Genomic DNA, 225,815 nt, shown 5'->3' with positions numbered 1-225,815 from the left:
TAGCGCGGCAGATCCAGCCGGATCAGATGCGTGTCGGCAGACCGGTTGTAGTCCGCCTCGATACGCCGCACCGCCTCGCGCAGCCAGGCGCGACGGTCTTCCACTATGGCGCCGCTCACGCCAGCAGGCCGCGCCGTTCGAGCAGGGCGGTCACATCCGCATCGCGCCCGCGGAAAGCGCGGAAGCTGTCAGCCGCCGGGCGCGTAGCGCCGCGCGCCAGCACTTCCTCACGGAAGGCATCGCCGGTCGCGCGGTCCACCACGCCGGCCTCCACGAACTTGCGGAAGCCATCCGCCGCCAGCACTTCGGCCCAGAGGTAGCTGTAATAGCCCGAGGCGTAGCCGCCCGCGAAAACGTGGGTGAACGAATGCGGGAAGCGGTGCCATTCGGGCGGAATGACCACGGCCACTTCCTCGCGGACGGCGCCGATCACTTCCATCGGATCGCTGCCCATCGTGCCCAGATGCAGCAACAGGTCGAACAGGCCGAACTCGATCTGGCGCAGCACGAAGAGGCCGGACTGGAAGCGGCGTGCGGCCCGCATCTTCTCGAACAGCTCCGCCGGCAGCGGCTCACCCGTGCGGTAGTGGCCGGACATGCCGGTCAGCACTTCGCGATCCCACGCGAAGTCCTCCATCAACTGACTGGGCAGTTCCACCGCGTCCCACTCGAAGCCACTGGTGCCGGCCACGCTCGGCCGGTTCACGCGGGTGAACAAGTGGTGGAGGCAGTGCCCCGTCTCATGCAGCAGAGTTTCCACTTCGGTGTGCGAGAGCAGCGAAGGCGTATCGCCGCCCTTAGGCGCGAAATTGCAGGTGAGGTAGGCCACGGGCACGCGGGCACTGCCACCATCCGCCAGACGCGGCCGCGCCTGCGCCATCCAGGCCCCGCCCTGCTTGCCCTGCCGGGCGTGCAGATCGAGGTAGAGCCCCGCGATCACCGCGCCGTCCTCATCCGCCACGTCGTAATAGCGGGCATCGGCGTGCCACAGCGAAACGTCCGTCCGCTCGACCAGCGTGATACCGAACAACCGGCCCAGCAGCACCTGCCAGCCGGCCAGCACGCGCTCGACCGGGAAATAGGCGCGCACTTCCTGCTCATCGACGGCAAAACGCGCCAGCTTCATGCGGTTGGCCGTGAAAGTCAGATCCCAGGGCTGGAGATCGGCGATGCCCAGTTCCTGTGCGGCGAATTCGCGCGCGTCGGCAAGGTCGCGCTCCGCACCCGGACGCGCGCGCTTGGCCAGATCGCGCAGGAAGTGCAGCACTTCGCCGGCATTGGGCGCCATCTTGGTAGCAAGCGACAGTTCCACCGGATCGGCAAAGCCCAGCAGCGCGGCGGATTCGCGGCGCAGTTCCAGAATGCGGGCGATGCGCTGCGTATTGTCGAACTCACCCGCGTTGGGCCCCTGGTCGGAGGCGCGGGTGCCGAAGGCGGTGTAGACGCGCTGGCGCAGCCCGCGATCCTCGGCAAAAGTCAGCACCGCGTTGACGCTGGGCCACTGCAGAGTGACCAGCCAGCCTTCCAGTTCCTTGGCCTTGGCATTGGCGGCGAACATGCCCATCGCCGATTCCGGAATGCCCGCCAGCACTGCCGCATCGGTCACATGCTCGCTCCACGCGTCGGTCGCGTCGAGCACGGCAGCAGAGAAAGTATTGGCCAGCCCGGCCTGCTCCACCGAGACTTCGGCAAAGCGCGCGCGCTGTTCGGGCGGCAGTGCCACGCCGGAAAGGCGGAAACTGCGCAGCATATGCTCGACGGCGGCACGGTCGGCGGCGGAACGCTGCGCGAAATCGGGGCTTGTCTCCAGCGCGGCGATCACTTCGTAAAGGTCGTGATTCTGGAACACCGCCGTCATCACTTCGACGATGCGCTGCTCGCCCGCCGCATGTGCCTCCCGCAGTTCGGGCGTGTTGGCGACGGACTTGAGGTGCGAAACGGCCGACCACAGCGCCTCCACGGCGGTATCGGCATGTTCCAGCGGCAGCCAGGCGGCATCGAAATCGCCGGGCTTTTCCGCGACGATCCGCGCCACCACGGCCTGCAACTCCGCCAGCGACTGGTCCAGCGCCGTGCCGATCGCTTCGGGCGTCAGCGCGGCATAATCGGGCAGCGACAGGGGATCGAGCAGGGAGGCGGTCATGGGCAGGCTTTCAATCTGGAAATCGTGACCCCAGACCTAGGGGCTGGCAGGCCGGGGTTAAACCCCTTCCCGCCGTTCAACCCACAAAAGCCGCCGAATTTGTCCATCACGGCGCCAAACAGGTATTTTCCCTCATGCCCTCGGAAGGCCGTGACAAGGAAACGCCGCCTAACCTGACGATGAAGACACGAGGTTAACCCGTTCGGAAGCGGAGCGCATGGACGAACCCGAAATCGCCCCCCCCATCACCATCATCGCCCCCGATCGCCGCGAACAGCGCGAACCGGTCGAGATGATGGCCAAGCTGCGCAGTGCCTTCACGACCTGCACCGTGGTCTTGAAAGACCTCACGCGGTTCGGTGCCCGTATCGAGGGCATCGACGTGCTGGAAATCGACGAAGCGGTGAGCCTGGGCCTGCCCGGATGCCGGCCGGCAATGGCCTTCGTCGCGTGGCACAATCCGCACGGCACGGGATTGGAATTTGCCGATCCGCTGAACGAATATCTCTATGTCGACCTCGTGGCCCAGCACGGCCTCGGACGTCAGAACGATCCGGCGCTGGCACCTAAAATCAATTGAGGATCAGCTGACCGCCGGCTCCAGCAGGCGCATCGTCCCGGCATCGGCGTCGATCTCCACCGGAAGGCCCACCGGCACGCTGGCCTGCGCGGCGATGTGGCCGATCTGCAGGCCCTGGAACGCCGGAACCTTCAGCCCGCCGAACTGCCGGTCCAGCACTTCGTAGATCGTGAAATTCGAATAGCCGCCATCGGGATTGGTGCAATGGGTGCACTGGCCGAAGACCACGCCCGCCACTTTGTCGAACACGCCTGCGAGCGCCAACTGGGTCAGCATCCGGTCGATCCGGTATTCGGATTCGTTGGTGTCCTCCAGAAACAGCACCGCGCCGGTAAAATCGGGCAGGTAGGGCGTACCGACCAGCGCCGACAGCACCGAAAGGTTGCCGCCCAGCAGCCGCCCGCGTGCCTTGCCGCCGTGGAACACGCGCAAGTCCTTGCCGCGCCCGGCCAGATTGACGTCGGCGCCTTCGGGCACCTGCCAGGTCGGCGTCGCCCCCTCGAACGCCAGCGCGTGGAAATTCGTCCATGCGGCGGGCGGCCAGGAGGCCCCGGCATTGGGGCCATGGATACTGGCAACCCCCGTGCGCGCCGCAAAGGCGAGGTGGAGCGCGGTATTGTCGCTGAAGCCCACGAACAGCTTCGGATTCCGGGCGATCTTCGCATAGTCCAGCAGGGGCAGGATCCGCGCGCAGCCCCAACCGCCGCGCACCGACATCACCCCGCGCACTTCGGGATCGGCGAACATGGCGGTCAGATCGTCTGCCCGCGTGCGATCGGAACCGGCGAGGTAGCCTTCGCGCTCCAGCATGTGCGGTGCCGGTTTCGGCACAAGGCCCATCGCGCGCACCGTGGCCATGACTTCGTCCAGCCCGAAGCGGTCGCCAATGAACCCGGCGGGCGCGACCAGCCCCAGCACATCCCCTTCGCGCAGGCGCGGCGGCTTCACCAGCCGGGGCGCGGCAGGGGCTGAAAACGCGGGAAGCGCTGGCATCGCCGCCGAGGCCGCCACAATGCCCATACCGGCCAGCGCCGCGCGGCGCGTGAGGATCGAATTCGTCATGGAATCGAAACTAGGCGAGCCCATCTCTTGCATGCAACCGCAAGCGCCCTAGATATTTGTGCTTTCTCACGCCGCGTCCTGCGGCCATGGTACCCCGATGAGCGATACTGAAGACACCAAAGTCACCAAACGCCGGTTCTACAAGGCCGAGCAGGAAGCCTCTTTCGCCGATGCGCAGGAAGGCACGCTGCAGACGCAGAACCCCTCCTACCGCCTGGCCTTCCAGGACACCGAATTCCTGCTGCGCGACGAATTGCGCCCCGTCCGCTTCCAGCTTGAGCTGCTGAAGCCGGAAATGCTGCTGGAAGAGGCGAACATCGGCTCCACGCTGGTAATGTACGGCTCCGCCCGCATCCCCTCGCCCGAACAGTGCGACGCGGTGCTGGCCCGCGCCACCACCGAAGAGGAAAAGGTGGTTGCCGGGCGTCTCGTTGCCAAGGCCAAGTATTACGAAGTCGCCCGCGAACTCGCCCAGATCGCCAGTAAGTGCGCGGTGGTGGAAAAGGGCATGCGCCAGTTCGTGGTCTGCTCCGGCGGCGGCCCCTCGATCATGGAAGCGGCCAATCGCGGTGCCCGCGAAGTCGGCGCCGAGACGCTGGCGCTGAACATCGTGCTGCCGCATGAGCAGGCGCCCAACCCTTATGTGACGCCGCGCCTCTCGTTCCAGTTCCACTACTTCGCGCTGCGCAAGATGCACTTCCTGCTGCGCGCCCGCGCGGTGGCGGTGTTCCCGGGCGGCTTCGGCACCTTCGACGAGTTCTTCGAACTGCTGACCCTGATCCAGACCGGCAAGATGAAGCCGATGCCGATCTTGCTCTACGGCCGCGAATTCTGGGAACGCGTCGTCAATTTCGAGGCGCTGGCCGAGGAAGGCGTGATCAACAAGGCCGATCTCAAGCTGTTCCACTGGTGCGAAACCGCCGAGGAAGGCTGGAAGGTCGTCCGCGACTTCTACGACCTCGACTGCGGTTGATGGAATGACCGGGGCGCAGCTTCGCACCGAAAGGCAGCTGCTGCGCCCTGCCCTTCCCGGTGACGCCGAAGCGCTTCATGCGATCTTCGTGCAGCCGGACGCCATGGCCTACTGGTCGCGGCCACCCCACAGCGACATTGCCGAAACGCGCGACTGGCTGGCCGGGATGATTGCCATTCCGCCCGATCAGGGGGAGGACTTCATCGTCACGCTGGACGGCCGGGTAATCGGCAAAGCCGGACTCTGGCGCTTTCCCGAGATCGGCTTCATCCTCGATCCTGCCTTCTGGGGCCGGGGTTACGCCCGCGAGGCGCTGGAGGCGGTGATTGACCGTGCCTTTGCGGTTCACCGGCTGACTCATGTCACGGCCGACGTGGACCCACGTAACGAGCGCTCGCTGACGCTGCTCGCCCGCCTGGGTTTTCAGGAAACCGGCCGGGCCAAGCGGACATGGCAAGTGGGCGAAGTCTGGTGCGACAGCGTCTACCTCAGGCTCGACGCGCCGCGATAGGCCTTCAGTGGATCGCGTGATGCCCTAGCGGACCATGCCCGGCGCCGAAGCCCGGCGCGGCCAGCAAGGCGGCGCGCACGAAATCCCGCGCCTGCTCGATGGCCGACACCAGATCGTCACCGCGCCCCATGCAGGTGGCGATGGCGCTGGAAAAAGTGCAACCGGTGCCGTGGCTGTGCCGCGTTTCGATGCGCGGCGCGGTCCATACCATCGGAGCCTCGCCGGGACGCACGAGACGATCCTCGACCACTGGCCCATCGGCATCGCCGCCCTTGGCGATATAAGTCACACCGCGCGCCGCCATGCCCTCGTCACCGCCGAGCACCGCCAGTTCGGGCACATTGGGCGTCGTCAGCGTAGCCAGCGCCATCAGCCGTTCGAAAGCCGCGATCGTGGCCTTGTCCGCGAGGATCGATCCACTGGTGGCGATCATCACCGGATCGAACACGACCGGCACATTCAGCGCTTCCAGCCGCTCGGCAACAACATGCGCGATCTCGGGGCTGCCGAGCATACCGATCTTCACCGCATCGACGCCGACGTCGCTGACGCAGGCATCGATCTGTGCCGCCACCATCTCCGGCGAGAGCGCCACCACGTCGGTCACGCCGCAGGTATTCTGCGCGGTGATCGCGGTGATCGCCGTCATGGCATAACCGCCCAGTACGGTGATCGTCTTGATATCGGCCTGAATGCCCGCACCGCCCGAGGAATCGGAACCGGCGATGGAGAGGATGCGGGCCGGAGCTGTCTTGGGCGGTGTGATCATGGCCGAGGCTGATGGCAGCACCGGCGGCGTTCGACAAGCGGGGGCGCTGTTAGGGTTTCGCGCGGAGGCGCGGAGGCGCGGAGGCGCGGAGAAGCATGCGGCACCGCAGGCCCTCTATTCCGGTGTTGGCGTTCAGCGCAGTCGGTGGAATGGAGAGCCTGCTGCGCGGCCAAATCCCTCCGCGCCTCCGCGCGAACCAATCAGCCCTTGAAGCGCCGCTCCTTGGAGGGAGGCGCGGAATCGAAATGCCGCTTCGCGCGCGTCGGCCGGTCAACCAGTTCGCCGCTGCAATTGGGGCAAAGGTCGTCGAGAGCCTCGGCGCATTCGACGCAAAACGTGCATTCGAAGCTGCAGATGAAGGCACCGGGCGCCTCAGCAGGCAGATCCGTGCCGCAGCGTTCGCAATCGGGGCGCATTTCAAGCATTCAAAATCTCCCGCTCATCCTGAGCCTGTCGAAGGGTGCATCCTGAGCCTGTCGAAGGATTACGCAGCAGCCTCTTCCACGGCGGCGCAGATGGAGGCGACCGCCGCCTCGACCTCACCGGCATTGTCCCCTTCCGCCATGACGCGGATCACCGGCTCCGTGCCCGAAGCGCGGATCACCAGGCGGCCCTTGCCGTTCAGCGCTGCCTCTGCCTCGGCAATCACCGCCTTCACCCGGTCGGCCTCAAGCGGCTTCCCACCGGCGAAGCGCACATTGCGCAGAAGCTGCGGCACCGGATCGAACAGGTGGAGCACCTCGCTCGCCGGCTTGCCGGACTGGACCAGCGCGGCCAGCACCTGCAGCGCCGCCACGGTGCCGTCGCCGGTGGTCGCATGGTCGAGCAGGATCATGTGGCCGGACTGTTCGCCGCCGACATTGAAGCCGCCCGCGCGCATCCGCTCCAGCACGTGACGGTCACCCACTTTGGTGCGCTCCAGCGTCAGGCCCTGTGCGTTTAGGTACCGTTCGAGGCCGAGGTTCGACATGACCGTCGCCACCACGCCGCCGCCGCGCAGCGCGCCGCGCGCGGCCAGTTGGGTGCCGATCAGCGCCATGATCTGGTCGCCGTCGACGGTCTTGCCCTTCTCGTCCACCACGATCAGGCGGTCCGCGTCACCATCGAGAGCGATGCCGATGTCCGCGCCAGAGGAAACCACGGTTTCCTGCAGCGCTTCGACATGGGTGGAGCCGCACTTGGCATTGATGTTCTTGCCATTCGGCGTCACGCCGATCGACACCACTTCGGCGCCCAGTTCCCAGAAGGCCGAAGGAGCCACCTGATAGGCCGCGCCATTGGCGCAATCGACTGCGATCTTCAGGCCGTCGAGGCGCACCGCCTCCGGCAGCGAGCGCTTCACCGCGTGGATATAACGGCCCCGCGCGTCATCGATGCGGCGGGCCCGGCCGATTTCCTCGGACGCGGCGAGCGGAATGTCCTGCGCCAGCATCGCCTCGATCGCCAGCTCATCCTCGTCGGAAAGCTTGAAGCCATCGGGGCCAAACAGCTTGATGCCATTGTCCTCATACGGGTTGTGGCTGGCGGAGATCATCACGCCCACGTCGGCGCGCAGTTCGCGGGTCAGCAGCGCGACGGCCGGGGTCGGCATCGGGCCCAGCAGCACCACGTCCATGCCGACGCTGGTGAACCCGGCGACCATGGCGTTTTCCAGCATGTAGCCCGAAAGCCGCGTATCCTTGCCGATTACCACGCGGTGGCGGTGCGTGCCGCGCAGAAAGCGCGTGCCGGCCGCCTGGCCGACCTTCATGGCGATGGCCGCGGTCATAGCGCCTTGGTTGGTGCGGCCGCGAATGCCGTCGGTGCCGAAATATTGTCTGCTCATGACCTGCCCCTTGGCGACCATTTCGTGAATGGCGAATGACGCGTGCTCTTACCCAAGCCCAGGGTAAATTGCCATGCGCCGCGCAGGACATTATGGAGAACAACGACGAAGGTCGCATTTCCCCAGGAGCCCGATGAATACCCCTAGCCCCATGGCCGCCGAAACGAGTGCCTCCCGCATTCCCGAGATTCGCGTTCCCGGCACGCTGACGCTGATCGGCCTTGTCGGCGGACTGGTCCTCGGCCTCGTCCTTGCGGGCAAGCCGGAAGCCGTGCCCGTGCTCGAAGCAGTGGGCCCCATAGGCTCGCTGTGGCTGCAGGGCCTGCAGATGACGATCCTGCCGCTGGTCGCCGGGCTGCTGTTTTCGGGCATTGTCGAGACCATCGCCGTCGCGCAGGCCGGCGCCATGGCGCGGCGCACGCTGGGCACCATCGTCGGCTTCCTCGCCTTCAGCGCCACGCTTGGCGCGGTGGCGATGCCGCTGCTGCTCAAGTTCTTCCCGATCCCCCCCGGCGTGCAGTTCGCGCATCCGGAGGATCCGGGCAAAGTTCCGGGGATCGCCGACTTCCTCTCCTCGCTGATGCCGGAGAACGTGATCTCCGCCGCTGCGGCGGATGCGATGCTGCCGGTGATCGTCTTCGTCGCCCTTTTCGCCATCGCCTCCACCAAGCTGGCGGACGAGCCGCGCCGCTTGCTGGCGGTGCTGTTCGAAGGGCTGGCGGGCGCGATGATGGTGGTGATCGGCTGGGTGCTGATGCTGGCGCCGATCGGCGTTTTCGCGCTGGGCTTCGGCCTGGGCGTACGCAGTGGCGGCGCCGCGCTGGGCGCTTTGGCGCACTACATCGTGCTGGTGACCGCCGTGGGCACCGTGGTGATGGTCGCCGGCTACCTGATCGCCGTATTCTCCGGCCGCCGCTCGCTGCCGGCCTTTGCCGCCGCGATGCTGCCCGCGCAGATCGTCGCCATCTCCACCCAGTCCTCGATCGCGACGGTCCCCGCCATGCTCGCTTCCAGCCGCAAGCTGGGCGTTTCGGCGACGACTTCGGAATTCGTGCTGCCGCTGGCCGTCACCCTGTTCCGCGCCACGGGCCCGGCGATGAACATGGCGGTTGCCGTCTATGCCGCCAAGCTGGCCGGGCTCGAACTCACCACCGGCGCCCTTGCCGCCGGCGCGCTGGTGGCCTTTGCGACCACGTTCGGCGCCGTCTCCCTACCCGGCACGATCAGCTTCGTTTCCTCGATCGGGCCGATCGCCGCTGCCATGGGCGTGCCGCTCTGGCCGCTGGGCGTGCTGGTCGCGGTGGAAGTGCTGCCGGACCTGATGCGCACGGTCGGCAATGTGACGATGGACGTGGCACTCACCACCGCCGTGGACCAAGGAGTGGACGCCGCTTCGCCGGAAGCCGAAACCCTTCACTGAGGGAACCCGCTCCCGCCTGACGCGCTCCTTGACCGGCCCCGGCAAAGGAGCACGGCATGGCGCAGTGGCACGACCTTCCCCCCTCTCACGCACGGCACTTCCTGGAACCCGGCCCAGTCGTCCTGCTCGCCACCCATGATGGCGGGCGGGATAACGTGATGACGATGGGCTGGCATCAGGTGCTGGAATTCACGCCTGCGTTGATCTCCTGCCTCGTCTCACGCGGCAACCACAGCCACGCCATGCTGCGCCGGAGCGGGAATTGCACGATCAACGTGCCAACCAGTGCCCTGCTCGATACCGTGGTGCGGATCGGCAATTGCAGCGGCGCGAAGGTCGACAAGTTCGCGGAGTTCGGCATCGAGCGCGAGCCTGCCCGCCATGTCACCGCCCCGCTGCTGCCGCAATGCCACGCCCAGCTTGAATGCCGCATCCACGACGACGCCATGGTGGCGCAGTATGACCTGTTCATCCTCGAAGTCCTGCGCATCCGCGCCGCCGTCAGCCCCAAGGAACCGGAGTTCGTGCACTACCTCGGTGACGGCCAGTTCATGCTTTCCGGCAAGCGAGTATCGCGTAAGCGGCTGTTCCGCCCCGAAATGCTGGGAATTTGATCGACCGGTCTACCGATTCGCCTGAGGGCCAATTGCCTTCGATGGCGGCAACGGAACCGGGTCCGCTATGCCTTCGACGCAGACGTGGTCTTTCTTCCTGCACTCGTAAATCCGGTCGATCTTGTCGCGCAACCTATCGAGGGCCCTGCACGGTGTTCCCATCTCGGTCTGAAGCACGATTGCCGGCATCGGCTGATATGTCCGCGCTTTTTCGAGAAGCGCCGTCACTTCCCCGCTCGAAACCGATACGCCGTTCCAATAGGCCGCCCCATGCCGGTCCAGCGCGATCCGGTTTTGAACGCCTTCGGCCGAGATCGATCGGGAATCCTTCCAATGGGCCCGGGGGGCCGTGCAGGCGATCCGCTCAGGCTGCGAACACCCTGCGACGCTGATTGTCGCCAGCAAGATCAAGGAGAAAGCAGCGCGTCGCATGCCAAGACCATAACCGGCCGATGCGAATGCACAAGGAAGCCCGGTCGGCGCCTGCCCGAAGGCGGGGCGCACTCAGGCCTCCAGCTCGATGTCCCAATAGAGCCAGTCGCGCCAGGTTTCGTGGAGATAGTTCGGCGGGAAGGCGCGGCCGCGTTCCTGCAATTGCCAGCTGGTAGGCCGGATCGGCGCGACCAGCGGCGGCATGTTCGCCTGCTTCGGCGTGCGTCCGCCCTTCTTCAGGTTGCAGGGCGCACAGGCGGTGAGGATGTTTTCCCAGCTCGTCCGCCCGCCAAGCCGGCGCGGCACCACATGGTCGAAGGTAAGCTGGTGGGGAGAGCCGCAGTACTGGCAGCTGAAGCGATCGCGCAGGAACAGGTTGAAACGCGTGAACGCGGGGAATTCGGAAGGCTTCACATATTGGCGAAGCGCGATGACCGAGGGGATCTGCATCGACCAGCTGGGGCTGTGGACCACCCGGTCGTAGCTGGAGATGATGTCCACTCTTTCGAGACAGATCGCCTTGATCGCGGTCTGCCAGGGCCAGAGGCTGAGGGGGTAGTAGGAAAGCGGCGTGTAATCCGCATTAAGCACTAGCGCAGGGCAGTCCGAAAGACTTCGGGAGGGGTCATCCTCCGCGCTGCGGAACCGGGCCGCGCGCTCGATCAGCTCCGATCTGAGCATGGCCTCCTGTCGCAGGCTGTCATTGCGGTTTCATGGCAACGCATGGGTTTCTTTGCAGCATCTACACGAGTCGGCGTCAAGCCGAGGCGGGGTCGGCTCCATACAACAATCCACAGCTTCGCCACAATGATTCCACAACCTGCCCACAACTCGCCCACAGACAGCACACAAACTATCCCAGACTTACCCACAGGGTTACAGGCCCTTGCGACAAGCCCTGCAACGGCTAGGGATGCCGGAAGATGATCCGAACCCGCTTCGCACCCAGCCCCAACGGCCCGCTCCACCTTGGCCATGCCTATGCCGCCGTGGTGGCACATGACCTTGCCCGGCAACGACATGGCTCCGGCGGCGGCGAATTTCTTTTGCGGATCGAGGATATCGACGGCGAACGCAGCCGCGCCGAATTCGTCGAGGAATTCTTTCTGGACCTCGAATGGCTAGGCCTTGCGTGGGATGGCGAAGCGGGATTCCAGTCCCGCCGCCTCGCCAGCTATGCCGAAGCGGGCGAGCGCCTGATGGCCATGGGCCTGCTCTATCCCTGCCGCTGCACCCGCGCCGAGATTGCCGCCGCCGCCACGCAGATGGGGCCGGACGGCCCGGTCTACCCCGGCACCTGCCGCCATGAACAGGTCGATCCGGAAGGCGCGGCATGGCGGCTTGACATCGCCCGCGGGCTGAAGCTGACCGGACCACTTGAATGGACCGACGAACTGGCCGGCCCGCAACGTGCCACCCCTGAGATTTTCGGCGATGTCGTGCTGCTGCGCAAGGATCTGCCCGCCAGCTACCACCTTGCCGCCACGCTGGACGATGCGGCGGACGGCATCACCTTGGTCACGCGCGGGATGGACCTGTTTCCGGCCAGCCATGTCCACCGGTTGCTGCAGGCGCTACTCGGCCTGCCGGCGCCGATATGGCACCATCACCCGCTGCTGATCGAGCCCGATGGGCGCAAGCTGGCCAAACGACGCGGATCGCCTTCGCTGGGCGACCGGCGGCGCGCGGGAGAGGACGGCAAAGCCATCGTGGAGGCGCTTCGGCGGGGCCGCTTCCCCGCTGGCATTTCGCTTTCGGCGGGCGTAGACCAACAGGCATGAGCACCATTCTCATCCCCATCATCATCCTGCTGATGATCATGGTCGTCGTCAGCCTCGTGCGCGGCATCGTCGCTTTCATGCAGAGCACGAAGGAAGACCTGCACCGCGATCCGAACGCTACCGGGCCTACCGCGAACCAGCTTCTGCAGAACAAGATGATGTTCAACCGCATCAAGTATCAGGCCGCCGCCGTGGTGGTCTGCGCGATCCTGCTGGCGATGGCGCGCTGATACATTGGTAAAGCTCAACAAGATCTACACCCGCACGGGTGACGACGGCACCACGGGCCTCGTCGACGGTTCGCGCCTGCCCAAGTACGCCGCGCGCATGGAAGCGATCGGCGCGGTGGATGAGACGAACTGCGCCATCGGCCTTGCCGTCTGTGCGCTCGCGCAAAGGCCGCACGCCGCCGTGCTCACGCGCATCCAGAACGACCTGTTCGATCTGGGCGCGGATCTTGCGACGCCGGGCGACGACTTCACCCCCGGTGAAATGACCTTGCGGATCGTCTTCCCGCAAGTCACCTGGCTGGAAGGCGAGATCGACGCGATCAACGCCCATCTCCAGCCGCTCAAGAGCTTCATCCTGCCTGGCGGCAGCGAAGCCGCCGCGCGTGTTCACGTGGCCCGCGCCTCTGCCCGCAAAGCGGAGCGTGCCGCCGTCGCCATGGCGGCCGAAGTGCCCGCCAATCCGGCCGCGCTATCCTATCTCAATCGCCTCAGCGACTACCTCTTCGTCCTCGCCCGGGCGGTGAATTCGGGCGGCGCGGACGACGTGCTTTGGGTGCCCGGTCAAAACCGCTAGGTTCCCTTCCCGATCGCCGGTGATAATCCAGCCGGAACAACGGGATCATCAGAGGAGTTGGGCAGTGCGGAAAGTCGGAATCATCGGCGCGGGCATCATGGGTTCGGGCATCGCCCAGACCGTGGCGAGCAAGGGTATGGACGTCGTCCTGTCCGATATTGCGATCGATATCGCCGAAAAGGGCAAGGCCGGCATCGCCAAGGGCCTCGCCCGGCTGGTGGCCAAGGAAAAGATCACCCAGGCCGACGTCGACGCGCTGCTGCCCCGCATCACCACGGCGGGCGACTATTCCGGCATGGGCGACTGCGACCTGATCATCGAGGCCGCGACCGAGCGTGAGGATATCAAGCTGAAGATCTTCGCCGCCGTGGGCGAAGTTCTGGGCGCGAATGCCATTCTTGCCTCCAACACCAGTTCGATCCCGATCACCCGCATGGCCGCCAGCTCGCCCGACGCCGCGCGGTTCTGCGGGCTGCACTTCTTCAACCCGGTGCCGGTGATGGGCCTGGTGGAAGTGATCCCCGGCCTTGCGACCTCGGCTGAAACCACCGCGCGGATGAAGGCTTTCGGCGAAGCGCTGGGCAAGACCGTGGTGCTGGCCGGCGATGCGCCGGGCTTCGTGGTCAACCGCATCCTCTGCCCGCTGCTCAATGAGGCGATCTTCGTGCTGGGCGAAGGGCTCGCCTCGGTCGAGGATATCGACGCCGGCATGCGACTGGGCGCCAATCACCCGATGGGCCCGCTGACGCTGGCCGATTTCGTGGGCCTCGATACGCTTTACGAGATCATGAAGGTGTTCCTCTCCACTACCGGCGATCCGAAGTACCGCCCCGCCCCGCTGCTGCAGAAGTATGTCGAGGCCGGCTGGTACGGCCGCAAGTCCGGCCGGGGCTTCTACGATTACTCCGGCGAAGTGCCGGTTCCGACGCGCTGAGCGACAGGCGCGACGGGAAGATCGCTTTCCGTCGCGTTCGTCCAATACCGGAACCCGGACGATCCCTTAGCCGTTAACCCGGCAAAGGAGACTCGCCATGATCGACCGTCCAGACGATTCCACGCCCGAGACCTTCAATCCCGAACAGGACGACGAGGACGCGCAGGCCCAGTCCGTTGCCGAAGAGGCACAGGATCGCGCCACCGACCCGTTCGGCCTGGAAGACAGCGAGAAAGTGAAAGGCGGCATCGACGACGAGGATGACGTCGAAGATCTGGTCGACCACATGAACCAGATGGATTCCAGCGGCGTCATCGACATGTCCGCTTATCGCGGTGAAGAGACGATGGACGATCTTGAAAACCGCTACGGCGCGCAGAACGCGGCCGACGAGGATTTCGAGGACGACGATAGCTGAGATAGAGTTTCGTCGGGCTATCCGCCGGACAAACAACTGAGAGCCACCTCTACAACAACACTTCGTCGCCCCCGCGAAGGCGGGGGCCCCGCTTCCTTCTCGCCACGCCCGCAAGAGAAAAGCGGGGTCCCCGCCTGCGCGGGGACGACGGGAATTGTTGGTCGATGTGCGACGTTGACCGAACAATTCAGTTCGGCGCCGGGTCCTTCGCCCACGGGTTCTTGTGCTCGGGCTTCTGCTGGCCGACACGTGCCGCGACGTTTTCCGCGAACTTCGTCACCGAATCGTCGTCGCCATCGGTCGAGGGTACCGAGCAATAAGCGGTCAGCAGCACGCTCGCAGACCAGAACAGCGCCTGCCAACGGCTCTTGAAGACGTTCCTGATCTTGGGTCCGAACATGCCCGCAGCCTAGCGCAGACTGGTTAAGACTCCGTGCCCGCCTCTCGCTTCAGGTCGTAGAGGATTTCCAGCGCATCGCGCGGGCTCAGCGCGTCGATGTCCATCTCGCGCAGCTTGTCGCGCAGGGCATCGCACTGTTCCTCATGCGCTTCGTGCGCCGCCGCGAACAGCGGCAGGTCACCAAGGCCAGCCGCAAGGCCGCCGGTTTCCGCGCGGCCCTTCTCCAGCTTTTCCAGCACCGACTTGGCACGGCTGATGACTTTGGGCGGCACGCCGGCAAGGCGCGCGACGGCAAGGCCGTAGCTGCGGTCCGCCGGCCCCTCGGCCAGTTCGTGGAGCAGCACCAGATCGCCCTTCCACTCGCGCGCGCGGACATGGTGGAGCGAAAGCGCCTCGCAGGTTTCGCCCAGCCGCGCCATCTCGTGATAGTGCGTGGCGAAGAGGCAGCGGCAGCGATTGGTTTCGTGGACGGCTTCGGCCACCGCCCATGCCAGGGCAAGGCCGTCATAAGTCGAGGTACCGCGGCCCACTTCGTCGAGGATGACGAAGCTGCGATCGGTCGCCTGCGCCAGAATGGCGGCGGTTTCCACCATTTCCACCATGAAGGTCGAACGACCGCGCGCAAGATTGTCCGACGCGCCGACGCGGCTGAACAGGCGGTCCACCATGCCGATCCGCGCCGACTTGGCCGGCACGAAACCGCCGGCCTGCGCCAGCAGCACGATCAGCGCGTTCTGGCGCAGGAAGGTCGACTTACCGCCCATGTTGGGGCCGCCGATCAGCCAGAGTCGGTCATGGCTGGCAAGACGGCAGTCGTTGGCGACGAAGCGTTCGCCCTGAACCTTCAGCGCGGCCTCGACCACCGGGTGGCGGCCGCCCTCGATATCGAGCGAGAGGCCGTCGACCACTTCGGGCCGGGTCCAGCCGCCTTCGGCCGCGCGCTCGGCCTGCCCGGCGGCAACGTCGAAACGGGCGAGCGCGGCGGCGGTGCGGGCGATGGCGTGGCGGGCGGCCACGGCTTCGGCCACCAGTTCCTCGAAATGCGCTTCCTCGGCGGCGAGCGCATGGGCGCCAGCCTCGGTGATACGGCTCGCCTCCTCATGCAGCGCCAGCGCGTTGAAGCGCATCGCGCCGGCCATGGTCTGGCGGTGCGAGAAGCCGCTGTCCGGCTCCAGCAACTTGTCGGCATGGCGCTGCGGCACTTCGATGAAGTAGCCAAGCACGTTGTTGTGCTTGATCTTCAGCGCGGCAACGCCGGTTTCCTCGCGGTACTTCGCTTCCAGCGCGGCGATCGCACGGCGCGCATTGCCCGACGTGACGCGCAGCTCGTCCAGCCCGGCGTCATAGCCGCTGGCGATATAGCCGCCCTGCCCGCGCTCGGTCGGCGGCGTTTCCACCAGCGCCTGCGCGAAGTGATCGACCAGCCCCGCATGTCCGCCCAGTTCGGGCATCAGCCGGTCGAGCAAAATCGGCAGGCTGTCCATCTGCGCCAGCCGGTCGCCGATGCGCCGCGCGCCGGAAAGGCCGTCGCGAAGCTGTCCAAGGTCACGCGGGCTGCCGCGCCCTGCCACCACGCGGCCCAGCGCGCGGCCGATATCCGGCAGCGCCCGCAGCGCCGCGCGCATATCCTCACGCAGCAGGTGATCGTCATGCAGCCATTCGACCAGTTCCAGCCGCTCGGCAATCGCGTGGCGATCGGTCAGCGGCGCGGAGAGGTCTTCGGCCAGCTGGCGGGCACCGGCACCGGTGACGCAGCGATCGATTGCCTCGACCAGACTGCCCTTGCGGCCGCCTTGCGAAGACTCAAGGATTTCCAGGCTGGCGCGCGTCGCCTCGTCCATTGCCAGCGCCGCGTCGCCGGCACGCGCTTCGGGCGGCAGCAGCAGCGGCAGCTTGCCGCGTCCGACATGGTCGAGATAGGCGATCAGCCCGCCCGCCGCCGCCAGCATGGCCCGCGTGAACGTGCCGAAGCCGTCCAGAGTGGCGACGCCGTGCACCAGCTTCAGCCGCTCGTCGCCACCATCGGAGGAGAATTCGTGAGGCGAACGGGCAATCGCGCCGTCGGGCGCCAGTTCCCAGCCCTCCGGCACCACCAGTTCGCGCGCGCCCAGCCGCGCCAGCGCCGCGCCCAGCCGGTCGGGCGGGCACTCTTCCAGTTCCATGCGCCCGGTGGAGATGTCGCAAGCGGCGATGCCGACCACGCCGCGCAGATCGCAGGCCGCCGCCAGCACGTTGGCGCGGCGCGGTTCCAGCAGCGCTTCCTCGGTCAGCGTGCCGGCGGTGACGAAGCGGACGATATCGCGCCGGACCAAAGCCTTGGAACCGCCGCGCTTCTTGGCTTCGGCTGGCGTTTCGGTCTGTTCGGCAATCGCCACGCGGCAGCCTGCCTTGATCAGCCGGGCAAGATAACCCTCCGCCGCATGGACGGGCACGCCGCACATCGGAATCGGCTTGCCGCCGTGCTCCCCACGCGTGGTGAGTGCAATGTCGAGAACCTGGCTTGCGGTTTTCGCATCGTCGAAGAACAATTCGAAGAAATCGCCCATTCGATAGAACAGCAGGCAGTCGCCCGCCACCTCGCGCAAGGCAAGGTACTGCGCCATCATCGGGGTAACGCCGGCGGTTTCGGAAGTGCTGCTCATGGGGGAGAGCGTTAGCGCCCGGGCCCGGCTCTTGTGAAGCGGCGCGCACGCGCCTTTCCCCTATCGCGTCGTGCAAACATTCGATAGGGCCCCTGCCATATCCGGGAGAAAACGCTTGTCCGAGAAGCCCAAGATCCAGTTCACCGAGCGCGAGGCGCTGTTCTATCACAGCACCATGCGCCCCGGTAAGATCGAGATTGTTGCGTCAAAGCCGATGGCCACGCAACGCGACCTCTCGCTTGCCTACTCCCCGGGTGTGGCCGTTCCGGTCCAGGCGATCGCCGACGATCCCGCCACCGCCTATGATTATACCGCCAAGGGCAATCTGGTCGCCGTGATCTCCAACGGCACCGCGATCCTGGGCATGGGCAACCTTGGCGCACTGGCATCCAAGCCGGTGATGGAGGGCAAGGCCGTGCTCTTCAAGCGCTTTGCCGACGTCGATTCCATCGACATCGAACTCGCCAGCGAGGATACCGACGCGCTGATCGAGGCCATCGCCATGATGGAACCCAGCTTCGGCGGCATCAACCTTGAGGATATCAAGGCGCCCGAATGCTTCATCATCGAGCAGGCCCTGCGTGAACGGATGAACATCCCGGTCATGCATGACGACCAGCACGGCACCGCGATCATCGCCGCCGCTGGCCTGATCAACGCCTGCCTCATCACCGGCCGCAAGCTGGATGAGATCAAGGTGGTGGTGAACGGCGCCGGCGCATCGGCGCTGGCCTGCACCGCGCTGATCAAGTCGATCGGCGTCAAGCATGAGAACGTGCTGGTCTGCGACACGCGCGGCGTGATCTATCCGGGCCGCGAGAAGGTGGACCAGTTCAAGTCCGCCCACGCGGTAAAGACCGACAAGCGCACGCTGACCGAAGCGCTCGTCGGCGCGGACGTGTTCCTGGGCCTTTCGGCCAAGGGTGCACTGACGCCGGACATGGTGAAGGACATGGCGCCGGAACCGATCATCTTCGCGATGGCCAACCCCGATCCGGAAATCACCCCGCCCGAAGCCAAGGCGGTACGGCCCGACGCGATCGTCGCCACCGGCCGTTCGGACTATCCGAACCAGGTCAACAACGTGCTGGGCTTCCCCTTCATCTTCCGCGGCGCGCTGGACGTTTCGGCCACCGCGATCAACGAAGAGATGAAGATCGCCGCTGCCAAGGCCATCGCCGAACTGGCGCGCGAGCAGGTGCACGAAGACGTTGCGGCTGCTTACGGTGAAGCGCAGCAGTTCGGCCGCGACTACATCATCCCGGCGCCGTTCGATCCGCGCCTGATGGAAGTGGTGTCGATGGCGGTTGCCAAGGCGGCGATGGATTCCGGCGTTGCCGGCCGCCCGATCGAGGACTTCGAAGCCTATCGCGATCAGCTGAAGGCGCGCCTGAATCCGACCACTTCGGTGCTCACCCGCGTCTACGAGCAGGTCCGTGCCAATCCCAAGCGCATGATCTTTGCAGAGGCCGACAACGAAGTCGTGCTGCGCGCGGCGATCCAGTACCGCGACTTCGGCTATGGCGAACCGATCCTGGTGGGCCGCACGCAGGTCATCCTCGACAAGATGGCCGAACTGGGCGTGCCCGATCCGGAAAGCTTCCATATCGAGAACTCGATGGTGTCCGACCATGTCGGCCCGATGGTGGAGATGGTCTACGAACGCCTGAAGCGCCGCGGCTTCCTGCAGCGCGACGTGCAGCGCATGGTCAATACCGATCGCAACATCTTCGCCTCCGGCCTGCTCAAGCTGGGCGTGGGCGATGCCATGATCACCGGCATGACCCGGCCCTTCGCGCAGACCATCAAGGAAGTGCGCCGCGTGCTGGACCCGGCCGAGGGCAAGCTGGCTTTCGGCATCCACATGCTGGTTGGCAAGAACCACACCGTGTTCATGGCCGACACAACGATCAACGAGCGTCCGACTGCCGAGCAGCTTGCCGTGATTGCCAAGGAAACCGCCGCCGTCGCGCGCCGCCTGGGCCATGAGCCGCGCGTGGCCTTCCTCAGCTACTCCACTTTCGGCAACCCGTCGGGCAAGTGGCTGGAGCAGACGCGCGAGGCGATCCGCATCCTTGACGAGGAAAAGCCGGACTTCGAGTACGAGGGCGAAATGGCCCCCGACGCCGCGCTGAACCCGAAGATCATGAAGCTCTATCCGTTCAGCCGCCTTTCGGCGCCTGCCAACGTGCTGATCATGCCGGGTCTGCAATCGGCCAATATCTCGGCCAAGTTGCTCAAGGAAATCGGCGGGACGACCTCGATCGGGCCGATGTTGATCGGTGCCGAAAAGCCGGTGCAGATCGTGCCGATGACCGCGATCGCCCCGGACGTGCTGACGCTGGCGGTGCTGGCGGCGGCGGGGATCACCGGCTGATCCCGATCGGAGCGCTGACATAGAAACGGGGGCTTCCGGACATCCGGAAGCCCCCGTTTTTCGTTTGGAGTCTAGAGCCAAACTTGGTTGGACCAAACCGCCCCGCACCAAAACACTCCGTCGCCCCCCCCCCAAAGGCGGGGGCCCCGCTTCCTTCGCGCTACCTCGCAAGAACAAGCGGGATCCCCGCCTTCGCGGGGATGACGAGAATTGGTGTGAGTGTTTAAGCCTCAGCCGTTCCGCGCGACCTGGAAGCCGGCGAAAGACTGGCTAACCGGCATCAGCTCCAGCGTGTTGATGTTGAGGTGCGGCGGCAGCGTGGCCACCCACAGCACGGTTCCGGCGATATCCTCAGCCGTCATCGGGTTCGCACCGCCATAGAGCGTATCCGAAGCCTGCTGGTTGCCGCCGGTGCGGACCAACGTGAATTCGGTTTCCACCATGCCCGGCTCGATCGAGGTGACGCGCACACCCGTCCCGGCAAGGTCCGAACGCAAGCCCAGCGAGAACTGGTGCACGAAAGCCTTGGTACCGCCGTAGACGTTGCCGCCGGTGTAGGGATAAGTCGCCGCCACCGAGGACAGGTTCACGATCGCGGCCTTGCGCTCCACCAGCGCAGGCAACAGCTTGTGGGTCAGCGAAACCAGCGCGGTAACGTTGGTGTCGATCATCGTCTTCCACGCATCGAGCGAGGCGCTCTGCGCCGGCTCGGTGCCGAGCGCGAGGCCGGCATTGTTGACGAGACAGTCGATGCCGGCGAACTCGGCCGGGAGCGCCGCCAGCGCGGCATCGCGCGCGGCTTCATCCCGCACGTCGAACACGGCGCTGTGGAACTTGTCCGCGCCCAGTTCGGCCTTCAGGGCATCCAGACGTTCGGCCCGGCGGCCGGTGCCGATCACGCGCCAGCCTGCCGCCACGAACGCGCGGGCACAGGCTTCGCCGATACCGGAGGTGGCGCCGGTTACGAGTGCGGTTTTCATGGGGTTCTCCTTCAATCAGCAGTCAGGACGGTCACGTCCATGCGGAAGCGGCGGCTGGCACCGGGGGCCAGCGAGAGCATGCCCGGCTTGGCGCGGAAGTCGCCGGAATAGCCCAGCGGGTCGGCATGGCCCTGCCAGGGTTCGATGCAGAGGTAATTGGCGCCCGGCTTCTGCCAGATGCCCAGCATCGGCATGTCGGGGAAGGCCACGGCAAGCTGGCCGCCGCCGGGCGCGCCGAAAGTCAGCGCGCGGCTGGAAAGGTGGTCCCAGATCACCGCGTCCTCGACGAAGTCCGCGGCATCGGGGCGATAGAGATGGCCTTCCACCAGCGTCGGCACCGGCTCCGGCAGGACAAGGCCGGTGGCCGGGTCGATCCGACGGATCGGCTGGGGTTCGGCCTGTTCGAATGCGATGGTGTGTTCCGCCTTGGGTGCGCCGCCGGGCAGCGGCCAGGCGAAGGCGGGGTGATAGCCCAGGCTGAACGGCATCGGTGCATCGCCGGGGTTGGAGACTTCCGCCGCCACATGCAGCGTCGCGCCCTCGATGCGAAACACCAGATCGAGCACGAAGGCGAAGGGATAGACTTTCCGCGTGCCCTCGCTGTCGCGCAGGCGCAGGCGAACCGCACCCTCTTCCTGCTCGACCACTTCGAAGGCCGAATGGCGGGCGAAGCCGTGGCGGGGCAGTTCGTAGTCCTGCCCGTCCAGCCGGTAGCGATCGCCATTGAGCCCGCCGACGATCGGGAACAGGATCGGCGCATGGCCGGTCCAGAACGCCGGATCGGCATCGGTCATGTATTCGCGGCCGGTGCGGTCGGTCAGCGACCACAGCTCGGCCCCGTGCGTGGCGATGCGCGCGGTAAGATCGCCGGCGGTGATGGTCACGAATTTCCTATCAGTCACCGGCGATCTTCCCTTTTCCTCAGCAGCTTCTTCAGCCGCCCGATCAACCGCGCAGCACGGCCCCAAGCTTGGCGGCGGCGGCGGTCACCTTGTCGCTGATCGCCTTGAGATCCTCCTCCTTGTAGCTCTTTTCGAGCGGCTGGAGAGTGACTTCAAGCGCGAGCGACTTCTGCCCTTCCGGCACGCCGGCCCCACGGAAATCGTCGAAGAGGCGGGCCGAGACGATGTTCGCCTTGTCCGCACCCGCAACCATGCGGACGAGATCGCCCGCGGGCAGTTCCGCAGGCACCAGGAACGCATAGTCGCGCGTCACCGCCTGCAGCGCCGGGGGCGCGTAGCGGGTACGGGCGAAAGTGGCGGCACCCTTCTTGCCGGGGATGGCATCGAGATAGATCTCGGCAATCGCCACCGGGCCTTCGAGGTCGAACTGCTTGGCGACCGCCGGGTGCAGCATGCCGAAGCGCGCCAGCACGTTCTTGGGCCCAAGGCGCAGCGTGGCCGACTGGCCGGGGTGGAACTGCGAACCAGCCTCACCCATGACCTGCAGCTTTTCGACCGGGGCACCGGCTTCGGCCAGCAGCGCGGTCACTTCGGCCTTGGCGTCATAAGCGTCGAACGCAGTCGCCTTGCCGGTCGCCCAGCCGCGCGAGACCTTCTCACCGGCCAGCACGAAGCCCAGCGCCAGACGCTCGTCGCTCGCACCGCCCTCGCCGCGCAGATAGCGACGGCCCAGTTCGAACAGGCGCAGCGACGAGGCGCCGCGATCGAGGTTGCGCTTGGCCGCCATCAACAGGCCCGGCAGCAGCGAGGGCCGCATGACCTTCATGTCCTCGCTGATCGGGTTGGCCAGCGTCCAGAGAGCCCCGTTACCTTCGGCGAAGGCATCGGCTTCGGCCGAGGGCAGGAACGACCATGTGACCGCCTCGTGCAGCCCGCGCGCGGCAGCGGCGCGGCGAACGCGGCGTTCCAGTGCCTGCGTCGGCGTGGCGGTCGGACGAGCGACGCCGTCAGCACGCGGCAGGGCGACGCTGGTGACCTTGTCGAGACCGTGGATGCGGACGACTTCCTCAACGATGTCGGGCGCGCCGTCCACATCGGGACGCCAACCGGGAACGGTGACGGCCCAAGCCTTATCGAAACCGGCTTCCTGCGCGACGACCGCGAAGCCAAGGCTCTCAAGGATGCGCTGCTGCTCGCCCGGGTCGATCGCCACGCCGCCCAGCTTCTCGGTCAGCGCCGGATCGAAGTGGACGATCTTTGGCGTGGCCGGGGCCGCACCGCTGCGCACCGCCTGCGAAGCCTCACCGCCGCACAGCGTCTGGATCAACTTGGTCAGGTGGTCGAGGCCGGTATCGAGGAAGTTCGGATCGATCCCGCGCTCGAAACGGCTGCGCGCGTCCGAGGTGAGATTGAGCTTGCGGCCCGTCTTGGCGATGCGCTCGGGATCGAAGTAGGCGATTTCGAGCAGGACGTCGGTGGTCTCGTCGCCGCAGCCCGAATGCTCGCCGCCCATGATGCCGGCAATATCGTGCACGCCCGAATCGTCGGCGATCACCGTCATCTCGGCGTCGAGCGTGTAGGTCTTTTCGTTCAGCGCGACGACCGTCTCGCCGTCCTTGGCGCGGCGTGCGACGACGGCGCCGTTCAGCTTGGCAAGGTCATAGGCGTGGGCCGGGCGACCATAGGCCAGCATCAGGTAGTTGGTGGCATCGACCAGCGCCGAGATCGGACGCTGACCGGCCGCCTTCAGGCGATCCTGCAGCCACTGCGGCGAGGGGCCGTTCTTCACGCCCTTGATCACGCGGCCATAGAATGCAGGGCAACCCTCGGCATCGTCGGTGCGCACGTCCACCGGGCAGGGGAAGCTGCCGGCGATATCCAGCGCCTCGATCGGCTTCAGCGTGCCGATGCCGACGGCGGCGAGATCGCGCGCGATGCCGTAGACGCCCATGCAGTCCGGGCGGTTGGGGGTGATGGCCACCTCGATCACCGGATCGGCGCCGTGATAATCCGCGAAAGGCGTGCCGACCGGTGCGTCTTCAGGCAGTTCAATGATGCCGTCGTGATCTTCGCCCAGCTCCAGCTCGCGCGTGGAGCACATCATGCCGTTCGATTCGACGCCGCGCACGGCCGCGACCTTCAGCACCATGCCGTTGGCGGGCACGGTCGCGCCGGGAAGGCCGAGCACGCCGACAAGACCCGCGCGCGCATTCGGCGCGCCGCAGACGACCTGGAGCACGCCTTCACCCGTATCCACGGTGAGGACCTGCAATTTGTCCGCCTGCGGATGCTTGTCCGCGGTCAGCACCTTGGCCACGCGAAAACCGGCCAGCTTGGCGGCGGGATCCTCGATGCCTTCGACCTCAAGACCGATGGCGTTGAGCTTCAGGGCAATATCCTCAAGCGAGGAGTCGGTCTCAAGGTACTGCTTGAGCCAGGAAAGCGAGAACTTCATTTTCTAAATCCTTCCCGCGCTCAAGCCGGAGTGCCAACGCCGCCCGAAAGGGTCGGCACATCGAGGGCGGAGAAACCGTAGTGGGAGAGCCAGCGGACATCGCCGTCGAAGAAGGCGCGCAAGTCGTCCATGCCGTACTTCAGCATGGCAAGGCGATCGATGCCGATGCCGAAGGCGAAACCCTGCCATTCATCGGGATCGAGCCCGGCGAATTCGATGACGCGGCGGTTGACCATGCCCGAGCCGAGCACTTCCATCCAGCCGCCCTCGCCCTTCGACGGATCGCCGCCGATCACGCGCTTGCCGTCGATCAGGGTGAAGCCGATGTCCGCTTCCACCGAAGGCTCGGTGAAGGGGAAGTAGCTGGGACGCAGACGCAGGACGATGTCCTCACGCTCGAAGAACGCCTTCAGGAAGGTCTCCAGCGTCCACTTCAGGTGGCCGAGGTGGACGTTCTTGTCGATCACCAGACCTTCGACCTGGTGGAACATCGGCGTGTGGGTGGCGTCGCTGTCAGAGCGATAGACGCGGCCCGGCGCGATGATGCGCAGCGGCGCACCCTGCGCCAGCATCGTGCGCATCTGCACCGGCGAGGTGTGCGTGCGCAGCAGCATCTCGCGGTTCTTCGCGTCACGGTCCGGGAAATAGAACGTGTCGTGCATCGCGCGCGCGGGGTGGCTTTCCGGCATGTTGAGCGCGGTGAAGTTGTGCCAGTCGTCCTCGATCTCCGGCCCGGTGGCGACCGAGAAGCCAAGGTCGGCGAAGATCTCGGCAATCTCGTCCATCACTTGCGAGATCGGGTGGACGGTGCCGCGCGGCGCTTCGGGCGCGGGCAGCGAGAGGTCGATCGTCTCGGCGGCGAGGCGGGCGTTCAGTGCCGCCGTCTCCAGCGCGTCCTTGCGGGCGGTGAGCGCCTCGCTCACACTTTCGCGCAAGGTGTGGATCTTGGGGCCTTCGACCTTGCGCTCTTCGGGATCGAGCTTGCCCAGCGTCTTCAGCAGGCCGGAGATCGATCCCTGCTTGCCCAGAAACTCGACACGCAGGGCCTCCAGCGTTTCGAGATCGGATGCTTCCGCAATCCGCGAGAGCGCCTCCTGGCCGGTTGCTGCGTAGTCCACTGGTGTCTGCCTGACTGTTGCTGATATCTGGAAGCGCGGTCCTTAAGGGGACCGGGCAAGAATCGCAACGGCGCGCGTCTGTTTGGAAAATGCCCGAATGGGCATTTTCGTGCGGCAGCAGCCCTATCCCGTCGCAAGACGTGCCGAGGCGGCATGGCGGGCAAGGCGGGCCCGTTCGCGCAGCAGCGTTTCGGTCAGGGGCTTTTCCAGTGCGGCATATTCACGCGGCGTCATGCCCATGAACGCGCGGAAGTCGCGCACGAACTGGGCCTGGTCGTGATAGGCCTCATCCATCGCCGCCACCCATTTGAGGCTGGGCGAAAGCGTGAATTGCTCGACGCTGCGCAGGAAGCGCTGGCGGCGTAACAGAAGCTTGGGCGAAAAACCGAAGGCGGCGCGGCATACCCGCTCCACCATGCGCGGATGCGCGCCGACGGCGGCGGCCAGATCGGCAGCGGTGCGCAGTTCAGGATCGACCAGCGCGCGGCCGATCGCCCCGATCAGCACTTCGTGCGGAACCGGGCGCGGGTGAATACCGCCCAGGAAGGTTACCAGCCGATCGAGGTGAACGCCGGGCGATACCTGCTCATCGGCGAGAAGTTCGTACAGCGGGCGAAAGCGGGCGAAGGCATCGTCCTGCTCTCCGTCGACAAGCCTGTCTGCATAGCGGTCCGCCGGCACGTCCGTCAGCGCCGCCCAGCCCAGTGGCGAGAGGCGCAAACCCCATTGCCGGGCCTGCCCCATCGAAAACGACACTTCCTGCGAACGCGGTCCGCCTACCGAAAAGCGGCAACCGTCGATCCGGCTGCCCGAACGCATGCTGGCAACGATCGGCGCGCCGTAGTGAAAACGCAAAGTCGCCCAATCGGGGCACAGGACATCGTGCAGACGTTCGTCGTCTCCGATCTCCACTTCGCAGTAAAACAAGGTCGAGACATAGCGTTCTAGGCCCGGAGGAACCGGGCAGTACTGGATGATTACCCGCCTGGCTGTCATTCCCTGTTTTCTCTTGGCGCCGCCACGCCCCCTTCGCTTGAAGCGTACCGGGACTTGCACGGGCGCGCAAAACAATTCGGCCGAAACGATTGGGTCAAAACGGATGGACCGAAACGATCACGCCGAAGCCATCAGCCTGAAACAATTAGGGGCGCGAGTGCCGTAACACCCGCGCCCCGTAACTGTTGTCGCTGATCGCGATTGCTGGCTTACGCCGGCAGCGCGGCCTTCGCCTGCGCGATCACGGTCGAGAACACCGAACCCTCGTTCATGGCGAGGTCGGCCATCGCCTTGCGATCGAGTTCGATGCCGGCAAGCTTGATGCCGTGCATGAACTGCGAATAGGTCAGGCCTTCAGCGCGGACGGCAGCGTTGATACGCTGGATCCACAGGGCGCGGAAGGTCCGCTTCTTGATCTTGCGGTCGCGGTACGCGTACTGGCCGGCCTTTTCGACGGCCTGGCGGGCAACGCGGATCGTGTTCTTACGACGGCCGCGGTAACCCTTGGCCTGGTCCAGAATACGCTTGTGCTTGGCGCGGGTGGTTACGCCCCTCTTGATACGGCTCATAGGTCAGTACTCCTCAGTTGAGCCCGTAGGGCGCCCACTTCTTGATCGTCTTGGCATCGGCGTCGGAAATGACTTCGGTGCCGCGATTCTGGCGGATGTACTTACCGTTGTGGCTCATCAGGCGGTGACGCTTGCCGGCAACGCCGTGCTTCACCTTGCCGGTGGCGGTGAGCTTGAAGCGCTTCTTCACACCGCTCTTGGTCTTCAGCTTGGGCATTTCGTTTCCTTTCACAGGGACACGTCCGGTCAGCCATGGCAGCCCTTTTCGCCAGGCCGACCCGCGAATCTCCTGACGGAGACTCAACCGTGTCGATTGAAGGGGGCGCCTTTAGTGGGAGAATGGCAGGAACGCAAGCGAGTCATTTGCCGAGTGCGCCTTCGCCATCCGTCGAAGGCTTGCGGCACCGGCCCACGCCCCCACCCGAGCTCCCATCAAGGGTACACTGTGGGAGGTCGGGTGGGGGCGTGGGCCGGTGCCGCATTCGGGCGGCAGCCCGCAATCAGGCGTAGATCATCTTGCGGGTCATGCCGCCATCAACGACGATCTGCTGACCGGTGACGAAGCCGCCTCCCTCGCCCGCCAGCCATTCGACGGTGGCGGCAATGTCCTCCACCACGCCGACGCGGCCGACCGGATGCTGGGCAAGATCCGCATCCGAATATTCCGGCTCGCGGCGCTTGGCGGCTTTCTGCCAGGGTCCGGTCTCGATCCAGCCCGGCAATACGGCATTGACGCGGATCTCCGGCCCCAGCCCGATGGCCATGGCATGAGTCAGTGCGCAGAGCCCGCCCTTCGAGGCAGCATAGGCATAAGAGTCCGGCTCCGACTGCAAGGCGCGGGTCGATGCGATGTGGACCACGCTGGCCGGCGCGGCCGCGCGCAGGAGGCTCAGCGCCTCGCGCGTGCAGAGGAAAGCCGCGGTAAGACTGGAATCGATCCAGCGCTGCCAGCTTTCCAGCGTCAGGTCTTCCAGCGGGCCGCCGTTCGGATTGGCGATCCCGGCATTGTTGACCAGCAGGTGCACGGCATCGGTCCATTCCCCGATCCGGGTGAAGGCCGCGCGCACCGCCGGTTCGCTGCCGGCGTCGCAGGTGATCGGCAGGAAGCGGTTCCCCGGCAACAGTACCGCCAGTTCGTCCAGCGCCTCTCCGTCGAGATCGATCGCGGCGACACGCCAGCCCAGCGCCGCGAAGTGCATGACCAGCCCACGCCCGATACCCGCGCCGCCGCCCGTCACGATTGCCGTCTTGATCGCCATGTCCGCCTCCTCACGCGCCGTTGCGCAGAGTGGTAAAAGCCTGCCGCCCGGTCCGTTCCAGCCAGCCGAGATAGTTGCCGTCGCGGATCACCGGCGCCGCATCGGGCAGGGCCACGCGCCAGCAATAGACCTGCGCCCGCGCGCTGCCGCCCGTGGCGGTACGCACCGGCAGGCTGACGCGCCGATATTCGCGCCCCTCGTAACGGTCCAGCCGGGCTAGATCGCCCGGTTTCAAGGCCAGCCGGCAGAGCGTTCCCTGCACCCGCGCACCGGATCGTGCGGGGACCAGCGCCGGGAACCAGCCGTTGCCGCCCTTCACCGCGCGGATACGCCCCGGCACGCGCGCGGGCTGCGCGCTTTCCAGCCGTGCCGCTATCCATTCCCCCATGCGCGTTCCCGCATGGGGCTGCAGTGTGCCATAAACGAAGAGGCTGACCCTGCGCACCGGCGACTCCGTCAATGCTAGTGGGCGCTCAGTGATCGCAGGCCATCGCCTCGACCACGTCTTCCAGACGCGCTGGATCGCCGATCGCAAGGACATGGCCTTCGGACTGCGCGTGAAGCGGTTCGCCATTCCAGTCGCACATCGTGCCGCCGGCGCCTTCGACGATGGGCACCAGCGCCGCCCAGTCGTGCAGCTTCAGCCCCGCCTCGCACACGAGGTCGATCTGGCCGGAGGCGAGCAAGCCATAGTTATAGCAGTCGCCGCCCATCATCATGCGCTTGTGGTCGGTCTTGGCCGCCAGCGACATGAAGTGTTCGCCTTCATGATCGTCGAAGTATTGCGGGCCGGTGGTCGCCAGCATCGCATCGGCCAGTTCGCGGCAGGGGCGCGTGCGCACTTCCTTGCCATTGAAGGTCGTCGCCATGCCGCTGGCCCCCACCCAGCGCTCGCCCAGGATCGGCTGGTCGATCACCCCCAACACCGGCCAGCCATCGACCAGCAGCGCGATCAGCGTGCCGAAGATCGGCCGCCCGGCGATGAAGGAGACGGTGCCGTCGATCGGATCGAGCACCCAGGTCCGCCCGGAAGTGCCCTCCTCCGTTCCGAACTCCTCGCCAATGATGCCATCGCGCGGGACTTCGGCCTTGAGGATACGCCGCATGGCCTCCTCCGCCGCCTGATCGGCAATGGTGACGGGCGACGCGTCCGGCTTGCGCACGGCCGTGAGGCCGGACCGGAAGTGCGGCCTGATCGCCTCTCCCGCCGCATCGGCGAGTCGCAGGGCGAAGGCGATATCCTGATCGAGTTTCATGGGCGATCTCCTGCCTGCATCGATGGCGACAGGTCAAGCACCGCCCAAAAAATCCCAAGGCTGGCAGAAAATTGACCCTGAGCGGAACCCTTATGTGTTTTTCTCACATTGCGACAGAATGCGCGCCATCCTATCCCCGTGTCGGGGGGCATATCTTCTCTTCTGCAAGAGTAGGGGCATGCTGCGAAGAAAACTCCCGGCTATCGATCCGGCGATCGCGCCGGAACAGGGATATACAAGGGACGGCCAGCCGCTTTCGTACAATCGCGCGCCGGCGGCCGATCTCGCGCCGTGGATCGCGCGGCTTTACGTGACGCGGGTAAGCGCGCCGGCGGACTACACGCTGTCGTGCGGGCTGTTCAACGATACCGCGATGCTGCGCATCCAGACCGAGGGAAGCTGGTCGGCGGAAACGGCGGACGGCCATCGGCGGCTATGCCATTCGGCGCTGTTCTTCGGCCCGCAGTCGCGCCGGATGCCGGTGTCGGTAACGGGCAGCTTCACCAGCGTCGGCCTGGCGCTGCGCCCCGGCGCGTGTACCGCGATGCAGGGCCCGCGCGTGGGCGATTTCGTGGACCGGCTGGTCAGCACCAGCGCGGTGGCGATGCCATCCGAACGGTTCCTGGCCATGCTGGAACCCGGCGCGCCAGTAGAAGAGTGGCTGCAACATCTGGAACAGGCGTTTCGCAACCGGATCGAACAGATGGGTTGCCCGCCACCCGATCCGGTCACCGTCCGGTTTGAGGCGATCAGCTACCGCGACCCGTCGATGACGGTCAGCGATGCCGCGCGCGAATGCGGGGTGGACCGCCGCACGCTGGAGCGTGTGGTGAACCGCGATTTCGGCATGCCGCCCAAGCAAGTGCTGCGCCGCGCCCGCGCGCTGGACATGGCCAGCTATCTGCGCGGCGTGGCCGACAGCGACGAGGCGGACGAGATCGCCCTGCGCTATTACGACGAGAGCCACCTGATCCATGAGTTCACCGAACTGTTCGGCATGTCGCCCAGCCAGTTCGTGAAGCGGCCACTGCCGATCCTGACGCTGGCGCTGGAATCGCGACAGGCCCGCCGGCTGGAAGCGCTGAACCGCCTGCAGCCGGGGCAGATCAGGCCCTGGGAATAGAGCGCGAATAAACGAAAAGGGCCGGCACCTCGCGGCACCGGCCCTTTCGAAACTCGCGGACTAGAGCATTTTCTAATCAGGTGGAATCACCTGATGACTCGGAAAATGCGCCAAACCAAAAACTTAGAGCAGTCGATCCGACGCAGTCGGGTCGCAAACTGTTCTAAGACGTCCGACCCGCTCAGTCGAACAGGCTGGAGACCGAGCTTTCGTCCGCGATGCGGCGGATCGCCTCGCCGATCAGCGGCGCGATCGTCAGGATGCGGATCTTGTCCGAAGCCTTGGCATCGTCGGTCGCCTGAATCGAATCGGTGATCACCAGTTCCTTCAGCGCCGAGTTGGTGACGCGCGAAACCGCCGCGCCCGAAAGCACACCGTGGGTGATGTAGGCGGTAACGCTGGTGGCGCCTTCGTCCATCAGCGCCTGCGCGGCGTTGCACAGGGTGCCGCCGGAATCGATGATGTCGTCGATCAGGATGCAGGCGCGGCCCTTCACGTCACCGATGATGTTCATCACTTCCGACTGGCCGGGCTTGTCACGGCGCTTGTCGACGATGGCGAGCGGCGCGTTGTCGAGGCGCTTGGCCAGCGCACGGGCACGCACCACGCCGCCGACGTCGGGCGAAACCACCATCAGCGACTGGTCGCCGTAACGCGCCTGGATGTCGGCAGCCATGACCGGCGCTGCAAACAGGTTGTCGGTGGGGATATCGAAGAAGCCCTGGATCTGGCCGGCGTGCAGGTCGACCGAGAGAACGCGGTCGGCGCCGGCCTCGGTCAGCAGGTTGGCCACCAGCTTGGCCGAGATCGGCGTGCGCGGGCCAGGCTTGCGGTCCTGGCGGGCGTAACCGAAGTAGGGGATCACGGCGGTGATGCGCTTGGCCGAAGCACGACGCAGCGCGTCGATGCAGATCAGCAGCTCCATCAGGTTGTCGTTGACCGGATAGCTGGTCGGCTGGACGACGAAGACGTCCTCACCGCGCACGTTCTCGTGGATTTCGACGAAGATTTCCTCGTCGGCGAAGCGGCGTACCGCGGCATCGGTCAGCGGCAGCTCCAGATAGCCCGCGATGGCCCGCGCGAGCGGAAGGTTGCTGTTGCCGGACATGATCTTCATGGCGAATCCCCGAGACGGCTGTGTGGTTGATGGGTGGCGGAACGCGCCCGCCTCTACTCATGAGTCATCGGATTGCAACAGAAAGCATGGCCCCGTCACCGTGACTCGCCCCAGAATGGGAAGGCACAAGAACGGCAAAAGGCCGGCCCGAAGCATCCTCCGGACCGGCCTTTTAGCAGGTAAGCACCTGAAATTCAGCCGCGAACGCGATGTTCGCCCTTGATCCAGCGCACCGTGCCGGAACTGGCGCGCATCACCACGCTCTCGGTCGTCATCTTGCCGCCCTTCAGGCGCTTCACGCCCTGAAGCAGCGAACCGTCGGTCACGCCGGTGGCCGCGAAGATGCAATCGCCCTTGGCCAGGTCGCGCAGCTTGTAGATCTTGTCGAGATCCTCGATCCCCCACTTGCGGGCGCGGGCGCGCTCGTCATCGTTGCGGAACAGCAGGCGGCCCTGGATCTGGCCGCCGACGCAGCGCAGTGCCGCCGCCGCCAACACGCCTTCCGGCGCGCCGCCCGAACCCATGTACATGTCGATCGTGGTATTCTCGTCGGTCACCGCGATCACGCCGGCCACGTCGCCGTCACCGATCAGCACGACGCCGCAACCGATGGCGCGCAGTTCGGCGATCAGTTCGGCATGGCGCGGACGATCGAGCACGCAGACGATGATTTCCTCGGGCTTCACGCCCTTGGCCGCGGCCACCGCCTTGACGTTTTCGGTCGGGCTCTTGGTCAGGTCGATAATGTCTTCGGGATAGCCGGGGCCGACGGCCAGCTTTTCCATGTAGACGTCGGGCGCATTGAGCAGGCCGCCCTCTTCCGCCGCCGCCAGCACCGCCAGTGCGTTGGGGCCGGCCTTCGCGGTGATCGTGGTGCCCTCCAGCGGATCGAGCGCGATATCGATCTTCGGGCCGCGATCGGGGGCGCCGCCCACCTTCTCGCCGATGAACAGCATCGGCGCCTCGTCGCGCTCGCCCTCGCCGATCACTACGGTGCCGTCCATATAAAGCGTGTCGAACGCTTTGCGCATCGCTTCGACCGCGGCATGATCGGCCGCTTTCTCGTCCCCGCGCCCAACCAGTTCGGAGGCTGCGATGGCTGCCGCCTCGGTTACGCGGACCATCTCCAGAACAAGAACGCGATCGAGGACTTTACTTGCTTCGGGCATGATCACTCCGCATTAAGGCGTGGAGGGAATAAGGTTCGGGCTGGGGGCTTAGACAGAGGAATACCAATTGTCGAGAACGTGGCGTGCGCTGTTCGCAATCGCGATCTTCCATTCCGTAGCCGCGCCTTTGCTGGCGCCCGAAGTTGCATTTGCGCAGGATGCTTCCGCCGCGTCCGCCTCTGGGCAGACCACCGCGCAGAGCGGCGGATCGGTGTCCGATGCGGATCGGGCCATGGCGGAAAGAATGATGTCCGCCGGACGCATCGTACCCGATACCTCCCACCGCACTTGCGTAAGGCAGGGGCGCCCGGGCGAAATCGTCGTCTGCGCGCCGGATGAGGATCAGTTTCGCGTCGATTCCTCGGCCGACAGCGACCCCACGGGCAAGGCCGGCACCGACGACGGCCGCCTCCGCCCGCCCAATTTCGAAAAGAACATCGGCGGCGTGTCGGTGGCGAAGGGCTGCTTCATCCCGCCCTGCCCGCCCGCACAGCCGCTTATCATCGACCTGTCACAGATCCCCGAGGCCCCGGCCGGTTCGGACGCAGACCGTGTGGCGAAAGGCGAGTTGCGCGCGCATTGATTGATGTTTGTTGGGTGCGCTCGTCACATCCGTGACGAGCTTGCGGCACCAGCCCGCTCCCCCACCCGACCTCCCAGATCCTACCCCGTAGGGGAGGTCGGGTGGGGGAGCGGGCTGGTGCCGCCGAAACAGGCGGATGCCTGTTTCGCCCGGGCGCGAGCCCGGACAAAACTCTTACCGTTCGATGATCTGCATCACCAACGGCGCGGCGGTCAGACTGTCGGAGCCTTCCAGAACGCGCACCGCCTCGCGAACGGCCGATTCGGGCCCTTCATGGGTGACGATGGCCAGGATCACCTCGCCCTCCTGCCCGGCGTCGCCCTTCTGGATCATGCTGGCGATCGAAACCCCGGCATCGCGCATGGCGGCTGTGATATCGGCCAGCACACCCGGGCGGTCCGGCACCGTGAAGCGGATATAGCTGCGGCTGCGGCGGTGGCCGGTCGCCGCCGGCTCCATCGCTTCCAGTTCCCCCGCCGGCATCGAGAAGGCAGCCCCCTTCTCGCCGCGCGCGATATCGATGATATCGGCCACCACCGCGCTCGCGGTCGGGCCATCACCGGCGCCGGCGCCCTGGAACAGCAGGCGGCCCATGAAGTTGCCTTCGGCCACGACCGCATTGGTGGCGCCGTCTACATGGGCCAGCGGATGGTCGAACGGCACCAGATGCGGATGCACGCGCTGGAACAGCCGCGCGGTGCCATCGGCGCGGTCGATCTCGCTCATGCCGATCAGGCGGATCACATAACCCAGCGAACGGGCCTGCTCGATATCGGCCGCCTTCACGCGCGAGATGCCGGTGGTCTCCACCGTATCGAAGCGCAGCCGCGAACCGAAGGCGATGGCCGCCAGGATCGAGAGCTTGTGCCCGGCGTCGATCCCCTCGATGTCGAAAGTGGGATCGGCCTCGGCATAGCCCATGCGCTGCGCCTCGGCGAGCACGTCGCCGAAATCGCGGCCGGTGTCCTCCATGGTGGAGAGTATGTAATTGCAGGTGCCGTTCAGGATGCCGTAGACGCGCTCTATCGCATTGGCGGCGGCGCCTTCGCTCAGCCCCTTGATCACCGGGATGCCGCCGGCGACGGCCGCCTCGAACTTCAGCGCTACGCCGGCCGCTTCGGCGGCGGAGGCCAGTTCCAGCCCGTGGTGCGCGATCATCGCCTTGTTGGCGGTGACCAGCCCCTTGCCCTGCGCGATGGCATTGCGCGCCAGCGCCAGCGCCGGACCGTCCGATCCGCCGACCATCTCCACCACCACGTCGACATCGGGCCGCGCGGCCAGAGCCGCGGTATCGTCCACCCAGTCGTAACGGGAAAGGTCGACCCCGCGGTCCTTGGTGCGATCGCGCGCGCTGACGGCGGCGATCCGGATGGGGCGGCGCGCGCGCCGGGCAATCAGTTCGGCATTGGTCTCGATCAGACGGACAACGCCCGCCCCGACCGTGCCGAGACCGGCTAGCGCAATATTCAGCGGTTCAACCATGGAGTTCCCTTTCGCGAGCGCGCCCTAAGCGAGCCCACCGGGAAATTCCAGTACCTTCGCATGTAATCGAGGCAATGGCGGCGCGAAAATTACCTGCCCTCAGCGCTTGTCCAGATTGCGCGTGCAGGGTCCAAGCTGGTTCAGCACCATGCGATAGTCCGCCGCGGCCTGGCGCATCGCCTCCATTCCCTCGGACACATTGGCCCGGGCCGGTGGATTCGCCGGCAGGAAGCAAGCCAGACGATACCACTCCAGCGTCTCTGGCTGGGGCGGGTGGCCGGTGTTGGCGACCAGTTCAGAGAACGACACTCCCCACGCCGGCGCCGCGCCCGGCTGATGGACCACGGTGATCGAGGCGGCAGAGCCGTTGTGGGTATTCAGGAAAATCTGCGTTTCGCCCTGTCCGGCCAGGTTGCCCGGCACGAACAGCATCTCGCGCACGCCGGTGATTCGCGCCGGTGCATCGGGCGAGACCAGCGCCTTCAGGATGCCGCGCAGGCGGGCCTCAGCCGGTTCGCTCCACAGCTGCTGCGCCGTCGGCGTCACCAACTGCAGTTCCCCGGGCCGCCCAGGAACGGCACGCGCGAACAGCAGCACGTCCACCTTCTTCAATGCCGGCGGCTTGCCGCGGGCATCAAGCGGAAGGTCCACCAGATAGGCGAAGGATTCGCCGATCGGTGCCGAGCCGGTCAGCAGCGCGCGTGTCTCGGCATTGACGTAGAAACGGCCCATCCCGGGCGTCAACCCCGGCGCGCGCTCGTCCTCAACCCGGGCCATCTTGCGCACGGTGGCGCGCACGACGATTCCCGCCGATTCGGACAGTGTTGCAAGGTCGGCAAAACTGGCCTCGCGCAGCATGGGCGTGTCGGCCTGCGGCGCCTGTGCCTGCGCCGATGCCGGAAGGACTTGCACGGCCAAAGAGGCGCATGCCAGGTTCAGGACGAGACGGGGCAGATTCGCAGGCATTGTCTAAACTCTCCGGGAAACGCGGGGTCTGGCCTTAGCGGCTTGTGCCTGGCAGCACAAACACCCCCACCGCGCTTGGAACTTAACACCCCTGAATCAAGTGTTAACGGTGCGATTGCCGATAAGGCGTTGCACAGGGGCAACGGTGTCGCTAATGAAATCGGCAAAACGGGGCAAAAACACAAAAATGCCCCACGGTTCGCCAACCCGTTTCGTTGTTTACGGATAGGCAAACTGACAGCCGTCAGGGTGGGTAATTTAGAGTTTCGTCATGGACCTTTCCCCTTGGGAGAGGGCCATGGGCGCCTTTGGGCTTGTCCGCACCCGGGTTGGGTCCAGGGCTTGGTAATGGAGTGATGCGTTTGAATGGCTTACGCTGACCAGCAAATGAGCGGTAACAAGATTACCGCGCTTGTCATTGTCGCGCTGATTCACGTCTTTGTAGGCTATGCACTCGTCACGGGTCTGGCCTACGAAGCCGCGAAAAAAGTCATCAACAAGGTGACCACAGTCGACATCAAGGAAGAGAAACCGAAGGAGGAAGAGCCACCGCCGCCGCCTCCCAAGCAGGATACGCCGCCGCCGCCGATCGTGGCGCCGCCGCCGCCTATCAATATCGCACCGGCCCCGCCGCCGGTGACCACCGTCACCACGCCGCCGCCGGTTCCGATTCCTGCGGTTCCGATTCCGGCTCCGGCCGCCGCTCCGCCGGCACCTCCGGCCCCGCCGGCCCCCTCGAAGGCGCGTGGCGCGTCGGTCAAGGGCGGTTGGACCAGCCGTTTCAACCAGGAATATCCGGCCAAGGCCCTGCGCGAAGAGCGTGAAGGCCGCGTCGGCGTCCGGGTTTCGGTGGGTCCCGATGGTCGTGTTGCCAGCTGCTCCGTTACCAGCTCCAGCGGCAGCCCGGATCTCGACTCGGCAGCTTGTGAAGGCATGAACCGTTTCGGTCGTTTCAACCCCGCTCTCGACGATGCGGGCAACCCGACCAGCGGCTCGTTCGCCACGACGATCGTCTACAAGCTCAGTTAATTTGACGGCCTGGCCGGAACCCGATCGATGGATCTGGCCAAATCCTGCATTCTTCTTGAGAGGTAAATCGCATGCTTATCGTTGACATCCTTGCCGCCGCTGGCGAAGCCGCGCCGCAGAACAAGTTCGGTTTCGTGGAAGCTCTCCAGGCCGGTGGTTTCATTTCGTACGCCACCGTGATCATCATGGGCATCATGTCGTTCGGCTCGTTCTACATCCTGTTCACCAAGTGGTTCGAACAGGCCAAGATCATGCGCCAGTTCGGTGCCGTCCGCTCTTCGTTTTGGAAGGCCCCGACCCTTCGTGAAGGTTCGGCCAAGCTCGAAAAGAACAGCGCATGGCGCCAGCTCGTCGACGACGGCATCGCCGCCGAAGACCAGCACGCCAAGATGACCGACACCCTTGAAGCCCACGACTGGATGCACGCTTCGCTCGCGCGTTCGGAAGCTTCGATCAACGCTCGCCTGGCTTCGGGCCTGCCGTTCCTCGCCACCGTCGGCGCAACCGCACCGTTCATCGGTCTGTTCGGTACCGTCGTCGGCATCTATCGCGCCCTGATCGCCATCGGCATCGCCGGTTCGGCTTCGATCGACAAGGTTGCCGGCCCCGTCGGTGAATCGCTGATCATGACCGCGCTCGGTCTGATCGTCGCCGTTCCCGCCGTTCTCGCCTACAACTACCTGCAGAGCCGCAACAAGCGCATCGCCGAACTGCTGACCGGCTTCTCGGCCGACCTGCTGGCGAACATCAACTCGAAGGGCGCCATCAAGCCCACCGTCGCTGCTGCTCCGGTGAAGCCTGCCGCTGCTCCCGCCAAGCCGGCTGCTGCTCCGGCCAAGCCGTAAGCTGCACGGAAATGCGTCGCCGGATGACGGCGGCGCTTTCCACAGGGGATCAAAGGCGGCGCTTTGCAAGCAGGACCGTCGCCTCCCCAGGGCAACGCAAGGATTAGGATAAGACTATGGCGATATCCTCGGGCGGAGGCGGTGCCGAAACACCGATGTCCGACATCAACACGACGCCGCTCGTTGACGTCATGCTGGTGCTTCTGATCATCTTCCTGATCGCGGTCCCGGTCGCGATCCAGACGGTCGAAAAGCTGAAGATCCCGGTCATCAAGTCGGAAGAATCGAAGGACAAGGTCGAAAACCTCCTCCTCTCGGTTACGACCACCGACGATTCGGGTCGCAGTGCGGGTGAACCCGGCTACCAGGGCGCTTCGCGCAACGGTGAATGCCGCGTCTACTTCAACAACATCACGCCGGTGACCTCGAAGGAACTGTACGACCAGGCCTTCAAGCGTCTCGATGCAATCGTGAAGCGTGCAGGCGGTCCGGAAGCCCTTCGGGACAACCCGGATCTGGTTCCGCAGGTTCACATCCGCGGTGACGTGAACGCCCCGTGGCGTTGCGTGGCCGGCGCGATCTACAACGTCCAGATTGCGGGTTACCCGACGGTTGGATTCATCTCCAACCCGGTTGACCCGAACGCTTGACGTTCGAGAAGGAGTAACATTCCATGGCAATGTCAGGCGGCAAGGACGATGGCGCGCCGATGATGGAAATGAACACGACGCCGTTGATCGACGTCATGCTCGTTCTCCTCATCATGTTCATCATCACCATCCCGGTTGCGACCAACTCGATCGACATCGACCTCCCGGTTGCAACCCCTCCGACGAACACGCCGCCGCCGGTGGACCCGATCAAGAACAAGATCGTGCTCACCTCGGATGCGAAGATCCTCTGGAACGGCAACCAGGTCGACCAGAACACCCTGCAGAACCTGCTGGCGCAGTCGCTGACCTACAAGGTCGAGCCCGAACTGCAGTACCAGCCGGAAGCGCAGGCCAGCTACGAGCTGTCGGCTCAGGTTCTCCAGCTCATCAAGGCTGCGAACGTGACCAAGTTCGGCTTCGTCGGCAACGAGCAGTTCCGCGACTTCGGCAAGTAAGCCGGACAACGGAACGATCCTACCGGATCAAGGAAGGGGCGGAGAAATCCGCCCCTTTTTCTTTGTCCAGGCCAGAAGCCACCTATCCCGCTTCGCGATGCCCTATTGGAACACTGCGAAATTCGGGTTACATTTCATGCCAGTGCGGAAAAAGATCCCTGAAGAGAGGACTTGCCCATGACCACTGGAGAGGCCGTTTCCCGCGAATCCCCGATCGCCGCGATCAACACCACGCCGCTGATCGACGTCATGCTGGTGCTGCTGATCATGTTCGTGATCACCATCCCCGTCGCCACGCAGTCGATCCAGGTCGATCTGCCCACGGGCACGACCGAACATACCGTGCAACCGCTGCAGAATACGATCACGATCGGTGCCGATGGCACGATCCGCTGGAACGGCGATAGGGTGGAGAAGGGCGAACTTGCCACGCTGCTCTACAGCACGACGCGGATGCCGGCCGAACCCGAACTGCGCTTCCGCCCCGATGCGAATGCTGCCTATGCCCGCACCGCCGAAGTGCTGCAGACGATCAAGGCTTCCGGCGTGACCAACTTCGGCTTCGTGGACAACGACCGCTTCGGCGCCTTCGACCGATAGGGCAGGCCGACCTCGGATTGCGTTTGAAAATTCGCGGAACGCGAATTTTTGCGGCACCAGCCCTCTCCCCCACCCTTCCACCCAACGGTAGTATCCTGCGGGTGGAAGGGTGGGGGAGAGGGCTGGTGCCGCCTCAAAATGCCCTAGCGGCATTTTTCAAACGGGCTCTCAGTCCTCGCTGGGCAGATCGACCCGCATCGCCAGCGAGGCGAGGCTCTCCGCCTCCACCAGCAGATCTTCGTCCGCCGCGCCGGAAGGCAGCGATTCGCGGCCGATCATCGACAGTGCGGGCACCGAAAGCGGGCTGATCCGGTCCAGCCTGACATGATCGATCTCGCTGGCCGCGCGGTCCAGCACATCGGCCACGCGCGCCACATCGGTCATCCGCGCGCGGGCGTCGGCCCAGGCCGCCTCGATCAGGAGGTGATCAGGCTCGTACTTGCGCAGGACGTCATAAATGAGGTCGGTGGAAAAGGTCACTTGCCGGCCGGACTTTCGCGTTCCCGGCTGCTGCCGCTCCACCAGCCCCGAAATCACGGCCACTTCGCGGAAGGCCCGGCGCAGCAAGTACGATTGCTGCACCCAATCGACGAATTCGTGAGTCAGGATATCGGGGGAGAGCAAGGCGGCGGGATCCTCCACCGGCTTCAGTCCCCAGACCACCAGCGCGTAGTCGGTGGCGACGAAGCCCAGCGGCCCCAGCCCCCGGTCTTCCATCCGCCGGGTGATCAGCATCCCCAGCGACTGATTCGCGGGCCAACCCTCGAACGTGTAGTAGGTCGTGTAAGCGGCGCCGTGGTGCGGGAAGCTTTCGACCAGCAGCCGGCCCGGCGCGGGCAAGTGCGATCGCCAGTCCTGCACCTCCAGCCATTCGCGCACATCGTCGGGAAAGCGCGCCCAGCCGGCCTGATCGCACAGCATGGCACGCACCCGCTCCGCCAGATGGGTAGAGATCGGCATCCGCTGGCCCATGTAGCTGGGGATCGTCGCCGACCGCTTCGCGGCGCGCACGATCAGCTCCAGTTCGCGCAGCGCTTCCACTTCCAGATCCATGCCGGCAAAGCGGAAAGTATCGCCCGGCTTCAGGCTGGCACCGAAGCCTTCCTCCACCTTGCCCAGCGAGCGGCCGTTGCGGAAGCGCACTTCCAGCATCTCGGCATCGACGATGATCCCGGCGTTCAACCGATGCCGCGCCGCGTGTTCGGGATGGGTCAGCCGCCACTGCCAGCCGCCCTGCCCGTCCTTCTCGCGCACGATGCGGCGGAAGCGGTCGTAGGAGCGAAGCGCGTAACCGCCCGTGGCCACGAAATCGAGCACGCGGGCGAAGATCGCCGCATCCACCCAGGCATAGGCGGCGGACGAGCGCACTTCGGCCAGCACCGCCTCTTCGCGGAAAGGTCCGGCACAGGCCGTGCCCATCACGTGCTGGGCCAGCACGTCCAGCCCGCCGGGCCGGAACGGCTCGCCATCGCGCTGCCCCTCGCGCACGGCTTCCTGGGCCGCGAAGGCTTCCAGAAATTCGAAACGGTTGCCCGGCACCAGCATGGCCTTGCTCGGCTGGTCGAGCCGGTGATTGGCGCGCCCGATGCGCTGGAGCAGGCGCGAGGAGCCCTTGGGTGCGCCCATCTGCACCACCAGATCGATATCACCCCAGTCGACACCTAGATCGAGGCTGGCGGTACATACGAGGGCCCTGAGCCGCCCTTCCGCCATTGCCCCTTCCACCTTGCGCCGCGCCTCCTTGGAGAGCGAGCCGTGGTGGATGCCGATCGGCAGATTGTCCTCGTTCGCGTCCCAAAGCTCCTGAAAAATATATTCGGCCAGAAAGCGCGTGTTGGTGAAGATCAGCGTGGTGCGGTGCGCCTTGATCTGGTCGATCAGTTGCGGGATCGCCCATGTCGCCGCATGGCCGCTCCACGGGATGCGTTCCTCTTGCGGCAGCAGGATCGAGACTTCGGGCTCGGCGCCGGGTTCGCCCTCCACCAGTTCCACCGCGTCGATCTCTCCCCACGGTGCCAGCCAGCCGCGAAAGGCATCGGGGTCGGCCAGCGTCGCCGAGAGCCCCGCACGCTGTAGTCCGGGGCTGAGTGCCTGCAGCCGCGCCAGTGACAGCGCCAGCAGATCGCCGCGCTTGCCGGTGGCGAAGGCGTGGATTTCATCGATCACCACGCGCTTCAGGCCGGCGAACAGCGTCGGCGCCTCGGGATAGGTCAGCAGCAGTGAGAGCGATTCGGGCGTCGTCAGCAGCACATGCGGCGGCCGGGCCCGCTGGCGTGCCTTGCGATCGGAGGGCGTATCGCCGCTGCGTGTCTCGATCCGGATCGGCAGGCCCATTTCCTCGACCGGGGTCAGCAGGTTGCGCTGCACGTCGTGCGCCAGGGCCTTGAGCGGCGAGACGTAGAGCGTGTGCAGCCCCTCCGGCGCTTCGCCGCCCGCCTGCCGCGAGGGACAGAAATCCGCCAGCGTCGGCAAAAAGCCCGCCAGCGTCTTGCCCGCGCCGGTATCGGCCACCAGCAGGGCGTGCTTGCCCCGGTCCGATGCCGCCAGCATGTCCCGCTGGTGACGGCGAACCCGCCAGCCCCGCCCGGCGAACCAGTCGGCAATTTCGGGAGGAAGCTTCGGGTCCGTATCTCGGGGTTTGCGCGCCGCCATGGCTGATAGGTGGAGAGAAAAGCCTTCTGCTGCAAGAACGTCCGGCTTGCGCTTCGCCGCATGGCCGGTCACGATGCAGGCCCAGCCACCGGCGCGAGGGCCCATGCCGATCGATCTCGAGCTGTCAGACCTCGCCAAAGTGGCCGTCAGCCTTGCGCTGGGCTTGCTCGTCGGCATCCAGCGCGGCTGGGCCCAGCGCGACCGCGCTTCCGGCACGCGCTTCGCCGGGGTCCGCACATTCGCCCTGATCGGACTGGGCGGCGGCATTGCCGGCGTGCTGTTTCACATCGCCCCCGGCCCCGCCACCGTTCTGGTGGGCGCGGTCGGCGTGCTGGTGCTGATCGGCTACGTGCGCGATAGCCGCCTGAACGAGACGGCCAGCGGCACCAGCGGACTGGTCGCCCTGCTGACCGTCGCCAGCGGCTTTCTGGTCGGACTGGGAGAGCGGGTTACCGGAACCGCCATCGCCGTGACCATGGTGCTGCTGCTGGCGCTGCGCGAGCAGCTCCACGGCTGGATCGACCGGCTCAGCCAGCGCGAGGTGCTGTCGATCGCCCGCTATGCGCTGATTGCGCTGGTGATCCTGCCGCTGCTGCCCGATCAGCCCTTCGGCCCTTACGGCGCGTGGAACCCCCGCCAGCTCTGGCTGGTGGTGGTGCTGATCTCCGGCTTTTCGTTCGCCGCCTATTTCGCCACGCGCATGCTGGGCACCCGGCGCGGGATCATCGCCACCGCCGCCGCCGGATCGCTGGTATCCTCCACCGCCGTCATCGCTTCGCTGGCCAGCCGGATGAAGCAGGGCGAAGAGCCGCGCGCGGTGTTTCGCGCCGCCATCGCCTTCGCCTCGGTCATCATGTTCCTGCGCGTCTTCGTGCTGACCGCGCTGCTGGCGCCCGTGGCGCTGCCCACGCTGACGCGGCTGATCGCGCCCGGTCTGGTGGTCGGCATCGCGGCCGCCGGCTGGTATCTGCGCCGCAGCCGCGCGGCGGCCACGCCCAATCCCGGCCACGAACTGGCGATGCGCAACCCGTTCGACATCGGGCCGGCGCTGATGCTGGCCGGGCTGGTCATGGTGCTGACGGTCGCTTCGATTTGGGTGCTGGCCAATTTCGGGGAGCGCGGGCTGGCCCTGGTGCTGGCAGTGTCCGGCACGGTGGACGTCGATTCCGCGATCATCACCATGGGCGGACTGGCCGGACAGTCGCTGGACGGGCGCACCGCCGGGCTGGTGCTGGCGGTGCCGGTGGCGCTGAACACGCTGGTCAAGGCCGGCGTGACGATACGGCTGGCGGGTTGGCAGAACGGCAAGGCCGCGGCGCTGCCGCTGGTCTCCAGCGCAGCAGCCGTTGGCCTCGCGATCGTGATTCTGCCCTAGCGGGTCAGTCCCGATGCCGCGAGTTGCGCATCGATTTCCCGCAGCAGCCGCTCCAGCCCTTCTGCCGTCTCGCTCTCCGCTCGCGCGGTCAGCATCGCTTGCGTGTTGGACGCCCGCAGCAGCCACCAGCCGTCAGGCGTAGTGACACGCACCCCGTCCACCGCGACGACATCGGCGCCCGCCGCCGCCAGCCGTCCGTGCACTTCCTCCACGGCGGCGAACTTGCGCTCTTCGGCCACCTTGAACCGCAGTTCGGGCGTGGAGATCGCGCGCGGCATGGCATCGTGCAGATCGGCCACGCTGCGATCGAGCCGCAAGGTCGCGGCGATCAGGCGCAGCGCCGCGTAGAAGGCATCGTCGAAGCCGTAGTAGTCATCGGCAAAGAACATGTGCCCGGTCATCTCGCCCGCCAGCAGCGCGCCGGTTTCCTTCATTCTGGCCTTGATCAGCGCATGGCCGGTCTTCCACATGTCCGGCACGCCGCCCAGCCGGGCCACCGTATCGAACAGCACGCGCGATGCCTTCACATCGGCAATGACTTGCGCCCCTGGATGGCGGCGCAGCAGATCCTCGGCATAGATCGCCAGCAGCTGATCGCCCGCCAGTGCCCGCCCGGCCCCGTCGACCACGCCGATCCGGTCCGCATCGCCATCGAAGGCAACTCCGAAATCGAGGTTCTTCGCCGCGACGAGGGCGCGCAAGTCTGCCAGATTGGCGTCCTCGCTCGGGTCCGGATGATGGTTCGGAAACGTCCCATCCACTTCGGTGAAGAGCAGATGATGTTCGCCAGGCAGCTTGGAAGTGAGCCGTTCCAGCACGGGGCCGGCCGCGCCGTTCCCGGCATCCCAGCCGATGCGCAGCTGCGCCAGCCGGTCGGCGGGCAAGCCGTCGAGGGCGGGCAGCATCCCGGCGACATAGGCATCGACAACGCTGCGATCTTCGATCCACCCGCCATCGGCCGCTTCGGCGCCCCAATCCCCGGCTGCCGCGATTTCGCCAAGCCGCTGGATCGCCGCCCCGTAAAAGGGCCGAGCCTGCGCTACCATCTTGAAGCCATTCTGATCGGCGGGATTGTGGCTGCCAGTTATCTGAATGCCGCCCTGCACGTCTTCGGCTGAGGCTTCGGCGTAGTACAGCATCGGGCTGCTCGACAAGCCGATGCGCACCACGTCTGCGCCGCCGGCCAGCAGGCCCTCCACCAAGGCCGCTTCCAGCATCGGCGAGCTTGTTCTACCGTCTCGGCCAACGACGATCTTCGGACGCCCCTGCCCGGTGAGTTCACGGCGCAGGATAGCGGCGAAGCCCCGCCCGATGGCATGGGCATCACCCGCATTCAGGTTTCCCCCGACGACCCCGCGAATGTCGTATTCGCGCAGGATCGTCGGATCGAAATGGTGGTGGTTTTGGGGCATCGCGGCCCTCAGGCCCGCGCGCCGCTATCGATCTGGTCCAGCAGCAGATCGCGCGCGGCATTGGCCTCGTGGACTTTCTCGTTCGAGCCGCCACGATCAGGATGAATCGCGATCAGGCGCTTGCGATGCGCTTCCAGAATGGCCTCACGGCTGGCGCCTTCCGGCACGCCCAGCAGCGCACGGGCCTGTGCCTGCTCATGGATCTGCGCAAAGCCGGTCGCCTTGCTGCGCGACTTCGATGCCGGCCAGTCATAGCCCAGATGGTTCCACGGCCAGCGGCCGGTTGCCAGTTTCCAGGCGATGCAGCCCAGCACGATCAGCCAGATGAGCTTCATCGCGGGGGCTTCAGCCTTCGTCCGAGAGTTCGAGCTGCGGCTCGCGCCGTTCGGGCATCGGCAGGTTGAGCCCCGCCACCAGCCCGCGCAGTTCCTGCCGCGCGACCAGATGGCTGGTGCCCAGTTCGCCCAGATGCCCCTTGTCGAGCAGCGTCAGGCCGGAAGGGAACAGCTCACGGAAGATAACGCGTTCGGACAGGCCCGGCGAAATCCGGAAGCCCACGCGCTTCGACAGTTCCTTCAGCGCGCCTTCCAGACGGCGCATGTTCTTCGCCTCGACGTGCTGGACACGGTTGCGCACCACCACCCAGTCGAGTTCGCGGCGGCCTTCGTTGATGGTCTTCAACCCGCGCTTCTTGCGGGTTTCCCACATGAGTTCGGCATAGAAAGACAGCTTCTTCACGCGGAAGGTTTCGTTCTCCACCTGGCCGATCAGGTCGAAGTCCACGAAGCTGTCGTTCAGCGGCGTCACCAGCGTATCGGCGGTGGCGGCCACGTGGCGGGCGAACTGATCGTCGCGCCCCGGGGTGTCGAACACCAGGAAATCGTAGCCGTCGGCGATCTGCTCGGCCAGATCGTCCAGTTCCCCGATATCGTCGCCATCGTAGACCGCAAAGCGGGCGCCCGGCAGCGCGATTTCGCGCTGGCGCTCCGTCTCGATGCGGTTTTCCAGATAGCGGTAGAGCGTGCGCTGGCGCGGATCGAGGTCGATCGCGGCCACTTTGGCGCCTTGATAGGCAAGCGCGATGGCGACGTGGACGGCCGTGGTGGACTTGCCGGTGCCGCCCTTTTCATTGGCGAAAACGATGCGATGCGCTGTCACGGACCCTAGCTTTCCCTGTTACCGCCGGCCCTGCCCGGCAGGCGAATTCTCAACCGCTTCTTGCCGCCCGGGGCGCGCCGGCGCTAAGGGCTGGCGCGAGGACCGGTCAAGTCCATCCTAACGGAGCAGCCACCCCCAATGCAAACCGTCCACAGCCTTGATCCACTGCGCAGTGCCATCGTGACCCTTCGCCAGACCGGGACCGTGGCCCTGGTTCCCACCATGGGCGCGCTTCATGAAGGTCACCTGACACTCGTGCGCGAAGCGCGCAAGCGGGCGGATCACGTGGTGGTTTCGATCTTCGTGAACCCGCTGCAGTTCGGCGCGAACGAGGATCTGGACGCTTATCCGCGCCAGCTTGAACGCGATTGCAAGCTGCTGGAACCCGAAGGCGTGGCGCTGGTCTGGGCGCCAACCGTGGACGCGATGTATCCGCAGGGCTTTGCCACCAATATCTCGGTCACCGGCGTGTCCGACGGACTGTGCGGCGCCTCGCGCCCCGGCCATTTCGACGGCGTCGCCACCGTGGTCTGCAAGCTGTTCCATCAGGTGCTGCCCGATGTGGCGCTGTTCGGGGAGAAGGATTGGCAGCAACTGGCGGTAATCCGCCGCATGGCGCGCGACCTCGATCTCACCCGCCCCCATGTCGATGCGATCATCGGCGTGGAAACCGTGCGCGAGGCGGACGGCGTCGCCCGCTCCTCGCGCAATGCCTATCTGACGGCCGAGGAACGCGCCGCCGCCGTCACTCTGCCCACCGCGATGAAAGCGGCGATCGCCGCGATCGAAGCGGGCAAGCCGGTTGCCGCCGCCATCGGCGCGCTGGAACAGGCGGTGATCACCGGCGGATTCCTGTCGGTGGACTATGCCGAACTGCGCGATGCCGACAGCCTCGTCCCGCTGGACGCGCGTTCGGACCGCCCGATGCGGCTGCTCGTCGCCGCGCGGATCGGCAAGGCGCGTCTGATCGACAACATGGCGGTCGCGCCCTGACGATTTGCAATGGATTGCACCGAAGCGGCCGCATAAGGATAAATCTCAGTAAGATAGGCACTTGTGCCGTAATATTTCGTATTTATGGTCCCCGCGTTTGGGAAAGCCGTCACGCCCCCGCGTGCGGCGCAACAAAGGGACCAGCACGATGAAGAAGATCGCCAGCGCGCTCGCCGCGCTTGCCGTTCTGGCAAGTTCGTCTTCGGCCTTCGCGGAAGACAAATCCTCAGCCCGCAAGTTGCAGGACAAGGGCACCCAGCAGATCCCGGTCTGCCGCAAGAATCTCGGCACCGTCGCCATCATCGAACCGGACAACCAGTGGTGGCGCGAACTCAGCCTGGGCAGCCCGGAAGCGATCCTGCGCGTCTTCGTGCAGCAATCGCACTGCTTCACGCTCGTCAACCGGGGCCGTTCGCTGCAGAACAGCGCCATGGAGCGCGCGCTGGCCGAACAGGGTGAACTGCAGCGCGGATCGAACGTCGGCAAGGGGCAGATCAAGGCGGCGGACTACTTCCTGCAGCCGGATATCGTCTCCACCAACAACAATTCGGGCGGCGGTGGCCTGGGCGCGATGCTGGGCGGCGTCGGCGGCCTGCTGGGCCGCGGCGTCGGCTCGATTGCCGGCGGCCTGAACATCAAGAAGGGCGAGGCGAACGTCACGCTCTCGATCGTCAACTCCCGCACCACGGTGGAAGAGGCGCTGACGGAGGGCTATGCCCGCAAGTCGGACGTCAGCTTCGGCGGTTCGGGCGGCGGCTTCTTCGGCGGCACCTTCGGTTCGGCCGGCGGCGGCGGGTATCAGAACACGCAGATCGGCCAGATCATCGTGCTCGCCTATCTCGATGCCTATACCAAGCTGGTCAGCGAACTTGGCGGCCTGCCGCAGGACGCCTCGGCAGCGGCTCCCGTCGCCACTTCGGCGCAGCACTGACGGGCGCCCAGAAGACCCTAACAAGTACAGGCCCTAACAAGTATTGTCAGCGGATATCCTGTCCGCCAATGCCTATCTGGACGGGGGTTTTTCCGCCCCGTCCAGCATGGGGCCACTGCATGACCGAACGAGCACGAAGCGCCGCAGGGTGGAGCCGCACGCCGGCATGAGCGCGCTCCGCATTCTCTACATAGAGGACGATACGCGCGCCGCCGCGCAGGTGGCGGAAGTCGCCGAGAGCGCCGGCCTTGCGCTCACCTGGGCCGCGAACGGCCAGGACGGGCTGATGCGCGCCGGCGTCAATCGGTTCGACGTCATCATCCTCGATCGCATGCTGCCTGACCTGGACGGGTTGACCATCGTGGAACGGTTGCGGGAATCGGGCGTGGGGACACCCGTGCTCATGCTCTCCGCGCTGGGCCGCACTTCGGACCGTGCGGAAGGTCTGGACGGCGGCGCCGACGACTATCTGGCCAAGCCTTTCGAGGCAGAGGAACTGCTCGCCCGCCTGCGCGCGCTGCATCGCCGCGCTTCGGGGCGGGAGCACAGCGCGGTGATCCTCTACGGCGCCTTCGAGTGCCACGTGAAAGCCCGCACCGCCTTTCGCGACAACCGCCACCTGGCGCTCAGCCCCAAGGAATTCGAGCTTTTCCGCTATTTCATGGAAAACGCCGGCGAAGTCCTGACGCGCGAGATGCTGCTGCGCGACGTGTGGAAGATGAACTTCGATCCCCAGACCAACGTGGTGGACGTTAATATCGGGCGCCTGCGCCGCAAGCTGGAAGATGGGTTCGACAGCCCGGCCCTCGAAACCATCTGGGGTTCGGGATACCGCCTGCTCGACGGCGGGCGCTGACCGCCATGACGCGGCTGCTGGGCATTCGCCGTTCGATCTTCGCGCAGCTGGTGCTCTGGGCGATCGCCATCGCTGCCGTCATCACCGGCTGCCTTTGGCTGCTGACCGATACGACGATCCGCAACACCAGCCGCACGGCGCTGGAACGCGCCGTCGATGTCGATCTTGCCGGCATGATCGACATCTATTCGAGCGGCGGACGCGATGAACTGGCCCGGCGGATCGAAGACCGCCTGGCGATCCAGCCGCGCGATGACCATATCGCCCACTACATGCTGGCCGACGCAGCCAATCGCCGCATTGCCGGCGACTTTGACGTCTGGCCCGATCTTCACGGCGGCGCGATTACAGGCAGTGAAATCCCCGCGCCCGGTGGGGGGCTTGCACATGCGCGCGTGTCCGTGCTGGCCCCTGACCTGAAACTGGTGGTCGCACACGAGGACCGCGACATCGGCCCGCTGCGCCGTCAGGTCGCCATGGTCTACGTGGCCGGAGGGCTGCTGGCGACGATGGCAGTGGCGCTGGCGGGTTGGCTGGCCGTCTTCCGGCTGGGCACGCGGATCGGACGGATCAATGCCGCCTTCCGTCACCCGGACGACGATGCCCTGGTCGTGCTGGAAAAGGGATCGCACGACCGCGACGAGATCGACGAGCTGACCCGCCATTCCGCCGATGCGCTCGCCCGCCTGCGCCGGCTGGCCGGGGCCCAGCGCGAAACCACCGACCAGCTTGCGCACGAGATGCGCACGCCGCTGATGCATCTCGACAACCGGCTGATGAAAGCGCTTTCGGCCACGCCCGACGCCGAGACCGCCGCGCGGATCGCCGACGCGCGGCAAGAAATCCGCCGCATCGTGCGGATGCTGGAATCGCTGCTCGACATTGCCGCCAGCCAGGCGCGGCGCGGCGATCGGCACGGGCTCTGCCCCGTGGACCTCAGCGCGCTCGCCGATCGGCTGGGCGAACTCTATGCCGACAGCGCCGAGGAATCGGGCCATACCCTGAAGCTGGATATCACCCCCGGCGTGGTGGTCGAGGGGGAGGAAATGCAACTGACCCGGCTGATCACCAACTTGCTGGACAATGCGTTCAAGTTCGTGCCGGCCGGCGGCACCGTGGAACTGCGCCTGAAGCCCGGCCCCTGCCTTACCGTCTGCGACGACGGCCCGGGCGTTCCGGTAGCCGAGCGGGAACGGATTTTCGACAAGTTCGCGCGCGGCAGCGAGCCCGGATCGCAGGACGGCGCCGGACTAGGGCTGGCACTGTGCCGCGCCATCGCAGAGCGGCACCAACTTGAAATCGCCCTTCTGCCCTCTGCACGCGGCGCCTGCTTCATGGTCGCGCCGCAAGCCCGGCGACACGCCGCAACGGATCGCCTCCACGGTTGAACTTGGCCGATGACGGCGGCGGCTTTTCCGGCTAGGCACGCCGGCGTGGGCACACTTCGGCACTTCTTTCGGGCGCGTCCCGAACTGGCGGCTCTGCTGCTGGCGCTGGCGCTGTGCCTCAAGGCCGTGGTCCCCGCCGGCTACATGCCCACCACGCAAGGCAGCACGCTGACGGTCGAACTGTGCTCCGGCTCGACGCCCGGCAGCAAAGTGACGATCGCCCTGCCGACGCGCGACGGCCATGCCAGCGAAAACGCCGGCAAGACGATGGACCACCCTTGCGCCTTCTCGTCGCATTCGGCGGCGATGGTCGACGCCGAACTGCCGGTACTGCTGGCCGCCGCGCTGGCTTTCGTCTTCGTGGCCGTAATCCTGCGCGAACCACTGGCCCTGCGCGTCATCCGCGCGCAAATCCGGCCGCCCTTGCGCGGACCACCCGCCCAAGCCTGATCCCTGCCATCGCCGCGCCTTCGCGCGCGATCCTTCCGGCTTGAGTGCACGTAGACGCTTGCTCGCGCGCGTGCCGATCAGGTGATTTTCCGATGACCCGTATCCTGCTCGCGCTCAGCGCGGCACCGCTTGCCCTTATCTCTGCCCCCGCCTTTGCGGAGGAACCCGCCCCCCCAACCGACTCCATCCTCGTCGTCGGTCAGCGCGATGCGCCGATCAGCCTCGACGCGCGCGGCCTTTCGGTCAGCCTTGGCGACGAACAGTTCCAGGGCGTGAATGCCCAGAACGTCGAGGATCTGATGAAATACGCGCCCGATTTCTTCGTGCGCAAACGATTCGCCGGCGATTCCAACGGCGTGCCCGGCTTTCGCGGTACCCATTCGACCCAGAGCGCCCGGACGCTGGTGATGGTGGACGGCTTCACCGTGTCCAACTTCCTCGGCAACTCGTTCGCCTACGCCCCCAAGTGGGGCGTCGTCGGGCCGGGCGAGGTCGAACAGTTCGATGTCGTCTACGGCCCTTATTCGGCCCGCTATGCGGGCAATTCGATGGGCGGTGTGGTCAATATCACCACCCGATCGCCCAAACGGACCGAGGCTTTCGCCACCGTGCAGGGTCTTGCCCAGCCTTACGACCAGTACGGCACGCATGACACCTATTGGGGCTGGTCCGGCGAAGCGGGCATGGGCTTTCGCCAGAAGGACGGCCCCTGGTCGCTGCGCCTGTCCGGCCGCCATTTCCGCAACACCGGCCAGCCGATGATGTTCTACGGCCTCACCCCGTCGACCAGCACGGCCGCCGCCACCGCCGTGACCGGCGCGGTGGTCGACCCCAAACAGCACATGGCCGGGGCGCCCGGCACCGCCACCAATCCGATCTTCGCCGCACAGAGCCCGGCCGAGATCACCCAGGATCAGGCCAAGCTGCGCCTCGGCTACGACGGCGCCTCGGGCGTGACCGGGGAAGTGCTGCTGGCCTATTGGCACAATCTGGACAATGAGACCGCGCCGGACTGCTACTTGCGCGATGCCGCCGGCGGCCCGGTCTGCGAGGGTCCCGTCTCGATCGGCGGGCAGAAATACACCGCCAGCGGCGCCAACTGGTCGCGCACGATCCGCGACGAACTGTTGGCGGGCGCCAAAGTCTCAGCCCCGGTATCCGATGCGCTGACGCTCGACCTGAATGTCTCGACCTACCAGATCCTGCGCTCGGACGGCTTCACCTCGAAGGGTTACGTGGCCGGGCAGAGCAACGGTGCAGGCACGCTCGCCCGCCAAGGCCCGACCTACTGGTATACCGGCGACCTCGCGCTCACGGCCGATCTGGGTGGGGCAGCGCTGGCCGGGGGCCTCAGCGGCAATCTCTACAAGACCGACCAGATCAACTACACCCTGGCCAACTGGCGCAGCGACGCCGGCAAGGCCTTCTCGACCGAGACTTTCGGCAAGACCCGCAACCTTGCCGCGTGGGCCGAACTGCGCGTGCCGATCGAGGCAGTGACGCTGACGCTGGGCACGCGGTTCGAGGACTGGCGCGCCTTCGACGGCGGGCTGGGCCGGCTCGACACATCCGGCCAGCCAGTGTTCAACCGCTACGCCAGCCGCCATGCCACGGCGTTCCAGCCCAAGACCTCTGCCGAATGGGCGATCGACGGGGCGACGCGCCTGCAACTTAGCCTTGCCAAAGCCACCCGCTTCCCCACCGTGGGTGAGCTGTTCCAGGGCAGCCTCAACGGCAACGGCAGCTTCAATCCCGACAGTTTCGATCCGAACCTGAAGCCCGAACGGTCGACCGACGCCAACCTGTTGCTCGCGCATCAATTCGGCAAAGTGAAGCTGACCGGATCGGCGTTCTGGCAGCGCGTGAAGAACACGATCTTCAGCTTCACCGGCTTCAACCAGAACGGCGTGACCACCTCCAGCTTCAAGAACATCGACCTGACGCGCCAGTACGGCTTCGAACTGATCGCCGAAGCGCGCGCGGTGCTGCCCGGCCTCGACATCGACGCCAATGCCGCGTGGATCGATTCGGTGACCCTGCGCAACGACTCCGCCCCTGCGGCGGAAGGCGTGCAGTTCCCGCGCATCCCCCGCTGGCGGCTCAACGGCAACCTGCGATACCGCGTGATCCCGCCCGTGCTGCTCTCGCTGGGCGTGCGTTATGCCAGCCGCCCGAACACCGATCTGTTCGGCCTCCAGCGCGGCGACACTTACGGCTACACGTCCGAACTCTTCGCGCTCGACGCCAAGGTCAGCTGGGACGTGACCGAACAGCTCCGCCTCAGCGCCGGGGTCGACAACCTGACCAACGATCGGGCCTGGGTCTACCACCCCTACCCGCAGCGCAGCTTCCTTGTCGAAGCGGGATGGAGGATGTGATGGCGACCGAGATGCGTAAAGAGCGCTGGTATCGCGCGGTCTGGCGCTGGCACTTCTACGCCGGGCTGTTCTGCGTGCCCTTCGTGCTGTGGCTCTCGGTCACCGGCGGGCTCTACCTGTTCAAGCCGCAGATCGAACAGGCGCTCTACGCCCCCTACCGCAATGTTGCGGGCGGGCAGGCCCCGCGCCTCTCGCCGGACCGCATCGCCGCGCAGGCGGTGGCGGCGGTGCCGGGATCGATGCTGCACAAGTACGTCCTGCCCCGCTCCCGCGCCGATGCCGTCGAAGTGCTGGTTGGCAAGGGCGCGACGGACACGCGCGTCTGGGTCCATCCCGAGACCGGCGCGGTGCTCTACCAAGCGCCCGAGGAAGGCCGCTTCATGCGCGTGGTCTTCCGCCTCCACGGCGAATTGCTTTCGGGCAATTACGGCTCGGCGCTGGTCGAGACGGCGGCCTGCTGGACCGTGGTGATGCTGCTGACCGGCCTGTTCCTCTGGTGGCCGCGCAAGCTGAGCGGGCTGGCGGGTGTGCTCTATCCGCGCCTGTTCCGGGGGCGCTCGCTGTTCTGGCGCGATATCCATGCCGTCACCGGCCTGTGGATCTCGCTCGGCGCGCTGTTCCTGATCGCCACGGGCCTGCCCTGGGCCAATGCCTGGGGGAGCTACTTCGGGCAGGTCCGCACCCTGACCGGCACGGCCGCCGGGCGGCAGGACTGGTCCGCCGGTTCCTCGACCGACGCGCATCAGCGGATGATGGCCGATGCCGGAATGCGGGCGATGATGTCTGAACATGCCGAGCATCACGGCATGACCATGCGCCACCTGCCCACCAGCCCCGCTGCGTTTGACGCGGTGGTGGCGCGGGCGGGCGGCCTTGGCTTCGCGCATCCGGTCGAAGTCAGCCCGCCCACTTCGGCGGGGGCGCCGTGGCAGGTCCGCAGTCAGGCCGAAAACCGCCCCATGCGCGACAGTGCCGAGGTCGCGGGCGACGGCACCTTGGTAGGGATCGAGCGCTTCGGCCAGCGCCACTGGGTCGACCGCGCGGTCGGCTACGGCGTCGCCATTCATGAGGGGGCATGGTGGGGGCTTGCCAATCAGCTCATCAATCTGGCGGTGCTGCTCGGGCTGGTCACGCTCTGCCTGTCCAGCGTGGTGCTGTGGTGGCGACGGCGACCCGACGCCATGCTGGGCGCGCCGGCGACTTTCGCGCCGCTGCGACATAGCTGGGCGCTTGTCTTGCTGGTGCTGCTGCTGGCCGTGCTGATGCCGTTGTTCGGCATTTCACTCGGCCTTGCGGTGCTGGCGGAATGGAGTCTCAAGCGCATCGCCCCAAGGCTGGGCGCGTGGATGGGCTGGCGCGTCGCATAGGAAAACGGCGGCGCTCCGTGTGGGAGCGCCGCCGCCGTCATGACGTCAATCGAGGACCGTCTTCTCGTCGTTCGGATCGGTGTGGAACTCATGCCACACGCCGTTGATGATGCCGAAGCCGACAGCCAGGCCGACGCCGAGGATCCAGGAAAAGTACCACATAGTCGGCTCCTCAATAGAAGTCGGGGTTCATGCCCACTTCGCGCTCGGTCACGCGGCCGAACATCACCTTGTAGGCCCAGGCGGTGTAGAGCAGCACGATCGGCAGCAGAATCACCGTCACCAAGAGCATGATGAACAGCGTCGTGTGGCTGGACGATGCGTTCCACACCAGCAGGCTGGAGCGCGGATCGATCGAGCTGGGCAGGATGAAGGGGAACATCGACAGCCCGACCGAGGCGATGATGCCCAGGTTCGCCATCGACGATCCGGCAAAGACCATCACATCCTTGCGTCCGCGAATGCCGAACAAGGCAACCAGCGGACCGGCCAGACCCAGCAGCGGGGCCAGCACCATCCACGGATGCGCGCCGTAATTCGCCAGCCATGCACCGCCGACCTGCGCGGTTTCGGCAAGACGCGGGTTCGACGCGCCCAGCGGATCGACAGTGCCGGCCAATTGATAGCCGATATCGCCTTTTGCCAGCCACAGACCGCCCACGGCATAGAGCACGAAGGCCACCAGTGCCGCGATCTGACCATAGCTCTGCGCACGGTCGCGCGCCGGGCCATCTTCCAGCTTCAGCGTCAGCCAGCCCGCGCCGTGCAGCACGATCATCGCCACCGACACCACCCCGCAGAGCAATGCGAACGGTGTGAACAGGCCCAGCAAGGTGCCCTCGTAGAAGCTGCGCAGGTCGCTATCGAGCCGGAAGGGCACGCCCAGCAGCACGTTGCCGATCGCCACGCCGAACACCAGCGAAGGCACGAAGCCGCCGACGAACAGCGCCCAGTCCCAGCGCGAGCGCCAGGCGGCGTCGGGCCGCTTCGAACGGTACTTGAAGCCCACCGGCCGCAGGATGAAGGCGGACAGCACCAGAAACATCGCGATGTAGAAGCCGGAGAAGCTCACCGCGTAGACGAAGGGCCAGGCCGCGAAGATCGCGCCGCCGCCCAGGATGAACCACACCTGGTTGCCTTCCCAGGTGGGGCCGATGGCGTTGATGACCATGCGGCGCTCCGCATCGGTGCGCCCCACGAAGGGCAGCAGCGCGGCCGAGCCGAGGTCGAAACCGTCGGTCAGGGCGAAGCCGATCAGCAGCACGCCCATCAGCGTCCACCAGATCAGCCGCATCGTTTCATAGTCGAAGGGAATGGACATCGTTTCCTCCGTCTTATTCGGCCGGGATGGCGGTGAAAGTGGTGGCGGGCGCCCGCTCCGGCGTCGGCTCGCCGTCATAGCCCTCGTAGACCTCAGGGCCCTTGCGGATCGTCGCCAGCATCAGCTTGACCTCGATCACCGCCATGATGCCGTAGAGTGCCGTGAAGCCGAAGATGGTCGACCAGATCTGCGGCACCGTCAGGCTGGACGCGCCCAGGAAGGTCGGCAGCACGCCGTCCACCGCCCAGGGCTGACGGCCCAGCTCGGCAACCAGCCAGCCCACCTCGATCGCGATCCACGGCAGCGGCATCACCAGCACGGCGCTGCGCAGGAACCACTTGCGATCGAACCGTCGCCGGACCGAGAAGGCAAAGGCCGTCGCGAAGAAGGCGATGAAGAAGAAGCCCAACCCCGCCATCACGCGGAACATCCAGAACAGCGCGGGCACATTGGGAACCGTGGTCCAGGCCGCCTTCAGGATCGTTTCGTCATTCGCAGTGCGCGGATCGGCGACGAAGCGCTTCAGCAGCAGGGCATAGCCAAGGTCGTCCTTGTTACGCTCCCAAGCCTCACGCGCGGCAAGGTCGGTGGGATTGACCTTCAGCTTCTCCACCGCGTCATAGGCCAGCACGCCATTGCGGATGCGCTGGTCGGCGCGTTCCACCAGCGGGATGATGCCGGTGACTTCGCCCGAAAGGCTGCGCGTCGCGATCAGGCCCAGCACATAGGGGATCTTGATCTCGTGCGTAGTCTCATGCGCTTCGTTCGACGGCAGACCGAACAGGTCGAGACCGGCCGGCGCCTTCTCGGTTTCCCACATGGCCTCCATCGCGGCCATCTTCATCTTCTGGTTGTCCGAAACCGCGTAACCGCTCTCATCCCCCAGCACGACGACCGAGAGCGAGGAGGCAAGCCCGAAAGCCGCGGCCACGGTGAAGCTGCGCTTCGCCAGTTCCAGATGACGCCCGCGCAGCAGGTAGTAGCACGAGACGCCCAGCACGAAGAGGCTGGCGCAGACATAGCCTGCACTGACCGTATGCACGAACTTCGCCTGCGCGACCGGATTGAAGATCACGTCCTTGAAGTTGGAAACTTCCATGCGCATCGTTTCGGGATTGAACACCGCCCCAGTAGGATGCTGCATCCAGCCGTTGGCGACGAGAATCCACAGCGCCGAAAGGTTCGAACCGAGCGCGACCATGATCGTCGTCAGCAGGTGACCGCGCTTGGAAAGCCGGTCCCAGCCGAAGAACATCAGGCCCACGAAGGTCGCTTCCAGGAAGAAGGCCATCAGGCCCTCGATCGCCAGCGGCGCGCCGAAAATGTCGCCCACGTAGTGCGAGTAATAGGCCCAGTTCATGCCGAACTCGAACTCCATGGTGAGGCCGGTGGCCACGCCAAGGACGAAGTTGATGCCGAAAAGCTTGCCCCAGAACCGCGTCACGTCCCGCCAGATGGGACGATCGGTTATCACATAGACACTTTCCATAATTACGAGAATGAAGGAAAGGCCGAGTGTCAGGGGAACGAAGAGAAAATGGTACAGCGCCGTAAGGGCGAACTGCAACCGGGTGAGTTCAACCACTGCCATATCGATCATGTCGAATCCTGCCTTTTGAGCACTCTGGCGAGGCGGTAATCGGTTGCCTCGAACAGGTTGGTTTCGTAGGGTCGCGTTAGGCTTAGCCACTTGGGCTGTCAAACAATACTTACATGGTTTACGTAATTTGATCTATGTCAAAACAACCGTGCCGTGGCTGGCCGACATCGCCGGCGCAGCCGTCCTCTCCTGGGGATTGGCCAGTGGTGTTGGGCTGGTAGCCGGACACGCGACTGGGCCGATTGCCGCGCCCGCATCCGGACCCGGCCCCCTGTTGCTGCCCGCCGCACTGATGATTGGCGGGGCGACCCTGCGTGCCGGCGCGGCTTTCGCCGTCGATCGGCTGGCCGTCGGCACCGCGCAGGCCAAGGGCCGTGAACGACGCCGCCGATTGTGGTCGGCCCTCCTCGGCGAACCGCTTCCGGGTCCGCTAAGCACCGGGGAAAGCACCACACTTGCCATCGACCATAACACGGCGATCGAGAATCGCGATGTCAGGTTTTCCCCCATCCGCCTGAACGCCGTGATCGGCCCGCTGGTGGTCGCCGCCGTGGTCGCGCCGGCCAGCTGGGTGGCGGCCGCGATCATGCTGGCGACGCTGCTGCCCTTCGTGCTCGGCTCGATCCTGGCCGGCACCGCCGCCCGCCGCGCCTCCGAACGCCAACTGGCCGCGCTGTCCGCCTTGTCCGGCCTGTTTGTCGACCGCGTGACCCACCTGCCGCTGATCCGCCACTACGGTGCCGAAGCACGGATATCGCAGCAAGTGCGCGAGGCAACCCGGCAAGTCGCACAGCGCACCGTGGCCGTGCTGCGCGCAGCCTTCCTGTCCAATGCGGTGCTGGAGTTCTTCGCGGCCCTCTCGATCGCCCTTGTCGCAGTCTACTGCGGCTTCTCGCTGCTCGCCCTGCTGCCGTTCGCCGCACCGGAGAAACTGACACTGGTTCCCGCCTTCTTCGTGCTGGCCATGGCGCCCGAATTCTACCTGCCGATGCGCCGCCTTGCCGCCGCCTATCACGAGAAGCAGCTGGGCGAAGCCGCCGAAGCCGCTTTGGCGCCTTACGCCGAAGCGCCCGAGCGCCCCGCCACAGCGCCCGCCGGCGACTTCAACGGTCTGCGCGTCGACAATCTCAGCCTCGCCTTCCCCGGCATCGCCGTGGGGCCGCTGACTTTCGCGCTGGCCCGGCACGATCTCGTTGCGCTGACCGGCCCGACCGGCAGCGGCAAGACCAGCACCCTCGCCGCGATCGCGGGGCAACTGACGCCCGCCACCGGCCGCATCACCGGCACCGATGGCAACCTCCTTCCAAGCGAAGCGGTGGCATGGGCCGCCCAGCGCCCGCTGCTCGTCACCGGCACGCTGGGCCGCAACCTCGCGCTCGCCGCCCCTCAGGCGAGCCCCGCAGAGATCCTCGCCGTGGCCGAGCAAGTCGGCCTCGCCCCCCTGCTTGCCCGGCGCGGAGGACTGGACATGACCATCGACCACGCCGGATCCGACCTGTCGGGCGGCGAGCGTCGCCGCGTCGGGCTTGCCCGGGCCATTCTCTCCGGCCGTCCGCTGATGCTCTGCGATGAGCCAACGGCCGATCTCGATGCCGAATCCGCCGCCGCCGTGATCGCGTTGCTGCAACAACTCTCGCAATCGCGCTCCATTCTCGTCGCCACCCACGATCCCGCGCTGGCCGGCGCCGCAAGGCAGGAGATCGCCCTGTGAGCGTGCCCCACACCAATCCGCTCACCATTGCCGGGCTCGCGCGCGGGCGCCTGCTGTTCGCCAGCCTCTGCGCGATCTTCGCGGCCGTGGCGGCAATCGGCCTGCTGGGCGTGTCCGGCTGGTTCCTGACCGGCGCGGCGCTGGCCGGAGCGGCCGGAACCGTGGCCGTCGCCGCGTTCAACTACCTGATCCCCAGCGCGCTGATCCGCCTACTCGCGATCGTCCGCACGCTGGCGCGTTACGGCGAGCGACTGCTGTCGCACAAAGTCGCGCTGGAAAGCATGGCGGACTTGCGTGGATCGCTGTTCGACAAACTCGCCGCGCAGGACAGCCGCCGTGTACAGGACACGTCGCCGGGCGAGGCGAGCAACCGCCTGATCGACGATGTGGGCGCGCTGGAAGACCTCGTGATCCGCGAACCCGCCCGCCATGCAGCGCTGGCCTCGGCGGCCGTCAGCCTGCTCGCCGCCCTGCTGGCGGGCATTCCTGCGCTGCTGTTCCTCGCGGCGCTGCTCGCCGCGCTCCCCATGCTGTTCGGCCGCGTCTCGCTAGCGCTCACCCGCAAACCTGCCGAGGACGCCGCCGAAGCGCTGGGCGATTTGCGCCGCCACTACATCGAACTCGCCGCCTCGCGCGCCGAGATCGCCGCCTACGGGCTGGCCGACGTGGCACTGGAAGAATTGGAACCCATCGCCGAACGGCTCGACAGCGCGCGGTCCCGCCTGTTCCGCGCCGAGGCGCTGCAGGGCGGGTTGCTGACTCTTTACGGCGCCGCCGCCATGGCAGGCGTGCTGCTGCTGGCACAAGCGAGCGCCCCCATCGTCGCACTCGCCATGCTGGCGACCGCGTCGGCGGTGGAGGCCATGGGCGGCTTCGCCCGCAGCCTGCTGCGCCGCGCCGCGCTGAATGCCGGCCTGCGCCGGATCGCCGCGCTGGATGCGCTCGACCCCACGCTTGCCCCCTTCGAAACTGCGACCCGCGCGGCAACGGTGACGCTGGGCGCCCGCCAATTCGCACCCGGCGCCCGCGTGGCAATCACCGGACCGTCCGGCTCCGGCAAGACCCGCGTGCTGCTGGCACTTGCCGGCATGCAGGAACCCGTAACCCCGCTGGCAATCGACGGCACCCCGCCCGACCTATGCCCCGCCCGCCACCTGCAGGCGCAATTCGCCTTGTCCGCACAGGACGCCCCCATGCTGATCGGCACGGTAGCAGACAACCTCCGCCTTGCGCGCAAGGGCCTGACCGAAGCGGAGATGTGGGACGCGCTGGACGTGGCCCAACTCAGAGAGCGCATAGCCACCAGCGAACTGGGCCTGGATACGCCGCTGGGCGAAGCCGGCGGCACGTTCTCCGGCGGAGAGCGTAAGCGCCTTTCACTGGCCCGCGCCCTGCTGGCCGGGCGGCCGTGGCTATTGCTCGATGAGCCCAGCGAAGGGCTGGACGCGCGAACCGAAGCCGCCTTGGTGGAAAGCCTGGATGGATGGCTGAAGCGGACCGGCACCGGCCTGCTTCTGGTCTCCCACCGTCAGGCCCCGCTAGCCCTCTGCAACGAGCGGTTGGAGATTGCCGCGCTGGCCTGAGCCGTCAGCGCAGCACCCGCGCAAAACCGGCGGCGCCGCCCTTGGTCGTCCCCGTCGGCTCAACCGGCGCGGGGGCCGACGCTGCGCCGCCTTGCGCCATGCCGTCCAGAAACGCGCTCAATTCCCGCATCCGATCGGCATCGACGCGGTAGAACACCTGCTTGCCGGTCCGCTGCGATGCCACCAGCTCAGCCTTGCGCAGTACCGCAAGTTGCTGCGAGAGCCCGGGCTGCCCGATCCCGGTCACATCCTCGATCTCGCCCACCGAAAGCTCGGCAGCGCGCACCGCGTGGAGGATCTGCAGCCGCAACGGATGCGCCAGTGCGCGCAGCAGCTCGGCAGTCGCGTCGAGGTCGTCCTGCTCCATCTCAGCGGCCCCTGCCCACCGGCGCGTAGAACCACGCCGCAGGTTCGGATGTGGCAAGCGCCGCCGCCGCCGTATCCTCCGGCGCGCGGAGCAGGTCGTCACCCACCTGCCAGTCGGCCGGAGCAAGCCCCTCGCCGCCGCGCACCTGCTGGAGCGCCGTCAACAACCGCAGCATTTCCGGAATCGAACGGCCGACCGTCAACGGATAGCTGTTCAGGGCCTGCAACACGCCTTCGGGATCGATGAAATAGGTCATCCGTACCGTGGCACTATCGCGCGCGTCGGCTCCAACCATGCCAAACCCGCGCGCGATCTCCATCGTCGGGTCTTCGATAATGGGAAAGTCGATGGCGACACCGGTCGTGTCACGGATCAGGCGTATCCACGCGAGGTGCGAATAGAGGCTGTCGACAGAAAGCCCTACCAGGCGGCAATCCAGCGCACCAAACTCTGGAGCAGCCCGTGCGAAAGCAAGGACCTCGCTGGTGCAGACCGGCGTGAAATCGGCCGGATGCGAAAACAAGATCAGCCAGTGCCCGCGATAGTCCTCAAGATCGAACGCCCCCTGCGTGCTCCGCGCCACGAAGCGCGGCACCCGATCACCGATGCGCAACGGCTGCAGCGCGCTTTCCTGCGTTTCCACTCGATCCTCCACCCGTTCGCGAGGGGCCGACGCTTACATGATTATTCGCTATCGTAAAGCGTGCCGGGGGCTTTGCGAGGACGTGCCAGCACAACGCGCCACAGATTTCGAAATTCCGCCTTCTCACCATCGGAAACATTGTAATTGAATATGGGCACGATTCCGAAAGTGAGAAGCAGTCTCGCCACCGTCGCGCAGTCGGCACACTTGCCGACAAATTGATGCCGATGGGACAAAGTGCTGCGACACCGTTCGATCAAAAGGACAGCCTCGAAAGTTCTTGAAGGGGGTGTCCCATGATCCGCCTTGTGCCCGCCATCGCCGCAATCGCCGCCACATCCTCACTTGCTTATGGCGTCGCCCCGAACACATATACGCCGGCGCGCACAACGCAGCGGATAGAAGCTTCGGCCGTGATCGGAAAGGACAAGCCCGTATTCCTCGGCCGCATGGTCGTCACCGCCACACCACTGCCGGAAAATTAAATCGGAGAATGTCCGGGAAAGGCGGCTGGAGCGGGTAGCGGGAATATAACTTTTTAATCAAACACTTATAAATAGGCAAACAGTGTCAAAATTTACTGAAATCGGTCCATTTTTTATACCCCAGTCAAGGGAAATCTAATTTGGTTCGATTCTCGAGCGCATAATATCTCAAGGTGATTCGCTACGCAGTTGCCCGATTCGGCACCTTATCTTCTTTGCGCATCTCAAATTCGCCAAGAGGAGCGAAACGGCCGGGCCCGATAAAAACCGGGCCCGGCCTCTTTCATCAGAAAGCCAGACGGAGGCCCACTTGCGCGCCGGCACGCTGGTCGGCGTCACCGGCTTCGCCGCTCACCGCGCCGAACAGCGTCAGACTTGAGTTCACGGCAAAATCCGCACCCAAGGTTGCTGTGGCGAGGACGGGGGCACGCGAGACGCCTGTCGCGGCAAGGCCGAAGTCTCCGCCGCCGAGAGCGGCGAGCGCTAAGGGAGCGCGGCCGTCCACCTGATAGCGCATCCCGACCGTTAGGTAGGGACGCAAGGCCGCGCCGTCCTGCATGCCGCCCTTGAAGGTGAGGCCGCCGTCGACGAAGACAGCGTGGTCGCGTTCGCGTGCCACTTCGAGGACGTAGGGGCTATCGCCTGCCTCTGCCGTCTGATCGCGGGTCGTGCGGATTGCGGTCACACCCAGGGTTGGCTGCACCGTCCAGCCACGGTTGAGCGGAACCGCATACGTGAGGCTGAGGTCGCCGGTCCAGCCCGTCAGGTCATAGGAGCCCTTCGTCGAAGCGCCGAGCAAGTTGCGCCGGGTATCGGCATTGCCGCCATCGTAGGCCAGCGTCGCCTTGATGCCGAGCTTGCCGTTGCTCCAGCGGCCATGGACGCCAGCGACCACACCGTCGACCTCGGTCCTGGCGCCCAGCGAGGACAGCGTCTGGCGGCTGTTGAGATAGCCCACAAAGCCGCCGATCGACCAGTCGCTGCTGCCCCAGCCAATCCCGCCGAGGAAGCCGTAACCGTTGATCCGCGCGCGAGTTGCGCCTTGCGAGCCACCGTCAAGCCTACGCGTATTGCCGAGCGCGCTTGCGAACGTGAACGCTCCCGGTGTGTCGCGGCACGAGGCGAAGGCATCGCTGCGGCCGACGTCCGCCAGTTCCAGCCCGTGTTCCACGGCGATCTGGCCGGCGGAGGCATAGGCTTCCGGCGTCAGCTGCGCGAAGATGGTCTGGTTGGAGGTGCTAGAATTGGCCATCAGCCCCGGAACCGCTGCCATGAACGCATTCGAAGCCTTGCCGCTTGCCATGAGGCCGTTCACGTAGTCGATCGAGCCCTGGACCTGCGGCGTGAAGGACGGATCGTTCATGAATTCGCCGAACAGCGAAATCCTATCGCCGTTCTGGACAAGAACACCAAAAATCGAACCCGACCGGACGATGTTCGTGAAGCTGCCGGTGATGCTCTGCGCGTCGATCAGATCGAACGACTGGCCGGGATTCACGATCCCGGTGGCGTCGATCTGAAGTGTGGCGCCCTTGGCGATCGAGAGAGTGCCGTTGACGATAAGCTTGTCCGAAACCGTGGGCGTGATCTCGAAGACCGAGACCGAAGTACCGGCCAGCGCAACGTTACCGTTGACCGTCATCGTGCCGGGCGAGGCGCCGGGGCTCAGCGTACCGGCGACGGTGATGTTGCCGTTGACGGTGCCCGCGGAACCGAAGGTTGCCCCCTGTCCCACGGTGATCGTCGACGCCGTGATCGTCGAGCCTGCCAGCCCGATCAGGCGTCCGCCGGTGAGCGCCATGCTGTCGAACGAGGCGCTGCCGCTCACGGTGGCGAGGCCGGTGCTCATGCGCAGGGCTTCAAAGTCGGAAATCGTCGAGAACGCAGCCTGGCCGCCGGCGATTTCGATGCTGTCGCTACCTTCGCCACCATAGACCGCGCCTGCGAAAGTGCCACCCGAAAGCCGCAGAAGGTCGTCACCGGCGCCCAGGTCGATGGAGCCCATCGTGCCGCTGTTGTCGACGAGGTCGTTACCGCCGCCCAGCACCACGCCGCCCACGATCGTGCCCGAGTTGCGGAGCGTGGCGGGGAAGGCATCGGTCGCCAGAATGGCCAGCGCGCCCTCGCCGCTTGCCTCGATGCGGCCGTGGTTTTCGAGGTTGAACGTGGTGCCCTGCGACTGGATCGCAATGGCGTCTGTGCCCGAAGCCGTGATCGTCCCGCCTTCCACGTTGACGATCGAGGCGGTTACCGCGCCCTGCGGCGGAGTGGGGATGAAGCCGTAGTCGGGAACGGCAAGGCCGAGGCCGACCGCGACCGCGCCCTCTCCGTTCGCGCTGATGATGCCGCTGTTGGTGAGCGCCAGAGTGGCGGGCGCGCTGACATCGGTCGATCCCCCCATCATTTGCAGGGCCGCGCCGGCACCTTCATTGGCGATCGTGCCGCTGTTGGTTACGCTGATCGTGCCCGGCGTGCCTTCCTGCGAGGCAACCGCATAAGCCTGGAAGCCGCCTGCGATCGTGCCGCTATTGGCGATGTCGATGGCGTAACCGGCCAGCGACGAATAAGCGCCTTCGGTCTGGCTTGCGGTTACGGTGCCGCTGTTTTCGAAGGCAATATCGCCCCAGTTCCAGACCATGATGGGGGTATCAGCAAGCTCTGCCGATCCGATCATGCCGGTGTTGACCAGACGGGCCACGGAACCGCTCACCCCGCCCGCCACGGACCCGTCGTTGACGAGCGTGCCGAGCGTCTGGCCCAGGATATAGGCCTGTCCGGTATAGGCATCGCTGCCCAGGATCAATGCGCCGGAGAGGTTCATCGCGTTGACGACGGTGCCGTCGCCGGCAGCGTGGAGATCGGTGTAGGCGGCATCGAGGCCGGTGACGGTGGCCACAGTATCGGCGCCCAGCGCCGCGACCATCGCGTCTTCGAAGCCGGTTACGGGCGCGGCGCCGACGGCGACCGAGCCGCTGCTGGTCAGCGCGATACCGTAAGTGTCGCGGCCAAGGCCCGCGTCGATCGTGCCGCTTACGCCGGCTTCGGTTCCGCTCTGGAGGAACAGGTCATTGCCGCTGCCCAACGTCAGGTTGCCGGTCAGTGTCCCGCCATTGGCGTAGTAGGCACTGCCTTGGCCGCTCCAGTAGCCGAGATTGACATCGCCGATGATGGAGCCCGCATTGGTCACCGCTCCGGTGTCCATGGAGATCGCCACTCCGTCGCCGCCCGAGATCGTGCCGCCGGCCAGATTGGTGATTTGCGTGGCCGACGTGATCGCGGTGGATGCGGTGCTGGCGATCGTGCCGGAATTGACGACCGTGGTGCCATAGCCGCCCGATATCGCGCTGTTGGCGGACCGGATCGTACCGCTGTTGGTCACGTTGTAGGCGTTGTAAATGCCGTAGGAAGCGCCCGGGCCGGTCTGCTCGATCGTGCCCGTGTTCACCACGGTATTGACGTTGTAGGCGCCGTAGCTGCCGTCCAGCGTGATGCGTCCGTTGTTGACCAGTGTGCTGCCGTAAGTGACGGCGGCATTGTACGAGGTTCCGCCGTTGGTCGCGGTGAAGGCGGCGTTGATCGTGCCGTCGTTCTGCAGCGTGTCGTTCGTGCTGAGGCTCACGACCCCGAAACCGCCGCCCCAGTAATCGTTGATTGTTCCCGAAATCGTGCCGTGGTTGACGACCGTCAGCGCGTCCGGATTGACGATCGTCGAGCTTTCGGGCCTTGCCGCCCAAACCACGCTCAGGGCGGTTTGGTTGGTGGTCTGGATATCGGCGGTCAGGTCCACCGTGCCGGTGCCGGCAAGGATCAGCGGCAGGGTTTGCGGGGCGTCTGCGGTCAGCGTCAGCTTTGCGCCACCAACCAGTTCGTAGCCGGCCGTGGCGAAGGTGCCGACGGCGCCGATCACCGCGCTTGCCTCGCCTGAGACGCGGTAGCGTAGCAGACCGCCGGTGGTGGTCACCGTGCCGTTGATGCCGGCGAACTGGCCCGTGCCGGTGTTGACCAAGTCGGTCACCAGCGTATCGCCCTTGCCCAGTGTCAGGTTGCCGTTGAGGACACCGCCGGTGAGCGCGACGTAGATGTTGGTATTGCTGTAATAACCGCTGTCACGCGGGGAGACGAAGGTCACGTCCCCGTTGATCGTGCCCGCATTGAAGACTCTGGCATTGTACGTGCTGGTCGACCCGTAGGGATCCTTTCCGGTGATCGCCCAGGCGCCGCCTTCGATCACCCCGCCCGCCAGATTGTTCAGCACGCCGTAGTTGCTGAGGCCCACTGCGGTGCCGGTGGCGCTGGTGGAGATGGTGCCGCTGTTGTTCAGGACATAGCCGATCACCGCACCGTAAGTTGCGCCTTCGATCGTGCCGCTGTTGGTGGCGGTGTAGTATGTGTTGCCGTTCAACTCGACGCCGACACCGCTGGTCGAGCGGATCGTGCCGCTGTTGGTCAGTGCTTCGCCGGACATGTAAACCGCGGTTCCGGCGGCCACGATCATGCCCGAATTGATGACGTCGCCGAATGCATTCACACCGCCTCCGTCAGAGGTGATCGTCCCGCTGTTGTTCAGTATGCTGTCGAATCCCGTCGCTACGGCATAATAGTTTGCGGTGCCGGTCGCATGGATAGAGCCGGTGTTGGTCAGGCTTGAGGCGCCGCCCGTGGCGAAGGCCTGCCCCTGGGTCGTGATTGCAGCTTCGTTCACGACGGTGCTGCTTTCATCCATCACGATCATTCCGGGGGCGACGAACCCCTCGGCAAGCGTGAGGGTGGTGTCTGCTTTGGTAGCAAACTGCAAACGCTGGAACCCGGTGGGCAGCGCGATCGCGGTGGAGATGGTCAGATCCGCGGCGGTCTTGAGGACGAGGTAATTGGTGCCAAGACCCGCGTCCAGCGTGCCGGTGATCCCGGTCACCAGCGTCTCGGTGCCATCATAGAGGCCGTAGACGAGATCGTCGCCGCTGCCGAGCGAGACGTTGCCCGCGATCGTGCCCTGCGTGGAATCAATCTCGGTGTGGGTATAGTAGCCGTAGGCAGGTTGGGTCACGATATCACCGACGATCGTGCCGCTGTTGGTCAGCGTCAGCGATCCTGCCGAAATCGCCGTGCTGCCTGCAGTGGAGATGGTTCCCCCGGCGAGGTTGTCGATCTCCAGCGCGCCTGTGCTCTGAACGGCAGCGCCGGTTCCGGCGTTGGCGATGGTGCCGCTGTTAGTCAGCGGATTGAACGGCGTGGAAAGATTGGCGATCGTCGCTGCCGTGGAGGCGGAGCGGATCGTGCCGCTGTTGGTCCACCCGGTGGGATAGGGAGTGTTGTTGTAGATGGTGGTCTGATCGATGGCGCTGAGCGCGCCGCCGTCGATTACGCCGGCATTGTTCAGAGTGCCGATCGTGCCGACGATCGCGCCGATCGTGCCGCCCTGCTGGTTCTCGATGACATCGAAAGCGCCGCGTGCCGGATCGGTCGCTTGCAGAGCGACACCGCTCGTTCCCGAAATCGTGCCGGCATTGGTGATGCTGACGAGAGCGGGCGCATAGCTGTTCGTCGTCGAACGACCGGCGGTAATGCCAGTGGCGCCCGTCACCGTAGCGCCTGCCTCCACCGTCACCTCGGCTTTGGTGCCGTAGTAGTCGTAGCTGTTCGCCGGCACCGATCCGGACAGGACCGAAATACCGCTCTGGGTGCCACCATCCACGCTGCCGTCCACAGTAATCGCGGCCGTGCGCGCACGGTAGGTCGCGGGAAACGGAGCAATGTCGACGGTGATCGCCGCACCGCCCGCGCCGGAAATGCTGGCCGAGGGAGCAACCTGCACCATGCTGCCGTCCGTGGTGACGCGCAGGCCGTCGGTATCGGTGCCGGTGCAGTTGGTGATGCCATCCGCGACCGTCGGGTCGGGACTGCACTGCGCCCAGGCCGGCGTTGCCGATGCAGCGGCCATGGCAGCGATGCTCGAACCGAGCACAAAGGACCAGCGACGCACTCGCGCCGTCTGTTGGACGATCATTGCAACAATACCCCCGTATGTAGCAGCCGTGTAGCCGCCAAATTTCAGCCCCTGTCCAAACGAGGGCAGCCGTGTCCAGGAAAATCAGAGGGATTACAGAAATTTTATCGGCGTAAACGCAACCTAACAGATGGCGGAAAGCGCATCAGCCTTCTCTGTACACCACCCTCTCGTTCTGAGCGGCGTGTCGTACGCGAAGGTGTCCGTCAATCCGTCCTACCGCCCTCGGATTCTCCCTCTTTGAAATTGCGGCTAACGCATTCTAATGTCTGGGTATGGAGATAGATGCCTATTTGATTGACGGCGTGAGGCTGCTCACCCCCCGCCGCATCGGCGACGAACGCGGCTATTTCGCCGAGGTATTCCGCTCGGACATGTTCGCTGGCGTGTCGGCAGACCAGGTCTTTGTGCAGGATAATGAGTCGCTTAGCGTGCTCCCCGGCACCGTTCGTGGTTTGCACTTCCAATCCGAGCCTCGTGCCCAAGGCAAGTTGGTGAGATGCACCGCGGGGGCGCTGTTCGATGTGGCCGTGGACATTCGCCACGGCTCACCTACTTACGGGCAGTGGGTAGGCGAAACGCTCTCCTCGGAGAACGGTAAACAGCTGTGGGTGCCTCCGGGATTCGCCCACGGGTTTTGCTCACTCGAGCCCAATACAGTCATCTGCTACAAAGTCACCGACTACTACAATGCCGAGTGCGACAAGGGCATCGCTTGGGATGATCCGGTGATCGGGATCGATTGGCCGGACATTGCCCGACCCGCAACCCTTTCAAACAAGGATCGCAAGCAACCGCTCCTGGCTGACCTTCCTGCCTATTTCACCTGGCCAGGGATCAATGGAAGCGAATAATCCATGCGTGTAATCGTCACTGGCGGTGCCGGCTTTATAGGATCAGCCCTTGTCCGCTACCTCGTTCTGAAGAAGGGCTACGACGTCCTGACCATAGATGCTCTAACATACGCGGGTTGCGAGGCATCGCTACGCGAGGTTGAGGGTAGCAGCAACCACCACTTTCTTAAGGCTAACATCTGCAACCGTGCGGCCCTGGACTCCGCGATCGCCAGCTTCCGTCCAAATCGCGTGATGCATCTGGCGGCCGAAAGCCACGTTGATCGCTCGATCACCGGCGCGTCCGACTTCATCCATACCAATGTGGTCGGCACTTTCACCCTGCTCGAAGCCGCGCGCGGCTACTGGAACGGCCTTGCTGCAGAGGCAAAGGCGGCTTTCCGCTTCCTCCATGTCTCGACCGACGAAGTCTATGGCTCGCTGGGCGATGAAGGTTTCTTCGAGGAGACGACACCCTACGATCCCAGTTCGCCCTACTCAGCCTCCAAGGCAGCATCCGACCATCTCGCCAAGGCGTGGGAGCGGACTTACGGGCTGCCGGTGGTGGTCTCTAACTGCTCGAACAATTACGGGCCGTACCACTTCCCCGAAAAGCTGATCCCCCTGACCATCCTCAACGCGCTCGCCGGGCGCCCCTTGCCAGTCTACGGCAAGGGCGAGAACGTGCGCGACTGGCTTTTCGTCGACGATCATGCCCGCGCGCTCGACACCATCATCGAGAAGGGCCGGATCGGCGAGACCTACAATGTCGGCGGCCGCAACGAACGCCGCAACATCGACGTGGTACGCCGCATCTGCGCAGTTCTCGATGGGCTGGTACCGGGCGAAACTCCGCGCGAAAGCCTGATCGAGTTCGTCACCGACCGTCCGGGCCACGATGCGCGGTACGCCATCGACGCGACCAAGCTGGAGGACGAACTGGGCTGGCGCGCGCGCGAAACCTTCGACACCGGCATCGAGAAGACCGTTCGCTGGTATCTCGAGAACGACTGGTGGTGGGGCCCGCTGCGCGAGCGCTACGATGGCGAGCGGCTCGGCCTTTCCGTCAGGGCCCCCGCTTGAGACCCAGATGAAAATCGTCGTCACCGGCAAGTCCGGGCAGGTCGCTACCGCGCTGTACGAGCGCGGAACCGCGGCCGGGCACGAGGTGATCGCGCTGGGTCGGCCGGAACTAGACCTTGTCGATCCCACATCGGTCCTGCGGGCAATCGAAGCTGCCGCACCGGACGTGGTGGTTTCGGCCGCCGCCTATACCGCGGTCGACAAGGCGGAAAGCGAAAGCGCCCTCGCCCACGCTGTGAACGGCGCGGGGGCGGGTGCGGTGGCGCAGGCAGCGAAAGTGCTCGGCGTGCCACTTGTCCATCTCTCGACTGACTACGTCTTCGACGGTCGTTTGGATCGTCCATACGTGGAGGCGGACCCGACCGGGCCGACCGGCGTCTATGGCGCATCCAAGCTGGCGGGGGAGCAGTCCATATTGGCAGGCTGGCCCGAGAACAGTGTGGTCCTGCGCGTGGCTTGGGTCTACAGCCCTTTCGGCGGCAACTTCGTGAAGACCATGCTTCGCCTCGCAGGGGATCGGGACGAGATCTCCGTCGTTGCCGATCAATTGGGTAATCCTACCAGCGCGCTGGATATCGCAGATGGTATCCTTATGGTATCGGATAACCTTGTTGGTAGCTACGACGCAGGCCTCCGCGGCGTATTCCATATGACTGCACGCGGCGAGGCCAGCTGGGCCGATTTCGCGCAGGCCGTGTTCGCGACCTCGGCTGCCTATGGTGGAGCATGCGCGGCCGTCAGGCCTATCACCACGGCCGACTATCCCACGGCAGCCCTTCGCCCGGCAAACTCGCGGCTCGATTGCGGGGAGATCGCGCGCGCCCACGGCGTGATCCTGCCCGATTGGCACGGGGCGCTGGAAACCGTGGTTTCCCGCCTGCTAGCCGAAAAGCTGCAAAAGGGACGAGGCATGTGAAGGGCATCGTTCTGGCAGGCGGCAGCGGCTCCCGGTTCTTTCTGACGACACTAACGACCTCCAAGCAGCTGATGTCGATCTACGACGGCAGGTGAACTGTTATCCGCTCAGCACCTGATGCTGACGGACATCCGCGAGGTCCTGATCATTTCCACCCCGCGCGATCCGCTTGCCTTCCAGACCTTTCTGGCGGATCGATCGAAATGGGGCATGATGTTCGAATATTCCGAACAGCCCCCGCCTCGAGCGCTAGCGCATGCTTAGGTCATCGGCGCGGACTTCGTCGCCGGACAGCGAAATCAACCGCGCCTATGTCGAACGCTGAGATTTGGCGATCGAGACGATGGGGCGTGGCTATGCCTGGCTCGATACCGGCGCTCCGGACAGCATGCTCGATGCCACAGAATATGTGCGCATTCTCGAAAAACGGCAGGTGTTCAATATCACCGGCCCGAACGAGATCGCCTTTCGTCGGGGCTTCATCGATGGCGGGCAGAAGGGGTCATCGGCACGCTCGTCAAGTCGGATTATGGCCGCTTTCTGCGCGGAATCCTTCGGGAAATCTGAGGCGCCCGGTTTGCGCACCGTTCCGGAAAGGCTTCGATCCGCGCGCTTTGGCCTTGTTCTTACTCTCCAACGCTTTATCGTCCGAACCGCAATCGATTAGGCCGGAAGAGCTTTGAGTAAATTTTCAAACTTCTGGACGCTGCTGTTGATGCATTTGGAGGCGGTGCACAGCGCGCCCCGCCCCTACATGACCGCTTTGCGCTGGCGGTTGCTCGGCAAGAAGCTGCGGGCCCGCAGCCAGATGGCTCCGCTCCTCGGGAAATCGCCAAGAGCGTATCGCCTGTGGATCGAGCGGCAGGAAGCCCGCCCGTATGTCGACCATGGCGACTACGCCGCCCCCGGATCGCAGCCGATAATCGCCTTGGTGGATGCCGGTCGCGGGGAAACGAGGTTGGCGCAAACGTTGGAAAGCCTCGCTTCAGAAGGCCTGTCCTACCTCCTAATCGGAGGCCCTGGCGGCTTTTCCATTAAGCACGCTGCGGACCATATCGACTGGAGCGATAAGCCCTGGCTCATGCCCATGGCCGCAGGGGACGTACTCGCCCCGCGAGCGGCTGAGGTCTATCGGAGCGCAATTGCGAAAACGGGGGGGAAGATCGTCTATGCTGACGACGATCTGATCGACCAAGCCGACCAGCGCACCGCGCCCCATTTCAAACCCGACTGGAACGGCGAACTCTTCCGGCATTTCGATTTCCTGACAGGCGCCTGCGCGGTTCAGACCTCCCGGGAGTGTCTGGCAAGTGTTTCCGATGCCGATTGGGCGCAGGCGCTCGTCGCGCAGGGGCTTGGTCCCAAGGCACCCTTCCATATCCCTCGTGTTCTCCACCACCGGCGTTCGAGGCCGCTGCCCCGCGTGCCGGCAGCACCTGAGATGCCTGCAACTCGGCAACTGCCCAAAGTCAGCGTCATTATCCCCACGCGAAACGGGCTCGATCTGCTGCGGACATGTCTGAGCGGCCTGCAAGCGACCGAATATCCCGACATCGAGATCCTGATCGTCGACAACGGCAGCGACGACCGAGGCACTCTGGCGTTTCTTGCAGGGATCGAGAGCGAAACCTGCAGGGTCCTAAAATTCCCCGGCGCTTTCAACTTTTCGGCCATCAACAACCATGCGGCTGCGCAGGCGGACGGAGACATGCTCTGCCTTCTCAACAATGACGTGGAGATGCTTGAGCCCCACTGGCTGACGATCATGGTCGAGCAGGCGCTGCGCGAAAACGTCGGGGCGGTGGGGGCGCAGTTGCTCTATCCCGATGGCCGGATTCAGCATTCAGGGGTCGTACTGGGCGTCGGCGGAGGTGCCGCACACGCGCACCGGCTACTGCGCCCCGACGAAGAAGGCTACTTCCGCCGCCATGCCCTTCCGCAGTTCGTCTCTGCGGTGACAGCGGCCTGCCTCGTTGTGTCGCGAGAACGATTCATGGCAGTGGGCGGTTTCGATGAACGCAATTTTGCGGTGGCGTTCAACGACGTCGACTTGTGCATGCGCTTGAACCGCCAAGGATGGCATTCGCTCTATGAGCCGCGTGCGCGGTTGATCCACCATGAATCGGTTTCGCGCGGCCTTGACCGCGACCCGGTCGGCGCGGCGCGCCTTGCGGGAGAACTGGCCCATCTGAAATCCCTCTGGGGCACGGATCGTATCGTGGATCCATTCCATCACTCGCAACTTAGCCCCTTCAGCGAACAATTCGTGCCGCGACTATAGAGTTTTAGGAATGGCCGTTTATCAGGAAGTTATGCTGCCCCATCGAATTTCTCTGCCCCAGGTTACCTTATGTGCGGCGACGTCGATCAACGTCAAGGCCACTTTGCGGTCGCTGGAATGTTGCTTGGATCAGATCGCGTTTGCCGACTGTCTGCTGTTTACCGACGCGGAAATTCAACCTGAGCATCCGGAGATTCGTGTCGTACCGATCCATAAACTCACGTCAGTGGCGGCTTACTCCGACCTCCTTCTCTCCGGCTTGGTCGATAGGATCGAAACCAGTCACTGCCTGATCGCACAGTGGGATGGTCACGTGGTCAACGCGGGCCGCTGGCGCCCCGAGTTCCTTGAATACGACTACATTGGCGCGGTTTGGCCACATTTTCAGGACGGTTACAACGTGGGAAATGGCGGATTTTCGCTCCGCAGCCGCCGTTTGATGGAGGCATGCCGGGATCCAGAATTTGAGGCATCCCATCCCGAGGATATTGCTGTTGGTCGGATCAATCGTAAATGGCTTGAAGAAAAGGGAATGCGTTTCGCCTCGCCTGTTCTAGCGGACGCGTTCGCGGTAGAGCGGAGGGGAAACCCTCGGGAGAGCTTCGGCTATCACGGGGTGTTCAACATGCCCGCAGTACTGGGAGTCGAGGGTTTCTGGGATATCTACAGGGACCTTGATGACTGCACTACCGTGCGCCGCGATTTCATGAATATATTATCAAAAATTAGTCGTGGGCCTGGGGGGATTTCTCGAATCCGAACGATGTTAGCGGATCGCCTTTCCATTTTGATAAAAGACAAACAAACGCTTCGTAATAGAATCTCCTCGACAAAATAGACTCGGCCATAAAGGCGTTTGGCTGACGGGCGTCGCTTGGGTTGCGCAAGTCGCAGAGCTGTCACGGAAAATTTGGCGGGATTCTAAATGCCACAAGGCCGAGGGATGCTCGGAATGAGTGATCTTGCGCAGTTAGGAGTTCTGCCGGCAAATTTCCCATATTGTCACTTCTAAATCGAAGAGGCACAACTCACAACAGGATCAGGACGACTTGATCCCCAATGCTCCTCCATTGTCCTGCAGCACACGGCCTACGAATTGATCGGCGAGCGGTGAGGATCCCAATATTCTAGTGACTAGCATTGATGTGATTAGCCGGGGAAACAATCATGTACACAGCACAGAAGATTGAGCGATTTCAGCTGGATAAAACTTCCAGTGACAACGTCTTCACGATTGACTCCACCATTCTTTACGATCCCCGCGTGAATGGCCCAGCCGGAAAAAAGATTCGGTTCGAGTTCGACGGCGAACCTCCGCGCTCTACGGTCTGTTTTGGTCCATACATTCGTCTTCCCGCGGGCTTTTACGTGGTCGAGCTGCACGGGGAAATCACAGGATCTTTCGAGATCCACTTCACCCAGGATGCTGGAAAACATACCCTGGCTAGCCAAGTGGTCCAAGCAATCGACGATGCATTATGGTTCCATGTTTTGGACGGCGCCGATAATTTCGAAGTCGTCGTTTATACGACCAATGAATCTTCCTCTTTCCGACTCGATCGCGTCGACCTGTATCGCATGACCGAGGATGAGTTCGCCGCGACGAAGTTGTTATCACCCCATCTACATGAGCTCCATTTCCTACAGACTGAGCCTGCCATGACAAATCCGGGATTTGTTAAAGGCCGGAACATCCAAGCGGGCTACCGGCGCGGAACCTACATCGCGTCCGGAGCTGCGCAGGCGATCTTGCGGGATCCAGATTGGATTGCCGCGCAGGAGGCCGCCGAGAGCCGCAGCATATCGCATCCGAACCATCTGCTGAATCTGTTCCTGCTGCTGAAGTATTCGGAGATCAACGGTAACATCATCGAGTTTGGTGCGTACCGAGGAGGTACTTCTCTCATGATGGCCGCCCTGCTCAAGCGATTGGGATCAAGCCGAAAGGTCTATGCTCTCGATACATTTGAAGGCATGCCCGAGAGCTGTAACTCCGAACTGGACATGCATGTACCAGGCGGTTTCGCTGGGGCTAGCTATGACGAATTGGTTGAGGCCCGCGATCGGCAGGGGCTGGACAATCTCGTCATACTAAAGGGCCTATTTCAAGACACAGTGAGCCAAATTCCGCCTGACGAGAGGAGATTCTTCCTCTCTCACATAGATTGCGACATTTACGATTCGGTGAAGTTTTCGATCAACTACAGTGCGGAGCATTCTGTGATGGGAGCCTACCTAGTCTTCGATGATCCGCTCGTCTTCGATTGTTTGGGCGCCTTTCAAGCAGTCGAGGAGGAACTAATTCAGAACCGAGGCCTTTTCGCTGAGCAAGCATATCCGCATTTGGTCTATCGCTGCCCGGCCGTTAGCTGAGACGTCCTCTTAGACTCCGTCCGCCGTTAACCGACGCGCAGCGCAAGGTGCTGGTCGAATTGTCGAAAGGCCCTATCCCGGCACAAACTATGGGGCGATGCGCTTGCGCGCTGATAGATCAAGTTCAGCGACTCCATGACGAATTATCAGTCTCGCTCGAAATCTTATTTAGCGCGATTTAGACCGCTATGAATCGACACGGCCCCCTCGATGGCGTTTTTGTGATCTATAATCCCTACTGGTGGAGGAGGCTGGCACGGATGGAAATCCGCTTCCTATAGATTTGTGCTTCTCAGCAAGCTCGTCGACATCTTTCGACCCGCCGAATGCGCCGATCAGTTCGGCTCTTGCGGATTGATACAGATTGATCGCAATCTGCTCCAGTTAGACCTCAATTGCGAGACCGATGCTGCGATCGTCTTGATTGAGGCCGCGTGACTGAGGTGAAACAGTAACTGGCGTGATCAACGAAATTCTTACATCCGTAACGCTGGTTAACAAAGCAGAGCTCACGAATGCAGCTAGATATCCATCTCGCAGCTTGAGGGCAACATATGCCTCACCGACCCTTAACGAGCAATTGGCCGCAAAATCATCATCGATAGCCATTAGGCAGGGTATTTTTACAAACAATCCACCATTTGGTAAGTCAAATATACCGAATTCAATATGATGATAGCGAGTCCATCGATAAGTTTTTCCATTATGGTTTTCAAGGCCGTGCCATTCTCCACTAGCGGAGTGCTCACTGGCTGGTGCCTTAAGCTCGAGTGTTCGAATTTCGTCAGGCATGTCCGCCAAGATGCGCGCAGCTACCGGCGAAACGGCGCCTCGGTGCAGAACAAAATCTCCGCCCAAGCTACGATAGATCAGCCCTTCTCGTTTAGCGAAGTCGTGCATTGTCTGATGGCTATAGAATGTGACATGGCCATTGCGAGGCGCAACATACCACCAATCGACACCTATTTCTTCAATATTTTGAGGCTGCATGCTTTGCCCTACAAAGACAAAACCACCCTCATTAGTATAACTCAATAGTGAATTAAACGTATCCAACGGACTTGTACTATGCTCAATAACTTCAAACGCCGTCACTATGTCGTACTTCTTGGCCGGCTTTATGGGATTCGAATAAGGGTCGTAACTTGCGACCTCCGAAAAACCATATGATCGCATTTGTTCGGCAAAAACTCCTTCACCACTACCAAAGTCAAGTAACGACAGCATACCCTTCCCTTTTTCGAGAAGTTTGTCCATCATTCTGGCAGTCGCTTCGGCGCGCATCCCAGCATAGTCAGGATCGACTTTGATATAATCATCATTATATACTAGAGTCGAAAAATCACCTGAAGACCAATCATCGAAGAAATCGGTGAAAATTAGCTCACACGAGCTACATCTATAATAGTGTACAGCAATATTAGATCGCACGAGAGGATAGCCGTTGCACGATTTATTAAAGTCAACCGCGCCAAAATGAGAGGCAGTGCCATTACACAGCTTGCATTCCAAAGCTTGCCCCAATTCAGGGCCGCCGGTGCTCTCTTGTACGCCGCGGATCAAATCACGAATCGCTTCAGACATCACAAATCTCGCTTCATCGCATTGGGTCATAGCTTCTGGGGAACCGGCGCATGATCGACTGCACCCTACCATTCAATCGGTTCCTGGGAGTGCCGCACCAGAGCAAGATGCAAAGTCGGCGCTTCCCACGATCTGAGCTAATGAAGTATTTCCGTCACCCGCTTCACTAATGAGATATGAGTGTCCGACGCCGGCGGCAATAGCGGCGCCGATGTCACTTTCTTTATCGCCAATCAACACTGAGCGTGCGAGATCCAAATCATGCTCCATCGCGGCGCGTAAAATCATACCTGGCATGGGTTTGCGACATTCACACGATCCGTCTGGGTGATGTGGGCAATGATATATAGCGGTAAACGTGATACCCTCAGCCGCGAATATCTGCCGCATATGTTCTTCCATCAGCGCGTAATCCGCAGCACTGAAAAATCCACGCGCAATGCCCGACTGGTTGGTCACTACAATCAACGCGTAGCCGAGCGCTTGGACCTTTCGAAGCGCCTCAAATACCCCCGGGATGACATCGAACTGATCGGGACGGATCACATAGCCGTGATCAACATTGATTACGCCATCACGGTCCAGCAAAAGCGCGCGCCTCATTTCGCAGACCCCGACATACGTATACGCTCTACAAGTCGCGTAGATGAATACCCCGGCAAGAAATCAATCGCTGTTGCCTGCCCCCCCCATGTCTGGACCATAGCCGTTTCCGCGAGGCTCGCCACATCGTAGTCCCCCCCCTTCACGTAAATGTCAGGTCTAATAATATTCAATAATTTCAATGGATTCGGTTCATCGAACAAAACGACAAGTGAAACCGATTCAAGCGCCGCTAACATCAGTGCGCGATCATGCTCGGGGTTGATTGGGCGATCATCACCCTTGCCTAACAGCCGAGAGGAAACATCAGAATTCAGCCCGACAATCAACGCCGCACCAAGGGTTCTAGCGGTTGTTAGGTACTCGACATGCCCGGGATGAAGCAGATCGAAGACCCCGTTTGTGAAAACCAAGGGACGCGGGGCGTATGCGAGCCGCGCCACAAGATTCTGACGCTCAACAATCTTATCCCGGTATGACATTTTCATCAGCCCTTGGTCGAAACGAGCAGCGGTTCGACTTCGTCAAATGTAGCGACAGAAGTGCCGAGCTTGCTGACAACCACTCCGGCGGCTGCATTTGCGAATTCTACCGCCTCTCTCCAGTTTGCTCCGATCCCGATCATAATTGCGATCGCAGCAATGACGGTATCTCCGGCCCCCGACACATCAAAGACTTCCTGAGCCTGGGCTGGCCGATTGATCACCGCACCCGGTAAGAACATTTTCATTCCCTGTTCGCTCATCGTAAGCAGCAGAGCGTCCAGTCCCAAATCAGTGCGAAGTTTTTCGGCCTTTGCATCCATCGCTTCCGGCGAAGACCAAGGGCCCACCGCCTGAGCGAGTTCACCGCGGTTGGGCGTGATTACCGTCGCCCCGGAATAACGGGCATAATCGGCGCCCTTGGGATCGATAAAGATCATCTTACCGGCAGCGCGCACCAGTGCAATTAGATCCTCGATCTTGCCCAGCGCACCTTTTTGATAGTCTGAAAAGATGACGATGTCGGAATCTGGGAGTAACTTGGCGAAGGCAGCCCTTTTTGTATGCAGCACGTCTTCTGATGGCACATCTTCGAAATCAACGCGAAGCATCTGTTGCTGGTGCCCGATGATACGTAGCTTAGAAGTCGTCCTAATTTCTGGATCGACTTGCAGCTCATGCCGAATGCTGTTTGCGTCGAGGACCGCTCGCAATCGGGTTGCGGTCGCATCAGCGCCTACCACGGACAACAAGGTCGCCTGTGCTCCAAATGCTACGATGTTACGTGCGACGTTGGCCGCTCCACCGGGGCGTTCGTCCGAGCGCGCGATCTTGACGATCGGCACGGGTGCCTCGGGAGAGATACGATGGACATCACCGAACCAATATTCGTCAAGCATTACGTCGCCGACAATCAGCACGCGCAACTGGCTGATTTGTTCACGCATCGGAAGCGAAAACCTCATCGAGATAGGCACACAGCGTGTGATAAGTGAGTAGATGGGCAGTTTGGATCTGATCGGTCGCAGCAAGCGGCACCACTATGGCGATATCGCTCAGAGGCGCTAACTTGCCGCCGTCACGACCGAGCATTCCTAGCGTTTTCACGCCCATCAATTTTGCGCTTTCGAAGGCCCGCACCACATTTCCTGAGTTGCCCGAGGTCGAAATACCCCAGACGACATCGCTCGGTCCTGCCAAGGATTCAACCTGTCGGCTGAACACCGTTTCGTAGCTGTAATCGTTGCTCCATGCAGTAAGAATAGAGCTGTCGGTCGTCAGCGCGATAGCGGGAAGCCCACGACGCTCAATCTTATAGCGTCCGATCAGTTCTGCCGCGATGTGCTGAGCGTCGGCAGCAGAGCCGCCATTTCCCATAATCAGCAATTTGCCGCCGGACTTCAATGCGTCAGCGAGCAATGTTGCAGCTTCTTCGACGCTTCGCAGATAGTCATCTGTAAAGCACGTTTGCAAAGCGGTCAGCGTCGTTCGAATTTCTCGAGCGAAGGAAAAACTACCCGTAGATTCCGACATCTGGTATCCTAATCCTAAAATCTGATTCTATATTTCGCGGCGTCTATTTAGAATTCGAGATTTTGTCCGACGCAATCACAGAAACAAGTGAGTCGCCATCGTCTCTTCCAAAATTCCGCAGCTCCCTATTATCCGACGTTACCGTGACCATCTCGGGGATAACTTTGATCTCAAGCGATCGCAGCCGAGGCGGCTTATGGAGATCGGCCCATTTCTCAAGCACCCGGCACCGAGCTTCTGACGAAGTGAGCAGCATATCGAACTGAGCCGCCTCGACCATAAACTTGTGTGCAATCCCCGTGACATCAACATCAACATCTACGGCATCATGTTGGGGCAATTCATCTAGAATAGAGTCTGGGATCACAAATGCGACTTTTACACCGGTTTGCCGCCATGAGAGCAGTAGGCTCCACAGGGCACCATTGCGATGCGTATATGCGTCGATCCCGATATATATATCCCCGGCCATGGGCCGAACGACCTTATCGTTGCGGTCTGATCCAAAAATATCGGTCAGTGAGTCCAGATCAGCAGTATAAAATTCATGATCGTGTTGCCCACTGGCGATTCCTACGACGTCGTAGCGCGCTCCACTCTCCCGCTTCAATCGCTCGATTAAAGCCCGTGCTAACCTCACTTCGCGATCAGACTTTGCATTGAACGTGCGGTTGCCGGGAACGAAGCTGCTCAGATCGACGTAAAGAACACGTGTGTCGCGCGCGCGATCAGGAAAATTCACGGTGATCGAGGCCGCAAGGCTGACCTTATCTTCGGCTGCTAGATCGACGATCTCTCCCCTGAAGCGGCTTCGGTTAATATGGTCGATCAGAGGCTTAATCGCGGTTGCCGGATTGTAGTCACGAATTTTCGTGTATTGTTCTGAGGGCGCGTCACCGCGCAATTCAGCTTTCACCAAATTGAATACCGATTGAACCGAGATATTGTCGAGGCAAAATACGTCGAACTGGCAACTGGCACGATCCGGAAGATGGCAGGGCGAGCACGGTGCATCGACGGTGATCGCCTTGGCATTATTGAAAGCCGGCCCCCATTGCTGAGGCAGCTCATGCCCACTGTAAATACCGATCGTCCGGCACCCAACGAAGCTTGCGAGATGTACGCCGAACGAATTGTTACCGATGCATATCTCGTTGCTCGAGAGCGACGTGAACAGTTCAGGAAACGAGAGGCCACATTGAATATGCACCTTAGGATCGTCCTTGAACGCAAAATCGTTCAATTCGTCACGCCTTCCGGCATAGATGTTGATACTCGAAATCGTAGCGTCTTTGGCCAACTCCCTCACGAGCGCGGCGAAGCGCTCAGACGGCCATTGCCGGGCATCGTTGCCCACAACAGGGAAAATCGCAATCGATCCCGGACGTACGGGTTTCTTCTCTCCCATCGCCGGCAGACGGATGTAATCATTCGAGTCGAACGGAAGGGCATCCACAATGCGTAGCATTTGCTCGCACGTGTGTGTCTCGTCAAACAGGCTGCGAACACCCGAAAAGTCAGGATGAATAGCCAGCGGATTAGTCAGCAAACTATCGGCGTCATCCACGCCTGTTTTGTAACCAAAATACTGACTCGCGTTAAGTCCAAATAGAATAAAACGAGTATCAGACTGGCGCCTAAGGTCGATCGCATAATCGTAATACGGCATTTCAAGCCGCAAGGCCTCAATGGATTCTAGTGCGATGCTGGCGCGAACTGATGATTTGGACTTGAAATAATCCAATGTATAAATCGTGTTGAAAAGCCCGCTCGCTTCGGCGGCTTCGCGGTTCCAGCTTCCGACCAGGACATCCAGCCTCGCGTCCGGATAACGCGCCCGCAGCTTTGCAAGCGCTGGTAGTGCCAGCAAGAAATCGCCGTGATGATCAAGCTTTTGCGCGAGAATCTTCTTCTCGATCGGTCTGAAAATCCCAGTCTTTGTCACTGTGGACATACCTGCCGGATCGATCTTCGGTCGCGGCGCCAAAGCCCGTAGTGCAGTCAACGCTGCATCGGCGCACCGATCCCACGTTAATTCCGCAGCTCGGCGGAGACCGGATTGCCGAAGGCTTGCCTGCAAATCCGGATCTTCAAGGACTTGCGCGATCTTAGCGCCGATGGCTTCGGGGGAATTTGGGTCAAACAACGCTTCGCGATTGTCCACCACCTCGGGCAAGCTGGTTTGATTTGATGCAATGGTTGGTGCGCCACAGGCCATCGCCTCAAGCGCAGGCAACCCAAAGCCTTCGCGCAAAGACGGGAATACGAAAAGATCGCAGCAATTGTAGAGATCGATCAAGTCTTCTTGGGAAACGTAACCCATGATCGTGATCATTTTTCGAGTTGCCGGGTCCTTCGCAAAAGACATGATCCGATCAATTTCGCCCGGGTGCCGTTTCCCGACACAGACGAACTGGTAGCGATCCCGCATCTCTATCGGCAAAGTGGCAAGCGCTTCGACCAGCGACTTCAGATTCTTGTTGAAGTCAAGTCCCCCATTATAAAGGATAAATGACTTTTCAATACCAAGGCGCCTGCGGACTTCCGCACGCGCTATGGGGCTGTAATCCTTAAAAGAATACGCAGGGTCATGTGCGCCAAAGATGTTGACCGTCTGCTCCTTGGGGAAGTTCAGTTCATCGATAGCTTCGCCTTGGCTGCTTTCGGAAATGGCGAGCAACAAATCGCTGCGCTGTACATTGTCGAGGCGATCTCGATACCAATTGCGGTAGCGAGGAACGGTTTTAAAATGCTGATCTGGAAGGATGAGCGGGGTCAGGTCATAGAAGATGCAAGCGACCGGCGCTTCAGCTACAAACTTGTTGACAGTGACGACTGCATCGTCACCCAGACCTTCGAACAGGCTAGATACCAGTACCACATCGGGTTGTAATGATCGAATATAATGCTCGCGCATAATTTCCGCGATTGTTCGACGGTTGCGCAATGGCTGGTCGTAATATTCGATCGAAGCTGGCGCGTACCAAACGCGGATATTCGCCTGCGGCAAGATTCCATTGAACTGATGGCGAAGGGGCTCGATTGTGTCGCTGAGCATGCCATTGAGCAGGAGGATGAACTCGTCGTTCGGCGAACGACGGATCATCGCCTTAACTAACGACAAAGTATAATTTCCAATGCCACGAAACCGGCTACCCGTCTGGGCGCCTTGTAAATCCACCACGATGCGCATGAAAACTCCGGATCGCCTAAACGCTCAGTGCGCCCAAGACTCTACGCCCGATTACAGGCAAATCAAATTCCCGCACTTCTTCGACGTTGCGGGCGCGGAAGACACGTACTGGTTCATCCTGCTGGACATTAGAGCCCACATCGACAGACCGCGCTTCCATCAACGTGTAAACAAGCCCGCGCAAAACTTCTGCGTCGGCGCTAAGCTGGTTGCACGCGGCAAGCACATCTTGACGTCCTCTAGCGACAGCGTTCTCGAGCGCCCGTGCAGTACGCAACCGTGGCGCCATGCCGAACTCGGGATCGTAGCGGCGTAACCACAGGCCGCGCAGTGAACCGCGTCGAGCCCGATAGTCGTCTAACTTTTCTTGGAGGCCAGCTACTTTCGACCAGGCCGGGTTCGCTTCCGAGCCTTTGCTTAGTTGGTCTAAAAGGGATATTTTGGAATAGCCCTTACGAAGGCGCCCCACATAGTAAGCCATGCCCGACGGCTCGGCCTTTCGCTGAAGCATAATTTCATAAGCTTTATTCACAAAAACAGTGTCATGGAAATCAAGCAAGTCAAAAACTGAAATCACCGTCAGCATCCTCTAAATTACCGGATTTCGGCATGACGATATTATTACAAAACTTCTAATAAACCTTCCGGTGAGCACCGCACCTATGTTCTGCATCCAAGCTTGGCGCGCCATTTCCCTAGGAGCATAGATTTCTTTCGGTTAGCATGGCTTGGAACGCGAAATCAACGGCATTTTGGGCGTATTCCGCCATTCCCGACCCCTGCCTCTGGAAATGCATGACGTTTGGATATTTCGCCCATGGGATGGGCAAGCTTGTCCGAATTTGCCAACTGGGCAGACCGCCGGGATCGCGAAATTTGCAACGAACGCCAGCTAAGTACATCGGCACTCACGCGCTTGAAATACATCTATCGGACGGGCTAACCTGGGCCATGTTCGGGAGGTGACGGCGAAGTCGCATTTAGGCTCGCATGCCACCGCGTCCTGAGCGGTCTTGAGGCCCAGGGGATATTTTAATGCTGAGTTTAGAACGCAAGGTAGGGCTGGAGAGCCAGAAGTCCTACAAGGACAAGGTGGAAAGTGGTTTTTTTGACAAATATTTAGCTGGTGAACACATCCTCGATGTCGGCTTCGCCGGTCATGGCGGGGATGGCCAACCCATTGTCCCTCAAGCTATAGGCGTAGACCTCAACTATCCTGGATATGATGGCATTACGCTGCCTTTCGCCGACGAAAGCCAAGATGCCGTATACAGCAGTCACTGCTTCGAGCACATTCAGGACCATGTTGCAGCTCTGCAGGATTGGTTTCGGGTCTTGAAAGTGGGCGGGTTCGCCGTCGTAGTTGTTCCGCACAGAGATCTTTTCGAACGTCGTGAGATTATGCCGTCGAGGTTCAACCAGGACCATAAGCGGTTTTTTACTCCGGCAACGCTGCTGTCCGACATTGAATCGGCATTGCCGGTCAACGGCTACCGCATCCGCCATATGTGCGATAACGACCAAGGTTATGATTATACGCTTATGCCTCACATGGGGCAGCCAGGCTGCTTTGAAATAGAGCTTGTTCTAGAGAAGCTCGCGCCTATTTCATGGACCCCAGACATCGGAACTGCATGCGATTACGCGCCGAGCGAACTATCCTCGACATTTAATATTGGACGCCAATGGGCTCTGGAAACAGATTTTTCTCACGGCGCCGGATGTTGGGTTTTTGGTCCCTACGTGCCGTTGTCAAAAGGACAGTTTATCGCTGAGTTCTATTTGGATGCCGTAGGGCTCGGTTTGGGTGGTCTAGAAGGCCCCATAACCCTGGATATTGGCCGCGATATGGCTTCGACAGATTTCAGAAGGGAGTTGATCGGACAGGAAGGTGGTGATGCGTTGCGATCGGGTCCGATCGAGCTCAAGTTCGCTAACGACACCCACGGGGCGCTCCATGAATTCAGGATTTTTTTGGGAGAAAATCCGCCGTTCAAGGGCACGCTGAAATTAAACGGTGTTCGTATAAAAATGGAGAATTGGTGATAGTGTGACGCCTCTAAATGAGGCCGCCATTCGGCTGTGAACGGTCGATCTCGCATTGCAACCTTAGGGAATGCACCGATCGAGGCATTGAAGTGCGCGAATGAGAGAAGGGCGAAGATCGCATCAATCCTGCGACCTTCTCGGACCGACCGTTTTCGTCTCACGGCAATCGCCATTGAAAACTGATTTAACATGCGGCGCTGGATGTCTATTGTTTGGATCCGAGATGCCGTTCATCCAAATTGAGTTTTCGCGGCGGTCTATTGAAAGCCAATGGGCTCAGGACGAGCGGCTTAGACCATATTATAAACATGGACTGAACTGACACGGTGGACGTACCCGTCGCCCGTGTCAGTTCACCATGCACCCTAAGAGGCAGGTGTATGACAAGTTTTTCCGCAGTGGCCATCGTCGATCAACCCGCCTTGGCGCCACCGCCTTCTCTATTCCCGATGCCGGAATGAGCTCAGGCGGCTGATCCGCATCCGAATGCATTGCACAAAGATCATCAAGCCATGGTTAGGAAAGCCATCCATCGCCACTTACGAAACACGAAACGGCCGAAGGCAAAGAAACGCTGCTCGTTCCTGTCGTGCCATGCAGCCTTTCCACATCGCTCACGAGAACGAAATGGCTGAATTCAGTCGTAAAGAGACAGTTCCGTTGGGGTAATGTCGGGCCGGAGATATTGACCCGCTACATTGCGGTGAGCGTGAAAAACGGCGCGATGATTTTCAGGTACGTACTGAACATCCACGCGGGAAAAACCTAGCACCTCGAGATATTCCACCATGAACGCCGTGTTCGGGCCCCACCAGTTCGAGCCATCGTTGTTGACCTCGCCTCGCGGGTAGAAGATCATGCTTGGACGGTCTTCGTCCATGTTGTCGACCCACGTTTCTACGATCAGTGTTTCCCGCGCCAAATTGGCGACCTCGCGAGTCACCGCCAACGGGTCGAGCAAATGGTAGAAAACGCCGGAGAAGAGCACCACGTCAAATTGTCCAAGTGCAGCCATGTCGAGGCGTGGATGATTGAGATTGCAGGCATATAGCTCTACGGGCTTACCCCATTGCGCTATCACGTGACTGACGGTCGAAAGCGCCTTGAACTCATCCTCGATAATAGGGGTATGATAACGATCCAGCGCAACTACGCGTCCAGCCCCGCGCTTCATGGCCTCAATGGTAAAGCCGCCATTCCATGCGCCGATATCGATGAAGGACTTGCCGGCAAGGTCAAGGCTGTTGAACAAGATTCCAGCCTCTGCGCTCATCAACGCAGCATCCTTGGCGCCGTTCGTATAGGTACCATCGGGAAGTTCGACGCTATGCCACCAGCTAACCGAGTTCCGATCAAAATCAGCAGGAAGATCAATAGGTGCGATCGGAAACGGTTTCGCGGTGTCTTTCATTGCTTTTGCCCCCAAGCGTTGATGGTCGCTTCCGCTATTCGTATAGCCACTCGTGCCGCGAGTCTATTGATCCAGCGCTGCTGCCGCTCTTAAGACTTTGCTCGACCGCTTCGACTCTTTCAGCCGCAATAACATCATGCCAAGCATAGCCGCATTCGGTCAACGACCGTAACAAAACGAAATATATCAGAACAATCCGCGGGCATGCCTAACAGAGCGAGAGACAGATAATCCCGCTCCGCTTCAATCACAGAAGACGAGACAAGCCACGGCTCGCCTTTGAATCATAGAAGAACGCAGTTTCGGGGGATCGGTCAATGGCAGTTCAGTGCGCGAGTTGACTGCGCACTGAGCGAATGGCACCCTCGAAGGAACGAGCTTCATGAGTCAGATCTCCTGAATTTTCATCACTCTTCCCAGCGGTCGCTAATCAACCTTCACCAGGTTTCTCTTTGAAAAAATTTGGCATGAGGCAAGTCATTTTACCAGCCTGCGCAGGCTTTCCTCTAGATCTATTTGCGGCGCCCAATTGGTCATCCGGCGCAACTTACTCGCATCGCCAACGATGATTGAAGCATCGTCTCCTGAATTAACACTGTCAGTGAAAATTACATCGCCAATCGACTTATTGAGCACTTTGGCAACCGCGTGCACGATGTCAGCAATGCTAGTGGCTTTGCCGCTTGCGACGTTGAAAGTAGTGCCCGCTAGTGCATCCACTTCGAGCAGCGTAAAATAAGCTTCAACAATGTCGCTCACGTCGAGGAAATCGCGGACGCTGTCGAGTCCGGACATTACGATGGTGTCGCCATCCGCCGCTGCACGAATCCGACGCACGATCGACGGGATTGCCAAATCCTGCTGCATCCCCGCTCCGATGTGATTAAACGGCCTGGCGATCACCCCCTCTATACCCCTTAAGGAGGATGCCCGAGCAACGGCAGCTTCCGACAAGGCCTTCGCCAAACCATAACGACCGCGGGGATCGACCGGCGCCTCCTCATTTAACGGTCGGCTGCTTGCGGCGTAAACCAAACATGAGCTTACGTGCAAGAGACGCCCTGATCGAAGGTGGTTGCACAGGTTCAACGTCATCTCGACTGAATCCAGAAGGGGGTCGTACGTTGAGAACTTCGACGGAACTGTCTCGCTAGCCAAGTGCAACACATATGGCAGATCGCTCGGCAGCCTAGCTACCGAGGCGCGATCCAGCAGATTCACCCCGCACCAACCAACACCAGAGGGCAGCCACTCAGGTCGCTGACCACGCCCAGTGGCGACAATGTCGAACCTCGCCTGACCCAATTCGATTACGTGACGACCGACGAAACCCGAAGCACCGGTGACGAGAAGGCCTGGCTTATCGGGCAATCCGTGCCTCGAGCTCGTCGAAATTGCGATGATACTTCTCACGTTTGGCTAGCTGAAGGTCGCTTTCGACCATCATCCTAGCAAGCGATGCGACATCATGCGTAGGGCTCCACCCCAGCGCGGCTTGCGTCCTGCTGTAGTCTCCTAACAAGTAGTCAACCTCGGCGGGACGATAGAAGCGTTCGTCGATTTCGACGAACTCCTGCCAGTCAAGTTCCAGAGGTTCGAACGCCAATGCCAAGAACTCGCGGATTGAGATCGCGTGATTAGTCGCCACGACAAAGTCACCCGGACTATCGTGCTGGAGCATTCGCCACATTGCCTCGACGTAGTCGCCCGCAAAGCCCCAGTCGCGCTTGGCATCGAGATTACCGAGAAGCAGTCTGCTCTGAAGACCCAGCTTGATGCGGGCCGCAGCCAGAGTAATTTTGCGCGTGACGAAAGTCTCTCCGCGCCGTGGACTTTCGTGATTGAACAGGATGCCATTGCTGGCAAACATGCCATAACTCTCACGGTAATTCACCGTCTGGTAGTGAGCGTAGACCTTGGCGCAGGCATATGGGCTGCGCGGCTCAAACCGCGTTTCCTCGCTTTGCGGAGGCTTAGCCGAACCGAACATTTCACTCGATCCCGCTTGGTAGAAACGAACGGCACGAGGCGCGTATTGGGTCGAAGCCCGGATCGCCTCGAGCAAACGCAGGACGCCTGTTCCGGTAGCATCGCACGTATATTCGGGTTGGTCGAAACTAACGCGAACATGGCTCTGCGCAGCCAGATTATAAATTTCATCCGGCTGGGTAAGGTCAATCAGTCGACGAAGAGAATTTGCGTCCGACAAATCGCCATAATGTAGCGAAAAGCGGTCTTCGTATTCTTCGCCAAGCAAATGATCGATGCGCCACGTGTTTACTGTGCTCGATCGCCGGATCATGCCATGAACCTGGTACCCCTTTTCCAGAAGGAGCTCAGAAAGATAGCTACCGTCCTGTCCAGTTACACCGGTGATCAGTGCCGTCTTATTCATCAAAAACTCCATGCATTTAAGTACGCTCAATCTAACTATTACTAGCTATGTAAAAGTAAATTCTGACTGTGCGCGTGATAGGCCTGATCAAAATCATCATAGAAGATCAAATTTCCGTCATTTAGAACGGCAAACCTTTGGCAATGCTGCCGGACGTAATTGACGTCATGTGAAATGATTAGCATAGCGCGATCGCCGCGCTTTTGAAAAAGCTCCGTCTCGCATCTTTCGTGAAAACGGGCATCACCGACCGCCGTTATTTCATCGATCAGATAGCAATCGAATTCAATAATCATCGAAATGGCGAATGCGAGACGAGCTCTCATGCCTTGTGAATAAGAGCGTACTGGCTCCCGAAGGTAGATACCCAGTTCGGTGAAGTCCGCAACGAAATCTATATTCCGGCGATAGTCCTGTCGATAGATGCGGCTAATGAAGCGAATATTGTCGAGGCCCGTGAGAGTGCCTTGAAACGCCCCACCAAAAGCAAGTGGCCATGAGACCGACATCTCTTGCGTTATAATGCCGGACGTTGGACGCTCCGCTCCACTGACAAGCCGGATCAGCGTCGATTTGCCAGCGCCATTGCGACCGAGAATGCCCAACTTCTCGCCCCGCGCGAGCGAGAAGGAGATATCATTAAGCACCACTCGATCGCCTGACCGCGTGGGATATACTTTGTGAACATGTTCAACGTTGATCATTCAGGTGTGATCTCGCGATTGACGGCCGCCGCCTGGGTCAGCGCTAATAGGCTCAACGCGACGCAACAGCTCAGCATGTAAACGAAATCGTAGTGAACCTTGACCTGGTCTCCAAAAAACCCTTCGCGGACCATTTCGACGCCGTTCACCATCGGCACATAGAGAATGTAGCGCTGCGCCGATTGGGGCAACGCGTCAACCATGAAGGCCGCGCCGGAAAGGGGGAACGCTAGATATGATATCGGATGCCATAGGCGTTCGATGACCTCATGCTTCTCCGCTAGACAGCCGAGCAACATAGCAAGGCTGGCGCCGAACCAGGCAATCATCACCCAACCTTTGACCACAGTAAGTACGTCCACCGGTGGCTCAAGCCAGCCAATATAAATGTAGAATAGGCTAAGTGACACCAGGGAAATGGAAGCACCGCCGGCCTCAAGCAGGAGTCGAGCCAAGAAGACATCTATCACGCGCACATTTCGGTGATACATTAATGACAGATTTGGCTGGATTGCCCCGATGCACCGCGCTGGCATATTGCGCCACAAGAGGACACTTGAATATCCAGTAAGTGCAAACGCCACGATCGGGAGATTCGAGCCGTGAACCGACTTTGTCAGAGTCCACAGAAGTGTCACACCGGTCGTGAAGAGCATTGGCTCGACAAATAACCAAAGAAAACCAATATTATGACGGCCGTAGCGAGTCAGGATTTCACGCATAAGCAATGCATGTATGACTCGCCCCTGAATTTCAGCGCTTTGGCGCATCATGCTGAATGGTGAGGATTTCATCACTAATCCCGATGCTCAAGCATTCCCGCAAGCAACATGCTGATGATGCCCCACGCCGCAAGTCCCAAGATGAACGTCGAGAAGATGCCGCGGAGTCGGCGCGGCTCAAGCGCATCGTCAGGTTCGTTTGGCTGGACAATCCGTTCGACATAGGCTTGCTTCCGACGAGCCTCATTGCGAGCGTCCTCAAGGGAGGCCATTGAACTGGCGAGTTGCTTATCGGCGAACTGGCTCTCCAGCCATAGACGTTGGTAACGAGCTGCCCGGGTAGAAAGTGATTTGCTGCCTCCAGCAACAACTCCAAGTTGCTCATTTATCTCCGAGGCGATGCCATCGGCACGCGTCTGCAGGACATCGACTTGAGGGTTTTGGGGCGCGAATGCTCGGAGTTCACGCAACTGCGTACGAGTGGCAATCAATTCGTCTTGAAGTTTGGAGACCATCTGGATCTGAACCGTGGCCTGCTTCTCCGGGTCAAGGACCCCTGCCTCGTTACGGTAAGCCGAAAGCGCTAGCGCTGCAGTTTGCGACTTGCTCTTCGCATCGGCGACCTCACGTTCCGCAAAATGGATTAAGTCCTGCCGCCCGCGTTCATTGAGCTTATTGACTGTCGCTTCAGCCATTTCCAGCAATTGCTCGTTGAAGCGCTGCGCGTCCTGGGGTGTGTAGGCTCGAACAGTCAGCGTGACAATCGACGAAGTTGTGTCCTGCTGGACCTCTACTTTGTTCCCATAATACTTGTACAGATCCTCGAAGGTATTCCGTATCCCAGCGGGCGCAAAACGATCGAAGAACGAAACAGACGGGGCTGTGTACGCGCGCACGAAGGCGCCCTTCCGGTTCAGCGCCTGGAGCGCATCACGGGAAAGAACAAAATCGTGTGCTGCGTAAATTTCGTCCCCGGCGTTTGCGAAACCGGTACTCTTAAGCAGGACGCCTAAACCAGTGGTCGCCGGCTTATCCGGACTGCGGACGATAAATCTAGATTCGGAAATATAAACATCGGAAGCAAAAATTCCGAAATACAGCACAGCCAATAAAGTTGGAATGACAACCGTAACCAAAAGCAAGGGTCGAAATTTCTTTATGTCAGTCATAAACTATTTCTTTATTCCGCATTTTTGGCCAAGGATGCCAGGTACTATATGCACGATTCGCACTTTCTATTTAGGCAAGCGCATACACATGCATAATACCTCAACCCGCATCAGGATGCCGCGCCAACTGTGAGCAAGTGCAAGCGCAAGCCACCTAGCCTCCAGAATTATTCCCGTCCAGTGTGGACAGTTCCGCAAGCCTAGCGATATGCCCCCATGTCATCGGAAGCTGCCTTGATCCGCGCTTGCGCTTGCGGCATAGGTCCGAGCCCGCTCGCCGGCTTACTACAAAGTTTGCAAAAATTGGGCAGAAGTCATGATTAACGTATCCACCATTTCGGGCCGCCTCATGGCTACTGCAGGTTTTGCCCTGTCCCTTTCCGCCTGTGCGGTCGTGCCGGCTTCCGGACCATCAACGCGCAGCGTTAGCCGAGCAACCGACCAATCAATCGCTGGGTCTGACATCAAGGTGATCGACGTCACAGATGCCGTCGCACGCGATATTTTGGCCAGCAACCGGCAAGCACTGTTCTCTGAAAGCCTTGGCGAGGGCAGACCAACGGGCTCAGTAGTCGGTAAGGGAGATGTGCTTGACGTCGCGATTTGGGAAGCCCCGCCGGCCGCACTATTCGGCGTAGCGGGAGGAGGGGCGCAAATTGCCTCGCAACCGTCTTCGCAATCGTCTTCGCAATCGTCTTCCGGTACGATTTCCCGCGGAACCACGCTGCCGGAACAGATGGTGGATAGTGACGGCCAAATTGTGGTGCCGTTTGTGGGACGAATTCAGGCGGCAGGACGGACTCCGCAGCAAATCGCTAAGGACATTGCGGCTCGGCTGGTTGGAAAGGCCCACCAACCCCAAGCTATTGTTCGCTTGGTTCGGAACGCCGCAGCCAATGTAACCGTCGTAGGGGATGTCGCTGTCAGCGCACGAATCCCGCTCTCGGCGCGGGGGGAGCGGGTTCTCGATGTCCTTGCCGCCGCGGGCGGCGTGAAGCAACCTGTGGGTAAGATGACCATCCAAATCACCCGCGACACGAAAGTGGCATCATTACCACTGGAAACGGTGATCCGCGACCCCCGGCAGAACGTCCGCCTGGAACCTGACGATGTCATGACAGTGCTGTTCCAACCCTTCAGTTTCACAGCCCTTGGCGCTGTCGGCAGAAATGAAGAACTGCCGTTCGAGGCCACCGGGCTGACTCTTGCACAGGCTATGGGCCGGGTCGCAGGTCTCCAAGACTCTCGCGCTGACGTGAAGGGCGTGTTCATTTTCCGATTGGAGGATCCTGCAGCTCTTTCTCCTGCAGATCGCGCAACGGCAAAGCTCACCCCGGACGGCAAGGTGCCGGTGATCTATCGTATTGATATGAAGGCACCTTCAACCTTTTTTATCGCGCAGAGCTTTCCAATCCGCAATAAGGATGTGCTTTACGTTTCCAATGCGCCGTTGGCTGATTTCCAGAAATTCCTGAATGCAGTCTTCTCGACCGTCCTACCCGTAGCGACGACCGCTGCCGTAATCGCGCAGTAAGCGCGGAGTTCAACATGAGCGGTATCGCCTTGCGTCCATTTATCGATCTGTTGCCGTATCGGATCGATCAGGCGCTGTCAGGCCGCGGAATTCGCGCTTGGCGCGTCCAGCGGCAACGTGGTCGACCCATTCGTGCAAAGCTGAATGCCGGCGAGACACCAAAGGTGCCTCGCCGGCTTTACATAGACTTGGCTGTAATCAGCAAGGACGATGCAGGAACCGGTATCCAGCGCGTGGTGCGTGCACTGGCATTGGCATTAATCGAGCAGGCGTCGGACGAATGGGACGTGCAGTTCGTTTCAGCGTTCCGCCGAACCGCATACCATATCATATCTTGGCCGGAAGCTATTGCACAAAAGAGCGGAGAGATCACAGCTCGGCCCGGCGACGTCTTTCTGGGATTAGACTTCTCGCTTGACGCCGTGCGAAGGCACCGCCGGCAACTTGCTCGCTTCCGTCAGGACGGAGGCGCATTGTGGTTCTTAATCCACGATCTCTTGCCGGTACAACGACCAGAATGGTTTTCTGCGAACAACGTGATCCGCTTCAAGGCTTGGCTTGAGGTTATCGCCGGAATTGCCGATGGCTTCCTGTGCGTTTCACAACAGACGAAGCAAGAGCTTGAATGCACGCTAAAGGCAGGATTCAACTTGCCTGGAGTATATCGAACACTCGTTGTGCCGATGGGCCACAATATAAGGGAATCTATCGCTTATGGGGAAAGCGAAGATACTCCAGAGCCCGCGCGCTTCGACATGACGCATACCTACACCCTGATGGTTGGGACGCTCGAACCACGAAAAGGTCATTCTGATATTCTCGCGGCGTTCAGCGAATTGTGGCGACAGGGAAGTGAAGAGCGTCTGGTTCTGGTGGGGCGAATGGGCTGGCACGTGGCTGACCTGCGCACGCGCATCCTTGGCCATGCCGAATTTGGTGGTAAGCTTCTGTGGTTCGACGATGTCGGAGACAGCGAATTGGAGCGAATTTACCAGGCTTGCCAAGGGATGATCATCGCCTCGCACGCGGAAGGCTTTGGTTTGCCGCTAATCGAGGCACTTGGCCATCGGAAGCCCGTGCTGGCGCGCGACTTGCCGATCTTCCATCAACACAAGGACCTTGGCGTCCGCTATTTCCCCGCTGATGCCAAACCGGAACAACTTGCCGAATGCATAGGGACTTGGATCAGCGATGTCCAAACAGGACGGATCGTCGTGACGCCGCCGAGTACCGACTGGAAAGAATCAGCAAGAGCCATTTTATCGACGCTTGGGGAGGCAAATGCATCACCAGAATCAGCGAGTTGAGCGAAATTCTGCATTTAGTCATACACAGAGGCACCCGAATTGTTTATTATGGACGGCCTCAAGCTTTTTTCTAAGTGACTAGGGTTCTGCGCGATTTTGAGGGCCGGGGCCAATTCTAGCGATACGTTTTTCCAGGCAGAGGGAAACGCCATTGCCGGCGCATGCGCCTCGAAATCAAAGCTCCCACATTTCAGCGGCTTCGTCGAACTTTCGGATGGACCGCTTTGGCGACAGAACGATCGTTTGCGATCCTCGACTATCGAAGTCAGTGGAGGCTCATTCCGAAAGCTGCAGATCCCTGTTCTTAAGCGCTTCTGTCACAGAGCGGACTTTCTGAGATTCTCCTCGGCGCATAATCATAACCTCACCCTGCGAGACGACCACAATCAAATCGTCGATATCAACCAGCGTAACGCGCGGGCCGTCCGTATGTACGAGACAGTTGGACGCGCCAAGCGCGAGGGCCTTTCCGCGAACCGCATTGCCGTCGGCATCCTTGTCACTGACAGCATGCAGTGAATCCCAACTGCCGACGTCCGACCAGCCCATGTCTACAGGCACGCAAGCAACCCGGTCTTCATGCTCCATAATAGCATAGTCTACCGATTCCGAAGGGCAGTCCCCAAAGGCCCGGACATCAGGGGAGACGCGCTTACCGTTCCGCTCCGCTCCCGCCAACGAAGCGCGGACGGCGTTCAGCATTTCGGGCTGATGCCTGGCGAGCGCCCCCAGATAGGTGTCAGCACGGAACAGGAAGATGCCGGCGTTCCAGGCGTGGTTTCCCTCCGCGAGCATTTCAGCAGCGCGGGCAGCATCAGGCTTCTCGACGAAGCGGGCGACCTTATGCACCAGATCGGCGCAAGTCGCGCCCATCTTGATGTAGCCGTATCCTGTTTCGGCGCTGTCCGGCGTGATGCCGAACGTAACGAGCCAGCCTTCGGCCACCAGCGGCAGCGCGCGAGTGATCGCAGCGTGGAAGGCGGTGAGGTCGGCAATAATATGGTCGCTCGGCATAACCAGCAGCGCATCGCCGGGATCCGCTTCCAGCGCAGCTAAGGCGATGGCGGGCGCCGTATTGCGGCCAACGGGCTCCAACACTAAAAGATAGTCTTCGACGGCGGAGGCGCCGAGTTGCCCGTCTATGATGTCGGCATGCGCGGCATTAGCGACTAGTATCGGCCGCTTTACAGCTCCGCAGGTGTAACTGGCGGTGCGTCCTACGGTCAGTTGGAGCATGGTTTCCTTTGCCGTCAGCGGAAGCAACTGCTTAGGGCGTTCAGGCCTCGATACGGGCCAGAGTCGAGTACCGGATCCGCCGGACAGAACGACAGGAACGATCGTCGTGGAGCTGTTCATCATAACTCGCGTTTGAAGAGGTGCGAAGGCCTTAATTAAACCTGTTCGCCCATGCAAAATTTTCTAAGGGCTTTGTCCAATAGGTGGCATGATTATCCAGAGATTCCCACAAGCTCATTGATTCGATTTGTGCAAGCGCCATTTCGCGCGGCGGCGATCATAAAGTTGAATGGTTCCAGCCGAGCGCCGGTTCAACAAGGTGGCGGGGTATGCGGCGCGATGCGTGCTATGTTCGGATGGTTCCCCTTCAGCACATGATGGCAGGGACGTTGTAACGCTAATCGACGGTTTTCATGGTTATCCGAAGTCTGGCCTAAGGGTTTTTTGAGAACAGATTTGGAACGTCCCTGGCACCCTTTGCTTCCGTGAGGAATGGGGTAGTAGTTCGTAACCCGTCGCATCCAGTAACTCTGCCACGTCAGAAAATTGGCCGATTGAGCCAAATCGACTCAGCTTCAGTTATTGCGACGCGTGACGACGACGGCCCTGCAACGGACTGCGTTTTTTGCAATCCGCCTTTCCGTCAGCAGACTTTCCGGTTTCTGTGCTGGGGCCCTCAACCCACCCGATGGCTGCGTTCACCTTCTGCCACCTCTCAAGGTCGGCCACCTCTAAAAGCCGCTCACCGGCGGCCCATTTATCGCGCCCCAAGATCGCCGCCGCCCGATCTTCCGGCCAATGCCACCTCACGGGCCCCATCCAGGGAATGGTGTCCCGACCTACGCCTCCCAGGAAGAGCCCAACTACGAGCATTACACCAGCAACGACAGTGTCCCGCTTTTTCTGCTTCTGCCCTGCGCGCGCCTTAGTGGCGACGCTGTCGATAGACGTAACGGCGACGCAAAGATCGCGCCTTGCCCGCTCCCACGCCTGCTGATCGGCCAGACGCCCCTCCCTGCCTGCCTCCTTGATTTGCCCGGCGATCTTGTCGGGCGTCAGGGCCATGGCGGGATGATGGTTGAGCTTCTCGACTACGCCGCGCACGGCCTCGAAGCGCTCTTCGATCTTCGCCAGTTCGGGACTGTAATCGCGGGCATGCATCTCCTGAAATTTGATGGCGAGGCCGTCGATGGCGGCGGTAAGTCCTGCCAGGCGATGGCCCATGGCCTCGAACGCAGCGGCAGGATCAAGCTCGTGGGGGGTGTGGATTTCGCTCATCCGATCAGCTTATCCCAAGCCCACGGTCGCGCGAGCGGTCGAGCCATTCCCGGATCTGGTGCGACACCGTTTCTTTCCCGGATGGTTTCAACCCCAGTTCGCGAGCCCTGTTTCGGAGCCGCGACTCGAGTTCGGGGTCGCGGTGGAGGCTCTTGGCGAGCTGATCGATTCGCGCTTCCACCCGCTCCTCGCCGAGTTCGTCGCCGATCTTCCGCATGCGCATAAGTAGCCGTGTTTGGGTCTGGAACTCGTTGACGAACCGGTCGGCACGCAAGTCGCCGTCAATCCGAATTTCTCGCTCGGCCATCATCGCCTGGATCGCGCGCTTGGTCTGGCCCTTGCCCGCCTCATCGGCGAGATCGGGGTCCTTGCGGATCGCCGCATGGAGATCACGCGCGCCATGGTCGCGCACCTGGTCGAGATCGCTCGCCGCCCGCTCCATCGCCTGGTTCTGTATGCCGATGGGATTGAGCCCCATCGCCTGCATGCGCAGGATATCCTGCGCTGCGCGCCCATAGCGCTGCACCGCCACCTCGAGCGGCTTCGGCGGCGCGGCAATTGTCGGTGCCTTGAGCCTGAGCCCGGCAAAGGGATCGCGCTTGATGACGACCTCAGCTTGCGGCTCGCGCTTCAATTCGAAGGCAGGACCATAATCGGATGCCATATCCTTCGAACGATCCCGGCTCAGCGCCCGCACCAGCTTGGAGCGGTCGGCAAAGTCATCTTTCCCATAGTGGAGATCGACCTGGGCGCGGTGGCGTGACAGCGCCACATAGGCACCGTGCCGATCGAGCCCCGGCGTCGCGAGCACCTGCACCCGGTCCACCGTCATGCCCTGCGCCTTGTGGATCGTTGCGGCATAGCCGTGATCCACATCGGCATAGTCTTTGAGGTCGAAGGCCACAGAGCGGCCATCATCGAGCATGACCGCCATGCTGAAGGGCGAAACGCTGCGCAGGGTGCCGAGCGATCCGTTCTTAACCCCCATGCTGCGCTCGTTGCGGAAGAACATGACGCGGTCGCCCACGGCAAAGGCGCGCTCACCCCGCTCGACCTTGAGCGCCACATCCTCACCCAGTTCTCTCGCCTCGCGCATCTTTCCGCGCGCCGCCGTATTCAACTCGCCCACTTCGTCATTGGTGTGGGTGAGGATAATCCGGCTGACCTGAGGATCGAGCTGCCGATCGCGATCCCACTGCCCGACCAGCGCCTCCCGCGCGGCTTCACGGGTCGGCGCGACATGGACATGCCCGGCTTCCTCATAGGCTAGCACCGCCTCGCCGGTCCGCCCGGTGGCCAAATCGCGTGTGGCCTCCCGCTGCCACTCCTCGCTCTGCCGGCGCACCTGCATGATCTCGACGCTGCCATGGCGCTCGGCAATGCTGCGAAACGCGGCACCGGCCTCGATCGCCTGCAACTGCTCGGGATCGCCGACCAGCACGACCTTGGCGCCGCGCTTCTCGGCCTCGGAAAGCACCCGCTCCATCTGCCGGGTGCCGACCATCCCGGCCTCGTCGATGACGAGTACCGAGCGGTCGGTCAGCAGCTCGCGATCCTGCGCCCATTGCCGCTCCATGCTGGCGATCGTGCGGCTTGCAATCCCCGAGCCGCTTTCCAGGTTTTCGGCGGCGATCCCGGACAGCGCCGCACCGCGCACTTCGTAACCCGCCGAGTGCCAGGCATCATGGGCAACGCCGAGCATCGCGCTCTTGCCGGTGCCGGCATAGCCGATCACCGAAGAGAGGCCCCTGCTATTGGTCACATGCTCCAACGCGCCGCGCTGCTCCCCCGAGAGAAAAAGGCTCCTCGCCTCGGCCCGCGCCAATGCCTTTTCCTGCATGGCCCGACTGACGCCATGCCGCCGCTCCGCATCGAGCTTGGCGGTGGCTTTCTCAAGCCGCTTCTCGGTCTCGATCATCGAGCGCGAGGTGAAGCGGTCCTCGCTGCGCCCATCCTTGCCCAGTGCGATCAACTCGGGCGAGGATCTTACCGCCCCCAAGACCTGATCGAACTGCTCCTTGCCGTCGCTGTGCCGGTGCACGAACTTGGCGAGGTCGCGGGTGGTGAAGGTCGCCTGTTGGCGGGTGATGGCATCGAGCGCGATTCCTGGATTGGCGAGGATCTTCTCGCCGTTGGCGCGGGCAATCGCGTGATGCTCCTCGAGCCGCTCGCTCTCCAGCCCCTGTCCCGCCATCCGCGAGGCAGCGGGACCGATCTTGTGCTGCGGCTCCAGCTCGATGCCCTGGGCTTCCAGCGAGCGGTGATCGATCCGCGCATCGATATCGAGTTCGGCCAATCGCTGGTTGACGTGGGTCGCCCAGGCCTCGCGCCAATGGGTGAGCAGTTCAGTCCGGTTCCAGTCGCGCACCTTGGGACCGAAACCTTGCTCGGTCACTTCGCGCATGCCGAGCATCACATGGGCATGCGGCTTGGGCTGTCCGTCCTCGCCGATATCCCAATGTACATTGAGATCGGCGACCATGCCGCGTGCCACGAATTCACGGCTTACGAAATCGCGCGCCAAGCGAATGCCTTCGGCCTGATCGAGCTCGCGGGGAATGGCGAACTCGGCCTCACGGCAGAGCTGCGCGTCCTTGCGCTTCTCGGCCGCCTCGACATCGTTCCACAGGCGCTCTCGGTTGTGCCACTCCTCGGGCGCGTTCTCGGGGAGCAGGATCTCCGAGTGGACGACACCGGCCTTGTTCGAAAAGTCGTGATCGCGCCCCAGCCGCTCATCGTGCAGCCGCGAGGCGGAGCGATAGGCGGCGGCGGCCACCGCCGAGGAGCCGGTAGCGCGCGAAATGACTTTGGCCGAGAAGTGGTAGATCGCCATGACGGCCATCCATTTACACTTCAAGCAGCACGTCGGCACGACGTATAAGCGCGCCCTCGAACGATTTCATCGCACTCGGGAACGCGAACTCCCAGAACATTTCACGCTATTGTTCGGCGCTGAGACTCCCGATAGCTGAACCGTCCGCCTCGATCAAAGAAAGGACGGACGATGCGCAAACCGCGTGACTATGACGCCGAACTCAAAGTGCTTACCGACAAGGCGCGGCAACTTAAAACGCGCAAGACCAGCCAGCTCGGAGAACTGGTGAACGCGACAGGAGCCGATGCCCTTTCCGCCGAGATGCTGGCGGGTGCCCTGCTTGATGCTGCGACCACGACGGACGCGGCCAGAAGGGAGGCGTGGCAGGGGCGCGGCGCCGCGTTCTTTTCAGGGAACGGCAAAGGGGCTCGCGCAGGAACTGGCAGCGAGCCGCGCAGCGCTGCGGCGGAGCCAGGCAGCGCGCAATTGCCACTTGGCGAGCCGGGCGCGGCATGATGCCCGCGCGTGGCAAGTGAAGCGGCGCGAACGCACCCGCCAGCTCATTGAGCTCGGCGGGCTCGTCGTCAAAGCCGAACTGGTCGAGCTGACCGGGGATGACCGCGCGGTGATCCTCGGTCTGCTCGTCGAGGCGGCGGCCAGATTGCGCGGCGAAGATCGCGAGCAGGCGCTGACGCTGTGGCGGCGGCGCGGCGTGCGGGCCTTCGCCGACGATGCTGCCGCCGAAGACGAACGGCGAAACCGTTCGATTGAGGGCTGAGCGGGCGGCGCTCACCCTCGTTTTGCACGGCCTTGGCGTAAGGATTCCCGTCTGTTATCCTGCCAAGGCGCTGCGCAAAGGGCAGCGCCGGGACTGGTAATCCCGTCAGTAAATCCAGCTCGGAAAACTCGGTTTTCCGGGGTGCCGTCGCGTATGTCCAAGCCTTCGGGTTAAAGGCGGCGGCGCATGTTACTGACATGTTACCAGCTCCGGCGGCTCCCGCGCGTTAGCGTGCGGGAGTTCGGGACTGGTCCGCAAGTTGTCCCGAAGCCTTCCGCCAACCCGCCTTGATGCGGACCGGAGGTGCCAATGGACGTTCAAGTTCCTGCTGCTTCACCCGATGAAATCGCCGCTGACTCTGCGGCGCTCAACTCCTTGCCCGATGAGAATTCCGCGCTCGCCGCGCTCTGGAAAATCTACGATGCCGAACCGGTGCGGTTGCTGCGCACCAAGCAGGGCCGCAGCCTCAGCCGTGACCGTTACAAACGGGCCGAACAGTTCGCGGCCATGCTGTCTCCCGAAGCGCCGTTCGACTGGCCGGACTTTCTCTATTCGACCGGCATCGTCGCGCAACTCGCACTGTCCTCGCATCTGCTCGATGTGGGCTTTCCGGACAGTTGGTGCGCGCGGTACGTCAGCCTGCATGTCGACCGGTCGCTGGCCTACGCCAACGTCACCGCGTTCGGCTACGATTGCGCGGAGACGGCAAGACTGATGCAAGTGCTGGCGCCCTACTGGAAATGGAACCGTCGCAACCTGATGGACGGCCAGCATCCCGACGATGGCGGCTTCACTCCCGACGAGGTTCGGGCGCTGGTTGCCGCGCTGCTGGCGCATGTTTGCCAGGTGACCGGCCACACACGGTCGCGACAGCGGCAGCGGGCGGCGAAATCCTGATTACACCACTGTGGCGCTGAGATTCCGCTAAGCAAAGCGGCGTGATCGCCGCTGAGTTCTGGCGCGATTCGCGTGCCTGCGAGGACAGTGATTCGCTCCCAACCCGTGCTTTGAGACGGCTTGGGACGCGGCCACCGGTCGCGCGCCTCCGGCGGTGAGACTCTTTTTGGTGTCGATTGGGTGCACATAGCGCCCCTTAGAGTACACTTAGGGTACACTTCGTGCCCCCCTACATTTTCAGGTACTTGCGCCCCGCTCGCGTTGCCCCAATCTTGCTCATGGCCGGCCAGTCCACCTCATGAAATCGGAGGACACGCCACATGACCATAATGCCCCATGATCGTTTTCTGCGCCTGAATATCGTTCTCGAACGCACGGGCCTTTCCCGCGCGACCCTCTACCGCAAGATCCAGTCCGGGACGTTCCCAAGGCAGGTTCGCATCGCCGAGCGCTGCTGCGGTTGGCGCGAGAGCGCCGTGACCGAATGGATGAATAGTCCCATCTCGTACCTCGTCGACGATTTCCCGCCGCAAACCTGAACACTCCTCGCGCCCGCAAACAGGGCCGGGGCGCGTCCGCTGCAGCGGACGCGCCCCGGTTCCTTACCAGCCCTTGCGCTCTTGCCGATCCCGCGAGCGCACGATCATGCCCATTGCGCAGCCAAGCTCTTTCTCCACCCGGCGAACACTGATGCCCATCTGCTCGGCGATCTGCTCATAGCGAAGACCTTCGAACCGCCAGAGGCAGAAGGCCCGATTGGGCAGGTACGGAAGCGAGTAGATCGCGCGCGCCAATCGTCGCAGTTCGGGCTGCTCGTACTCGGGGAAAGCATTACGCAGGAACGCCTCGTGGATGCGCTGCTCCAGCCGATAGAGATACCACCTCATGCTGCTTCCTCCCCGAAGGCGAGGAGGTAATCGGCTGCCTTGCTGGCAGCGCTGGCCGCCCGGAAGATCGCCTTCTCGTCGGCGCGCAGCACTTCGAGCCATGAACCGATGTAATCGCTGTGCCGCACCGTGGGCTGGATGCCGAGCGATGCACAGGCAAAGGCCGACGTCATTTCGGCAATCAGCTCTTCCTTGGCGTACGATGCCGAACCGTACTTGCCGGTCTGATCGCGGTTCAAACGCGCCCTGCCGCCAGCCCAGTGACCAAGTTCATGAAGGGCCGTCCGGAACCAGTTCACCGGCTCATGGAAAACCGCCTGAGGGGGCACCTGCACATAGTCCTGCTTGGGTGAATAATACGCCTCGTCGCCGCCGATCCGGAAGTCAGCCCCGGTAGCGGCAATCAGCCGATCCACCTCGGCAATCGCCATGACCGGATCGGGCACCGCCGGTTCCTCCGCATACTGCTCCGGTAGCCCTTCGATCTGATCAAGGTTGAACACGACAAAGCGCTTCAGGAAAGCAACCGTCCGCGCCTCGCGATCCTCGCACCGCGCCTGCTCGGTCTCGGCCTTTGGGGTGAAGCGATCTGCATAACAGATGACCGTGCCCTTCTCGCCGCGCCGGACATGACCGCCTGCGGCCAGGGCCTGCTTGTAGGTCAGCCAGCGCTGTGACGCGAAGCGGCGTTCCACCGCCTCGCACCACAGGATCAGAATGTTGATCCCCGAGTACACTCTTCCGGAAACCGCATTGTGCGGCATCAAGCATGGACACCGCGCACTATCCCAAGGCTGCACCCAAGGCAGCCTGCCCTCTTCAAGCTCGGCAATGATGCGAGACGTGACCTCTCCATAGAGGCTCTGACGATTGGTCCTTTCCATTTCTCCTGTTCCTTTCCTCAACCGCCATTGACCGGCGCCGGGGTGGCGGGGGGCGGCAGGAGCGGACCAAAAGCCTCGCCTGAAATGGCGGGGTGCACCCGAAAGGCCGAAATGAAATGGAGGACCTGGGCATCGCCCAGGTTGCGGCTCGCCATGGCGGGGCTAAGGGGCCGTGACGCCCCCCGTCACCCTGGAGCCGAGGCACACGCCGACGCGCCAAAGGCGCGGAGACCGCTGACGGGACGCGGACAGCGTTCCGCCCGGCCCGCTCAAGGCGGGACGGAACGCGTCATGCGATCGTTACGGCTATGCCGACGAGACGCCGCAGGCGGCTCGGTTGAGCGTCAGCGAGATAGAGCGCGGTCAGGCAATCAGGCCTGAGACGCCCTTCCAACCCGGAAATGCAATTCCTACTCGAAAGCACGAATTATGAGCGTCGCCAGAAATTTTCGGGGCGCAGCCGCATTGTAGGTCGCCCGAAATTCCGCATTTCGACGCCTCGAGCGCTCCCTCAAAAACCGAATTTTTTCCTATCTGCGGAAATTCGTGCTTTCGAGTAGCAATTGCCTCGGCAGCGCCAATCAGTGAGCCCCCTCATCTCATTCCGGCAGCAACGCTTTGCCCTCGAAGCGGGCCACAGCGTGACGCACAACTTTGGCGATCGCTTCTTCCGAGAAGAAACCGCCGGGGATCAGGCAGCGTTCCACCAGCACGCGGCGGAAAGCTGCGAAGGTCTCGGCATCAGGCGCGACCGGGTTCTGCCAGAAGGCGTCGAGACCGTTCTGGTTGGTGATGTCCGGAATGTCGTAGACCGCGTGGCCCAGCGCCACCACCGGCACGCCCATGGCCAAGCCCAGCGTCCCGCTGGTGCTGTTCACCGTGACCATGCCGCGTGCCTGCCGGGCAACGGGGACGATATCGCCCCAGGGTAGGTAGTCGACCCGGTCGGCGACACCGAAGCGCGCGGCCATGTCGGCGGTTTCCTGTTGCCAGTCGCGTACGCCGTTATCGAGCGGATGTTCCTTGACCACTAGGCGCGTGTCCGCCGGCGCATGTTTGGCGAAAGACTTCACGATCTTCTGCAAGGCCGGGCCGATGCCGGTGAAGGGCGAGTGCAGGCGTATCTGCGCATCGGAATCGAGTTGCAGCGGGAACAGGAAGTACGGCGCGCCCGATGCTTCGAGTTCTGCCAGCAACTCCCCACTGTAAGCCTCGCGCTCCTGGCGCCGGCGCAGCTTGCGGAACCAGCCTACCGCCTCGACAGCCGGGTGCCAGGGGCGGTGGTTGCTCCAGTGCGGATAGTACCAGCGTGTCAGTACGTCGGCGGCATTGTAAAGCAGACCCTCGGCCGCGCGGCGACGGAACGACGCGGGGACTTGCGCATGCGGCGGCACCGGGGGCAGGGCGGCGGCCGTCTCGCGGTACCAGACGGGGTCGCGCGGCAACGAGGAGTGGCCGTTGACACCGCCAAGTTCCAGCGTGACCCAGTCCGGGCGGACATAGCCTTCCTCGAAGACATGGACCGGAATGCCGAGCCGGCGGCAAACCTCGATTGCAGGCCGATGATAATCCCGGCAATCGCCGAAGAGCGTCACATCGGTGATGCTGCGCTCGCAGACCAGCGCCTCGAACTCCAGCGGCCATTCCTCCAACGATCCGCGGTAGTCGATGCCGTTGGGCAGGCGCCAGAACAGCCGGTCGCCGCCGTTGAAGTTGACCTTGTGGACCGTATGCCCGGCATCCATCAGCCCCTGGCCAAGACGGCGGAACAGCGGGCCCATCAGGCCCTGAAGCATCAATACGGTACGTTTTCCGGTTCCGGCGGGAAGGTCAGGCATCCTCAGAAAAACGCTCCACTAAGTCACTTTCCGGAAAGACGCATAGCGCCCCGGCTTTGCACCGACACGATGTGACAGGCCTTGGATCCAAGCCGTTAGTCCGCCTCGCGAAACGCGGCAAGTCCACCCATGATCTGCAGCTTCACATCCGTCAGACGTAGACGCGGGATGACAGCCTTGGAGCCGCTCGCTATGAGCGCGGTCCCGCCCGCTGAAACAGGCTCGAACGGGGCAGGGTGCAAGGTCTGGATAGCGCGGCAGGACAGTGACGATCGACGGACTGACATTCGTGGCCTTATTGATCGGCGCGCTTCTGCTCGACGGGTTGGTGCGCCCGCGAAACGCCAATTTTCCAATGCCTTTGCCGCGCAGCACGGCAGGATCGTGGCTGCTGATGTGGATTATGACGGCCCTGTTCGGCCTGTTCCTGGCCGCTTGCGGCAATCTGGCAGTATCCGCAGGACTAGCCCTTGGCCTCCTGGCGCTACTGGCCGTGGCCTCGAATGCCAAGCATGCCATGCTCGGCGAACCGTTGCTTTTTTCGGACCTCGCGCTCATCGGGGCGATATTTCGCCATCCACAGTTTTATCTTTCCGCTGTCGCAATCTGGCAGCGGATAGTCGCCGGACTGGTAGCGCTTGTTCTTTTCGCGCTGCTGGCCTGGCTCTTCGTGCCGGCGTTGCAACTGCACCTGATCGGGCTCGGCATTCTGGCCTTGAGCCTTACTGCTCTAGCGCTTTCCGTGCGGTCCGCGCCGATCCGGTGCCTTGCTCGCGTGCCCGATGCTCATACCGATGTCCTTCGCCACGGGTTGCTGCCGGTGCTGCTGCTCTATTGGCTGCGCTGGCGCGAAAGCTGCGACCCTTCGCCCTGCGCTGGCGAGACGCGCTCGCCAGTTGCCGACGCGCCCGAGATAGTCGTGGTCATACAATGCGAAAGCTTCGCTGATCCTGTCGAACTTTTCGCCGATCCCGCGCTGGCCCTACCTGGCCTGACGGCAGCGCGGACAGGGGCCTTCCAATGGGGCCGGCTTAGGGTCAGCGGCTTCGGCGCTTATACAATGCGCACCGAATATGGCGTACTGTTCGGTCTGGACGAGGAGGCGCTGGGCTTCCGCCGCTATGATCCGTTTCTCACTGCGCTGGGCGAGGCTTCCTATGCCTTGCCGGCACGGCTGAAAGCTGAAGGCGCGAACTGGCGCAGCCTGTTCGTCCACCCGCATGACATGCGCTTCTATGGCCGCGACCGAATTATGCCTGCGGCCGGTTTCGACGACCTGGTTGGCGAGGACCGCTTTGCCCCTCCCGGCCCCGGAGAAGGCCGCTACGTGACCGACGCAGCGATGGCGGACGAGATCGTCTTGCTCGCTTCGAAAGCCGCGGAGCCGCGCCTGATCTATGCCGTCACGATCGAGAATCACGGCCCCTGGGCGCCGGACGGGCAACCCCATGGCGATCTGAAGCAGAGCTACATGCGCCTCGTACGCAACAGCGATGCGATGCTGACCACGCTTGTCGAACGGCTCGGGGCGCTCGGGCGACCGGCCTTGCTGGTGTTCTTCGGCGACCATCGCCCCAGCATTCCAAACGCCACCGCGGCGGGTGGGGACCGGCACACACCTTATGTGATGATGCGCCTTGATGGAGGTGGACAAGTCATGCCGGGCGAAAATCGACAAGCCGATCTCACCCCCGCGGGACTGCATCACGCGGTTTTGACATCCGTGCTAGGAGCCCACGGTCCAGCTTGAACGCGGCTCCTACCAAAAGCACGACCCCCGCATATGCATAGCTCTGTGACGATGCATCAATGCGCTCCCGCCCTCACTAAAAGCACGATTCACCGGAATTCTCTCAGCCGGAACTGGAATTGATGGCGCGACCTCGATGCAACACGCTTAGGCTGTCAACATCATGATGGTACTAATGGCTTGACAGTCCATGGCACCTACTGTTCGAGATTGGACGCAATGCCATCACTAGAACCTAGTCCGCAACGTATCCGCTTGTTCAAGAGCGAGAAGCTCGAACGGTTTACGTTGATCTCTCCGCGCACTTTCGCGGTGGTCTGGGCTATGCTCCTGCCTGCCATCGCATGGGCAGGGTGGGGCGCCGTTGGCCCCCTTGCAGGAGTGTCCCTTGTTCTGGCCGGTCTGCTGGTGTGGTCGCTATTCGAATATGCCATGCACCGCTACCTGTTCCATTGGGAAACCGAAGTGCCGATGCTACGGACGTTCGTGTTCCTGATGCACGGCAACCATCACGATGCCCCTAACGACCCTCTGCGCAGCCTCATGCCATTCTCCGCCAGCGTACCGATCGCGGCCATAGTCTGGGGCATCTTCGCGCTGCTGTTCGGCATGCCCGGGACCTGGCTGTTCCTGGGCTTCATGGTCGGTTATGTGATCTACGACGTGGTCCACTACGCCGCGCATCAATGGCCGATGCAGGGCAAGCTTGCCCAAGCGATCAAGCGTCATCACATGCGCCATCATTATGTCGATGAGGGCGGCAACTTCTCGATCTCGGCCATTTTCTGGGATCGTGTTTTCGGTAGCAAGATCCACTCTCTCAAACGCTAACGCTCGGAAAAGGCCTGAAATCGATCCTGAAGCGCAACCAAGCACTTTCGGGGCCTAACTTTGCGACTTAGCAGTGCATACGGACCATATTCTTGAACTGGCAGCAGACCTTCACCTCGCGCGGTTGGAAGGTTCCTTTTGCTGGCAAGTCCCTGCTCCAGATCGGTAAGGAACTTCGTCCCAAGCAAGACCGGGCATCGTGGGCAACTCGCGCATTCCCGATGCCGCCGTGCAGGACAAGGCGGATTTTCTTTGGATTGCCGAGCTTGAGAAGCTTCGGGAAATGATTCGCGACGAGCCGTGCACATCCGCATGGAGGACGTCCCTTCCATGGGCGGTATTTCCTTCGACCACGGCCGGAATGCGGCGGACCGCCGTTGACGCGCCTTCTTACTCAAGGGCTATGGCTACCGTCCGAAGCAGAATGCCGCCCGCGCGCCATTCACGGCCGCCGCGATCGAGAAGATCCTCGGACTGGTCAAGGCCAACTTCTCGGTACTGGAGGCCAAGACATCACCAAGGCCATCGAGCGCGCGATGGCAGAATCCGGCTATCAAAGGCGATTAGCTCAGATCTTCGTGCTTTCGAGTAGAAATATGCCTCGACGGTCGGAGGCGCGTGAATGCCCTGTCTCGCACCGGAGGAAATGCGCGCCGCAGCGACGCTTCACTGCGGCTATTCCTCGAAATCGCGCAAATGATCGAGAGACCGCGACCCTAAATTCAATTTCTACTCGAAAGCACGAAGTTCGCATCGCTCGGGCGCTCAAGCGGTCTTAATCACCATTCTGCGGTGATTCGATGCCGCCCGCAAAATTGGTGCGTTAGTCGGCGTTCGCGGGAATCGATCAACCGAGCCGAGCAGTCCTCCAACTCATAACCCTCAACCACCGCCACCATCGCCTCAAGCAAATTTCCCGCATCGCTACCTTCCTGGACTCCCCGCAACTGCTCGATCAGCCTCAACACTGATCCATGATCGCCTGCGTTTCTGATACTTTGTATGTTCATCATTTCCTGGCTCCGCCGGTTGGACTTGTCTCAAACGACAGTCAAAACCGGGCCTCGACGGCCGAAATCAGGGCGAATTATCTCCGCGCCGCCGCCGAGCATGTCCAGATAATCCGACCAATGCTGCATCATCCGGACGCGCTCATCCCAGTGCTGGCCGCGCGTGTATGCCCGCCGCACAGCGCTTGCTTCGACGTGCGCAAGCTGCCTCTCGATCGCGTCAGGATTCCAGATGCCCATCTCGTTCAAAAGCGTCGCGGCCATTGCCCTGAAACCGTGAGCGGACATGTCTTCGGGGCCATAGCCCAGACGCCGCAGGGCGCTGTTGATTGTCATGTCCGACATCGGCCGTTTCGTCGAGCGGACCGAAGGAAACAGGTAGCGACTGAAATTCGGACCATGTTCGATCTCGCTTATGATTCCGATGGCCTGACGGGATAGAGGTACCGAATGCGGCCGCCGCATCTTCATTTTGTGTTCGGGGATGGTCCAGACGCATCGATCCAGGTCGATTTCCGTCCATTCCGCATGGCGCAATTCACCCGGACGCGCGAAAAGATGTGCTGCAAGACGGAGCGCGATTGTAGTCAGTTGCGCGCCGTCGTATCCTTCGATCGCGCGCATCAGGGCCCCGACCTCCTTAGGCGTGGTGATGGCGGCCCGATGTGTGACCTTGGGCGTTACAAGAGCGCCGCGCAGATCGGCGCAGACGTCGCGTTCTGCCCTGGCCGTAACAATGGCAAACCGAAATATCTGACTGCACAGGGCCCGGGTGTTGACGGCGGTGTAGAATTTGCGCGTCCGTTCGATCTTCCTGAGCGCGAGAAGCACCTCCTGCGCAGTGATCTCCGAAATCGGACATCCGCCCAGATCGGGCATCACAAGGCTGAGTTGCCACTCGTATTTTTTGATCGATTTTGGCGACCTCTCCTCGAGCCGGACTTTCTCCAACCATTCCTCCGCGACTGCCTTGAACGTGTTGGCGGCCGCGACCGATTCCTCGATTTTTTTGAGTTTCGCCTGCCGGTTCGGATCGATGCCGTCCTTGAGCAAGCGTCGCGCTGCAAGAAGCCGCTCCCGAGCCTCTGCGAGACCGACTTCCGGATATCGTCCGAACGAGGCCGTCTTCTGCTTTTTGTGGAAATGATAGTTCATGCGCCAATAGCGCGCGCCGGTCGGCTTAATCAGCAGATACAGACCATCCCGGTCGGACAGCTTGTATGGTTTGCTCCGGGGTTGAGCGTGGGCGACAGCCTGCGCGGTCAGGCCAGGCCTGCGCGATTCTCCATACATATGGGTGGACCTCCAACAGCTTTGAACGACTGCAGGACCATCCTCTGTGCCAAATCTGACTGAGATTGCATGGAACATATCCGGAACTGCCCGGACATTATATCAGCAAAAAACGGCGGAAAACAGCCGTTTACGGGACCTTTTGAGAGGTCCTGAGAGGGCAGTTGGAGCGGGTAGCGGGAATCGAACCCGCATAGCCAGCTTGGAAGGCTGGAGCTTTACCACTAAGCTATACCCGCCCGCTCGGAACCTGCCGATGGGGCTTGCGCCGCCAGAGGCAGGCGCTTGCCATGAGAAGCGGCGGCTCGTCAACGGTTCTCTTGTTAAAATTCTTGTGGAGGCTGTCAGTGGCCTTCGAACGACAGCAGGCCATCCGCCGCGACGCCCGCAGTTCTTAGGCGTTCGGCCCCGCCCAGTTCGAACAGATCGATCGCGAACAGCGCATGGTCCACGCGTGCGCCGGCGCGGCGAAGGAGTTCTACGGCGGCCAACGCAGTGCCCCCGGTCGCCAGAAGGTCGTCCACCAACACTACGTGCTGCCCCTCGCTCACAGCGTCTGGGTCTACCTCCAAGGTGTCGGTGCCATATTCCAGCGCATAATCGATCGCGATTACCGGTACCGGCAGTTTGCCAGGCTTGCGCACTGCCACAAAGCCGAGGCCCAGGCGGGATGCGATCGCGGCACCGAAGATGAAGCCGCGCGCTTCGATCCCGGCGATCGCCTCAGCGCCGACGGCGGCGGCACGTTCGGCCATCAGGGCGACGGCGGCGTTGAAACCAGGGCCGTTGCCGATCAGCGTGGTCACGTCGCGGAACAGGATGCCCGGCTTGGGGAAGTCCGGAACGGTGCGGACGATCGCCTTGATCTCGTCGAGTGTCATGGACGTGGGACCTAGCCGCTGTGGGCGACAAACGAAAGACCCCGCCATCCGGAGGGATGGCGGGGTCTTCGAATTCGGCGCTATGGCCGGCCTTAGTGCTTCTTGCCGGCCCAGATGTTCCGGTAGGACATGTAGCCCAGCACCGTGGCGAAGAGCAGGAAGCCCAGCACGGCCCAGCCGGTCTGCTTACGCTTTTCCAGCTTCGGTTCGGCGGTCCAGACAAGGAAGGCGGCAACGTCGGTGGCCATCTGTTCCTTGGTCGCCTTGGTGCCATCTGAATACGTCACCTGCCCGTCAGCGGTCAGCGGCGGCGGCATCGCGATGTTGAGGTTCGCGAAGTACGGGTTGAAGTGCAGGCCATCGGGCACCTTCGCGTCCGGGAACTGGCGCAGCAGTTCCGCCGGCTGATCGCGATAGCCGGTCAGCAGCGACCGCACATACTGCGGGCCTTCGTGACGCGCCTTGGTGATCAGCGAGAGGTCCGGCGGCGTGCCCTGTCCGGCGTAGACCACCGGCGGGAAGTAGTCGGTCGCGGCGCCTTCGCGCGTTGCCACTTCGCCAGTGGCCGGGTTGAAGACCGGCACCTGGAAGCCCTTGGCGATCGCCTTCACTTCAGGCTGGCTGTAGCCCAGCGCAGCGAGGTCGCGGAAGGCGACGTGGCGGATCGCGTGGCAAACCGAGCAGACTTCCTTGTAGACCTGGAAGCCGCGCTGCAGCTGCTGGCGGTCGAACTTGCCGAACGGACCGTCACTGGCGAAGTGATATTCCTCCGGCCCGATGTGGAATTCATGCTCGGCGGTGGGCGCGGCCGGTTCGGTAGCCCAGGTGTAGAAGCCTACGCCGAAGGACCACGCCAAAGCGACCGTGAAGAACAGCCCGACGAGGATCGAGAGAATGCGTGCCATGTCTTTCGTCTTTCGTACCAGCTGTTGATCAAGCTTCCAGCGCGGCGGCGGGAGCGAGTTTGGCTTCTTCATCCGCGCCGAGGACAGCCTCGGTGATGGAGAAGGGCAGCGGATCCGGCTTCTCGATGGCCGAGACGATCGGAACGATGATCAGGAAGTGCGCGAAGTAGTAGAGCGCCGCGAGCTGGCTGATCATCACGTAGGGTTCTTCAGCCGGGGCGCCGCCGCAGTAGAACAGCACCAGCATGTCCAGCACGAGAACCCAGAAGAACTTGCGGTAGAGCGGGCGATAGGCGCCCGAACGCACCGGCGACTTGTCCAGCCAGGGCAGGAAGAACCACACCAGGATCGCGCCGAACATCGCCATCACGCCCATCAGCTTGGCCGGGATGAAGAAGAAGTTCTGCGTGAAGGCGCGCAGGATCGCGTAGAACGGCCAGAAGTACCATTCGGGCACGATGTGCGCGGGCGTGCTCATCGGGTTAGCCGGGATGTAGTTGTCCGGGTGGCCGAGGTTGTTCGGGAAGAAGAACACCACTGCGCAGAACAGGATGGCGAAGACGCCGATCGCCCAGCCGTCCTTGGCGACGTAGTAGGGGTAGAACGGAACGGTGTCGCTCTGGCTCTTCACTTCCACGCCGGTCGGGTTCGACGAACCGGGGATGTGCAGCGCCCAGATATGCAGGATCACCACGCCCAGGATCACGAAGGGCAGCAGGAAGTGCAGCGAGAAGAAGCGGTTGAGCGCGGCATTGTCCGGCGCGAAGCCGCCCAGCAGCCACTGCTGCAGCGGCTCGCCGACAAACGGGATCGCACTGAACAGGCCGGTGATGACCTTGGCGCCCCAGAAGCTCATCTGGCCCCAAGGCAGCACATAGCCCATGAAGGCGGTGGCCATCATCAGCAGGAAGATCACGACGCCCAGCAGCCACACCATCTCACGCGGGGCCTTGTACGAGCCGTAGAAGAAGCCGCGGAAAATGTGGATGTAGATGACGACGAAGAAGGCAGAGGCACCGTTGGCGTGCGCATAACGCATCAGCCAGCCCCAGTTCACGTCGCGCACGGTCTGTTCGATGGTGTCGAACGCCACGGCGGTGTTGGCCGCATAGTGCATGGCCATGACCACGCCGGTGACGATCTGGAGGATCAGGCAAAGCCCTGCGAGGAAGCCGAAATTCCAGAAATAGTTCAGATTGCGCGGCACCTCGTAACCGCCGCCGACGGCGTTGTAGACGAGGCGCGGGATGGGAAGCTTTTCATCCATCCACTGCATGAAAGGGTGGCTCGGCTTGTATTCCTTGGCCCAGGGAAAGCTCATTTTCTTTATCCTCTCGCTTCGCCTCAGCCGATCTTGACGACCGTGTCACTGGAGAATTCGTATTCCGGAACCTCTAGGTTCTTGGGCGCGGGGCCCTTACGGATACGGGCGGCGGTATCGTAGGCAGATCCGTGGCAAGGGCAGAAATATCCGCCGAACTCGCCGCGCGGCTCACCTTCGCCGGCGCCCAGCGGCACGCAGCCCAGATGGGTGCAGACACCCATGGTGATCAGCCAATTGGTCTTGCCTTCCTTGGTCCGTTCCTCAAGCGTCTGCGGATCGCGCAGGCTGGAAACGTCAACCTTGTTGGCTTCCTCGATCTCGTGCGGGGTCAGGTTGCGGACGAAGACCGGCTGCTTGCGGAAGATCGCCTTGATCGCCTGACCGGGCTGGATCGAGGATATGTCGACCTCCGTCGAGCTTGCGGCAAGCACGTCTGCCGAAGCGGACATCTGGCTGACGAGCGGAACGACCACCCCGACGCCTGCAACTCCCGCAGCGCTTACTGCGGCGATATTGATGAAATCGCGCCGGCGCACGCCGTCTGCCTCAGCCATGTTTGCCCTTGCCCTACAGTTATTGACTTGTTTTTATCGACAACCCGCCCCGGTGCAATCCGGAGGCGAGCCCAGATCCTGACCACTTGTTATTTTAGCCTGGTATACCCCGTTAAGGGTCGCCCGATCCGAACACACCACTGTGTCTGCCCCGGACCGAATACCGACCTATCGGGCTGATATACACGAAAATCCGGTGTGCCAACCGCCTTTTTGGCAGGACGATGGCGCGGGCGGTGCCAGCAAATTCAAGCAATAAGGCACTACCGCGCAAACCGGGGCAAGACTGGGACAAGACCGGACGATGGGGAACGCGGGGGCGATCCGCAAGACATGCCGCCGGGGTTAATCAATCCCCCCGGCGATCAGGAAACCCGTCAAGGATTGGCAATCAATGAGAACTGGCGGCCGTAATTCGCCTCTGCCCGATGGGTGGCGCGGCGGAACGAATAGAATCGTTCCGGCTGCGCGTAAGTATCGAGCCCGAGGCGTTCCACCCCGGCAATTCCGGCCGCTTCAAGCCGCGCGGCGACATAGGCTTCCAGATCGAACTGCCAGTGCTCCGGCCTGCCGGGCACGAAGAACCGCCCGTTGCCTGCCGACTGCGCCATGAAGCGGTCATGAAATCCTGCGTCCACCTCGTACGAAACGGCGGCGATGCAGGGGCCGACCGCCGCAACGATCCGCGATGGCTCGGCACCCAGCGATATCATCGCGGCGATGGTGCGATCAGTGACACCGGCCACCGCGCCCTTCCAGCCTGCGTGCGCCGCGCCGATCACGCCGGCCTCGCGGTCGGCCAGCAGCACCGGCGCGCAGTCCGCGGTCAGCACGCCCAGCACCACGCCGGGTCGATCGGTGACGAGCGCGTCGGCATGGGGCCGCTCGGCATCGCTCCACACGTCGTCTCCCACGGTCACGCAATCGGCCGAGTGGATCTGGTAGACGCTGGCCAGCCGCCCGCCGGGCAGCACAGCCTTGACCGCGCGGCGGCGATTCTCGGCAATCGCGGCCGGATCGTCGCCCGAACCGAGGCCGACGTTGAGGCCGGACACGGCCCCCGTGCTAACCCCGCCGATACGGCCGAGAAAACCGTGGGGGATATCGCCCAGCACCCCGGCGCGGTTGACCTCCACTGTGCTCACAGCCATCGAATCAGCCAAGGCTCTTGCTCACCTGTTCGCGCACGTCGCGCGAGAGTTCGCCCTGTGCCATGGTCTGCTCCAGTTCGGCGCGCATCATCTCGGCGCGCACCGGCTCGATCCGCCGCCAGCGACCAAGGTGCGGCACGAAGCGCGCGGTGGTCTGCGGGTTGATCGGATCGAGGCGGCGGATCAGGTCGCCGATCAGGCGATAGCCCTCACCGCTGGCATCGTGGAAACCCTTGGCGTTGAGCGCCAGCGACATGAACAGTGCGCGTACGCGGTTGGGATTGTGCAGGGTGAAATCGGGATGCTCGGCCAGCGCCCGGACATGATCGAGCACCTGCGGGTGGAAACTGCTGGCCTGCAGCTTGAACCACTTGTCGATCACCAGAGCATTGCCCTGATAGCGCTGGTGGAAGTCGGCCAGCGCTTCGGCCCGCTCGGGCCCTTCGAGATGGCACAGCACGGTGAGCGCGGATTCGCGATCGGTCATGTTGTCCGCCGCGCGGTACTGGGCGATGGCGCGCGCCGCGCCTTCGACGGCATCGCCCGAGGCGATCAGGCCCAGTGCCTGCGCCTTGGTCTTGCGGGCGCCGCGCGCAGCGGCATCGCGGCCGTAAGGCACGGCGGAAACGCGGTCGTGCAGAGCCTTCAGTTCATCGGCCAATTCGCCGCCCAGCCACTGCTTCAGCGCCTCACGCTCCTCATGGATCGCGTAAGGATCGGCGACGAGCACCTGCTCGGCCAGATAGGCGACGGTCGGCAAGCGCATGAGTTCGCCGCGCATCAGGTCGTCGAGCGCCTCGTCGGCGGCAATCGCGGCGAAAGCCTTGCCGATGGCGGCGCGGCCGGCGGCGCGATCGGCATCGGCAAGTCCGCCGCCCACCGCCGCGACTAGGTGCTGAACGACCAGGCTCTGCATCGCCTCGTAGCGGGCAAAGGGATCGTCGTCGCGCGCGGCGAGGAACACCAGATCCTCGGCATCGCGCTCGAACTCGATGGCGACGGGGGCCGAGAAGCCGCGATTGATCGACAGCACCGGCAGGCGCGCGAAGCCTTCGAACGTGAAGCTGTCCCGCGCCTTGTCGAGCACGATCAGCCGCTCGCCCGCGTGGGTGCCGGTATCGCGGTCATAGAGCGCGATGCGCAGCGGGATCGGCATCGGCTGCTTGTCCGGCTGGCCGGGCGTGGCCGGCACGGTCTGCGCCAGGGTCAGCGTCGCCACATCGCCTTCGTGGGTGAGCGAAACCGAGACTTGCGGCGTGCCCGCCTGCGAATACCAGAGGCGGAACTGCGTGAGGTCCAGCCCGGCGCCCTGCTCGATGGCCTTGACGAAGTCCTCGCAGGTCGCCGCCTCGCCGTCGTGGCGGTCGAAGTAGAGGTCCGTGCCCTGACGGAAGCGTTCGGTGCCCGCCATGGTCCGCATCATGCGGATCACCTCGGCGCCCTTGTTGTAGACGGTCGCCGTGTAGAAATTGCTGATTTCCTGATAGGAATCCGGGCGGATCGGATGGGCGAGCGGCCCCGAATCCTCGGGGAACTGGCCGCCGCGCAAGGTGCGCACATCCTCGATCCGCTTGACCGGCTCGCTGCCCATGTCGGCGCTGAACAGCTGGTCGCGCAGGACGGTAAAGCCTTCCTTCAGCGAAAGCTGGAACCAGTCGCGGCAGGTCACGCGGTTGCCCGACCAATTGTGGAAGTATTCGTGGCCGATCACGCTCTCGATCCCGTCATAATCGGCATCGGTCGCGGTTTCCGGGTCGGCAAGGACGTAGCGGGTGTTGAAGACGTTGAGGCCCTTGTTCTCCATCGCGCCCATGTTGAAGTCCGACACGGCGACGACGTTGAACAAGTCGAGATCGTACTCGCGCCCGAAGGCTTCTTCATCCCACTTCATCGAGTGAATCAGCGAATCCATCGCGTGCTGCGTGCGCTGTTCGTCGCCCGCGCGGACCCAGATGTTGAGATCGACCTTGCGGCCCGAGCGCGTGGTGAACTGGGCATGGTTGGCCACCAGATCGCCTGCCACCAGCGCGAAGAGGTAGCTCGGCTTGGGCCAGGGATCGTGCCATTCGGCCCAGTGCGTGCCGTCGGCATTCTCGCCCGTGGCGGTGCAGTTGCCGTTGGAGAGCAGGATCGGGAACTGCGCCTTGTCGCCCGCCATGTGCACCGAATACGTCGAAAGCACATCGGGGCGGTCGGGGAAGAACGTGATGCGGCGGAAGCCCTCGGCCTCGCACTGGGTGCAGAGCATGCCGTTCGAGGCGTAAAGGCCCATCAGCTGGCTGTTGCCGGCCGGGTTCATCGCCGTTTCGACTTCGACCTCATGCGCGTCGCCCGAAAGCTCCACCAGCAGGTCGGGCCCATCCAGCCGCCAGTTGTTCACCGCCTCGCCATCAACACGCACGGCGAGCGGGGCGATCTGGTCGCCGTTTAGGCGCAGCGTCGGGCTGCTCTCGCCGGCCGGATTGCGCGTTACCGAGAGTTTCGCGGTGACATGCGTGGCGTCGATGCCCAGACGGAAGTCCAGCGCGATCTGCGGCACCAGCCATTCGGGCGGCCGATAATCCTCGCGGTGGATCACGGGCGGGGCCGTGATTACGGGCGCGGCGTCGGGCTGGGCGGCGTTGCTGACGATGTCCATAGGCTTCGAGTTAAGCCCCCCGCCTTGCGATTGCCAGCCGTGCCGCTACGAATTCGCAGCGATTTTTGAGAGAAAGCGAAAGCGATGGCGCCGCGCCTGTTCATCTTCGGCCTTGGCTATACCGCTGGCGTGGTGGCCGAGCGGCTGTCCCGCATGGGCTGGGAAGTGATCTCCACCGGCCGCGACGGCACGCTTTCGTTCGAGGATGAGGGCAATGTGCGCCTCGCGCTGGCCGATGCCGATCATGTGCTGTCCTCAGTCCCGCCGGGCAATGAAGGGCGCGGCGAAGCGCTCGATCCGGTGCTGGACCGTTATGGCGACGCGCTGAGAGGCAACGCGCTGTCCTACCTTTCCTCCACTGGTGTCTATGGCGATACCGGCGGCGCGTGGGTGGACGAGAGCGCCCCCATCGGCACGGGCCGCCGCACCGCGCGGGCAGAGGCGGACCGCGAATGGCTCTCGCTGGGCGCGCGGGTCTATCGGCTGCCCGGCATCTACGGCCCCGGCCGCTCCATGCTCGACCGCGTGCGCGAAGGCCGCGCGCATCGCATCGACCTGCCGGGACAGGTGTTCAGCCGCGTGCATGTGGCGGACATCGCCTCGGGCGTGATTGCGGGACTTGCAGGCCCGGCGGGAGCCTACAACCTTGCCGACGACCTGCCCTGCGCGCAGAACTTGGTGGTGGAGGAAGCCTGCCGCCTCACCGGCGCGCCGCTGCCCCCGCTGCAGAGTCTGGAGGAAGCTGAGCTCTCGCCGATGCCGCGGGCGTTCTATGCGGAGAACCGCCGCGTCGCGAGCGGCAAGGCACGGCAGGTACTCGGCTGGAAACCGCGCTTCGCGACTTACCGCGAGGGGCTGCGCGACATCAGCGCCACCACCAGGCCTACCGTGGCCAGCCCCGCACCAGCAATCGCCAGCGGCGACCAGCGGTAGCCTTCGAACAGCGTCGAGATGAACATGGCGATCACGATCACCGCCACGCCGTTATAAGCCGCCTTGCCCGCCCCAAGCTGGCGGATCAGCGTGTAATAGAGCGGAAAAGTCACCACCGAACCGAGTATGGCAAGGTAGGCCGTGCCCATCCAGTAGCTCGCCTCATGCGGGATCACCGGCGGGCCGGCGAAGACCAGCGCCAGAAGCACATCGCAGATCGTGCCATAGAGCATCGCCCAGGCCAGCAGGCTCACCATCGGCAGCGCCTTGCCCGTATCATTGGCCTGAATCACGTTCGACACCGAGGCGCACATCATCGCGATCAGCGCAAAGACGGTGCCCAGCACCACTTTGCCGCCCAGCGGCGCCTCGTGCGCTTCGTGCAGCAACAGCAGCGCCAGACCGCCAATCGCGATCAGGCTGCCGATGGCAAAGCGCAAGGTGATCGGCTGCTTCAGCAGCACCCGCGCCAGGATCGCATTGGGCACCAACAGCAGCCCGATCATGACCGCGACGATGCCCGATGTCAGATGCATCTCCGCCCGATAGACGAAGTTGTAATTGCCGCAGAACTGGGTGACGCCGACCGCGAAAGCCAGCAATTGCCCGGCTTTGCCCAGCTTCAGGCTCTTGCGCATGGCAATCGCCACAAGGAACATCGCCGGCGTCGCCAGCGCAAAGCGCCACGCCACCGACCAGCTGGCCGGCACCACACTGATCTGCCCGGTGATGACGAACCAGGTCGATCCCCAGATCAGTGCCACCAGCAGGAACGGCAACGCGACCGCCGGCTTGAGGAAACTCGGCGCGGTATCGGCCGCGCTCACAGCGCGGCGATCGCGCGGGCGAGCGCGGAAACGTGCTCTTCGCGGGCATCCCATGCGGTGACGAGGCGCGCGGCATCGTCGCCCCAGTCATAGAACTCGAAGCCCTGCGCCCGCAGCGCCGCACGTTCGGCAGTGGTGGAAGTGAGGAAAATCTCGTTCGCTTCGACCGGGTGCAGCAAGCGATCCCCCGCAGAGCCCGCGATTTCGGCGGCGGCGGCATTGGCCGCGCGCGCATTGCCCAGCCAGAGGTCACCTTCCAGCATCGCCAGAATCTGCGCGGCCAGATAGCGGCCCTTCGATTGCAGATGCCCCGCGCGCTTGCGGCGGAAGCGGACCTTGTCCGCCATCGCCGGATCGAAGAAGACAATGGCCTCGGCGCTCATCGCCCCGTTCTTGACCATGCCGAAGCTCAGCGCATCGACGCCCAGCGCCGCATCCGTCGCGCTACCGCCAAGGAACGCCACGGCATTGCCGAAGCGCGCGCCGTCCATATGCAGACCCAGCCCCTTGCCTTTCACGAAGGCGCAGAGCGCGGCCAGTTCCTCGGGCCGATAGACGCAGCCATATTCGCTGGCCTGCGTGATCGAGACGGCGTGCGGCTGCACCTGATGCACGCCGTCCCGGATCGGGTCGATCACGCGGGCGATCGCATCGGGCGTGATCTTCGCGCTTTCGCCATCGGCCAGCAGCAGCTTGGCGCCGTGAAGATAGAAACCGGGGGCGCCGCCCTCGTCCATCTCGATATGCGCCTCACGGTGGCAGATCACCGCGCCGTGTGGCTCGACCATGGCCGAAAGCGCCAGACAGTTCGCCGCCGTGCCCGTCGCCACCCAGAGCGCCGCGCAGTCACGCCCGAACAGCGCGGAAAAGCGCGCGTCCAGCGCCTTGCTGAGACCGTCGCCATCGTAAGGCGAATCGGGCTCGTCGGCAGCCTTCATGGCATCCCAGACCCTCGGGTGGACCCGTGCGGCGTTGTCGGAAAGGAACTTCATGGCCATATGCCCTAAAGCGGACGCACTGGCCGTCAAGCATACCTTTTCGGGAGCCTCCACATATGGTCGGCGTGACTATCACTGCGCATGAAAACGGAAATTCCGGCGAGTACGTCGCCCACGTGGCCGACAGCGATGCCACCGGGCGCCTTGTATGGGCGGAACGCGGCGGTGTTCGCTATGCCGAGCATACTCTGGTGCCGCCCGTGATCGGCGGACGCGGCGTGGCCGCGCGGCTGGTGGAGGCGATGGTCGCCGATGCGCGGGAAAACCACTTCAGGATCGGCCCTTCGTGCAGCTACGTCGCCGCGGCGTTCAAGCGACATCCGGAATGGGCGGATGTGAAGGCCTGAACTGACACACTACTTTTCCGAACGAATTCCGTCGCCCCCGCGAAGGCGGGGGCCCCGCTTTCCTTGTGCGCGGCCTGAAAGAACAAGCGGGATCCCCGCCTTCGCGGGGATGACGAGATTGGATTGGTGAGGTGAGGCCCGGCGTTACTGCTCCCGCCCGAATCCCCCACCGCCCGGCGTCTCGATCACAAACACATCCCCCGGTTCCAACTGCGCCGTAGCCGTCGCGCCCAGTTCCTCGACCGAGCCATCCAACCGCTCGATTCGGTTCCGCCCCGGCTCTCCATCCGCGCCGCCCGAAAGGCCGAAAGGCGAAGTCTTGCGCCGCTGCGAGAGGATGCCTGCCTGCATCGGCTCCAAAAACCGCACGCGCCGGGTGGCGCCATCGCCGCCCTTGTGCGCGCCCGAACCGCCCGATCCGCGCCGGATCGAGAACTCCTCAAGCAGCACCGGATAGCCCGTTTCCAGCACTTCGGGATCGGTGAGGCGGCTGTTGGTCATGTGGGTCTGTACCACCGGCGTGCCGTCGAAATCCGGCCCCGCGCCCGAACCGCCCGAGATCGTCTCGTAATACTGATAGCGGGCATTGCCGAAAGTGAAGTTGTTCATCGTCCCCTGAGCAGCGGCCATGGCGCCCAGCGCGCCGAACAGCGCATCGGTGATCGCCTGACTCGTCTCGACATTGCCCGCGACGACGGCGGCCGGGGCCCTGGGATAGAGCATCGAGCCTTCCGGCACCCGCAAGGTGATCGGCCTGAGGCACCCCTCGTTCATCGGCACCGCATCGTCGATCAGCGTGCGCACGACATAGAGCACCGCCGCGCGCACCACTGGCAGCGGAGCATTGAAATTGTCGGGAAGCTGGGCGCTGGTGCCGGCGAAGTCGATCGTCGCCCCGCCCGCGGTGCGGTCTATGGTGACCGAGACGGCGATCTCGGCGCCGTTGTCCATCGGTACGCGGAAACTGCCCTCCTGAAGCCGCTCGATCAGCGCGCGGACGGCCTGTTCGGCATGGGCCTGAGCATGGGCCATATAGGCGTCCACCACCTCGCGCCCCTGCTCTCTCGCAACGCGCCGCAGTTCGGAGGCGCCGCGCTGGCAGGCGGCGAGCTGGGCGCGCAAGTCGGCAAGGTTCTGCTCGATCGCGCGCGAGGGGTGCGGGCCGGAGGCGAGCAGTTCGCGCAGCGGTGCTTCCTGAAGCGTACCCCGATCGACCAGCAACACGTTGTCGATCAGCACGCCTTCCTCACCCAGCGAACGCGAACCCGGCGGCATCGAGCCGGGGCTGATCCCGCCGATATCAGCATGGTGCCCGCGCGCGGCGACGAACCAAGCCGGAACCGTCTCGCCCTCGATAAAGACGGGCATGACCACGGTAATGTCGGGCAGATGGGTGCCGCCATCGTAAGGCGCGTTGAGGACATAGGCGTCGCCGGGCAGGATGCCCCGGCCGTCCTTCGCATCCCCGCGCCGCTGAAGGATCGTGCGCACGCTCTGCCCCATCGAGCCCAGATGCACCGGCATATGCGGCGCATTGGCGACGAGATTGCCCTCGCGGTCGAACAGCGCGCAGGAGAAGTCCAGCCGCTCGCGGATGTTCACCGAACTGGCGGAGTGCTGGAGCGCGGCGCCCATTTCCTCGGCAATCGCCATGAACAGCGCGCCCATGATTTCGAGGCGCACCGGATCGCATTCGGTGGAGAGATCGGCCTGCACCTGCTGCGGTGCATCGCGCGTCAGAATGAGGTTGCCGACATAATCGACGCGCACCCGCCAGCCCGGCTCGACGACGGTGGTGGAAACGTCATCCACCACCAGCAGTGGGCCATCGGCCGTAAAGCCCTCCGCCAGTCCCTCACGCAGATAGAGCGGCACGCGGTGGTGTGCGCCCTGCGTCCAGAGATCGACCTGTTCGGCCGCGGGCGACGACTCTGCGGGAAGAACCAGCGTCGCGCCGCCACCGGAATGACCGGCGTGGACCGCCTCCACCCGCAGCGTTTCGCCGATCAACTGCTCGCCCGCGCCGAAGCCGAAGCGCTGGTGCCAGCCGGCGCGGAATGCCTCCCGCATGGCATCGAGCGGGCCGACCGGCACTTCGATGGCATTGTCACTGCCCTTGGGGCGCACGGCCAGCGCCGCCTCGATGGCGATCTCCTCCGGGGCGATGCCCTGCGCAGCCAGCGCCGCCCGTGCCTCATCGCCGAGAGTCGCAACAGCGGCGTCGAGTGAGGTCATGGCGTCACCCTCCAGCGACAGCGCCAAAGTGCGCTGGCGCAGCATCCGCCGGTCCGCGAGGCCCATGCCATAGGCCGAAAGCACCGAGGCCAGCGGGTGGCACAGCACGCTCGTCACACCCAGCGCATCGGCCACCTTGCAGGCGTGCTGGCCGCCCGCGCCGCCGAACGTCACCAGCGCCGCGCGGGTCATGTCGTGGCCGCGCCGCAGCGAGACGGTCTTGATCGCATTGGCCATGTTGGCGACGGCGATTTCCAGAAAACCTTCCGCCGCCTGTTCGCGCGTCAGTTCGCGCCCCGTAGCGGCGCGGACTTCGGCCAAGACTTCGTCCATCCGTGCCTCGGCCGCGGCAAGATCGAGCGGTTCGTTGCCTTCGGGGCCGAAGACATGCGGGAAATGCTCGGGTCGCAGCTTGCCGAGCAGCAAGTTGCAGTCGGTCACTGCCAGCGGGCCGCCACGGCGGTAGCAGGCCGGGCCGGGCACCGCGCCGGCGCTCTCCGGCCCAACGAGGAAGCGCGCACCGTCGAAGCGGCAGATCGATCCGCCGCCCGCCGCTACCGTCTCGATCCGCATCATCGGCACGCGCACGCGGGCGCCCGCCACGCGCGTCTCGCTGTCGCGCTCATAGGCGCCGGCATAGTGCGACACGTCGGTGGAAGTGCCGCCCATGTCGAAGCCCAGCACGTGATCGAACCCGGCTTCCTTGGCGATGGCCGCCATGCCGACAATGCCGCCGGCCGGGCCGGACAGGATCGCGTCCTTGCCCGCGAAGGCATCGCCCGTGGTGAGCCCGCCGCTCGACTGCATGTAGAGCGCGGAAACCTTGGGCCCCAGCCCCGCCTCCAGCCCGGCGACATAGCGGGCCAGCACCGGCGAAAGGTTCGCATCCACCACGGTAGTATCGCCGCGCGCGATCAGCTTGATCAGCGGGGCGACCTCGTGGCTCACGGAGACTTGCGTGAAGCCGATCTCCCGCGCGAGATCGGCCAGCGCCGCCTCATGCGCCGTGTGACGATAGCCATGCATCAGCACCACGGCCACGGCGCGCAGGCCCGCATCGAAGTGCCGTTGCAGGCCCGCACGCGCCGCGCCCAGATCGAGCGGGCGGTGGACCGTGCCATCGGCGCCGACACGCTCGTCGATTTCCAGCACGGCGGAATTGAGCGGATCGGGCAGAACGATGTGGCGCGCGAAAATGTCGGGCCGTTCCTGCGTGCCGATCTTCAGCGCATCGCCGAAGCCACGCGTGATCGCCAGCAGCACCGGCTCGCCCTTGCCCTCGAGCAGGGCATTGGTGGCGACGGTGGTGCCCAGGCGCAGTTCGGCTTCGGGAAGGTCTCCCGCCGCCGTGCCGGTCAGCCGCCGCATCGCCTCCACAGCGGCGTCGTCATAGCGGCCGGGATCTTCGGAGAGCAGCTTCAGTCGCTCGAACCGCCCATCGGGCGCGCGCGCCACCACGTCGGTAAAGGTGCCACCACGATCGACCCAGAATTGCCATGTGCTCATGCGGAGCTTCATGGCCGGGGGAGCGGGGAGAGGGAAGGCGAAATGGGAGAAAATGTTCGGGTTGGGTTGGCGCCGCCCCACAATGGTCAACGTCGCCAACCAAACTCCGTCGCCCCCGCGAAGGCGGGGGTCCCGCTTCCCTTTGCCAAGCGCGCAAGAAAAAGCGGGATCCCCGCCTTCGCGGGGATGACGAAATGGTTTTGGTAGGGCTTGCGTGCCGATACGGGCAGGATGCCGCTGAAGGGCGCCCTGCCCGTACGATTTTACCAGTCGAAGGCCTTGGGCAGATAAGTCCGATCAAGGCTCTTGTAGCGCTGCTTCAGGCGGCTTTGATGGTTGTCGAGCGGCTGCTTGACGCCATCGATGAACACCTCGGTCGGGGCCGAAGACAGTTCGAGCGGATCGCCGTCCCAGATCACCACGTCGCCCACGGCGCCGGGAGCCAGCACGCCGGCTTTTCCGCCCATGCCGCTGATCTCGGCGGGGACCGAGGTGATCGCCGCAAAAGCCTCACCCCAGGTCAGCCCCGCTGCGCCGGGCAGCTTGGCGAGAGCGACAAGGTTGCCCGCTTCCTGCGGGGCATAGCGCGGCTGGTTGGAGGTGTTGAACATGCCGATGGCGACCTTCACGCCCGCCTTCTTCATGCGCCCGACATTGGACTGCGTGGCCGCCAGCGCCTCGAACGCCGAAGGCAGGTCGCGCAGCGGCATCGTGATTACCGGCACCTTGGCGGCAGCGATATCGGCAGCGACCAGCCAGCCCTCGGTCGCACCGACCAGCACGAGATCGAGCTTGGGGAACTCGGTCTTGAGCGCCAGCACGCTGCGGATGTCGGAGGCACGCTCGACGCCGACGTAGAGCGGCTGGCGACCGTCGATCACTTGCGCCAGCGCCACGGCATCCGCACGGGTCAGCAGCGCATCGGGGCTGCGTGCGGCGTTCGGCGAAGCGGCCACATCGCGCGCCTCACGCAGGGCGTTGCGCAAGGCCACATGCGCCGCCACGCGGCTGCCGCCGGCGAGCTTCGCGCCCGCCTCACCCAGTTCGACGAACTGGAAGGCGCGCGCCTTGGTTACCGCGTTGGGATCGGCGCCAAGGTCGATCACCGCGCCCTGCCCGGCAAAGATCGAATGACCGTTGTAGGGCGAGACGCTGGCGCGGGTGACACCGCCTTCGCGGCTGATGGCGATATGCTCGCTGTTCGGATTGACCGCCGGGCTGACATCCAGCGCGGCGTTGAACGGCGAATCCTCGGCTTCGGTATCGTTGCTGTTGGCAACGCCTTCGACATCGAGCAGGCCCAAATCGGTCACCGCCGCGAACAGGCCCGGCGTTACCCACTTGCCGGTGCCGTCGATGGGCTGGACGCCCGCGGGCACGGCCACGCCGGCCCCGGCCGCAACGACCTTGCCGCCGCGCACGACGACAGTGCCGTGCTCGATCGGCGCGGAGCCGTCACCGATGGCCACAGTGGCATTGGTGATGGCGAAATCCTGCGCGAATGCAGGTGGGGCGAAAGCAGCAGCCGCGAGTGCCGCGGCGATAATGGCGCGGCGGCTCATTTCACGTCTCCTTCACCGGCCTGCCCAAGCTCGAAATCGCTCACCGGGCGGCGCTTGGGGTCCATCGCATCGAACATCAGCGCGCCGTCGATCCACACCTTCTCCGGGCGCGAATAGACCGAGAGCGGATTGCCGTTCCACAGCACCACGTCGGCCATCTTGCCGGTTTCAAGGCTGCCGGTCTTCTCGCCGATGCCCATGGCCTTGGCAGCGTTGTAGGTGAACCAGCCGACCACCTTGGCATCGGGAATGTCGATGCCGATGCGGCGGCCGTCGGCCTGTGCCTTGGCAGCTTCCTGATTCAGGCGCTGGATGCCGTTCTCGTCATCCGAGTGGATCACCACGCAGGTGCCCGCATTGGCGAGCAGCGCTGCGTTCTCGGGAATGGCGTCATAGGCTTCCATCTTGAAGCCGTACCAGTCCGCCCAGACTGCCGCGCAGATGTCGTTTTCACGCAGGACATCGGCAATCTTGTAGGCTTCGACCGCGTGGTGGAAGGCGGTGACCTTGTAGCCCATCTCCTTGGCCATATCGATCACCTGCGCCATCTCGTCCGCGCGGTAGCAGTGGTTCTGGACGAGGATCTCGCCCTTCAGCACGCCTTCCAGCGTGTCCTTGCCCAGATCACGCTCCGAATGATCGCCGTCCATGTACTGGCGCGCATCGATCCAGGCCTGACGGTCCACGGAGAAGTTGCCCATGCGAGTGGAGGGCTTCTGCCCCTTGCTGCCGTAGACGCGCTTGGGATTTTCGCCGCAGGCCATCTTCAGCGAATAGGGCGCGCCGGGGAACTTCATGCCCTGCACGGTGATGCTGGGCACGTTCTTCAGCGTGACGGTGCGCCCGCCCATCAGGTTGCCGGATCCGGGCAGGATTTCCAGCGTGGTCACGCCGCCATTGGCCAGCGCGCGCGTGAAGCCGGGATCCTGCGGCCAGACCGAGTGTTCGGCCCAGACGTCGGGCGTGGTCGGGCTGGTCATCTCGTTGCCGTCCGACAGCGCATCGACCGAGGGCGAGGGATAGACGCCGAGGTGTGAGTGGATATCGATCACGCCCGGAGTGACGAACTTGCCGGTGCCGTCGATCCGTGTGTAGCCGTCCGGAATCGCCATGCCGGCAGCGCCGATAGCAACCAGCTTGCCGTCCTTGAACAGCACCACGCCGTTGTCGATCCGCCCCCCGCGCCCATCATAGACGGTTGCGCCGACCAGCGCGGTGGGCGTGCCCGGATAGGCCTTGTAGGTGGAGGGATAAGGATCGGCGACGATGGGCGCCGGCTTCTTGTCCTGCTTTTTGGCGTCGGCGCTGTTGGCGCTCAGCGCGAGTGCGGTGCCCAGCACGAGCAGCGACGTCCAGCGCCGCAATCCCGGCGTTTTGGTCATGTGGATTCCCCTGTTTTGAAGCGTATTCGTGAAACCGGCCCGGAAACCATGGTTTCCGGGCCGGTGAGAAGGTGTCAGTTCGGCTTGAGCGTTGGGTGGATGCCGGCTTCCTGCGCCTCCAGCCCGAACTCGGAGGATCCCTCCAGTTCGATGTCCTTCAGCGTATCGACGTGCATCCAGCGCTTCACCAGTCGGGCGACGAGGATGACGGCAACGCCGATGCCCACGACCCACCAGCCGATGGTGCCATAGATCGCCACGGTGCCCTCACGCGTCATCGCGCCGTGCTCGCCGCCGGTCGCCTGGCCGATCATGCCGGCCACGAAGTTGCCGCCGGCGGTGGCGAAGAACCACGCGCCCATGATGAAGCTGGCAAGGTGGCGGGGGGCAAGGCGGTTCATCGCGCTGAGGCCCACCGGCGAGAGGCAAAGCTCACCCAGCGTGTGGAACCAGTAGATCAGGAAGATGAAGAACACGCCGACCTTGGCGCCCTGACCCGCAACGGCATCACCCCAGACCAGCGACACGAAGCCGAGGCCGACGAGCACGAGGCCGAAACCGAACTTGGCCGGTGCCGAAGGCTCCACCTGCTTGCGGCCGAGCGAACGCCACAGCCACGCCAGGATCGGCGCGAACGTGACGATGAAGATCGGGTTGACCGCCTGGAACAGCGACGTCGGTACGCCGCCGCGCTCCACGAAGCGATCGGTGAACAGCGAGAGCGAACCGCCGGCCTGTTCGAACAGCCCCCAGAAGATCGGCTGGAAGGCCAGCAGGAAGATGATCGCGAAGATGCGCTCACGCGGTTCCTTGGGCATGCGGAACGCTTCGATCAGCAGGTAGCCGAGTAGCGCCACCGCCGAGAGCAGCAGCAGCGTGCCGACAACGGCCTGGAACTGGATCAGCGCCCAGAGCACCGCGACGGAGGCCGTGCCGATCACATAGAGCGTCCATTCGCGCTTCTTTGCCAGCGGCGCCGGCGGTTCGCCGCGGCCGTTCAGCGCGGGCTTGCCGACCATGAAGATGATCAGGCCCAGCACCATGCCGATGCCGGCCAGACCGAAGCCATAGCCCCAACCGATCGTCTCGCCCAGATAGCCGACCAGGATCGTGCCCAGCGCGGCGCCGGTGTTGATGCCCATGTAGAACAGCGAATAGGCACCGTCGCGGCGCTCATCGGTGAGCTTGTAGAGCTGGCCGACGATCACCGAGATGTTCGCCTTCAGGAAGCCGGAGCCGACGATGATGAAGGCCAGGGCGAGCCAGAACACGTTGATCGTGGGATCGCTTTGCCCGCCGGTGCCCTCGAACGCCATCAGCACGTGGCCGAAGGCCAGCAGCACGCCGCCGAACAGCACGGCCTTGCGCTGGCCGAGGTAGCGGTCCGCCAGATAGCCGCCGAGAACCGGCGTGATGTAGACGAGGCTGGTGTAGGCGCCGTAGATCAGGTTCGCCTTGCCGTCATCAAACAGCCAATGTTTGGTGAGATAGAGGATGAGCAGGGCGCGCATCCCGTAGTACGAGAAGCGTTCCCACATTTCCGTGTAGAACAGCACGAACAGACCGCGCGGGTGGCCAACCACTTCCTGGCTCTTGCGCGAGGCGATGACGCCGCCGATCGCCAATATGGCGAACAGCAGGATCGCGCCGATGGCGCCGACCCAGTCCCCCTCGTTCCAGGTTCCGATATCCTTCATGCGTCCTCTTGTGCTTTGTTCACGCCGACCCGTGGCGCCAAAAGAGGCGACGTTAACGGGCAAATTCGCGCTGTAAATGGGCGAAAGGTACGCGGAACCGCAGTTGCGGGCCTGCATACCCCCTCCCGGAAGGGCAAAACCCCCTCATCCGGTAGGAGCATTGCGCGAAAGCCCCGGCAATGGCATTTTCTGCACCAGAGGGATCCAAGTCACGCGAAATATTGTGATTCGCGCTTGGGCTGAGGATTTTTTCGCCTGAGGATGTTTTCGCCTGGGGACGTCCTGATTGCCTCTATGGAAAGGTGCGAGATGATCAGATCCGAACTGCTGCAAGCCCTGTCCAAGGAAAATCCCGAACTGCGCACGGAAGACGTGGAACGGGCCGTGGACACGTTCTTCGATGAGATCGCCCAGCGGCTTGCCGATGGTGGCCGAGTCGAACTGCGCGGCTTCGGTGCCTTCTCCACGCGCCATCGCGACAGCCGCAAGGGCCGCAATCCCCGCACCGGCGAAAGCGTGGAAGTGCCTGAAAAGCGCGTCCCCTATTTCAAGCCCGGCAAGGAGATGCGCGTTCGCCTGAACGTGCATTGAGCCGAGGCCGCTAAACCGCAAGCACAAGTCATCGCGCCGGAGGCCGCAGGTTTCCGGCGGACTTGTTGTTTCCGGCAAACTCGTTGCCGCCCCCTGCCCCGCCACTTGCGAAGGGTAATCACGCCAACGGTAATCAACGGCCCCGTGTCGATGGCCTGTTGCCGGACCCGCTGCGATCTGCCAGATCGCCCACGGCTTTTGAGACGTGCTTCCGGCATGTCGTGCGGGCGTGGCGGAATGGTAGACGCAGGGGACTTAAAATCCCTTGATCTGTGATCGTGCGGGTTCGAGTCCCGCCGCCCGCACCAGCCTCCCTTCGGGAATCCCCTTTACACTTCGGTAACCCGCGAATCGCTATCCTGATCGCGTGCCCGTTTAGCGCGTCTGAGATTTCCCTTCCGCCCGGCCTTGCGCCGGATGAGGGCCGCTGCCTGACGCAGAGCCTCTTTGCGGACCGAATCGAGCAGGATCGCCGGCCCCATTCCCGGCAATCGACCAGGGTGCCCCCAGGATATGACCAATCCCGATCGCCTTCCCCATGAAACATCGCCTGATTCGGGGCATGATTCCGGGCCCGCTTCACCGGACCCGCTTGACGCCGCCCGGACCGACCGACTGGCCGACCAGCGGGTGCAACCGCGCTTTGCGCTGTTGTTGCGGCAGGCCAAGCTGATCGGAACGGGCCGCGAATTCCTGTGCATCGTGCGCGACGTTTCCGAAACCGGCGTCCGGCTGAAACTGTTCCATGAACTGCCCCCCGGCGAAGGCTTCGCGCTGGAAATCACCACCGGCGAAAGCTTCCCGCTCGAACGTGTGTGGGAACGCGAAGGAGAGGCCGGATTCCGCTTCGCCGGCCCGGTGGACCTCATGCGGTTCATTACCGAGGCCGGCCCTTTCCCCAAGCGCGGGGTGCGGCTGAGGGTGGACCACCCCGCACGGATCGCCGTCAATGGCGAGGAGCATCCCGCCACGATCCGCGATCTTTCACGGCAGGGCGCAGGGATCGAGACTGCGCAGATGCTTGCGATCGGCCAGAAGCTGCGGCTTTCCGCCAGCGAACTACCCGCCTTCGACGCCACTGTCTGCTGGCGCCAGCATCCCGACTATGGGCTGGTCTTCGCCCAACTGCTGAGCCTTGAGCAATTGGCACTAAGAACTTCCCGCATGAAAGGCAGCGATTCGGTTCCGTCCGACGATTGACCGGCGCCTGACAGGGGCCCGTCCGGGAGACGGCCTTTCCGGGGCGCGTCAGCCCGATTTGAACGTCATCGCCGCGCCGTTCATGCAATAGCGCTTGCCGGTGGGCGGCGGCCCGTCGTCGAAGACATGGCCCAGATGCCCGCCGCAGCGCGCGCAGTGCACTTCCGTCCGCGACACGCCGATCAGATAGTCAGTAGAGGTTTCCACCGCGCCGGGCAGCGGCTTCGTGAAGCTGGGCCAGCCGGTGTGGCTGTCGAACTTGGCAGTGGAGGAAAACAGCGGATTCCCGTCCGCCGCGCAGACGAACGTGCCTTTGCGATGCTCGTCATTAAGCGGCGAGGAATAGGAGCGTTCGGTGCCGGCTTCCCGCAGGATGTGGAACTGCGCCGGCGTCAGCAGCTTGCGCCACTCTGCCGCGGTGTGGCTGACCGGATAAGTCTTCGCCTGGGCAGTGCCGCTGTCGCAGGCGGCCAGCACCGGCATGGCGGCGCCGGCGCCCAGCCAGCCCAGGATTTCACGGCGTGTCGATAGAAACGGCATCGAAGGTCCTCTCCTTCTCATGCCTTTCAATTCGCTGCGGCTTCACCCACGGTTACACGCCGCGACCACGCGCGCTTTGCCGAACGCCGCTTCGGCCCCTTGGCCGGGCCGGACTTCATTACCCGCGAACGGAACAGCCGCGCGCCGATGCGCACCAGCAGCAGCACCCATGCCGCCTGCCAGCCGATCGCGATCAGGTGGGGCATGATCGCCGGATCCTGCGCCGCGCGCGCCAGCATCGCGAAGGGCGAACTGAACGGGAAGATCATCGCGGCAGTCTCCACCATGCTGCCGGGCTGGGTCATCGCGAAGCTGGCGAAGAAGAACACCATCAGCTGCAGCATGGTCACCGGCATCGACAGGGTCTGCACCTCGCGCACGGTGGTCGCCATCGATCCGATGGAGAGGAACACCGAGCCGAGCAGCAGATAGGCCATCGCGAAGTAGACGACGCCCAGCGCGATCAGCAGCGGCCAGCCCACGGCGGGCTCGGCCAGATGCGGCAGCGCCGATCCGCCGAAGAAGAACACCACCGATCCCACCGTCGCCCAGGTGCCGATGCCCACCAGCGAGACCCCCAGCATCGCGAAAAGCTTGCCCAGAAACACCGAATCCATCGGAATCGCGGCCGCCAGCACTTCGATGATCTTGTTGCCCTTTTCCTCGACCAGGTTGGACAGCACCATGCCCGCCAGCATCATCGTCAGCAGGAACAGCATCATCTGCGCGCTCTGCGCGGTGGTCAGGCGTCCGCGGCGTTCGCCTGCCGAACTGCTGGCCACCGGCTTCAGCGCAATCTCGGGATAGGCGATCACATGGCTGGAACGAGCCTGTACCGCCAGCAGCGAAACCGGGCCGCGCCAGTTGCCGATCAGCCCTTCGGGGCCGGTCAGGACCGGCGCCGCCACGCTGCCGGTGAGGACGGCGGCGACATTGCCCTTCTTCGCCGCCAATGCCGCATCGGCATCGAACGTCTGGCCGGGGGCAAGCTTCTTCAGGACGATCAGGTTCGGCACCGCGTCCCCCAAGGCGGGAGTCAGCCGCGCCCGCGCCGTCGTCAGCGCATCGATATCGGCCGCCTGCATGGCCACGCCAAGCGCCGGCTGCTCCGCGCTCGCCTGGACTCGCGCACCGACGCTGCCGGCGAGTCCGCCGACGATCACCGGAAACAGCGGGCCCAGCAGGAAGAAGAAGAAGCTGCGGCTGAACAGGATCGCCGTGAAATCGCGCCGGGCCACCACCCAGGCGGCGGCGAGGACCGAAAGACGGCCGGGTCGGACATGTTCGCTCATCGACCCTGCTCCTGTTCCGGGCTTTCTTCCAGCGCCTTGGCGGCCGCCTCACCGGCGATGGCAACGAAGGCATCGTGCAGCCCCGCGCGCTCGATCGAGAGCGAGAGAATGCCCGCATCGCCCTCGATCAGTGCGCGCAGCAACGGCTCCACCCCGGTTTCGGGCAGCGAGAAATTCCAGAACGCCCCTTCCCGCCGCAAATCGGCGGGCAGCGCGGCGCGCCATGGGCCATCGGCGGCGCGGGTTTCCAGCCGGACTTGCGGGCGGATGCGGTCCCGGGCCACGTCGACGGGGCCCGCAAACGGCACTTTTCCGCCGGCGATGATCGCCACATCGTCGCAGAGGCGTTCGGCGTGGGCGATGACGTGGGTGGAGAAGATCACCGTCGTCCCCTCTTCCGCCAAGCCGCGCATCATGCGCTCCAGCTTGCCCTGGTTCAGCGCATCAAGCCCGGAAAACGGCTCGTCAAAGATCACCAGTCGCGGGCGGTGGACCAAGGTCCCCAGAATCTGCACCTGCTGCGCCATCCCCTTGGAAAGCTGGCGAATCTGCCGGTCCGCCGCATAGCCGAGGCCGTGCCGTTCAAGGAGTTCGTGCGCGCGTTTGCGCCCTTCCTTCAGCGGCAGACCGCGCAGCGATCCCAGAAAGGCGATGGCTTCGGTGGCCTTCATCGCCGGGTAGAGGCCGCGCTCTTCGGGCAGGTAGCCGATGGCGTGGGCCACATCGTGCGGCCGCTCCGCGCCCAGAATCCGGCGACTTCCCTCGTCCGGATCGATGATTCCCAGCAGCATCCGCAAGGTCGTGGTCTTGCCGGCACCATTGGGACCTAGAATGCCGTAGACGGCACCTACCGGCACCTGAAGGTCCACACCGTCCACCGCCGTGAACCCGTCGAACCGCTTGACCAGCCCGCGCGCCTCGATCGCAAGAGGACGCTGATCGACCTTCGCCGAATCGGCTCCCTCATTGCTGGCCACGGGCCAATCTCCTAGTGCGATGTTCATTGGGCCCACCTACCGTCATGACGTGAACCGGAGCATCCGCAAGCTTGGTTAATAACCCTCTAAGTGATCTGACACGAGAACTGGAAGCGCGGGCCCGCGCATTGGGCTTCTGCGCCTTCGGAATCGCGTCCGCCGAAGAGGATGCCGATCGCGCCGCGCGGCTCGATTCGTGGCTGGCGGAGGGGATGCAGGGTTCGATGGCGTGGATGGCCGACCGCGCGCACCATCGCCGCTCGCCCCAAGGGCTCTGGCCCGAGGCGCAGCGGGTGATCGCGCTGGGCATGAGCTATGCCCCCGCCGCCGATCCCTTGCGCCTTGCCGAAGTGCCCGAAGTGGGCCGCATCTCGGTCTATTCGCAAGGCGCCGACTATCACGACGTGGTCAAGAAGGCGCTGAAACACCTAGCCCGCTGGCTGGTGGAGGAAGCGCGCAAGCGCGGCCTCGGCGACGTCGGAGTGAAAGTCTTTACCGATACCGCCCCGGTCATGGAGAAACCGCTGGCCGCCGCCGCCGGCCTGGGCTGGCAGGGCAAGCACACCAACGTGGTCAGCCGCGAGCATGGATCGTGGCTGTTTCTGGGCGAGATCTACACGACGCTGGACCTGCCGCTCTCCGCGCCGGGCCGCGACCGCTGCGGATCGTGCCGCGCCTGTCAGGATGCCTGCCCCACCGCCGCTTTCCCGGCGCCCTACCGCCTCGATGCCCGGCGCTGCGTCAGTTACCTGACGATCGAGCACAAGGGGCCGATTCCGGAGGAATTCCGCACCGCACTGGGCAACCGCATCTATGGCTGCGACGATTGCCTGGCCGTCTGTCCGTGGAACAAGTTTGCCGAGACCGCGAACACCATCAAGGCCTTCCTCCCGCGCGCCGAGCTGACCGTGCCGGAACTGGCTGACCTGCTGACGCTGGACGATGCGGGCTTTCGCAAGCTGTTCTCCGGCTCCCCCATCAAGCGCATCGGCCGCAACCGCTTCGTCCGCAATTGCCTCTATGCGGCGGGGAACAGCGGATCGGCGGCGCTGCTGGGCACGGTTGAAGGCTTGCGGGACGATCCCGACCCGGCGGTGGCCGACGCCGCCGCCTGGGCAGCCGGACAATTACGCGGACATTAGGCCGCGCGGAAATTAGGCCGCATTGTCGGCTATCAGGAAGTTCCAAGGCGCGCTGAACGGCAGAAATGTCGGGGGGAGCGGACATTGTGTGCCCAATCAAAGTATCATAGCGTCCTGCCATGAAGTCACATTGTCTTTTTGCCGCTCTTACGTTGATGGTTAGCTCGGCTGCAGCCGCCAAAGAGCCTATGCCGACTGCCGGAGAGCTGTCAGAAGCACTTGCGAAGCAGACAAAAAGCCCGATTTCTCCGGCGGATGTCCGTCCATTGAAGTGTGAAGGCTTTCCGGAGGAGCCGACGGAGTTTGAATGTCGCTGGGCGCAAAACGTGAGCGGCAAGTGGCTACGATACAGCACCTATTTTGCAATCAACAAGGATGGCTGGCAAGTCATCGACTGGCCACCATCCAAATTGAAATGACCACTATGTTGGCGTGTCGAAACGGCAGGTATCAGATTAAAACCCTGAAAATGCGCCATTCCGCTTTTAGGAATGCCGCTCAGCATCTCGGATGACCTAGACGTCGAGGGAAGCGCGCGCATCCAGCAGTCCAAGTGCTCCGTGACATCAAGGCGGGGCATGGAAGAGGGGAAAATGACACCCAAAAGACGCCTCGCGATAATCGGATTTGTCCTGCTCACCGCTGCGTGTGTAGCTTGGCTCTGCCTGTTGTGGGTTTCGGTAAATCTTCTTAGTTTCCCGTGCGACAGCCCTGAAGATCCAAGGCCTTGCTCTGAGGTGGTGCCTTGGTTTTATGTCACACGCGGACTCCTGCCCACTGGGCTTATCTGGTCGATAGCAGCTTGGGGGACGTTCTATCGACGTAGCAAGAACTGACGGGTTGCCCATGTCCGCAACGTCGGCGTGTCCGGAACGGCCGCAATTCGCTGTAAAGTCGTGTGAGCGGACGCTTTCAACCGACGTCATCCCAGCGAAAGCTGGGATCGGTCTCACAATCGCGCGAGGCCGATGGCGATCCCAGCTTCCGCTGGGATGACGATAGGATTTTAACGCACGCAGAAACGCGTAAGCGCAAAGCGCGGCAGACTGTGTCCCGGGGCGTGGTGTAGCTGAAGCCGAGGCGCCGCGCATTTCGGCATCCGTCTGGGCCGTTCATGCTCCTGGGACTGCTGAGAGCATGGTGATTGGATTGTCGCTGACCGGCGCCATGGTTTCAAGGGTCATATAGCGGGCACGCTGGACGGCCCATTCGTCTGACTGTTCCATGAGGATAGCGCCGATGAGTCGGGTGATGGCAGCCTCATTGGGGAAGATGCCGACGACATCCGTGCGGCGTTTGATTTCGCCGTTGAGGCGCTCGATGGGGTTTGTGCTGTGTAATTTGGCGCGATGCTCGCGCGGGAAGGTCATGTAGGCCAGCACATCGGGTTCGGCTTCATCCATCAGGTTTGCCAGTTTGGGCAGTTTGGGTCGCACCTGATCGGCCACGGCACGCCATTGCTGGCTGGCGGCCTCGGGTGTTTCCTGAGCGAAGGCGGTGGCGATGAAGGCGGAGACAACCCTGCGGCCGCTTTTACCGGCATGAGCCAGCGCATTGCGCATGAAGTGAACCCGGCAGCGCTGCCACGTGGCACAGAGCAGTTTGGAGACGGCTGCCTTGATGCCTTCGTGCGCGTCGGAGATGACCAGCTTGACGCCGCGCAGTCCTCGGCGCGTCAACTTGCGCAGGAAGGCGGTCCAGAAAGGCTCGGCTTCCGAGGCGCCGATGTCCATGCCCAGCACTTCGCGGCGACCGTCGCTGTTCACGCCTACCGCGACGATCACCGCCACCGAGACGATCCGCCCATTCTGCCGAACCTTCACGTAGGTTGCGTCGATCCAAAGGTACGGCCAATCCCCTTCGATCGGGCGGTCCAGGAAGGTATGCACGCGCTCGTCGAGCTCCTCACATAGGCGGCTCACTTGGCTCTTGGAGATGCCGTCCATGCCAAGCGCTTTGACCAGATCGTCCACTGAGCGGGTGGAAATGCCCTGGATGTAGGCCTCCTGGATCACCGCAGTCAGCGCCCGCTCCGCCATCCGACGTGGTTCGAGGAAAACGGGAAAGTAGCTGCCTTTGCGCAACTTTGGGATCCGCAGCTCGACAGTGCCGGCCCGCGTCTGCCAGTCGCGCTCGCGGTGCCCGTTGCGCTGAACAAGCCGGTCGGGAGACTTCTCGCCGTAGCCAGCGCCAGTCAGGTTGCCGACTTCCATCTCCATCAGCCGCTCGGCGGCAAACGAGATCATCTCGCGTAGAATATCCGCGTCCGGGGTCTTCTCTACCAGCGAACGCAGGTGCATCATCGGATCGGTCATCGTGATTCCTTCCGTCAGGTTCGAGTTTCGCAACCCAAACCTATCCGAAAATCACGGTGACCACCTCAACCCTCAGCTACACCACCTCCCGGGACACGATCGCGCGGCAGGTCACTTTCTCCCTTCAACCTGGCGGAAACCGCAAGATCAGAGAGAGCGGCTTTGCCGCAGGAGCGACCTCTCTGCGCCTCCGCGCCTCTGCGTGAATTCTTCTTTCATGCCTGCAACGGCGGCACATCCGGGAGGCAGGTCGGATTGGAATCTCCGATACTCACACTCCATTCCGTAGCTGAATTTGCCTGCGCGCTCCCGGCTCTCAGACTCCGAACAGCCAGCGGCCCAGCAAGCGGCCGAAGGGGAACGTGAAGAACCCGGCGACCAGCAGCGCGCCGATGATCAGCCCGCGCACGGTGCGGCGGTGTCGGGCGACGCGGTGGCTGCGGGCCGAGAGTACCAGCACCGGCACCATCACGATCACGAAAGCGGAGAGCACGTGGATCACGCTGAATTCGCCATTCTTGCCGCGAATGAACAGGCTGTCGATCGCGGTGGCCATCATCGCCGCGCTCCAGACATAGCCCAGCACGCGGTGCCGCCCATCGCCGCGCCGCCGCCAGAGCAGAACCGGCGTCAGTGCCAGCGCGGTCAGCATTGTTGCCAGATGGAACCACACGATGCCGGGAATGCGCGCCCATTCGGCCATGCCGCGCGCGATGGCGATCAGGATCACCGCCAGCATCGCCAACGAGAGCAGCCCCAGCACGCGTTCGAGCCGGTCCGGCCCCTTCAGATCCCTTGCGGTTACGCCTTTCGCCTTGTCGTGCACGGTGCCCCCTATGCAGTTAGAATCCTGCCCCTTCCGGCCAATCCGGTCCGGCCAGTGCCATCACCTTGAATAGCGCCCCCATCTGTTCGTCGGCAACCAGACGGTCCAGGGCCGTCGCGATGCCCTCAGCCTGCTGCGGCGCTGAAGCGGCGAGCCGTTCGGCGCGCGCCGCAATGCCCAGTGCGCGCAGGAAAGCGCCTTGGGTGGTCGTGCCCAGCCACCTGGCCCCGCTCGCCTGCGCCACTTCGGCGGCGGTGGCGAAGTCGACGAGGCAGGTCAGGTCTGCCTCACCCGGCATCGTGAAAGGATCGACCTTCGTGTGTTCGCGCAGCGCCTGCAGCGTCGATCCGGTCTGCCTTGTGACGAAACCATAGTCGATCAGCAGGGCTGCGCCGCCTTGCGCGGCCAGTCGATAGCCCAGTTCCTGCACGGCCGCGGCTGCGCCGGGGCAGGTTTCGAGGATCGTGCCTTCGGCCGCGTCCTGCCATTCGTCCGGCACGGCGGCATCCATCGGCTTGTCGCCGGCGACGGGGCGGAAGCGATCCTCCGCCCAATCGACCATGCGTTCGCGCCAGCCGCTTTCAGCTTTCACCAATTGCCGCACCGGCAGTGCGTCGAGGAATTCGTTGCCCACCACCAGCAGCGGCGCATCGGTCGGCAGGGTGCCGAGATCGTCGTGGAACTGCACTTGCGGCACCGCCTCACGCTGAAGGGCGCGCAGCGCGGTGGAGCCTTCGACGAAGTGGACATCCGGCGTCAGGCCGAAGCGCGCCATCGTGCGCAGCGCATCGCGCGCCAGAGTGCCGCGGCCGGGCCCGAGTTCGACGTAGTGGACTTTGGGGCTGCCCGCGCGGCTCCACATGTCGGCCAGCCAGAGGCCGATCATCTCACCGAACATCTGGCTGATTTCCGGCGCGGTGATGAAGTCGCCCGCGCTGCCGAGCGGGTCCTTGCCCGCGTAATAGCGTGCGTTGGACTCGCCCATGTAGTGCAGCAGCGAAATCGGGCCGTAGCTCTGGATCAGCCGCCTGAAGATATCCGTCAGCGGCTCGGAACGGCCCTCGGTCATCGGTGAATCACGCCGGAAGCGGGCGGCCGGTGGCGAGCGCCGGGCGCACCAGCGAACGCGCGATCAACATCAGGCCCAGCACGAAGAGCGGGATCGTCAGCCACTGGCCCATCGAAAGGCCGGTGCGCATGGCGAAATCCTGCAGCTGCGCATCGGGTTCCCGGAAGAATTCCACGGTGAAGCGCGCGGCGGCAATGCCGGTGGTGAACACGCCGACCAGCATGCCGGGGCGGAAACGCGCGCGCGTCTTCCAGAACAGCGTGAGCATGATCACGGCCATCGCCAGCCCTTCCAGCCCGGCTTCGTAAAGCTGGCTGGGGTGGCGCGGCAGCGGGCCGGCATCGGGGAAGACCATCGCCCAGGGCAGATTCGGATTGGCGACCACGCGGCCCCACAGTTCGCCGTTCACGAAGTTGGCGAGGCGGCCGAACATCATGCCGAACGGCACGCAGACCGCGATGTAGTCCGCCACCCGCAGGAAATCGAGCTTGTTGCGCCACGACACCCAGGCCAGTGCCAACAGCACGCCGATCAGCCCGCCGTGGAAGCTCATGCCGCCATGCCAGAGCGACAGCAGCGCCTTGGGATCGGTCCAGAGGCTGGGAATGCCGGTGTCTCCGCCGGTGTAGAACGTGGCGTAACCCAGGCGCCCGCCCAGGATGATGCCCAGCGTGCAGTAGAAGAACAGATCGTCCGCATGGCGCTGTGCCAGCGGAGCGCCGGGCGCCTTGATCATGCGGGTGAGGTGCCAGTAGCCCAGCACGATCCCGGCCAGATAGGCCAGCGAGTACCAGCGCAGTTCGAAACTGCCGATCCGGAACAGATAGTTCTTCAGGCCCAGATTGGCCCAGTAGATCGGCTCATGCGCCTGTGCGGCCGCGCTTGCGGCAAGTGCTGTGAGGGACAAGTGGTTCGACCTCGTATCCATGTGGTCCTGCGCGCCGGGGCGGCGCGAGGGATGCATTGCCGGCCTTCTGGCATAGCCTTGGGGGCGATGGTAGGCTCGTTTTAGGAACTTGCGGGCAAAATCAACGCAGGCAGCGCATCCGCGCGCCTTTCCCTGCGGCCTGCGAAGGATTAGATACCGCCTGACATGAGCGTGATCCGCATCCCTTCGCCCCGTTCCGTGATCGACCGCCGCGCGCTGGTCGAGGCCATAGAAGCCGTTGTCGCCGCCGAAAGCGCCGCCAAGGGCCGCAAGCAAATCGTCGAGCTGCTGCGCGGCGCGCTGGAGGACGGACGGGCGGAGATCGCGCGCCGCCTGGTCGAAAAGCCTTCCGCCGGGCACGAAGTGGCCGAGGCGCAGGCCTATCTGGTGGATCAGCTGCTGCGCGTGATTCACGATCACGTCTCCACCCACGTCTACCCGGCGATGAACCGGTCCACCGGCGAACGCCTGACGATCATCGCCGTCGGCGGCTATGGCCGGGGCGAGATGGCGCCGCATTCGGACGTGGATCTGGCCTTCGTCACCCCGATCAAGCAGACCGCCTGGTGCGAGCAGATCATCGAGGCGATGCTCTATTTCCTTTGGGATCTGGGCCTGAAAATCGGCCATTCCAGCCGCTCTGCGGACGAAATGGTGCGCATGAGCCGGTCCGACCTGACGATCCGCACCGCCATGCTGGAAGGCCGCTATGTCTGGGGCGACCAGCATCTCTACGAGGAAGTGCGCAGCCGCTTCTGGAAGGATGTCGTCGCCGGGACCGAGCGGCAGTTCGTAGTCGAAAAGCTGGCCGAGCGCGAGGAACGCCACAAGCGCATGGGCGACAGCCGCTATGTGGTCGAACCCAATGTGAAGGAAGGCAAGGGCGGCCTGCGCGACCTGCACACGCTCTACTGGATCGGCAAGTACATCCACAAGGTGCGCGATCCCAGCGAACTGGTGGACGTGGGCCTGCTGACGCACAAGGAATACCGCGCGTTCCGCCGGGCGGAGAACTTCTTCTGGGCGGTGCGATGCCACCTCCACACGATCACCCGCCGTGCCGAGGACCGGCTGACATTCGACCTGCAGCGCGAAGTGGCGATGCGGATGAACTATGCCGACCGCCCCGGCAAAAGCGCGGTCGAGCGGTTCATGCAGATGTTCTTCCTGCAGGCGAAGATGGTCGGCACCCTGACCGGCGTATTCCTGGCCCAGCTGGACGAGCAGATCGCCAAGAAGCAGCCGCGCGGGTTGCTGGCGGGTTTCCGTGCCCGTCCGCGCGTGCTGAAAGGCTACAAGGTATTCGGCGGCCGGATCATGGCCCCGTCGGACACCTGGTTCGAAGCCGATCCGGTGCGCCTGATCGAGATTTTCGTGCTGGCGGACCGTGAGGGGCTGGAGATTCACCCCGAGACCATGCGCCTGGTTTCCCGCGATGCCGCGCTGATCCGTGAGGAGGTGCGCCGCGATCCGCGCGCGAACGAGCTGTTCATGGAACTGCTCACCAGCCGCAACAATCCAGAAGTGGCGCTGCGTTCGTTCAACGAAGCCGGCGTGTTCGGCCGCTTCGTCACCGAATTCGGCCGTGTGAACGCGCAGATGCAGTTCGACATGTACCACCACTACACGGTGGACGAACACACGATCCGCGCTATCGGCCTGCTCTCACGCATCGAGAAGGGCGAGCTGAAGCAGGACCATCCGCTCAGCCACGAAATCATCCACAAGGTCCGCTCACGCCGGGCGCTCTATGCGGCGGTCTTGCTGCACGACATCGCCAAGGGCCGCGGCGGGGACCATTCCGAACTCGGGGCGGAGATCGCGCTGAAGCTCTGCCCGCGCTTCGGGCTGGATGAGGAGGAGACGGAACTGGTCTCCTGGCTGGTGCTGCGCCACCTGCTGCTCTCCGCCACCGCGTTCAAGCGTGACCTCTCGGACGCGAAAACCATCAGCGATTTCGTGGCGGTGGTGCAATCGGTGGACCGCCTGCGCCAGCTGACCCTGCTCACCATCGTCGATATCCGCGCGGTGGGGCCGGGTACGTGGAATTCGTGGAAGCGCCAGCTGATCAGCGAGCTTTACGGCGCAGCAGAGGAACGCCTGCGCCTCGGCCACGTGGAATTCGGGCGCGAGAAGCGCGTGGCGGCGAAGAAGGCGATGGTCATCGCCCGCGATCCCGCCAACGAAGCGCTGATCGAGGAACTGGGCAGCCAGTTCGCCGATGCCTACTGGATCGCCGAGCCGGACGACGTGATCGCCCGCAACCTCGCCCAGTTCAGCGCATCGCGGAACGAGCCGCTGTCGATCCTCAGCGAATACTACCCGGCGCGCGGGGCGACGCTGGTGACGGTGATCGCATCGGACCATCCGGGTCTGTTCTACCGCATCGCCGGGGGCATCCATCTGGCCGGCGGCAACATCATCGACGCGCGCATCCACACCACGCGCACCGGCCGCGCGGTCGACAACTTCCTGATTCAGGACCCCCTCGGCCGCCCGTTCAGCGAGGATACGCAGCTCGCCCGCCTCAGCGCCTCGATCGAAAATGCGCTGGCCAACCGCATCAAGATCCTGCCGCAGCTGGTCGCCAAGCCCGATGCCCGCCCGCGCGCCGATGCTTTCGACGTGCGCCCGCGCGTGCTGGTGGACAACAAGGCCTCGAACCGCCTGACCGTGGTGGAAGTCAACGCCCGCGATCGTCCGGCGCTGCTCAACCGGCTGGCCCACGCCCTGTTCGAGAGCAAGCTGATGGTCCATTCCGCGCACATCGACACTTATGGCGAACGCGCGGCGGATACGTTCTATGTGACCGACCTGCTGGGCGAGAAGCTGACCTCGACGAGCCGCATCAAGGCGCTGGAAAGGCGTCTACTGGAAGCGGCGAGCGAGGGGAGCCTGACCGAAGTGGCGGCGTAAGTTTTTTCCCGCTTGAAAGGAACTGCGTGCGGGTCCACTTGTTGCACCGCAACATCCCCATGCGCAGGACCCTGCCCATGAATGCCAGCAAGACCACCGTTTCTCCGAAAGATTTGGGCGACGACCTGGGCGATCACCAGTCGGTTCTCGTATTGCAGGGAGGCGGGGCGCTGGGGGCCTATCAGGCCGGGGTCTTCGAAGCCTTGAGCGAGGCCGGCCACGCGCCGGACTGGGTGGCGGGCATCTCCATCGGCGCGATCAATGCCGCGATCATCGCAGGCAACGCACCGGGAGAGCGGATCAGGCAATTGCGCGCCTTCTGGGAGGGCGTGAGCCACGAACTGCTCTACAAGCTGGACGTCGGCAACGGCTTCGCCCGCCGCGCCTTCAACGAAACCTCGTCCGCATGGGCCGCCGCTTTCGGCATTCCCGGCTTCTTCACCCCGCGCATCCCGACACCGCTGCCCGAATGGCCGAACGATATCGGCCGCCTCAGCTTCTACGACACCACGCCGCTGCGCCAGACCCTGCTCGATCTGGTCGATTTCGACCGGATCAACCACGGCGAAACCCGCTTCTCGGTCGGCGCGGTCAACATGATGACCGGCAACTTCGCCTACTTCGACAACCAGAGCGAGCGCGAAATCGGGCCCGAGCATGTGATGGCCAGCGGCGCCCTGCCCCCCGGTTTCCCGCCGGTGGAGATCGACGGCGAGTGGTACTGGGATGGCGGCCTGGTCTCCAACACCCCGCTGCAATACGTGCTCGACAACCGCAGCCCCTGCGAGATGACGGTGTTCCAGGTGGACCTGTTCCCCTCGCGCGGGGTCATGCCCAAGACGATGGCGGATATCGCCCAGCGGGAGAAGGACATCCGCTATTCCAGCCGCACGCGCATGAACACGGACCTGTCCAAACAGCTCCAGAAGATGCGCGCCGCCGCCCAGCGCCTCTACCGCAAGCTGCCGGAGGACCTGCGCGACGATCCCGATCTGCACCACCTGCTCGGCTGTCGCCCGGCCGGCGCGGTGGCGGTGATGCACCTGATCAACCGACCGCGCGGCTATGAAACCATGTCGAAAGACTACGAATTTTCACGGATGACGGTTACCGAGCACTGGGAGGCCGGCAAGGCCGACGCCCGCTGGTCGCTGGACAAGCCGGACTGGACCGGGCGCCACCTGAAGCCCGACGAGATCATGACGTTCGACCTCGCGGCCGACCGTCCCGTCAACGGACACTGAACACAAGGCCGAGGGTGCGGCCCCGGCAGACAAAATCAAGGAGAAGAGGTCAATGAAGCTGAAGGACAAGTCCTGCATCGTCACCGGCGCCGCCAGCGGAATCGGCAATGCGATTGCCCACAAGTACGCATCCGAAGGCGGCAAAGTGGCGATCGCCGACCTCAATCTGGACGCCGCGCAAAAAGCTGCGGACGACATCAAGGCCAAGTACGGCACCGACGCGATCGCCGTCGCCATGGACGTGACCAGCGAGGATCAGGTGAATGCCGGCGTCGCCAAAGTGGTCGAGGCCTGGGGCACGGTGGACGTCCTCGTCTCCAACGCCGGTATCCAGATCGTCAACCCGGTGGAGCAGTTCGCCTTTTCCGACTGGAAGAAGATGCTGGCGATCCACCTCGACGGCGCCTTCCTCACCTCCAAGGCGGTGCTGCCGCATATGTATGCGCAGAAGTCGGGATCGATCATCTTCATGGGATCGGTCCACTCGAAAGAAGCCAGCCCGCTCAAGTCGGCCTATGTCACCGCCAAGCACGGGTTGCTCGGCCTCAGCCGCGTGATCGCCAAGGAGGGCGGCAAGAAGGGCGTGCGCAGCAATGTGATCTGCCCCGGCTTCGTGCGCACGCCGCTGGTGGACAAGCAGATCCCCGAACAGGCCAAGGAGCTGGGCATTTCCGAAGAGGAAGTGGTGAGCAAGGTCATGCTGGGCCAGACCGTGGACGGCGAGTTCACCACCGTGGAAGACATTGCCGAAGTGGCGCTGTTCTTCGCAGGGTTCGAAACCAATGCGCTGACCGGCCAATCGCTGATCGCCTCGCACGGCTGGTTCATGGAGTGATTGCCTGCGGGGCCGGATCGCTTTGATTGGCCCCGCCGTTCTTCCTCGTCATTGCGAGCGGCCGAAGGGCGCGCGGCAATCCAAAGGCGGCTTGTGCGGCTCTGGATTGCTTCTCCCGCTTCGCGGGCTCGCAATGACGAAGGAGGGTGGGTGACTCCCGCCCTACTTTGCCTTGCGGAACAGCAGGCTGACGATGAACAGGATCGTCCGCGCATCCAGCAGCTTCAGCGCCGCGCGCGCTTCTTCCGGCGTCACTTTCGCCACCATCGGCATCGCGCCGAAGATCTTGCCGCGAATGACCAGATTGTCGCCGTCCCGCTCGATCCGGCGCACCGCCATCAGTTCCTTGTCCTGCGCGTCGAGGATGCGCATCACGGGGGCCTTCTTCGTCTCCGCCATCACACGCGCTCCCCACAGACTTTGTCGAATTCGATATCGAGGTCGTCCATCATCTGGATCGCCGTTGCCCGGCCCGCGCCGAACACGCCGCCGCCGGGATGCATGAACGGCCCGACGAGGTAGAGCCCGTCGATCTGCGGTACCCGATACGATCCAAGGTCCGGCGTCGGCCGATGCCCGACCGACTGGTAGAAGAACGGCGCGCAGCCGTGGATATCGCCCTTTAGGAAGCTGGCCGGGCTGTCCCGCTCGTGATCGACGGGGGAACGGATCAGGCGCCCGGTGATGTTGTCGTCATCGAGGTTCGCGTAGAACTTGCGGTACTGCGCCAGGGCCTTGCCGGCGATCTCCTCCTTGCGTTCGTCCCAAGACGCCGGGCCGCCGGGCCAGAGATCGTAGGGCGCAAAGTTCACGCCGTAGAACACGCCCGCGCCTTCGGGGGCCCGGCTGGGATCGAAGATCGTATTGTCCCCGCCCGCGATCAGCCGTTCGGACACTTCGCCGCGCCGCAGCTTGTCGTACTCCAGCAGCATGTCGCGCATGGTGTAGAAGTCCATCAGCTCGGTCATCATGGCATTGGTTTCATTGCCGACCTTCAGGCACAGCCGCTCCTTCAGGGTCAGGTGCGTGAGGTTGATCGAGAAGGTGGACTGGGTGACCCGCTCCGCGCGCTGGAGCACCGGCTCGGGCGTTTCGGCCACGAACTTGCGCAGGACATGCGGGTGGATCGCGCCGATCACACCGTCTTTCGCGGTGAAGGTCTCGCCATCCACCAGTTCGAGGCCCGTCGCTTTCCCGCCCGAAACGATCACCCGGCGCACTTCGGCATTGCAGCGCACTTCGCCGCCGAAATGCTCGATGGCGCGGACCAGCGCTTGGGAAAGCTGGCCGGAGCCGCCCTTGGGCATCGAACAGCCATAAGCATGGATGATCCCCGGCATCAGGAAGGCGCCCATGCCGGTGCCGAGTTCGTCGGGCATCTGCAGGTTTTCGGTGACCATGCGCACGATGTGGATGCGCAAGAGGTCGCTTTCGAAATACTGGTTCACCACGTCGAGCGCCGAGCGCTGCATGACATCGAGCAGGAAGCGTCCTTCGTCGGACTGGTCCATCATCGCCACGAAGGCACCCATCGGGAACGGCGGCGCATAGAGGCCGGACATGAACATCGGCAGCGCCGCCATCGATGCGCTGGCGAACTTGCGATAGGCTTCTGCGTCCTTGGGCGAGAAGGCGGCGATTTCCTCGCAAGTACGGTCCAGATCGCGCCAGGAACGCACCATCGTCCCGTCTTCCCAGATCGAGGCGTGCGGCAGTTCGGGATAGATGTATTCCAGCCCGAACTTGCCGAACAGGCCCAGCTCGTCCTCGCGCAGCATCGGGTTGCCCTGAATCATGATGTGCACGTTGGAATGCTCATCATGCCAGAAGCCGGGCCGGATCAGTTCGCGCGTGGAAACGCCGCCGCCGTAGTGGGGCTTGCGCTCCAGCACGATCACCTTCTTGCCCGCCTTGGCCATGTAGGCGGCGGCGACAAGGCCGTTGTGCCCCCCGCCCATGACGACCACGTCGTATTGGCTCATGCATGCTCTCCCGAAAAGAAGGCCCGGAACCGTGCGATTCCGGGAACGTGGCTGGCGCAGCCGCCATCGGCGACGAGCACTTGGCCCGTGATGTTGCGTGCCGCGTCGGAAGCGAGGAAGGCCACTGCCTCGGCAATGTCCTCCGGCGCGCCGAGGCGGTCGCGCAGGGTTTCGTCCTCCACCGCCTGACGCAGCACGGGCGGGAAAGCCTCGCGCAGCGCCGGGGTCATCGTCATGCCGGGGGCGACGGCGTTGCAGCGCACGCCGTGAATGCCGTGGCTGGCGGCGATGGCGCGGGTCATCTGGATCACCCCCGCCTTGGACGAGGAATAGGCCGCCTGAATCATGTGGCCCTGCAGCGCCAGATTGCTGACGGTGTTGACGATGTTGCCGCCGCTTGTCCGCAAGTGCGGCAGGGCAGTGCGGCAGGCGATCATCGTGCCGCGCACGTTGACCGCGTAAGTCCGGTCCCAAAGCGCAGTGGCCATGTGCTCCACATCGCCGTCATTGCGCGCGATATCGGGGCCAAGAAGCGCGGCATTGTTGTGCAGCACATCGAGCTGGCCGAAATGATCGATGGTCTGCGCGATCATCGCTTCGATCGAGGCTTCCTGCTCCAGATCGAGGTGCACCGCGATGGCATCGGGCAGCGTCGCGGCCAGTTCCTCGGCAGCCGACAGAGCGATGTCGGCAATCACGACCTTCGCCCCGCGTGCGGTGAGCAGCCGGGCCGTGGCGCCGCCGATCCCACCGGCACCGCCGGTGATCACGGCAACTTTGCCATCCATTCTCGTCGCGTCGGCGACCATCTCTCTCTCCCGGAATTGACCTTGTTTGATCCGGGCATAAAGTGCCCCCCGATGGATGGAAGACGGCACTTTTTTGTGCCCTTTGCGGGGTAGTTCGTGGATCCGCTGGACCTGCCGGGGCTGTGCGCTCTAGCCAATGAAATGGCCCGTTACGGCCACGAGCGCGAGGCGCCTGCCCGCGCGGTCATGGCCATGCTGGGGGACCGCTGGACCACGCTGATCCTGCTGGTGCTGGGTGAGGGCGAAATGCGCCATGCCGACCTCAAGCGCGTGGTCGCGCAGCTATCGTCCGAGCAGGCGATTTCGCAGCGGGTGCTGACGCTGAAACTGCGTGCGCTGGAGCGCGACGGCTTCGTGCTGCGCAGCGTCAGCGCAGACGTGCCCCCCAAGGTTGCCTATCGGCTATCAGGGCTAGGCGAGGACCTGTTTGCCAAGGCGCGCGGGATGATCGACTGGATCAACGCCCGCTCGGACGCGATTCACGAGGCGCGCGAGCGGTATGATCGGGAGCATGGGCGCGACGGGGCGTTCGACTAACTCGCCCTCCGCTGCATCTCGGGCCGGCCCCACTCGATCGACCTCTGCCCAAATCACTCCGTCGCCCTCGCGAAGGCGGGGGCCCCGCTTGCTTCTGCGACCTCTCGTATGCCGCAAGATAAGCGGGATCCCAGCCTTCGCGGGGATGACGAGTGGGGGTTAGCTGAAGTGGGCCGTCAAAGCGGCTTGTTGTTCATCCGGAACGCATATTCGATCCGCTCGCGCTCGTTATCCTCGCGCTGGCCTTGCTCGATGGGCACGACGTTGCCGGTGCTGCCGCTGCGCCGGGCCACCGCTTCCAGCTTCTCCACCACCCAGCGCAGCCCGGCGTCGTTGGTGTTGGAGATGTGCCACTGGATCGCCTCGCGGATCGGCGGGAAGCTGAAGGGCATCTCGCGCATGACCAGCGGCAGGTCGCGCACGAAGATCTCGGCCATGCGGCGGTGGACGGTGGCGATGCGGTTGCTGTGCATCACCAGGCCGACGATCGAGAGGAAACTGGGCGCCACTACTTCCACCCGGCGCTGTTGCTTCTGCCGCCGCATGAACCAGTCGTCGAACGCGGGCACGCGGGCTTTGCCAAAGCGCGCGGTGACGTGGCCGAGTTCGAAGTACAGCTCCCGCGTCATCGGCCCGGCCAGCGCCGGGTTCCCCTCCCAGCCGAGCACCACGTAGTCATCCTCGAACAGGATCTGGCTGGGGTGGTCGGTGGAGATGGCGTAGTCGATGGTCAGCAGCAGGTCGATGTACCCGCGTTCGAGGGACTCGACCGGGGTTTCGTGCATCGGCTGGATTTCGAAGCGGATGCCGGGGGCCTCGCGCGAAATTTCGGCGATGGCTTCGGCCAGCAGGACCTGCGTCGAATAGTCGGAGGCCATGATGCGGATCTGGCGTTCCGCCGTGGCGGGATCGAACGGCGGCGCGACGGTGATGGTGGAGCGGATCTGCTCCAGCACCGCGCGCACCGGTTCGATCAGTTCCTCGGCCCGGGCGGTGAGGATCATGTGGCGGCCCTTCACCACCAGCAGTTCGTCGCCGAAGTATTCGCGCAGGCGCCCCAGCGCGCTGGATGTAGCCGATTGCGAGAGGCACAGCTTGTCCGCTGCCAGCGACACGCTGCGCTCGGTCAGCAGCGCATCCAGCGCCACCAGAAGATTGAGATCGAGCCGACCGAACCGCATTGCCATCTCCCGCGCGCTCCTTACGAAAGGGTTCGCAGGGCACTTTCGACGAGCATAGCAAGATCGCCGTCGTGCGCAAAACCCGCCTTTTCCGCCGCCGGAGTGGATAGCGGAGGCTGCGCGGCAAAGGCCGCCTCCAGCGCGGCATCGGGCTCATAGCTGACCAGATCGGCCGAGACGCCGCACTGTCGCGCGATCTCTGCCGCCAGATCGCCCATCGTCACGCGCAGCGCGGGCAAAGTCACCGCGCGGGTCGGCGGCAGCAGCGCGGTGTCGAGCGTCAGGGCATGGACGAAGTTGCGGACCACACATTCCAGCGATTCCGCCCAGATCGTGCCCGCAGCCGAGACGGGACACGCGAACGCCTCCCCCGCCTTCAGCGCGTGGAACAGGTTCGACATGAAGGCGGATTTCATGCCCGATGGCCCTTTCGGCCGCGCGAGAATGCCGGGCAGGCGCACCGTCACCCCGTCGATCAGCCCGCGATTGGAGAACATGGCCACGGCATGTTCCATCATCGCCTTGTGCCCGCCGTAGATCATTTTCGGCGAAAGCGGAGTAGCATCGTCCACCTTGGCGGGCAGCGGATCGCCGTAGACCGCGATGGAGCTGGCATAGGCGACGCGCAGGCCCGGCGTGAGCCCGCTCGCTTCCAGCAGTAGGTCGTACATGGCATCCACGTTGATCCGGCGCGAGGCCACCGGATCGGCTTCCGCCGCGCCGCCGGGGACGGTGGCGAGATGGACCAGCGCGTCGCAGCCCTTCCCCAGCGCCTCGGCCCGGACCGAGGCCGCGCCCAGATCGCCCTCCACCGCACGCGCACCGGAGGGAATGCCCCCGGCATGGCTGTCCAGCCCGACGACGTCATGCCCGGCATCGAGCAGGCCATGGACGAGTTGCCGGCCGACGAAGCCGCCGGCTCCGGTAACGAGCACTTTCACATCGATCTCCCTAATATCTGTCTGCGTAAGCCTTGCGCACGTCCTCGGAATATCCGTCGACGCGGTAGGGCAGCATCTGGGCGTTCCAGCCGTCCCACAGGCCCTTCAATTCGGCCAGCTTCGCGGGTTCGGCGGCGGCGCGCTCGGCACGTTCGTGTTCGTCTTCGGCCAGGTTGTAGAGATGCTCCTTCCCGCCAATCTTCACGTATTTCCAGTCACCCTGCCGCACCGCCGCCTGCTCGTTCGCCTTGAAGCGCCAGAACAGCGTGCGCGGCACCGATGCGGCCTTGCCGGTCAGTTGCGGTGAGAGGTCCACGCCATCGAACTTGCCCGCCTTGGCGACATTGCCGCCCACCATCGTCAGGAACGTCGGCAGGAAATCCATCGAGGCCATGACCTGATCGGAAAGCGTGCCCGGCGCGATATGGCCCGGCCAGCGCATCAGGATCGGCACGCGGATGCCGCCTTCCAGTACTTCGCCCTTGTGGCCGATGAAGGGCCATGTCTCCGAGAACCGCTCGCCGCCGTTGTCGCTGGTGAAGACGACGATGGTGTTCTGCGCCTTGCCGGTGCGTTCCAGCGCCGCCAGCACCTTGGCAACGTTCTGGTCCATCGCCTCCACCATTTCCTTGTACTTGGCGAGGTTGCCGCCCTCGAAATGGAAGGAGTTGGGCAAGGTCTTGGCCATCGCCGCATCCTCGCGCCCTTCCCAGGGCCAGTGCGGGGCGTTGAAGTGGAGCGAGAGGAAGAACGGCTTGTCGCCCGCGCTCTCGATAGTCCGGACCGCCTCGTCCCCGAACAGGTCGGTGAGATAGCCTTCACGCTGTTCGGGCGCGTTGTTCTGCGCGAGGCCGATGCCCACATCCCTGCCGCCCATCACCATGTGATGCCGGAAATAGTCCGCCGCGCCTTCGACCACGCCAAGGAACTCGTCGTAGCCGTGCTGGAGCGGGCCATGCTCGGGCGGTTCGCCCAGATGCCACTTGCCGATCAGCTTGGTGTGATAGCCCTGATCGCGCAGGACCGAGGCTATGGTCGGCCGGTCCAGCGGCACGCCGATATGCGGCGGAGCGCCGGGGCCGAGCGGTTCCTCGATACCGATGGCGAAGCGCTGGGCATAGCAGCCGGTCAGCAGCGCCGTGCGCGTGGGCGAGCAGATCGGCGTGCTGGCATAGCCCTGCGTCAGCCGGATTCCATCGCGGCCGAGGCTGTCGATCGCGGGCGTGCGGATCGCGTGTGAGCCGGTGGCGGAAAGGTCCGCATAGCCGAGGTCGTCGGCCATGATGTAGACGATGTTCGGCCGGTTTGGAGGGGGAGCCGGGCGGGCAAGCGCCCTGCCCGGCCCCGAAAGCGCGACGAGTGCGGTCGTCGCGCCCAGCCACCCCAGCACTCTGCGACGGTCCTGCAGCATCCCCATGCCGTCAGAATTCCGCCGAGAGACGCAGGCCGTAGGTACGCGGCGCGGTATAGCGCGCCACCGCGAAGCCGATGGGCGAGGATTGCGGCGTCGCGATCCGGCGCTTGTTCTCGATATTCTGGATGAAGCCGCCGATGGAGAGGCCGCCGTCCGACAGGCGCACCGCCAGATTGGCTTCGGTCAGCCAGTACGAACGGATCTTCTCGAAATCGAGATACTCGAACGCGCCATATTGGGAGGACCGCCAAGAGGTGTTGACCCCGCCGACCAGCTCGTACTTGTCGCTGAGCGGCACGATCTGCTCCACGCCCAGATTCACCGTCCACTTCGGCGAATAGAGCAGCGGACGGCCCGAGCAGTCGAAGGCCAGGATCGGGGTGACGCCGTCGCTGAGGTAGCTGCCGGTCTGGCTGGACGGGCAATTGATGTTGTTGCGCGGCGATGCGGTGGTGAGCGTCAGTTCCTTGTATTCGGTATCGAGGTACTGGACCTTGGCCGATAGCGTGGTGTTGTGCATCGGCTTGGCCATGAAATCGACATCGAAGCCCTTGATGTCCGCCTTGCCCGCATTGTCGATCGTGTTGATCAGCACCGAATCCGGAGAGACGGTGAAGTAGTTGATCTGCTGGTCCTTGTACTTCCAGTAGAACGCCTCGACGTTGAGCTGGATCTTGTTGTTGAAGAAGCGGTTCTTCGATCCGATCGTGTAGGCGGTGATGAATTCCGGCTTGTAGCTGGGATTGCCCTCGGAAAGCTGGAAGCCGCCAGCGCGGTAGCCACTCTCGGCGGTGGCATATAGCAGCGAATCCGGCGCCAGATCGTATTCGGCCCCGGCCTTCCAGGTGACGCGGCTGAAATTGCCGGATTCCACCACCGGATAATAGGTCTTCTGGATGATCCCCACGCCATTGGTCAGGTTGTAGAACTGGGCATTGGGTTCATCGGTGCTGTTCGCGGCAATGAAGCCGTTCGAAATCAGCCAGTTCACCGTATCGCCGGTGGAAGTGAAGTTCGGGAAGTGCGGCAGCGCCCCCGGCGCGGCGCAGCCTGCCGCGAACGAGGCGGGCGGCGTCGTCGGCGGCAAGCCGCCGCAATAGACGATGAAGTTGTTGATGATGCCGTCGATCGACTTGTGATCGTGCGTGTAGCGCAGGCCCCCGATCAGGCGGAATTGGTCGGTCAGATGCGCGGTCAGCTGGCCGAAGGCGGCGTAGGATTCGGTCTTGTGGGTATAGTGCTGGATCGGCAGCACGAATTCCTGATTGTATTCGCCGGTGTTCTGGATCTTCTCGTTGAAATAGAAGCCGCCGACGACGTAGTCGAACATGCCGACTTTGCCCGCCAGACGGGTTTCCAGGCTCGCCTGCCGGTCATGCTCGTCGGTAAAGGCGGTGTTGAACGCCGGGCCGTAGAAGAAGCTGGTGGCATCGGCCTCGCGGTAGGCGGGCAGCACCGTCAGCGTGCCGATGCCGGTATCCAGCGTGACTTCGGCATTGACGCCCCAATAGGTATTGTCGGTCTTCTGCTGCTGGTTCATCGCATTGAGGAAGCCGAAGCCGGGCGCGCCGAGCGAGGTCTGGCGGAAGGCATTGGCGGCATCGGTGTTGAAACCTTCGGACTTGCCCAGCCCGGATTCGGTGAAAGTGAAGCCGGTCGGCCCCGGCGTGAACGATCCGATGTAACTGCCGCCCGCGCCGACGCCGCCGACATGCGTATAGTCGCCGCCCACGCGCACGCTCAGCGTGTCGGTCGGTTCCCAGAGGATCTGCGCGCGCAGGCCGGCACGGTCGAGATCGTCGCTGTCGTCCTTGTTGTAGCCATCATGGTACTGACGCGTGGCGGCGACGCGCAGCGCGGCGTTCTGGCCGATGGCAAGGTTGGCGAAGCCTTCGACGTTCACGGCATCGTAATTGCCGACCGAAAGCGTGAAGCCGCCCTTGTTCTGGCCCAGTTCGGGCCGGTTCGGGATGATGTTCACCGCGCCGCCGGTAGCATTGCGGCCATAGAGGATGCCCTGTGGGCCCTTCAGCACTTCGACACGGGCCAGATCGTAGAAGGCCGCACCGAACGCGCCGGCCGCGCGGCCCAGCACCACGCCGTCATAGCTGGGCGTCACGGCCGGGTCGTTGTAGCTGGAATTGGTGACGTTGCCGACGCCGCGCAGGAAGATCGAGGTATTGGACCCGCCGCCGTTGGTGACGGTCAGCGCCGGAACCACCTTGTTCAGCGCATCGGCCTGATTGATGCCCGACTGGATCAGGCGATCGCTGCCCACCGCATCGATGGCGATGCCCGCGCGCTGCGCCGATTCCGAACGGCGCTGGGCGGTAACGATGATGTCGCCGATACCGCCGGTGTTTTCGGTAGCGGTGTCGGAACTGCTCTGCGGAGCCTGCGTGCTGTCTTGAGCCATGGCCGGTGTCGCCAGTGCGATGGCAGACAGGCAGGCGGATTCCAGAAGCCCTTTACGCACGATCTTCCTCCCAAATGCTGTTTTCTTGCATTCGGGCTACTCAAGCCGGCGCCCCGCGTCACACCGATTGTATCGATAGTCAGGCATCCACAGTACGGATTTGTCTCAGGGCGCCGGCTCGTTAGTCCTCAAGGACATGACACGGGAGAGCATCAGCAGCATCGCCACGGCACTTGTCGTGGGCGGGGGGATCGGCGGCATGGCCACGGCCATCAGCCTTGCGGAGCGCGGCGTCAGGGTGGACCTGATCGACCTCGATCCGGAATGGCGGGTCTATGGCGCCGGCATAACCATCACCGGGCCCACCTTGCGCGCCTATCGCCGGCTTGGCCTGCTGGACGAGATCAAGCAGGCCGGCGCCATCACCAACAAGACGCGGCTCTACCGCTATGACGGCACCCTGATGCACGTTCTGGACGAGCCGGTGATCGAGGAAGGCCTGCCCGCCACCGGCGGGATCATGCGCCCGGTGCTGCACCGGATCATGCAGACGCGGGTGAAGGCGCTGGATATTCCGGTGCGCCTTGGGCTGACCGTCACTGCGCTGGACAGCGACGATCGCGGCGTGGACGTTACCTTTTCCGATGGTTCCACCGGCCGCTACGATCTGGTGATCGGCGCCGACAGCGTGTTTTCGGCCGTGCGCGAACTGGCCTTCCCGCACATGGCTCCGCCGCAGCCGACCGGGCAGGGCTGCTGGCGCATCTCGATCCGCAAGCCGCCCGGCCTGACCGAAAGCGAGTTTTTCCTGGGGCTGGACAATCCTTGCGGGATCACCGCCTGCAGCCCGGACAACGTCTACATGTGGATGCTGACCCGGCATGAGGAGCGCGAAAGCTTCATGGACGAGGAGGAACTCTACACCACGCTGAAAGGCCTGCTCGCCCCGTTCGGCGGCAATGCTGGCTGGATCCGCGACACGATGACGCGCGAGGACTGGATCAACTACCGCCCGCTCGCCGCCGCACTGCAGCCGCGTCCGTGGTCGAGCGGGCGGGTGGTTCTGGTGGGCGACGCGGTCCACGCAACCACGCCGCACCTCGCCTCCGGCGCGGGCATGGCGGTGGAAAGCGCCATCGTACTGGCGGAGGAACTGGCCAAAGCCGATACGGTTGGCGAAGGCCTTGCCGCTTATGAGGAGCGCCGCTTCGAGCGCTGTCGTGACGTCATCGAAAGCAGCATCGGCATCGGCCGCCTGCAAATGGAGCATCGCCCGCCGCAGGAACATGCCGCCCTGCTGGAAGGCGCGCTGGCCCGCTTGAACGAGCCGTTTTGATGGGAGCGGGATGAGGCGGGGCCAACCCGCTTCATCCCCGCATCAGTTCAGACCTGCGCCGTCGCTTCCACGGCTTCCATCGCCAGTTCCAGCGATCGCACTTGCGCATCGGGATCGAAGATCGCGCCGGAGACGATCAGTTCGTCTGCCTGCGTACGTTGCTGGAAGGCCAGTATCTCATCCCGCACCCGCGCCGGGGTGCCGATGGCGCTGACCGAGCGCACTTCCTCCAGCATCGCCCGCGCCGCGCCGGGCAGCGAATCGCGATAGTCGCGGATCGGCGGCGGCAGGCGGCCCGGCGTGCCGGTGCGCAGCGCAACGAAGCTCTGGTCGATCGAGGAGCCCAGATAACGTGCCTCCTCATCGGTATCGGCCGCCACCACGTTGATCGCCGCCATGAAGTGCGGCTTGTCGAGGAACTTTCCGGGCTGGAACCGCTCGCGATAGATCTGCGCCGCCTGATTCAGCATGGCCGGCGCGAAGTGCGAGGCGAAGGCATAGGGCATGCCCAGCGTGGCGGCGAGGTGCGCGCCGAACAGGCTGGAGCCCAGCACCCACATTTCCACCTCGGCGCCTTCGGCCTGCGGCGCGGACACGCCGCCCACCGCGTGCCCGGCAAAGCGCGCCTGCAGTTCCACGACGTCCTGCGGAAAGTGCTCCGCCGCGCCGACGATGTCCTTGCGCAGGGCATTCGCCAGCCGCCCGTCGGCGCCCGCAGCACGGCCGAGGCCAAGGTCGATCCGGCCGGGGAACAGCGCCGCCAGCGTACCGAACTGCTCGGCGATCACGTAAGGGTTGTGATTGGGCAGCATGATGCCGCCCGCGCCGATGCGGATGGTGGAGGTGGCCGCGCCGATATGCGCGAGCACGACCGAAGTGGCCCCGCCCGCGATCCCGTCCATGCCGTGGTGTTCGGCGACCCAGAAGCGCTTGTAGCCCGCCCTTTCGGCGGCCTGCGCGGTGCGGGCGGTGATCGCCAGCGCTTCGGAAACGGTGCCGCCCTGACGGACGGGGACGAGATCGAGAACGGAGAGTGGGAACATCATTTGGCCTTTGTGGGGGGTGCCTTGGATTCGGAACCGAGCTGGGCGATGTAGCCCTTGGCGGTGGCAGCCTGCGGACTGTCGGGGCTGGTCGCGATCACCGAATTCCAGCTTCGGCGGGCTGCTTCGTCACGCCCGGCGAGGACGGCGATCACGCCCGCTTCCAGTCCTATGTCGGCGTCCTGCGGCGCCAATTGGCTGGCCTGTTCGATCTGGGCCTGCGCCTCGATCAGCTTGCTCTGGCGGCGCGAGAGCGTGGCCGACAGCAGCCAGGCCTGCGCATTGGCAGGATCGGCGGTGCGCGCCTCGCCGAGCGCTGCGCTTGCTTCGTCCGGCTGGCCCAGCGCGACGAGCGCGCGGGCGCGGTCCAGCCAGATGGAGGCGAGAAGGTCCTTGTCCTCGGCCACTTTGGCATCGGCGGTGGCCGGGGCGAGGATCGACAGCGCCTCGCCCGGCTTGCCGCCGGCCAGCGCCGCATTGCCGGCCATCGCCCCCAGTCGCGCGCGGCTGGGGTGATCTTCGATATCGGCGGCATCGCGCGCCTGGATGAAGGCGGTGCGCGCCTCGTCCCAGCGGTCCAGTTCCGACAGCGCGACGCCCAGGCACAGCCCGGCGCGCACGCGCACCCGGCCTTGCGCCTCGCTCATCGCCTGGCGGGCGATTTCAGCCGAATGCTCGGGATCGGATTCTACCGCGAGCATGCAGCCGGTGTTCGATTCGGGAACGGCGGGGCCGGCCGCCTGCGCCGCCTGTTCGGCACGGCGCTTGCGCGCTTCCTCTTCCTTCTTCTCGACGATCTCGCGCGGGAGGGCCGAGGCGTAAGGGCTGCGGATGCCGGCCGGATCGAGATTGGCTTGCATCATCATGAGGGGAAGCAGGACGGGCATGAAGGATGGGTCTCCGGGTCAGGCCGCCGGCGCGCGGGAAAGGACCAGTTCGGCCACGCTGCGCAGCAGCTGGTGGACGTCGGACTCGCGCGAAAGGCGGTGATCGCCGTCCTTGATCAGAGTCACCTGCACCTCGGATGAACGCAGCTTTTCCGCCAGCCGCACGGAGATTTCCCAGGGCACATCGTCATCGCGCTGGCCGTGGAGCAGGCGCACCGGGCCGTCGAAGGGAATCGGCTTTTCCAGCATGAGGTTGGCCTGCCCGTCAGCCCAGAATCCGGGGTGCGTGGGGGTGGGTTCGGGGCCGTAGGGATTGTCTTCCCAGATCGTTTCGCCATCGGCCAGGACGTTCTTGTCCATCTGGGCGATGCCCCATTCGGTGAAGTCCGGCGCGGCGGCCACGCCGACCATGCCCTTGACCCGGTCCCCCAGCTTGTCCGCCACCAGCAGCATCAGCCAGCCGCCCATCGACGATCCCACCAGTACCACGTCGCGCAAGTTCGCCGCCTCCACCAGCGCGATCACTTCGTCGCGCCAGCGGCTGAGCGTACCGTCCGCGAACTGGCCGGAGCTTTCGCCGCAGCCCGAATAGTCCAGCAGCATGCAGGCGCGGCCGCTGGCGACTGCCATGTCGAACAGGGCAGTCGCCTTGCTGCCCGCCATGTCGGACATGTAGCCGGGCAGGAAAACGATGGTGGGCCCCATGCCGGGCGTGAAGCGGTGGGCGATCTGGCGCCCGTCGGGCATTGCGTGGAAACGGATTTCGGTCATGCCCGCGATTGTGGGGGCGCCGCCCGGGCACGGCAAGGGGTGCGGTGCGCGTGAGGCTGGAAAGATGGGGCGAATTGGAACGCCTTGCATGATCCGCCCCGGCAGAACGCAATCGCAATAATCCTCGTCGCCCCCGCGAAGGCGGGGGCCCCGCTTGCCTTTCGCCACGCACGCAAGAGACAAGCGGGATCCCCGCCTTCGCGGGGATGACAAGGTTTTAGGTGCTTAGAAGGGGTGTATGTCACGCGGCCCCTTTGCCAGATCGATCTTCTGACTGTTGCCCCCCGTGCTCAGAACCGCGTAAGGCGATATTAAAGCGTCCGCTTCAGGATCCCGTCGCACTATGTCCGCGCAGATTCTCGATTTTCCGACCCGGCCCAGCCGGCTGGCCTTGCGGCTGGAATGGTTCGCCACCGAACGTTCGGTGCTGCTCGCGATCTGGGCGCTCTATTTCGCGCTGCGCGTGGCGGTTCTGTTCATCGACGTGGCGCCCACATCCGATGCCGAATGGTACTTTCTGCGCGCCGCAGACATCGCGGCGGGCAAGGGCTATCTGAACGATGCCGGCGCGGCGACCGCGTTCTGGCCGCCGGGCTGGCCGATCGCGCTGGGCTTCGCCTTCACCCAGTTCGGTACTTCTCCGGTAACGCTGGGGGTGTTCAACCTCATCTCCGCGCTGCTGATTGGCCTGCTGACGCTGATGCTGGGCCGCCGGCTGTTCGGCAGCGAGGGCGCGGCGCGGCTGGGGCTGCTGCTGCTGGCAATCTATCCCAATGCCATCGGCTATGTACCGCTGGCGCTGACGGAAGTGTTCTATACCCTGCTGCTGATGGCCGGGTGCTGGGCCGTGGTGGCGCGCGAAAATCGCTGGCAGCTGGTGGGCGCCGGGCTGATCTTCGGCTTCGCGACGCTGGTGAAGGCGCAGACTCTCGTCGTGGTGCCGCTGCTGTTTGCGATCGACTGGCTGCGAATGAAGCCGATGGGCAAGCGCCTGCCGCGTCTGCTGGTCGATGGGCTGGTGGTCGTGGCCGTCGCCATGCTGGTGGTGCTGCCGTGGTCGGTGCGCAACCGGGTGGAACTGGGGGAGTGGGTCGCCGTTTCCACCAATGGCGGCTACACGCTGCTGACCGGCAATCACGACAGCGCCAGCGGCGACTATTCGCCCGACGCGCCCGTGGTCAAAGCGCTGATGGCGCGCAAGGATCTGGACGAAGTGGCCCGCGACGCGCAGGCCCGCGAACTGGCCATGGCGTGGATCACCGCGCATCCGGACAAGTTCCTGGCACTCGCGCCCAAAAAGTTCATCCGCCTGTGGCTGCCCGATGGCGAAGCGGAATGGGCCTATCAGGCAGGCACGCCCGGCTATGCGCGCTTCGAAAGCCTTTTCCGGGCGGTGCGCTGGGGCAATCAGGTCTATTACGGGCTGCTGATGCTCGCCTTCGCGCTGGCCTTCGTGGTGATGACCGTGCGGCGGGTGCATGACCGGATCCGCTGGGCCGGCTGGTGGCTGCTGCCATACGGCCTGGCGCTATATCCGACTGCGATCTGTCTTGTCTTCTCCGGCCAGTCCCGCTTCCACTACCCGGTCATGCCTTTCGTCTGCATGGCGGCGGGCTGGGTGCTGGTGGCGGCGCTGGAACGGCTGGCGTGGCGGCGGCGCCGCGTCACGATTCACTAAAAGCGCTAGAACAGAGCCGGAGCGATCACCCGGATGAGGATGGTGCCAGGCGGGCGCCCTGCCCCCGCAGCCCCCCGGCTTCCGGCGCCGCTTTCATGCAGCACGCCCAGAATTACCAGCACGATCAGCCCAATCGCCAGCCCCGCCTTCGCCCGCATCGGCCCTCAATCCTTCTGAAAAATGCCCTCGATCGCAAGGTCGAAAACCTCGGCAATGCGGAAGGCCAGTGGCAGGGAGGGATCGTAGCGCCCCGTCTCGATCGCATTGACGCTCTGGCGGCTGACCTCCAGCCGCTCGGCGAGGTCCTGCTGGCTCCAGCCGCGCTCGGCCCGCAGGACCTTGAGGCGGTTCTTCATCGTTCCCCCGCACGCATTCGCAACTGGCCGATCCCCATGCCGATGGCCCAGACCGGCACCACCGCCCAGCCGGGAATGTGCGGTACCAGCCGGAAGGTCTCCAGAAAACCCCAGAGCGAGCCCAGCGCCAGAACCGCGCCCAGTCCGTAGAGAGAGGCGATGGCGGCGCGCTGGCGCAGATACTCGTCGGTTTCCTCACGCAGATAGCGCGCGGTGGCCCAGATCATGCCGAAGATCGGCACGACGACCACCAGCGCCAGCATCACGGCGACTGCCGTTCCCGGATGGAACTGCTGCCAGCACCAGATGCCCAGCCCCAGTGCCACGACATAGCCGGCCGAACTCACGCCCATGCGCGTGTTGAAGCGCCGCACTGCCGGACTGCCGCAGCCATTCTCCCGCGCAAGACGGTTGGCGGAGCGCATCATCGGCACGATCATCACCGGCCCCGCCGCCAGCATCAGCGCCAGACTGCCGGAAGCGCCGATCACGCCCGCGATCTGCAGTCCGGCGATGATCGCCATGACCGCAAAGAAGGCCAGCCCCCAGAACACCGGGCTGCCGGTGATGCCACGGCGTGTGGTGGGGGCCAATGGTGCGTTCGCGCTCATCGTCATTCCCCCCGGTTGCGCAGGCGCTGGATCGTGCCGCAAGTGCTCTGCGTCACCACCCAGACCACCGCGATCCAGTAATTGGCGATGGGCGCTATCCCGCCCAGTTCGCTGAGAAAGCCCCAGACCACCGCACAGCACATCGCCACCGTGGTCGCCACCAGGATCTGGCGCACCACCATCATGCGCACGTACTCGTCGTTCTCTTCGGACAAGTAGCGCGCGAAATTGGCGAAGATCGCGATCAGCGGCAGCGCCGGCACCAGCGAGAGCAACGCCACCCAGGGCTGCTGCAGCGGATAGATGTCCGCATGAACGCGCAACCAGACGATCGGCGGCAACACCAGTGCGTAGACGCCCAGCGCCATCAGCGAACGGCGATTATGCCGCCGCTGGGCGGGCGTGAAACTGGCCCAGTACGAAGATGCAGGCCCCTTCATCAGAACGACTCCATGCAAACGCCATCGCCTCGATGACAAGCACGCTTTACTTCATCGCCCGATCTTTGACAAGCACACTTTACAAAATGACGTGCCTGCTTTCCAGATCGACCCGTCGATCCGGGGTGACATTTCCGCGCGGGATCGCTACATCGGCGGGCGATGACGCAGCTGCGCAACACGACCACTACTACTACCACCCGGCGCTCCCGGGGACGGTTGGTTGTGGCCTAAGCAGGCAGCCACCGTCGCCCGGGGTTCGGGCGAGCGGCGTCACTCTTCCGGATCGAGCGAATTTCTAAGGCGCAAAAGCTTCACCCGCGCGCGTGCCTGTGCCATTGGGCCAGAAAATCTGGCACGCAGCCGGAAACCGGAAAGACAAGTTCGATGTCAGAAATGTTCAAGATCAGCCTGCCCGACGGTTCGGTTCGCGAAATGCCCGAAGGCTCCACGCCGGCCGACGTTGCCGCCGCCATCGGCCCCGGCCTTGCCAAGGCCGCGCTTGCCGCGAAGATCGACGGTGAGTTGGTGGACCTCAGCCGCCCCTTCACCGGCGATGCCAACCTCGCGCTCGTCACCAGTCGGGACGAGGAAGAGGCGCTGGACCTTGCCCGTCACGACTATGCCCACGTGCTGGCCGAAGCGGTGCAGGCGCTGTTCCCCGGCACGCAGATCACCTTCGGCCCGTCTACGGGTGACGGTTTCTATTACGACTTCGCCCCGAATCCGGAGCGCGGGCCGTTCACCGACGAAGACCTGCCCGCCATCGAGGCGGAGATGCGTAAGATCATCGCCGCCGACAAGCCGTTGCGCCGTGAGGTGTGGGACCGCGAACAGCTGATCAGCCGCTGGAAGCAGCAGGGTGAGAACTTCAAGGCCGAATGGGCCGCCGAACTTCCGGGCGACGAGCCGCTGACCGTCTACTGGTCGGGTGAGGACTGGCTGGACATGTGCCGCGGCCCGCACTTGCCCTCCACCGGCAAGCTGGACCCGGCGGCCTTCAAGCTGACGCGCGTTTCGGGCGCCTATTGGCGCGGCGACCAGAAGAACGCGATGCTTTCGCGCATCTACGGCACCGGCTGGCTGAACAAGAAGCAGCTTGCCGCGCACCTGACGCGCCTTGAGGAAGCCGCCAAGCGCGACCACCGCAAGCTGGGCAACGAGATGGACCTGTTCCACCTCCAGGCCGAAGCGCACGGTTCGGTATTCTGGCACCCCAAGGGCTACGTGATCTATCGCGCTCTTGAGGATTACATGCGCCGCGCGATCAGCCAGGCCGACTGCAAGGAAGTGAAGACGCCGCAAGTCATGGACGCGCGGCAGTGGGAAGCCTCCGGCCACTGGGGCAAGTACCGCGAGAACATGTTCGTCATCCCCGACGAAGTGCCGAATACCGAGGATGACGGCCCGATCATCTCGAACGACGCGCAGTGGATGGCCTTGAAGCCGATGAACTGCCCGGCGCACGTGCTGATCTTCAAGCAGGGCATCAAGTCCTACCGCGATCTGCCGCTGCGTATCGTCGAAAACGGCTGCTGCCACCGCAACGAGCCGCACGGCGCGCTGCACGGGCTGATGCGCGTGCGCCAGTTCACGCAGGACGACGGCCACATCTTCTGCCGCGAAGACCAGATCGTCGGCGAAGTGCAGGCCTTCTGCGAGATGGCGGACCGCGTCTACAAGGACTTCGGCTTCACCTACTCGATCAAGCTGGCGCTGCGTCCGGACAACCGCATCGGCACCGAAGAACAGTGGGACAAGGCAGAGGCCGAACTGCGCGACGCCGTCGTGCGCGCGGGCCTGGCCACCGAAGAATACGGCTGGGAAGAACTGCCCGGCGAAGGCGCGTTCTATGCGCCCAAGCTGGAATGGCATCTGACCGACGCGATCGGCCGCACCTGGCAGGTCGGCACGATCCAGTCCGACCGCATGCTGCCCGAACGCCTCGACGCGCACTACATCGGCGAGGACGGCGAGAAGCACCGACCGGTCATGCTGCACCGCGCGATCTTCGGTTCCTACGAGCGCTTCATCGGCATCCTGATCGAGCACTTCGCCGGCAAGCTGCCGGTCTGGCTCGCCCCGGTTCAGGCCGTGGTGACCACGATCGTCTCCGATGCCGACAGCTATGCGCAGGAAGTGTCGCAGAAGCTGAAGGCGGCCGGCGTGCGCGTGGAAACCGACCTGCGCAATGAGAAGATCAACTACAAGGTGCGCGACCATTCGCTGAAGAAGGTTCCGCATCTGGTGGTGGTCGGCAAGCGCGAGGCTGAGGAAGGCACCGTCGCCATCCGCACGCTGGGCGCAGAGCACCAGAAGGTCATGACGCTCGACGAAGCCATCGCCATGCTCAAGGCCGAATCCACCGCGCCCGATCTGCGCTGATGGCTCGGCTCCGGTGATCAGGCCCGGCTCCCCCGACGACGCCCCGCGCGCCTTTGCCATCTGGCGCGCGGCGGTGGACGCCACGCACGGCTTCCTGTCGGCAGAGCACAAGGTCGAGATCGCCGGGCAGGTCGAAGCGATGCTCCCGGCGGTTCCCTTGTGGATCGCCGAGGATGCGGGCGGCACGGCGCAAGGCTTCATGGTCTTCGTCGATGGATCGATAGAGGCGCTGTTCGTCGATCCGGCGGTCCACGGGCGGGGCTTCGGCTCGGCGCTGGTCGCCCATGCGCTGGCGCTGGAGCCGCAGGCCCGCGTCGATGCCAACGAGCAGGCCGACAACGCCCTGCCCTTTTACGAATCGCGCGGTTTCCTGCGCACCGGCCGGTCCGAACGCGACGCCGACGGCCGCGCCTATCCCATCATTCACTTGCGTCATCCCGGAAAGACATCAGCATGATCAAGCGCGAGCTTATCGACACCGCGTGGATCCCTGACGGGGAGAAGCTTGAGCTTTACAAGCACGATCAGGATTACATGATCGTGCTGGGGCACAACGAGCTGATGTCCACGCGCAAGTGGGGCAGCGAGGAAGCCCTCGCGACGATGGCCTTCGACCGCGTGAAGGGCGTGACCAAGCGCCCGCACTTCCTGATCGGCGGCTATGGCATGGGCTTCACCCTGCGCGCCGCGCTGCGCACCCTGCCTGAGGATTCGAAGATCACGGTCGTCGAACTGGTGCCCGAGATCATCGAATGGGCGCGCGGGCCGATGGCCGATCTGGCGCAGGGTTGCCTCGAAAATCCCCGCGTCAATCTGGTGATGGGCGATGTGGCGCATGTGATCGACGGATCGCGCGCCGCCTACGATGCGATCCTGCTCGATGTCGACAACGGCCCCGATGGGCTGGTGCGCGAGGATAACAACGTCATTTACTCGAAGGCCGGCCTGCGTGCGGCGCGCAATGCGCTGACGCCGGACGGCGTGCTGGCGGTGTGGTCCGCCGGTGCCGATCCCGCTTTCACCCGCCGTCTGGAACGCGCCGGGTTCAAGGTGGATGAAGTGAAGGTCGCCTCGCGCAGCAACGGCAAGGGGCCGAAGCACGTGATCTGGTTCGCCACGCCGGAGTAACCGGCGGGCGGGGCGGCCGGCTGCGCGCAACATCGGCGCACAAGCTCCGCAATCAAAAACTCGTCGCCCCCGCGAAGGCGGGGGCCCCGCTTATTTTGGTTCACGCGGAGACGCAGAAGTGTCGGCGGCAGCACGATCCCTCTGCGTCTCCGCGTCTCCGCGTCTCCGCGTCTCCGCGTCTCCGCGTGCTAAAAAAGAAAGAAGCGGGATCCCCGCCTTCGCGGGGATGACGGGGTTATTTGATTAGGTCGGGGTACGTTGGGTTGAATTGAGCTGGCTAGGCTTGGCTGGACTGGGCTTGACTGGACTGGGCTTGACTGGGCTGGGCTGGGCTGGGCTGGGCTGGGCTGGGCTGGGCGCGAAATCCCCGCCCGAAACCCAGTCAACGCGGAAGGCTGCGATCCCCGCGCGCCTGAATCCGCCGCGCTTTGGCCCTTCCGGCCGCCGCCACCAGAACGCTGGTGCTCAGCAGAATGCCCGAGACCAATATGCCCACGGCCACCAGCCCCGGCGGGCTGAAGTCGGTGCGGGCGTCGAGTTCCACCCATTTGCCCAGCCGCACAGTGGCGCGGGCGGTCTGGCGATCCTTGGAGAGACGCATCACGGCTCCTTCGTGCTATCGCACCAAGGACTAGCCTTCCTGCGCCAGCCGATCCAGCCAAGCCTGCGCCTGCTTGGGCTCACCCACCGCATGCGATTGCACCGGCCCGCGAGCCGCAAGGAATTCGGCGTGGAGCGCGAAAGGCTCCATATCCAGCTGATCGCGCAACTGGTCGATCTCGTCGGCCAGTTCGGTAAGGCCGTCCACCAAAGGCGCGGCCTTGGCGCGGGCCTGTTTGTCCTTGTTGTGGCCGAACAGGCCCCACTGCCCCGCCGCCGTCACCCGCAGCGCCTCGATCAGCGCGGCGCGGTATTCGATTTCGAGGTCGGCACGGCGGGTGTCCATGCGTTCAAGACGGTCTATTTTGGCCATGGACCGCTCCTAGAGCGCTTTGTCCAGAATCACCACAGGATGCCGTGCTTGTCCTGCACGATCGGCGGCGGTGCTTCCTCGCCGATGGACTGGAGCAGGTCGATCTCGATGGTGCGGCACATGGCGTTGAGCGGCAAGTCGTGAACCGAGTTGGCGAAAGGATCGACCAGATCGTCACCGATCGCCAGCACCGCCAGGAACATGATTCCCGCCAGGGTCGAGCCCAGCGGCGTCGCCACGCCCAGCGTCTCCACCAGGCCGATCGGCAGCAGGATGCAGAACATGTGGGTGAAGACGGTGGGGAAGAAGCGATACTGATAGGGCAGCGGCGTGTTCTTCAGCCGTTCCATGCCTCCCTGCGCATTGGCGATGTCCACCAACACGGCTTCCATCTGCGTCTGCTGGATGGTGTCGATCCAGCCCTTGCGCCGCGCCTCATCTATACGGCGGCCGGTATCGTCGAGAATGCCGTTGGCGATGTTCACCCGCTCCAGCGATTCGTCGGCATCGCCGCGCGACAGCATGCGCCGCACTTCCTCGTCCGGCTTGATCCGGCGCAGCTGGCAGCGCAGCGCGTTGACGTAGGCGATCTGGCGCAGCACCACGCGGCGCTTCAGCTCGGTGGCTTCCGGATCGGGCATGAAATTGCGCGCGGCACGGGCGATGTTGCGGCTGGCATTGATCATCAGCCCCCACAGCCCGCGCCCTTCCCACCAGCGCTGGTAGGCGGAGTTGCTGCGAAAGCCCAGGAACAGCGCCAGCGCCGAACCGAACAGCGTAACCGGCAGGTTGGGCGCGTGGAACGGCAGCATGAAGTACGTCACCGTGACCACGACGTCCCAGACGAACAGCACGGTAATCGGCTTCCAGATCTCTCGCAGGATCTGGAGGGGTTGCAGCGAAGGGGTAACGATCATCGCTTGGCGGAATCCTCCACGACGGCCGCCTTGCCATCGGTCTTGACGGTCGCGGCATTGGACAGCGCGACCGAGGTTCCCGAAACCGGCCGCAGGGTGAACCATTCGGCCCTGTCGACGGCAACGAGAAAGCCCAGCACGCCCAGGCCGAACAGCAATAGCAGAAAATTCCCGACGAGCGATTGGCGAAGACGGGCCCGCTCGGCTTCGGTCGTGGGTTGCATGGCGTATCTCCAGTTCAAATCGCGTGAGCGCTTAAACTGGGAGGCTATGATTTCGTTTGCATCGACCGAACGTGACATTTCATTGCTGCACTGCAGCAGACACGATGTGCAGTGCAGCAGAAACGATAAGACGCAAACGGGCGCGCCAAAACGTTCTGAAACGACGAGGAAAACCGGGAGGATTGTGTGCCTGGAGCACACTTCCAGCGCCTCAGAAGGGCAGCGGAGCCTTGGCGAGAATCAGCGCCAGTGCGCAGCCGCACACGATGGTGACGCGCAGGATCTCTACCTGAACGGTGGAGCGGGCGACGGGCGCAAGAGCGAGAATGCGGGCCATGAAAGCGATCATGCGCCTGCCCGGTTGCCAATCGGTTAAAGGCGTGAACCCGCTATGTGTCGCTTGAAGCGGAAGACTTCACCCTGAATCGTCATTGCGAGCGTAGCGAAACAATCTAGGGGCGATCCCGCGCCGCTCTGGATTGCTTCGCTACGCTCGCAATGACGAAGGGTAGTTCAGACAGACACCATCATGCTCTGGAAGGCATCTGCTGGCTGGAGCAGTGGAACGAACCACCACCGGCCAGCACCGCATCGGCCATGACGCCCACGGTATCGCGATCGGGGAACAGTTCTGCGATGGCGGCAATGCCGTCCGCGTCATGCTCGGTGCCGTAGATCGGCACGACCACCAGCTTGGAAGTGATCGCGAAATTCATGTAGCTGGCCGGCTCGATCCGGCCGTCAGACTCAACCCGGCCCGGCGAGGGCACTTCGCGCACGGTCACGCCCATTGCCTCGGCCCGGGCCTTGGCATCGGCGTAGATCGCGGCGTTGGGATCGTTCGGGCCGGTCGCGCGCGGCAGGGCCAACACATTGGGCGCCACGAAGCGCGCAAGGTTGTCGACATGGCCGTCGGTATGATCGTTGATCAGGCCGTCGCCCAGCCACAGCACGCGGTCGTAGCCCAGATCGCGCTTCAGGCGCATTTCCAGATCGCCGCGGCTCAGGTGCGGATTACGATTGGGGTTGAGCAGGCACTGCTCGGTGGTGGCAACCAGCCCGGTGCCGTCGCCATCCAGCGCGCCGCCTTCCAGAATCCAGTCCGAGGTTTCCACCTCCAGCCCGGCATCCTGCGCCAGTTCGGCGCCGATTTCCTGGTCCCCATCCATCAGGTACTTGCCGCCCCAGCCGTTGAAGCCGAAGCGCATGGCCTTGAGCGCGCCCGCACCGTCGGCACAGACCAGCGGCCCGGTATCGCGCAGCCAGACGTCGCCATAGCGGCGCACTTCCAGCGAGACCTTGGACGAGACGAGCGAGGCCGCGCGCGCACGGTTGGCCTCGTCCCGCACGATCAGGCGCACTTCCTGCCCCGATTCGGCCACGGCCGAGGCGAACTCGGCCATCTGCACCTGTGCGGCTTCCAGAAAGCCCGGCCATTCCACCGGGTCATGCGGGAAGCCGATCCAGATCCAGTCCTGCGGATGCCACTCGGGGGGAAGGGCGAAAGTCACTTGTGGCAGCCTCCTTGAGCCGCGGCGCAAGCCTTGTCGCGGATCGCGCGGAATTCGTCGGTTTCGTGCCAGTTCGGCCAGAAGTCCGAATCGGCGAGCGTGCGGCCGAGCCGATAGTAGAGCCCCGCCGTCTGGGCAATGCCGTCCCAGTTCCACGCCTCGGAGTATTCATCCTTGGGCCCGTGGTAGCGGTTCGAGTTGTAATCCTCGCTGGCCGCGTCGCCTGCAGCCTTGCCGCCCTCAACCCAGTCGGTGCTGGCGGCCAGATCGAACATCGGCACGCCGCGCTTCGCCATCGAGAAGTGGTCGGAACGATAGTAATAGCCGCGCTCGGTGTGCTCCTCGGGCACTTCGCTCAGGCCCTCGTCCGCCAGTTCGTCGCGGAAGATCGAAGTGAGGTCGGACTTGTCACCCCCGGTCATGGCATAGGAGCGCGTGCGACTACCCGGCAGCAGCGCATCCATGTTGACCCCGCCCACGGTGTGGTCGAGCGGGTAGATCGGGTTGGCGGCGTAATATTCCGAACCGAGCAGGCCCGATTCCTCCAACGTCACCGCCACGAAGACCTGGCTGCGCGCAGCCGGGCCAGCCTTGGCATTGGCCTCGGCAATTGCGGCCAGCGCGGCGACGCCGGTGGCATTGTCCACCGCGCCGTTGCAGATGCCGTCGCCGGTCTTGTCCGGCGTGCAGTGGCCAAGGTGGTCCCAGTGCGCCGAATAGAGCACGTATTCATCCGGGCGCACCTTGCCCGGCAGCACGCCGACGACGTTGTGCGAGGTGGAGCGGCGGATCGCATTGTCGAAGCCCAGGCTGACCTTCAGGCCCAGCGGCACCGGCTTGAAACCCTTCTGCTTGGCAGCAGCCGACAGCGCAACAAGGTCCTTGCCTGAAGCCTTCAGGATCGATTCGACCACCGACTTCTGAATCCAGCCATTGGCGGCGGTCTGGTCCATGTCGTCGTTCGGCGTCGCCACGCGGTACTGCGCGCCGGTCCAGCTGGAATTGACAACGTTCCAGCCGTAGGCGGCGGGGAAAGTGTCATGCACGATCAGCGCAGCGGTGGCACCCTGGCGCGCGGCTTCCTCGAACTTGTAGGTCCAGCGGCCGTAATAGGTCATGCGGCGGCCCTTGAACGGGCCTTCCTCGGTGGCGGCGTCATAGTCGGCATCGTTGACCAGGATGACCGCGGTCTTCCCGTGCATGTCGATCCCGGCATAGTCGTTCCAACCCAGTTCCGGCGCATTGATGCCGTAGCCGACGAAGACCAGTTCGCTGTCCTTCACCTGCGTCTTGGGCGTCACGCGGTAGCTGGCGGCCACATAGTCGTCACCGAACTTGAACGAGAGCGGCGTCTTGCTGCCCGTCACCGTCAGCGCGGAATGGTTGCTGCCGGTGATCTCCACCGTCGGCACGTCCTGCAGCCACTGGCCCTTGTTGCCCGGCTGGAGGCCTGCCTTCTTGAACGATGCGATGATGGTGTCGAGCACCTTGAGCTCTGCGCTCGTGCTGGGTGCGCGGCCTTCGAAATCGTCCGAGGACAGCGTCTTCACCAGCGTCTTCATGTTGTCGACCGAAAGCTGCGGCGCCGGCTGCGCGGTCATCGGCGGCGGCGGCAGGGCGGTGCCCTTCGGCAACTTGGGCGCGGCGATGACGGCCGTGCCGAAGCACAGGGCGACAGAGGCAAGCAGGGCGGCGGTGCGTTTCATTGTCTGGGCGATCCTGTTTTCAGACCTCGACTGCATCGGGCCTGTTGTACTTTTGGATGACCGGCCTCGTGCCAGAGGCAGGCGGTGGGCACAAGGCGGAGCGAAGGCACGGCATATCCTTCAATAAACCCCGTCATCCCCGCGAAGGCGGGGATCCCGCTTGTCTTTCAACGCCCGCGGCATGGCTCAAGAAAGGCGGGCCCCCCGCCTTCGCGGGGGCGACGAGATGCTAAGTTCGGAATACGCCGCGCCAACCGACACGCTTGCCCTCAGGCTCCCGCTTGGGCAGGAACCCCGGCATGGATGCCGAACTGCAAGCCGATTGGACCGGCGCGATCGAACGCGCGCGTGCCCATGCCCCTTACCTCGCCTCGCTGCTGGACCGGCATCCGGACCTTGCCGGGCTGCTGGCAGAGGGCAAGGGCGAGGACGCGCTAGCTTTCGCCCGCACCGCCGGCAGCGGCATCGACGATGTCGGCATCGCGCTGCGCCGCGAGAAGCAGGCAATGGCCCTCGCCCTCGGCATCGGCGACCTTGCCGGGGCCTTCCCGCTGCTGCGCGTCACCGGCGAGCTTTCCGCACTGGCCGACCGCGCGCTCGATGGCGCCATTGCCGAGGGTATCCGCCGCCGCGTGCCCGATGCGGAGCCTGCCGGTTTCCTCGCCCTCGCACTCGGCAAGCATGGCGCGGGCGAACTCAACTACAGTTCGGATATCGATCCGATCCTGCTGTTCGATCCCGAACTGCTCCCCCGGCGAGAGCGGGACGAACCGGGCGAGGCCGCCCAGCGCGTGGCCCGCGCGGTGGTGGAGACGCTCGGCAAAGTCACCGACCACGGCTACGTCTTCCGCATCGACTTGCGCCTGCGCCCGGCCTCCGAGGTCAGCCCGCTGGCGATTTCGATCAACGGGGCGCTGAGTCATTATGAATCGTCCGCGCTGGCGTGGGAGCGCGCCGCCTTCATCCGCGCCCGCGCCTGTTCGGGCGATGTCGCCGCGGGCGAGGCGTTTCTGGCCGCGATCCGCCCCTTCGTCTGGCGCAAGAGCCTGGATTTCGGCGCCATTGCCGAGATCGGCCGCCTCACCGCGCAGATTCGCGCCAATACGCGCGGCAGCGCCACCGTCGGCCCCGGCTTCGACCTGAAGAAAGGGCGCGGCGGCATTCGCGAGGTGGAGTTCTACGCCCAGACCCACCAACTCATTCACGGCGGCCGCAACCCCGCGCTGCGCCTGCGCGGCACCCGCGCCACGCTGGACGCGCTGGCCGAAGCCGGGCTGGTGCCGGCCGAGGATGCGCGCCTGCTGGGCGAAAGCTACGACCGCCTGCGCACCATCGAACACCGCCTGCAGATGGTGCAGGACCAGCAGACCCACGCCCTGCCGATGCGGCCCGAAGCGCTGGAAGCCGTGGCCAAGCTTGACGGGTTGCCCGATGGCGAGGCCCTGCTCAGCGAACTCCGCACGATCACCGATGCCGTGGGCGAACGCTATGACGCGCTGGTCATGGCCAACACCCCGCTCGGCCCCACAACGCAAGTCGCCATGCCCGCGCAGGACGACTTGCGCGACGAACTGGCCGGGCTTGGCATTGCCGATGCCGAGGCGATGGCCCACCGCGTCGAAGGCTGGCTTTCCGGCGGGATGCGCGCGCTGCGTTCGGACGCGGCGCGCGCCGCCTTCGCCGCCGTGCGCGCCGATCTGTTCGCCGCGCTGGCCGCCGCGCCGGAGCCGGAGCGCGCCTTCGCCCGCTTCGAAAAGCTGCTGAACAACCTGCCCTCCGCCATCAACCTGTTCCGCCTGCTGGAAGCCCGCCCGGCGCTGCTGGAACGGCTGGCGCGCATCCTCAGCCTTGCGCCCACGCTGGCCGACGCGCTGGCCCGGCGCGCCGATCTGCTGGACCCGCTGATCGATGCCAGCGCCTTCGACCTGCCCGGATCGGTGGACGAGCTGGTCGCCGAATTCACCCAGTTCGAGCCCGGTGCCGACTACGAACAGAAGCTGGGCACCGTGCGCCGCAAGGTGGGCGACCGGCGTTTTGCGCTGGGCGTGCAACTGATCGAGGGCGCCAACGATCCGCTCGACATCGGCCATGCCCTCGCCCGCATTGCCGAAGCCGCGCTGGTGGTGCTGACCGACGCCGCGCTGGAGGAATTCCGCGCCGTCCACGGCGTGGTGCCGGGCAGCGAACTGGTGGTGCTCGGCCTTGGCCGCATGGGCGGCGGCGTGCTCACCCATGCCTCCGACCTCGATCTGATCTACCTGTTCACCGGCGATTTCGCGGGCGAATCGGATGGGCGGCGGCCGCTGGGGGCAACGCTCTATTACAACCGCGTCTCGCAGCGCGTGACCGCCGCGCTATCGGTGCCGACGGCCGAAGGCGCGCTCTACGAAGTCGATACCCGCCTTCGGCCCTCTGGCGAGCAGGGCCCGCCTGCCGCCAGCCTCGACAGCTTTGCACGCTATCAGCAGGAACAGGCCTGGACCTGGGAACACATGGCGCTCTGCCGCGCCCGCGCGCTTTACGGCTCGGCCAAGGCGCGCGCCGACCTTGGCGACGTGATTCACAGCGTGCTCGCCGCGCCGCGCGATGCGGACAAGCTGCGCGCGGACGTGCTGGAAATGCGCGCCAAGATGGCCGGGCACAAACCCGCCAAGGGCCCGCTGGATGTGAAGCTGATGCGCGGCGGACTGGTGGACCTCGAATTCCTTGTCCACTTCACGCAGCTGCGCAGTGGGCTCGGCCTCGATCCCGATCTGGGCGCGGCGCTGCAATTGCTGGTGGCGGACGGGTTGCTGCCGGCCACGCTGGTGGAGGCGCATGACGTCATGACGCGCCTGCTGGTGGCCGGCCGCCTCTTCGCGCCCGATACCCAGGTGCCGGGCAAGCCCTCCTGCATGGCGCTGGAACGCGCCTGCGGCTATGGCGCATGGCAAGAGCTTGAATCTGCCCTCGCCCGGGCCCGCGCGTATGTCGCCGCGAGCTGGAGCGAGACTTTCGGCGAAACACTGGAGACCACTTGATGAGCACCCGTCCTGCAGCCGGAGACCCGTTCCCCGATATCGCGATGGAAACGCCCGAAGGCGGCAGCGTGAAGGCTTCGGACTTCGCGGGCCGGAAGCTGGTCGTGTTCTTCTACCCCAAGGACAACACCCCCGGCTGCACCACCGAAAACCTCGATTTCTCGGCCCTGAAGGGTGAGTTCGACGCAGCCGGCGTTGCCCTGCTGGGCGTCAGCAAGGATTCGGCGAAGAAGCACCAGAACTTCATCGCCAAGCATGACCTCAAGGCCCCGCTCGCCAGCGATGCCGAGGAAGGCGGCCTGTCCGACGCGCTCGGCATCTGGACCGAGAAGCAGAACTACGGCCGCACCTATATGGGCATGGTCCGCACCACCTACCTGATCGGCCCCGATGGCAAGATCGCCCGCGTGTGGGACAAGGTGAAGGTCAAGGACCACGCTGCACACGTGCTGGAGGCCGCCAAGGCGCTCTGATCGTGCAGTCTCCAATGCCCAGTGTTGCCGCCGCGATCCGCGAGGTGCTGCTCGAATCCGACCCCCGCGCCAAAATCATGGCTACCCGCAAGGTGGCACGCGACTGGCGGCTGGGCCGCCTCGCCTATGCCTTCGATGTGGAAATGCCCGAGGAACCGGGTCGGCCGGCCGCGCCTGAACTGCTGCCGCCGAACCGCATGCCCAAGCGCGGCAAGGGCGGTTCGGAACGCGGCCGGCTCGCGCTCTGGCATGCGATCGCCCATATCGAATTCGTTGCCATCGACCTTGCGCTCGACATGGCGGGGCGATTCGGTGCGCAGATGAACAAAGGATTCGTCAGCGATTTCCTCTCGGTCGCCGCCGATGAAGCGCTGCACTTCGCGCTGATCGACCGGCATATGCGCGCACTGGGTGGGCACTACGGCGCCCTGCCCGCGCACAGCGGCCTCTGGGACGCTGCGCACGAGACGCGCCACGACGTTACCGCGCGCCTCGCCGTGGTGCCGATGGTGCTGGAAGCGCGCGGACTGGACGTGACGCCGGCCATGCTGGAGCGGGTGCGAAGTTCGGGTGACGAGCGCGGCGCGCGCATCCTCGAAAGAATCCTTGACGATGAAATCCGCCACGTTCGTTTCGGCTCAACCCATTTCGCCGCATGCGCCGAAGCGATGAACGGTGAACCGAGCGAGCTTTGGAAAACCCTGGTTTCCCGCCATTTTCGTGGTGCCGTTAAGCCGCCGTTCAACGACTCGGCGCGCCTCGCTGCCGGTTTATCGCGGGATTTCTACCTTGGGGTTGTCTGTTAGGAACTGATCGGCATAACTCCACCTCGCGAGACGGCGGGGGGTTCCGACCATCTCACATAACTAGGGTTAACGGTGCGCCGCTTGGCGTGCCGGTCGCTAAAGACAAGCGTCGAATCTCTCGGGATTCCGGCGGATAACAAGGTATTGCGAGTGGTCGTAACGAAACTCATTGCCAAGTTCCGCACGGTGTCGGCTACGGTCGCAGTCGCGGGTCTTTCGCTGGCAGCCCACCCCGCCATGGCCAACAGCGCCGCAGCCGCCGCCGACATTTCGGCCCCGCTGCGCACCGCCCAGGCCGCCAACCAGTCGGCCAGCGGCGGTGAGGACGAACAGTTCCGCACCCTGTTCAGCTCCTGGCAGAATTTCGAGGAAACCGGCCTTGCCGCGGCCAAGGCGAAGCCCGCCATCCCCGGCACCGCCCGTCTTTCCGGCGTCAACATCCCCTCGCGCACCCCGCTTGAAGGCCTGAAGCTCACCAGCAGCTTCGGCATGCGCGAACACCCGATTTTCGGCGGCCGCCGCGCCCACAAGGGCATCGATCTGGCCGCCCCCGTCGGCACCCCGATCTACGCAACCGCTGACGGCGTCGTCGGCAAGGCTTCGTGGTTCGGCGGTTACGGCCTGTTCGTCGAACTCGAACATGGCGGCGACCTTGAAACCCGTTACGGCCACATGTCGCGCCTGAACGTTGCCGAGGGCCAGATGGTCCACAAGGGCGACGTGATCGGCTATGTCGGCACCACCGGCAATTCGACCGGCCCGCACCTCCACTACGAAGTCCGCGTCGACGGCGAAGCGGTCAACCCGATCCCCTACATGCAGGGCGATCGCATGGCCTCCGCCAACTAAGCAGGGCTTCGGCCGACAGAGTTTCAAACCGGCCAGGAACCGCGAAAAGACGGTCCGGCCTTCACGGTTTGGAGAGGAGGGAAGAGGCGGCCTCAGGGCCGCCTTTTCTTATGGGCGATCCGGATTATCCGATCGCTGAGGATACCCTGCCGCTCTTTCTTCGTCGCCCCCGCGAAGGCGGGGGGTCCCGCTTTTTTGCGGGCGGAGAAGAACAAGCGGGGTCCCCGCCTTCGCGGGGACGACGAGGTCAGTGGCGCAAGTATAACGCCCAGCAGCAGAACCAGCTTCAAACCGGGCGGAACCACGCCTAGGCTGGCCGCGTGACGTCACTCTATCACCCACCCATCAAGCGTTCGGTCGAGATCGCCGGGCACAAGACCTCGATCAGTCTTGAGCCGGTATTCTGGGACATGCTGCGCGTCGCCGCCGCCGAAGCGGGCGTACCGGTGAACGCGCTGGTCGCCCGAATCGATGCCGAGCGACTGGAGGCGGAAGTCCCGCCCGGCCTCGCCGGCGCGGTGCGCGTGTGGCTGGTGGCGAATCGGCCCTAGGGGGCGTTGCACCCAAGCATCTCGATCGAGTTTCTTTTTGCCATCTTGCCAGCCCCGGCTCGAACGCTAGGCTTCGCCCCTTCACACGGCGCTTCAGCCCCGGTTCAGCGCGAGAGGTCCCAACAGTCCCCATGTCCTTCGCGCGTTTTGCCACAGTAATCCTGAGTGTGGTTGCGCTGCTCGGCTGGTCGGCCACGCCCGCCGCAGCCCAGTCGATCCTGCGCGATGCGGAGACCGAGGCCCTGCTGAAGGACATGGCCCGCCCGCTGATCGTCGCCGCCGGGCTGGATCCATCGCATGTCGACATCGTTCTGGTGAACGATCCCTCGGTCAATGCCTTCGTTGCCGGCGGGCAGGCGGTCTACGTCAATTCGGGCCTGATCAACGAGGCCGATTCCGCCGCACAAGTGCAGGGCGTGATCGCGCACGAACTGGGCCACGTGACCGGCGGCCACGCAGTGCTGAATCAGGGCGCGCAGAGCGCCACCAACATCTCGCTGCTCTCCCTGCTGCTCGGCGCGGCGGCGGCGGCGGCAGGCGGCGCCGAGGCCGCGATGGGCGTGATCATGGCCGGCCAGCAGGCCGCCATGGGCAAGTTCCTGGCCTATACCCGCACGCAGGAAGCCTCCGCCGATGCCGCCGGCGCGCAGTATCTCTCGGCCGCCGGGATCAGCGGGCGCGGATCGCTGGAATTCTTCCAGAAGCTGCAGAATCTGGAATTCCGCTACGGCTATCGCCCGCAGGACGGCGACCAGTTCTATTCCACGCACCCGCTGACCGGCGATCGCATCCAGACCTTGCAGGATACCTATGAGAAGGATCCCGCCTGGCTGAAGCCTGACGATCCCAAGATTCAGGCCCGTTACGTGCGAATGAAAGCCAAGCTATTCGGCTATCTGGCCGAGCCGCGCGACGTCTTCCGCCTCTATCCGCAGACCGACAATTCAGTGCCGGCGCACTATGCCCGCGCCTATGCCTGGCACCGCCAATCGGAAATGGACCGCGCCACCGCAGAGGCAGACGCGCTGCTGATGACCGATCCCGACGATCCCTATTTCCTGGAGCTGAAGGGGCAGATCCTGCTCGAATCGGGCCAGCCCAACGAAGCGCTCGTGCCCTTGCGCAAGGCCACCGAACTTACCGGATACCAGCCGCTGATCGCCACGCTGTTCGGCCACGCGCTGATCGCGACCGAAGACCCGCAACACTTCAAGGAAGCCGAGACGGTGCTGAAGAACGCCGCCGCGCGCGACCGTGAGAATCCGTTCACCTGGTATCAGCTGGGCACGATCTACGCCGCCAATGGCGACATGCCGCGCGCGCGCCTTGCCAGTGCGGAGCAGCAATCGCTGTCCGGCCAGATGGATGCCGCGCTGATGAATGCGCAGGCCGCCGAGGCGGGGCTGAAGCAGGGCACGCCGGACTGGCTGCGCGCGCAGGACATCGAGATGGAAGCGCGCGCCACACTGGAACGCAACAAGAAGCGCCGTTAAAGGCGGGACCTCCAGATTACGGGAATGACGACAATAATGGCACTTGGAACGAAGATCGCGGCGACCGTGGCAGGCATCGCTCTTGTGGGCGCAGGCGTCTGGTTCGGCGGGCCGGTGATCGCCGGCCGCGTGATTCACGACTATCTCGTCACCAATCCCGAAGTGCTGACCGAGGCGATGGACGCCCTGCAGCGCAAGCAGGCCAAGGCGCAACTGGCCGGCGTGAAGCAGAGCGTGGAAACGCCCTTCCCCGGCGCCGTACTCGGCAATCCCAACGGCGCGGTCACCCTGGTGGAATTCACCGACTATGCCTGCGGCTATTGCCGCCGCAGCCTGCCCGACGTGGCGCAGCTTCTGGCCAAGAACCCGAACTTGCGCATCGTCGTGCGCGAACTGCCGATCATCAGCCCGCACAGCCCGGACGCGGCGCGCATGGCCCTCGCCGCCGCAGAGCAGGGCAAGTACGCGAAGTTCCACGATGCCATGTTCTCCGCCGGCCAGGTCGATCCGCAGGCGATCGAGGCTGCCGCGAAAGAAGCCGGTCTGGACATGGACCGCGCCCACAAGGTGGCGGCCAGTCAGGTTGTGGCGCAGGAACTGTCCCGCAATCTGGATGTCGCCGGCCGACTCGGCTTCAGCGGCACGCCCAGCTGGGTTGTCGGCGACCGCCTGATCTCCGGCGCGGTGGGCTTCGATCAGCTGTCGCAGGCAATTTCCGAAGCAAGCGGGGCCTGACGGGCTGCGGCGGATGGGCCAAAGGATCCATATCCTTGATACCCATCGGGAAATCGCCCGGGGCCACCTGCGTAGCGCCCCGGATTTGCCGCCCCGTGCGATTTTCGTCTAGATAGCCCCATGCGCGTTCTGCCGATCCAACCGATCCCCTTCTTCGCCGACAAGGACAAGGCCTTCTGGCGCCTGCAGTTCGCGGGCTGGGGCGGTGCGATGTTGCTGCGCACGATGTCGGCGCTGGCCAACGACCAGCCGCTGTCGAATCTGGTGCTGGTGCTGATCGCCACGATCACCGGCTTCTCGATCTCGCTGGTGCTGTCGGTCGTCTATCGCCTGCTGATCACCAAGCGGCCGATCGTCACCTGGGGCATGACCGCGCTGATCCTGCCGATTGCGGTGGCATTGCACGCGTTCATCGATGCCTGGGTGATCTCGCTCTACCGCGCGGACAGCGACACCAGCTTCACGCAGCTGTTCATCGGCGTGTTCTATTACGACGCCACGCTGCTAGGGGCATGGTCGGCGCTCTATTACGCGATCAATTTCTACCTGCAGGTGGAAGAACAGAACGATCAGCTGATTCAACTGGAGAACCAGGCAACGCAGGCGCAGCTGGCGATGCTGCGCTATCAGCTGAACCCGCACTTCCTGTTCAACACGCTGAACTCGATCTCCACGCTGGTGCTGCTGAAGCAGACCGAGCCGGCCAACGCCATGCTCAGCCGCCTGTCCTCGTTCCTGCGCTACACGCTGATCAACAAGCCTTCCGCGCGCGTCACGGTGGCGACCGAGGTGGATACGCTGAAGCTCTATCTCGACATCGAACTGATGCGATTCGAGGAACGACTGCGCACCACTTTCGCGATCGATCCGGCCACCGAAACCTGCCTGCTGCCCTCGCTGCTGCTGCAGCCGCTGGTCGAAAACGCCATCAAATATGCCGTCGCGCCGCAGGAGTCGGGCGCCGAAATCACCGTTGCCACGCAACTCGTCGGGCCGATGCTTCGCATCACCGTCTCGGACACCGGACCGGGCTTGCAAACTCCGACTACCGACAACAGGTTGTCGGGCATGACCTATGATGGAGGGGAGCCGGTATCCACCGGCGTCGGCCTTTCGAACATCCGCGACCGCCTCAGCCAGGCCTACGGCGAGCATCACCGCTTCGAAACGGTGGAGCCTGTCGAAGGCGGCTTTGCCGTGCTGATCGAGCTTCCCGCGGAGCGCCAACCCTCCCCCGAGGACATCGAAGAACCGCAGCGGCAGCCCGTTCTCGTCGGGCGATGAAACAATTTTGGCCCCCGCGCGTTGCGAGGCCGGAGACAAGTGACACATGACCATCCGCACCATCCTCGTCGATGACGAGAAACTCGCGATCCAGGGCCTTCAGATTCGTCTGGAGAAGTACCCGGACGTCGAAATCATCGACACCTGTTCGAACGGGCGCGAGGCGATCCGCAAGATCAAGACCGAGAAGCCCGACCTCGTGTTCCTCGACATCCAGATGCCCGGCTTCGACGGCTTCTCGGTGGTGAAGGGCGTAATGGAGATCGAACCGCCGCTGTTCGTCTTCGTCACCGCCTATCAGGAACACGCGGTTCGTGCGTTCGAGGCCAATGCCGTGAACTACCTGATGAAGCCGGTGGACGAGGCGAAGCTGGACGACACGCTCGCCCGCGTGCGCCAGCGCATTGCCGAAAAGCGCTCGTCCGACGAGGCGGAAAAGCTCAAGACCGTGCTGGCCGAAGTCGCGCCGGACGCGGTGGATTCGATGCCGGAAGAGAGCGACCCCAACGCGGACCGCTACGAAAAGCTCATCAACATCAAGGATCGCGGCCAGATCTTCCGGATCGACGTCGATTCGATCGAGCATATCGAGGCTGCCGGCGACTACATGTGCATCCGCACTGCCGACAACTCGCTGATCCTGCGCGAGACGATGAAGGACCTCGAACGCCGGCTGGATCCTCGCGTGTTCCAGCGCGTGCACCGCTCCACCATCGTCAACCTCAATCAGGTCCGTCAGGTGAAGCCGCATACCAACGGCGAATGCTTCCTGGTGCTCGATTCGGGCGCGCAAGTGAAGGTCAGCCGCTCCTACCGCGACGTGATCGCACGGTTTGTGCACTGACGCTTCAAGCGGAAACGATTTCTTACAAACCGTCGCCCCAGCGCAAGCTGGGGCCCGCTACTTTTCTGCGACGCTGGCCAAGAAAGCGGGATACCCGCCTTCGCGGGGATGACGGCTGAGGGTGTTTTCAGATGCGGCGCCCCTTCGATTCAGGCGCGTCGTTCAGTCCTTCGGCCCGGCCGAGAACCGCTCGGCCCGTTCCGCCAGACGCGCCACCGCCGCGCCGTGAATCGCGCGTGACGTGCAGAGCACACCGAAAGCGCGGGGATCGTGCTTGTTATAATTGAGCGGCTTGCCGAAAGCGTCGGTCACTTCCGCCCCGGCCTCGCGCGCGATTAGCCCGGCCGCGGCGATATCCCATTCGTAGCCCCAGCGCAGGGTGGCGACGATGTCCGCCTCGTCGGCGCCGACCATCGCCATGCGGAGCGCAATCGAATTGGGCTGGTCTACCAGCACCAAGTCCGAATCTTCGGCCGCCAGCTTCTTCGCGGGGACTCGCGCTCCGGGCAGCGTCTCGCGGTGGCTGGCATTGAGCCGGGTGCCGTTACGCCATGCCCCCTTGCCCGCTTCGGCGTGCCAGAACTCGCCGCCGGCATCGCGTGCGCGGGCCGGGGCATAGAGATAGCCCAGCAAGGGCCGCCGCGTGTTCACCAGCGCGACCGAGATCGCCCAGCCCGGCCGCCCGGCGATAAAATCGCGTGTCCCGTCGATCGGATCGACCAGCCACACCAGTTCGTGTGCGGTGCGGTGGTGCGAATCGGCGGTTTCTTCGGATAGCCAGCCAGCGGAAGGCAGCAGCGCGCCGAGTTCACGGCGCAGGAATTCGTCCACCGCCAGGTCCAGCGTGCAGACCGGACTGCCCGGCACTTTCTCCCAATGATCAAGCACATGGCCGTCGCCCGGCCAACCGGCAAGGGCGATACGTCCTGCCTCGCGGACGATAGCTTCGAGTCTGTCGCGGTCGATCATGTGCAAGCCCGGGGCTTCGATGCGGATGGTTCGTGGCGGCACCGTGCGCGAATGCACAGGCCGCGTGCGCGTCCTTGCGCGAGGGAACGGGACTTTTCAAGCGCGCAGGGATGTGCTTATGCGGCCCGGATCAAGTTCGGGGCCCCCCGTGCTTTTGGACAAGCCTTTCCACGGACACTCCAGCAGAAAGCGATTTCAGCGATGAACATTCACGAATACCAGGCAAAGGAACTGCTTGCGAAGTTCGGCGTCGGCATCCCCGCCGGCATCCCCGCCCTCACCGTCGAGGAAGCGGTTGCCGCCGCGAAGCAGCTCCCCGGGCCGCTCTACGTCGTGAAGGCCCAGATCCACGCCGGTGGGCGCGGCAAGGGCAAGTTCAAGGAACTGCCAGCCGACGCCAAGGGCGGCGTGCGCCTCGCCAAGTCGGTTGAGGAAGTCGAAGCTTTCGCCAAGGAAATGCTCGGCAACACGCTCGTCACCGTGCAGACCGGTGAAGCCGGCAAGCAGGTGAACCGCCTCTACGTGACCGACGGCGTCGACATCGCCGAGGAATACTACCTGTCGATGGTCGTCGACCGCGCCACCAGCCGCGTCGCCATGATCGTGTCGACCGAAGGCGGCATGGACATCGAGGATGTTGCCCACAACACCCCCGAGAAGATCACCACCGTCACCATCGACACCGCCGCCGGCTTCCAGGCCCACCACGGCCGCGCCGTTGCCTACGCTCTGAAGCTGACCGGCGACCTCAACAAGCAGGCGCAGAAGATCGCCAAGCAGTTGTACGAAGCCTTCGTCGCGCTTGACTGCGACATGCTCGAAATCAACCCGCTTGTCGAAACCAAGGATGGCAACCTGCTCGTCCTCGACACCAAGATGAGCTTCGATTCGAACGCCCTCTACCGTCACCCCGACGTGCAGGCCCTGCGCGACGAGACCGAAGAAGATCCGGCGGAAGTCGAAGCTTCGAAGTACGACCTGGCCTACATCAAGCTCGATGGCGACATCGGCTGCATGGTCAACGGTGCCGGCCTCGCCATGGCGACGATGGACATCATCAAGCTCAACGGTTCGTTCCCGGCCAACTTCCTTGACGTTGGCGGCGGCGCCACCAAGGAAAAGGTGACCGCGGCGTTCAAGATCATTCTGCGCGATCCGAACGTGAAGGGCATCCTGGTCAACATCTTCGGCGGCATCATGAAGTGCGACGTCATCGCCGACGGCATCGTTGCCGCCGCGAAGGAAGTGAACCTCTCGGTTCCGCTCGTCGTTCGCCTCGAAGGCACCAACGTCCAGCAGGGCAAGGACATCCTGGCCAATTCCGGCCTGCCGATCGTCCCCGCCAACGACCTGGGCGATGCCGCCAAGAAGATCGTGGCCGAGGTCAAGAACGTCGCCGCCTGATAGGGGGCCGTCTCTTGGATCGCACACGATCCCGTAACGGATAATGCAGCGGCGGGGGTCTTCCGGACCCCCGCCGTTTGCATATCAAGTTCGCATGAAGCCGGCCTTTCCGGCGTCATAGTAATTCTGGCCCGCCGGTTTCTGCCGGGGCGATGCGCATTTTCGCGGATTTGCGATATGGCACTCGCCGTGAACCCACCACGGGCTCATCTCGCCGCCAGCGGGGCTTGACGTATACGTCAATTGCCTATTAGGCGGGCCTTGAGTGGATTTAATCGAGCGGCTAAATACGCCGCGCCTGAAACTGAGAGGACCCGATCAGATGAAGATCCTCGTGCCCGTAAAGCGGGTGATCGACTATAACGTAAAGCCGCGCGTGAAGGCGGATGGCACGGGTGTTGACCTGGCCAACGTCAAGATGAGCATGAACCCGTTCGACGAGATCGCGGTCGAAGAAGCCATCCGCATCAAGGAAGCGGGCAAGGCTGAAGAGATCGTCGCCGTCTCGGTCGGCCCGGCCAAGGCGCAGGATACGCTGCGCACCGCACTCGCCATGGGTGCCGATCGCGCGATCCTGATCGAAACCGATGCCGAGGTTGAGCCGCTGGCCGTCGCCAAGATCCTCAAGGCGATCGTCGCCGAAGAGAATCCCGGCCTCGTGATCCTCGGCAAGCAGGCGATCGACGACGATTCGAACCAGACCGGCCAGATGCTCGCCGCGCTGCTCGGCCGCCCGCAGGGCACTTTCGCCAGCAAGGTCGAGATCGACGGCGATCACGTTGCCGTGACCCGCGAAGTCGATGGCGGTCTGGAGACCGTGAAGCTGGCTCTGCCCGCGATCGTCACCACCGACCTGCGCCTCAACGAGCCGCGCTACGCTTCGCTGCCGAACATCATGAAGGCGAAGAAGAAGCAGCTCGATGTGAAGACTGCCGCCGATTACGGCGTCGACATCGCCCCGCGCCTCAAGACCCTGAAGGTCTCGGAGCCGCCGGTTCGCGTCGCAGGCGTCAAGGTTGCCGACGTCGATGCGCTGGTTGCAAAGCTCAAGGAACTGGGAGTCGCCTGATGAAGACGCTCGTTTGGGTCGAACACGACAACGCGTTGGTCAAGGACGCAACGCTCCACACCGTCACCGCCGCCGCCAAGCTGGGTGAAGTTCACCTGCTGGTCGCCGGCTCGGGCTGCCGCGCCGCTGCCGAAGCCGCCGCGAAGATCGCCGGCGTCGCCAAGGTCCACGTGGCCGACAACGCCGCCTACGAACACGCCCTGGCCGAGAACGTCGCGCCGCTGATCGTGGAGCTGATGGGCCACCACGACGCGTTCCTGGCGCCCGCCACCACCACGGGCAAGAACGTCGCCCCGCGCGTGGCCGCGCTGCTCGACGTGATGCAGCTGTCGGACATCCTCTCGGTGGAGGGCGAGAAGACCTTCACGCGTCCGATCTACGCCGGCAACGCCATCGCCACCGTCGAATCGAGCGATGCCAAGCTGGTGATCACCGTGCGCGGCACCGCCTTCGAGAAGGCCGCTGCCGAGGGTGGTTCGGCTGCCATCGAAGACGTCGCCGGTGCCGGTGACGCGGGCCTCTCCAGCTTCGTGGGTGCCGAACTCGCGAAGTCGGAACGTCCGGAACTGACCAGCGCCAAGGTGATCGTCTCGGGCGGCCGTGCGCTGAAGGACTCGGAAACCTTCGAGCAGGTCATCATGCCGCTCGCCGACAAGCTCGGCGCTGCCGTCGGCGCCTCGCGCGCTGCGGTGGACGCGGGTTATGTGCCCAACGACTACCAGGTTGGGCAGACCGGCAAGATCGTGGCTCCCGAAGTCTACATCGCGGTCGGCATCTCGGGTGCGATCCAGCACCTTGCGGGCATGAAGGACTCCAAGACCATCATCGCCATCAACAAGGACGAAGACGCCCCGATCTTCCAGGTCGCCGACGTCGGGCTGGTGGCGGACCTGTTCAGCGCCGTTCCGGAACTCACCGGCAAGCTCTGATCGTCCGTGAAAATCTGACAAACGCAGCCCCGGCCGGAAACGGCCGGGGTTTTCGTTTGCCTCCGCGGCGTTATAGGGAGAACCCGGAAAAGAGGCGCTTCGACCACGGCTGTGTCGGGGCGTCCGGGGCGCGCCGGGGGCGCGAAAAGGCGGGGAACTTCGTGAGGAATATCGCTTTCACTGCGATCGCATTGTCATGCCTGGGGGCCCAGGTTGCGACGGCCGCCGAACTCAAGCTGGAACTGCACCCGGTCACGCCGTGGACCGTCGATTGGGCGGACAACAGCTGTTCGCTGGCGCGTGGCTTCGGAAGCAGCGAATCGCCTTTCATCATGCGGTTCGAGAAGTTCGCGCCGGGCGATTCCTATCAGCTCGTGCTCATCGGCAAGGAACTGCGCGGCAGCGTCCATGATACCGGCCTGGAGCTTGCCTATGGCGACCGGCAACCGGAATCGATCGACGACCACGCCCGACACGGCGAATATGGCAAAGGCATCCCCGCGCTGTTCGTCACCTCCAGCCTCGGCGTTCGAGAGCCGGGTAGCGACGAGCCGCCGAAAGTCACCGCGGAAACCGAGCGGAAGATCGGCAAGATCACGGTATTCTGGGGCGTCCGCAAGCTCACCCTGGACACCGGCCCTCTCGACCAGCCTTTCGCCGCGCTGCGCAAGTGTACCGATGACATGGTGCAAAAGTGGGGACTGGATCCGGCAGAGCAGGCCGCGCTCTCTCGCAAGGTCAAGCCGTCGACCGCGACCGTCAGCTATCTGCAGAACCGGTATCCGCAGGATTTGGCGTTCATGGGCAAGCAGGGCCTAATCAATATGCGCGTGCTTGTGGATGCCGAGGGCCGACCGAAAGACTGCGCCATCCAGCGGTCCTACAGCAACCCCAAGTTCGAGCAGATCGCCTGCAAGGTCTTCATCGAACATTCCGCCTTCACACCCGCGCTGGATGCGCAGGGTCGTCCGGTGGCATCATACTTCGTCACGACCATTCACTGGGTGCTTTAGAGCGGGATCGGCCCTGCCCGCCATCACGTGCGTCGGCCGGGGCCCCTGCCCGCCACGGTCGGCTATTGGCTCGGGCGGGATCGGACGGGCATTCAGCCCCCGCTGGCCGGAAGCCGCTCGAACAGGTTGATGCCGCTGACCCGGCCGTCCTCTGGCTCATGGCGGCCGTAACGCACGAAGCCCAGCGCATTGGCCACGCGTTCGGACGCCGCATTGCCTTCATCGATCATGCAGGCAACACGGCGCGGGCCGTGGGTCTGGTCGAACCAGGCAAGTGCGGTGCGCATGACTTCCTGCGCCAGCCCCTGCCCCCAGCAATCCTTGCGGACGATCCAGCCCGCCTCAGGCGTATCGTCCATGCCCTTGCCGAAGCCGCGCCAGCTGTGGAACACGCCGCAGTTGCCCAGCAGGTCGGGTTCCCCCGGCCGGCGGACATAGAGCGTGCCGTAGCCGTATAGCGACCAGCTGCCGGCATTGCGGCCCAGCCGGTTGAACTGTTCCATCGGGTCGGCCGAAGCCGGCCCCAGATAGCGGCGCGTATCCTCATCCGCGATCAGCCGGCACAGGCCGTCCAGATCGTCCGCAGCGGGCTTCCAGAGTTCGAAGCGCTCGGTCCGGAGGAATGGGCCTTCGCTCACAACAGCTGGTCCACACCGTGGATGCAGAGGCCGAACAGGCCGCCGACCAGCGTGCCGTTGATGCGGATGAACTGGAGATCGCGCCCCACCGCGCCTTCGATGCGGTCCGTCACGGTCCGCGCATCCCAGCGTTTTACAGTTTCCGAAACCAGCCGCACAATCTCACCCCCATAACGCGACGCCACGCCGACAAGCGTACGGCGGGCGAAGCGATTGACCATGTACTGCAAGCGGCGATCTTCGCCAAGTGACTGGCCAAGCTGGGAAAGACTCTCCCCCAAAGCGCCGGAAAGCGCTTTGTCGGGATTGCGCACGGCCTTGAGCAAGCCGGAGCGGGTGCGTTCCCACATCCCGTCGATCCAGGCGCCCATCGCCGGGTTGGCGAGAAGGTCGGCCTTGATCCGCTCCACCCGCAGCTGCGTCTCCGGACTGTGTCGCAAGTCGTGCGCCAGCTTGGCCAGCGCCTCATCCACTTTGCCGCGCAGCGGATGATCGGGCTGGACGATCACTTCGGCCAGCAGGCGATAGGCGCCATCGAGCACGCCGTTGGCCAGCCGCTCGTCCAGCCCGGTCCAGCGCATGATCGAATTGGCGCGCTGGTGGATCATCTCGCGGATCATCGGCTCGTTGGCTTCGATCGCCTCACCGACCTTGCGCAGCACGCTTTCCAGCAGTGGCCGGTGCCGTCCTTCGGCAATCGCGTTTTCCAGCATCTGGCCCAGCAGCGGCGCGGCGTCGATCTTCTCGATCTGGCGACGCAGGCCCGCCTTGACCATGCCGCCCATCTCTTCGGGATCGAGCGATTCAAGAATGTCGCCCACCAGTTGGGCGGCACCAGCGCGAATGCGCGATTGCTCCTCGCGCCGGGGATCGGCCAGAAAGCCGCCTAGGCTGGCGGCGATGTTGAAGCCGTTGAGCCGCCGCGCAACGACCTGCGGTGTCAGGAAATTGTCGCGCAGGAAGGTCGCCATCGAATCGGCGATGCGATCCTTGTTCTCCGGAATGATCGCGGTGTGCGGGATCGGCAGGCCCAGCGGATGGCGGAACAGCGCGGTGACCGCGAACCAGTCCGCCAATCCGCCGACCATCGCCGCTTCGGTGAAGGAAATGGCGTAGCCCAGCGGCAGGCTCCATTCGGGATGGATTGCCAGCAGATGCTTCAACACGACAAAGGCTGCCGCCATGAACAGCAGCAGCCCCGTCGCGAACATGCGCATCTGCCGCGCCCTGTCCGCCTTTGGCCCAACGGACCCGAGCAGATCTTGCCTTACCACCAAGACGTTACGCACGGGTGGCGGCAAGGTTCCTTCCGCATCTCATTCCGCCGCGATCGGTTGCGGCAAGCCTTCCGGTCCATGCGCATGGCCCGAATCGTGCGCGTGATGCGGCTCGTAGGTGAGCAGCTTGCGGCGCAGCCAGGGGCCGATGCGCTTTTCGAAGCCATCGGCAAGGCTGAAGGCAGCCGGCACGATCACCAGCGTCAGCATCGTCGAAAGCAGCAGGCCGCCGATCACGGTAATGCCCATCGGCGCGCGCCAGGCGGCGTCGCCCGAAAGCGAGATCGCCGTGGGCACCATGCCCGCGGTCATCGCGACCGTGGTCATGACGATCGGCTGCGCACGCTTGTGCCCGGCGTCCATGATCGCGGAAAGCTTGTCGACGCCCTTCTCCATTTCCTCGATCGCGAAATCGATCAGCAGGATCGAGTTCTTGGCGACGATACCCAGCAGCATCAGGATGCCGATGTAGACCGGCATGGAAACCGGCTGGCCGACCACCACCAGCGCCAGCAGGCCACCCAGCGGCGCCAGCAGCAGCGAGGCCATGTTGACCAGCGGCGAGACGAAGCGGCGATAGAGCAGCACCAGCACCGCGAAGACCAGGAAGATGCCGCTGATGACCGCGACGATGAAGCTGGTCACCATTTCCGCCTGCCACTTGTCCTCACCCACCGCCTCGTTCGAGACGCCGGTGGGCAGGTTCTTCATGATCGGCAGCTTCTGGATCTGCTCCATGATCGGGCCCTTGACCTGCCCTTCGCCCAAGTCGGCACCGACGAAGATGCGGCGCGACTGGTTGTAGCGCTGGATCTGCGTGGGGCCGGCGCCGAAGCGGATTTCGGCAACGCGCTTCAGCGGTACCGAGCCGCCGCTGGCAGTGGTGACGGGCAGGTTCTCGATCGTCGAGAAATCGCGGCGCGAGGTGCGGGCAAGGATCACGCGGATCGGTACCTGACGGTCCGACAGCGAGAACTTGGCCGCGTTCTGGTCGATCTCACCCAGCGTGGCGATACGGATCGTCTGGCTGAGCGCTTGCGTGGTGACGCCAAGCTGCGCGGCCAGATCGACGCGCGGCACGATCACCAGTTCGGGGCGCTGCAGGTCGGCCGCGATACGCGGAGCGACGACGCCCGGAACCGTGCGCATCTGGTCCGCCAGCGTCTGCGCAGTCTTCTTCAGCAGCACGGAATCGCTGCCTGACAGCATGACCGAGATGTCACGGCCGCTGCCGGTGCCGCCCGATTGGGTGGCGAAGGTTACGCGCGCATCGGGAATGTCCTGAAGCTGCGGAGCCAGTCGGCGTTCGAACTCGATGCTGGTCGCCTTGCGTTCCTTCGCGGGCTTGAGCGCGAGGTAGAGCGAACCCTTGCCCTCACGGGAAGCCACCAGCACGCGTTCCACCTCGGGCTGCGCCTCGATCAGCGCCGCCACCTTGGCCGCCACCTGCTCGGTCTGCTCGATCGTGGTGCCGGGCACCATCTCGATATTGACCTGGCTGGTGTCGTTGTTGGTGTTCGGCTGGAACTGCGAGGGCAGGCCTGCCAGCAGTGCGAAGGTCACCACCAGTGCGTAGATGCCCGCGCAGAACGCGAAGAAGCGGTGATCGTGCATCCGCGCGATGATGCGGTCGGTGAAGTAGCGATACCAAGCGCCAAAGCTGCCAACGGTTTGGGCGAACAGGCGCAGGAGCCAGCCGAGCACGAAGATGCCGGCGGGAACACCCAGCGGTGCGACCACCGCGGCCAGAACGAGCGCGGCCTTGTCCAGCCCGACTTTCTCGAAGCCCATCTTGGCGGCCATGAAGATCGCAATGGCCAAACCGATTCCGGCAGCGAAAAGCGCCAGCAGGGCAATCGCGGCGAAGGGATAGAACCACCAGCGGCCTTGCGCCTTGACCAGCGCCGCCTTGCGGCGATGCGCTTCCGTGCTGTCCAGCGTCCAGGCAAGGACCTTCATGTACAGGTCCATGGCCTTGCCGCCGCCATGTTCCGCATGGCCGTGGGCTTTGAGGAAGTAGGCCGCGACCATCGGCGTGATCAGGCGCGCGACCGCAAGGCTCATCAGCACCGCCGCCACGACAGTGAGGCCGAACGCCTTGAAGAACTGCCCCGGAATGCCCGGCATCATGCCCACCGGCAAGAACACCGCGACGATCGAGAAAGTGGTGGCGACGACCGCGAGGCCGATTTCGTCCGCCGCGTCGATAGAGGCCTGATAGGCCGATTTGCCCATGCGCATATGGCGCACGATATTCTCGATCTCGACGATGGCGTCATCGACGAGCACGCCGGCCACGAGGCTGAGCGCCAGCAGCGAGAGAAAGTTCAGGGTAAAGCCCAGCAGGTCCATGAACCAGAAGGTCGGGATCGCCGAAAGCGGGATCGCGATCGCCGAGATCAGCGTCGCGCGCCAGTCGCGCAGGAACAGGTAGACGATGACGATGGCCAGCACCGCCCCTTCGACCAGCGCCTCCATCGAACTGGTGTACTGCCCTTTGGTGTAGTCCACGTCCGAGAACAGGCGGGTGATGTGGACGTTGGGGTTTTCCTTGCGGATCTTGTCCAGCGACTTCATCGCCGCGTCGTAGACGGCGACGTCCGAGGCGCCGAGTGCGCGCTGGAAGCCGAAGGTCACCACTTCGCGGCCATGAAGCTTGGCGATGCGCGTGCGTTCGGAATAGCCGTCATAGACTTGCGCGATGTCGGACAGCTTGACCTGCCGGCCACCGCCCAGATTGATGCGCGTCTGCGAAAGGTCGTAGGCGGTCTCGGCGTTGCCCAACACGCGGACCGACTGGCGCGACCCGGCGATTTCCGCCTGACCGCCCGCAGCGTCGGTATTGACCTGGCGCAACACGTTGTTGACCGCGCTGGCGCTGACGCCCAGCGCGATCATCCGTTCGGGATCGACGACCACGCGGATTTCGCGATCGACACCGCCGTTACGCTCGACCGAGGCCATGCCGTCGATCGCCAGCAACTGCTTGGAAATCGTATCGTCGACGAACCAGCTGAGCTGCTCGATCGTCATGTCATCGGCGCTGACCGCGAAGTAGCCGAGCGAATCGCCGCCCGCTTCCACCTTGATCACCTGCGGTTCCAGAATGCCGTCGGGCAGATCGCTGCGGATCTGGTCGACCGCGTTCTTCACCTGGTTGGTGGCGACATCGGGATTGGTACCGATCGAGAACATCACGAAGGTGGAGGAATTGCCTTCCGATGCGATCGACTGGATTTCCTCGACGCCGGGCACCGAACGGGCCGCGGCCTCTACCTTCTGGGTGATCTGCGTTTCGATTTCCGTTGGCGCCGCACCCGGTTGCGAGACCGAGATGTGGACGCCGGGAAATTCGATATCCGGCATGTTGTTCACGTCCATGCGCATGAACGAAACCACGCCGGCGACCATCACGCCGATGAAGAAAACGATCGGAATGATCGGATTGCGGATCGACCAGGCCGAGATGTTGCGAAGGCTCATCGCTGGGGTGTCCGTATCAATCGGGCTTCGCAACGGTGACGACGCGGGGTTTCACCGTGTCGCCATCGTTGAGGAAACCGCCGGCGCGCAGGACGATCTTTTCGTCGCCCTGCAGGCCCGACTTCACGACGATGCCGCGCGCGGTGACGAGACCGGTCTGGACGGTGCGGCGGTGAACCTTGTTCTTGCTGTCGACGACATAGACGAACGGCCCCTTGTCGTCGTTCTGGATCGCCGATTCCGGAAGGACCGGCGCATCGACGGTGCCGCTGCCGATCGTCGTGCTGGCAAAGCCGCCCGGCCGCAGTGCCGGGTTGTAGGCCAACAGGATGCGCGCCACGCCCTGGCGGTTGGTGGCATCGATCATCGGCGAAATCTGCCAGACATGGCCGATGAAGGTCTGGTTCGACCCGACCGGCACGACCTTGGCTTCCGCCCCGACGCTGACGCGCGCCAGATCGTCCTCGCTCAGCTGGGCCAGCAATTCCATCTCACCGTCCTTGGCGAGGCGGAACAGCACGGAACTGCCGCCGCCGACGACCTGCCCCATTTCGACATTGCGCTGGAGCACGAGGCCGGATGCCGGAGCAAGAATGTTGAGCCGCGCCGCTTGTGCCTGAAGCTGACCAAGCTGCGCACGCGCCACTTTGACTTGCGCCATGGCGGCATCGCGGGTGGCCGTCAGCCGATCGATGTCCGCCGCGGAGATGAAGCCGCGATCGACCAGCTTGAGCGCGCGGTCCAGATTGGCCTGCGCCAAACGTGCATCCGCTTGCGAGACCGAAATCTGCGCGGACTGGCTGGCCTGCTGCTGATTCTGCACCGAACGGTCTACCACCGCCAGAACCTGGCCCTGCGAAACCCAGTCGCCCGGTTCGACCATGACGGCGCGCACCTGTCCGCCCTCACCCACCGAGCCGACGGGCATGTCGCGGCGCGCGGCCAGCGAACCGGTGGCGGAAATCTCGCCCTGCACCGAAGTGCGGCCCGGCACCACGACGGTGACCGCCGGGGTCTGGACATCGGCATCCTTGGCCTTGTCGTCCGCGTTGCCGCTATGGACGAAGAACCAGATCGCCACCACAACCAGGGCGGCGGCGATGATTATCCAGAGCCATTTGCGCGACTTGCGATCCTGATCGACGTCACCCTCCAGCGGGCTGCCGGACATGGCCACGTGATTGTTCTCCCTGGCGTCAATTCTGCTGTCGTAGTTCATCTTCACCGCAAATCCTGCGATTGCCCCCTAGTCATGACCCTGCCGGCCCCCATGGCCGCACCGGTTCATGCCGCCACCTACAGCACGCGCACAAAGACACGCGCCGCCTTCACGGCGGTAAAAAACACCCGAAACGACATATACCTGCGGCAGATCGGTGGCAATCTACTGTCGGCCTGCAGCAATCCTTGATCGACCAGCGTCGAGCGCGATGTTGCTGGGCCTTTGCGCCGATGAATTTATTGAAACCCCGGAATAAAACGCAAAACGGCGGCGAACCGGGGGTCGCCGCCGTCTGCCGGGCTCTTGCAAGCCCTGTTAAAAAACCGATCAGTACTTCTGCTGACGCTCGTAAAGATCGCGGTAGTGCTGGATGCGGGTCACCCGCAGGCCTTGCATGCCCGAACGATCGACCGCACGCTGCCATGAGGCGAACTCTTCCAGCGTCAGCTTGTAACGTTCGCACACTTCGTCGATCGTCAGCAGCCCGCCGTTCACGGCGGCCACGACTTCGGCTTTGCGGCGCACAACCCAGCGCGTGGTCGACGGCGGCGGCAGGCTATCCAGCGTCAAGGGCTCGCCAAGCGGCCCGATCACCTGCGCGGGACGAATCTTCTGGTTTTCGATCATCATCACCCTCGTGCGCCGGTGTTGCGTCCGCCGGCGACGGAAGCGAAATTGACTGTCGTAGACTTGCGAATGGTTAAATCATTTGGGTTAACACTTCGTACCCCCTCGTCATACGCGTGTAACGCATCGGCCGCCGGGCCAGCGAAACTGCCGCGTCGATGCAGGCGCACAGGTGGTGAATTCTCCGCAAGAGTCACACCTAGGTCATGCGCGGCAAAGAATCGCGAGCGCAAGGCAAACCAGTCGATCGGTGCGAACTCCGGGATGAACTCCTCGCCGTCGCGACCTGACGCATGCCCCGCTTTGCAGGTTTCATGTTCAAAAGCGATGTTCATGCCCCGTCCTTACGACAGGGTTGGTCAAAGGACGGTAAAGGCCGCGTTTACCTGTCCTTCACCTTGATTAACCGTCGTGAGGATTTCGTTTGGAAAATGCCAAGGGCATTTTCGGCGCGGCACCGGCCCTCTCTCCCACCCGACCGCCCAACAGGGTACACTTCGTGGGCAGTCGGGTGGGGGAGCGGGCCGGTGCCGCAAAAATTCGCCTTCAGCGAATTTTCAAACGGACTCTGAGCATTCCGATGCCATCGAACCGGATCTACGAGAAAGCTAGGATTTTTGCGCCTTTCCCTGTATGGGCGCGCGCATGACCGCCCTTTCCGACCTTTCCGGACTGGTGGCCGGCATCGACCCCGCCGACCTGTTCCAGCTCCCCGCGCCCGTTAACGCCCGGCGCATCGTCGTCGCCATGTCCGGTGGCGTCGACAGTTCCGTCGTCGCCGCGCTGGCCGCCGCGACGGGCGCCGAAACCATCGGCGTGACACTCCAGCTTTACGATTATGGTGCCGCCACTGGTCGCAAGGGCGCGTGCTGCGCCGGCGACGACATTCGCGACGCGCGCGCCGTGGCGGACAGCCTGGGCATTGCCCACTACGTCTTCGATCACGAGAGCCAGTTCCGCGAGGAAGTGGTCGATCGCTTTGCCGACGACTACATGGCCGGCCGCACGCCGATCCCCTGCATTCGCTGCAACATGGGGCCGAAGTTCACCGACCTGCTGACGATGGCGCGCGATCTGGGCGCCGACTGCCTGGCCACCGGCCACTACGTGCGCCGCGTGATGGGGCCGGCCGGAGCCGAACTGCACCGCGCCACCGATCCGGCGCGCGACCAGAGCTATTTCCTTTACGGCACCACCGAAGCCCAGCTCGATTTCCTGCGCTTCCCGCTGGGCGGTCTGCCCAAGACCGAGACGCGCCGCCTGGCCGAAGCCGCTGGCCTGCGCAACGCCGCCAAGCCGGACAGCCAGGACATCTGCTTCGTGCCCGATGGCGATTATGCCAAGGTCGTCACCAAAGTGCGCCCCGAAGGCAACGCCCCCGGCCCCATCGTCCACGCCCTGACCGGCGAGGAACTGGGCACCCATCGCGGCATCATCCACTATACCGTCGGCCAGCGCCGCGGGATCGAGATCGGCGGCCAGCCCGAACCGCTCTATGTCACGCGAATCGAGGCGGAAGGCCGCCGTGTGGTGGTCGGCCCGCGCCGGCTGCTGGGCGTTTCGGCCGCGCGCGTGATCGAAACCAACCGCATCGGTCCGCTTCCGGCAGGCCCGCTGACGGCCAAGGTGCGCTCGCTGGCGAAGCCCGTGCCGATCGTGCTGGACGGGCCGTTCGGCGAAGGCGCCGAGACGATGATCCGCTTTGCCGAGCCCGAATACGGCGTGGCACCGGGTCAGGCAGCGGTGATCTATTCCGGCGACCGCGTGGTCGGCGGCGGTTGGATCGACGGGACTACACCGGCGATTGCGGACGAGTAAAAAGGTGTGACGAGGGGATAGTTCTCCCCCGTTCCCTACATGCACACCTAACAGGACCTTGCTCACCCAATTCGTCGCCCTCGCGTAGGCGGGGGCCCCGCTTTTCTTGCGCGCATGGCAAAGAAAAAGCGGGATCCCCGCCTACGCGAGGGCGACGAGGGTCTTGTTGGTGTTTTCTTTAGCGGGCCTTACCTATCGGCCGCCTTCAAACCCCCAGCTTGCCGCGCACGTCGCGGCTGTCCTTCCAGCCCTCGAGCCGCTTGAGCAGATCGGCGTCGTTTTCCGGCAGAGTGACTTCAAGGCTGATCAGCAAGTCGCCGCGCGTGGCGTCCTTGCGCGTCATGCCGCGCCCCTTCAGGCGCATGACCTTGCCCGAACTCGCGCCCGCCGGAATCGACAGCATCACCGCGCCCGAAGGCGTCGGCGTCTTGACCTTGGCACCGTGCAGCGCCTCGTCCAGCGTCACCGGCAGATCGAGACGGAGATCGTCGCCATCGCGGCGGAAGAAGGCGTGCGGCTGAATCTGGATGGTGATGATGGCATCGCCGGCACCGCCCGGTCCCTGCTCACCCTTGCCGGTAAGGCGCATCTGGGTGCCGTCCTCCAGCCCAGTCGGGAGCTTGAGGTCGATCGTCTTGCCGTCGGACAGGGTGATGCGCTGCGGATTGAGTTCGGCCGCATCCAGCAGCGGCACCGAAAGGCGGTAGGAAACGTTGGCGCCACGCGCCGCCGCGCGGGAGCGGCCACCCATGCCGGCACCGCCCCCCATTCCGCCGAAACCGCCCGCGCGCTGCTGCCCGCCGCCGAAGATGCCGCCGAACAGGTCTTCCAGGTCGATCCCGTCGTTCCCGCCGAAGCCGCCCGAAAAGCCGCGCTGACCGGCGCCGCCGAAGCCGCCGCCGCCAAAACCGCCGCCCGCGCCGCCGCCGAAACCGCCAAAGCCCATCGGGTTGCCATCCGCATCGATCTCACCGCGATCGAACTTGGCCCGCTTGTCCTTGTCGGAAAGCAGGTCGTAAGCGGAGGTCACTTCGGAAAAGCGGTCGGCCGCCTTCGGATTGTCCTTGTTGGTATCGGGGTGAAGTTCCTTCGCCAGCTTGCGATAGGCGGATTTGATTTCCTTCTCGCTGGCCGTACGCGATACGCCAAGGGTGGAATAAGGGTCTGCTGCCATGTGCCCTAGCTAGGATCGCGCGCGCCGCTCGGCAAGCGAAGCTTTCCTAGTTCATACACCGGAGTTATGGCGGCACGCATGTCCTTTCGCCCCAACCGGATTTGCCACGGGTCAAGGCAGGCCCGATGCTACGCAGGTAAGGACGTCGCGGCCCGGGATTCCTTCCGGGTGAGCGTGTAGACTGTGCCGGCCGCCATCGCCATGGGAGGCCCGCATCAATTCAGGAAGCGAATATGGAAGCTGAACAGGCGCGCGAAGTCATCCCCCATGGCGATCCCATCGCGCTGTTCCAGACCTGGTACGACGAGGCGCGCAAGACTGAGCCCAATGATTCGAACGCCATGGCACTGGCGACGGCGACGGCGGACGGCGTGCCTTCGGTGCGCATGGTGCTGCTGAAGGACTACGGCCCGGAGGGCTTCGTGTTCTACACCAATGGCCACAGCCGCAAGGGGCAGGAAATCGCGGCGAACCCCCATGTCGCGCTGCTGTTCCACTGGAAGAGCCTGCGCCGCCAGATCCGCATCGAGGGCGTGCTTTCGCCCGTCACCGATGCCGAAGCGGATGCCTATTTCCATTCGCGCGCGCGTGATTCGCAGCTGGGTGCCGTCGCCTCCGACCAGTCCGCCCCGCTCGAAAGCCGCGAGACTTTCCTGTCCCGCTACGAAGAGGTGAAGGACCGCTTCGAGGGCGGCGAGGTCGAACGGCCGAAGCACTGGACCGGATATCGCGTCGTCCCTTCCGCCATCGAATTCTGGCAGGACCGGCCCTACCGCCTGCACGAACGCCGCCGCTTCGTGCTGGGCGATTCGGGCTGGACCAGCTCGCTGCTCTACCCGTGACGGTTCCGGCATGAGCGACCACGCCTTCCTGACCCGCAGCGCCGCGATGGCCAGCATCGGCACGGCAGTGTTCCTGCTGCTGCTGAAAGGCTGGGCGGCCTGGACGACCGGCTCCACCGCGATGCTGGGCAGTCTGGCCGATACCACGCTGGACCTCGTCGCCAGTCTGGCAACGCTGCTGGGCGTATGGATCGCCGCGCAGCCGGCGGACGACAAGCACCGTTTCGGCCACGGCAAGGCGGAAGCGATCGCCGCGCTGTTCCAGATCGTGCTGATCTCGATCTCCGCCATCGGCATCGCCAGCCGCGCGATCGAGCAGTTCTTCACCGGTAGCCGCGTGCAGGATGCGCAAGGCGGCATCATCGTCTCGGCCGTGGCGATCGCGGTCACGCTCGCGCTGGTGGGCTGGCAGCGCCATGTGATCCGCCGCACCGGCAGCATCGCCATCCATACCGACAGCGTCCACTACCAGTCCGACCTGCTGCTGAACGTTGCGGTGATCGTTGCGCTGGTGCTGGAATATTACGCCGGTTTTGGCGGGGCCGATGCACTGTTCGGCTTGGTCATCGCCGGCTGGCTGGGCTGGGGGGCATGGGGCGCCTCACAGGCGGTACTCGACCAGTTGATGGACCACGAGTGGCCCGCCGAAAAGAAGCAGCGCTTTCTGGAAGTGCTGGCCCTGAACCCGGACATCACCGGCGTGCACGACCTGCGCACGCGGACTTCGGGCAACAAGGACTTCGTGCAGTTCCACGTCTGGGTCGATGCCCGGATGACCGTGCGGGAAGCGCACAAGGTGATGGACGCGATAGAGGAGCGGCTCCATGCCGTGTTCCCCGATCTGGAAATCCTGATTCACCCCGATCCGGAAGGGCTGGTCGACGAAGTGGGCCCGGCCGGCAAGGACATCCTGCCACCGATTCGCGTGGCGCTGGACTGATCAGACCCCGCCGGGGAACAGGGCCAGCAGCTTGCCCATGCGATCGTGCAGCTCGCCTTCCTGCGCGTGGGTGCTTTCGCCCAGACGCACCACGGTAAGCAGCTGGTCGGGCGATCCGATCACATACTGGCCCTGTTCGCCAAGGCAGGCGAAGGCGTTGGACGGTGCCTGCCCGGGGAACAGGATCGCCTGCTCGCTGGCCTTTGCGCGGTTGAGCCAGACGCCGGCGCCATAGGCAGCGTTGCGGGGGGAGGGCGCCAGCATGAACTGCACCCAGCGGCGCGGCAGCACTTGCGCACCGCCGACCGTTCCGGTGTGGCGCAGGAATTCGCCCAGCAACGCCCAGTCACGCGCCGAGGCATGGACCATGGCGGAGCCCACCATCGTCCCCTTGCCGTCATAGCCGACCAGCGTGGATTGCATGCCCAGCGGCAGCAGCACGCGATTCTTCAGATATTCGCTCACGGCGATGCGGCGGCGGTCCGGCGTCGCATCGGGCGAGAGCACGCGGGCGGCAAGGTCGGCAAGAATCACCGGCGTCGCCGCGCTGTTTTCGAATACCGCGCCGGCCGGGGCCTCCAGCGGCTGCGCCTCGGCATAAGCGGCCATATCGTCGCGCCCGTCGAGGAACAGCATCCGCATCCGGTCGGACTGGCCCGAAACGCCGTCCGCCGGCTCACCGCCGGCTTCGGAATGGCGCAGGCCCGATCGCATCTGCAACAGCTGGCGCAGCGTGATCTCCCCGCGCGGGTCGCCGGGGCGCTGCCATTCGGGAACCGGTGCCGATTCGTCCAGCCGCAGGCGCCCGTCGCTGACCAGTTGGCCGATCATCAGCGCGGTCACGCACTGGCCCATACCCCAGCCCTGCAGGCGGGTTTCGGGCTTGATGCCATCGCCGTAGCGCTCCGCGATCACCGAGCCGCGTTTCATCACCACCAATGCTTCGGTGCGGCCGACTTCGGCCTCTTCGAACAGCCCGTCGATGGCGCGGCCGAAGGCATCGTGCACGGCGCCGCCATTGTCCTTGATCGCGGCCTGCGCCTCCGCACTCGGCGGGGGAGGGCCGTCCGGCGCGGACTTTCCACAGCCCCAAAGTGGCAGCACCAGGGCTGGCACCGCAAGAAGGGCAAGGATATGGGGAAGGCGGCGCACCGGCATGACGCGGGTGTGATGTGCGAGGCGCGAACGGATGGCAACAGCGGGAACCGAAAGGATGGGGGACAGCAGGCCAAGGGATCGGCAGCCAAGCCCGTGGGTGCGAAACATCGTGCTGCTGGCGGCACTTGCGCTGGCGATCGCGCTGGCCTTCGCCTGGTCCGGCCTGCGCCAGCAGGCGCTGATCGGCACCTCCTACGCCGCGCAGTCCGGCTGCACCTGCCGGTTCGTCGCCGGGCGGGAGCTGGGTGCGTGCAAGGCCGACCTCAAGGTGGTGAACCTTGGCCGCACCACCGGCCTGCTGATGCTTTCGGAAGACGCGCAGGCCCGCACCGTGAAAGCCAGCGTGCCGCTGCTCGCCAGCCAGACCGCCACTTTCACCCCGGATCGCGGCTGCCAGCTCGAAGCATGGCCTCGTTGAAAGCGCACCTCAAGTTGCGCCGAATGCAACATGGACACTCCGGATTTGCTTGCGCGCCGCTACGGAACCGCTAGATTCCTCTCTGTCGAAACGGAAATTTTCAAAGGAGCAGGTGTAGCGGCGTTACGGCTTGAGCTTTAGGTCCAGTGCAGTTTGCGCAAACGCGCAAGGAACTGCACGCAGCGATTTTTGGCTGTTGCTTTCGTCGTCCTCGCCTGCGCGCATCGCCCTTTGGGCGACCGCGCATCCGTCGACCCGAACCCACCCGACAAACGATCGCCGTCGCCCGGGCGCCGCACCGACAAGGTGCGCCCTGGCGGCTGGCTCCAGATCCTCAGCCCGAACGCCCTGCACGCCGCCGTCGATCGACGACGACAGGGGAGCGGTTCTTCCCGCATGGAGAACGAGGATGGGTTATTTGGACAGTGATCAGGGATCGCGCCCGTTGAACGGAATGGGCCGCGCGGTGCGCAGTCTTGCCGGGCGGGGCGGCTTGGTGGTGGGCGTGATCGCGGTGGGCCTGCTGCTGACGTCCAGCATGGCGCGGGTACAGCCGGGCAACGTCGGCATTCGCGTGAACAACATCGCCGGCGGCGTTTCGCCCGATGCGCTGGGCGTGGGCTGGTACCTGGCCCCTCCCGGCACGCACATCTACGAATATCCGGTTTTCACACGCACTTACACCTGGACCGGCAATTCGACCGAGCAGAGCCCGACCGATGAAAGTTTCATCTTTCAGGACAAGAACGGCCTCTCGCTCAAGGCCGACGTGGCGGTAAGCTATCACGTCGATCCCGCGCGCGCGCCGATCCTGTTCCAGCGCTATCGCACGGACATGGACCAGATCATCGCCGGGCCGCTGCGCAACGCGATCCGCAACGCCATCGTCGAACGCGCGGCGCAGCTGGGGGTCGAGCAGATTTACGGCGACCACAAGGCCGAGCTGATCGAGACGGCGCAGCGCCGGGTGCAGGCGTTTTTCGCGCCGGTGGGGCTGGAAGTGGAGCAGGTCTACTGGGCGGGCAACATCGGCGTGCCGGACAAGGTGCTGGAACAGATCAACGCCAAGATCGCCAACGAGCAGGCGGCACTGGCCGCGCAAGCCAATGTCGCCACAGCAAAGGCCGATGCCGACGCCCGCGTCGCCAAGGCAGAGGGTGACGCCAAGGCGATCCAGGTGGAAGCGGAAGCGATCCGCACCAACCCGGAGATCGTGCGGATGCGCGCGGTCGAAAAGTGGGACGGCAAGCTGCCCACTTACAGCGGCGGGGGCCCGGTGCCGTTCCTGGGCGTGCAGTAAACGGGCAGGTGAGGGGATGCAGGCAGTTCTCCTGCCTGCATCTTCCCCCCGCATCATCCTTTCGCCGCGTCTTCCAACCGCCGCGCATTTGCTCTAGTGCGCAGCGGTTATGACCGAACAGCGTGACTATCGCAGCACCGTCTTCCTGCCGAAGACCGATTTCCCCATGAAGGCCGGGCTCCCCCAGAAGGAGCCGGGTATTCTGGCGCGCTGGCAGGAACAGGACATTTACGCCAAGACGCGCGAGGCCCGCGCGGGCCGCGAAAAGTTCGTGCTGCATGACGGCCCGCCCTATGCGAATGGCGACATGCACATCGGCCACGCCCTGAACCACATCCTGAAGGACATGGTCGTGCGCACCCAGACCCTGCTGGGCAAGAACGCACCCTACGTCCCCGGCTGGGACTGCCACGGGTTGCCCATCGAGTGGAAGGTCGAGGAAGAATACCGCAAGAAGAAGAAGAATAAGGACGAGGTTCCCGCTGAGGAATTTCGCGCCGAATGCCGCGCCTATGCCCAGAACTGGGTGAACGTGCAGCGCGAGCAGCTGAAGCGCCTTGGCGTCAACGGTGACTGGAACAAGCCGTACCTCACCATGGACTTCCAGGCCGAAGCCACCATCGTCACCGAACTGCTGAAGTTCGCGGAGCACGACATGCTCTATCGCGGCGCCAAGCCGGTGATGTGGAGCCCGGTCGAAAAGACGGCGCTGGCCGAAGCCGAAGTCGAGTACGAGGACATCGTCTCGACCCAGATCGACGTGGCTTTCGAGATCACCGAATCGCCGATCGAGGAACTGGTCGGCGCTCACGCTGTGATCTGGACGACCACGCCGTGGACGATCCCGACCAACCAGGCGCTCGCCTATGGGCCCGAGGTGGAATACCACCACTACCGCGCGCATGACGGCCGCCGCTTCCTGATCGCGGTGCCGCTGCTGGAAGCCTTCTTCACGCGCAGCGGCCTCGGCCCGGTTGCCGAAAGCGTGACCGGCGAAGCCGACCTTTCCGAATATGCGCTGGGCACCTATCGCGGCGCCGACCTTGCCGGCACCAAGGCCCGCCACCCGATGCACGCGCTGGGCGGCTTCTTCGCCGAGCCGCGTCCGCTGCTCGCGGGCGATTTCGTCACCACCGAGAGCGGCACCGGCCTCGTCCACATGGCGCCCGACCATGGCGAGGACGACTTCCTGCTCTGCAAGGCGAACGGCATCGGCCCTAAGTTCGTGGTCGAGGCAGATGGCAAGTACCGTGAGGACTGGGGCTGGCTGGGCGGCCAGGGCTCGGTCATCAACCCGAAGTTCAACGCCCCCGACGGCCCGATCTGCTCGGACCTGCGCGAGGCTGGCGCGCTGCTGGCGGCTTCGGCCGACTACAAGCACTCCTACCCGCACTCGTGGCGTTCGAAGGCCAAGGTGATCTTCCGCTGCACCCCGCAGTGGTTCGTGCCGATGGACAAGGTTCTGGGCCATCTGCCCTCCAAGACCCGCGCCGAACGCCGCTGGGAAGGGGAAGGCGGCGCCATCGATCCGATGGACGAAACCGCCGAAGCCTCGCCGACGCTGCGCGAAGCCGCGCTGGACGCCATCGCCGAAACGCGCTTCGTCCCCGAAAAGGGCCGCAACCGCATCGGTGCCATGGTCGAAGGCCGCCCGGACTGGGTGCTTTCGCGCCAGCGCGCCTGGGGCGTGCCGATCACGCTGTTCGTCGATCGCAAGAGCGGCGAATACCTCGTCGATGCCGAAGTGAACGCCCGCATCATCGCCGCCATCCGCGAGATCGGCGTCGATGCCTGGTCGGACGCGCGCGCGCAGGAATACCTCGGCACCAAGTACAGCGCCGATGACTACGAGCGCGTCGTAGACATTCTCGACGTCTGGTTCGATTCCGGCTCGACCCACGCTTTCGTGCTCGAATCCGGCCGCTGGCCCGAACTGGTGCCGGCCGAGGATCATGTCGGCCCCACCGCCGATCTCTACCTTGAAGGTAGCGACCAGCATCGCGGCTGGTTCCAGTCCTCGCTGCTCGAGAGCTGCGCCACGCGCGGCCATGCGCCGTACAAGGCGGTGCTGACCCACGGCTTCACGATGGATGCCAAGGGCTTCAAGATGTCGAAGTCGCTGGGCAACACCATCAGCCCGATCAAGGTGATGGAAACCAACGGCGCCGACATCATCCGCCTCTGGGCGCTCTCGGTCGACTATACCGAGGATCACCGCATCGGCGACGAGATCCTGAAGGGCGTGGCCGACCAGTACCGCAAGCTGCGCAACACCATGCGCTACCTGCTCGGCGCGCTTGACAGGTTCTCGGATGACGAGAAGCTGCCGATTTCGGACATGCCCGAGCTGGAACGCTACGTGCTCTCGCTGCTGGCAGGCGTCGATGCCACGCTGCGCAAGGCCGTCGCGGACTTCGACTTCAACACTTACGTCCGCACCCTGCTGGATTTCTGCAACGAAGACCTCTCGGCCTTCTTCTTCGATATCCGCAAAGACTGCCTCTACTGCGATGCGCCTTCGGATCCGAAGCGTCGCGCCTATCGCACCGTGCTGGACACGCTGTTCCACGCGCTGGTCCGCTATGCCGCGCCGGTCACCGTCTTCACGGCCGAGGAAGTCTGGCAGAGCCGCTTCCCCGGCAGCCAGAGCGTGCACCTGCTCGAATGGCCGGACGTTCCGGCCGTGGAGGCCGATGCCGCACGCTGGGCGGATCTGCGCGCCCTGCGCGTGAAGGTGACGGAGGCCATCGAGCCGCTGCGCCGCGAAAAGATCGTCGGCTCCAGCCTCGCCGCCACCGTGACGGTGCCGGCTTCCGCGCCCGAGGGCGATCTGGCCGAACTGTTCATCACCGCGACAGTGACGCGCGGGCAGGGCGATGGGGTGACTGTCACCCCGTCCACCGACCACAAGTGCGGCCGCTGCTGGCGCCACCTTCCCGAAGTTTCGGAAGACGGCGACCTTTGCGACCGCTGCGACGATGTGGTCGGCCAGATGGAGACCCCTGCATGAACGTGTGGCGCAACCGCTTGATCGGGCTGCTCATCGCGGCTGCGGTCTTCGTGGTCGACCAGGCGGTGAAGCTGTGGATGGTCGCCAATCTCAAGACCATCCCCGCGGCCGAGCGGGTGATCGAGATCCTGCCGATCTTCAATTTCCGCTGGACGGAAAACTACGGCGTTTCGCTGGGCCTGTTCACCGCCGGTTCGCCCGAGGGCCGCTGGGCGCTGGTCGCCATGACCGGCCTGATCGCGATTTTCGTGCTGGTCTGGCTGCTGCGTGAACGCAAGCTGCCCGAAATCGCCGCGCTTGCGCTGGTTCTCGGCGGCGCGCTGGGCAATATCCGCGATCGTGCAGGCAACGGCTATGTCATTGATTATGCCGACTTGCACTTTGGCGAATTCCGCCCCTTCCTCGTTTTCAACATCGCCGATGCCGCCATCACCATCGGCGTCCTGATTATCCTTGCCCGTTCACTGCTTTCGCGCGACAAGCCGGACACGAACGGCGGACACGACACGGCTGATGCCGCCCCGGAGATTTGAGTTGATGCCCATGAAGAAGACCGGAGCCCTGATCCTCGTCGCCGCCGGTGCGGCGCTCGTCTCCGGCTGCGGAAGCACTGGCCTGTTCAATCACGCCCGTCCCGACGAATTCGCCGTCCAGCGCCAGACGCCGCTGGTGGTGCCGCCCGACTTCGCGCTCACCCCGCCGAAGCAGGGCCAGCCGCGCCCCAGCGACGATTCGGTGCAGCAGCAGACGCTCGACGCGCTGTTCGGCGGCCCGCAGGCCCGCAGCGATATCGAGAAGTCGACGCTGAACCTGGCCGGCCCGGCCGATCCGGCGATCCGCTCCACCGTGGGTGATCCGGGCACCTACACGGTTGCCAAGGGTCAGGTGACCCGCGCGATCCTCGCCGCCCCCGAAGGCGACGGCCAGAACGCCCAGACCGCCATCGGCGGCTGAGCTTCTTTCAAAGCGCACAAAAAGAGCCGGGGCGGGACGACCGCCACCGGCTCTTTTTTTGTTTGGGGAGCCGAGGCGGGGCCGCGAACCAGGCCTGTCCGCCATTTACATCGTCGCCCTCGCGCAGGCGGGGGCCTTGCTTCCTTTTTGCGACCTCCCGCTGTGCCGCGAAGAAAAGCGGGATCCCCGCCTACGCGGGGATGACGAGCAATGGTTAGGTTACGAGTGGGGAGCGTTTTCCGGGGCGCCGCGCTCACCCCTCGCCGGAAACGCCATCGTCGCTCGTGTCCACTTCGATCCGCGACACGAGCAGCTTGTCGATCTTCAGGCCGTCCATATCGACAACCTCGAAACGCCAGCCCTGATCGCTGAAATGCTCGCCCTCGCGCGGGACCTTCTTGAGCACGGCCAGCACATAACCGGCAACCGTCGCGAATTCGCGGTCGTCGCTGAGCGTCAGGCCCAACCGGTCGGCCAAGGCGTCTGCCGGCATCGAGCCGGAGACCAGCAGCGATCCGTCCTCGCGCTCGGTCACGTAAGGCGCATCGCCCTCGTCCTGATGGCTGACGAAGGTGCCCGCCAGCGCCGCCAGCATGTCGGACGTGGTGACCACGCCTTCCAGATGGCCGTACTCGTCATGAACCACCGCCATCGGCACTTCGGCCTGCTGCAGCTTGCGCAGCGCATCCATGGCGTCGAGCTGGTCGGGGATGACTTCCGCCTTCTTCATCAGCGCGGCGATCTCCACCGGCCGCCCGGCGACGAATGCGGCCAGAACCTCGCGCAGCTTCAGAATGCCCAGCACCGTATCCGGCGAACTCTCGCGCGCCACGGGCAACAGCGAGTGCGGAGAGGCCTCGATCTTGGCGCGCAGCGTTTCCACGTCCGCGTCGATGTCGATCCAGTCGATCTGGTTGCGCGGCGTCATCAGTTCGCGCACCGGCCGGTCTGCCAGCCGCATGACGCCCGTCATGATCGCGCGCTCTTCCTCCTCGATCACGCCCGAACGCGTGGCCTCGGCAAAGATCATCTGCAGTTCTTCGGCGGTGATCTGCTCCTCGCCGCCGCGCCGCACGCCAATCAGGCGCAGGATCAGGCCCGAGGACCGGTCCAGCACCCAGACGATCGGCGCCATCGCCTTGGACAGCCAGACCATCGGCTGCGCCATGATCAGCGCCACCGATTCGGCGGCGCGCAGGGCAAGCTGCTTGGGCACCAGTTCGCCGACCACCAGGCTGGCGTAAGTCGTCACGATGATCACCAGCGTGAAGGCGCTTTCGTGCGAGAAGCGGGGCGAGACGCCCCAGGCTTCCAGCCGTTCGGACACCGGCTGTTCAAGGCTGGCGCCCGAATAGGCGCCGGCGATGATGCCGATCAGGGTGATGCCGATCTGCACGGTGGAGAGGAACTTGCCGGGGTCTGCCGCAAGGTCCAGCGCGGTCTGCGCCGCCTTGCTGCCCTTGTCGGCGGAGATCTTCAGCCGCGCGGCACGCGCCGACACGATGGCCAGCTCGGACATGGAGAACAGGCCGTTGATCAGGATCAGGCCGGCGATGATGAGGAGGTCGGTCCAGGGAAAGGGCGTCACAATGAACCCGCGCTAGCAGAATTCAGCGGCGCTGCGAAGCGGATGTTGCAAATGCAGCATTCGATCACAGTCGCGAAACATCGGCCCGCCATATCCACCCGGATTATTCCAAGTGCCTGAATGGAGGGGAACACCTGAGCTTTGCGTTCGTTCCTCCGCCATGGTGCATATGCTATTCATGATCACGACTGCACACAGTCGCCGGTAGTAATTCGCAGAGGAAGGGCAAACTCATGATGAAATCACGCCTGCTTGTATCCGTTGCCGCCGCCGTTTCGCTCGTCGCCGTATCGGGCTGCGTCACCGATCCCAACACTGGTCAAAAGAAGGCCTCCCGCACCGCGATCGGCGCGGCCGGCGGCGCCGGCCTTGGCTATCTGCTGGGCAGCGTGATCGGCGGCAGCACGGCGCGTATCGTCGGCGCCGGCATCGGCGGCGTGGCCGGCACCGTGGTCGGCAGCCAGATGGACAAGCAGATCCGCGAGCTGAAGGAAACCACCGCCGGTTCGGGCATCGACGTCACCCAGGAAGGCGATGGCATCCTGGTAAACCTGCCGGACGTGACTTTCGCCTTCAACTCCACCGAGATCAGCCCTTCCTTCCAGCAGTCGCTGAACAAGGTGGCCGATTCGATGAAGCAGTATCCCAACAGCCTGATCGACGTTTACGGCCACACCGATTCGGTCGGATCGGATGCGTTCAACCTCGACCTTTCGAAGCGCCGTGCCGATTCGGTGGCTCGCTACCTGATGATGCAGGGCGTCTCTTCCGCACGCATCCAGACGCAGGGCATGGGCAAGAACTACCCGGTCGCGGACAATGCGACCGAGGAAGGCCGCGCCAAGAACCGCCGCGTGGAAATCAAGATCACGCCGGTGACCACCGAACAGGTGCAGGCCGCGCACTGATCGCGCGGATCGCGCCGATATGCGATGACAGGGGGCCGGATGCGCAATCCGGCCCCTTTTTCATGTCCGGAGAACGAGAACTCATGAAAATCGCGATCTTGAGCATGTCGATACTGCTGGGCGCCTGCGCTTCCGCGCCGGCCGAGCAATCGCCGCAGCCGCAGAGCCCGTCCATCGGCATGGCCAATCCGGCCTCCAAGTATTGCGTAGACAGCGGCGGCAAAAGCGAGATCCGCAGCGGACCGCAGGGTCAGACCGGCTATTGCCACCTGCCGGATGGCCGCGTGGTCGAGGAATGGCAGCTCTTTCGAGAGGCGCACAAGGATAACGATTAAGCCTCGACAACTGGGCCTCTCGCTGAATCTCGACATTTCCACGCGAACGCGCGAAAGACCGCGCCCATGAGCACTTTCGCGATCCCCGGTTTCGACCTGTCCGCCTTTGTCGATGCAACCCTGGCCGAAGATCTCGGCGTGGGCCTTCCGGGGGGAGGGCATGACGTCACCTCCGAAAGCGTGATCGACGCGGATGCGCGCTTTTCCGGTGTAATGGATTCGCGCGATGCGATCACCGTCGCGGGCCTGCCGATCGCCGCCGCCTTTTTCCGTACGCTCGATCCCGCCATGGAGATCGAGATTCTGGTCGAGGAGGGCGCCCGCGTCGAACCCGGCGCCAAGCTGATGCGGCTGACCGGCAACGCCCGCGCCATGCTGACAGGCGAGCGTTCGGCGCTCAACACCGTGCAGCATCTGTCCGGCATCGCGACGATGACGCGCGAATACGTCGACGCCATGGATGGGCCCAATGGCAATGACGCGATCCTGCTGGATACGCGCAAGACGATTCCCGGCCTGCGCCACCTCGAAAAGTATGCCACCCGCATGGGCGGCGCGCAGAACCACCGCATGGGCCTGTGGGACGCGGCGATGATCAAGGACAACCACGTCCTCGTCGCCGGCGGCGTCGGCCCCGCCGTGGCCCGCGCCAAGGCCGCAGGCGTCGCCCAGATCATCTGCGAGGTTGATCATCTCGACCAGATCGAACCCGCCATCGCGGCGGGCGCCCATCACCTGCTGCTCGACAACATGGGCCCGGACAGGCTGCGCGAAGCCGTCGCCCTCGTCGCCGGCCGCGTGCCTACCGAGGCCTCGGGCGGGGTGAACCTCTCCACCATCGGCGCGATTGCCGGATCGGGCGTGACTTACGTCTCGGTCGGCCGCCTGACCCAGAGCGCGCCGGCGGCGGATATCGGGCTGGACTTCACGCCGCTTTGAAGCGGTCTCAGCGGCGTTCCCGGAAGAAGCTGCGGAGCATCTCCGCAGCCTCGGCTTCCCCGATTCCCGAATAGACTTCCGGCCGGTGCAGGCACTGGTCGTGTTCGAACACGCGTGCGCCATGCTCCACCGCGCCGCCCTTGGGGTCCGACGCGCCATAATAGAGCCGCGCGATGCGGGCGTGGGAGATGGCGCCCGCGCACATCGCGCAAGGTTCCAGCGTCACCCAAAGCTCGCAGCCTTCGAGTCGCTCGTTGCCCAGAATCGCAGCTGCAGCCCGAATCGCCTCGATCTCGGCGTGGCTGGTGGGATCGTGACGCTCGCGCGGGCCATTGCGCCCGGTGGCGATCACCGCGCCGTCCTTCACCACCACCGCGCCGATGGGCACTTCGCCCGAGTCCGCGGCTTCCCGCGCTTGCGCGAGGGCGAGTTGCATGTATGGGGGAAGCGGCCATCGAGTCATTCCCAAGCGCTAGCGGCTGAAAAAGCTGTGTGCAACTTGACCATCGCGGGGGGAATCGCTAAGGGCGCGCCTTCCCGTATTAACGGCAACAGATTTTTTCGAGCGAGAGTTAGACATGTCCCGCATCTGCGAACTGACCGGCAAGGGCCGCCAGGTCGGCTGCAACGTCAGCCACGCCAACAACAAGACCAAGCGCGTCTTCCTTCCCAACCTGCAGAACGTCACGCTTCTGTCGGACGGCCTGGAGCGTAGCTTCAAGTTCCGCGTTTCGACCCACGGTCTGCGCTCGGTCGAGCACAACGGTGGCCTCGACAACTGGCTGCTGAAGTCCTCGGACACCAGCCTCTCCACGCGCGCGCTCAAGGTGAAGCGCGAGCTGAAGAAGAAGCTGGCCGCCTGATTCTCCCACGCTTCCTTCGGGAAGCGTGATCTTTCAGGACATGCGGCAAGGGCGTGCGGGCATTGTGCCTTGCGCGCCTTTTCGCATGTTCATCGTCCGCAGATCAGTGGCTAATGCCGGGACTCAACCGGGTGGACCCTTGAATTCAGGGAAGTTCGCGGGGATCGACGCTCATCTTCCAGAGCAGCGTGCGCTGGAGCGGCGAGTAGTTGTCGTCCGAGATCAGCCAGACCGTCAGCCGCCCATCCTGTCGTGGGACGATGGCCAGCCCTTCGAAATTGTCGATCGGCAGGTCTGACGACAGCCGCGCCACTTCGGTGACCCGCCAGGGCTGACCGGGCCGAATCGTCGCGGGATCACCGATGGCGATGCGCCCGGCGAATCGCTGGGGCATCGGCCAGATCAGACGACGCATCAGTATCAGCAGCCGGCCATCGGGCATTTGCGCCATGTCGGTGGGGCTGAATCCGGCGGGGCCATCGAAGATGAAGCGCTGGCCGTCGGGATTCTCGGTGGGATCGCCGGCAAAGGTAACCGCCGGATGGAGATGATCGCTCCAACCCGCGAAGCCTTCACGTAGCAGCACGAAACGGCCATCGGCAAGGCGGGTCATGGCTTCGGGGCCAGTGTTCACGCCCCAGTCGCGCATTGATTCGGGCTGCACGCGGCGTTCCACGTGAAACGCCGGGTTCAACCGGAAGATCGCGTTCTTGCCTTCCAGCCCCAGCCAGATCGTACCGTTGCCGTCCTCCGTCGCCGATTCGACATCGCGGTCTTCCTTCGCATCGCCATCGGACAGGGGAAGCTTGCCAAGCTTGCTATGCCTCTGCGATTCGCCAGGCGCCCGAAAGCGTAGGAAGTTCCCCGAATCGCTCAAGGCCAGCATCTGCCCGTCCGGCCGCATCAGCAGCGCGGAATAGCTGCCGAAGCGATGGGTGCGACTGTGCAGGTGCCAGACCTGCTCCAGATGGAAGACTCCCAGCTGCGCGGTCAGCCGCTCGGGTGAGGGCAGGGGCAGCGTCTCGAAGTTCAGTTCCAGTCGCTTCAGCTTCGCAGGCGGCGTGGAGCGTGCCCAGGTCAGCGGCAGGAGCGCCAGCAGCGCGAAAAGGGCTATGGTGCGGCGCACGAGGAGCGGGATAGGGAATCTCACGCGGGCTGCAAGCCGCTTCGCGCATTTATCCCGGAAGAGTCAGTGCAGGATCAGCACGGAATCAGTTTGGCGGTCCGGTGAACAGGATCGGATCGAGCCGGGCATCGTTCCACTTGATCGACCAGTGCAGGTGCGGACCGGTGGCGCGCCCGGTCATGCCGATGCGGCCGATAACCTGCCCCTGCTTCACGTGATCGCCTTCCTTCACCAGCAATTGCGAGCAATGCAGGAACGCGCTGTTCAGCCCCATGCCGTGATCGATCATCAGCAGGTTTCCTTCCAGCGAGAAGGGCTTTTCCGCCGCCAGAATCACCACGCCATCGGCCGGCGCCACGAAAGGCGTGCCGCTGGTGCCGGTGGCGATGTCCATGCCGGAATGGTAGGCCGCCGGTTCGCCCTGATAGACGCGCTGCGATCCGAAACGGCCGGAAATGCGGCCCTTGGCCGGCCAGATGAAATGCTGGCGCCAGCCCTGCGCATCGGTCTGCAGGTTGCGGGCGGCATTGATCCGGTCCAGCTCCGGCTGGCGGATCTTCATGAATTCCGCCGTCGGCCCGCCCGGCTTGCGGGGGATATTGATGTTCTCGATCTGCCAGGCGCGCGGCGCGATGGCGACGGTCTGGGAGACCTTGCGGCCATCGGCCAGCGTGGCGATCAGCGTCTCGCCCGGCTTGGCGTCACGATCGAAGGCGGCGAACCATGCGCCGTCCGCCGCGATCTTCACCGGCTCTCCATCCAAGGTAAGCGCGCGGGTGCCTTGCGGAACCTTCCCGCGGATCCAGCCGCCCTGCGTCACTTCACCGGCATAAGTAATGCCGGAAGGACTGGTGACCGCCACCGTCGCAGCGGGAGAAGCCCCCACCAGAACGACCAGACCGGCAACGGCAAGCACCCCGCCGGCGATGAGCGATACTTTCAGACGAGTCATGCCTTCCCGAGCAGGCGCCGGGTGGCGATCTCTGCGGAGGCGTAGGGCTCCTGAAGCTCGACGCTCCAGTACCGCAGTTCCTCAAGCGGAATCTTCTCGCCCGAAACGGCGCAGAGCACGAAGTGGCCGCCACTCAGGACGCGAAATCCATTGGGGCCATATTGAAGCTTGGCGGGACGATCGGCGGAAGACATCAGCATGGGCAAATCCTAGCAGGTCGCGCTGGTCAAAACAAATCACCCTGCCGAGGTTCTTCAGGTTTTTGGCGCACCGCACGCTTCGGGGCCGCACCCTCGACCGAACCTGTCGCTTCGGCCGGGGCCGATACAGGCGGGGTCGGGGCAATAGAACCTGTGCCGCCTGAACCGGGGGTGACTGTTCCGCCATCCGTGGCCACCTGCAGCATGCCGTCGCGGAACCGCAGCATCAGCGCCGACTCCTGCGCCGCCGTGTCGCGGCTGGTCAGCGTCCGCCCGTCCAGCGCGGTTACGCGGGCAAAACCGCGCTCCAGCGGCTTGTCGGGATTGAGTTGGGGCAGCACGCGGGCCGTCGGCGCCAGTGCGTCGCGGGCCATCGCCCAGCGGCGCTGCAGCAGGCGCGGATGCAGACCCGCGCGCTCGACCCGCTCGCCGGATACCTGCACGCGGTGGCGCAGCAGCGGGAGCGAGAGCTTTCCGGCAACGCGATGCAATTGCTCGCGCTTGGCACCGGCTTCATCGCGCAGGCCGCGACGCAGGCGTTCGGAAAGTTCGTCCAGCTTCTGCGCCTTGGCGGCGAGAATCGCCTCGGGCTTGGGCAGGCGCTGCACGCGCGCTTCCAGCCGCTCGCGCCCCAGCGTGACCGGGCGGAGCGCGCAGCGGCGCTTCCGGTAAGCGAGTTCGTCCAGCGTCGCGGCCAGTTCCGCCCGCACCGGCACCGCCATTTCGGCAGCGGCGGTCGGCGTCGGCGCACGGCGGTCGGCCGCATAGTCGCAAAGCGTGGTGTCGGTCTCGTGGCCTACGGCCGAGATCACCGGGATCGACGATTCGGCCACGGCACGAACGACGACTTCCTCGTTGAACGACCACAAATCCTCGATCGAGCCGCCGCCGCGCGCGACGATCACCAGATCGGGGCGCGGCACCGGACCGCCGGGCTGGATCGCCGAGAATCCGCGCACGGCATTGGCTACTTGCTGCGCGGCACCTTCGCCCTGCACCAGCACCGGCCAGACCAGCACACGGCTGGGGAAGCGGTCCGCCAGACGGTGGAGAATGTCGCGGATCACCGCGCCGGTGGGTGACGTCACGACGCCGATCACTTGCGGCAGGAAAGGCAGGGCGCGCTTTCGCTCGGGCGCGAACAGCCCCTCTTCCGCCAGCCGCGCGCGCAGCTTTTCCAGCAGCGCCAGCAATGCGCCTTCGCCGGCGATCTCCATCGTTTCGATGACGATCTGGTATTTCGAGCGGCCGGGGAACGTCGTCAGCTTGCCGGTGGCGATGACCTCGACGCCGTCTTCTGGCCGGAACGCCAGCCGCTGGGCGCCGCCTCGCCACATGACGCCGTCGATCACCGCCTTGTCGTCTTTCAGCGCGCAATAGACGTGGCCCGATGCCGCCCGCTTCACGCCCGAAAGCTCGCCCCGCAGGCGCACGAAGCCGAAGCGATCTTCCACCGTGCGTTTCAGCAGATTCGAAATCTCGCTGATCGAAAGCGGCGCGGCGTTGTCCCCGGCCGCTTGCTTCGCTACCAGCCCACCGGAACGACCATCATCGAATTCGTCGTCATCGAAAGGCACGGGCAATGAATATCCTTCTTCTGGGCTCTGGCGGCCGCGAACATGCGCTGGCCTGGAAGCTAGCGCAATCCCCGCTCTGCCAGACGCTCTGGGCCGCCCCCGGTAATCCGGGCATTGCCGAAGTGGCAAGCTGCATCGACCTGGATGTCACCGATCATGCGGCGGTCATCGCCTTCTGCGAGGCGAATGTGATCGGCCTGATCGTGATCGGGCCCGAGGCGCCGCTGGTCGACGGCCTGGGCGATGCCCTGCGCGCAGAGGGCTTTTCGGTGTTCGGCCCGAACCAGAAGCCGGCCCAGCTGGAAGGATCCAAGGGTTTCACCAAGGACCTGTGCGAACGCGCCGGCATCCCCACCGCCGGGTACGAGCGCGTTTCCAGCGAGGCGGCCGCCATGGCCGCGCTCGCCAAGTTCGGCGCGCCGGTGGTCATCAAGGCCGATGGCCTTGCCGCCGGCAAGGGCGTGACCGTGGCCATGACCATGGACGAGGCCGAGGAAGCGGTGCGCGAAATCTTCTCCGGCCGCTTCGGTGAAGCCGGCGCCGAGGCCGTGATCGAGGAATTCATGGAGGGTGAGGAAGCCAGCTTCTTCGCGCTGACCGACGGTTCCACCATCGTCCCCTTCGCCTCCGCGCAGGACCACAAGCGCGTGGGCGACGGCGATACCGGCCCCAATACCGGCGGCATGGGCGCCTACAGCCCCGCTCCAGTGCTGACGCCTGCGCTGGAAGCCGAAGTGCTGGAACGCATCATCGCGCCGACCGTCCGCACGCTGGAAAACGAAGGCATTCCCTATTCGGGCGTGCTGTTCCTGGGCGTGATGCTCACCGCGCAGGGCCCGAAGCTCATCGAATACAACTGCCGCTTCGGGGATCCGGAGTGCCAGGTGATGATGATGCGCCTTGAATCGGACCTCGTCGAACTGCTCCACGCCTGCGCCGACAATCGCCTTGCCGCGATCCAGCCGCCCAAGTTCAGCCCGGATACGGCGCTGACCGTGGTGATGGCAGCGGACGGCTATCCGGGCACGCCTGCCAAGGGCGGTGCGATCGCCGGTATCGACAAGGCCGATGCGCTGGGCGCCAAGGTCTTCCACGCCGGCACTACCCTGAAAGACGGCGCGCTGGTCGCCAGCGGTGGCCGCGTGCTCAACGTGACCGCACGCGGCGCTTCGGTGACGGAAGCGCAGGCCAAGGCCTATGCCGCCGTCGACGCGATCCAGTTCCCCACCGGCTTCTGCCGCCGCGACATCGGCTGGCGCGAAGTGGCGCGTGAAAAGGGCGCCAGCGCGTAATCCTATGGCAAGCCGGGTCGATACCGTTCTCAAGCTCTCGCTGGCGGCGGCTGCGCTGATCGCGGGATCGGGCGTGGGCTGGTACTACGGCGTGGTCCTGCCCCGGCAGGCCGCGCGCGAGGAAGCCCGCGTCGCCGTTGAGCGCGATGCCGAGCAATCGCGCCAAAAGGCCGCCGCGCGTGCCGAGGCCGAAGCGAAGCAGCGGCAGGAATCGGCCCAGCTGGAATATCAGGACTGCCTGAATTTCGCTGAGCTTTCCTACAAGGAGCGCTGGACCGCCAGCTGCCGCGCGCAGCACGATGCCGACGTCGCGGCGTTCGAGGATTGCGCCGACGACCTTTTCGCCACCGAGGAAGGCTGCCGCGCCAAGCATCCGATCCGGCCGGACCGCGATTGCGCACTGCCGGGCCAGACCGCGCAGAGCTATTCCGACGCGCGCGAGCAGCGCAAGAACGAATGCCTCGCTCGGTTCCAGGCGGCGCAAGGCGGCGGGCAGTCACTGCCGCAGCAGCAGGTTCTGCCGCAAACGATGCCGCAGCAGGTTCCGTTGGCCCAGCCGACCGGATTCTGACCAAGCCTGTCGAGGGAACGCCCTCCACCCTCTTCACTCGTCGCCCCCGCGAAGGCGGGGGTCCCGCTGCCTTCTCGGTACGCCTGCAAAGAAAAGCGGGGTCCCCGCCTTCGCGGGGACGACGGGATAACTGGGCTTGGGGTTGAACCTCTTAGCGCACGGCCATCCGCACGGGCGCGATCTCGATCACCGGCACTTCCCATGGGTGGATCGCCATGATCCGCTCCACCGCTTCGACGAATCCGGCATCGTCCGAGGCACAAGGCGCGTGGACAGCCACCACGACCGTCGGCGAAAGCGTCACTTGGCCCGATTCCCCCAATGCCGGCCGCGCATCGGCGCCGGGCTGGAAGCCTTCCCAGCCGGGGCTCAGTTCGAACACGCCCTTGTAGAGCCCGAAATCCCCCAGCGGATTGTCCTCGCGGATCACGCCAAGAATCGCCGCCAGCGCGGGATCGCGCTCCGCCGCTGCGCCGTCGCCTGCCAGCATGGCCGCCAGCGTTTCGGCGGCAACCGGGACGTGGATCCGCACCAGCGTCGCATCGCGTAAGGTCACGCCACTTCGCTTTCCATCAGCAAGCGCACGACCATGGCGAGCCGCTTGGCATCCTCCCGCGCGAGGTGTTCCTTGGGCAGTAGGGTCTTCGCCTCTTCCAGCGCGGCAACGACTTGCGGGCGGGTATAGCCGCGCGACATCATCCATTCGCCCAGATAGCGGATCGGGAATGGCGGGCGCGCGCCAAGGCTCTGGCACAACACTTCCAGCCAGTATTCATCAAGCTCGGCGTCGGAATAGACCGCGCAGTCGCCAACGAATTCAGCCATTTCGGCAAGGACTTGCGCGGCGGGAAGCCCATCGCATTCCAACATGGCGCGGCTAATGCCGTGAAGCGCCTCCGCCTCGTCGGACCAGTCCCAGTACTTCCAGGTGTCCAGCGGGCGGATCAGCCAGGCCCGGCTTTCACCGTCGGTGCGGGCGATGGCGACTTCGATGGGGTAGGACTGCCCATGCTCGGGCAGGCAGCTTGCCTCGAAGTCGATCAGGGCAGGAATCGTATGCGCCATGCGGCCTCGCGGGAGAGGGGGAACGAAATCCCAGCCTCTCCCGGAGAATGCGCCGCGTCAAGAAACCTTCATAAACGCGGCGACGTCGTGACGTCAGCCGACGACTTCGGCAGTCAGCGTCTTGAGGTCCGCCTCAGGGCGGGCGCCGTAGTGCGAGATCACTTCGCAAGCGCAGATGGCGCCAAGCTTGAGGCACTGCTCAAGGCTCTTGCCGCGCACGTGGCCGAACAGGAAGCCGGCGGCGAAGAGGTCGCCCGCGCCGGTGGTGTCGACCACGCGGTCGATCGGCTCCGCGCCGATCTCCACCCGCTGGCCTTCCGACAGCGCGACAGCGCCGGCCGAGCCACGGGTAACGACCAGCACCGGGATCTTCGGTGCGAGTTCGGCAACGCCCTTCTCGAAATCGTCATGGCCGACGAGGGCGGCCATCTCGTGCTCGTTGCAGAACAGCACGTCGATCATGCCGTTGTCGATCAGGTCGCGGAAGTCCGCGCCGTGACGGTCGATCACGAAGCATTCGGAAGGGGTGAAGGCGATCTTGCGGCCGGCGGCGCGGGCCGCCTCGATCGCCTTGCGCATTGCGGCGCGCGGTTCCTCGGGATCCCAGAGGTAGCCTTCGAGGTAGAGCACGGCGGCACTGGCGATGGCGCTTTCGTCCAGCGCTTCGGCGGGCAGGTGCTGCGAGGCGCCGAGGAAGGTGTTCATCGTGCGCTGGCCGTCCGGCGTCACGAAGATCAGGCAGCGCGCGGTCGGCGTGCCGGCACGGGCGGGCACGTCGAAATCGATGCCACCGGCGCGGATGTCGTGGGTGAAGACTTCGCCCAGCTGATCGTCGGCGACCTGGCCGATGAACGCGCACTTGGCGCCCAGCGCGGCGAGGCCGGCCAGCGTGTTGGCGGCCGAACCGCCCGAAATCTCTCGCGCGGGGCCCATGGCTTCGTAAAGGCTCGTCGCCTGATCTGCGTCGATCAGCATCATGCCGCCGCGCGACAGGCCAAGCTCATCGATCAGCGAATCCTGGCAGTTGGCGATAACGTCGATGATGGCATTGCCGATGGCGATGACATCGAGGGTAGGCGGCACGGTAGGCTGGGCCATGCGGTCGAAATCCTTGGTGGTCTGATGATGTACGGGGAAGTCAGACCGCGACTAGCGCGCGGCCGGCCGCTTCGCAAGCGCCGCGGCGGTTGACACGGCGAAGCGAGCGGGCGATGCCGGGCCCGATCATGACCCAAACCCGTGCGATCGCAGCCCCTCTTCACCAGATTTCCCGCCGTAGCCTGAGAGGCCCGATCGCGGCCTGCGCCCTGGCCTTGCTGCTGGCCGCTTGCGGCGGCGGCACCGTGGCCAGCACGCCCACGCCCAGCCGGGCGCCGCACAAACCGGGCAAACTTTCCGACGTGCGCCAGCCCAGCCACGTATCGCGCGCGCCCACGCTTCAGGCGATTCCAGGCGTGGCCGGCGTGATCGGCGCCGACCGCGCGCAACTGGTCCGCAGCTTCGGCGAGCCCCGACTCGACGTGTGGGAAGGGGACGCGCGCAAGCTGCAGTTTACCGGCACCGCCTGCCTGCTGGACATCTATCTCTATCCGGCCAACGGATCGAAGGAGCCGGTGGCGACCTACGTCGATGCGCGTCGCGCTTCGGACGGACAGGACGTTGACCGCGCCGCCTGCATCGCGGCATTGCGCAAGCCCTGATCGGGCCTGAAGATGCCCGGCGCGCCCGGCACTGAGTAACTTTCGACGAAGGTCGATTCCGATCCGATTTGCGAACTGGCGCAAAAGGCAATTTTCGCGCTATCCCGGCAGACCATGTCGGAAGTCGCCAATCAGCCGCGCGTGCCTGCGCGGGTCGTTCTGCTATCGCTAGCCGCTCTCTGGGCCTGCTATTTCCTTGTCGCCACCTTGCGCGGCGCGGTGATGGGCTATGACTTCATCTGGCCGATCTTTTCGCGCCGGCTGACGATCTGCATCCTGTCCATGCTGGTGATGGCCGCCGTCTGGCCGCTGCTGCAGATGCTGGAGCGCAAGTCCGGCGGCGTGCGACTGACGATCGTGCTGATCGGTGCGCTGCCGCTGGCCCTGCTGCTCAGCGTGATCAACGAGACCGTGTTCTCCGACATGGAGATGACGCAGGCCTATGGGAACGAGGATGAGGCGGAGGCGGTCAAGTCCGGCAAAGTGAAGATCACCCGCGATGAGGCAGGCAACATCATGGTCGACCTGCCCACCGCCGTGACGCAGCCACCGGCCCCGCCAGCCCCACCGGCGCCCGGCTCGCCCTCAGACGAAGCGTCGGCGCCGTCAGCGCCCGTGCCCAGCGTCACCAGCGACAACAGCGCCCATTCGATCACCATCCACACCAACAAGGCGCTGGGCGAGCAATATGCGCGCTGGACCTCCGTGGTGGACTATGCCTTCACCCGCTACTTCCTCGTGCTGGCCTGGGCGGCGCTCTACTTCGCGCTCGCCAAGGCGGAGGAAGCGCGCGCGGCCGAACGGCGCGAGGGCGAATATCGCCGTGCCGCCGCTGCCGCCGAACTGCGTTCGCTGCGCTATCAGGTCAATCCGCACTTCCTGTTCAATACGCTCAACTCGCTTTCGGCGCTGGTGATGACGGGGAAGCAGGACGATGCAGAAACGATGATTCAAACGCTGTCGACTTTCTATCGGCGCACCCTGTCCGGCGATCCCACAAGTGACCTGAAGCTTGTCGATGAGATCGAACTTCAGAAACTCTATTTCGAGATCGAGGCCGTTCGTTTCCCAAATCGCCTGGTTACGACGATTGATATTGACGATGCCGTTTCCGATGCGATGGTGCCCGGCATGATCCTGCAGCCCCTTGTCGAGAATTCGGTGAAGTACGCCGTGGCCGCCACCCAGCGGCCGGTGACGATCGCCATCCGCGCGCACGCCGTGGGCGACAGGCTGGAAATCTCCGTCAGCGACGATGGCCCCGGCGGCAAGGTCAAGGGCGTGCAGGGCTTCGGCATCGGGCTGGGCAATGTGCGCGATCGGCTACGCGCGCGCTATGGCGCGGCGGCGGAAATCAGTTTCGGCCGGCGCGAGGAGGGCGGTTTCGCCACGGTCCTGCGCCTACCCTTGAACTTTGGGTCCCACTCGGGCCCACCGGCCGCGGGGCCGCTGGAGTTTTCTCGTGCCTGAACCCGTGCAGACTTTGGAAAACGCGCCTTTGCGCGCGCTGATCGTCGACGACGAGCCGCTGGCGGTGGAGCGCATGCAGGTGATCTGCGCCCGGATCGATTCGATCTCGGTGATCGGCACGGCCAGCGATGGTGAGGCCGCACTGCGACTGATCGAGGCGCTGACGCCCGATCTGGTGCTGCTGGACCTGACCATGCCCGAAACCGATGGCTTGACGGTCGCGCGGCGGCTGGGCGGGCTGCCGGAAGCACCGGCGGTGATCTTCGTCACCGCGCACGACGAGTTCGCGGTGGAAGCGTTTGACCTCGACGCGGTGGACTATGTGCTGAAGCCGGTAGCGCCCGAACGTCTGGAACGGGCGATCTCGCGCGTCGGCGCGCGGCGCGGCGAACGCACCTTGCCGACGGGCAAGTGGCTGGAAGAATTCTGGGTGCCGCACCGTTCGGAACTGGTGCGCGTGCCGGCCGCCGATGTCGAACGGATCGATGCGGAGCGCGACTATGTGCGCCTGCATGTGGGCGGAGCCAGCTATCTGCTGCTGCAAACCATCACCAGCCTGGAACAGCGCCTGGATCCGGAGAACTTCATCCGCATCCATCGCAGTTGCATCCTGCGCCGCGATCATGTGTCGGGCCTGAGGCATGAAGGGCTGGGCGTATGGTCGGTGGAAACCGCCGATGGCGAAGCGCTGCGGATCGGGCGCACCTATCTGCCGTCGGTAAAAAAAATGGCGGGCCGCTAGGGGACCCGCCAGTCTTTCATCCGATTATTTTTTAGGGACCTCTTGGGCGTTACCGCGAGCACGGGAGCGCTCAGTTCGTGGCAACGCGGGAGCGGGCATTGGCGCGTTCGACGGCGGCAGCGACATGGGCGCTGAACTGGGCGCGGGCCTTGTCGTAGCATGCGACCGTTTCGGGGCTGCGCAGGCGCGAACCGGTGGTCGCATCGTTGTAGCCGCAGACTTCGCGGGCGGCGGCATCGAGCCGGTTGTCGAGCTTCTTCTGGCCTTCGACACTGGTCAGGTCGAGGTCGGAATAGGTGACGGTGACGTCCTTGGCATTGGCCGGGGCGGCTACCGAGAAGCTCAGGCCGGTGAGAACGAGGGCGGCAGCAGCGGCTGCAATCGAAGTGGTCTTGATCATCGTACTTCCTCCTTGATGGGCCGGCGGCGGGGGGTCCTGCATCGGCCCGGTGAGTTTCTTGTGCACCGCACCCGGCAGCGATTCACGCGGACCTCGACCGCAGCGGCCCGCATGTCGACGAAAGGGCAGGGCAGCGGACGAACGACATTCCGGTTCGACGAATGACTTGCCGTTTCAGAGCTGAAGACGAATCGCCCAAGACTTTGATTCGGCACGCACTGGCAAGAACGGGCCGGGGCATGTACAATCGATACCGGCTATGGGACTTGTCTTCGTCTTCTTCCTTGGCGTCGTTAACTTTGCAGCGCACAAGGCAGTGCTCGAATCCGGGCACCCGATGCTTGGAAGCATGGCCTGGCTGGTGCAGCCGCTGGGCGGACGGCTCAGCCTGATCGTGGAATTCGCCATGTTGCTCGGCGCGATGATCATGACCGCCGCCGGGTCTGCCGGATGGGCCTGGATCTATGCCTGCTATTCGGGACTCAACGCGCTGGCGGCCTGGCTGATCTTTTCGGGCCGGGCATGACCCGGCCAGATAGGGAACCAGCCCCTATCTTGCCGGTTTTGGGGGCATGACTGGAAATCCCGCCTCTTCCCGCCGCAGCTGGCTGGTCTGCAACGCGGCCAGCGGCAGCAATGACGATGCCGCCGTCGCCGAAGTGCTTGCCGCGCTTACTGCCATCGGCTTCATGCCCGACCGCACGATCCGCTTTCCCGACGAATCCCCGCCCGATCCCGAGACACTTACGGCGTCCGAAGTCGGCTTGCTGGTCGTGTTCGGCGGGGATGGCACCGTCCATTCGGTGATCGAAAACGTCAGCGGCTGGGACGGGCCGGTGCTGGTCCTGCCCGGCGGCACCATGAACATGCTGGCCAAGCGGCTGCATGGCGATGTTCCCGCACCCGAAGTGATTGCCCGGCTTGCGCCCGATCGCCTGCCCACCACCCGCCCGGAAGTGATCGCCACCCGCCACGGCATTGCGCTGACCGGCGTCCTGGCCGGCCCCGGCACGATCTGGAACGAAGTGCGCGAGGCGATGCGCGCGGCAAACGTGCTGGAATTCGTTGCTTCCACCAAGGAAGCGATCGCCTGGTCCATGAACGGCCCGAAAGTCGTCTGTGCCGAGGTCGACTGCGGGCGCGAGGACGGCTATGCCGCCATCACCGTGACCCCGAATGCAACCGGACTTGAAGCGAACGGCTATTATGCTGAAACGCTGGGCGATTTCGCCGGGCAGGGCATTGCCCTGATCAATCGCGATTTCCGCGATGGTCCGCACGATCCATTGGGCACCCATGCGCGCCTGCGGCTGGTCTGCCCCGATGGCGAGCCGATGGGCCTGCTGATCGATGGCGAGCCGTTCGAAGGGGGCACGGAAGAGCACTTCCATCCCGCGATCCTTGAGGTCGATCTGGTGACAACATCGCATGAACCTTGAGACTTCCGCCCCATTTCGCTCGTTGAAGCTGTTTCACCTGAGCGATGTGCACTTCGGCCTTGAAGATCCCGAGGCGATCGCCTGGGCCAAGGACTGCATCGCCCGCGAAAAGCCCGATGCCGTCGCCATCACCGGCGACCTGACGATGCGCGCCCGCCATCCCGAATTCGATGCCGCCTGCGCCTGGATCAAGGGGCTGAACGTCCCGGTTACGGTCGAAGTCGGCAACCACGACATTCCCTATTTCAACCTCTACCAGCGGTTCTTCGATCCCTATCGCCGGTTCAAGGCGATCGAGCGGCAGGTGGAAGCGCAGCTGGATCTGCCGGGCCTGGCCATCGTGCCGCTGCGCACCACCACGCGCGCGCAGTGGCAACGGTTTCCCTGGTCGAACGGCTGGGTGACCGGCCATGCGCTGCGCGAGACTCTCGCCGCGATCGATGCGCTTCCGGCCGGCACGCGCGTGCTGGTTGCCGCGCATCATCCGCTGATCGAGCGCCGTGCGCGCGACAACAAGCTGCTGACGATCAACGGCACGCGGACGATGGAGATCCTGGCGGGCCGCAAGGTCATGGCCGTGCTTTCCGGCCACATTCACGACGCTTTCGACCTGACGAGCGAGACTCCTGCCGGGCCACTGCGGATGATCGGCGCCGGCACCCTGTCCAAGCGGATCCGTTCGACCCCGCCCAGCTTCAACGAGATCACCATCACTGGTGACGCGATTCGCGTCGTCGCACGGAATCTGGAACATGTGCCGACGGCGGCGATGCAGATCGACGAGGTGCCCGAAAACGCCCTGCCGCCGCGCGAACCGGGTGAGCCGGTGGCCCCGGTCGGCGCGGTTCCGCCGGTCGATCCGCCAGTGCACTGATCGGGTTTGCGCCGGATCTCTTTCCCTCCGCCGGCCCCCTCCCAAGCCCGCTCATCCTGAGCTTGTCGAAGGATGGATATCACGCGCCTTGCCGCAAGGGCCTTCGACAAGCTCAGGCTGAGCGGGAGGCTAGAAGAGGTGATGGCATCTCGTTTTCCGGGCCGGCACCGAAACGGCACTGAACGACACCTAAACATACGAGAAAGGGCCGCAGCATCGCGAAGATGCTGCGGCCCTTTCTCGTATCAACCGCTTCCGGGCGGGGGGATGTCGGAAGCGGTTTTCTCCTCCCTCGGAGACCTCGATTACTGGTAGGCGTGGTCGATCTTGCCCAGCCCGTTGATCTCCTGAGTCAGGTGGGCGGGCTTGCGGACCAGCTTCACCGAGCCGATGCCGTTGATGCTGACCGAGACGTCGCCGGTGGCGCCGATCGTCACGCTGCCCACGCCTTCGACATTCACCTTGGCGTCCTGCGCTTCCAGTTCGCCGAGGTTGAGGTTGCTGGCGCCTTCGGTGTGGACGTCCAGCTTGCGGACCTTGCCCGAGGCGTCGAGGTTGATCGCGCCATCGGCCTTCAGCGTCAGGCTGTCCTGATCGAGCCCGGTCAGCGTCACGTCGCCCGGCGCGTCGAAATCGAAGCTTTCGATCTGCGGCGCGGTGATGCGCACCTTCAGGCCCCTGTGGATGTTGGCGTTGCCGGCAATGCCGAGGCGGCCATTCTCCCAGGTCAGGCGGTCGACCACCTTCTGCGGGCCGGTGACGACCATTTCGGACTTGTCGCCCTTGGTGAAGACCAGTTGGACCGGGATGTCCATGGCAAGGCGGGTGCCCGGCTGCAGCGCGAAGTTGCGGCTCATGTCCGGGCCCTGGTCCTGATCCTCGTCGTCGAAGGAGAAGTTCCAGCCGCCATGGTCTTCCATGTCCTTGCGGAACTTGTCCCCGCCGATCACCCAGGCGGCACCGATGGCGACGATCGAGAGGATCACGCCGCTGGCGAATACGATGAGCAGTTTCCTGAACATCACTTGGTTCCTTTCTCTCGTGCGCTTCAGTCTTCGGGATGGATGGCGGGTTCGATCACGCGGTAGTGCAGGCGGCCGAACCACATGAGGGCATTGATGATCCAGATGCTGATCAGCGTCAGCAGCGCGCCGAAGGCGACCGAGGCGCTCATCACGCCCAATCCGCCAAGGATCGCCACCAGTATCCCGCCCGGAAAGCCGCTGAACGGCCCCGCGATCAGGATGAAGCCGCCGACGAAGAACATCACCAGCGTGGCCACGAACAGGCCGAACATCACGCCCAGAACCGGCAGCACGATCGGCAGCAGGATCAGGATGTCGATAGTGGCCAGGCCCATGAAGGCCAGGATCGCGCCCCAGGCGGAAGACGGCGAGCGGCCGCTCTCCCAGTTCTTGAAGCCGGCTTCGAAGCGCAGTTCGCGCGCCAGCCTTGCGGGATTGCCAAGGGCGTTGGCGACTTCTTCCTCACCGCGCCCTTCGGCGGCACCGGCTTCGAAGTGTTCCTCGTAATCGGCGACGATGTCGTCGATCACGTCCTGCGGCAGGCCCTTGAGGCCGGCCTTCAGGCGGCGGATGAATTCATTACGCTTCATCGCTCTGCTCCCCTTCCTCTACAGGTGCCGAAGCCGCCCCAGAAGCAGCCTGCACCGGCTCTGCCGCGCCTTCGATTAGGCCATCGACGGCAGCCGTGAAGCCGCGCCATTCGGCAACCTGTTCGGCCAGCCGCGAACGGCCGGTCTCGGTGATGCGGTAATACTTGCGCGGCGGACCGGAGGGCGATTCTTCAAGGTAGGTCACTACCAGGCCATCGCTCTGCATCCGGCGCATCAGCGGGTAGATTGTGCCTTCGCCCATGTCGACCGCGTCGGCCATGCGGCTGGCGATCTCGTAAGCGTAGCTGTCTCCCCGCGAAAGCAGCGCCAGGACACAGAGCCCCAGCACCCCTTTCTTCAACTGGATTTCGATTTCGGACATCGAATCATCTCCTGCGGATGAACACTGTATATAGCCAGCTACCGTGTAACGCAAGGTACCTTGTTTTAGAAAATACATGGCACGGCAAGATACCTTGCTATGACAAGGTATCCGGCATCGAACGATGGCCGTGCCGGGCAGGAATTTCGCCCTGTTCCCGTGATTTGCGCCGTTTCGAGGAAACCATGCGGCGGGCGGTGAATTGTCGAGGATGGCAAAGGAGAAACACTTTGACACTTTCCCCCCTATCGCGCCGCCGCCCGTGGTTCACGGGCGTGCTGCTGCTTGCCGTCGGCGCCGTATTCGCCGTCGGCGGCGTCTGGCTCGTTTCGTTTTCCGGGTCGTTCTATTACCTCGTTGCCGGGCTTGCGCTGATCGCGACCGGCGTGCTGGCTCTGCGACGAAGACCCGAGGCGCTGTGGCTCTACGCGGCGCTGCTGGTGGGAACGGTGATCTGGGCGCTTTACGAAGTCGGCCTGAATGGATGGGGGCTGGAACCACGCCTTGTCGCGCCGACGGTGCTGGGGCTCTGGCTGCTGCTGCCCTGGGTCCGGCGCGGAATCGTGGCCGCCGACGACCGCCGCGCGCTGGCCCGCCACGCCGCGACCGCCCCGGCACTGGCCTGCGCGCTTTCCATCGTGGTGCTGATCGTCGGCTTCGCGCATCCGGTGGGCGTTTCCGGCGATGCCGGCAACCGCATCTTCGCCGGGCAGATCGACACTTCGGTCCCCGCCGAGGACTGGTGGTATTACGGCCGCACGGCCAAGGGCGACCGTTTCTCCCCGCTCACCCAGATCAACACGGGCAACGTCCAGAACCTGAAAGTGGCCTGGACCGCCGAGACCGGCGACCACATGCGTCCGGGCGAGGATGTGGGCGGCACCGACGCGGGGCACGAGTTCAACTTCGAAGTCACCCCGATCAAGGTGGGCGACACGCTCTACGTCTGCACCGGCCATTCCTGGGTGGAGGCGCTGGACGCACGCACCGGCAAAGTGAAATGGAAGTTCGATCCCAAGGCCAATACCGACGCCGACGTCTACCTCGCCTGCCGCGGCGTCGCCTTCTACAAGGCGCCGGAGGGCAAGAGCAGCGTCTGCCCCACCCGCATCCTCGCGCCGGTGCTCGATGCCCGTATCGTCGCCCTCAATGCCGAGACCGGCAAGCCTTGCGAGGATTTCGGCGAGCATGGCTTCATCAGCCTGACCCAATACCTCGGCCATGTGCCGGCGGGCTTCCACTTCGTCACCTCGCCCCCGCTGGTAATTCATGACCGGATGATTCTGGGCGGCTGGGTCTTCGACAACCAATCCCGCAACGAGCCTTCGGGCGCGGTGCGTGCCTTCGATCCCATCACCGGGCAGATCGTCTGGGCCTGGGACGTCGGCCATCCCGATCAGGTGATCCATCCCGACGACAAGACCGAGCTGACGCGCGGCACTCCCAATGCCTGGGGCGTCTATACCGCCGATCCGGACCTCAACATGGTCTACCTTCCGCTGGGCAATGCCACGCCGGACTATTTCGGCGGCGGTCGCCGTCCGTTCGACGATGCCTATTCCAGCTCCGTCGTCGCGCTGGACATCACCACCGGGCAGCCGCGCTGGCACTTCCAGACCGTGCATCACGACGTTTGGGACATGGACCTGCCGGTCGGCCCGTCGATGGTGGACCTGCCGGTGAACGGCAAGCTGGTGCCCGCGCTTGTCCAGTCCACCAAGCGCGGCGAGTTCTTCGTGCTGGACCGGCGTACCGGCCAGCCGGTGGTGAAGACCATCGAGAAGGCGGTGCCGCAGGACGGCGTGCCGGGTGAGACTCTGGCGAAGACCCA

211 protein-coding genes and 2 tRNA genes (2 of these 213 running past the window's edge) are annotated in these 225,815 nt (G+C 64.1%); 96 read left to right on the top strand and 117 right to left on the bottom strand.

Annotated features, from left to right (window positions below; genetic code table 11):
* Both ACZ1JC_RS12535 and ACZ1JC_RS12530 read right to left on the bottom strand, forming a co-directional pair.
* A protein-coding gene (locus ACZ1JC_RS12535) for a PLP-dependent cysteine synthase family protein (protein ID WP_465136548.1) crosses the window boundary here: on the bottom strand, positions 1-119 show its beginning. It extends 958 nt beyond the left edge of the window; 119 of the gene's 1,077 nt are visible here — the first part of the coding sequence; the start codon lies at positions 117-119; its stop codon lies beyond the left edge, outside the window.
* Entirely contained in the window at positions 116-2,143 is a 2,028-nt protein-coding gene (locus ACZ1JC_RS12530) for a M3 family metallopeptidase (RefSeq protein WP_465136549.1), read from the bottom strand. Before ACZ1JC_RS12530 ends, ACZ1JC_RS12535 begins: the two co-directional genes overlap by 4 nt.
* Before the next feature lie 217 nt (positions 2,144-2,360).
* Here ACZ1JC_RS12530 and ACZ1JC_RS12525 point away from each other — a divergent pair, with 217 nt between their 5' ends.
* On the top strand, positions 2,361-2,723 hold the full coding sequence (locus tag ACZ1JC_RS12525; protein ID WP_465136550.1) for a hypothetical protein: 363 nt from the start codon (positions 2,361-2,363) through the stop codon (positions 2,721-2,723).
* A 3-nt stretch (positions 2,724-2,726) separates the two neighbouring features.
* Here ACZ1JC_RS12525 and ACZ1JC_RS12520 read toward each other — a convergent pair whose 3' ends face one another.
* The gene (locus ACZ1JC_RS12520) at positions 2,727-3,785 is read right to left on the bottom strand and encodes a S66 peptidase family protein (RefSeq protein ID WP_465136551.1); all 1,059 of its coding nucleotides are present in this window, start codon (positions 3,783-3,785) and stop codon (positions 2,727-2,729) included.
* Positions 3,786-3,882: 97 nt separating this feature from the next.
* Here ACZ1JC_RS12520 and ACZ1JC_RS12515 point away from each other — a divergent pair, with 97 nt between their 5' ends.
* On the top strand, positions 3,883-4,758 hold the full coding sequence (locus ACZ1JC_RS12515; protein WP_465136552.1) for an LOG family protein: 876 nt from the start codon (positions 3,883-3,885) through the stop codon (positions 4,756-4,758).
* 4 nt (positions 4,759-4,762) lie between these two features.
* Positions 4,763-5,269 (top strand): GNAT family N-acetyltransferase, encoded by a 507-nt coding sequence (locus ACZ1JC_RS12510; protein ID WP_465136553.1) that lies wholly within the window; start codon positions 4,763-4,765, stop codon positions 5,267-5,269.
* A 4-nt stretch (positions 5,270-5,273) separates the two neighbouring features.
* Here the strand turns inward: ACZ1JC_RS12510 and thiD are convergent, their stop codons facing one another.
* From thiD to glmM, 3 genes are all read right to left on the bottom strand, one after another.
* Entirely contained in the window at positions 5,274-6,038 is a 765-nt protein-coding gene (gene thiD, locus ACZ1JC_RS12505; protein ID WP_465136554.1) for a bifunctional hydroxymethylpyrimidine kinase/phosphomethylpyrimidine kinase, read from the bottom strand.
* A gap of 200 nt (positions 6,039-6,238) precedes the next feature.
* Complete coding sequence (locus ACZ1JC_RS12500; RefSeq protein ID WP_465136555.1) at positions 6,239-6,463, bottom strand: DUF1272 domain-containing protein; 225 nt, start codon at positions 6,461-6,463, stop codon at positions 6,239-6,241.
* 59 nt (positions 6,464-6,522) lie between these two features.
* A complete protein-coding gene (gene glmM / locus ACZ1JC_RS12495; RefSeq protein WP_465136556.1) occupies positions 6,523-7,863 on the bottom strand; it encodes a phosphoglucosamine mutase in 1,341 nt (446 codons plus the stop codon).
* A 133-nt stretch (positions 7,864-7,996) separates the two neighbouring features.
* On the opposite strand from glmM, the gene ACZ1JC_RS12490 reads away from it, so the two are divergent.
* Both ACZ1JC_RS12490 and ACZ1JC_RS12485 read left to right on the top strand, forming a co-directional pair.
* Positions 7,997-9,283, top strand: coding sequence for a dicarboxylate/amino acid:cation symporter (locus ACZ1JC_RS12490; RefSeq protein WP_465136557.1), 1,287 nt, complete (start codon positions 7,997-7,999; stop codon positions 9,281-9,283).
* A gap of 56 nt (positions 9,284-9,339) precedes the next feature.
* Positions 9,340-9,897, top strand: a complete 558-nt coding sequence (locus ACZ1JC_RS12485; protein ID WP_465136558.1) for a flavin reductase family protein — start codon at positions 9,340-9,342, stop codon at positions 9,895-9,897.
* Positions 9,898-9,906: 9 nt separating this feature from the next.
* On the opposite strand, the gene ACZ1JC_RS12480 is transcribed toward ACZ1JC_RS12485, so the two are convergent.
* On the bottom strand, positions 9,907-10,401 hold the full coding sequence (locus ACZ1JC_RS12480; RefSeq protein ID WP_465136559.1) for a hypothetical protein: 495 nt from the start codon (positions 10,399-10,401) through the stop codon (positions 9,907-9,909).
* Positions 10,402-11,010 (bottom strand): HNH endonuclease, encoded by a 609-nt coding sequence (locus tag ACZ1JC_RS12475; protein WP_465136560.1) that lies wholly within the window; start codon positions 11,008-11,010, stop codon positions 10,402-10,404.
* A 242-nt stretch (positions 11,011-11,252) separates the two neighbouring features.
* Here ACZ1JC_RS12475 and gluQRS point away from each other — a divergent pair, with 242 nt between their 5' ends.
* The 5 genes from gluQRS to ACZ1JC_RS12450 all read left to right on the top strand — a co-directional run bounded on the left by gluQRS (position 11,253) and on the right by ACZ1JC_RS12450 (position 14,266).
* The gene (gene gluQRS, locus ACZ1JC_RS12470) at positions 11,253-12,110 is read left to right on the top strand and encodes a tRNA glutamyl-Q(34) synthetase GluQRS (RefSeq protein WP_465136561.1); all 858 of its coding nucleotides are present in this window, start codon (positions 11,253-11,255) and stop codon (positions 12,108-12,110) included.
* Positions 12,107-12,340: a hypothetical protein gene (locus ACZ1JC_RS12465; protein ID WP_465136562.1), complete on the top strand. Its 234-nt coding sequence runs from the start codon at positions 12,107-12,109 to the stop codon at positions 12,338-12,340. The genes gluQRS and ACZ1JC_RS12465 overlap by 4 nt, the downstream gene beginning before the upstream one ends.
* 4 nt (positions 12,341-12,344) lie before the next feature.
* Positions 12,345-12,914 carry a cob(I)yrinic acid a,c-diamide adenosyltransferase gene (locus tag ACZ1JC_RS12460; protein ID WP_465136563.1) on the top strand — a complete coding sequence of 190 codons (570 nt, stop codon included), beginning with the start codon at positions 12,345-12,347 and terminating at the stop codon, positions 12,912-12,914.
* A 64-nt stretch (positions 12,915-12,978) separates the two neighbouring features.
* Positions 12,979-13,848 (top strand): 3-hydroxyacyl-CoA dehydrogenase family protein, encoded by an 870-nt coding sequence (locus ACZ1JC_RS12455; protein WP_465136564.1) that lies wholly within the window; start codon positions 12,979-12,981, stop codon positions 13,846-13,848.
* Positions 13,849-13,945: 97 nt separating this feature from the next.
* Complete coding sequence (locus ACZ1JC_RS12450) at positions 13,946-14,266, top strand: hypothetical protein (protein ID WP_465136565.1); 321 nt, start codon at positions 13,946-13,948, stop codon at positions 14,264-14,266.
* A gap of 187 nt (positions 14,267-14,453) precedes the next feature.
* On the opposite strand, the gene ACZ1JC_RS12445 is transcribed toward ACZ1JC_RS12450, so the two are convergent.
* Together ACZ1JC_RS12445 and mutS are read right to left on the bottom strand one after the other, a co-directional pair.
* The gene (locus ACZ1JC_RS12445) at positions 14,454-14,666 is read right to left on the bottom strand and encodes a hypothetical protein (RefSeq protein ID WP_465136566.1); all 213 of its coding nucleotides are present in this window, start codon (positions 14,664-14,666) and stop codon (positions 14,454-14,456) included.
* A 23-nt stretch (positions 14,667-14,689) separates the two neighbouring features.
* Positions 14,690-17,308: a DNA mismatch repair protein MutS gene (mutS, locus tag ACZ1JC_RS12440; RefSeq protein WP_465136567.1), complete on the bottom strand. Its 2,619-nt coding sequence runs from the start codon at positions 17,306-17,308 to the stop codon at positions 14,690-14,692.
* 175 nt (positions 17,309-17,483) lie between these two features.
* On the opposite strand from mutS, the gene ACZ1JC_RS12435 reads away from it, so the two are divergent.
* A complete protein-coding gene (locus ACZ1JC_RS12435) occupies positions 17,484-19,685 on the top strand; it encodes an NADP-dependent malic enzyme (protein WP_465138610.1) in 2,202 nt (733 codons plus the stop codon).
* A gap of 230 nt (positions 19,686-19,915) precedes the next feature.
* On the opposite strand, the gene ACZ1JC_RS12430 is transcribed toward ACZ1JC_RS12435, so the two are convergent.
* The 10 genes from ACZ1JC_RS12430 to hisN form a co-directional block, all read right to left on the bottom strand.
* Positions 19,916-20,665: an SDR family NAD(P)-dependent oxidoreductase gene (locus ACZ1JC_RS12430; RefSeq protein ID WP_465136568.1), complete on the bottom strand. Its 750-nt coding sequence runs from the start codon at positions 20,663-20,665 to the stop codon at positions 19,916-19,918.
* A gap of 11 nt (positions 20,666-20,676) precedes the next feature.
* Entirely contained in the window at positions 20,677-21,567 is an 891-nt protein-coding gene (locus tag ACZ1JC_RS12425; RefSeq protein ID WP_465136569.1) for an aldose 1-epimerase family protein, read from the bottom strand.
* A 43-nt stretch (positions 21,568-21,610) separates the two neighbouring features.
* Positions 21,611-24,022 carry a phenylalanine--tRNA ligase subunit beta gene (gene pheT, locus ACZ1JC_RS12420; protein ID WP_465136570.1) on the bottom strand — a complete coding sequence of 804 codons (2,412 nt, stop codon included), beginning with the start codon at positions 24,020-24,022 and terminating at the stop codon, positions 21,611-21,613.
* Positions 24,023-24,042: 20 nt separating this feature from the next.
* Positions 24,043-25,140 (bottom strand): phenylalanine--tRNA ligase subunit alpha, encoded by a 1,098-nt coding sequence (gene pheS, locus ACZ1JC_RS12415; protein ID WP_465136571.1) that lies wholly within the window; start codon positions 25,138-25,140, stop codon positions 24,043-24,045.
* A gap of 123 nt (positions 25,141-25,263) precedes the next feature.
* A complete protein-coding gene (locus ACZ1JC_RS12410) occupies positions 25,264-26,136 on the bottom strand; it encodes a helix-turn-helix domain-containing protein (protein WP_465136572.1) in 873 nt (290 codons plus the stop codon).
* Positions 26,137-26,345: 209 nt separating this feature from the next.
* Positions 26,346-26,705, bottom strand: coding sequence for a 50S ribosomal protein L20 (gene rplT, locus ACZ1JC_RS12405; protein ID WP_465136573.1), 360 nt, complete (start codon positions 26,703-26,705; stop codon positions 26,346-26,348).
* Positions 26,706-26,718: 13 nt separating this feature from the next.
* The gene (gene rpmI / locus ACZ1JC_RS12400) at positions 26,719-26,922 is read right to left on the bottom strand and encodes a 50S ribosomal protein L35 (protein WP_021232722.1); all 204 of its coding nucleotides are present in this window, start codon (positions 26,920-26,922) and stop codon (positions 26,719-26,721) included.
* Positions 26,923-27,205: 283 nt separating this feature from the next.
* Positions 27,206-27,964, bottom strand: coding sequence for an SDR family oxidoreductase (locus tag ACZ1JC_RS12395; RefSeq protein WP_465136574.1), 759 nt, complete (start codon positions 27,962-27,964; stop codon positions 27,206-27,208).
* 10 nt (positions 27,965-27,974) lie between these two features.
* Positions 27,975-28,409 (bottom strand): gamma-glutamylcyclotransferase family protein, encoded by a 435-nt coding sequence (locus tag ACZ1JC_RS12390; RefSeq protein ID WP_465136575.1) that lies wholly within the window; start codon positions 28,407-28,409, stop codon positions 27,975-27,977.
* 28 nt (positions 28,410-28,437) lie between these two features.
* Positions 28,438-29,220, bottom strand: a complete 783-nt coding sequence (hisN, locus tag ACZ1JC_RS12385; protein WP_465136576.1) for a histidinol-phosphatase — start codon at positions 29,218-29,220, stop codon at positions 28,438-28,440.
* A gap of 178 nt (positions 29,221-29,398) precedes the next feature.
* Here hisN and ACZ1JC_RS12380 point away from each other — a divergent pair, with 178 nt between their 5' ends.
* Positions 29,399-30,343, top strand: a complete 945-nt coding sequence (locus ACZ1JC_RS12380; protein WP_465136577.1) for a helix-turn-helix transcriptional regulator — start codon at positions 29,399-29,401, stop codon at positions 30,341-30,343.
* Between the two features lie 181 nt (positions 30,344-30,524).
* Here the strand turns inward: ACZ1JC_RS12380 and ACZ1JC_RS12375 are convergent, their stop codons facing one another.
* A complete protein-coding gene (locus ACZ1JC_RS12375; RefSeq protein ID WP_395329365.1) occupies positions 30,525-31,460 on the bottom strand; it encodes a ribose-phosphate pyrophosphokinase in 936 nt (311 codons plus the stop codon).
* Positions 31,461-31,654: 194 nt separating this feature from the next.
* On the bottom strand, positions 31,655-32,629 hold the full coding sequence (gene glpX, locus ACZ1JC_RS12370; RefSeq protein WP_465136578.1) for a class II fructose-bisphosphatase: 975 nt from the start codon (positions 32,627-32,629) through the stop codon (positions 31,655-31,657).
* Positions 32,630-32,696: 67 nt separating this feature from the next.
* Between glpX and ACZ1JC_RS12365 the strand changes: the two genes are divergently transcribed.
* A complete protein-coding gene (locus ACZ1JC_RS12365; RefSeq protein WP_465136579.1) occupies positions 32,697-33,212 on the top strand; it encodes a hypothetical protein in 516 nt (171 codons plus the stop codon).
* 174 nt (positions 33,213-33,386) lie between these two features.
* Here ACZ1JC_RS12365 and ACZ1JC_RS12360 read toward each other — a convergent pair whose 3' ends face one another.
* Positions 33,387-34,694, bottom strand: coding sequence for a homoserine dehydrogenase (locus ACZ1JC_RS12360; protein WP_395329371.1), 1,308 nt, complete (start codon positions 34,692-34,694; stop codon positions 33,387-33,389).
* 99 nt (positions 34,695-34,793) lie between these two features.
* Entirely contained in the window at positions 34,794-35,660 is an 867-nt protein-coding gene (locus ACZ1JC_RS12355) for a hypothetical protein (RefSeq protein ID WP_465136580.1), read from the bottom strand.
* Between the two features lie 366 nt (positions 35,661-36,026).
* Here ACZ1JC_RS12355 and ACZ1JC_RS12350 point away from each other — a divergent pair, with 366 nt between their 5' ends.
* The 5 genes from ACZ1JC_RS12350 (at position 36,027) to ACZ1JC_RS12330 (ending at position 39,242) form a co-directional block, all read left to right on the top strand.
* Entirely contained in the window at positions 36,027-36,689 is a 663-nt protein-coding gene (locus ACZ1JC_RS12350) for an energy transducer TonB (RefSeq protein WP_465136581.1), read from the top strand.
* Positions 36,690-36,760: 71 nt separating this feature from the next.
* Complete coding sequence (locus ACZ1JC_RS12345; RefSeq protein ID WP_465136582.1) at positions 36,761-37,534, top strand: MotA/TolQ/ExbB proton channel family protein; 774 nt, start codon at positions 36,761-36,763, stop codon at positions 37,532-37,534.
* A gap of 116 nt (positions 37,535-37,650) precedes the next feature.
* The gene (locus tag ACZ1JC_RS12340) at positions 37,651-38,184 is read left to right on the top strand and encodes an ExbD/TolR family protein (RefSeq protein ID WP_465136583.1); all 534 of its coding nucleotides are present in this window, start codon (positions 37,651-37,653) and stop codon (positions 38,182-38,184) included.
* A gap of 23 nt (positions 38,185-38,207) precedes the next feature.
* Entirely contained in the window at positions 38,208-38,642 is a 435-nt protein-coding gene (locus ACZ1JC_RS12335; protein WP_465136584.1) for an ExbD/TolR family protein, read from the top strand.
* A 177-nt stretch (positions 38,643-38,819) separates the two neighbouring features.
* Positions 38,820-39,242, top strand: a complete 423-nt coding sequence (locus ACZ1JC_RS12330; protein ID WP_465136585.1) for an ExbD/TolR family protein — start codon at positions 38,820-38,822, stop codon at positions 39,240-39,242.
* Between the two features lie 168 nt (positions 39,243-39,410).
* On the opposite strand, the gene ACZ1JC_RS12325 is transcribed toward ACZ1JC_RS12330, so the two are convergent.
* Positions 39,411-41,894 (bottom strand): ligase-associated DNA damage response DEXH box helicase, encoded by a 2,484-nt coding sequence (locus tag ACZ1JC_RS12325; protein WP_465138611.1) that lies wholly within the window; start codon positions 41,892-41,894, stop codon positions 39,411-39,413.
* A 103-nt stretch (positions 41,895-41,997) separates the two neighbouring features.
* Here ACZ1JC_RS12325 and ACZ1JC_RS12320 point away from each other — a divergent pair, with 103 nt between their 5' ends.
* Positions 41,998-43,269 carry an MgtC/SapB family protein gene (locus ACZ1JC_RS12320; protein WP_465136586.1) on the top strand — a complete coding sequence of 424 codons (1,272 nt, stop codon included), beginning with the start codon at positions 41,998-42,000 and terminating at the stop codon, positions 43,267-43,269.
* On the opposite strand, the gene pgmG is transcribed toward ACZ1JC_RS12320, so the two are convergent.
* The 3 genes from pgmG to ACZ1JC_RS12305 are packed head-to-tail and all read right to left on the bottom strand — an operon-like array spanning position 43,266 to position 45,839.
* Complete coding sequence (pgmG, locus tag ACZ1JC_RS12315) at positions 43,266-44,681, bottom strand: phosphoglucomutase/phosphomannomutase PgmG (protein WP_465136587.1); 1,416 nt, start codon at positions 44,679-44,681, stop codon at positions 43,266-43,268. The two genes, ACZ1JC_RS12320 and pgmG, sit on opposite strands and share 4 nt — an antisense overlap.
* An 8-nt stretch (positions 44,682-44,689) precedes the next feature.
* Positions 44,690-45,016 (bottom strand): J domain-containing protein, encoded by a 327-nt coding sequence (locus tag ACZ1JC_RS12310; RefSeq protein ID WP_465136588.1) that lies wholly within the window; start codon positions 45,014-45,016, stop codon positions 44,690-44,692.
* A 10-nt stretch (positions 45,017-45,026) separates the two neighbouring features.
* Positions 45,027-45,839 carry a division plane positioning ATPase MipZ gene (locus tag ACZ1JC_RS12305; RefSeq protein ID WP_465136589.1) on the bottom strand — a complete coding sequence of 271 codons (813 nt, stop codon included), beginning with the start codon at positions 45,837-45,839 and terminating at the stop codon, positions 45,027-45,029.
* Between the two features lie 138 nt (positions 45,840-45,977).
* Here ACZ1JC_RS12305 and panC point away from each other — a divergent pair, with 138 nt between their 5' ends.
* The 7 genes from panC to ACZ1JC_RS12270 all read left to right on the top strand — a co-directional run bounded on the left by panC (position 45,978) and on the right by ACZ1JC_RS12270 (position 54,202).
* Entirely contained in the window at positions 45,978-46,832 is an 855-nt protein-coding gene (panC, locus tag ACZ1JC_RS12300; protein ID WP_465136590.1) for a pantoate--beta-alanine ligase, read from the top strand.
* A 148-nt stretch (positions 46,833-46,980) separates the two neighbouring features.
* Positions 46,981-47,763 carry a CsgG/HfaB family protein gene (locus ACZ1JC_RS12295; protein ID WP_465136591.1) on the top strand — a complete coding sequence of 261 codons (783 nt, stop codon included), beginning with the start codon at positions 46,981-46,983 and terminating at the stop codon, positions 47,761-47,763.
* Positions 47,764-47,929: 166 nt separating this feature from the next.
* A complete protein-coding gene (locus ACZ1JC_RS12290; protein ID WP_465136592.1) occupies positions 47,930-48,619 on the top strand; it encodes a response regulator transcription factor in 690 nt (229 codons plus the stop codon).
* A 5-nt stretch (positions 48,620-48,624) separates the two neighbouring features.
* Positions 48,625-50,007 (top strand): sensor histidine kinase, encoded by a 1,383-nt coding sequence (locus ACZ1JC_RS12285; protein ID WP_465136593.1) that lies wholly within the window; start codon positions 48,625-48,627, stop codon positions 50,005-50,007.
* Between the two features lie 45 nt (positions 50,008-50,052).
* Positions 50,053-50,457: a DUF2946 family protein gene (locus ACZ1JC_RS12280; RefSeq protein WP_465136594.1), complete on the top strand. Its 405-nt coding sequence runs from the start codon at positions 50,053-50,055 to the stop codon at positions 50,455-50,457.
* Between the two features lie 92 nt (positions 50,458-50,549).
* Entirely contained in the window at positions 50,550-52,835 is a 2,286-nt protein-coding gene (locus tag ACZ1JC_RS12275) for a TonB-dependent receptor (RefSeq protein ID WP_465136595.1), read from the top strand.
* Positions 52,835-54,202 (top strand): PepSY-associated TM helix domain-containing protein, encoded by a 1,368-nt coding sequence (locus ACZ1JC_RS12270; RefSeq protein WP_465136596.1) that lies wholly within the window; start codon positions 52,835-52,837, stop codon positions 54,200-54,202. Before ACZ1JC_RS12275 ends, ACZ1JC_RS12270 begins: the two co-directional genes overlap by 1 nt.
* A 45-nt stretch (positions 54,203-54,247) precedes the next feature.
* On the opposite strand, the gene cydX is transcribed toward ACZ1JC_RS12270, so the two are convergent.
* Genes cydX through ACZ1JC_RS12255 form a run of 3 tightly spaced genes read right to left on the bottom strand, consistent with a single transcriptional unit; the run spans position 54,248 to position 57,123 of the window.
* Positions 54,248-54,364 carry a cytochrome bd-I oxidase subunit CydX gene (gene cydX / locus ACZ1JC_RS12265; RefSeq protein ID WP_465136597.1) on the bottom strand — a complete coding sequence of 39 codons (117 nt, stop codon included), beginning with the start codon at positions 54,362-54,364 and terminating at the stop codon, positions 54,248-54,250.
* A gap of 10 nt (positions 54,365-54,374) precedes the next feature.
* The gene (gene cydB / locus ACZ1JC_RS12260; RefSeq protein WP_465136598.1) at positions 54,375-55,523 is read right to left on the bottom strand and encodes a cytochrome d ubiquinol oxidase subunit II; all 1,149 of its coding nucleotides are present in this window, start codon (positions 55,521-55,523) and stop codon (positions 54,375-54,377) included.
* Positions 55,524-55,536: 13 nt separating this feature from the next.
* Complete coding sequence (locus ACZ1JC_RS12255; protein WP_465148404.1) at positions 55,537-57,123, bottom strand: cytochrome ubiquinol oxidase subunit I; 1,587 nt, start codon at positions 57,121-57,123, stop codon at positions 55,537-55,539.
* 127 nt (positions 57,124-57,250) lie between these two features.
* On the opposite strand from ACZ1JC_RS12255, the gene ACZ1JC_RS12250 reads away from it, so the two are divergent.
* Both ACZ1JC_RS12250 and ACZ1JC_RS12245 read left to right on the top strand, forming a co-directional pair.
* Entirely contained in the window at positions 57,251-58,834 is a 1,584-nt protein-coding gene (locus ACZ1JC_RS12250) for an ATP-binding cassette domain-containing protein (RefSeq protein ID WP_465148405.1), read from the top strand.
* Positions 58,831-60,417 carry an amino acid ABC transporter ATP-binding/permease protein gene (locus ACZ1JC_RS12245; RefSeq protein WP_465136601.1) on the top strand — a complete coding sequence of 529 codons (1,587 nt, stop codon included), beginning with the start codon at positions 58,831-58,833 and terminating at the stop codon, positions 60,415-60,417. The genes ACZ1JC_RS12250 and ACZ1JC_RS12245 overlap by 4 nt, the downstream gene beginning before the upstream one ends.
* A gap of 4 nt (positions 60,418-60,421) precedes the next feature.
* Here ACZ1JC_RS12245 and ACZ1JC_RS12240 read toward each other — a convergent pair whose 3' ends face one another.
* A complete protein-coding gene (locus ACZ1JC_RS12240; protein ID WP_465136602.1) occupies positions 60,422-60,784 on the bottom strand; it encodes an ArsR/SmtB family transcription factor in 363 nt (120 codons plus the stop codon).
* Between the two features lies 1 nt (position 60,785).
* Positions 60,786-61,427, bottom strand: a complete 642-nt coding sequence (locus ACZ1JC_RS12235) for a peroxiredoxin (protein ID WP_465136603.1) — start codon at positions 61,425-61,427, stop codon at positions 60,786-60,788.
* Between the two features lie 296 nt (positions 61,428-61,723).
* Here ACZ1JC_RS12235 and ACZ1JC_RS12230 point away from each other — a divergent pair, with 296 nt between their 5' ends.
* Positions 61,724-61,912 carry a hypothetical protein gene (locus tag ACZ1JC_RS12230; protein WP_465136604.1) on the top strand — a complete coding sequence of 63 codons (189 nt, stop codon included), beginning with the start codon at positions 61,724-61,726 and terminating at the stop codon, positions 61,910-61,912.
* 286 nt (positions 61,913-62,198) lie between these two features.
* Here the strand turns inward: ACZ1JC_RS12230 and ACZ1JC_RS12225 are convergent, their stop codons facing one another.
* Entirely contained in the window at positions 62,199-67,916 is a 5,718-nt protein-coding gene (locus tag ACZ1JC_RS12225; protein ID WP_465136605.1) for a hypothetical protein, read from the bottom strand.
* Between the two features lie 275 nt (positions 67,917-68,191).
* Between ACZ1JC_RS12225 and rfbC the strand changes: the two genes are divergently transcribed.
* From rfbC to ACZ1JC_RS12185, 8 genes are all read left to right on the top strand, one after another.
* Positions 68,192-68,770 carry a dTDP-4-dehydrorhamnose 3,5-epimerase gene (rfbC, locus tag ACZ1JC_RS12220; RefSeq protein WP_465136606.1) on the top strand — a complete coding sequence of 193 codons (579 nt, stop codon included), beginning with the start codon at positions 68,192-68,194 and terminating at the stop codon, positions 68,768-68,770.
* Positions 68,771-68,773: 3 nt separating this feature from the next.
* Positions 68,774-69,832, top strand: a complete 1,059-nt coding sequence (gene rfbB / locus ACZ1JC_RS12215; protein ID WP_465136607.1) for a dTDP-glucose 4,6-dehydratase — start codon at positions 68,774-68,776, stop codon at positions 69,830-69,832.
* A gap of 7 nt (positions 69,833-69,839) precedes the next feature.
* Positions 69,840-70,748: a dTDP-4-dehydrorhamnose reductase gene (gene rfbD, locus ACZ1JC_RS12210; protein WP_465136608.1), complete on the top strand. Its 909-nt coding sequence runs from the start codon at positions 69,840-69,842 to the stop codon at positions 70,746-70,748.
* 117 nt (positions 70,749-70,865) lie between these two features.
* Positions 70,866-71,012: a sugar phosphate nucleotidyltransferase gene (locus ACZ1JC_RS12205; protein ID WP_465136609.1), complete on the top strand. Its 147-nt coding sequence runs from the start codon at positions 70,866-70,868 to the stop codon at positions 71,010-71,012.
* A gap of 64 nt (positions 71,013-71,076) precedes the next feature.
* The gene (locus ACZ1JC_RS12200) at positions 71,077-71,415 is read left to right on the top strand and encodes a hypothetical protein (protein WP_465136610.1); all 339 of its coding nucleotides are present in this window, start codon (positions 71,077-71,079) and stop codon (positions 71,413-71,415) included.
* 12 nt (positions 71,416-71,427) lie between these two features.
* Complete coding sequence (locus ACZ1JC_RS12195) at positions 71,428-73,029, top strand: glycosyltransferase family 2 protein (protein WP_465136611.1); 1,602 nt, start codon at positions 71,428-71,430, stop codon at positions 73,027-73,029.
* Positions 73,030-73,039: 10 nt separating this feature from the next.
* Positions 73,040-73,867: a DUF5672 family protein gene (locus ACZ1JC_RS12190; protein ID WP_465136612.1), complete on the top strand. Its 828-nt coding sequence runs from the start codon at positions 73,040-73,042 to the stop codon at positions 73,865-73,867.
* A gap of 329 nt (positions 73,868-74,196) precedes the next feature.
* Complete coding sequence (locus ACZ1JC_RS12185; RefSeq protein ID WP_465136613.1) at positions 74,197-75,402, top strand: TylF/MycF/NovP-related O-methyltransferase; 1,206 nt, start codon at positions 74,197-74,199, stop codon at positions 75,400-75,402.
* 384 nt (positions 75,403-75,786) lie between these two features.
* Here ACZ1JC_RS12185 and ACZ1JC_RS12180 read toward each other — a convergent pair whose 3' ends face one another.
* From ACZ1JC_RS12180 to ACZ1JC_RS12150, 7 genes are all read right to left on the bottom strand, one after another.
* Positions 75,787-76,986, bottom strand: coding sequence for a class I SAM-dependent methyltransferase (locus tag ACZ1JC_RS12180; protein WP_465136614.1), 1,200 nt, complete (start codon positions 76,984-76,986; stop codon positions 75,787-75,789).
* A gap of 72 nt (positions 76,987-77,058) precedes the next feature.
* Positions 77,059-77,589 (bottom strand): D-glycero-beta-D-manno-heptose 1,7-bisphosphate 7-phosphatase, encoded by a 531-nt coding sequence (gene gmhB / locus ACZ1JC_RS12175; protein WP_465136615.1) that lies wholly within the window; start codon positions 77,587-77,589, stop codon positions 77,059-77,061.
* Positions 77,586-78,077, bottom strand: coding sequence for an adenylyltransferase/cytidyltransferase family protein (locus ACZ1JC_RS12170; RefSeq protein WP_465136616.1), 492 nt, complete (start codon positions 78,075-78,077; stop codon positions 77,586-77,588). Before ACZ1JC_RS12170 ends, gmhB begins: the two co-directional genes overlap by 4 nt.
* Entirely contained in the window at positions 78,077-79,018 is a 942-nt protein-coding gene (gene rfaE1 / locus ACZ1JC_RS12165) for a D-glycero-beta-D-manno-heptose-7-phosphate kinase (protein ID WP_465136617.1), read from the bottom strand. Before rfaE1 ends, ACZ1JC_RS12170 begins: the two co-directional genes overlap by 1 nt.
* The gene (gene gmhA, locus ACZ1JC_RS12160; RefSeq protein ID WP_465136618.1) at positions 79,011-79,604 is read right to left on the bottom strand and encodes a D-sedoheptulose 7-phosphate isomerase; all 594 of its coding nucleotides are present in this window, start codon (positions 79,602-79,604) and stop codon (positions 79,011-79,013) included. Before gmhA ends, rfaE1 begins: the two co-directional genes overlap by 8 nt.
* A gap of 43 nt (positions 79,605-79,647) precedes the next feature.
* Complete coding sequence (locus ACZ1JC_RS12155) at positions 79,648-82,797, bottom strand: glycosyltransferase (protein ID WP_465136619.1); 3,150 nt, start codon at positions 82,795-82,797, stop codon at positions 79,648-79,650.
* Positions 82,798-82,813: 16 nt separating this feature from the next.
* A complete protein-coding gene (locus ACZ1JC_RS12150; protein ID WP_465136620.1) occupies positions 82,814-83,383 on the bottom strand; it encodes a DUF4214 domain-containing protein in 570 nt (189 codons plus the stop codon).
* Positions 83,384-83,832: 449 nt separating this feature from the next.
* Between ACZ1JC_RS12150 and ACZ1JC_RS12145 the strand changes: the two genes are divergently transcribed.
* Positions 83,833-84,843, top strand: a complete 1,011-nt coding sequence (locus ACZ1JC_RS12145) for a methyltransferase domain-containing protein (RefSeq protein ID WP_465136621.1) — start codon at positions 83,833-83,835, stop codon at positions 84,841-84,843.
* A gap of 640 nt (positions 84,844-85,483) precedes the next feature.
* Here ACZ1JC_RS12145 and ACZ1JC_RS12140 read toward each other — a convergent pair.
* The 6 genes from ACZ1JC_RS12140 to ACZ1JC_RS12115 form a co-directional block, all read right to left on the bottom strand.
* Positions 85,484-86,257, bottom strand: a complete 774-nt coding sequence (locus tag ACZ1JC_RS12140) for a class I SAM-dependent methyltransferase (RefSeq protein WP_465136622.1) — start codon at positions 86,255-86,257, stop codon at positions 85,484-85,486.
* Positions 86,258-86,734: 477 nt separating this feature from the next.
* Positions 86,735-87,670 (bottom strand): NAD-dependent epimerase/dehydratase family protein, encoded by a 936-nt coding sequence (locus tag ACZ1JC_RS12135; protein WP_465136623.1) that lies wholly within the window; start codon positions 87,668-87,670, stop codon positions 86,735-86,737.
* On the bottom strand, positions 87,618-88,652 hold the full coding sequence (gmd, locus tag ACZ1JC_RS12130) for a GDP-mannose 4,6-dehydratase (RefSeq protein WP_465136624.1): 1,035 nt from the start codon (positions 88,650-88,652) through the stop codon (positions 87,618-87,620). The genes ACZ1JC_RS12135 and gmd overlap by 53 nt, the downstream gene beginning before the upstream one ends.
* A gap of 41 nt (positions 88,653-88,693) precedes the next feature.
* On the bottom strand, positions 88,694-89,356 hold the full coding sequence (locus ACZ1JC_RS12125; RefSeq protein WP_465136625.1) for an ABC transporter ATP-binding protein: 663 nt from the start codon (positions 89,354-89,356) through the stop codon (positions 88,694-88,696).
* Complete coding sequence (locus ACZ1JC_RS12120) at positions 89,353-90,150, bottom strand: ABC transporter permease (RefSeq protein ID WP_465136626.1); 798 nt, start codon at positions 90,148-90,150, stop codon at positions 89,353-89,355. Before ACZ1JC_RS12120 ends, ACZ1JC_RS12125 begins: the two co-directional genes overlap by 4 nt.
* A 2-nt stretch (positions 90,151-90,152) precedes the next feature.
* The gene (locus ACZ1JC_RS12115; protein WP_465136627.1) at positions 90,153-91,247 is read right to left on the bottom strand and encodes a KpsE/RkpR family capsule polysaccharide export protein; all 1,095 of its coding nucleotides are present in this window, start codon (positions 91,245-91,247) and stop codon (positions 90,153-90,155) included.
* 316 nt (positions 91,248-91,563) lie between these two features.
* Here ACZ1JC_RS12115 and ACZ1JC_RS12110 point away from each other — a divergent pair, with 316 nt between their 5' ends.
* Both ACZ1JC_RS12110 and ACZ1JC_RS12105 read left to right on the top strand, forming a co-directional pair.
* The gene (locus ACZ1JC_RS12110; RefSeq protein WP_465136628.1) at positions 91,564-92,781 is read left to right on the top strand and encodes a polysaccharide biosynthesis/export family protein; all 1,218 of its coding nucleotides are present in this window, start codon (positions 91,564-91,566) and stop codon (positions 92,779-92,781) included.
* Between the two features lie 14 nt (positions 92,782-92,795).
* Positions 92,796-94,088 carry a glycosyltransferase family 4 protein gene (locus ACZ1JC_RS12105; RefSeq protein WP_465136629.1) on the top strand — a complete coding sequence of 431 codons (1,293 nt, stop codon included), beginning with the start codon at positions 92,796-92,798 and terminating at the stop codon, positions 94,086-94,088.
* Between the two features lie 276 nt (positions 94,089-94,364).
* Here ACZ1JC_RS12105 and ACZ1JC_RS12100 read toward each other — a convergent pair whose 3' ends face one another.
* The 3 genes from ACZ1JC_RS12100 to traA form a co-directional block, all read right to left on the bottom strand.
* Positions 94,365-95,444: a mannose-1-phosphate guanylyltransferase/mannose-6-phosphate isomerase gene (locus ACZ1JC_RS12100; RefSeq protein ID WP_465138612.1), complete on the bottom strand. Its 1,080-nt coding sequence runs from the start codon at positions 95,442-95,444 to the stop codon at positions 94,365-94,367.
* A gap of 459 nt (positions 95,445-95,903) precedes the next feature.
* Positions 95,904-96,602, bottom strand: coding sequence for a DUF6118 family protein (locus tag ACZ1JC_RS12095; protein WP_465136630.1), 699 nt, complete (start codon positions 96,600-96,602; stop codon positions 95,904-95,906).
* 4 nt (positions 96,603-96,606) lie between these two features.
* A complete protein-coding gene (traA, locus tag ACZ1JC_RS12090) occupies positions 96,607-99,435 on the bottom strand; it encodes a Ti-type conjugative transfer relaxase TraA (protein WP_465138613.1) in 2,829 nt (942 codons plus the stop codon).
* A gap of 171 nt (positions 99,436-99,606) precedes the next feature.
* On the opposite strand from traA, the gene ACZ1JC_RS12085 reads away from it, so the two are divergent.
* The 4 genes from ACZ1JC_RS12085 (at position 99,607) to ACZ1JC_RS12070 (ending at position 101,631) form a co-directional block, all read left to right on the top strand.
* A complete protein-coding gene (locus ACZ1JC_RS12085) occupies positions 99,607-99,933 on the top strand; it encodes a conjugal transfer protein TraD (RefSeq protein WP_465136631.1) in 327 nt (108 codons plus the stop codon).
* A gap of 16 nt (positions 99,934-99,949) precedes the next feature.
* Positions 99,950-100,195, top strand: a complete 246-nt coding sequence (locus ACZ1JC_RS12080) for a conjugal transfer protein TraD (protein ID WP_465136632.1) — start codon at positions 99,950-99,952, stop codon at positions 100,193-100,195.
* 309 nt (positions 100,196-100,504) lie between these two features.
* The gene (locus ACZ1JC_RS12075) at positions 100,505-101,092 is read left to right on the top strand and encodes a hypothetical protein (RefSeq protein ID WP_465136633.1); all 588 of its coding nucleotides are present in this window, start codon (positions 100,505-100,507) and stop codon (positions 101,090-101,092) included.
* Positions 101,093-101,412: 320 nt separating this feature from the next.
* Entirely contained in the window at positions 101,413-101,631 is a 219-nt protein-coding gene (locus ACZ1JC_RS12070) for a helix-turn-helix transcriptional regulator (protein WP_465136634.1), read from the top strand.
* A 63-nt stretch (positions 101,632-101,694) separates the two neighbouring features.
* Here the strand turns inward: ACZ1JC_RS12070 and ACZ1JC_RS12065 are convergent, their stop codons facing one another.
* From ACZ1JC_RS12065 to ACZ1JC_RS12055, 3 genes are all read right to left on the bottom strand, one after another.
* A complete protein-coding gene (locus tag ACZ1JC_RS12065; RefSeq protein ID WP_465136635.1) occupies positions 101,695-101,979 on the bottom strand; it encodes a sigma factor-like helix-turn-helix DNA-binding protein in 285 nt (94 codons plus the stop codon).
* Positions 101,976-102,863, bottom strand: a complete 888-nt coding sequence (locus ACZ1JC_RS12060) for an ArdC family protein (protein ID WP_465136636.1) — start codon at positions 102,861-102,863, stop codon at positions 101,976-101,978. Before ACZ1JC_RS12060 ends, ACZ1JC_RS12065 begins: the two co-directional genes overlap by 4 nt.
* Positions 102,864-103,462: 599 nt before the next feature.
* On the bottom strand, positions 103,463-104,701 hold the full coding sequence (locus ACZ1JC_RS12055; protein ID WP_465136637.1) for a capsule biosynthesis protein: 1,239 nt from the start codon (positions 104,699-104,701) through the stop codon (positions 103,463-103,465).
* Between the two features lie 265 nt (positions 104,702-104,966).
* On the opposite strand from ACZ1JC_RS12055, the gene ACZ1JC_RS12050 reads away from it, so the two are divergent.
* Both ACZ1JC_RS12050 and ACZ1JC_RS12045 read left to right on the top strand, forming a co-directional pair.
* Positions 104,967-106,451: an LTA synthase family protein gene (locus tag ACZ1JC_RS12050; RefSeq protein ID WP_465136638.1), complete on the top strand. Its 1,485-nt coding sequence runs from the start codon at positions 104,967-104,969 to the stop codon at positions 106,449-106,451.
* A 381-nt stretch (positions 106,452-106,832) separates the two neighbouring features.
* Positions 106,833-107,282 (top strand): sterol desaturase family protein, encoded by a 450-nt coding sequence (locus tag ACZ1JC_RS12045; protein WP_465136639.1) that lies wholly within the window; start codon positions 106,833-106,835, stop codon positions 107,280-107,282.
* A 1,040-nt stretch (positions 107,283-108,322) separates the two neighbouring features.
* On the opposite strand, the gene ACZ1JC_RS12040 is transcribed toward ACZ1JC_RS12045, so the two are convergent.
* The 8 genes from ACZ1JC_RS12040 to pepN all read right to left on the bottom strand — a co-directional run bounded on the left by ACZ1JC_RS12040 (position 108,323) and on the right by pepN (position 117,038).
* On the bottom strand, positions 108,323-109,585 hold the full coding sequence (locus ACZ1JC_RS12040) for a tyrosine-type recombinase/integrase (protein WP_465136640.1): 1,263 nt from the start codon (positions 109,583-109,585) through the stop codon (positions 108,323-108,325).
* Positions 109,586-109,750: 165 nt separating this feature from the next.
* Positions 109,751-109,824, bottom strand: a tRNA-Gly gene (locus tag ACZ1JC_RS12035).
* Between the two features lie 105 nt (positions 109,825-109,929).
* Complete coding sequence (locus tag ACZ1JC_RS12030) at positions 109,930-110,466, bottom strand: adenine phosphoribosyltransferase (protein ID WP_465136641.1); 537 nt, start codon at positions 110,464-110,466, stop codon at positions 109,930-109,932.
* Positions 110,467-110,558: 92 nt separating this feature from the next.
* Positions 110,559-111,371: a cytochrome c1 gene (locus tag ACZ1JC_RS12025; RefSeq protein WP_465136642.1), complete on the bottom strand. Its 813-nt coding sequence runs from the start codon at positions 111,369-111,371 to the stop codon at positions 110,559-110,561.
* A gap of 28 nt (positions 111,372-111,399) precedes the next feature.
* Positions 111,400-112,692: a cytochrome b gene (locus ACZ1JC_RS12020; RefSeq protein WP_465136643.1), complete on the bottom strand. Its 1,293-nt coding sequence runs from the start codon at positions 112,690-112,692 to the stop codon at positions 111,400-111,402.
* Positions 112,693-112,715: 23 nt separating this feature from the next.
* Entirely contained in the window at positions 112,716-113,249 is a 534-nt protein-coding gene (gene petA, locus ACZ1JC_RS12015) for a ubiquinol-cytochrome c reductase iron-sulfur subunit (RefSeq protein ID WP_465136644.1), read from the bottom strand.
* 377 nt (positions 113,250-113,626) lie between these two features.
* Entirely contained in the window at positions 113,627-114,400 is a 774-nt protein-coding gene (pgeF, locus tag ACZ1JC_RS12010; RefSeq protein WP_465136645.1) for a peptidoglycan editing factor PgeF, read from the bottom strand.
* Between the two features lie 4 nt (positions 114,401-114,404).
* Entirely contained in the window at positions 114,405-117,038 is a 2,634-nt protein-coding gene (gene pepN / locus ACZ1JC_RS12005) for an aminopeptidase N (protein ID WP_465136646.1), read from the bottom strand.
* Positions 117,039-117,122: 84 nt separating this feature from the next.
* On the opposite strand from pepN, the gene ACZ1JC_RS12000 reads away from it, so the two are divergent.
* Positions 117,123-117,971, top strand: a complete 849-nt coding sequence (locus ACZ1JC_RS12000) for a Rossmann-fold NAD(P)-binding domain-containing protein (RefSeq protein ID WP_465136647.1) — start codon at positions 117,123-117,125, stop codon at positions 117,969-117,971.
* On the opposite strand, the gene ACZ1JC_RS11995 is transcribed toward ACZ1JC_RS12000, so the two are convergent.
* Positions 117,881-118,798 (bottom strand): DMT family transporter, encoded by a 918-nt coding sequence (locus ACZ1JC_RS11995; protein WP_465136648.1) that lies wholly within the window; start codon positions 118,796-118,798, stop codon positions 117,881-117,883. The two genes, ACZ1JC_RS12000 and ACZ1JC_RS11995, sit on opposite strands and share 91 nt — an antisense overlap.
* The gene (locus tag ACZ1JC_RS11990; RefSeq protein WP_465136649.1) at positions 118,795-119,790 is read right to left on the bottom strand and encodes a threonine aldolase family protein; all 996 of its coding nucleotides are present in this window, start codon (positions 119,788-119,790) and stop codon (positions 118,795-118,797) included. The genes ACZ1JC_RS11995 and ACZ1JC_RS11990 overlap by 4 nt, the downstream gene beginning before the upstream one ends.
* Positions 119,791-119,852: 62 nt before the next feature.
* Here ACZ1JC_RS11990 and ACZ1JC_RS11985 point away from each other — a divergent pair, with 62 nt between their 5' ends.
* The gene (locus tag ACZ1JC_RS11985; protein ID WP_465136650.1) at positions 119,853-120,143 is read left to right on the top strand and encodes a GNAT family N-acetyltransferase; all 291 of its coding nucleotides are present in this window, start codon (positions 119,853-119,855) and stop codon (positions 120,141-120,143) included.
* A 144-nt stretch (positions 120,144-120,287) separates the two neighbouring features.
* Here the strand turns inward: ACZ1JC_RS11985 and ACZ1JC_RS11980 are convergent, their stop codons facing one another.
* The 4 genes from ACZ1JC_RS11980 to ACZ1JC_RS11965 all read right to left on the bottom strand — a co-directional run bounded on the left by ACZ1JC_RS11980 (position 120,288) and on the right by ACZ1JC_RS11965 (position 128,525).
* Entirely contained in the window at positions 120,288-123,884 is a 3,597-nt protein-coding gene (locus tag ACZ1JC_RS11980) for a hydantoinase B/oxoprolinase family protein (RefSeq protein WP_465136651.1), read from the bottom strand.
* A gap of 263 nt (positions 123,885-124,147) precedes the next feature.
* Positions 124,148-125,446, bottom strand: a complete 1,299-nt coding sequence (locus tag ACZ1JC_RS11975) for an amidohydrolase family protein (RefSeq protein WP_465136652.1) — start codon at positions 125,444-125,446, stop codon at positions 124,148-124,150.
* Positions 125,443-126,828, bottom strand: coding sequence for an amidohydrolase (locus ACZ1JC_RS11970; RefSeq protein ID WP_465136653.1), 1,386 nt, complete (start codon positions 126,826-126,828; stop codon positions 125,443-125,445). Before ACZ1JC_RS11970 ends, ACZ1JC_RS11975 begins: the two co-directional genes overlap by 4 nt.
* A gap of 74 nt (positions 126,829-126,902) precedes the next feature.
* Positions 126,903-128,525, bottom strand: coding sequence for a peptide MFS transporter (locus tag ACZ1JC_RS11965; protein WP_465136654.1), 1,623 nt, complete (start codon positions 128,523-128,525; stop codon positions 126,903-126,905).
* A 309-nt stretch (positions 128,526-128,834) separates the two neighbouring features.
* Between ACZ1JC_RS11965 and ACZ1JC_RS11960 the strand changes: the two genes are divergently transcribed.
* The 3 genes from ACZ1JC_RS11960 (at position 128,835) to ACZ1JC_RS11950 (ending at position 130,316) form a co-directional block, all read left to right on the top strand.
* Positions 128,835-129,116, top strand: a complete 282-nt coding sequence (locus tag ACZ1JC_RS11960; protein ID WP_395329446.1) for an integration host factor subunit beta — start codon at positions 128,835-128,837, stop codon at positions 129,114-129,116.
* Between the two features lie 223 nt (positions 129,117-129,339).
* Positions 129,340-129,424, top strand: a tRNA-Leu gene (locus tag ACZ1JC_RS11955).
* Positions 129,425-129,629: 205 nt separating this feature from the next.
* Positions 129,630-130,316 carry a PilZ domain-containing protein gene (locus ACZ1JC_RS11950; RefSeq protein WP_465136655.1) on the top strand — a complete coding sequence of 229 codons (687 nt, stop codon included), beginning with the start codon at positions 129,630-129,632 and terminating at the stop codon, positions 130,314-130,316.
* A 48-nt stretch (positions 130,317-130,364) separates the two neighbouring features.
* Here ACZ1JC_RS11950 and msrB read toward each other — a convergent pair whose 3' ends face one another.
* From msrB to ACZ1JC_RS11935, 3 genes are read right to left on the bottom strand one after another with little or no spacing between them, the layout of a single operon-like run.
* Entirely contained in the window at positions 130,365-130,856 is a 492-nt protein-coding gene (gene msrB / locus ACZ1JC_RS11945) for a peptide-methionine (R)-S-oxide reductase MsrB (RefSeq protein WP_465136656.1), read from the bottom strand.
* A 26-nt stretch (positions 130,857-130,882) separates the two neighbouring features.
* Positions 130,883-132,148 (bottom strand): ABC transporter permease, encoded by a 1,266-nt coding sequence (locus ACZ1JC_RS11940; protein ID WP_465136657.1) that lies wholly within the window; start codon positions 132,146-132,148, stop codon positions 130,883-130,885.
* On the bottom strand, positions 132,145-133,152 hold the full coding sequence (locus tag ACZ1JC_RS11935; RefSeq protein WP_465136658.1) for an ABC transporter ATP-binding protein: 1,008 nt from the start codon (positions 133,150-133,152) through the stop codon (positions 132,145-132,147). Before ACZ1JC_RS11935 ends, ACZ1JC_RS11940 begins: the two co-directional genes overlap by 4 nt.
* 44 nt (positions 133,153-133,196) lie before the next feature.
* On the opposite strand from ACZ1JC_RS11935, the gene queG reads away from it, so the two are divergent.
* Both queG and ACZ1JC_RS11925 read left to right on the top strand, forming a co-directional pair.
* Positions 133,197-134,267, top strand: coding sequence for a tRNA epoxyqueuosine(34) reductase QueG (gene queG, locus ACZ1JC_RS11930; protein WP_465136659.1), 1,071 nt, complete (start codon positions 133,197-133,199; stop codon positions 134,265-134,267).
* A gap of 119 nt (positions 134,268-134,386) precedes the next feature.
* Positions 134,387-134,686, top strand: a complete 300-nt coding sequence (locus tag ACZ1JC_RS11925; protein ID WP_465136660.1) for a hypothetical protein — start codon at positions 134,387-134,389, stop codon at positions 134,684-134,686.
* Positions 134,687-135,379: 693 nt separating this feature from the next.
* On the opposite strand, the gene ACZ1JC_RS11920 is transcribed toward ACZ1JC_RS11925, so the two are convergent.
* The 4 genes from ACZ1JC_RS11920 to lgt all read right to left on the bottom strand — a co-directional run bounded on the left by ACZ1JC_RS11920 (position 135,380) and on the right by lgt (position 139,405).
* A complete protein-coding gene (locus ACZ1JC_RS11920) occupies positions 135,380-136,582 on the bottom strand; it encodes an IS256 family transposase (RefSeq protein ID WP_465135341.1) in 1,203 nt (400 codons plus the stop codon).
* A gap of 316 nt (positions 136,583-136,898) precedes the next feature.
* A complete protein-coding gene (locus ACZ1JC_RS11915; protein WP_465136661.1) occupies positions 136,899-137,408 on the bottom strand; it encodes a DUF2306 domain-containing protein in 510 nt (169 codons plus the stop codon).
* A 16-nt stretch (positions 137,409-137,424) separates the two neighbouring features.
* The gene (locus tag ACZ1JC_RS11910) at positions 137,425-138,477 is read right to left on the bottom strand and encodes a class I SAM-dependent methyltransferase (protein ID WP_465136662.1); all 1,053 of its coding nucleotides are present in this window, start codon (positions 138,475-138,477) and stop codon (positions 137,425-137,427) included.
* A gap of 7 nt (positions 138,478-138,484) precedes the next feature.
* Positions 138,485-139,405, bottom strand: coding sequence for a prolipoprotein diacylglyceryl transferase (gene lgt / locus ACZ1JC_RS11905; protein ID WP_465136663.1), 921 nt, complete (start codon positions 139,403-139,405; stop codon positions 138,485-138,487).
* A gap of 165 nt (positions 139,406-139,570) precedes the next feature.
* Here lgt and ACZ1JC_RS11900 point away from each other — a divergent pair, with 165 nt between their 5' ends.
* From ACZ1JC_RS11900 to ACZ1JC_RS11890, 3 genes are all read left to right on the top strand, one after another.
* Positions 139,571-142,321: a [protein-PII] uridylyltransferase gene (locus ACZ1JC_RS11900; RefSeq protein WP_465136664.1), complete on the top strand. Its 2,751-nt coding sequence runs from the start codon at positions 139,571-139,573 to the stop codon at positions 142,319-142,321.
* Between the two features lie 77 nt (positions 142,322-142,398).
* Complete coding sequence (locus tag ACZ1JC_RS11895) at positions 142,399-143,565, top strand: patatin-like phospholipase family protein (RefSeq protein ID WP_465136665.1); 1,167 nt, start codon at positions 142,399-142,401, stop codon at positions 143,563-143,565.
* A 52-nt stretch (positions 143,566-143,617) separates the two neighbouring features.
* Positions 143,618-144,400: a 3-hydroxybutyrate dehydrogenase gene (locus ACZ1JC_RS11890; RefSeq protein WP_465136666.1), complete on the top strand. Its 783-nt coding sequence runs from the start codon at positions 143,618-143,620 to the stop codon at positions 144,398-144,400.
* 162 nt (positions 144,401-144,562) lie between these two features.
* Here the strand turns inward: ACZ1JC_RS11890 and ACZ1JC_RS11885 are convergent, their stop codons facing one another.
* Genes ACZ1JC_RS11885 through ACZ1JC_RS11875 form a run of 3 tightly spaced genes read right to left on the bottom strand, consistent with a single transcriptional unit; the run spans position 144,563 to position 147,191 of the window.
* Positions 144,563-144,799 carry a hypothetical protein gene (locus ACZ1JC_RS11885; RefSeq protein WP_465136667.1) on the bottom strand — a complete coding sequence of 79 codons (237 nt, stop codon included), beginning with the start codon at positions 144,797-144,799 and terminating at the stop codon, positions 144,563-144,565.
* Positions 144,799-146,382 (bottom strand): phytoene desaturase family protein, encoded by a 1,584-nt coding sequence (locus ACZ1JC_RS11880; protein WP_465136668.1) that lies wholly within the window; start codon positions 146,380-146,382, stop codon positions 144,799-144,801. The genes ACZ1JC_RS11885 and ACZ1JC_RS11880 overlap by 1 nt, the downstream gene beginning before the upstream one ends.
* On the bottom strand, positions 146,379-147,191 hold the full coding sequence (locus tag ACZ1JC_RS11875; protein WP_465136669.1) for an SDR family NAD(P)-dependent oxidoreductase: 813 nt from the start codon (positions 147,189-147,191) through the stop codon (positions 146,379-146,381). Before ACZ1JC_RS11875 ends, ACZ1JC_RS11880 begins: the two co-directional genes overlap by 4 nt.
* A gap of 96 nt (positions 147,192-147,287) precedes the next feature.
* Between ACZ1JC_RS11875 and ACZ1JC_RS11870 the strand changes: the two genes are divergently transcribed.
* Positions 147,288-147,728, top strand: coding sequence for a winged helix-turn-helix transcriptional regulator (locus tag ACZ1JC_RS11870; protein ID WP_465136670.1), 441 nt, complete (start codon positions 147,288-147,290; stop codon positions 147,726-147,728).
* 176 nt (positions 147,729-147,904) lie between these two features.
* On the opposite strand, the gene ACZ1JC_RS11865 is transcribed toward ACZ1JC_RS11870, so the two are convergent.
* From ACZ1JC_RS11865 to ACZ1JC_RS11850, 4 genes are read right to left on the bottom strand one after another with little or no spacing between them, the layout of a single operon-like run.
* Positions 147,905-148,909, bottom strand: a complete 1,005-nt coding sequence (locus ACZ1JC_RS11865) for a LysR family transcriptional regulator (RefSeq protein WP_465136671.1) — start codon at positions 148,907-148,909, stop codon at positions 147,905-147,907.
* A gap of 20 nt (positions 148,910-148,929) precedes the next feature.
* The gene (locus ACZ1JC_RS11860) at positions 148,930-149,850 is read right to left on the bottom strand and encodes an NAD-dependent epimerase/dehydratase family protein (RefSeq protein ID WP_465136672.1); all 921 of its coding nucleotides are present in this window, start codon (positions 149,848-149,850) and stop codon (positions 148,930-148,932) included.
* A 10-nt stretch (positions 149,851-149,860) separates the two neighbouring features.
* On the bottom strand, positions 149,861-151,267 hold the full coding sequence (locus tag ACZ1JC_RS11855; protein ID WP_465136673.1) for a sulfatase-like hydrolase/transferase: 1,407 nt from the start codon (positions 151,265-151,267) through the stop codon (positions 149,861-149,863).
* Between the two features lie 4 nt (positions 151,268-151,271).
* The gene (locus ACZ1JC_RS11850) at positions 151,272-153,740 is read right to left on the bottom strand and encodes a TonB-dependent receptor (RefSeq protein ID WP_465136674.1); all 2,469 of its coding nucleotides are present in this window, start codon (positions 153,738-153,740) and stop codon (positions 151,272-151,274) included.
* Between the two features lie 136 nt (positions 153,741-153,876).
* Between ACZ1JC_RS11850 and ACZ1JC_RS11845 the strand changes: the two genes are divergently transcribed.
* A complete protein-coding gene (locus ACZ1JC_RS11845; protein ID WP_465136675.1) occupies positions 153,877-155,016 on the top strand; it encodes an FAD-dependent oxidoreductase in 1,140 nt (379 codons plus the stop codon).
* Positions 155,017-155,063: 47 nt separating this feature from the next.
* On the opposite strand, the gene ACZ1JC_RS11840 is transcribed toward ACZ1JC_RS11845, so the two are convergent.
* The 3 genes from ACZ1JC_RS11840 to ACZ1JC_RS11830 are packed head-to-tail and all read right to left on the bottom strand — an operon-like array spanning position 155,064 to position 157,717.
* On the bottom strand, positions 155,064-156,059 hold the full coding sequence (locus ACZ1JC_RS11840; RefSeq protein ID WP_465138614.1) for an LLM class flavin-dependent oxidoreductase: 996 nt from the start codon (positions 156,057-156,059) through the stop codon (positions 155,064-155,066).
* Positions 156,059-156,946 (bottom strand): tetratricopeptide repeat protein, encoded by an 888-nt coding sequence (locus tag ACZ1JC_RS11835; RefSeq protein WP_465136676.1) that lies wholly within the window; start codon positions 156,944-156,946, stop codon positions 156,059-156,061. The genes ACZ1JC_RS11840 and ACZ1JC_RS11835 overlap by 1 nt, the downstream gene beginning before the upstream one ends.
* An 18-nt stretch (positions 156,947-156,964) precedes the next feature.
* Entirely contained in the window at positions 156,965-157,717 is a 753-nt protein-coding gene (locus tag ACZ1JC_RS11830) for an alpha/beta fold hydrolase (RefSeq protein WP_465136677.1), read from the bottom strand.
* 343 nt (positions 157,718-158,060) lie between these two features.
* Here ACZ1JC_RS11830 and ACZ1JC_RS11825 point away from each other — a divergent pair, with 343 nt between their 5' ends.
* Positions 158,061-159,395 carry a glycosyl transferase gene (locus ACZ1JC_RS11825; RefSeq protein ID WP_465136678.1) on the top strand — a complete coding sequence of 445 codons (1,335 nt, stop codon included), beginning with the start codon at positions 158,061-158,063 and terminating at the stop codon, positions 159,393-159,395.
* A 5-nt stretch (positions 159,396-159,400) separates the two neighbouring features.
* On the opposite strand, the gene ACZ1JC_RS11820 is transcribed toward ACZ1JC_RS11825, so the two are convergent.
* From ACZ1JC_RS11820 to ACZ1JC_RS11805, 4 genes are read right to left on the bottom strand one after another with little or no spacing between them, the layout of a single operon-like run.
* A complete protein-coding gene (locus ACZ1JC_RS11820; RefSeq protein WP_465136679.1) occupies positions 159,401-159,553 on the bottom strand; it encodes a hypothetical protein in 153 nt (50 codons plus the stop codon).
* A gap of 6 nt (positions 159,554-159,559) precedes the next feature.
* Positions 159,560-159,751, bottom strand: coding sequence for a helix-turn-helix transcriptional regulator (locus ACZ1JC_RS11815; protein WP_465136680.1), 192 nt, complete (start codon positions 159,749-159,751; stop codon positions 159,560-159,562).
* Positions 159,748-160,362: a hypothetical protein gene (locus ACZ1JC_RS11810; RefSeq protein WP_465136681.1), complete on the bottom strand. Its 615-nt coding sequence runs from the start codon at positions 160,360-160,362 to the stop codon at positions 159,748-159,750. The genes ACZ1JC_RS11815 and ACZ1JC_RS11810 overlap by 4 nt, the downstream gene beginning before the upstream one ends.
* Before the next feature lie 2 nt (positions 160,363-160,364).
* Positions 160,365-160,802, bottom strand: a complete 438-nt coding sequence (locus tag ACZ1JC_RS11805) for a hypothetical protein (protein WP_465136682.1) — start codon at positions 160,800-160,802, stop codon at positions 160,365-160,367.
* A 387-nt stretch (positions 160,803-161,189) separates the two neighbouring features.
* Here ACZ1JC_RS11805 and thrS point away from each other — a divergent pair, with 387 nt between their 5' ends.
* From thrS to ACZ1JC_RS11790, 3 genes are read left to right on the top strand one after another with little or no spacing between them, the layout of a single operon-like run.
* The gene (thrS, locus tag ACZ1JC_RS11800; RefSeq protein ID WP_465136683.1) at positions 161,190-163,187 is read left to right on the top strand and encodes a threonine--tRNA ligase; all 1,998 of its coding nucleotides are present in this window, start codon (positions 161,190-161,192) and stop codon (positions 163,185-163,187) included.
* Between the two features lie 13 nt (positions 163,188-163,200).
* The gene (locus tag ACZ1JC_RS11795) at positions 163,201-163,644 is read left to right on the top strand and encodes an acetyltransferase (RefSeq protein WP_465136684.1); all 444 of its coding nucleotides are present in this window, start codon (positions 163,201-163,203) and stop codon (positions 163,642-163,644) included.
* On the top strand, positions 163,641-164,315 hold the full coding sequence (locus ACZ1JC_RS11790; protein ID WP_465136685.1) for a spermine/spermidine synthase domain-containing protein: 675 nt from the start codon (positions 163,641-163,643) through the stop codon (positions 164,313-164,315). Before ACZ1JC_RS11795 ends, ACZ1JC_RS11790 begins: the two co-directional genes overlap by 4 nt.
* 382 nt (positions 164,316-164,697) lie before the next feature.
* Here the strand turns inward: ACZ1JC_RS11790 and ACZ1JC_RS11785 are convergent, their stop codons facing one another.
* From ACZ1JC_RS11785 to ACZ1JC_RS11755, 7 genes are all read right to left on the bottom strand, one after another.
* Positions 164,698-164,916 (bottom strand): hypothetical protein, encoded by a 219-nt coding sequence (locus ACZ1JC_RS11785; protein WP_465136686.1) that lies wholly within the window; start codon positions 164,914-164,916, stop codon positions 164,698-164,700.
* Positions 164,917-164,946: 30 nt separating this feature from the next.
* Positions 164,947-165,288: a hypothetical protein gene (locus ACZ1JC_RS11780; protein WP_465136687.1), complete on the bottom strand. Its 342-nt coding sequence runs from the start codon at positions 165,286-165,288 to the stop codon at positions 164,947-164,949.
* A gap of 29 nt (positions 165,289-165,317) precedes the next feature.
* Positions 165,318-166,205 (bottom strand): bestrophin family protein, encoded by an 888-nt coding sequence (locus ACZ1JC_RS11775; RefSeq protein ID WP_465136688.1) that lies wholly within the window; start codon positions 166,203-166,205, stop codon positions 165,318-165,320.
* Positions 166,202-166,429 carry a hypothetical protein gene (locus ACZ1JC_RS11770; protein ID WP_465136689.1) on the bottom strand — a complete coding sequence of 76 codons (228 nt, stop codon included), beginning with the start codon at positions 166,427-166,429 and terminating at the stop codon, positions 166,202-166,204. The genes ACZ1JC_RS11775 and ACZ1JC_RS11770 overlap by 4 nt, the downstream gene beginning before the upstream one ends.
* 211 nt (positions 166,430-166,640) lie before the next feature.
* Complete coding sequence (locus ACZ1JC_RS11765; RefSeq protein WP_465136690.1) at positions 166,641-166,778, bottom strand: hypothetical protein; 138 nt, start codon at positions 166,776-166,778, stop codon at positions 166,641-166,643.
* Positions 166,779-166,956: 178 nt separating this feature from the next.
* Positions 166,957-167,940 (bottom strand): agmatine deiminase family protein, encoded by a 984-nt coding sequence (locus ACZ1JC_RS11760; protein WP_465136691.1) that lies wholly within the window; start codon positions 167,938-167,940, stop codon positions 166,957-166,959.
* On the bottom strand, positions 167,937-169,646 hold the full coding sequence (locus ACZ1JC_RS11755; protein WP_465136692.1) for a M28 family metallopeptidase: 1,710 nt from the start codon (positions 169,644-169,646) through the stop codon (positions 167,937-167,939). Before ACZ1JC_RS11755 ends, ACZ1JC_RS11760 begins: the two co-directional genes overlap by 4 nt.
* Positions 169,647-169,945: 299 nt before the next feature.
* On the opposite strand from ACZ1JC_RS11755, the gene glnE reads away from it, so the two are divergent.
* The 9 genes from glnE (at position 169,946) to ACZ1JC_RS11710 (ending at position 179,701) form a co-directional block, all read left to right on the top strand.
* Positions 169,946-172,666 (top strand): bifunctional [glutamate--ammonia ligase]-adenylyl-L-tyrosine phosphorylase/[glutamate--ammonia-ligase] adenylyltransferase, encoded by a 2,721-nt coding sequence (gene glnE / locus ACZ1JC_RS11750; RefSeq protein ID WP_465136693.1) that lies wholly within the window; start codon positions 169,946-169,948, stop codon positions 172,664-172,666.
* Positions 172,666-173,139, top strand: coding sequence for a peroxiredoxin (locus ACZ1JC_RS11745; RefSeq protein ID WP_465136694.1), 474 nt, complete (start codon positions 172,666-172,668; stop codon positions 173,137-173,139). The genes glnE and ACZ1JC_RS11745 overlap by 1 nt, the downstream gene beginning before the upstream one ends.
* 14 nt (positions 173,140-173,153) lie before the next feature.
* Complete coding sequence (locus ACZ1JC_RS11740; RefSeq protein WP_465138615.1) at positions 173,154-173,945, top strand: ferritin-like domain-containing protein; 792 nt, start codon at positions 173,154-173,156, stop codon at positions 173,943-173,945.
* A gap of 150 nt (positions 173,946-174,095) precedes the next feature.
* Positions 174,096-174,794, top strand: a complete 699-nt coding sequence (locus ACZ1JC_RS11735) for a M23 family metallopeptidase (RefSeq protein WP_465136695.1) — start codon at positions 174,096-174,098, stop codon at positions 174,792-174,794.
* Between the two features lie 320 nt (positions 174,795-175,114).
* A complete protein-coding gene (locus ACZ1JC_RS11730; protein WP_465136696.1) occupies positions 175,115-175,345 on the top strand; it encodes a ribbon-helix-helix domain-containing protein in 231 nt (76 codons plus the stop codon).
* A 131-nt stretch (positions 175,346-175,476) separates the two neighbouring features.
* Positions 175,477-176,838 (top strand): M48 family metalloprotease, encoded by a 1,362-nt coding sequence (locus ACZ1JC_RS11725; protein WP_465136697.1) that lies wholly within the window; start codon positions 175,477-175,479, stop codon positions 176,836-176,838.
* A gap of 36 nt (positions 176,839-176,874) precedes the next feature.
* The gene (locus ACZ1JC_RS11720) at positions 176,875-177,573 is read left to right on the top strand and encodes a DsbA family protein (protein WP_465136698.1); all 699 of its coding nucleotides are present in this window, start codon (positions 176,875-176,877) and stop codon (positions 177,571-177,573) included.
* Positions 177,574-177,693: 120 nt separating this feature from the next.
* Entirely contained in the window at positions 177,694-178,857 is a 1,164-nt protein-coding gene (locus tag ACZ1JC_RS11715; RefSeq protein ID WP_465136699.1) for a sensor histidine kinase, read from the top strand.
* Positions 178,858-178,903: 46 nt separating this feature from the next.
* Positions 178,904-179,701: a LytR/AlgR family response regulator transcription factor gene (locus ACZ1JC_RS11710; protein WP_465136700.1), complete on the top strand. Its 798-nt coding sequence runs from the start codon at positions 178,904-178,906 to the stop codon at positions 179,699-179,701.
* Between the two features lie 162 nt (positions 179,702-179,863).
* On the opposite strand, the gene ACZ1JC_RS11705 is transcribed toward ACZ1JC_RS11710, so the two are convergent.
* Complete coding sequence (locus tag ACZ1JC_RS11705) at positions 179,864-180,670, bottom strand: 3'(2'),5'-bisphosphate nucleotidase CysQ (protein WP_465136701.1); 807 nt, start codon at positions 180,668-180,670, stop codon at positions 179,864-179,866.
* 201 nt (positions 180,671-180,871) lie between these two features.
* On the opposite strand from ACZ1JC_RS11705, the gene sucC reads away from it, so the two are divergent.
* The 4 genes from sucC to ACZ1JC_RS11685 all read left to right on the top strand — a co-directional run bounded on the left by sucC (position 180,872) and on the right by ACZ1JC_RS11685 (position 185,085).
* A complete protein-coding gene (sucC, locus tag ACZ1JC_RS11700; RefSeq protein WP_465136702.1) occupies positions 180,872-182,074 on the top strand; it encodes an ADP-forming succinate--CoA ligase subunit beta in 1,203 nt (400 codons plus the stop codon).
* Between the two features lie 322 nt (positions 182,075-182,396).
* Positions 182,397-183,143 (top strand): electron transfer flavoprotein subunit beta/FixA family protein, encoded by a 747-nt coding sequence (locus ACZ1JC_RS11695; RefSeq protein ID WP_465136703.1) that lies wholly within the window; start codon positions 182,397-182,399, stop codon positions 183,141-183,143.
* Positions 183,143-184,072 (top strand): electron transfer flavoprotein subunit alpha/FixB family protein, encoded by a 930-nt coding sequence (locus ACZ1JC_RS11690; RefSeq protein ID WP_465136704.1) that lies wholly within the window; start codon positions 183,143-183,145, stop codon positions 184,070-184,072. The genes ACZ1JC_RS11695 and ACZ1JC_RS11690 overlap by 1 nt, the downstream gene beginning before the upstream one ends.
* Positions 184,073-184,233: 161 nt before the next feature.
* Positions 184,234-185,085, top strand: a complete 852-nt coding sequence (locus tag ACZ1JC_RS11685; protein ID WP_465136705.1) for an energy transducer TonB — start codon at positions 184,234-184,236, stop codon at positions 185,083-185,085.
* 92 nt (positions 185,086-185,177) lie between these two features.
* Here ACZ1JC_RS11685 and ACZ1JC_RS11680 read toward each other — a convergent pair whose 3' ends face one another.
* From ACZ1JC_RS11680 to ACZ1JC_RS11655, 6 genes are all read right to left on the bottom strand, one after another.
* Positions 185,178-185,723 (bottom strand): GNAT family N-acetyltransferase, encoded by a 546-nt coding sequence (locus ACZ1JC_RS11680; RefSeq protein ID WP_465136706.1) that lies wholly within the window; start codon positions 185,721-185,723, stop codon positions 185,178-185,180.
* Positions 185,720-186,940, bottom strand: a complete 1,221-nt coding sequence (locus ACZ1JC_RS11675) for a DUF445 domain-containing protein (protein ID WP_465136707.1) — start codon at positions 186,938-186,940, stop codon at positions 185,720-185,722. The genes ACZ1JC_RS11680 and ACZ1JC_RS11675 overlap by 4 nt, the downstream gene beginning before the upstream one ends.
* Before the next feature lie 99 nt (positions 186,941-187,039).
* Positions 187,040-190,483 carry an efflux RND transporter permease subunit gene (locus ACZ1JC_RS11670; protein WP_465136708.1) on the bottom strand — a complete coding sequence of 1,148 codons (3,444 nt, stop codon included), beginning with the start codon at positions 190,481-190,483 and terminating at the stop codon, positions 187,040-187,042.
* A gap of 16 nt (positions 190,484-190,499) precedes the next feature.
* Positions 190,500-191,702, bottom strand: coding sequence for an efflux RND transporter periplasmic adaptor subunit (locus ACZ1JC_RS11665; RefSeq protein ID WP_465136709.1), 1,203 nt, complete (start codon positions 191,700-191,702; stop codon positions 190,500-190,502).
* A gap of 330 nt (positions 191,703-192,032) precedes the next feature.
* Positions 192,033-192,332, bottom strand: a complete 300-nt coding sequence (sciP, locus tag ACZ1JC_RS11660; RefSeq protein ID WP_132387726.1) for a CtrA inhibitor SciP — start codon at positions 192,330-192,332, stop codon at positions 192,033-192,035.
* Positions 192,333-192,334: 2 nt separating this feature from the next.
* Complete coding sequence (locus ACZ1JC_RS11655) at positions 192,335-192,667, bottom strand: hypothetical protein (protein ID WP_465136710.1); 333 nt, start codon at positions 192,665-192,667, stop codon at positions 192,335-192,337.
* Between the two features lie 310 nt (positions 192,668-192,977).
* Between ACZ1JC_RS11655 and mnmA the strand changes: the two genes are divergently transcribed.
* Positions 192,978-194,150, top strand: a complete 1,173-nt coding sequence (gene mnmA, locus ACZ1JC_RS11650; RefSeq protein WP_465136711.1) for a tRNA 2-thiouridine(34) synthase MnmA — start codon at positions 192,978-192,980, stop codon at positions 194,148-194,150.
* A gap of 205 nt (positions 194,151-194,355) precedes the next feature.
* Here the strand turns inward: mnmA and ACZ1JC_RS11645 are convergent, their stop codons facing one another.
* Entirely contained in the window at positions 194,356-195,324 is a 969-nt protein-coding gene (locus tag ACZ1JC_RS11645) for a DnaJ C-terminal domain-containing protein (protein ID WP_465136712.1), read from the bottom strand.
* 233 nt (positions 195,325-195,557) lie between these two features.
* Between ACZ1JC_RS11645 and pdxH the strand changes: the two genes are divergently transcribed.
* Positions 195,558-196,166, top strand: a complete 609-nt coding sequence (pdxH, locus tag ACZ1JC_RS11640) for a pyridoxamine 5'-phosphate oxidase (protein ID WP_465136713.1) — start codon at positions 195,558-195,560, stop codon at positions 196,164-196,166.
* Positions 196,167-196,176: 10 nt separating this feature from the next.
* Positions 196,177-197,106, top strand: coding sequence for a cation diffusion facilitator family transporter (locus ACZ1JC_RS11635; protein ID WP_465136714.1), 930 nt, complete (start codon positions 196,177-196,179; stop codon positions 197,104-197,106).
* Here ACZ1JC_RS11635 and ACZ1JC_RS11630 read toward each other — a convergent pair whose 3' ends face one another.
* A complete protein-coding gene (locus ACZ1JC_RS11630) occupies positions 197,107-198,264 on the bottom strand; it encodes a serine hydrolase domain-containing protein (protein ID WP_465138616.1) in 1,158 nt (385 codons plus the stop codon).
* A gap of 109 nt (positions 198,265-198,373) precedes the next feature.
* Between ACZ1JC_RS11630 and ACZ1JC_RS11625 the strand changes: the two genes are divergently transcribed.
* The 5 genes from ACZ1JC_RS11625 to ACZ1JC_RS11605 all read left to right on the top strand — a co-directional run bounded on the left by ACZ1JC_RS11625 (position 198,374) and on the right by ACZ1JC_RS11605 (position 203,946).
* On the top strand, positions 198,374-198,682 hold the full coding sequence (locus ACZ1JC_RS11625) for a hypothetical protein (RefSeq protein WP_465136715.1): 309 nt from the start codon (positions 198,374-198,376) through the stop codon (positions 198,680-198,682).
* A 409-nt stretch (positions 198,683-199,091) separates the two neighbouring features.
* Positions 199,092-199,982, top strand: a complete 891-nt coding sequence (locus ACZ1JC_RS11620) for an SPFH domain-containing protein (RefSeq protein ID WP_465136716.1) — start codon at positions 199,092-199,094, stop codon at positions 199,980-199,982.
* Between the two features lie 109 nt (positions 199,983-200,091).
* Entirely contained in the window at positions 200,092-202,992 is a 2,901-nt protein-coding gene (gene ileS / locus ACZ1JC_RS11615) for an isoleucine--tRNA ligase (protein WP_465136717.1), read from the top strand.
* Complete coding sequence (lspA, locus tag ACZ1JC_RS11610) at positions 202,989-203,525, top strand: signal peptidase II (protein ID WP_465136718.1); 537 nt, start codon at positions 202,989-202,991, stop codon at positions 203,523-203,525. Before ileS ends, lspA begins: the two co-directional genes overlap by 4 nt.
* A 4-nt stretch (positions 203,526-203,529) precedes the next feature.
* Positions 203,530-203,946 carry a DUF3035 domain-containing protein gene (locus ACZ1JC_RS11605; RefSeq protein WP_465136719.1) on the top strand — a complete coding sequence of 139 codons (417 nt, stop codon included), beginning with the start codon at positions 203,530-203,532 and terminating at the stop codon, positions 203,944-203,946.
* A 253-nt stretch (positions 203,947-204,199) separates the two neighbouring features.
* Here the strand turns inward: ACZ1JC_RS11605 and ACZ1JC_RS11600 are convergent, their stop codons facing one another.
* Positions 204,200-205,534: a hemolysin family protein gene (locus ACZ1JC_RS11600; RefSeq protein ID WP_465136720.1), complete on the bottom strand. Its 1,335-nt coding sequence runs from the start codon at positions 205,532-205,534 to the stop codon at positions 204,200-204,202.
* Between the two features lie 233 nt (positions 205,535-205,767).
* Here ACZ1JC_RS11600 and ACZ1JC_RS11595 point away from each other — a divergent pair, with 233 nt between their 5' ends.
* From ACZ1JC_RS11595 to nadC, 3 genes are all read left to right on the top strand, one after another.
* Complete coding sequence (locus ACZ1JC_RS11595) at positions 205,768-206,442, top strand: YiaD family glycine zipper/OmpA-like lipoprotein (RefSeq protein WP_465136721.1); 675 nt, start codon at positions 205,768-205,770, stop codon at positions 206,440-206,442.
* Between the two features lie 83 nt (positions 206,443-206,525).
* A complete protein-coding gene (locus ACZ1JC_RS11590) occupies positions 206,526-206,777 on the top strand; it encodes a putative hemolysin (protein WP_465136722.1) in 252 nt (83 codons plus the stop codon).
* A gap of 66 nt (positions 206,778-206,843) precedes the next feature.
* Entirely contained in the window at positions 206,844-207,716 is an 873-nt protein-coding gene (nadC, locus tag ACZ1JC_RS11585) for a carboxylating nicotinate-nucleotide diphosphorylase (RefSeq protein ID WP_465136723.1), read from the top strand.
* 7 nt (positions 207,717-207,723) lie between these two features.
* Here nadC and ACZ1JC_RS11580 read toward each other — a convergent pair whose 3' ends face one another.
* Positions 207,724-208,179, bottom strand: a complete 456-nt coding sequence (locus ACZ1JC_RS11580) for a nucleoside deaminase (protein ID WP_465136724.1) — start codon at positions 208,177-208,179, stop codon at positions 207,724-207,726.
* Between the two features lie 115 nt (positions 208,180-208,294).
* Between ACZ1JC_RS11580 and rpmB the strand changes: the two genes are divergently transcribed.
* Entirely contained in the window at positions 208,295-208,579 is a 285-nt protein-coding gene (rpmB, locus tag ACZ1JC_RS11575) for a 50S ribosomal protein L28 (protein ID WP_465136725.1), read from the top strand.
* Between the two features lie 145 nt (positions 208,580-208,724).
* Here the strand turns inward: rpmB and ACZ1JC_RS11570 are convergent, their stop codons facing one another.
* From ACZ1JC_RS11570 to xseA, 4 genes are all read right to left on the bottom strand, one after another.
* The gene (locus ACZ1JC_RS11570) at positions 208,725-209,729 is read right to left on the bottom strand and encodes an esterase-like activity of phytase family protein (protein ID WP_465136726.1); all 1,005 of its coding nucleotides are present in this window, start codon (positions 209,727-209,729) and stop codon (positions 208,725-208,727) included.
* A 61-nt stretch (positions 209,730-209,790) separates the two neighbouring features.
* Positions 209,791-210,657 (bottom strand): M23 family metallopeptidase, encoded by an 867-nt coding sequence (locus ACZ1JC_RS11565; RefSeq protein ID WP_465136727.1) that lies wholly within the window; start codon positions 210,655-210,657, stop codon positions 209,791-209,793.
* Positions 210,654-210,857 (bottom strand): DUF2093 domain-containing protein, encoded by a 204-nt coding sequence (locus ACZ1JC_RS11560; RefSeq protein WP_132387764.1) that lies wholly within the window; start codon positions 210,855-210,857, stop codon positions 210,654-210,656. Before ACZ1JC_RS11560 ends, ACZ1JC_RS11565 begins: the two co-directional genes overlap by 4 nt.
* Before the next feature lie 26 nt (positions 210,858-210,883).
* On the bottom strand, positions 210,884-212,440 hold the full coding sequence (xseA, locus tag ACZ1JC_RS11555) for an exodeoxyribonuclease VII large subunit (protein ID WP_465136728.1): 1,557 nt from the start codon (positions 212,438-212,440) through the stop codon (positions 210,884-210,886).
* Between xseA and purD the strand changes: the two genes are divergently transcribed.
* Positions 212,440-213,726 (top strand): phosphoribosylamine--glycine ligase, encoded by a 1,287-nt coding sequence (purD, locus tag ACZ1JC_RS11550; RefSeq protein WP_465136729.1) that lies wholly within the window; start codon positions 212,440-212,442, stop codon positions 213,724-213,726. The genes xseA and purD overlap by 1 nt on opposite strands.
* 4 nt (positions 213,727-213,730) lie before the next feature.
* A complete protein-coding gene (locus ACZ1JC_RS11545; RefSeq protein ID WP_465136730.1) occupies positions 213,731-214,297 on the top strand; it encodes a hypothetical protein in 567 nt (188 codons plus the stop codon).
* A gap of 151 nt (positions 214,298-214,448) precedes the next feature.
* Here ACZ1JC_RS11545 and ACZ1JC_RS11540 read toward each other — a convergent pair whose 3' ends face one another.
* The 3 genes from ACZ1JC_RS11540 to ACZ1JC_RS11530 form a co-directional block, all read right to left on the bottom strand.
* The gene (locus ACZ1JC_RS11540; RefSeq protein ID WP_465136731.1) at positions 214,449-214,853 is read right to left on the bottom strand and encodes a hypothetical protein; all 405 of its coding nucleotides are present in this window, start codon (positions 214,851-214,853) and stop codon (positions 214,449-214,451) included.
* Positions 214,850-215,362, bottom strand: coding sequence for a 3'-5' exonuclease (locus tag ACZ1JC_RS11535; RefSeq protein WP_465136732.1), 513 nt, complete (start codon positions 215,360-215,362; stop codon positions 214,850-214,852). The genes ACZ1JC_RS11540 and ACZ1JC_RS11535 overlap by 4 nt, the downstream gene beginning before the upstream one ends.
* A gap of 93 nt (positions 215,363-215,455) precedes the next feature.
* Positions 215,456-216,460 carry an adenosine kinase gene (locus ACZ1JC_RS11530; protein ID WP_465136733.1) on the bottom strand — a complete coding sequence of 335 codons (1,005 nt, stop codon included), beginning with the start codon at positions 216,458-216,460 and terminating at the stop codon, positions 215,456-215,458.
* A 128-nt stretch (positions 216,461-216,588) separates the two neighbouring features.
* On the opposite strand from ACZ1JC_RS11530, the gene ACZ1JC_RS11525 reads away from it, so the two are divergent.
* The 3 genes from ACZ1JC_RS11525 to ACZ1JC_RS11515 all read left to right on the top strand — a co-directional run bounded on the left by ACZ1JC_RS11525 (position 216,589) and on the right by ACZ1JC_RS11515 (position 219,274).
* Positions 216,589-217,062: a hypothetical protein gene (locus ACZ1JC_RS11525; RefSeq protein ID WP_465136734.1), complete on the top strand. Its 474-nt coding sequence runs from the start codon at positions 216,589-216,591 to the stop codon at positions 217,060-217,062.
* A gap of 114 nt (positions 217,063-217,176) precedes the next feature.
* On the top strand, positions 217,177-218,532 hold the full coding sequence (locus ACZ1JC_RS11520) for a sensor histidine kinase (protein ID WP_465136735.1): 1,356 nt from the start codon (positions 217,177-217,179) through the stop codon (positions 218,530-218,532).
* Positions 218,525-219,274, top strand: coding sequence for a LytR/AlgR family response regulator transcription factor (locus ACZ1JC_RS11515; RefSeq protein WP_465148407.1), 750 nt, complete (start codon positions 218,525-218,527; stop codon positions 219,272-219,274). The genes ACZ1JC_RS11520 and ACZ1JC_RS11515 overlap by 8 nt, the downstream gene beginning before the upstream one ends.
* Before the next feature lie 70 nt (positions 219,275-219,344).
* Here the strand turns inward: ACZ1JC_RS11515 and ACZ1JC_RS11510 are convergent, their stop codons facing one another.
* A complete protein-coding gene (locus ACZ1JC_RS11510) occupies positions 219,345-219,674 on the bottom strand; it encodes a UrcA family protein (RefSeq protein ID WP_465136736.1) in 330 nt (109 codons plus the stop codon).
* Positions 219,675-219,933: 259 nt separating this feature from the next.
* On the opposite strand from ACZ1JC_RS11510, the gene ACZ1JC_RS11505 reads away from it, so the two are divergent.
* The 3 genes from ACZ1JC_RS11505 to ACZ1JC_RS11495 are packed head-to-tail and all read left to right on the top strand — an operon-like array spanning position 219,934 to position 221,987.
* Positions 219,934-220,200 carry a hypothetical protein gene (locus tag ACZ1JC_RS11505; protein WP_465136737.1) on the top strand — a complete coding sequence of 89 codons (267 nt, stop codon included), beginning with the start codon at positions 219,934-219,936 and terminating at the stop codon, positions 220,198-220,200.
* A gap of 46 nt (positions 220,201-220,246) precedes the next feature.
* Positions 220,247-221,113: a diacylglycerol kinase family protein gene (locus tag ACZ1JC_RS11500; RefSeq protein WP_465136738.1), complete on the top strand. Its 867-nt coding sequence runs from the start codon at positions 220,247-220,249 to the stop codon at positions 221,111-221,113.
* Positions 221,103-221,987, top strand: coding sequence for a metallophosphoesterase family protein (locus ACZ1JC_RS11495; RefSeq protein ID WP_465136739.1), 885 nt, complete (start codon positions 221,103-221,105; stop codon positions 221,985-221,987). The genes ACZ1JC_RS11500 and ACZ1JC_RS11495 overlap by 11 nt, the downstream gene beginning before the upstream one ends.
* Before the next feature lie 305 nt (positions 221,988-222,292).
* Here ACZ1JC_RS11495 and ACZ1JC_RS11490 read toward each other — a convergent pair whose 3' ends face one another.
* From ACZ1JC_RS11490 to ACZ1JC_RS11480, 3 genes are read right to left on the bottom strand one after another with little or no spacing between them, the layout of a single operon-like run.
* On the bottom strand, positions 222,293-223,009 hold the full coding sequence (locus ACZ1JC_RS11490) for a GIN domain-containing protein (protein ID WP_465136740.1): 717 nt from the start codon (positions 223,007-223,009) through the stop codon (positions 222,293-222,295).
* A 26-nt stretch (positions 223,010-223,035) separates the two neighbouring features.
* Entirely contained in the window at positions 223,036-223,602 is a 567-nt protein-coding gene (locus tag ACZ1JC_RS11485; protein WP_465136741.1) for a DUF1700 domain-containing protein, read from the bottom strand.
* The gene (locus ACZ1JC_RS11480; protein WP_465136742.1) at positions 223,592-223,984 is read right to left on the bottom strand and encodes a PadR family transcriptional regulator; all 393 of its coding nucleotides are present in this window, start codon (positions 223,982-223,984) and stop codon (positions 223,592-223,594) included. The genes ACZ1JC_RS11485 and ACZ1JC_RS11480 overlap by 11 nt, the downstream gene beginning before the upstream one ends.
* A gap of 230 nt (positions 223,985-224,214) precedes the next feature.
* Here ACZ1JC_RS11480 and ACZ1JC_RS11475 point away from each other — a divergent pair, with 230 nt between their 5' ends.
* Positions 224,215-225,815: the 5' portion of a membrane-bound PQQ-dependent dehydrogenase, glucose/quinate/shikimate family gene (locus ACZ1JC_RS11475; RefSeq protein ID WP_465136743.1), read on the top strand. It continues 811 nt past the right edge of the window; 1,601 of the gene's 2,412 nt are visible here — the first part of the coding sequence; its start codon is at positions 224,215-224,217; its stop codon lies off the right edge, out of view.

The sequence above is a fragment of the Sphingomonas sp. BL-S-28 genome, assembly GCF_055521515.1.
Note: the sequence above shows the minus strand (reverse complement) of the source record. Positions and strands in the feature narration are given on the sequence as shown.

What these genes read in the sequence shown, in the direction of transcription:
- ACZ1JC_RS12530 (WP_465136549.1), bottom strand. Translation starts at nt 2,143, where the DNA reads ATGACCGCCTCCCTGCTCGATCCCCTGTCGCTGCCCGATTATGCCGCG.
- ACZ1JC_RS12525 (WP_465136550.1), top strand. Translation starts at nt 2,361, where the DNA reads ATGGACGAACCCGAAATCGCCCCCCCCATCACCATCATCGCCCCCGAT.
- ACZ1JC_RS12520 (WP_465136551.1), bottom strand. Translation starts at nt 3,785, where the DNA reads ATGACGAATTCGATCCTCACGCGCCGCGCGGCGCTGGCCGGTATGGGC.
- ACZ1JC_RS12515 (WP_465136552.1), top strand. Translation starts at nt 3,883, where the DNA reads ATGAGCGATACTGAAGACACCAAAGTCACCAAACGCCGGTTCTACAAG.
- ACZ1JC_RS12510 (WP_465136553.1), top strand. Translation starts at nt 4,763, where the DNA reads ATGACCGGGGCGCAGCTTCGCACCGAAAGGCAGCTGCTGCGCCCTGCC.
- thiD (WP_465136554.1), bottom strand. Translation starts at nt 6,038, where the DNA reads ATGATCACACCGCCCAAGACAGCTCCGGCCCGCATCCTCTCCATCGCC.
- ACZ1JC_RS12500 (WP_465136555.1), bottom strand. Translation starts at nt 6,463, where the DNA reads ATGCTTGAAATGCGCCCCGATTGCGAACGCTGCGGCACGGATCTGCCT.
- glmM (WP_465136556.1), bottom strand. Translation starts at nt 7,863, where the DNA reads ATGAGCAGACAATATTTCGGCACCGACGGCATTCGCGGCCGCACCAAC.
- ACZ1JC_RS12490 (WP_465136557.1), top strand. Translation starts at nt 7,997, where the DNA reads ATGAATACCCCTAGCCCCATGGCCGCCGAAACGAGTGCCTCCCGCATT.
- ACZ1JC_RS12485 (WP_465136558.1), top strand. Translation starts at nt 9,340, where the DNA reads ATGGCGCAGTGGCACGACCTTCCCCCCTCTCACGCACGGCACTTCCTG.
- ACZ1JC_RS12475 (WP_465136560.1), bottom strand. Translation starts at nt 11,010, where the DNA reads ATGCTCAGATCGGAGCTGATCGAGCGCGCGGCCCGGTTCCGCAGCGCG.
- gluQRS (WP_465136561.1), top strand. Translation starts at nt 11,253, where the DNA reads ATGATCCGAACCCGCTTCGCACCCAGCCCCAACGGCCCGCTCCACCTT.
- ACZ1JC_RS12465 (WP_465136562.1), top strand. Translation starts at nt 12,107, where the DNA reads ATGAGCACCATTCTCATCCCCATCATCATCCTGCTGATGATCATGGTC.
- ACZ1JC_RS12450 (WP_465136565.1), top strand. Translation starts at nt 13,946, where the DNA reads ATGATCGACCGTCCAGACGATTCCACGCCCGAGACCTTCAATCCCGAA.
- ACZ1JC_RS12445 (WP_465136566.1), bottom strand. Translation starts at nt 14,666, where the DNA reads ATGTTCGGACCCAAGATCAGGAACGTCTTCAAGAGCCGTTGGCAGGCG.
- mutS (WP_465136567.1), bottom strand. Translation starts at nt 17,308, where the DNA reads ATGAGCAGCACTTCCGAAACCGCCGGCGTTACCCCGATGATGGCGCAG.
- ACZ1JC_RS12435 (WP_465138610.1), top strand. Translation starts at nt 17,484, where the DNA reads ATGCGCCCCGGTAAGATCGAGATTGTTGCGTCAAAGCCGATGGCCACG.
- ACZ1JC_RS12430 (WP_465136568.1), bottom strand. Translation starts at nt 20,665, where the DNA reads ATGAAAACCGCACTCGTAACCGGCGCCACCTCCGGTATCGGCGAAGCC.
- pheT (WP_465136570.1), bottom strand. Translation starts at nt 24,022, where the DNA reads ATGAAGTTCTCGCTTTCCTGGCTCAAGCAGTACCTTGAGACCGACTCC.
- ACZ1JC_RS12410 (WP_465136572.1), bottom strand. Translation starts at nt 26,136, where the DNA reads ATGACAGCCAGGCGGGTAATCATCCAGTACTGCCCGGTTCCTCCGGGC.
- rplT (WP_465136573.1), bottom strand. Translation starts at nt 26,705, where the DNA reads ATGAGCCGTATCAAGAGGGGCGTAACCACCCGCGCCAAGCACAAGCGT.
- rpmI (WP_021232722.1), bottom strand. Translation starts at nt 26,922, where the DNA reads ATGCCCAAGCTGAAGACCAAGAGCGGTGTGAAGAAGCGCTTCAAGCTC.
- ACZ1JC_RS12395 (WP_465136574.1), bottom strand. Translation starts at nt 27,964, where the DNA reads ATGGCGATCAAGACGGCAATCGTGACGGGCGGCGGCGCGGGTATCGGG.
- hisN (WP_465136576.1), bottom strand. Translation starts at nt 29,220, where the DNA reads ATGAAACTCGATCAGGATATCGCCTTCGCCCTGCGACTCGCCGATGCG.
- ACZ1JC_RS12380 (WP_465136577.1), top strand. Translation starts at nt 29,399, where the DNA reads ATGCTGCGAAGAAAACTCCCGGCTATCGATCCGGCGATCGCGCCGGAA.
- ACZ1JC_RS12375 (WP_395329365.1), bottom strand. Translation starts at nt 31,460, where the DNA reads ATGAAGATCATGTCCGGCAACAGCAACCTTCCGCTCGCGCGGGCCATC.
- glpX (WP_465136578.1), bottom strand. Translation starts at nt 32,629, where the DNA reads ATGCCCGAAGCAAGTAAAGTCCTCGATCGCGTTCTTGTTCTGGAGATG.
- ACZ1JC_RS12360 (WP_395329371.1), bottom strand. Translation starts at nt 34,694, where the DNA reads ATGGTTGAACCGCTGAATATTGCGCTAGCCGGTCTCGGCACGGTCGGG.
- ACZ1JC_RS12355 (WP_465136580.1), bottom strand. Translation starts at nt 35,660, where the DNA reads ATGCCTGCGAATCTGCCCCGTCTCGTCCTGAACCTGGCATGCGCCTCT.
- ACZ1JC_RS12350 (WP_465136581.1), top strand. Translation starts at nt 36,027, where the DNA reads ATGGCTTACGCTGACCAGCAAATGAGCGGTAACAAGATTACCGCGCTT.
- ACZ1JC_RS12345 (WP_465136582.1), top strand. Translation starts at nt 36,761, where the DNA reads ATGCTTATCGTTGACATCCTTGCCGCCGCTGGCGAAGCCGCGCCGCAG.
- ACZ1JC_RS12340 (WP_465136583.1), top strand. Translation starts at nt 37,651, where the DNA reads ATGGCGATATCCTCGGGCGGAGGCGGTGCCGAAACACCGATGTCCGAC.
- ACZ1JC_RS12335 (WP_465136584.1), top strand. Translation starts at nt 38,208, where the DNA reads ATGGCAATGTCAGGCGGCAAGGACGATGGCGCGCCGATGATGGAAATG.
- ACZ1JC_RS12330 (WP_465136585.1), top strand. Translation starts at nt 38,820, where the DNA reads ATGACCACTGGAGAGGCCGTTTCCCGCGAATCCCCGATCGCCGCGATC.
- ACZ1JC_RS12325 (WP_465138611.1), bottom strand. Translation starts at nt 41,894, where the DNA reads ATGGCGGCGCGCAAACCCCGAGATACGGACCCGAAGCTTCCTCCCGAA.
- ACZ1JC_RS12320 (WP_465136586.1), top strand. Translation starts at nt 41,998, where the DNA reads ATGCCGATCGATCTCGAGCTGTCAGACCTCGCCAAAGTGGCCGTCAGC.
- pgmG (WP_465136587.1), bottom strand. Translation starts at nt 44,681, where the DNA reads ATGCCCCAAAACCACCACCATTTCGATCCGACGATCCTGCGCGAATAC.
- ACZ1JC_RS12310 (WP_465136588.1), bottom strand. Translation starts at nt 45,016, where the DNA reads ATGAAGCTCATCTGGCTGATCGTGCTGGGCTGCATCGCCTGGAAACTG.
- panC (WP_465136590.1), top strand. Translation starts at nt 45,978, where the DNA reads ATGCAAACCGTCCACAGCCTTGATCCACTGCGCAGTGCCATCGTGACC.
- ACZ1JC_RS12295 (WP_465136591.1), top strand. Translation starts at nt 46,981, where the DNA reads ATGAAGAAGATCGCCAGCGCGCTCGCCGCGCTTGCCGTTCTGGCAAGT.
- ACZ1JC_RS12290 (WP_465136592.1), top strand. Translation starts at nt 47,930, where the DNA reads ATGAGCGCGCTCCGCATTCTCTACATAGAGGACGATACGCGCGCCGCC.
- ACZ1JC_RS12285 (WP_465136593.1), top strand. Translation starts at nt 48,625, where the DNA reads ATGACGCGGCTGCTGGGCATTCGCCGTTCGATCTTCGCGCAGCTGGTG.
- ACZ1JC_RS12275 (WP_465136595.1), top strand. Translation starts at nt 50,550, where the DNA reads ATGACCCGTATCCTGCTCGCGCTCAGCGCGGCACCGCTTGCCCTTATC.
- ACZ1JC_RS12270 (WP_465136596.1), top strand. Translation starts at nt 52,835, where the DNA reads ATGGCGACCGAGATGCGTAAAGAGCGCTGGTATCGCGCGGTCTGGCGC.
- cydX (WP_465136597.1), bottom strand. Translation starts at nt 54,364, where the DNA reads ATGTGGTACTTTTCCTGGATCCTCGGCGTCGGCCTGGCTGTCGGCTTC.
- cydB (WP_465136598.1), bottom strand. Translation starts at nt 55,523, where the DNA reads ATGTCCATTCCCTTCGACTATGAAACGATGCGGCTGATCTGGTGGACG.
- ACZ1JC_RS12255 (WP_465148404.1), bottom strand. Translation starts at nt 57,123, where the DNA reads ATGATCGATATGGCAGTGGTTGAACTCACCCGGTTGCAGTTCGCCCTT.
- ACZ1JC_RS12240 (WP_465136602.1), bottom strand. Translation starts at nt 60,784, where the DNA reads ATGGAGCAGGACGACCTCGACGCGACTGCCGAGCTGCTGCGCGCACTG.
- ACZ1JC_RS12230 (WP_465136604.1), top strand. Translation starts at nt 61,724, where the DNA reads ATGATCCGCCTTGTGCCCGCCATCGCCGCAATCGCCGCCACATCCTCA.
- ACZ1JC_RS12225 (WP_465136605.1), bottom strand. Translation starts at nt 67,916, where the DNA reads ATGATCGTCCAACAGACGGCGCGAGTGCGTCGCTGGTCCTTTGTGCTC.
- rfbC (WP_465136606.1), top strand. Translation starts at nt 68,192, where the DNA reads ATGGAGATAGATGCCTATTTGATTGACGGCGTGAGGCTGCTCACCCCC.
- rfbB (WP_465136607.1), top strand. Translation starts at nt 68,774, where the DNA reads ATGCGTGTAATCGTCACTGGCGGTGCCGGCTTTATAGGATCAGCCCTT.
- rfbD (WP_465136608.1), top strand. Translation starts at nt 69,840, where the DNA reads ATGAAAATCGTCGTCACCGGCAAGTCCGGGCAGGTCGCTACCGCGCTG.
- ACZ1JC_RS12205 (WP_465136609.1), top strand. Translation starts at nt 70,866, where the DNA reads ATGCTGACGGACATCCGCGAGGTCCTGATCATTTCCACCCCGCGCGAT.
- ACZ1JC_RS12190 (WP_465136612.1), top strand. Translation starts at nt 73,040, where the DNA reads ATGGCCGTTTATCAGGAAGTTATGCTGCCCCATCGAATTTCTCTGCCC.
- ACZ1JC_RS12185 (WP_465136613.1), top strand. Translation starts at nt 74,197, where the DNA reads ATGTACACAGCACAGAAGATTGAGCGATTTCAGCTGGATAAAACTTCC.
- ACZ1JC_RS12180 (WP_465136614.1), bottom strand. Translation starts at nt 76,986, where the DNA reads ATGTCTGAAGCGATTCGTGATTTGATCCGCGGCGTACAAGAGAGCACC.
- gmhB (WP_465136615.1), bottom strand. Translation starts at nt 77,589, where the DNA reads ATGAGGCGCGCGCTTTTGCTGGACCGTGATGGCGTAATCAATGTTGAT.
- ACZ1JC_RS12170 (WP_465136616.1), bottom strand. Translation starts at nt 78,077, where the DNA reads ATGAAAATGTCATACCGGGATAAGATTGTTGAGCGTCAGAATCTTGTG.
- rfaE1 (WP_465136617.1), bottom strand. Translation starts at nt 79,018, where the DNA reads ATGCGTGAACAAATCAGCCAGTTGCGCGTGCTGATTGTCGGCGACGTA.
- gmhA (WP_465136618.1), bottom strand. Translation starts at nt 79,604, where the DNA reads ATGTCGGAATCTACGGGTAGTTTTTCCTTCGCTCGAGAAATTCGAACG.
- ACZ1JC_RS12155 (WP_465136619.1), bottom strand. Translation starts at nt 82,797, where the DNA reads ATGCGCATCGTGGTGGATTTACAAGGCGCCCAGACGGGTAGCCGGTTT.
- ACZ1JC_RS12150 (WP_465136620.1), bottom strand. Translation starts at nt 83,383, where the DNA reads ATGCTGACGGTGATTTCAGTTTTTGACTTGCTTGATTTCCATGACACT.
- ACZ1JC_RS12145 (WP_465136621.1), top strand. Translation starts at nt 83,833, where the DNA reads ATGCTGAGTTTAGAACGCAAGGTAGGGCTGGAGAGCCAGAAGTCCTAC.
- ACZ1JC_RS12140 (WP_465136622.1), bottom strand. Translation starts at nt 86,257, where the DNA reads ATGAAAGACACCGCGAAACCGTTTCCGATCGCACCTATTGATCTTCCT.
- gmd (WP_465136624.1), bottom strand. Translation starts at nt 88,652, where the DNA reads ATGAATAAGACGGCACTGATCACCGGTGTAACTGGACAGGACGGTAGC.
- ACZ1JC_RS12125 (WP_465136625.1), bottom strand. Translation starts at nt 89,356, where the DNA reads ATGATCAACGTTGAACATGTTCACAAAGTATATCCCACGCGGTCAGGC.
- ACZ1JC_RS12120 (WP_465136626.1), bottom strand. Translation starts at nt 90,150, where the DNA reads ATGAAATCCTCACCATTCAGCATGATGCGCCAAAGCGCTGAAATTCAG.
- ACZ1JC_RS12115 (WP_465136627.1), bottom strand. Translation starts at nt 91,247, where the DNA reads ATGACTGACATAAAGAAATTTCGACCCTTGCTTTTGGTTACGGTTGTC.
- ACZ1JC_RS12110 (WP_465136628.1), top strand. Translation starts at nt 91,564, where the DNA reads ATGATTAACGTATCCACCATTTCGGGCCGCCTCATGGCTACTGCAGGT.
- ACZ1JC_RS12105 (WP_465136629.1), top strand. Translation starts at nt 92,796, where the DNA reads ATGAGCGGTATCGCCTTGCGTCCATTTATCGATCTGTTGCCGTATCGG.
- ACZ1JC_RS12100 (WP_465138612.1), bottom strand. Translation starts at nt 95,444, where the DNA reads ATGAACAGCTCCACGACGATCGTTCCTGTCGTTCTGTCCGGCGGATCC.
- ACZ1JC_RS12095 (WP_465136630.1), bottom strand. Translation starts at nt 96,602, where the DNA reads ATGAGCGAAATCCACACCCCCCACGAGCTTGATCCTGCCGCTGCGTTC.
- traA (WP_465138613.1), bottom strand. Translation starts at nt 99,435, where the DNA reads ATGGCGATCTACCACTTCTCGGCCAAAGTCATTTCGCGCGCTACCGGC.
- ACZ1JC_RS12085 (WP_465136631.1), top strand. Translation starts at nt 99,607, where the DNA reads ATGCGCAAACCGCGTGACTATGACGCCGAACTCAAAGTGCTTACCGAC.
- ACZ1JC_RS12075 (WP_465136633.1), top strand. Translation starts at nt 100,505, where the DNA reads ATGGACGTTCAAGTTCCTGCTGCTTCACCCGATGAAATCGCCGCTGAC.
- ACZ1JC_RS12070 (WP_465136634.1), top strand. Translation starts at nt 101,413, where the DNA reads ATGACCATAATGCCCCATGATCGTTTTCTGCGCCTGAATATCGTTCTC.
- ACZ1JC_RS12065 (WP_465136635.1), bottom strand. Translation starts at nt 101,979, where the DNA reads ATGAGGTGGTATCTCTATCGGCTGGAGCAGCGCATCCACGAGGCGTTC.
- ACZ1JC_RS12060 (WP_465136636.1), bottom strand. Translation starts at nt 102,863, where the DNA reads ATGGAAAGGACCAATCGTCAGAGCCTCTATGGAGAGGTCACGTCTCGC.
- ACZ1JC_RS12055 (WP_465136637.1), bottom strand. Translation starts at nt 104,701, where the DNA reads ATGCCTGACCTTCCCGCCGGAACCGGAAAACGTACCGTATTGATGCTT.
- ACZ1JC_RS12040 (WP_465136640.1), bottom strand. Translation starts at nt 109,585, where the DNA reads ATGTATGGAGAATCGCGCAGGCCTGGCCTGACCGCGCAGGCTGTCGCC.
- ACZ1JC_RS12030 (WP_465136641.1), bottom strand. Translation starts at nt 110,466, where the DNA reads ATGACACTCGACGAGATCAAGGCGATCGTCCGCACCGTTCCGGACTTC.
- ACZ1JC_RS12025 (WP_465136642.1), bottom strand. Translation starts at nt 111,371, where the DNA reads ATGGCACGCATTCTCTCGATCCTCGTCGGGCTGTTCTTCACGGTCGCT.
- ACZ1JC_RS12020 (WP_465136643.1), bottom strand. Translation starts at nt 112,692, where the DNA reads ATGAGCTTTCCCTGGGCCAAGGAATACAAGCCGAGCCACCCTTTCATG.
- petA (WP_465136644.1), bottom strand. Translation starts at nt 113,249, where the DNA reads ATGGCTGAGGCAGACGGCGTGCGCCGGCGCGATTTCATCAATATCGCC.
- pgeF (WP_465136645.1), bottom strand. Translation starts at nt 114,400, where the DNA reads ATGGCTGTGAGCACAGTGGAGGTCAACCGCGCCGGGGTGCTGGGCGAT.
- pepN (WP_465136646.1), bottom strand. Translation starts at nt 117,038, where the DNA reads ATGGACATCGTCAGCAACGCCGCCCAGCCCGACGCCGCGCCCGTAATC.
- ACZ1JC_RS12000 (WP_465136647.1), top strand. Translation starts at nt 117,123, where the DNA reads ATGGCGCCGCGCCTGTTCATCTTCGGCCTTGGCTATACCGCTGGCGTG.
- ACZ1JC_RS11990 (WP_465136649.1), bottom strand. Translation starts at nt 119,790, where the DNA reads ATGAAGTTCCTTTCCGACAACGCCGCACGGGTCCACCCGAGGGTCTGG.
- ACZ1JC_RS11985 (WP_465136650.1), top strand. Translation starts at nt 119,853, where the DNA reads ATGGTCGGCGTGACTATCACTGCGCATGAAAACGGAAATTCCGGCGAG.
- ACZ1JC_RS11980 (WP_465136651.1), bottom strand. Translation starts at nt 123,884, where the DNA reads ATGAGCACATGGCAATTCTGGGTCGATCGTGGTGGCACCTTTACCGAC.
- ACZ1JC_RS11975 (WP_465136652.1), bottom strand. Translation starts at nt 125,446, where the DNA reads ATGAGCCGCCGCGCCATTATCGCCGCGGCACTCGCGGCTGCTGCTTTC.
- ACZ1JC_RS11970 (WP_465136653.1), bottom strand. Translation starts at nt 126,828, where the DNA reads ATGACCAAAACGCCGGGATTGCGGCGCTGGACGTCGCTGCTCGTGCTG.
- ACZ1JC_RS11965 (WP_465136654.1), bottom strand. Translation starts at nt 128,525, where the DNA reads ATGAAGGATATCGGAACCTGGAACGAGGGGGACTGGGTCGGCGCCATC.
- ACZ1JC_RS11960 (WP_395329446.1), top strand. Translation starts at nt 128,835, where the DNA reads ATGATCAGATCCGAACTGCTGCAAGCCCTGTCCAAGGAAAATCCCGAA.
- ACZ1JC_RS11950 (WP_465136655.1), top strand. Translation starts at nt 129,630, where the DNA reads ATGACCAATCCCGATCGCCTTCCCCATGAAACATCGCCTGATTCGGGG.
- msrB (WP_465136656.1), bottom strand. Translation starts at nt 130,856, where the DNA reads ATGCCGTTTCTATCGACACGCCGTGAAATCCTGGGCTGGCTGGGCGCC.
- ACZ1JC_RS11940 (WP_465136657.1), bottom strand. Translation starts at nt 132,148, where the DNA reads ATGAGCGAACATGTCCGACCCGGCCGTCTTTCGGTCCTCGCCGCCGCC.
- ACZ1JC_RS11935 (WP_465136658.1), bottom strand. Translation starts at nt 133,152, where the DNA reads ATGAACATCGCACTAGGAGATTGGCCCGTGGCCAGCAATGAGGGAGCC.
- ACZ1JC_RS11925 (WP_465136660.1), top strand. Translation starts at nt 134,387, where the DNA reads ATGAAGTCACATTGTCTTTTTGCCGCTCTTACGTTGATGGTTAGCTCG.
- ACZ1JC_RS11920 (WP_465135341.1), bottom strand. Translation starts at nt 136,582, where the DNA reads ATGACCGATCCGATGATGCACCTGCGTTCGCTGGTAGAGAAGACCCCG.
- ACZ1JC_RS11910 (WP_465136662.1), bottom strand. Translation starts at nt 138,477, where the DNA reads ATGACCGAGGGCCGTTCCGAGCCGCTGACGGATATCTTCAGGCGGCTG.
- lgt (WP_465136663.1), bottom strand. Translation starts at nt 139,405, where the DNA reads ATGGATACGAGGTCGAACCACTTGTCCCTCACAGCACTTGCCGCAAGC.
- ACZ1JC_RS11900 (WP_465136664.1), top strand. Translation starts at nt 139,571, where the DNA reads ATGAGCGTGATCCGCATCCCTTCGCCCCGTTCCGTGATCGACCGCCGC.
- ACZ1JC_RS11895 (WP_465136665.1), top strand. Translation starts at nt 142,399, where the DNA reads ATGAATGCCAGCAAGACCACCGTTTCTCCGAAAGATTTGGGCGACGAC.
- ACZ1JC_RS11890 (WP_465136666.1), top strand. Translation starts at nt 143,618, where the DNA reads ATGAAGCTGAAGGACAAGTCCTGCATCGTCACCGGCGCCGCCAGCGGA.
- ACZ1JC_RS11885 (WP_465136667.1), bottom strand. Translation starts at nt 144,799, where the DNA reads ATGGCGGAGACGAAGAAGGCCCCCGTGATGCGCATCCTCGACGCGCAG.
- ACZ1JC_RS11880 (WP_465136668.1), bottom strand. Translation starts at nt 146,382, where the DNA reads ATGAGCCAATACGACGTGGTCGTCATGGGCGGGGGGCACAACGGCCTT.
- ACZ1JC_RS11875 (WP_465136669.1), bottom strand. Translation starts at nt 147,191, where the DNA reads ATGGTCGCCGACGCGACGAGAATGGATGGCAAAGTTGCCGTGATCACC.
- ACZ1JC_RS11865 (WP_465136671.1), bottom strand. Translation starts at nt 148,909, where the DNA reads ATGCGGTTCGGTCGGCTCGATCTCAATCTTCTGGTGGCGCTGGATGCG.
- ACZ1JC_RS11855 (WP_465136673.1), bottom strand. Translation starts at nt 151,267, where the DNA reads ATGGGGATGCTGCAGGACCGTCGCAGAGTGCTGGGGTGGCTGGGCGCG.
- ACZ1JC_RS11845 (WP_465136675.1), top strand. Translation starts at nt 153,877, where the DNA reads ATGACACGGGAGAGCATCAGCAGCATCGCCACGGCACTTGTCGTGGGC.
- ACZ1JC_RS11840 (WP_465138614.1), bottom strand. Translation starts at nt 156,059, where the DNA reads ATGTTCCCACTCTCCGTTCTCGATCTCGTCCCCGTCCGTCAGGGCGGC.
- ACZ1JC_RS11835 (WP_465136676.1), bottom strand. Translation starts at nt 156,946, where the DNA reads ATGCCCGTCCTGCTTCCCCTCATGATGATGCAAGCCAATCTCGATCCG.
- ACZ1JC_RS11830 (WP_465136677.1), bottom strand. Translation starts at nt 157,717, where the DNA reads ATGACCGAAATCCGTTTCCACGCAATGCCCGACGGGCGCCAGATCGCC.
- ACZ1JC_RS11825 (WP_465136678.1), top strand. Translation starts at nt 158,061, where the DNA reads ATGTCCGCGCAGATTCTCGATTTTCCGACCCGGCCCAGCCGGCTGGCC.
- ACZ1JC_RS11820 (WP_465136679.1), bottom strand. Translation starts at nt 159,553, where the DNA reads ATGCGGGCGAAGGCGGGGCTGGCGATTGGGCTGATCGTGCTGGTAATT.
- ACZ1JC_RS11815 (WP_465136680.1), bottom strand. Translation starts at nt 159,751, where the DNA reads ATGAAGAACCGCCTCAAGGTCCTGCGGGCCGAGCGCGGCTGGAGCCAG.
- ACZ1JC_RS11810 (WP_465136681.1), bottom strand. Translation starts at nt 160,362, where the DNA reads ATGAGCGCGAACGCACCATTGGCCCCCACCACACGCCGTGGCATCACC.
- ACZ1JC_RS11805 (WP_465136682.1), bottom strand. Translation starts at nt 160,802, where the DNA reads ATGAAGGGGCCTGCATCTTCGTACTGGGCCAGTTTCACGCCCGCCCAG.
- thrS (WP_465136683.1), top strand. Translation starts at nt 161,190, where the DNA reads ATGTCAGAAATGTTCAAGATCAGCCTGCCCGACGGTTCGGTTCGCGAA.
- ACZ1JC_RS11790 (WP_465136685.1), top strand. Translation starts at nt 163,641, where the DNA reads ATGATCAAGCGCGAGCTTATCGACACCGCGTGGATCCCTGACGGGGAG.
- ACZ1JC_RS11785 (WP_465136686.1), bottom strand. Translation starts at nt 164,916, where the DNA reads ATGCGTCTCTCCAAGGATCGCCAGACCGCCCGCGCCACTGTGCGGCTG.
- ACZ1JC_RS11780 (WP_465136687.1), bottom strand. Translation starts at nt 165,288, where the DNA reads ATGGCCAAAATAGACCGTCTTGAACGCATGGACACCCGCCGTGCCGAC.
- ACZ1JC_RS11775 (WP_465136688.1), bottom strand. Translation starts at nt 166,205, where the DNA reads ATGATCGTTACCCCTTCGCTGCAACCCCTCCAGATCCTGCGAGAGATC.
- ACZ1JC_RS11770 (WP_465136689.1), bottom strand. Translation starts at nt 166,429, where the DNA reads ATGCAACCCACGACCGAAGCCGAGCGGGCCCGTCTTCGCCAATCGCTC.
- ACZ1JC_RS11765 (WP_465136690.1), bottom strand. Translation starts at nt 166,778, where the DNA reads ATGATCGCTTTCATGGCCCGCATTCTCGCTCTTGCGCCCGTCGCCCGC.
- ACZ1JC_RS11755 (WP_465136692.1), bottom strand. Translation starts at nt 169,646, where the DNA reads ATGAAACGCACCGCCGCCCTGCTTGCCTCTGTCGCCCTGTGCTTCGGC.
- glnE (WP_465136693.1), top strand. Translation starts at nt 169,946, where the DNA reads ATGGATGCCGAACTGCAAGCCGATTGGACCGGCGCGATCGAACGCGCG.
- ACZ1JC_RS11745 (WP_465136694.1), top strand. Translation starts at nt 172,666, where the DNA reads ATGAGCACCCGTCCTGCAGCCGGAGACCCGTTCCCCGATATCGCGATG.
- ACZ1JC_RS11740 (WP_465138615.1), top strand. Translation starts at nt 173,154, where the DNA reads ATGCCCAGTGTTGCCGCCGCGATCCGCGAGGTGCTGCTCGAATCCGAC.
- ACZ1JC_RS11725 (WP_465136697.1), top strand. Translation starts at nt 175,477, where the DNA reads ATGTCCTTCGCGCGTTTTGCCACAGTAATCCTGAGTGTGGTTGCGCTG.
- ACZ1JC_RS11720 (WP_465136698.1), top strand. Translation starts at nt 176,875, where the DNA reads ATGGCACTTGGAACGAAGATCGCGGCGACCGTGGCAGGCATCGCTCTT.
- ACZ1JC_RS11715 (WP_465136699.1), top strand. Translation starts at nt 177,694, where the DNA reads ATGCGCGTTCTGCCGATCCAACCGATCCCCTTCTTCGCCGACAAGGAC.
- ACZ1JC_RS11710 (WP_465136700.1), top strand. Translation starts at nt 178,904, where the DNA reads ATGACCATCCGCACCATCCTCGTCGATGACGAGAAACTCGCGATCCAG.
- ACZ1JC_RS11705 (WP_465136701.1), bottom strand. Translation starts at nt 180,670, where the DNA reads ATGATCGACCGCGACAGACTCGAAGCTATCGTCCGCGAGGCAGGACGT.
- sucC (WP_465136702.1), top strand. Translation starts at nt 180,872, where the DNA reads ATGAACATTCACGAATACCAGGCAAAGGAACTGCTTGCGAAGTTCGGC.
- ACZ1JC_RS11695 (WP_465136703.1), top strand. Translation starts at nt 182,397, where the DNA reads ATGAAGATCCTCGTGCCCGTAAAGCGGGTGATCGACTATAACGTAAAG.
- ACZ1JC_RS11690 (WP_465136704.1), top strand. Translation starts at nt 183,143, where the DNA reads ATGAAGACGCTCGTTTGGGTCGAACACGACAACGCGTTGGTCAAGGAC.
- ACZ1JC_RS11675 (WP_465136707.1), bottom strand. Translation starts at nt 186,940, where the DNA reads ATGCGCATGTTCGCGACGGGGCTGCTGCTGTTCATGGCGGCAGCCTTT.
- ACZ1JC_RS11670 (WP_465136708.1), bottom strand. Translation starts at nt 190,483, where the DNA reads ATGAGCCTTCGCAACATCTCGGCCTGGTCGATCCGCAATCCGATCATT.
- ACZ1JC_RS11665 (WP_465136709.1), bottom strand. Translation starts at nt 191,702, where the DNA reads ATGAACTACGACAGCAGAATTGACGCCAGGGAGAACAATCACGTGGCC.
- sciP (WP_132387726.1), bottom strand. Translation starts at nt 192,332, where the DNA reads ATGATCGAAAACCAGAAGATTCGTCCCGCGCAGGTGATCGGGCCGCTT.
- ACZ1JC_RS11655 (WP_465136710.1), bottom strand. Translation starts at nt 192,667, where the DNA reads ATGAACATCGCTTTTGAACATGAAACCTGCAAAGCGGGGCATGCGTCA.
- mnmA (WP_465136711.1), top strand. Translation starts at nt 192,978, where the DNA reads ATGACCGCCCTTTCCGACCTTTCCGGACTGGTGGCCGGCATCGACCCC.
- ACZ1JC_RS11645 (WP_465136712.1), bottom strand. Translation starts at nt 195,324, where the DNA reads ATGGCAGCAGACCCTTATTCCACCCTTGGCGTATCGCGTACGGCCAGC.
- pdxH (WP_465136713.1), top strand. Translation starts at nt 195,558, where the DNA reads ATGGAAGCTGAACAGGCGCGCGAAGTCATCCCCCATGGCGATCCCATC.
- ACZ1JC_RS11635 (WP_465136714.1), top strand. Translation starts at nt 196,177, where the DNA reads ATGAGCGACCACGCCTTCCTGACCCGCAGCGCCGCGATGGCCAGCATC.
- ACZ1JC_RS11630 (WP_465138616.1), bottom strand. Translation starts at nt 198,264, where the DNA reads ATGCCGGTGCGCCGCCTTCCCCATATCCTTGCCCTTCTTGCGGTGCCA.
- ACZ1JC_RS11620 (WP_465136716.1), top strand. Translation starts at nt 199,092, where the DNA reads ATGGGTTATTTGGACAGTGATCAGGGATCGCGCCCGTTGAACGGAATG.
- ileS (WP_465136717.1), top strand. Translation starts at nt 200,092, where the DNA reads ATGACCGAACAGCGTGACTATCGCAGCACCGTCTTCCTGCCGAAGACC.
- lspA (WP_465136718.1), top strand. Translation starts at nt 202,989, where the DNA reads ATGAACGTGTGGCGCAACCGCTTGATCGGGCTGCTCATCGCGGCTGCG.
- ACZ1JC_RS11605 (WP_465136719.1), top strand. Translation starts at nt 203,530, where the DNA reads ATGCCCATGAAGAAGACCGGAGCCCTGATCCTCGTCGCCGCCGGTGCG.
- ACZ1JC_RS11595 (WP_465136721.1), top strand. Translation starts at nt 205,768, where the DNA reads ATGATGAAATCACGCCTGCTTGTATCCGTTGCCGCCGCCGTTTCGCTC.
- ACZ1JC_RS11590 (WP_465136722.1), top strand. Translation starts at nt 206,526, where the DNA reads ATGAAAATCGCGATCTTGAGCATGTCGATACTGCTGGGCGCCTGCGCT.
- nadC (WP_465136723.1), top strand. Translation starts at nt 206,844, where the DNA reads ATGAGCACTTTCGCGATCCCCGGTTTCGACCTGTCCGCCTTTGTCGAT.
- ACZ1JC_RS11580 (WP_465136724.1), bottom strand. Translation starts at nt 208,179, where the DNA reads ATGACTCGATGGCCGCTTCCCCCATACATGCAACTCGCCCTCGCGCAA.
- rpmB (WP_465136725.1), top strand. Translation starts at nt 208,295, where the DNA reads ATGTCCCGCATCTGCGAACTGACCGGCAAGGGCCGCCAGGTCGGCTGC.
- ACZ1JC_RS11565 (WP_465136727.1), bottom strand. Translation starts at nt 210,657, where the DNA reads ATGACTCGTCTGAAAGTATCGCTCATCGCCGGCGGGGTGCTTGCCGTT.
- ACZ1JC_RS11560 (WP_132387764.1), bottom strand. Translation starts at nt 210,857, where the DNA reads ATGCTGATGTCTTCCGCCGATCGTCCCGCCAAGCTTCAATATGGCCCC.
- purD (WP_465136729.1), top strand. Translation starts at nt 212,440, where the DNA reads ATGAATATCCTTCTTCTGGGCTCTGGCGGCCGCGAACATGCGCTGGCC.
- ACZ1JC_RS11545 (WP_465136730.1), top strand. Translation starts at nt 213,731, where the DNA reads ATGGCAAGCCGGGTCGATACCGTTCTCAAGCTCTCGCTGGCGGCGGCT.
- ACZ1JC_RS11535 (WP_465136732.1), bottom strand. Translation starts at nt 215,362, where the DNA reads ATGGCGCATACGATTCCTGCCCTGATCGACTTCGAGGCAAGCTGCCTG.
- ACZ1JC_RS11530 (WP_465136733.1), bottom strand. Translation starts at nt 216,460, where the DNA reads ATGGCCCAGCCTACCGTGCCGCCTACCCTCGATGTCATCGCCATCGGC.
- ACZ1JC_RS11525 (WP_465136734.1), top strand. Translation starts at nt 216,589, where the DNA reads ATGACCCAAACCCGTGCGATCGCAGCCCCTCTTCACCAGATTTCCCGC.
- ACZ1JC_RS11520 (WP_465136735.1), top strand. Translation starts at nt 217,177, where the DNA reads ATGTCGGAAGTCGCCAATCAGCCGCGCGTGCCTGCGCGGGTCGTTCTG.
- ACZ1JC_RS11510 (WP_465136736.1), bottom strand. Translation starts at nt 219,674, where the DNA reads ATGATCAAGACCACTTCGATTGCAGCCGCTGCTGCCGCCCTCGTTCTC.
- ACZ1JC_RS11505 (WP_465136737.1), top strand. Translation starts at nt 219,934, where the DNA reads ATGGGACTTGTCTTCGTCTTCTTCCTTGGCGTCGTTAACTTTGCAGCG.
- ACZ1JC_RS11500 (WP_465136738.1), top strand. Translation starts at nt 220,247, where the DNA reads ATGACTGGAAATCCCGCCTCTTCCCGCCGCAGCTGGCTGGTCTGCAAC.
- ACZ1JC_RS11495 (WP_465136739.1), top strand. Translation starts at nt 221,103, where the DNA reads ATGAACCTTGAGACTTCCGCCCCATTTCGCTCGTTGAAGCTGTTTCAC.
- ACZ1JC_RS11490 (WP_465136740.1), bottom strand. Translation starts at nt 223,009, where the DNA reads ATGTTCAGGAAACTGCTCATCGTATTCGCCAGCGGCGTGATCCTCTCG.
- ACZ1JC_RS11485 (WP_465136741.1), bottom strand. Translation starts at nt 223,602, where the DNA reads ATGAAGCGTAATGAATTCATCCGCCGCCTGAAGGCCGGCCTCAAGGGC.
- ACZ1JC_RS11480 (WP_465136742.1), bottom strand. Translation starts at nt 223,984, where the DNA reads ATGTCCGAAATCGAAATCCAGTTGAAGAAAGGGGTGCTGGGGCTCTGT.